Below are 225568 nucleotides of genomic sequence, written 5' to 3' on the forward strand. Positions count from 1 at the left end.
TCCGGTGCCGGGCGGTCGATCATCGCGGTGAGCGAGGCGAGATCCTCGGGCATGGCCGGATCGAGCGGGAATGCGCGATCGAGCATCATCTGGGCCCGGGCGAGGTTCGGATTGTCCGGCTCCAGCCGCCGCAGCGGCTCCGCCACCAATTCGAAGGCACGGCGAAGGACACGATTTTCCACCGTCAACCGGCGCAGCTGCGTCTCAATCCGCTGCTGATAATCGCGATCGCGCTTGTCCTGCTGCTCTTCCCGGGCCTGTAGCTCTTCATGCCATGCCTGCAACTTGGCCGCCCGAGTTCTTGCCCGAGCGTCCCTCCAATTCAGCGCCCAGGCAGCCCCCTTGCCCAGCGCCGCCAGGACGGCGATTGCACCAGCCACCATACCGCCAACCTCACCGGCCGACGCCCCCGTTTCAACTGCCATGTTCCTGGATTACCCCGCTGCTATGAGCGCCACGATGACGGTCGCGACAACCGGCCCGATCCAGTCGAGCCACTGGTCCAGCTTCGGCCAGACGCGAGGATCGAGCCGGCCCCACCAGGGCATGTTGGCGCGAAGCCCCGCCCCGAACCGCTCGATCCAGCGATACTCAGCCTGGGCGACTTCCCGGCCGATGAAATAGGCGGAACCCAGCGCCGCGCCCGCCCACCAGTTGCCGGTGAGCACGCCGATGATGCTTTGAGCGATGAGCGCCATGACAATGTGCTGAAGGTAGATCATGCGGCCTCCAACGCATCGAGGCGGGCGGTCAGGTCTGCGATGAGCGCATCCTTGCGATCGAGCTCGCGCCGCTGCCACGCCGCTTCCATCGCCTGACATTCGTCGTAGCGGAGGCCCCAGCGGTCGCGTGCTTCGAGCGTTACCCGGGTCTCTCCGGTATCGACGATACCCATGACCGGGCGCTCTTCCGTCACATCCCGGAATACCGGCGCGCCAGTTGCATCGAACAACCCCGTATCGACGCGACCGACGATCACCGTCTCAACGTCGATCTGCCTCTCCTCCATGATCGGCTCGCGCTGCTCTTCCCATTGATCATAGCAGAGCAGGCCGATCGCCTGCGCATCCAATCCGCGATCAGCGAAGGCTTCGCGAACATACTGAGCTACCAAACCGACGTGCCAACGGGCATCACCGCCTTTTTCTACAACGGAATCCTTGAACTTGTAGCGGACCCACTCAAGAGCGCCCCACGCATCCAACCATTCGTTCGGTATTTGCGTGATATCCTGCTTCGCTCGCTGGTCGGAAGTGTTAATGGATCCCGTTCCAGCATAGAGAACGGACCAACGGGCGGCCGCTATCCCCAGCGTCCGGTTATTGTCGGAGCCGGGAAAGAAGTTTCCTGCGGTGTCTAGGACGAGGCGGTTGAGGCCTGCTGTCTCGTCATAAATGTTGAGATTAGAGCCATTGCTCGGGCCGATCATATAGCTCCGCGAGGCGTTGGCGATCTTGACCCACGTATCGGAACTATAAACAACAAGGTTCCGATCTGGATTATTTGCCCCGATCCCTACCCGTCCGCTGCCATCGATCCTCATCCGCTCGGACCCGTTGACGCTGAAGGTCATCGGGATGTTGAGATAATTCCAAATTCCCACCTGAGTGGCATCATACCCAAGTCGCGCTACATCGGCCCCGTTATTATGTTGGATGTGAATGCCGCTGCCCGTTGCACCTGACTTGATGGTCAAGAATTTGTAACCGGCCGCATTGATTGGCGAATTTGTCCCGAAGCCAACATTGCCATTGCCGTCGATGCGAATAGCTTCGGAGCCGCCGACAACAAAGGCGAGAGAGTTAGCGCCGGGCCTGTACAGTCCTGTGTCCTCATCATTGGCGAAGCGCACGCCGGGCGTCCCAACGGTGCCATCAGCGAACTTACCTTGCCCCACCCCATCGCGGACAGTGGCGAAGGACAGCACCAGATCCGCCGCCTGTAATGCAAGATCGCGAAGATAACCCTGCACCGGCATAATCCGGTAAGCCTGCCCCGAAGCCGTCGCCCCGCGATAGCCGGTCGCCAGCGTGATCGACGTTGCCGAATTGACCGATGCAATCTCATACGGCAGCCCATCGGGACCGATAAGGGACTGCCCCGCATCGACATTGCCGACCCAGGCGGTGCCGCTGCCGGTCACGGCGGTGCTGTTGTTGGTGACGGCAACCGTCCCCGCATTATACCAAGGCAAGTGGCGTCTCCTTATAGTGCGCAAGCGCCCGCGCGGCCGAGCGCGTCAGCGAGGTTGAAAATCGAAGTTGATTGAAGGCGGAGCGGCTAGCCCGTCACCATTCAGGGACGTGGGTCATGTCCGCGATGATGACCGCATAAGAGCGATCGATCGAATCCGAGTTATCGTAGGCCATGTCGGGAAACGCGTAATCGCTGTCGTCCATGTAAGACATGTCGATGGAGGTCAGCACGTCGCCAGTGAGCTTGAGCCCCAGAATCTCGCGCCGGATCCTGTAAAATCGCAGGTTGGAGCCGATGCCGTCATACGCCCGATCATCATTGAGCCTGGTTCGACCAGCCCATTTGAAGGAACAGAACGCCCATTTGCGTCCGGCGGGGAGCGTGAGGTTGATTGGAGTGGTCACATAGTTGGTGCCGGTCAGCACCTGATGAACCCGCAGATAGCGATAGTTCGAATAATAACAGACAGCGCCATCTGACGCCCGGCGAATGATCGCTCCCCATTTGTTGATCGGGGTAGGCGGCGGCAGCGGCGTATCGAAAACAGCGAGCTTCGACGAACTTCCTCTAGCCTTGTTCGTGACGAGGAAGCCGGTGTCACTCCGCCCCGTGTAAGCATCGGCGGCGAAAAACACCAACGGCGTCTCGGGCGAAGTCGGCGAAGTGGCGTCCATGTAACTGTAGCCGTTCTTCGGATATTCCGTGAACGTCTGGTAGTTACTTTTGTCGGGAGACGTTGTTGTGGCGCTGGCGACCGTCCTGAGCATCAGGTTGCGATAGAACTGGTCGATCTGAACCGCGCCGGAGGTGCCGACGATGCGGAGGCCGTGCGTCATCAATACACCCCGTAAAGAAGACGAACGGTGGTGACGTTCGATGCTGGCGAGACATTGCGATCGACGGACCAGCTCAGTGTCTGGCCCGATACACTGATACCGACGCTGAGCACCGGAATCCGGGGGATGCTCGAATAGACATAGCTGATCGCCCACCAGGCCGTGCCGGTGAGGAAGATCGCGTCATTGAACGATCCGGTCCACACGCCGCCCGACACGGTGGAGTTCGCGGCGGTGATGTCGAAGAAGCCGGCGACCCGCCCATACCGCGCGCCCTCCTCTACGAGGAGAGCGCCCGTTTCATCCCGGAAGCGGGCACCCCAGACCATCAGCTGAGCCAGCCCAATTCGACCACCCGCACGGATCCGCTTTGGATGTATTGCGTGGTGCGGCCGCTGCCATCGATATCGATATAGAAGCCATCCGTCGTGCCCGAGGGCGGCAGCACGCGGAAGCGGTCCGACCGGATCGTGAAGCTACCAACCGTGCCATTATTGTTGATCTCGTACCCCGTGATCCGCCCGTTCACATCGACGGTAAGCGCCGCGCGCCCGAATAGGGTGGTGACGTTCCCCTGGACCGTGCCGATCGCACTGGCCTGGTTGGAGATCGACACTGTGTGTCCGTTCACTGTGGCTGTGACGGAATTGATCTGGTTCGACAGCGCCGTGTCACCGTCCGCGCGGGCGGAGGCTTCAGTCGTTATGGCGGAGGTGTTGCCGCTGACGGTCGCGGTGAGGCTGACGATCTGGTTGGACAGAGCCGTGTCGGCCGTGGCCCGCACCGTCGCCTCATTGCTGATACCAGCTTCCGCCGCACCCATGCGGACGCCGATCGCGTCCACGGAGCGGGCAATCACTTCCTCGGCATTGGCGCGGATCGTCCGCTCGGCAGTGAAGGATGCGGCTTGCTGGCTGGTCTTAATCGTGGCGGCGAGCAACGCGCCGGCAGCGGTTTCATCCTCGGTCGAAAGCACGCCGACCTTGTCCCGCAGCGTCGCCAGCGCGCTGTTCTGGACCTGCAATTCACTGCCGATCAGAGCAACGTCGCCCGCCTGTTCAGCTACGGCCGCCTCGATCGTGTCGATCGCCGATCCCTGCGCCGCGATGTTGGCGACCGCAGTGTCGATGTCAGCCTGCGCCGCGCCGATCGCCACCTGGGCGGCCGCCGTGTCGGCTGCCAGCTGCGTCATCTGCGCGTCGATATCGCTCAGCTGACCTTCAATGATCGTGATCTTGCCAAGGCCGGTTACGACATTGACGAACACCGTCATGTTGCCGATCGCCGTGCCGACCCGATAGGCAATCCGGACATCGTAGGCCGTTTCGCTTTCCAGCGGCGCGATGACATGGGCGACGGGCTCGACAGCGGAAAGGATGGCCGAACTGGTCCACGCCTCATCCGCTGACTTGCGATAGTCGATGACGATCGCGTCGGCCGACGGCATCTCGCTTGCGCCCTCGACCAGCAACGCCGGGAACCCTTCGCCCGAAATCACCCCCGCCACGCTCCAGTTCGCCTCCAGCGGCGCAGCGGGCTTCAGGTCGGGCGCTTCCATGCGGAACGGCGCTGGCGGCGTCGTGCTCTGGCCCAGCGCATAGGCATGTTTGGAATAGGTTTCCGTCTCGCCAGCGAACGACACCTTGCCGGTCGCAGGATCCGGTGCGCGCCGGGTGATGAGCACCGGCTGATTGACCAGCCCCTCTTCCGGCACGTTGAGATAGACGACGTCGCCCGTCTTCAACCCGATCCATTCCGGCCCAGTCGTCCAGGTAAACGGCCCCGCCTCACGGCTGTTGACGACCGCATAGGCGGCCAGCTGCCCGGGCTGGCTGGCCGTCTCGCCGCTGAACACCTGGACCAGGGGGAAATCGACTTCCTTCGTCCGCTGTCCGCCATCGGCCGTGACATAGTCGGCCACCGTGATGGCGGTACCGGAGATGACCGCCCAGTCGCTGTCCTCATCGACATAGCGTGGAATGACGCTGTTGAAGCGATCGCGGCGGCTCTTCGTCGCTGCGATCGACAGGCCATCCAGCAGATGACGGCTCTCGATCGTCGCGACGGCCGTGCGCGGCGTCGAGGTAAGGCAGCCGATCATCGCGCCGGTCTGGGTCGGTACCGCCCCGCCAGCCTGCAGGATCCGCTTCAGCGTGTCCCACTTGCTGTCGGTCGTCCATTCGACGCCGCCGACCTTCCACCCGTTCGCATCGCAGACATTGGCGCACTCGACGAAATCGGCGACGCGAATGGTCGAAACAGGCGCGCCGATACCGCACACCCGCTTGCCATTTTGCCAACGGCCGAGCGCCCAGGTGAGCGCATGCAGGCCGGGATTATCCGACCATTCATAGGTCGCTTCGTTCAGAGCACGGTGCGAACCGGAGCCGCCCGGATAGGTGCTGTCCTTGCGCGGGTCATAGACCTTCACCCATTTGCCGATCCAGGCGGGCTCCGGTGCGCCCGCGCCATAGAGGTCGCCGTCCGTATCGAACCGAAGCGCCCACTGCGCATGCGCGATGCCGCTCAGCTTGTGGTTCGCCGTCCAATCCGGATAGGGCTTGCCGCCGAACTGCATGGCCAGCGCGGATCCGCTGGACGGACCCAGCGAGAGGTTCTGCGCCATATACCGATAGAAGCGGCCATTCGCATCGCCGTTCGAGGCGAACGTCACTACCTCATTGTCGGCGGTGAACTGCTCGATGCTGTGGATGGGCCCGGCGATGCTGAGCATCGCGACAAAGGCGAGAATATCGTGCTTCGACTGTTGCTTGAACCCGTCATAGGTGCGGGCATAGACGCGCAGCCCCGACATGCGGGCGCGGCCGATCGCGTAGGGCAAGCCGCTCTGCGGATTCGTGGTGAAAGTGGTGGCCGATCCTTCCACGCCCATTTTGGGGGCCATGAACGCGGCCGCCATCGACAGCACCCCGGTGGCGAGGCTCGCATAGGTGCCGATCGACATGGCGGTCGCGGCGGTCGCGGACCCGGCCGCCGCTGCAGCAGCACCGCCGGCGGCGATGCCGACGCCCGTTGCGACCAGGGCGACGGCCGCGACGACCATGCCTGCAGTCCGCAGCACCTTCATTACAGCACACTCCAGGCGCGGAGGATTCGGTCCGGGGCGAACGTCACCAGCCCGGGATGATCCTCATGAAAACAGAACAGATTGCCGTTGCCGGCGTAGATGCCGATCGCACCCAGCGGCGCTTCGGCCTCCAGTTCGGCGATATCGCCCAGCAGCATGCGAGCATGGGGAATGGACGTGAGGCCGATCCCATCCGCCATTTCGGCCAGCGTCGCATAGCCGAGCCGACGCAGCGCGCGGGTTGCGCCGAGCGGCGAACTGTAGCTGCCTGCCTTGCTGATCAGGATCTTGTGCCCCAGCTTCTTCAGGTGGAACGCGGCGACCTTCGCGCAATCGACCTTGCCCCACTCGAAGGGGCGATCGCGATAGCGCGCCATGGTCGCCTCGATCGCGGCGTGCCGACGTTCAAGCGGCGTCATATGGCGACCCTCGCGGCGGCGGCGCGCTGCAGCACCCCGGCCAGGCCACTCTTCTGCCCGCTGCCCTGTGGCGGCTTCGCGCCCCAATAGAGGTTCACGTCAGTCCCCGTCATATGTTCAAGGCCGAGTTCGCCGGGCCAGATGGACTGGTGCCACCCGTTGGAAGCGCGCTGCCCTTCCTCGACCTCGAACAGCCGCTCGAACACGCTGACCACCGTGAAGCTCACGCTACGCTCGCCCTGGGCATCGATATCGACGGTCGGCACATCGATCTCGCCCAGGAACACCACCTCCGGCGTGCCGATGACCGCGCCCGTGGTCATGTTCACCGCGCCGACGAGCAGCTGCACGGAACAGCCCTGCATGTCGGGACTGGCGAGGGTGGCTGCCGCGCTTACATTCGGCGGAAACAGCTTGATGGTGATTTCCGGGGCCTGGTCGCCGATCTCTTCGCTGAGCTCGGATAGTTCGGCAATCGTCCCGAACACATCGTCGCAGCCGACATAGGTTTCGCCGCCGATCTGCAGGGTGCCCGATCCATCGAGCAGCCGGATGGTGTAAGCGGGCAGCGCTATCCTGAGCGCGCCGAAAAGAAGCACGCTGGGCTGCGCCAGCGCACTCTTGAGAGTAGGATCCACGGGAGCCCCCGAAACAGAAAGGGCCGCCGATCGGCAGCCCAGCAGGATGGAACTGGCGCGCGCCTTGAGCGCTACGCGGCTTCGACGATGGTGAAGTCGGGAATCTGAATCATGGGCGTCTGCAGAACGTCCCACCCGAAGGCGCTATCGATCCAGCCTTCGATCATTGGCGTGGCGATCTCCACGACGTCTCCGGTGGAGAGCGCCGTCCGCAGGAGCGGAAAGATCGACGCGCTGATCGCGCCGCCAACGCCGACCGTCACGGTTTCCCTGATCGCATAGACGTATCGACGGCCACCATGGATGATCGACACGAACTGGCCCGCGCGCAGCTGGTAGCCCGGCGTCATGCCCGACAGGGGAAGGACAGAACCGCTTGCCACATTCGCCGAGACGACGGGCGTGCCGGGCGATCCGGTGTCGATGTCCTGCACGATTGGCATGACGGCACCGGCTTCCACGGCCTGCGCGAGCGTGTTCGCCCACACACGGCCATCCGGATCAGCCATCAGCGGCGGCATGGACACCAGCATGGACCAGCGAGTGCCGAGCCGATTGATGCGCTGCGTCGGCCCGCCGAGGAACGGCGTGAGGATGGTGCCGAACGACATGAGGTTCATCTTCGCCGCGCGCGGGCCCGGTGATGTCGGCAACAATATGGACGCCATCAGCCCCTCCCTGGGATGCGGCGGCGGCCCGCTCGCACCGCATCGCTCCTGCTCTGGCCGACCGATGCGGCGACCACAGCTGGTGCGGATTTTTCAACGATGGAAACTGCGGCGTTGCCCGAAATCTGGTGGACGGCCGCCTGCCACATTTCCGTGCTCGCCACTTCGATCCGAACAGCCCCGCCGCCCGATGCCGCCTGCAGTGTGCCAGCGGAGATCCGCGGCGCCCTGAAGCTGCCGTTGCGGATCGCCTCCAGCTGGCCGCGACCGATCCGCTTGACCGCTTCGGCGTCGAAGACGAACTCCTGCCCGTGTACCAGGCCAGCGACCTGGTTGACGGGCATGTTGCCAGTATAGCCGCCAGAGGCGAATCCCGGAGGCAGGCTGGGCAGGGAATATTGCGGGACAGAAGTTGGCATGCTGGCGGCTGCACCGCCCCCGCCGAACAGCCCGCCCAATGCCCTGGTCAGGTTGGCGACGATCGTCTGCTGGATAGCGATCTTGATCAGGTCGCCGACGATGCTGCGGGCGACATTGGAGAACACCTCGCCGAGATCGCCCGCGTTCATGATTGCATCGACGAGGCCGTTGTTCAGATCGTCGAGCGCACTCACCCCGATATTCTCAAAGGCATCGTCGAGGTTGGCACCCGTCTGGGCGATGCTCCGCTGATACTGCTCCAATGGGCTCGCATAGCGAAGGTTGAGCGACGCCTGCTCGGCGGCCTGCTTCGCATCAAGCTGCACCAGCGCGGCCTGGGCGATCTTCTTTTGCGCGGCCGTTGCGGTCTGGCTCGCCAGCACCGCCTCCTGCTCGGCGCGCTCCTGGCTTTGCTTCAGCATCAGGATCCGCCGCTGTATGGCGAGCTCCTCCTTGCGGCCCATGGCGAGATCCAGCTGCGATTCCAGCACATCCTGCATCGCCCTGTTGGCGGCGGTCTCCAGCTCGAACCGTTCCCGGGCGCGATCGTCAGCCGCCTTGCGTTCGGCATTGATCTTTTCCTGCGCAATCACGGCAGCCTGCGCGGCAACCAGTTCGCTGCGCTGGGCGGAGGAGAGGTTTTCGTCCAGATCGAGCCGGCGCTTATAGCTTTCCAGCTGCGCATCAAGTGCCGCCAGTTCCGCCTTCAGCCGATCGTCGATTTCGCCGCTATAGTCGGCCTGGGCGCGCAGACCCGCGACCGCGAAATTATCCTTGTCGTCCTCATAACGCGCATCTGATCGCGCGGCGCGACGGGCCGCCGCACGCTCAGACCGATCGCTTTTGTTGCGCGTTTCCAACACCTTCAGCGAAGCGTCACGCTCTTGTGTCGCACGATTGAGGGCCGCGTCATATGCCCCACGATTGCCCGTGCGATTGAAGGTGCGCCTGGCGGCATCGGCGGCATCTTCATACCGCTGCTCGACCGCCGCGCGGGGATCATTGCGCGCCGTAACATCGCGTTGGGTCAACTGGCCGTAGCCTGTGACCATTGCCTTGCTGCTGTTTAGGATCGCGCCGTTGAGCTTGTCGATCCGATCCCTGATACCCTCATACTGCGCACGAAGAGCGGCATCCTCCTTGCTCAGGACGGTGGTCGCCATCTCATCGCCACTACGCAGAGCGCCGCGCAACTTCTGGTCGGCCTCCAGTTTGGACCTCGCGAGTTCCAGTTCCGCTACAGCGGCCTTGCGCGCATCGACCGCCTGTTGCCGCCGCGCATTGGATAGATTGATGCTGTCGATGATGCCCTGCCGCGTCGTCTCAGACGCGGCGCGTTCAGCGTTATTGAGCCGGTCAACCGCATCGCGCAGATCGTCCGTGGCATTGCTATGCCCCTTCTTCGCCTTCGAAGCATTGTCATCTGCGAGCGCAAGCGAGCCGAGCACAGTGACCGCGCCGAGCATGACCGCGCCCCAAGGCCCAGCGAGAAAACCGATCAGCCCCGAAGCTTCGCCTTTGATCATGCCGATCGCCTGCACCACCTGGGGAGCCTGCGCCGCGAAGATCTGCATGGGCTTCGCACCCATGCCAAATTGCGTGGCCACGTCGCTGATCTGGAACGACAGCTGCTGATAGCCGGCTTTCTGCTCACCCGCGCTCGCAGCCGCTTTGCGGCCCGCGCCCTGGAACTGTCCGGTGGCGGCGGCCGCAAGATTGGCTTCGATCTGGATCCGCTCCAGCGCACCAGCCTGCTCGGTTAGCTGTCGCGCCTGCAGTTCGGCTTGGGCTGCGGCGGCGCGCGCGGCGCGGACCTGCAGATCCGTCGCGCGCGATAGTTCGTTCTCTCCCAGCGCCGCGCGCTCGGCCGCGTCGGCGATCAGCCGCAGGGCGGACGCCTGCTGCTGAGCCGCCGCAGCTGCTGCCTTCGCATCGCCTACGCCCAGGTCGAGCCCGCCACCTTTCAAGCGAGGTGCCTCGATCGCCTGCGCCGCCATCTTCTGGATGTCCGTGAAATTCTTCCGGAAATCCTCCTTGATGGCTCGCAGCGAGTTGGAAAGGCCCGCGCCTTTCAGCTGCGAAAAGCGCTGCTCCACCTTGTCGAGCTCACGCTCCACCACCTTCTCGAAATCGCCGACGACATTCTCTGCGGCGGCCATGTTCTTGCGCAGCAGTTCCGTCGATGCATCGATCCGAAGCAACAAGTCTTTGACGTCGGTTGCCACGCGTCACCCCACAACAAAAAGGCCGCCACGGGGTCGTCCCGGGCGGCCATCCAATTCATGCCGATCAGTGCTCGGCGGCGAAGGCTAAAACTTCTGGTTCACCTTAGGGAAGCCAGAGAACGGCTTCGGCTCGCAAGTGCCTTTACTAACAAGCATGCCGAGCTCTCCCTTTCTCGGGAAATACCCAACATAATACGATCCATCTTTGCGGTTCACTTGCTCTATGGACTTTTCCAGAAGCGGGTTCCCCTCAGCGTTTTTCTCGATGAAGGTGATATGGTCGTCTGCAGAAGAATGGATGTCTCTGACGTATCCGCAATCTTCTTCGCAGTATTTACCCGCCTTCAGGTCAACTCTGTAGGTCCGCCGATCTTCGCTCTTGTCGATCGACAAGGTCGAGAGGTTCGTCATCTCCTGTGTCCCAACACAGACCAGGTCGAACTGATCCGCCGCGTGGCCAACGGTCGGCACGGCAGCGAGCATGATCGCGATCCACTTCATAACCCCTCCATCAATCTCGAGGGGCTTCACCTATCACGATCTTCCACGCAATTCATAGACTTCCATCCCTCCATGGCAGCCCAGAACTCGTGCGGTGTGCTCGCCCACCATTCATGAGGCCGCCATTGAAGGGCAGCAGCCGCAAGGCCCATCAGCCGACGGCGGGGGCTGACTCCGTCGTCTTCTTCGTCGCCGTCGGCTTCAGTTCCCCCGCTGCGGTGTATCCGCCCGTGGTCGCCATCGCCAGCATGCCGGCGATGGTGGAAAGCGACATGGAGAATCCGCCCTCGGCCTCGATCATCAGTTCGGCGATGCGGGTCGGGTTGGATCCAGCATAGCCCTTGTTTTCGGTGGAGCGGCCCCATGCGCGAACGCACTCGCACGCGATGATGGCCGTGTCGCCCGCGCTGAGCGTCCCGGCAAGAGCGGCCTGGGCGAGTTCCATGAGGCCCTTGCCAGTGGCACGCTCAAAGGCATGAATAGCTTCGTAGCTGGGCCGCAGACCCACCGGCTCGCCGTCCAGGGTGAGCGTGAGCTCACCCCTTTCATTGTTAGCCTCCCGGCTCATGCCAGCGCGTCCGTGGTGGGCGCAGCCGCCAGCGTCAGCTGGAAGTCGCACTTCACGACATCATTCTTGCCCATGTCGGTGTTGAAGTTGCCGACATACATGGAGGCTTCAAACACCACGTCCGCTTCCACGCCTTCGGAGCCACCCTTGCGGATCTGGAAACCCACAGGGGCGCTCCCCGCTGCGGCCGTTTCCAGCTTGGTGAAGCCATTCGCGTCGGGCAGGTTCGGGTAGATCTCGCTGTCGATCGTCAGCGCCTTCAGCCCCGGGGCCTGCGTCCCATAGGGGAAGTCGTCCTTCGTCGAGGTGTCGATCAGGTTCGACGTGCGGTTGATCTTGAGCGAGGTACCGCCCTTGATCTCATTATAGGTGCCGGGCGTGGCGCTCTCGATCCACAGCCGGTAGTCATTGCCCAATTTCTTGGCCATCGTTCACTCCTTCAGGTTAGCCCCTGCGGGGACATGCGATCAGGCGCGAAGCGCCAGGATCTGGAACCGGCTTTCGCCGACATAGCCGTCGCCCTCCGCCGTCAGGACAGCGGTCGCACCCAGCAATGAAAAGGACAGCTGCCAGCCATCGTGCTCGGCCTGGACGCCATCCAGCGCCGCCTCCGCCTTGCCCTTGATCTGCAGCAGCGACTTGCGCTCTTCCGCTTCCGTCACGGTCATCACCGACAACGTGGCGCGGCGATCGGGATCATCCTTCCCGCCGAGCGGTACCGTTTCGATGTCGCCGATAATGACGACGGGCGGCGGCGTGTTCTCCGGCACATGCTGGTAAACCGGCGCGCCGAGGCCCGTGACGGCTGACAATAGATCGAACGCGGCCTTCTCGATCGCGTCTTCAGCACTGGTCATCAGTCACCCCCTGCGACGCGGCGCAGGATCCGGTCCCACACGCCCTTCAGCCGATTGTTGAGCACTGCCCGCGCGTCCGAATAGCGACCCGTGACGAAGCGCTTCGCGCCGATCGCCCGCACCCTCATGGTGTAGCGGCTCGTGCCGCCTCCCGGGCTGCGGCGATTGGCGGTCACGGTCTGCCCCTTGCGGCCAAGGTCTAGGATGCGCGCATAAAAGAGCTTGCGCTTTTCCGCCTTCGTGCCCGTGATGCCGATCGACACCGACAGGGAATTGCGGCGGAGCCGGCGTTTGATCCCAGCCTGCAGCGCACCCGTGCGACGTGGCGCGCGAGCGACCATCTGGCGTTCGATCTCACGGCTGCCATCATCCAGCACGGTGGCGATCTCATCGCGGGCAGCATCGGGCAGAGAGCGGAGCAGGCGGCGGATCGACGCGCCACCCTGGACACGACGCGCCATCAGCCGAGGCCCGCCTGCCATTCGCAATCGAGCTCGAGCCGATCGCGGCGGCCGTAGGGATCGTCGATCCGCCGGATATTCCACGGGCCGCCGATAACCTCATAGGCGTCGCCGACCTTCTTCACTTCCACGATCCGATGCTTCGCCGTTACGTCGGAACGATGCCGGATCACGAACCGGGTGACGCTGACCGCGCGCTGGATGCTGTCGCGCGTGATTTCATCCCCGCGCAGCGGCACCTTCTTCGCCCAGATAACGGCCACCGGCGACCAGGCCGTCGTCCATCCGCCTTGTCCGTTGGAAACGCGGCCTTCGATCTCGATCCGGATGCGGGTGCGAAGATCGCCGGCGCGCAGCGGTTGGAACGCCATTATAGCACCGGCATCCGATAGCCGCTGCACAGCAGGCCGAACGCGCTGGGCATGCCGCCGCTCGCCTCGCCCTCCATGGCAACGTCGCGCATGGCGTAGAGATGGCCAAGCGCCAGCTTCGCGGCCGCGATCAGCGGCCGAGGGCAAGCATCGGCAGGATAGCCCGCATCAAATGTCACAGTGACCGGGCCACCTTCCGGCCAGCTGCTTCCCGGCGCAGGCGTGAGCGCACCGTCAACCGACAGCCGCCAGCTGCCAGCGGGCAGATCGACGGAAACCCCGTCGCTCCCGATGTAGCTGACGGCGGTGATGGTGATCGTCGGCACGGGCCCGACGCCCAGATGCATGCCCCGGCCAAAAGCCGGGAACGTCGCCACGATGCCGCTCACCACGCCGAGGCGGACGCTGCAGAACTTCTCGACCAGCTGCAGGGCAGCGTCGCGAAGCACTTCAATAAGATCATCCTCCTCGGCATCATCCACGCGCAGATGCAGCTTGGCCGCATCCAGGCTCAACAGGGCCTCCCCATAGCCGTCGGGCATGGCCATGGGGGTCAGGGTGAACAACATCGCGGCGCGGGCCCCTTACTTGGCTTCGGCCTTGGCGAAGGCGATCGCCTCCTTGTCCGCGTCGGCCCAGCCTTCCTTGACGGCCCGCTTTGCTTCCGCCGGGAGAAGGCGGGCAACGCTGTCGGCCTTGTGCTCGCCGCGATCGACCAGCACGCGCACCTCGACCTTGCTGGCCTCGATCGCCTCAGCGAGTTCGTGCTCGCCATCAGCCAGCGCCTGCGCGGCCTTCGCCAATTCGGCTTTCAGCGCTTCATTTTCGGGGTCACCAGCAAGCGCCTCACGCGCAGCAGTGACGGCGGCCTGCAGGGCCGCGATATTCGGTTTCGACATGGAAGATCCCTAAACCAGAGAAAGGACGAACGGGCCCGGCGATTAGACCGGGCCCCGCATCATCAGGTCGCGCTGTTGCGGTAGCGCTTCACCGCCCCGCCGACGTCCATGAAGTTGCCCCCCGAGCGGAGGAAGGCGAGGAAACCGACCTGGCCCTTCCGCGCATAGGCGCTGTCCGTGAACCGGAACATCTCGATCGCCATGGTATCGCGGATGACATAGTGGCTGAAATCGCCGAACCCGATGGAATAGGCATTCGCTGCCATATCGGCCACGTGCTGGTTCACCTTGATCGGATAGCCGAGCAGCGTGTCGAGCTTGCCATTGTTCGCCAGATCATAGCCGGGGAGGAAGATCGGACGATTCTGGCTGTCCTTCAGCTTCTTCACCACCTTCACCGAACTGTCGTTCATCATGAAGCGGCAATTGCCACCTTCGCGATAGGCCGGATCAACGCTGTGCTCCAGATCAACCAGGTCGTCGTAAATGACCGTGCCGGTCTGTCCCGTCGTGCCCGTCTTGCCGGTGCCCGCCGCGACCATCACACCAGTCGGTTGGCCGGAACCAGTGCCGATCGTGTAATGCTTGTTGGTGACGCGGCCGAGGCGGGTCACCAAGCGAGCGCGGACGAAGGCTTCGATATCAACGCTGCTATCCTGCAGTAGTTCGATCGGCACGGCGACAGTCTTCGAGCTATACTTATAGACTGGCAGATCCTTGGTGCCGAACGTCAGGTCTGCATCCGCAGCGGTGGCGTTCTGGTCGAGGATCTCGCCCTCTTCCGAGGTGCCGTCGCTGGTCGGCCAGTTCATCCCGTTGCCGGAGCCCGTCTGCAGAACGGTCGCCATGCCGGGCGCGCGCATGCCGCCAAATGCCTTCAATGCATCGAGCACCGTCTGCGCGACATCGGTCTGGACGGTATAGCCGCCTTCGCTGCCGGTGGTCGTCGACATGGTGTTCTGCACGGCGGCGAGGTGCGCCTGCCATTCATCGGCCGACAGGGCATTGTCGCCGCCGCGCAGCCACTTGGCGAACAGGCGGCTCGCCTCGCTGTTCTGGTCGCGGCCGACGCGATTGGCGGCATCGATCACGTTGCTGGTGAGCGCGGTTTCGGCGGCCAGCTGGTTCATGCGCTGGTGTCGTTCGATCTTGGCGTCGATATCCTCGATCTCGGCGATGCCGGCATCATAGGCGGCCTGGTTGTCGGTGGTCCACGGACCTTCCTTCTTCACCAGATCCTGCAGCGACTTCGCCTTTGCCGCGCGCTGCTCGCGGAGAGCCTGAATGCTCATGTACGCTTCTCCATCATGAAAATGGGCCGCGAAAGCGGCCCGGGTGGTCTCCCTCGCGCGGCGCGCTCAGGCAGATTGGGTCAGCAGATCGACGGCGAGCCGCCGCTCGCGTGCTGCAATTTCGTCGGGCGCGCTGGGCGCGGGCTCGGGCTCGGGCTCGGGAGCCGGCTCGGGTGCAGGCTCGGGTGCAGGCGCCGGAATCTTGTTCACTGGCGGATGGTCGAAGGCGGACAGGTTCCAGCCACGCTTGCCGGCGTTCGCCGCCTTGCCGCCCTGTTCGGGTAGCACTTCGTCGATCAGGCCGAGCGCGAGGGCCTCGTCGCCGGTGAACCAGCTTTCCTTGTCCATCAGCGCGATCCAGTCGGTCTCGCCACCCGCCTTGGCGGCGTAGCTGGCGGCGATGCTGGCATCGATCTTGTCGAGCAGATCGGCTTCGGCGCGAAAATCCGCGCTGTTGCCGATCATCAGCGTCCAGGCACGATGGATCATCATGAACGCGCCGGGAGCCGCGACGACATGGTCGCCGCTGATCGCGATGTAGCTGGCGGCGCTCGCGGCCAGGCCGTCGATGTGACAGGTGACCTTGCCATCATATTCGCGGATAGCCTGCGCGATCGCGCGGCCACCGAACACATCGCCACCGGGACTGTCGATCCGCACCGACACATCGCCCTCCATCGCCATCAGCTGGCGGGTGAAGCCTTCGGCGCTCACGCCGCCCCACCATTGGGCGTCGGCTTCCGAGCCGGCGATATAGTCATAGAGGTAGATGGTGTTGCCTTCGGCCTTGATCCCCGCGCCGATCTGGGCATTGCGGGAATAGAGGTTAAGCAGCCGGTTGCGCATTGGCGTTGTCCTCGAAGCTGTTGCCGCCGGGAGTGCGGCCATAGTTGATCAGACGCCGCACTTCGTCGCGCGTCAGGATCGGTTTTTCTCCCGCGCGGCCGAGCGCCGAGCGGAAGGTCTCGAACAGGGTTTTCAGGTCCGCGCGTTCCAGCTCGAACGTGTCGAACTCGGCGAGCCGCGAGGCGGTGCGGAAAAACTTGCGGTTGATCTCATTCTGGAAGGCGTTGAGGTGGCGGCGCAGAACGTAGCGCACGAAGGCCGTGCCCATCTCGGCCACACCAGAGCCCCAGCTGGTCGTCTTCTCATTGTGGCCGATCATGAAAGGCGGCACGTTGTAGATGCGCGCGATCTCCTCGATCTGCAGTTGCCGTGTGACGGCGAGCTCCGCATCCTTGTTCGGCAGCGTGATCGTCTTGATGTCCATGCCGCCGGTGAGAAGCATCGGTCGCGACGCTTGCCCATTCCGGAGCGCGTGACGCTCATCGATCTGTGCCCTGAGCGACTCTAGCTTTTCCTTGTCCATTTTCGCTTCAGGAGCCGAGACCAGCGCATAATCGGGACGAGCCTGGTTGGCGAAGAATTGCCCGGCATAATTCTGGGCAGCCAGTGCGACGCCGCCGACATTCTGCAGGGCGTGGCGCAGTGGCGAGAATGACCGCGTGCCGTTAAAGCCGAGGCCGGGAACATGCAGCATGTCGTCCTGGTCGATGACGCGGATTGTCTGGTCGGCGAGATCCGGCTCGGGATAGACGACATAGGCAAGGCGGCTGCCGTCCTTCCAGGGCACCGGCTCCACCCGACGCGGATGCAGCGGCACCAGCCCCGAGACCCTTGGCCCCTTGCGCAGGATTTCAGCATAGGCATCGCCCTCGAACAGGCGCGACAGCACAAGCCATTCCCAACCGGCAGACGCCACCCAGCGCGGGCAGAACTCTTCGTTCAGCACCCACCACAGGTCATCGCTCTCGCGGATCGTGCGCTCGCCATCGCTCGACCGATTGTAGAGGTTCATCGGCAGCGTCGAGATCGCGCCGGCAATCAGCGACACGCATGACCAGATTGCGCTGATCGTCAGGGCGCTCCGATCAGTGACGACAGGCAGGCCAGCGACAGCGGGCGTGCCGGTAAACCATTCAAAGGCTTCCGTGCCGCGCCGGATCGTCGGCAGCGCTACCTCGGCGGCATTGCTGATCGGCGCGTCGGAATCCGCCTGTGCGGCGTCCGTCCCGATCAGCCAGCGGCCGACCTTTTCGCGAAGGCTCATAGGGTGTGGATCTCCGGTTCCGGTGCGTCGTCCTCGGGGGCCATTGCCACCGCTTTCGCCATCACCGCCGCGACGATGCCGTCGATCTTATCCTTCGACCGCTTCTTCGCAGGCATGTAGTTCAGGTTCTCATCGAACCGGACCATCGTGTTCCGCGCCATGTAGCGCAGCAGGGGATGCCCCCCATGGTCCAGCGTGCCGGCATAGACATGCCGCTCGAATTCCTTGGTCGGCTCACCCAGCGAATGGATGCCCTGGCGAACCTGAAGGAGCAGATCGGTATCGATCCCCTCCTTCTGCATGTCGGTGACCAGCTTGACACCGCCCCACGGGTCATAGCCGATGCGCTGCACGTCGAACGCGCCCATGCCAGCTTCCACCGCGCGCAGGACATAGTCCTGATCGACGATATCACCCGGCGTCACCTCCAACGCGCCGGCCTCGCGCCAGCGGTCGAAGGGCACCTTTGTTTCCTTCACGCGCTGGGCGAGCGAAGCTTCGGGCACCCAGAAACGGCAGAGCAGATGCCAGAGCGGGTCGCCCGCGATCGGCGGGAACAGCCACACCAGGGCGGTGATGTCGCGCACCGAAGACAAGTCCCACGCGCCGAAGCAGCGGCGGCCCGCCATGCGTTCGGCCATCGTCATCCAGCCATTGGAGCCGACCTGGCACTTGTCCCACTTCGACATGTTGAGCCAGAGCGCCTGGTCATCGACCCACTGGTTCAAATGATAGCAGCGGAAATGCGCTTCCTTGACCGGGTTTCCCTTCGCAAGGCGCGCCTCACCGCGCAGGAACTGCAATGTCGGCGACAGCCCGAGCGAGGGGTTGGCCGAACGCCAGACCGCCTCATCTTCCCAATCCGCGTCATCCGGCGCGGCGAAGATGACGACCAGCGTGGATGGATCGTCGATCGTGCCGTCGAGGATCTGCTCGCTTTCTTCCCAGATCTCCACGCCGGTCTGGTTCGTCTTCAGGCCAGCGGTGGACGCGAACAGCGCGATCGGCTGCAGGCGAGCACCTTGGCCCTGCCGCAGATCGTTCTCGATCTTGCGGCTCTTCCACTCGTGCATTTCGTCGCCGAGCGTCACGCTGGGCGACTTGCCGTGCTTACCCTGGTCGCTGCCCGTCAGCACCACGAACGACGACGACAGCGGCTTCAACCACATGTGGCTGCTCTGGACCTGAATGTCCCGCGCCAGCACTTCGCTATGCGCCACCATCGCCTTCATCTTGGCGAACGGGATTTCCGCCTGATCCTCGTCACGGGCGAAGGCATACCCTTGCCCGCCCTGCAGCCCCTCGACCGCCCAGAACATGAGGGCGAGCGCCGCCAGGAACTCCGACTTGCCATTCTTGCGCGGGATCCAGAGCCGCAGGATCTGGAAGATGCGCACATGCTCTTCCACTTCCGCGCCCGTCATCGGATCGATGATCTGGATCGGATGCTTCCACCCGAACAGCAGGCGGACGATGATCTCCTGCCACAGGTTGAGCCGGAACGGGACGCCGGCGAAGCGGTCGTCCGTCAGCCGGAAAATGTGCGGCCATAGCGTGACGACATGGTCAGCCTTGGCATGGTCGAACCATGCCCCGGGCTGCGCCGCCGCCTTGTTCCACGCGCCGATCGCCCACGCATAAGCGGGATCATTCTCCACCGACGCCAACCAGGGCGGCAGCGGATCGCCTACCCGCCACCAGGGCGACAGCGTTACCGCTGCCGTCTGGTCGGCCATATCAGTTCGGCCGCTGTCCCGGGGGCGGTGAGTCCATGCCGCCTAGCATGCCGACGCGAGGGCCGACATCAGCGGCAGGCTCGCGCGCCTCTTCTTCCGGCTCGCCCTTCCGCTGCGCCGGTACTGCTAGTGCGCCGCCGAACAGACCCGGGTTGGTCGCGGCCGCGCCCGCCTGATTCTTGAACAGGTCATATTCGTCATGCGGCGTAAGGCCGAACTGCTTCGACAGCGCCATGACGTTGTCGAAGCATTCCTGCCGACGACGCACGGCGGGATGGTCGCGGATCATGAAACCGCCCGCGACTGTCTTCACCCGCTGGGTCATACCTTCCTGCTTCAGCTGATCGTTCAGCGAAACCCAATCGGCATAATAGACGCAGAACATGGCGAAGATCATGCGGTGCTGCTCGGGCAGGCGATGCGTGCGGGCAAGGCGCGGTGCCATCTCCCGCCAGACCGCGACCGCGCCAGCGTAGAGCGGGCCCTGGTCGATCATAGCAGGCGGCTGCAGCACGTCGCCCGATGTGGACGCCATCAGCAGCTGCGCGACGCGCTCGGCTTCTTCCTCACGCTTGCGCGTTGCGGATTTGCGCCGGTTGGGAAAGCCCTTCGCTTCCTGATCGGGGTCGGGCCTACGTCCACGCGCCATACAAAATCACTCCTCGGCCGACCGTCGCGCGGCCCACCTCCTTCGCCAAATCGCGCCCGAATTCAGCGCCTTAAAAAAATATCTGGCGCAGAATTTCGCGCCGATTTTTCCGTGTCTGGACCGCCGGTCATGGGGCCGGGAACGCTAAACTTTGGGCACCCCCCTCCCTTGGAGGGTCAGGTCAGGGGCTCCCGGCCGAGGCGGCGGGCCAGCGCGTCGATCGCGGCCTTGCCCGCAGCCTCGATCGCCTGCTTCATCCCTGAATGGCATGAGGCGCAGCTGGCGACCCACCACTCGACCCGCCAGAACACACCGTCATAGGTGCGATGCGGGTAGAGGTGGTCAACCAGCGTGGACGGTTCCACCCGATCCTCCAACGAGCAATACTCGCAGAGCGGATGCCCCCGCCGGAACGTCGCTGCCGCCTTCGACCATCGGCTTGTATAGCCGCGTGAGGCCGCCGAGCCGCGCCTGTCGTCCTGCTCCTTCCGAGCCTGCGCCTGCGATCGCGCACCCGCTGGTCGTAACCGCTTCGGCATGGTCGGCATAGCGTCACCCAAAATGAAGCGGGGCCAGTGTCGCCACCAGCCCCGCTTCAGTCATCCAAGGAGAGGAATGCTTGGCTCCCCCCAATCCACACGACTGGACCAAGCATATATCTGAAATAGGGTCATTCACTGCGGAAACGGACACCCTTTATTTAGTCCGGAAAAATTCCGGGGGTTGACACATTCCGCAACCGGAAATGCGTCACTTCGGCGCGAATCAGAGCAAATCGTGCGACGAACCGTTGCGGTTGAGGCGCACCGCAATGCCGGTGATGGCACGCGAATAGCGCTTCCGCAGCGCCTCCGCGCCCGCCATCGCGCCTTCCGATTCGGCAACGTCACGCCAATCGAAGCCGACCTTGCGGTTGCGCATGCGCAGCACCGTGGCGACCAGCGACCGATCGCGCGGCACCACGCCCTCGATCCACGCCCCGTTGCCGGTGAGCAGTCGCTCGACCAGATCGACCTGGGCGGAGCGCAGGCCGGGGCGACCGGGGCGGGTCTCCATCCAGTCACCCTTGCGCACGTCACGAATGACGGCGGGCATGGACGACCGCGAGCAGGAGCGCAGCCATGCGGCCTCACCGTCAGGCATCCGCATCAGATAGCCCCAAGCCTCCACCATGCGCTCCTGCACCGCCTCAAACGTCCAATATTGCGAACCTTCCACTGCCGGAACCGTCATGCTCTCACCCTTCCACTACTCAACTCTATGAAAAGCCTATCTAAATTCTTGTATTTGGAAGCTTTGGAAGGGTTGGAATGATTATTGTATATTTTCATCGCGCATGCGCCCGCGCACACGCGCATATGTGACGGAAACATGCGGCCAAACCTTCCAACCCTTCCAAAGGCGCAGAAATCCGCGCTTTCTCCCTTCCAGTGATGCTTCCGCCACCCTTCCAACCCGGAAGCATTTGAACCTGTCGCGCCGCCGCCGCTCAGAAGTCGGGCACGAAGTCGTCATCGTAAGGGGGAGGCGCGGGCGGCATGTCGGGCGACGCATCGGCCGAGCTCGGCGCTGCATCGGGCAGCATCGGCGCATCCTCGCGTGCCCGGCCATGCTCATCGACGAAGTCGGACGCCTCACGTACCAGGCGAATGCCCAGCCACTGGATGCCGTCGCTGGGCTTCTTGACGAAGCCCTTGTCCAGCATCGCCTTGGTGAAGCCCTTGTTCGACCAGTCGCGCTCGCCGGCGACCTTGCACCATGCCAGGAACACCTCGTGCAGCTTCGACGACTGGATGCGGCCTTTCGGATCCTTCTCGACGCAAAGGTTCAGGAATCGACCCAGCGGATCGCTGGCCTCCCGATATTCGGCCGTAGCGTCCTTCACCGCCTGCGGTTCGACCAGTCCGTTATCAAGCCAGTCGAGCAGCCCGCGCACGATATGGTTGAGCACGCCGGCAGCCTCGGCCCGCAGCTTCGCGGGCAGCTGCTCGTCGCGATCGCCATCGGCGACATGCGCGTTCCACGGCACCAGTTTCATGCGTCGCCAGATGCCTTCGTCCGTGCCGGGAATGTCCGGCTTGTAATTGCCGCCGATCGTCAGCTTGAACAGCGGCATCAGGTCGAAGAAGCCGCGATGGAGCGCACGAACCGCCATCGGCTCGCCACCCGTGGCCGCCTTGATCAGCGCCTCATTGAGCTTCGCGCCCCGCTCTGGCTCCGACGCGCGCAACATGCGCACGCCGCCCAAGCGCGCGAGATCCGGCGATGCCTGTTCGCCGCGCTTCTTGATGCCCTGGTCGAGAAAGGTCTCGATCCCGATCGTGCCGCTATAGTCACCCACGACATGGGCCCAGAGATCGATCGTCGTCGATTTGCCGTTCGCGCCAAGCCCATACCAGAAGTGCAGCTTCTGCTCCGATATGTCGCCGCTGGCGCTATACCCGGCCCATTGGTGGAGATAGCGGCGCATGCCGGCGTCGGGCTGGGCCCATGCCAGGAAGTCGTCATAGATCGGGCTCGCTGCGGCCGCGTCATAGGTGACGGGAGCCAGCTTGGTGTTCAGATCCTCGCGGCGGTGCGGCTCGAGCGTGACGGTCGAACCGTTCTCCTTGTCCCGACGGAAGCGCAGCGTGCCGTTCAGCACGTTGATGGCGAGCGGATCTCGATCGAAGTCCTCGATCGGCGCGGTCACCCACCGCTTGGCGAGGCCGGCGATGCATCCGATCCGACCCGACCCTTCCGAGGCGCGCCCCCATTTGGCGATGAGCTCGGACAGCAGCACCGGGCCGCCCTTCATGTCGGTCACGCGGTTCATCGCACCGACGCGCTCGCCGCTGTCACGATAGAGCCGCCACTGCGCCACCAGCATCAGGGTCGGCTTTTCGTCCTCGGGCAGCGGTTCGTCAGGCTCGACAAAGCCGGTGGCGGAAACGAAATCCGCCTCGCGCTGGATCGACCGCACCGTGTCGAACACGGCGGCTTGCACTTCCGCCGGCAGCGTATCCTTGTCCTGGTCGAGCACCTTCCAGCGGCGGCCGTCCCATCCCAGCCAGCCCTTGGCTGTGGTAAAGCGGAAGCTGCCGCCGTAGCGGGCGTTGAACCGCTCGGCATTGCCGAGATCCGTGCGCTGGAATCCGGCGCAGCGCATGTCGAGCAGCATGGGCGCGATATCGAAGCCCTTGGCGACGCCGGCGGCGAAGCTGCGCTCGATATCATCGGCGGAAACATCCTCGACATCCCCGGCCACTTCGTCGATCGCGTCATCAGCCATGTCCTGGTCGATCAGGCCCGCACCGACGCGGCGACCCATGCCCCAGGCGAACAGCGTGACGCCATCCTTGGTCCGCTCGGCCGAGGCAATCGCGCCGGGCAGCCGTTTCGCCGCCACCGCCTTCAGCCGCTCCCGCACTTCCTCCGTTTGGTCGGAGAATTTCGCCTCCATGGTTCCAACCGGAAGCTTTTGATCCTCAACCACCCACCGGGGGGCCGGGGGGAACTCGGCGTTGAACAGCGTCCGCCAATAGGACTGGTACTGGAGCCGGGTCTCTTCATGGCCGACGCTCGCCGCCAGGTCGGCCAGTTGCTGCCAGATCGCGGCCCTCCCTTCCGGCGTTTCGCGATCGCCGGCAGCCAGCACGGCCGTCCAGACATAGCTGGAAAGCGACAGCGCCCGATCGACCACATCATCGACCGCCTCGCGGCCGCACTCGCGCACCAGGCTGTCAGGATCATAGCCATCCGGAAGGGTGGCGATCTTCAGCGACCGACCCGGGCCGACCATGGGCAGGGCGCGGATGCAGGCGCGCGAAGCCGCCTTGCGGCCCGCCTCATCGCCATCCATCAAAAGCACCGGGCATTCCGTCACGCGCCATGCCCGCTCCAGCTGCTCGGGCGTGATGGCCGTGCCCATCGGCGCGACCGCCTCGCTAATCCCGGCCTGGTCGAGCGCGATCGCATCGAAATAGCCCTCGACCACCAGCAGGCGGCGGGCGACCCGCGCCGCCGGTGCCGCACGATGAAGGTTGAACAGCACCCGGCCCTTGTCGAAATGCTCCGACTGGTCGCTGTTCAGATATTTGGGCTGGGCTTCGCCGAATGCACGCCCGCCGAAGCCGATCGGCCGACCGCGCGCGTCGTGAATCGGAACGATGATGCGGTGCCGGAAGCGATCGCGACGGCCACTGTCGGTTTCGACGACCAGGCCGGCCGCCATCAGTTGGTCGGCCGCGATGCCGATCGCCGAAACGCCGCCGCGCATAGGAGCGAAACCGAGCCCGAACCGCTCGATCGACGCGGGCGTGATGCCGCGCTCGGCCAGCGCTTCCATGGCCATGCCCGTTGGCTCCAGCTGGCGCGCATACCATGCCGCCGCTTCCCCCAGGACTTCGCCGACATGCTCGGCGCGGCGAGCACGCTCGGCCTGCTCAGGCGTGCGCGCCGGCATCTCCATCCCGGCCGCTTCCGCCAGTTGCTTCACCGCGTCGATGAAGTCCATGCCCTCATGATCGGTGAGCCAGCGCAGCGCGTCGCCGTGCGCGCCGCAGCCGAAGCAGTGATAGAACTCCTTGTCGTCATTGACGGTGAAGCTGGGCGTTTTCTCGCTATGAAAGGGGCAGCAGCCCTTATGCTCCTTGCCCTTTTTCTCCAGCTTCACCTTCTGCCCGATCAGGGCGGACAGCGGCGTGCGGGCGCGGAGTTGGTCCAGAAATGAAGTTGGCAGAGACACAGAAACCCACCCCGAAAAATCAGGTCAAACATTCACATCGATGTCGCGGAAGTTGCGGCCGTCAGGACGGCGGCGCGCTACTCGCCGTCATGTTCGATCGTCATGGCCGTCGGATCGTCACGATCGCCGGCGAGATACATCCAGAAATGCCCCTCGACCGCCTCGATGATCGGCGCCGGCGCAAGATGGAAGGCGAGCGCGGCCGCGCCGACCGTCTGCCCCTCCCACCGCTGATCCTGCAGGGCACTCCACACCTGGAGCGCGGTGCCCAGCGTGCCGATCGCGTGCAGTGCGATGCCCATGCAGTCGCGCGCGAGCTCGATCGGCAGGTTGAAGACGCTTGCCACCATCTCGGCCGTGGGCTCGACCGGCTGCGTGAGGGACCAGCGCGCCACGGCCTGGCCGACCAGCCAGCGGCCCGGCATGCCCGATCCGTCGCTGTCGCCACCTTCCGCGTCCTGCTCCGGATTTTCATCGTCCAGTTCGGTGACGTTCCAGCTGTCCGTTTCCCGGCCCCAGCGGGTCACCCACGGCTCCTTAATGACGGTCGCCATCATTCCTCCCCCAACAGGTCCGGAGCGCGAAAGGGCGTCAGGACATCATAAACACAAAGATTCTCGATCGCGGCCGCGTCCCAGACGCACCAGATCACTTCCATCGTCGGGTTGCCCTTGCCGAGGAAATCCGGCCGCCAGTTCAGCGCGTAGATCCGCGCATGCGTCCGCTGCCGCCACAGGCCCGTGCGCACCTCGGCATGCCAGAAGGACGACTTCAGCAGCATCGCGACATAGGTGCAGCCCAGGTCGTTCAGCAGATGCCGGATCATCTCGGCCGCCAGCGCGAAGGGCGGGTTCGTCACGACGACGGGCGATAGCGCCTGTCGGCAGAGCAGAAGATCTTGCGAGCCGACGCCATGCGCGGGATCCGCGACCAGGTCAGTGGCGATAGTGGAGAAGCCAGCGGCCGCGAGCTCACCCGCGATCGCGCCACCGCGCCCGCAGGGCTCCCACACCGGATTGCCCAGCATCCCGCTGTAATCCTCCAGCGCCCCGCGCTCGGCAGCAATGAATGCACGAGTGACCGTCGCCGGCGTCGGATAATAGTCGTTCCCCTGGCGCGCGACCTTTTCGCCGCCGCCCGTCATCATGCGGCCGAGGCCCTTCGGCGCGGGGCCAGCAATGGGCTGCTCAGGGAAAAGACCTTCAGCCATCAACCGGCACCATGCTCGCGAATGGTGGTCACGCCGTCATGGTAATGGATGGAGGTGCGCACTCCCTCAGCGCCGGGCGTCGGCTCGACCGCTAGGCCGAGCACCTTCATCACATCCAGCATCGGCTTGAACCGCGCCACATAGACATCATAGTCGGCGCGGGTCAGGAGGCTCTCACCGCAGTTCGGGCACGGCCTCCCGATCTGATCCTCGCGGATCTCATCGACCGTTTCGCGGTGGTCACACCCATGGGCGTCACATTGTAGGAAAGCGGACATGATCAGACCCTCAGCGGCATAAGGACATAGAGGCGGGCAGCATCGTCGCTGGTCTGCCAGAGCGAGGGCGCGGCGGGATCGGCCAGCTTCACGCGAGCCCGCTCATTCCCGGAATCGGTGCCCTTCAGGTGCCGCAGCACGTCGAGCAGATAGCTGCCGTTGAAGCCGATGCGCAGCGGCTCGCCTTCATATTCGCAGGGCACTTCCTCGCTGGCCGTGCCATTTTCAGGGCTGGTGACCTCCAGCGTGACGGCCTGCGCGGCGAAGTTGAAGGCGATAGCCTTCGTCTTGTCGCTGCTGATCGTCAGCACCCGCTCCACCGCTTCGGCGAGCACGGCAGGCTCAAACCAGCAGTCCAGACGGTTGGCCGCAGGAATGACGCGGGTGTAATCCGGGAATGTCCCATCGATCAGCTTGCCTGTCAGCACCGTCTTGCCGACCTCGAACCGGAACTTCGTCGTGCTAACCGACACTCCGACCGTGCCGCCTTCTTCGTCGAGCAGCTGGGCCAGCGCGCCGATCGCCTTGCGCGGGATGATGATGCCCGGCATCTCCTCCGCACCCTCTGCGACGTTGCAGTGGAAGCGTGCCAGCCGGTGCCCATCGGTCGCGGCCGCGAACTGGCACTCCGAGCCCGAGGGCACATGGACGTAGATGCCGCCTAGATAATAGCGGGTTTCTTCGGTCGAGATGGCGAAGCGAACGCTCTCGATCATCTGCACCAGCTGCGTTCCGTCCTGCTCCCACTCCGCGTCCCAATCTCGGGCGGCAAGCACCGGGAAATCATCGGTCGGCAGCGTGGGCAGCTTGAACCGCGCCCGACCGCACTTGATCGTGATGCCGGTGTTGCCGTCCGCCTCGATCTTGGCCACGCCTTCCGCTGGCAGCTTGCCCGCGATCGACGCCAACGTCGAGGCATCGACGCAGAAGTTCATGGCGGTGTTCGCGCCGGCGTCCTCCAGATCGACCGTCTTTTCGACCATGATTTCCAGGTCGGTGCCCGTCAGGAACATCTGCCCTGGCGTCGATCGCACCAGCACGGTCGCGCAGATCGGCACGGTCGTCCGCTTCTCGACCACCGCATTGACCGCCTTCAGCGCGGCCCGCAGCACTTTCACATTTACGTTGATCATGCGGCCTGCTCCTCGGGCTCCGCGACATTGTCGCCATGGGGATTATCGGCCCATGCTTCGAGCGAGGGCCAAGTCAGGCCGATGCTCTCGGCATGCTGCAGCAGTTCTTCCAGATCGTCATAGAAGGAGCATTCATCTGCTTCAGGCGTATCTTCCTGCTCATCGGCATAGGCCCCGCTTTCCCAGCGGAAGTGCGTGATGCCATCAACCTGGATGACGATCGGTGCGGGGTCCATGCCCAGAACTTCGGCGCGCCGCGCATCGAGCGCCTCTGCAGCTTCCGCTTTCGCCTTTTCCTCGACCTCGCGGCGGGCAACCTTTTCCGCCTCCTGTCGATCGAATTCGATCTCGGCAGCTTCCAGCTGCGCATCGATCTCCGCTGGCGTCACCAACACGTCGACCAGGATGGGATAGCATTCGCCGACGCCTTCACGGTGCTCCTTGCGCCACAGATCGGGACGCTGCGTCCGCCAGAATTGCCGCCCTTCAACCTTGTCTGTCCGCACCTTTACCGCCGCGAGCAGCGCCGCGACCGAACGAACACTTGCGGCGCGCTGGCGTGCAGCGATCTGCTCCGGCGTTTCTTGCGGCCGATCACTACCCGGAGGCGGGAGCAGTTCCGCGTGGCGATCAGCGGGAACATAGAATTGCTCCTCCATCGCCAGCAGGCCCTCATTGTTGACGCTGGCGATACGCACCATGTCGAGACCCAGCTGGGCAGCTTTCTCGCGTAGCTGGGCATAGGTCGGCTCCGATCGATAGCCCTTGTCCACCAGCTTGTAGCCCTTCGGTGCTTTCGGCGGGGCGCTGCGGCGGATGCCGCCCGGTATCAGGACATCGACGGTGCCGGGATAGACATCCTTCGCTTCCGAGAGCAGGCGGATCTGCTGAAACGCTGCCCGATCCTTAGCGATCGAGAGGATGATGCTGGCGTCCGTGATCTTCCGGCCGCCCCAGCGATCGGCCTCGCCGAACAGGTCGTCTTCATAGCCGCCGCCCTTCTTCTCATAATCCTCAGCGCCGACGAAAAGGAACAGCGCGTCCTTGGTTGTCATCTGGGCATTATGGTAAGCGAGCCCGATCGAATGCGGATCATGCGGCTTCCAGTTGCTCTTCGCCTGAGCGTTGAACACCTTCAGCTGCAGCTTATGATCCTGCGACTGCGCATAGGCCATGGCGGCGTCGATCGTCAGCTTGCCCTCACGCATGGCGTCGAGGATCTCGGGCGCGAGGCCACCCAGCCGCAGCCGCTGCTTCACATACCGTTCGGAAAAGCCGAACCGCTTGGCGATATCAGCAGGCGACATCGTGCCCGGGCGCATCAGCTCCACGAACGCGGCGAATTCATCCGCCGGGTTCATGTCTCGCCGCGCCAGATTTTCCGACAGCGACAGTTCGATCGCTTCGGCCTGGTCGCGGATCAGCACCGAAACCTCATAGCGATCGTCGATAGAGCCGCGCTCGCGCAGCAGCTGCAGCGCCTGCAGGCGACGGCCGCCGCCGATGATGTAGATGGCGGCCGCGTCGATATCGGTGTCGCCGGCATAGCCGATCAGCGACTGGAGCAGCCCGTGCGCGGCGATGTCATCGGCCAGGCTCTCCACATCGGCCGCCTTGTCCGTATGGCGCACATTCTCCGGCGCGCGGACAAGACGGCCGAGCGGCACCGGCTGAATGGCCATGGGCGCGACCCGAAGGCCCTCCGGTGCTGTCGTCTCTTCAGGCGCTGCCTGCGCCGTCGCTTTCTTCGGTCTGGCCATGGAACGTCCTTCTCTCTTGGGCTTGCCGTTGCGGCTTATGGATTGTGGGAGCGGGAAGCGGCGGAGGCGGTGCGCTGTGCAGGCGCGCCCGTCTCCGCCATGCCGCCGCCTGTTAGCGGCCTGCTGACGGCGGCAATCTGCTCATGGGTGTCGCGGTCGATCTCGTCGGCCCAATGCTCGGCCGTGTCGAAGTCGAGCCCGAATATCTCGGCAAGATCGGCCAGCATGCAGCGGCCGACCTGGTTGTAACGGGCCTCGAAATGGCGGCGGGTGATGGTCATATCGACGAAGGTCATTGGCGCGCCTCCACCGTCAGCTGCTCGGCGAGGCCGCGAACCGCCAGCGCCGCCGCGATCGCCGCCACCAGCTGCTCCGCTTCCCGCTCGCTGATCTCTGCCATGCCATCCGCCGTCGCCAGCAGGACCTGCTTCGCCGCCGGGCGATAGAGCGCCATGATGCCGTTCGGGAACCGCCAGCGCGCACGCCGGGGCAGCCCCTGCTGCGCCCGATACTGCTCCATCATGCCGCCATCGACGCACGCGCCGCAGAAGTAGGCGGGTTCAAACCCGGGTATGCGCATCGCGTCCCAGCCGTCAGGCAGAGCAGCTTCCGGCACCCCCTGCTGCATTTCCGCGCAGCCCATGCATGAGATCAGATCGCTCATAGCGCCCCCCGCACGGTAGATTTGCCGCTGGCGACGAAGGTGACGACGCGCCGCTCGCGCGTACCGAAGTTCGTGACGGTCAAGATCTTCTGCTCGACCAGCTGGTTGAACAGGTACCGGGCCGCTTCCGCGTTCTTCAGGCCCATCTCCCGCGCGATCTCGGCATTGGTGCGCGCAGGGAGGCCGAGGCGCAGGCAGCGCTCCATGATGGCGAGCACGCGGCCTGCCGGCGTTTCGGGCGCTGCGTGCAGATGGCGAACCTTCTGCCTGGGCTGCCGGTCGGGATAGCGGCGGACGACGAAATACTCCCATTCGCCGTTGACCTTGCGCTGGTGCGTGCGGACCTCGCCTTCCTGCGCCAGTTCACGGGCGCGGATAACGACATCGCGGCGCTGGTCCAGGACCGCGCCGCGTGCATAGACGAAGTCGGCACCTTCAGGCGCGCCGGCCACCCATTCCTCCAGTTCCCGCACGGAAGTGGAGAGGCAGAGCGGCCCGATCGAGAAGCGCAAGTCGCGTGCATTCGTGGCCATCGTCAGCGCCCCCCGTCCAAGGCCAGCATGCGCTGATCGAGCGCAGCCAGCGTTTCCTGCATTGTCTGGATGTCGGCGCGGATGGCGTCCCGCTCACGCGGCGAGACCGCCTCGCCCTGGTCACCCTGGGCGCTGATCGCCGTCCGGATGCTGTCCGACAGGTCGCCGAGCTCGCCCGCCAGTTCGACCACCGACAGCGTCAACCCATTGGCGTCGTCCTGCGGCTCGGGCATTGGCACGAACACGCCGCCCAGCTGGCGGCAGTAGGCGCGCAGGATGAAGGGCTGCCCCTCCACGCGCGTTCCCAGAAGATCGATGGTGATGGCGTCCCGGATCGTGATGCTGTCGGGCTCATTGACCGAACTGCACCGCGACAACTGGCTCTTTTTGATGGAGGTTTCATCGGCGCAGCGTTCCAGCCCGCCAGCCGCTTCGATGGCGCGTTTGGTCGCCAGCGCAAGCGCCTTCTCCCCCGTAGCAATATCCCCCCGTGGCATCTGTTAGTGGGCCTCCTCAATTTGGGGGGAAACCTTGCCCAAATTTCCCGGTGACGATGCCTGTTCCGTATCCGTATCAACCGGGGGATTGGCAGCCATGAACGTCCGCACCTTGTCTTCAGTGTCGCGGAACGTGCGGCGACCATTGCGAAGTTGGCGGACAAAATGACGGTCGTTCAGAGCACCATCACCAAAGGCGGTAGGAGCCATCCCGGTTTGAGCCAAATAGGCCTCAACGGCTTGGAGCAAGTCATTCATAAAGCGGGCTATAAGTGTGATAGATCACACCGTCAAGGTGTGATGCTTCACTTCTACCCTCGACACGATACTTTGTGTGATACGTCACACATGCAGCACCTATCCGAGCTCGATCGTGTCCGCGAAGCACTGCGTGATTTGATGGAGCGCCGTCAGATCAAGTCGAAGCCCTTGGCCAAGAAAGCTGGCTTGGGAGAGACGTCAGTCCGCGACTTTCTTGATCGAGAAGGGTCCGACGTGAAGCTGGGCACTCTGCGCCGCTTGGCGGATGCGCTGGATGCTCCGCTGGAAGATTTGCTGGGCTTTGAACAGGTGCCTATCACCGGCCGAGTAGGAGCCGGAGGATCTATCATTTTCGACGAGACCACCGGCATCGAGACGGCACCCCGGCCACCGGGAGCCGTGGGCCCGCTCGAAGCGCTGGAGGTGGTAGGAGATTCGATGCTGCCCCGGTATTCTTCCGGGGACATCGTCTATATCAGCCGCCAGCACGACGGCGTGCTCGAACCCTACATCGGGGAATATTGCGCCGTTCGCCTGGCGACGGGAGAGACTTACATAAAGCTGCTTGCGCGCGGAAGCCGGCCGGGGTTTTATACCCTGCGTTCGCTCAACGCCGCTGACATTGAAGACGTTGAGGTATCCTGGGCGACACCCATCATCTTCGTTATGCCGCGCGCTGGGCGGTCGCTTCTCCAGAAGTGACCCAATAGCGGAAGCCGCCCTTCGGCGCTTCTGGCGCTTGGCGATCCGGGAAGTATGACGCGACGATGACCTCGTCGTCACAGATCGCCACGCTTATCGTCACGCCCAGCATGCAGGATCGAGCCATGCCGATACTCGATATCACCCCCGAAACTCCGCGCCCCCGTTCGTGGATCAGCGCTCTCAACCAGCTGGAGCGCGGGATGTAACCGAGGGTGCTTCCAACAGAGTTTTCGACCCTCAGCGCCATCTCGTCATGTGGATTGTCGGGTTCATGAACGAACCGCACAGCCTGACCGGCATAGCTTTCGCTAAGCGCCTGCTGATAGTTCGAGACCCCCACCACACGCACGAAATAGACATCATCCACGACTCACCGTCTCCTCTGCAGCACCGGACCAGATTCCTCAACAACGGGAACATTTCAAGAACCTTGTGATAAATCACACCATATCTTCTTGACGAAGTGTGATCCATCACACTATTTACGCCTCCACCAACAACGGAGGCTCATCATGCTCCAGTGCGAAAACCAGTTCCCTTTCCCCGGCAGCGTTGCGCTCTTTCTTGGCCTGCGCTGGCGCGTTCTTAGCCATGCCGCAGACGGCACGGCCCACATCGCCCGTGAGGGCGTGGCAGCAAGCCTGAGCCGCCGCGCTGACATCAACGAACTGGTCGATCCCAAGATCGCCGACGAAAACGCCATGATCGCGCTCACCGACGCCAGCGAGGCAGGTAAGCGCATCGGCCTCTTCATCGCCCGTCACCTTCGCAACGCGAATGAGGTTGGCCTGCTCCACCTGTCCCGCGACCTGTCGGCCGCAGCGCACGAGGGCCGCATCCCCGCACCGCGCGACAACGTCCAGATTTCGCAGCTGCTCCGCCGCCTGGGCTGGCGCAAGGCCGGTCACACCGGCGAGGGCTATGATCGCACGCCGCTCTACGTGCGCGGAGCCGTGCAGTGAGCGCCGGTGCGGCTGTATTGCTCGCCAGCGTTGGCTGGTTCGCTCTGGCCCTCATCTGCGGGATGCTCGCCGAGTATCGCAGCAAGATCATTGCGGCCTTGCTCTTCGAACCGTTGCCATCAGAGCAGCGCTTTCACGCCGGTGAGCCTGTCAGCACCATAGACGAGCGGCGGCGATCATGAGCGCCTATCTTGGCCGAGACCCCCTACCCCCCGCCGCCTTGGTCACTGCCGCGACGGCAGAGCGCGAACGTCGCCGCGCGGCAACGCAGGCAGCCGTCCAGGCTGGCCAGATCAGCGCCGAGAAGGCGCAGCGGGACGATGTGATCTGGTCCAACATCGTCCACTTCATGCGCGTGCTTGGCGGCGATCGGCGCGAACCTCTTCGCTGGCATCCAGACGACCAGGCGCTCATGGCTCGAAGCGTTCGCTCAACCATGGACCGGATGATCATCGCCCATGATGATGGCAGGGCGGGCATGACGCGCGACCGCATCGAGACGATGCGCCACGTCTGGTACGCGCTCGAATTCACGCTCCTCTATTGCAAGGTGCATCCAATCCCGATCGAGCGGCGGAGGGCGGCAGCATGACCTCCCCGAAGCTCCGGTCTATCTGCCAGGACGCCTGCGCGGAATATGGCGACCCACCCTGCTACGAGGTTCACCAGGATCTGCGTGCAGGCAAGCAACTGAATGCTTGGTCGCCATGCGCCGAGTGCCTCGCCGCCGCCGGCATCGAAACGCCCGAACCGCTCGACCCGAATGCCGTCGTCAGGAAGCTGCTGTGAACGCGCCGCTCGATCCGACCACCCGAGAATTTGTGAAGGCCCTTGCGCGCGCGCAGGTTGCAAGAGACATTGCCGCCCTTCGCGCCGCGCACCAGGGCGGCCACCAGGGAGACAGCCGTGCGCACGGTCATCTACGCACGATTCAGCAGCGATAACCAGAATCCGCGCTCGACTGCGGACCAGATCGCCCTGTGCCGCCAGCGTGCGGATCAGGAAGGCTGGCAAGTCGTTGGCGCGTTCGAGGATGCCGCGATCTCCGGCGCTGCCGGCATCGATGCGCGCCAACGCCCTGGCCTCCATGCGATGCTCCAGCTGGTCGAGGCGGGCGGCGTCGATCAGGTGCTCGCAGAATCAACCGACCGCATCTCGCGCCATGTCGCCGACGCCCACATGATCCGCGAGCGGATCGAGTTCGCAGGCGCGCGCCTCTTCACTCTGTTCGACGGCACCGTCACGCCCATGATCGGCCTGGTCAAAGGCTTCATGGACGCGCAATTCCGCACCGACCTCGCCAAGCGCGTTCGACGGGGCCAGCTGGGCACGCTGAAGCAGGGGCGGATCCCCGGCAGCATCGCCTACGGCTACCGCCACGCCAACCGCCTCGACGACAAAGGGCAGCTGGTGCGTGGCCTGCGCGAGATCGATCCGGATAAGGCCGACATTGTTCGACGGATCTTCGCTGAGTATGCGGCGGGCCGCAGCCCTCGCCAGATCGCCGCCGGGCTCACCGCCGATTGCGTCCCCGCCCCGCAGGGCGCGCTATGGCACGAGACCGCGATCAACGGCGACCTGAAGCACAAGCGAGGCATTCTGCGCAACGAGACCTATATCGGTGTCGTCACCTACGGGCGCAGCCGTCAGGTCGTTAATCCGCAGACCAGACAACGGCTCATGCGCCCCAACCCTAAAGAAGAGGTAGAGCGGCAGGCCTTCCCGCATCTCCGGATCATCGACGACAATCTTTGGCAGCGAGTCCAGGAGCGCCTCGCATCAAACCAGGGCGTCCGCCCTGAGCGCAAGCGCCGGCCTAAGCACGTGCTGTCTGGCCTCGGCTTTTGTGGCGTCTGCGGGACGGCATGGGTGAAAGCCAGCGGCGACTTCTGGCGTTGCAGCAACTACCGCTATCGCCTCGGCTGCTCAAACAATCGGATGATCAACACGCGCCTCTATGAGGAAGGCGTGCTCGCCGATCTGAAGGCCGGACTACTCTCTCCCGAGGCCGTGAGCGAGTATGTGCGCGAATATCACCGCGACTTCGCACGCCAGTCGGCCGACCTCGGCCGAGATCGCGCACGCATAGAGCGCAAGCTCCAGGAAGCCGAGCGGAAGAAGGAGCGCATGCTGAAGGCGTTCGCGGAAGGCGGCAGTGAGTTCGCCGAGATCCGCACTATGCTCGCGACCGCCCGCGACGAAGCCGATCGCCTGCAGCGCGAGCTCGCCAGCATGGATGCCCTGCCGAACGTCCTGGCGCTACACCCGCATGTGGAGGAGCAGTATCGGCGGCAGGTCGAGGATCTGGCCGCAGCGCTGGCAGCCCCAGAAGCCCAGCCCGAAGCGATCGGCCGCTACCGCGCCATGATCGCCCGCGTGATCGTCAGCCCCGATCTCACGAAGCAGCGCGGAGCCGTTGTCCAGGTCGTGCGTCAGATGGATGAAATTCTGTCGATCGCAACTGGCAAGGCGAAGCACGCATGATAGCTATCAGCTGCTGATAGATTGCCCTGGCAGTTCGAGCCGACCTTCTGAAAAGAACGTATAGAGCCGCTCCAGCCGCCGCTTCGATGCAAGTAGCACCTTGCCCGCGACGACAGGATCGTTGCCAGCCATCTTCTTCATCTCGGAATAGCTGGTGATATTAAGAGCACGCGACAGCGCTTGGGCCCGCCGCCCAACTTCCTTCGCTACGTCGGATTTGCGATCCAAGTTTCGCGACGTCGATTTGAGCAACTTAGTCTCCTGGAGGTAGCTCCAGAGATGTTCATATTCCTCAACGATCATCCGGTGATTCCTGCCGAAGTGGGTCAATAGAGCGGTAAGACGATCGAACGACGCCTGATCGCCAACGACGTCGATGTACCCAGGCGAGGCCCACTGGATCGCTTTGATATCGGGCCGGAGATCGCGCCCACCCGCTTTCGAAAGCGAACGGAAGAAGCCGAAGTAACTTCCGCCTCCCTCCCAAGGCTTGACGAAAGACTCCATGACTGTCCGCTTGCGGTCGATTGACGTTTGCTCATCGACGAACAGATCAACGCTACGCGTGAGCGCGTACATGTCGGAAAGGTATGAATGGAATTTCGAGAATTCCTTCATATCCCAGTTCCCATCAACCATAAATCGCTGCGGCGTGCGCACCTCTACAGTCAGCGTTTCATAATCTTCACTGTGATCGCGTGCCCAAAGGCCGTGCTCGGGTAAATACTTTTCGATCCGCTCCTCGGTGAGCTCGACCTCGGTCAGCAGAATTCTCGGGCTGCCATTCTCGGGCAGGTCGAATTCGAACCAGGTGTCGCGCTCTGGATTTGCGAGCATGAACCTAAGATCGAAGCGCTCATTCAGATAATCTGTGAACTGCTGAATGCTGACTTTTGCTCCGAAAAACTGCCTATCGCCAATGCGATCCGTCGCTACGGCTACGATCTTAGACTTGGGCCCCATTTCCAGCAGGATGAGTTGAGGGCCGTCCAAGTAGAACAGCACCTGCTCGAAATTGGCATATTGGTTGCGGGTAGCCATCAGATTTGGACCACTGCCTTAACATGCTGCGCCAAGGCAGTATTATCGTCACACCAGAAGTCGATGTGCGCTCCCTTTGTTTTGTGCGCACCAGTGTTAGCCGGGATGTGCAACTCTGCCGCATGCGACAGATGAGCGAGGTTCTTATATTTTTTCACTACAGACGTGTTAGTGAAAAGCGAGATCGAAACCCAGCGACAGTTACACATTCTCGGGGGAAGGGCTTGCCCTCTCTGTTCATGGGATTGCCAATCGACAGGCGAGGGAGAAGCGCCTGCAAGCACCCTGTAAACCGGCCCCAGCGCATGCGTGTCATGCGGGATCGGCGGGCAATCAACGGGGAAAACGGTAGCGGACATCTGCTCTCTGGGTCACTTTTTTCGCGGCCTGCACTAACTGCAACTCGTTGTCAAAGAGTTAGGGCGGTCGAACAGGGGCAAATGCATGTAGGCAAGAGGACGCAACAGAACGAATTTTTGATGGCTTGAGCAATTACGCTAACGTCCAATTTGGCGAGAGCCACGGCAAATATCTGACGATCCGCGAAGCAATGGGCGCATCGGTTCCGTCGGCTGGCGTCGCCTGCGCATTCGAACGCCAGACGCTCGAAAGTCTTGTAAATCACTCCCAAGGCGGACCCTTCGATCCCGGATCGCTGACGGAAGATTATGAGGTGGGTCTGCGCATCAGTAATATGGGCGGTCGAGGTGTCTTCGTCCGCATGCGCGACGAGAAGGGCGAACTGGTTGCGACCCGGGAGTATTTCCCCGACAGCATCCAGGCTGCGGTAAAACAGAAAGCGCGCTGGATCGTCGGCATATCCCTTGCCGGATGGGATCGCATGGGATGGCATGGCGGCATCGCCGAATGGTGGATGCGCATTCGCGACCGCCGCGCCGCTTTGGCAGCCTTCGTCCTGTTCATGGCTTATCTTGCCCTGCTGCTCTGGGGAGTTCTGCTGACCGCTGCGCTGCTTGGGCTTGGCACGACCCAACTGTCTTCGCCCGTCATCGAAGGGCTGTTGTGGCTGAATTTCGGCTTCATGATCTGGCGCATGGCGATGCGGTTCATCTTCGTTGGGCTGGCCTATGGCTGGGCCTATGGGCTGGGCGCTATCTTCCGGACGATCATTGCCAACATTATCTCGATGATGGCGGCGCGCCGCGCGGTGATGGCATATCTCAAGTCGCTGGTCGGCAAGCCGCTCGTTTGGGACAAAACGCAACACCGCTTTCCGCAGACCGAAGCGGGAGCCCCGCGATGAGCACGGGCGCCGTCAACGGCAGGCCGGTCCGCTTCTTCGCTATCGTCCTGGGCGGCTGGACTTTGATCCGGCTTGCCACGGTCGGCGGCACCATGCTCGCTGAGCCTGCGAGATCGCCGGTGGGGAAGACGCCTCTAGCTGAAGCGTCATCGGCCGCGCGGCCCGCACCCCAAGGAACAGCCCAGCTTGCACATGCGGCTGACGCTCCCACCGCAACGTTTTCGCGGCAACTCATCGAGCACGGCCCCAGAGCGGTGGCGACTGGGGAAGTAGTCGCATCGAGAATAGCGGTTGCGGAGCACGTCGCTCTACCGCCCGAACTCAATCAGCAGCCCGGCGGTGAGCCGGGATCATTTCCGAAGGCCGTCCCAAGCATTAACCCTGCCCCCTCCGTTCCACTTGCAAGTCCCAGTCCGGGGCGAGCCGATCGATGGCGTGGCAGCGCCTGGCTATTATGGCGGGAGGGCAGCGCGTCGAGGGCCGACGCTGTCGCAGGCGGTAGGCTTGGCGGGTCGCAGGCGGGCGTTCGCGTCGACTTCGATTTCGATCCGGACGCGCAAAGCCGCACGGCCGCTTATGCTCGCGCCAGTGCTGCACTGAACCGTCCTGCCTCTCCTGAAGCCGCGGTCGGACTCGCTTATCAACCCTCGCGCGCGGTTCCGGTCAGCATCGCTGCCGAGCGACGGATCGCGCTGGGCGAGGGAGGCCGCAATGCCAATGCTCTTATGATGGTCGGCGGCTTCGGTCCAACCCGCGTAGCGCACGCTATCGAAGCGGAAGCCTACGCCCAGACGGGAATGGTCGGCTTCCATTCACGCGACCTGTTCATCGACGGCAAATTATCGCTCCTGTCCCCAATCAAAGCCACTCCCATCCGACTGGGTGTCAGCGTCTCAGGCGGTGCTCAGCCGGAGGTGGAGCGCCTCGATTTCGGACCAGAACTGCAAGTCCGCCTTCCCCTGGCGCCGGCCGCAGCCCGGCTCTCGATCGAGTGGCGTGAACGGGTTGCCGGGCGGGCTGCCCCGGCTTCCGGGCTCGCGGTAACACTAGCTTCGGATTTTTAGGCCCTTCCATCTTTATCTCTCAACATATTGGGCTTAACCCCGATCTTCCATGGATCTGTACCTGCCCATCGCCAACCTGTCGGTGAACGCGCTGGTCATTATCGCGCTGGGGGGCGTGGTAGGCCTGCTGTCTGGCATGTTCGGGGTCGGGGGCGGGTTTCTGACCACGCCGCTCCTCATCTTCTATGGCATCCCGCCGACCGTCGCCGCGGCATCAGCGGCTTCCCAGGTGACGGGCGCCAGCGTGTCGGGCGTGGTGACCCATCTGTCGCGGGGCACTGTAGACGTGCGCATGGGCGGTGTGCTGATCGGGGGCGGCGTGCTCGGCGCAGGGATCGGCGTGCTGTTGTTCCGCCTGCTGCAAGCGATAGGACAGATCGATACAGTGATCGGCATCCTCTATGTGCTGATGCTAGGCGGCATCGGCCTGTTGATGGCGAAAGAGTCGATCCAGGCCCTCGTCGCGCTCAAGACGGGCAAGCACATCCAGGCCCGCAAGCGTCGGCATCACCCACTGGTCGCCGCCCTTCCCATGCGCTGGCGCTTCTATCGTTCCGGCCTTTACATCTCTCCGCTTGCACCGCTGCTGCTTGGTATGGCGACGGGCATTCTGACGATGTTGCTCGGCGTTGGCGGGGGCTTCATCCTGGTGCCCGCCATGCTCTACCTGCTTGGCATGACTACGCAATCCGTGGTCGGAACCTCGCTGTTCCAGATCCTGTTCGTGACCATGGCGACGACGATGATGCACGCGATGACGACCAAGGCGGTCGATCTCGTCCTGGCGATGCTGCTGCTGATCGGCAGCGTGACAGGCGCTCAGGTCGGAACGCGCATATCCATGACGGTCCGCCCGGAATATCTGCGCATCCTGCTGGCGGCCATCGTTCTGCTGGTCGCCGCGCGCATGGCGCTGGGCCTCGGGTTCCGCCCCGATGAAATCTACACGGTAGAGGTGCGTTGAAGCCCCGCCTCCTCGTCGCCTCGGCCCCTGCCCTGCTGCTGCTCTGTGCGGCGAATGAGCCGATACTGGTTCCAGACGTGTCGCAGCGCGACGTGGAAATCCAGTATAGTTTCACCGGCGCGGATCTCCTGCTGTTCGGCGCGATCGTCTATCCCGACGGCCGCCGCCCGGCAAAGCCAGCCGATATCATGGTCGTGCTGAAGGGCCCAGACCAGTCGATCACCATGCGCGAGAAGCAGAAGGTCGCGGGAATATGGGTCAACGCCGACAGCGCGCGCTTCCGATCCGCGCCCAGTTTTTACGCCATCGCTTCTTCCCGCCCCATCGACCAGGTGGTCGATGAACGGACGGCCGCAATCTATGAAATGGGCGTGGACAAACTCCAGCTCTCACCCTCGTCGCTCAACGAAAGCGCTGAACTGGAACGGTTTCAGAAGGGCCTTATCGATCTTCGGGAGCGCGCCGGCCTTTATGTCGAGCGCTTCGGCACGGTGGAGATCAGCCAGGGCGTGCTGTATCGTGCGCGGCTGCCGCTCTCTGCGCGCGTGATCGTTGGCAATTACACGGCGGAGACATTTCTTGTGCAGGACGGCCGGGTCGTGGCGGCAGCTATACGGGACATCACGATCCGCAAATCGGGCTTTGAGCGGTTCATGGCCGTGGCCGCTGAGCGCTGGTCGTTCCTCTACGGCCTAACCGCCATTGCGCTTGCGGTGAGCATGGGCTGGGCTGCGGGCGCGATCGCCAAGCGCATCTGACGTGCTAGCGCCTCGCTGACCGGCGAGGCCGCAGGGCATCGCGCATTGCGATGCTGGAGTTGATCCGGGTCACGCCGGGCATGCGCGACAATATCTCGCTGTGGATCGCCTCATAGGCGGCCACCGTTTCCGTCTGGACCCGCAGCCAGTAATCGACGCCGCCGGTCATCAGGAAACACTCGCGGATTTCCGGGCATTGACGCACGGCATGTTCAAAGCGCGCAAGATAATCCTCGGTCTGCCGCTCCAACGTGACCTGCACCAGCACGTCGACCGCTCTCGCCTCGCTTTCCAGCGGACCAGTGATGACAGTGTAGCCGCGGATGACCCCTTCATCCTCCAGCATCTTGATCCGGCGGTGGCATGCGGAGGGTGAAAGGCCAACCTCGGTTGCGATTTCCGAATTGGGACGGCGCGCGTTCAGCCGCAACAGACGGATGATAGACCGATCCGTGGAATCCAGTGAAGCCGCCATCTTCGATATCCTTCGCAACATCTTCTATTCTGTGCCAATCCTTAGAACAATCGCACAGCATTTGAGAGCTTATTCTGACGGTCCCGCGATAAGCTTCTGTCGGAAAGGAAGCGTCATGCAGAATGAGCATATGGCGGGAGCCATTTTACGTATCGATCTCGATGCTCTGGCGACCAACTACCACGTCATTCAGCGGCAAGTAGCTCCTGCTCGCGTCGCCGGCGTGATCAAGGCTGACGCTTACGGGCTCGGCGCGGTCCCCGTCGCGAAGGCTCTGTTGCAAGCCGGCTGCCGCCATTTCTTCGTCGCCCATCTCGGCGAAGCAGCTGCCCTGCGACGGGCACTGCCGGCGGGAACACCCGTCTTCGTCCTGAACGGGTTGCACCCCGGCGCGGAACAGGAGTGCGCAGCCATCGGCGCCACTCCGGTGCTAAACTCTCTGGATCAGATCGCCCGTTGGGCTGAATGCGCGCGGAGGCTGGGTCAGAGCTTGCCTGCCGCTCTGCAATTTGACAGCGGCATGTCGCGGCTCGGCCTGCCCTTGCAGGAGGTCGAAACCCTGGTTGCGGAGCGCAGCCGTCTGAGCGGCATCGATCTGACCCTCCTCATGAGCCATCTCGCCTGCGCCGATGATCCCGACGCGCTCTTCAATGCGCAGCAACGGATGAGCTTTCAGACGGTTTCACGCCATTTCCCCGGCGTTCCCCGCTCACTCGACAATAGCGGGGGAAGCTTCCTTGATCGCTGCCATTTCGACGTCGTCCGTGCAGGGATAGGGCTTTATGGCGGCGCGCCACAGAAGGTCGGTAACCCGATGCGCCCGGTGGTGTCGCTCGAGGCGCGGATCATACAGCTGCGTAACGTACCCGCTGGCGCGGCGGTCGGCTATGGCCTCACGCACCGTTGCATCCGGCCGACGCGCATCGCCACCATCCCGGTCGGCTACGCCGATGGCTGGCCGCGGCATCTGAGCAACAAAGGATCGGCTTTCATCGCGGGGCAGCGGGTGCCGATCGCCGGGCGCGTTTCGATGGACAGCATCACCCTGGACGTGACCGATGTGCCGGAAAGGCTGCTTTATCCCGATGCGGCCGTCGAACTGCTCGGCCCGCATCAGAGTGTGGACGATGTCGCCGCCGATGCCGGCACCATTTCCTATGAAATCCTGACCCAACTCGGCCGTCGCTATCATCGTGATTATCACGCAGCGCCCGCCGCCGAGCTTCAACGGAGTATAAGAGCATGAAGGTCGCCATTCTCGGCAGCGGTGTCATCGGCGTCACTTCGGCCTGGTATCTCGCCCAAGCGGGGCATGAAGTCACCGTGATCGACCGTCAGGCGGCTCCCGCACTGGAAACTAGCTTCGCCAATGCGGGGGAGATTTCGCCCGGCTATGCCTCCCCTTGGGCAGCGCCGGGAATACCGATGAAGGCGCTGCGCTGGCTTTTCATGAAGCACGCACCTTTGATCCTGCGGCCGCAGTTCGACATGGCAATGCTGCGCTGGATGGCTGCGATGCTCGGCAACTGCAATGAGCGTGCTTATGTCGTCAACAAGAGCCGGATGGTGAGGTTGGCGGAGTTCAGCCGCGACAGGCTGATCGATTTGCGGCGCGAAACCGGCATCAGCTATGATGAGCGCTCCAAGGGCACGCTTCAATTGTTCCGCGAACAGAAGCAGCTCGCCGGCATCGCCAAGGATATCGCTGTCCTCAAGGCGGATGGCGTGCCCTTCGAAGTGCTCGATCCCGCCGGTTGCATCGCAGCCGAGCCGGGTCTGGAGAATAGCGAGGTGCCTCTGGCCGGCGGGTTGCGGCTTCCCAATGACGAGACAGGGGATTGCTTCAAGTTCACCAACGCACTGGCGGACATGGCGAAGGCCAAGGGGGTATCCTTCATCCACGACAGGACCATCGGGCGGCTTGCCGTCGATCACGGCCGGATCAGTCATATCGAAACCGACAGGGGGCATGTGACGGCGGACGCCTATCTGGTGGCGATGGGCAGCTATTCTCCCTTGCTGCTAAGGCCGATCGGCATCCGTCTGCCTGTCTATCCTGTGAAGGGCTATTCCATCACCGTGCCAATCACGGATGAGGCACGCGCACCCGTTTCGACATTGCTCGACGAAAGCTACAAAGTCGCGATCACCCGCCTGGGCGGCCGCATTCGGGTCGGCGGCATGGCTGAGTTATCCGGCTATTCCAAGGGGCTGCCCAAGGCGCGGCGCGACACGCTGGAATATTCGGTCGGCTCGCTCTTCAAGGGCGCGGGCGATCTCAAGCGCGCGAGCTTCTGGTCAGGGCTGCGGCCCATGACCCCTGACAGCACGCCCGTGCTGGGCGCCACCCGCGTCCCCAACCTCTTCCTCAACACCGGCCATGGCACTCTGGGCTGGACCATGGCGTGCGGCTCAGGGCATGTGATCGCGGACATCATCAGTGGCCGTAAGCCGGCGATCGATGCCCACGACCTGGCGATCAGCCGCTATTCCTGACCTCATGCATATAGGAGCATTGTAATGAGCATCACCCGTATCGATCGCAGCCCCCGCATGAGCGAGGCCGTCATTCACGGCGACACCATCTACCTCGCCGGCCAGATTGGCGCACCGGGCGAAAGCGTGACCGCCCAGACTAAGGCCGTGCTTGCGGAGATTGAATCGCTTTTGGAGCGCACCGGCAGCAGCAAGAACCATATGTTGATGGCCCAGATCTGGCTTGCCGACATGAACGATTTTGCCGAGATGAACGCGGTATGGGACGCCTGGATCGCCGATGCCGAGGCGCCTGCACGGGCCACGGGCGAAGCCAAGCTCGCCAGCCCTGAGTACAAGGTGGAAATCATCGTCACCGCCGCGAAATCCGCCTGACCTGGCGCGCCGCTGTCGTCTGACGGTAGCGGCACAACGCTCAGGCAAGCGTATCGCGGCCCCAATTCACCTTCCCGTCCACACGCTCGCTCAATTGGTGCTTTCCTGGCCCGCCCGTGCTGTTTACCGTGAGGTTCCTTTTCTGGCGCGCGGCCGCGCGTCATCTCACCATGCGAGTAAACCGTCGATGCAATCCATCACCCTTACGCGATTTTTGATCGAGCAGCAGCGAGAGGCGAATGCGCTTCCTTCGGAGTTGCGCCTGCTCATCGAAACTGTGGCACGTGCCTGCAAGACCATCAGCTACTCGGTGGCGAAGGGCGCCCTGGGTGAAGTCCTCGGCAGCCTTGGCAGCGAAAATGTTCAGGGCGAAGTGCAGAAGAAGCTGGACGTCATCGCCAATGAGCTCCTGCTCGACGCCAATGAATGGGGTGGCCATCTCGCCGCCATGGCGTCGGAAGAGATGGAGACGATCCATCGCATACCTAACCGCTATCCCAAGGGCGAGTATCTGCTGCTGTTCGATCCGATCGACGGTTCGAGCAACATCGACGTCGATCTGTCGGTTGGCACCATTTTCTCGGTCCTGAAGGCCCCGGAGGAATGTTCGGGCCGGGAAGTGACCGAACAGGATTTCCTCCAGTCAGGCCGCAACCAGGTCGCGGCGGGCTACGCTATTTACGGGCCGCAAACCTTGCTGGTGCTGACGATCGGCACGGGGGTTTATGAATTTACTCTCGATCGGGAAATCGGCTCTTGGCGCATGACCGACGGTCCGATGCAGATGCCCCAGGGCACCTGCGAGTTCGCGATCAATATGGCACGACGCAAGCAATGGTCGACAGGCGTGGCGCGCTACATCGACGAACGGATCGAAGGGGCAGAAGGCCCGTGCGGCAAGGATTACAACATGCGCTGGACTGCCTCAATGGTCGCGGACGTGCATCGTATCCTGAAGAGGGGCGGCATCTTCATGTATCCCGCCGACGCACGCCATCCGGACAAGGCGCGGCTGCGCCTCATGTATGAGGCGAACCCTATGTCGTTTCTGATCGAGCAGGCCGGCGGAGCCGCAACCAACGGGTTTGGCCCGATCATGGACGTTCAGCCGAACGGCCTTCATCAGCGGGTCGGCGTAGTGCTGGGCGACAGGGCGGAAGTGGAAATCGTCACGGAATACGGGCGGGAGACGGCCTGAGCATGCAATGGCGAGGGGAGCGGACGAGCAACGCTCCCCCGTTTGCTGTCGGTCTTGAGCATCAAGACCTGATTGAGGATGCCCGCGTCGCTTAGGCCAGCTTATCGAGCTTATCTCTTCTTCAGGAGAGGAACAGCCCTCCTCGACAGGCGCAGCGGCGAATGGAGTTACTCCCCTGATCTGGATCCGAGCCGCTGTAGATCAGCGATCGCGCAATTCGTCAGCGGCATTCTTCGCCGCATCGCCCACGACGCGAGCCGCACTATCCGCCGATTCTGCGGCATTCGTGACTGTGTCCGCCCTGTTGTCGCCCCTGTCCTTGGTGACATAGAAAAAGGCGATCGCTAAAATCAGAGCGATCGCCACCAGCGCGAAGATAATACCGCTCCCTCCGCGGCTATTCGCGGGGGCCTTCTCGTCATGGTCCCTGTTGTGGATCGAATATCCGCTGTCCCGATCCTCGACCATCACTTTTCTCCGCCCGCGCCATGTCGATAGCGCGGGATTTGTATGATCTACTCCGATCCGGGCTCGCTCTTTTCCTTTGCCTCCCGGCCGCGGCTGAGCCGATCGACATCGTCCATGATCTCGTCCAGCACCGCCGAGTCCGTTGTTTCCTGAGTTCGGCGGGAAGGCAATTCCCCATTTTCCAGTATTTGTTCCAGCGCGGCACGGCCGCGCGCCACCCGGCTCTTGATCGTACCGACGGCAACACCGCATATTTCGGCGGCTTCCTCATAGGCGAAGCCGCCGGCGCCGACCAGGATCAACGCTTCGCGCTGGGGTTGAGGAAGTTGAAGCAAGGCGCGCTGCATGTCCGACAGTTCCACATGCTTGTCCTGCCCCGCCGGAGCTGCAAGCAGTCGATCCGCCGCCAGATCATCCCAATCGCCCCGGAAGCGCGAGCGACGCATCTGCGACAGATAGTGATTGCGCAGAATGATGAATGTCCATGCGCGCATGTTCGTACCGGCCTGGAAGCGGTTGCGCGCCGCCCATGCCTTCAGCAAGGTTTCCTGCACCAAGTCGTCGGCAACGTCGCGGTTGCCCGACAACGAGCGGCCAAAGGCACGCAGGTGGGGAATGACGGCCGCGAGCTCGCGCTTGAAGTCGGCGTCGGACAGCGTCTCGCGTTCCGCCTCCCGGCTGAAGCCTTCGGTCATGGAAACAACCCCTTCACTGGCTGTCGTCCTCGCCGCATGAACCGAAGTCGTCAAAGCCATAAATGCGTCCGCACCCTATACATAATTCTACCAGGAACCAATCGCTGCAACGCTCAATAGCCCAAAAGCACCACAATCATCGCGATGATCGCTAGAGTGAGCGAGATGCCCAGGACATAGCGCACGATATGAGGGGTCGAACCCGCCCGAGCTTTCTCGGTGGCAACATGCTGTTCCTGCTCTGCCATGGCTTTCTCCCGATCGTTACGCCTAAATAACGCGAGTCGCGGAGCAGGGTTCCCCTTTATCTCAGGCTATTTTCCCCTCGCGATCACTCGGCGGGCGCGGTGGCCTCATCGAAGAAGAGCGCCTGCGAGATCGCCGCCTTCACAGTGGATCGCTGGAACGGCTTGGTGATGAGGAATGTTGGCTCCGGCCGCTCACCGGTCAACAGGCGTTCGGGGAAAGCCGTGATGAAGATGACCGGCACCGAGAATTCGGCGAGAATATCCTTAACCGCGTCGATGCCGCTCGAATCGTCGGCCAGTTGAATATCCGCCAGAACAAGGCCGGGCCGCTCGGCCATAGCCTCTCGCACGGCGTCCTCACGGGTGACTGCGATCGCAGTCACTTCATGGCCGAGGTCGCGCACGATCGTCTCTATGTCCATTGCGATGATCGGCTCATCCTCGATAATCAGCACCTTGGCACGGGTCTGCGCTTCGATCTCGCTTAAGGCTTCCTCCACCAAAGCTTCGACATCCGCCGGGTCGAGAGCCACCAGATAACCCACATCGTCCACGGTAAAGCCTTCAAGCGCCGTCAGCAGCAGCGCCTGGCGCGGCAGCGGGGTTAGCCGGGCAAGCCGCGCCTGCGCGATCGCCTCCTGCCCGTCGGCACCGGTCAGAACCGGCCCATCTTCGAGATGCGAAGACGACCAGATCGCATGGAAGGTCTTATAGAGGCCAAGCCGCGGATCCACGTCCCGGGGAAATTCCTCGGGAGCAGCGACGATGGCCTCCAATGTCGCACGAACATAAGCATCGCCGTGAATCTGACTGCCCGTCAGCGCACGGGCATAACGGCGAAGAAAAGGAAGATGGGGGTGCAGTTGCTGACCAAGCGACATCGGTAAAAATTCTCCCAGGCCCATTGGGCGCAATGTTAAAGCATCCGCCGAGGAGAGGATGGATCGACGATGCCGATGTGGCAAGCCCCCCCCTTCGCAAACGAGGCGCGACCGTCTCGACACCACTGCCAGCCGTTAGCCCCGCCATCAGATAAGGTCATGAACTCTCATGCCCTTTTCCGATCTCGCGAAGCGTTGCCAGACCGTGTCTGAGACGAACGTCAACCCAGTCCTGCCGCCGAGTTATCGACGGCGCAAAAAATGCTTCGAGCGACGGAACCAACAATGAGGCGATTTGTTTCACTGGCGTTCGTTTTTTTCGAATTTCTTTGGAGTTTTGTGCTCTCCTTCCCCCACGTCGAATTGACGTCATGGGGTAAAGCCGCAAGAAGGGCGCGCAGAGCATGATCGCGATGGCTACAGAGGGGCGTGTTTTGGTTGCTTCAACGACGGAACGGGATGTGAAGGGAGGGGACAAAACAGATGTCGGTGCCAGCACTCCCGGAACGGGCGGAAGAAGCCGTGCGCCCCGCAAGAAGCGCAACTCCGCATCAAAGGATGAAGGCCAGGTCGGCAGCGCCCTGCGCTCTGTATATCAGCGCGCGGTCGAAGAAGATATTCCGGCCGAAATGCTCGATCTTCTGAATAAACTGGATTAAGATCGGATCGCGATTGCTTCAGTCCAGGGGGGGGCGAAGCGAGGGGAGGCAATATGTCGCTCATCACGGCCCGGCGCCATAGTGGCTCCCCTGACATCCCAACTGACTATGCTGACCCGCGGCGTCCGCAGCCCACAGTCCACTGAATGGCGAGACGTCCTGAAATGCCGTTGAGCGAGGCGCAAGAGCCTGACGACGCTCTCACGCGTCGGACATTTACCTCCCTTTTCCATTCCACCGGCGTCAAGATGTTCCTCATCCTGACTCTGGCGCTCCTTCCTCTTGGCCTGATTGCGCTAATAGCGTCGCTGCAAGCGATCCGGACGACGGATCTTGAAAAGGAAGCGCTGCTCCGGGTGTCAGTAACCCAGAGTGCACGCAAGCTCTCGACGGATTTATCGTCGGATCGTACCGCGCTGATGCTCACGGCAAACACCTTCGCTGCGGGTGATGCCGATCCGAATATGTGCCGGCGCCTCTCCATCTTCCTCGCTTCGCACGATCGGGGGGGTGGCCATCATTATGTGTACAACCGCACCGGACAACGGCTTTGCGGCTCCCCCACCCCTGAGCCGGCGGGTGTACCCGTTACGAAGCGATTTTCCGGTCAAACCGCTGAGTTGCTTCCGAAATCCGGCTTTCTCGTCAGCCGCGCAGTCAGCGAAAACGGGAAGGTCGTCGCGCTCGCTTATTATTCGCGGGCCTATCTGGAATCCATCGTCAATCCCATTGGCGGCCTCCAGAACCGACAGATCGCCTTGCGCCAAGGCGGCAGGATGATTTTCATCAATGGTCCAGCCGGGGTAGCACGCAGCAACAGCACGAGCCTCTCCGCCCGTCTCGATCCACCGGACATTCTGCTAACGATAACGCTGCGCGACCCGCCGGTTACGCTCGCGAGGATGCTGTCGCTGTTTCTGCCGCTGGTGATGTGGTTCGCCGCTGCAGCGATTGGGTGGTTCGTCGTCAATCGCCTGCTCATCCGTCCGCTGGTCCTGCTGCGGCGTACCGTCGCCGCTTATCAGCCCGGAGAGGTGCTCGAACCTTCGCGCCGCGTCCGGACACCGGCACAGGAAATCGTCGCGCTGGGCGACACGTTTCGGGAGATCAGCGAGGATGTCGCCACCCATGAAGCCGAAATGGCCGAGGGGCTGGAAACTCAGCGCAAACTGACGCGCGAGGTGCATCATCGGGTTAAGAACAACCTGCAGATCATCGCCAGCCTTATCAGCCTGCACGCGCGATCGGCCCATGATGTCGAGGCGGTAGAGGCCTTCGCCACGATCCAGCGCCGCGTCGATGCGCTATCCGTCGTGCACCGCAACCATTACGCCGAGCTGGAGGAACATCGGGGGGTCGGGGTCCGCTCGCTCATCAGCGAACTATCGGCCAGTCTGCGGGGCACTGCCCCCGCTGCGGCGCGGCGCTTTGGCATTCAGATCGACAGTGACAATCTGCACATCAGCCAGGACGTCGCGGTTCCCGTCGCCTTCCTGCTGACGGAGTTGGTCGAACTGGCAATGATTTCCGATCCACGCACCGCCATGCGTATCTCTGTCCAGCTGGAGCAGGATCGAGAGGACCGAGCGGTGGTTCACATCACATCACCCGCCCTGCGCGGATCGCCGGAAATGACGTCGCTCTTGGATGAACGCTATGGGCGGGTGCTCACCGGGCTTTCCCGTCAGTTGCGGGCGCCGCTCGACTTTGATGCCGAGCGCGGAGATTACATGATCACGATCACCGTTATCCCCTGACGAGCTTCAGACCCGCTGATAGTCCCTGCGGAAATCGGCCGCAAAGCGGGCAAAGTGGCCATCCGCGATGCTGCCACGGATCGCCTGCATCAGTTCCTGGTAGAAATGGATGTTGTGCTGGGTCATCAGCATGGCGCCCAGCATCTCACCCGCCTTGACCAGGTGGTGCAGGTAGGCACGGCTCCATGTGGCGCAGACCGGACAACCGCAGCGCGCGTCGAGCGGCGCTTTGTCCTCAGCGAAGCGCGCGTTGCGAATATTGAGCGGTCCTGCCCAGGTGAAAGCCTGTCCATTCCGGCCGCTGCGGGTCGGCAGGACGCAATCGAACATGTCAATGCCCCGCTCCACCGCACCAACGATATCGTCCGGCTTTCCGACCCCCATCAGATAGCGGGGCTTGTCAGCGGGCAGCATGTCCGGAGCGAAGTCCAGCGTGGCGAACATCGCCTCCTGCCCCTCGCCTACTGCCAGGCCGCCAACTGCATAGCCGTCGAAGCCGATCTCCGTCAGCTTTTCCGCCGAAACGCGGCGAAGCGCCTCGTCCAGCGACCCCTGCTGGATGCCGAACAGTGCCGCGCGTGCTGCATGCTCCCCACCGGTGTCGAAGGCATCCCGCGAACGCTTGGCCCAGCGCATCGACCGCTCCATGGATCGCGCAGCCTCATCGTGTGAGCAGCCATTCCTGGTGCATTCGTCAAAAGCCATGACGATATCACTGTCCAGCAGCCGCTGGATCTCCATCGAGCGCTCAGGCGTCAGCATGTGTCGAGAGCCATCGATATGACTGGCGAAAGCGACGCCCTCTTCACTCATTTTGGTGAGCGACGAAAGGCTCATGACCTGATACCCGCCGCTGTCGGTCAAGATCGGCCGGTCCCAACCCATGAATGCGTGCAATCCACCCAGCCTGTCCACCCGCTCCGCCCCCGGCCGGAGCATCAGATGATAAGTATTGCCGAGGATGATGTCCGCGCCAGCCGCGCGTACTTCTGCAGGCCGCATCGCCTTCACGGTTGCCGCAGTTCCCACCGGCATGAAGGCCGGTGTGCGGATTTCTCCGCGCAGCATGCTGATCCGGCCAGCGCGGGCCTTGCCGTCGTGCGCATCGATAGAAAAGGAAAAACGGGGCTGATTCACCCGGCGCGCTGTAGAATTTAACCTCGGCCCAAACAAGGGGCTTGCCGGGCGGGCAGCTCAGCCTGCTTTGCGAAGCCCGTCAAAAGCAATAACGGCTTCCATGTTGAACCCCTTGACCCTCCGGTAATTGCCGATGAAGGGCAGGCAATCCATCGCCAATCGTAAATGCCAACTCTTCCCCTCTTCGTCGTGAAGCATCAGGGTCACAATGTTGGTTTCGGTGCGATGCGTGCTCATGGAGCCGGTCATAATTAATAATGGTTAACAAAGGCCTGCGAGGGCTCGGCGCGGCTATGGTTAACAGCAGACTTGTTGTATTTCCGCAACGGGTTCGCCTTTTCCCCGAATTTTTGGACGCTTGCGGGCCACAGTTGGGACCAAAAATGGTTAACTCGCTGCCCTTTTCGTCTGGATCGTTGCATAGACATCGAAAGGCTGATCTGCTCATCCCAATAGAAGAACGGGGACGCACATGGTTGATTCCGGGCGATTTAATTCCACGCGCGAACAGGCCGACGATTTCAGTCCCGCTCAACTGGGACAGGATGAGGGCGAAGCCATTGCGGCCCTTACGGAAAGCAAGGCTGCGCCGCAGGATGTGGGCCAGTCCATGCTGTTCGACCTCGGGCAGATCGACGTCAACTGGGAGCCCGGTCTGGCAACGTTGTGGGCCTTCATGACGCCTGCGAATCGGCCCAATTATTCCATGCCGATGTTGCGGGACATCCGGCTTTGGCAAACCGAAGCGAAAAGGCTGTTCGAAGAAGGTAGCTTGCCGCTGCAATATATGGTGCTGGGCTCGCGTTTTCCGCGCGTCTTCAACCTGGGCGGCGACCTTGAACTGTTTGCCGCCTGCATTGAACGGGGAGATCTCCCCGCCCTGGTTAAATATGGCCATGCGTGCATCGACGTCGTCCATCGCGCCTGGCGCAATGCGGACATGCCGGTCATTTCCGTCGCGCTCGCACAGGGCGATGCGTTGGGCGGCGGCTTCGAGGCGCTACTCTGCTTCGACGTGATCGTGGCGGAGCGGAGCGCGCGTTTCGGGGTGCCGGAAATGCTCTTCGGCTTGTTCCCCGGCATGGGTGCCTACTCCATCCTCGCCCGCAAGATCGGCCGGCGCATGGCGGAGCGGATGATCCTCTCCGGCAAGGTCTACACGGCCGAGGAAATGTACGACATGGGGGTTGTGACGATCCTGGCCGAGGACGGAGAAGGCGAGGAAGTCGTGCGCGACTATATCGGTAATAACCGTCCCCACCATGCCGGTCATGTCGGCGTTTTCGAAGCCGGCCGTCGGGTTGACCCGCTCGAATATGGCGAGCTCAAGGACATTGTCGAAAACTGGGCGGCGACAGCGATGAAGCTTGATCCCAAGGATCTGCGCATGATGCGGCGGCTGGCCTCTGCGCAGACACGGCTCTCCAAATAAACGGGCGCAACTCGCTCAGGCGCGACGGCGGTCCTGCATCAACAGGACCACGCCGTTCGTTTCGCGTGTCGTCGCATGCATCATCTGCAGCAGTTCATCGGCCGGAATGGGTCGGCTGAGAATGAAGCCCTGCACGTTGGTGAAGCCCATTTCGCGGGCATAACGCAGCTGCTCAGCCGTCTCGATGCCTTCTGCGACGGTTTCGACGTCAAGAGACTGGGCCAAGTTGGCGACGGATTGCGCGATGGCCCGATCCCTTCCCCCTGCCCCGACCCCTTTCATGAAGCTCTGATCGACCTTCAGCGTGTCGAAGATATAGTTGCGCAGATAGCCGAGCGACGAATAGCCGGTGCCGAAATCATCAAGCGCCAGCCGAAGGCCGATACGCCGCAGTTCGGACAGGATCAGGCTAGTGCGGCCGCTATCCTCCAGGAAGATCGATTCGGTAACTTCCAGTTCCAGCCGACGCGCCTTGAGCCCTGATGCGAGCAAGGCTGCTATCACAGCGCGGGGAAGCCCGTCGCTCTTGATGAGCGCGGGCGAAATGTTGACTGCTACGCGGATTTCATCATCCCATTGCATGGCATCGTGGCAGGCCCGCTCCAGCGCCCATGCGGTCATTGAGTCGATGAGCGAGCAGCTTTCCGCAATGGGGATGAACTCGGCCGGAGAGATGCGCCCCAGCGTCGGATGATCCCATCGCATCAACGCCTCGCAGATCGCGATCTTGCCAGTCGCACTTTCAAAAATTGGCTGGTAATGGAGCTTGAGCTCGCCATTGGCGAGCGCGGTGCGAAGGCCCATCTCAAGCTCATAGGTGCGGTTGTGCCGCTCCTTCATCGACCAGTCGAATCGCGCGTGCCGGCTCCGCCCGGCATGCTTGGCCTGATAAAGCGCCATGTCGGCATGCTGCAGCAACTCGTCGCTGCTCTGGCCGTCATCCGGTGCCACCGCAATGCCCATCGATGCGGTGACAGTAAGATGATAGCCGCCTGCCTCGAAATCATGACCGAACTCAGCCATCACATCGTCTGCGATCTGTTGCGCCACGACACCATCGGCAGCCGGGCAGATCAGCACGAATTCGTCGCCGCCGAACCGGGCAACATGGCCGCGGCCGTCCAGAGCGCGGGAAAGCCGTTCCGCCACGCCGCACAATAGCTGGTCGCCGATCATGTGGCCGAGCGAATCGTTAATCTCCTTGAACCGGTCGAGGTCCATCCAGAACACCGCCATGGCGTCCTTGTCAGACAGGCGGCTGTCGAACATCTCTCGCAAGCGCATCTGCATCGCCATGCGATTTTCTACGCCGGTCAGGCTGTCGAAACGCGCCAGGCGCTCAAATTTCGTGGCGAGCTTGGACTTTTCATATTTGCCCTCCAGCGCCTCGACGACGATGCGGTGCGTCGTCCGGGTGATTTCCGCCATGGCGAACACCATCAGGAACAGCATGGTAGAGAGCACCTGATAGCCGAGCCCGCCGGCAATCATCAGGCCAAGGGAAGTCGGCAGCAGCGCAAAGCAGGTCTGGCCGATCGCGACATGCACGCGCCCGGCGTTCCGCCCGGAAATGCCCCCGGAATAGGCCGCGACCAGACAGACGCTGAGGATATGCAGCGAAGCCTCTTCGGTGAGGACCAGTGTGGCGAACGCCAGCGTCCCCAGCAGAGCCGCATAGCCCCACGCACCCAGTTCGTAAGCCAGTCCCCAGACAGGGCGCGTCGGCGCGTCATCCGAGGCGAACTGCCGCAGAAAGTAGATGGCAGAGATCGACCGGCTGAGCGCAACGACGCAGATGAGAGCCGAGATCAGGGTGATTTCGATCAGTTGCGCATAGTAGGCGACGACGATGCTGAGCGAGCCTCCAGCAAGCGCACCGATCATCAGCGAACCTGGCGAGGCATAGAGAGCCTTGACGAGATTCGCCTGCACATCAGCATTTTGCTGAGTGTCGGGAGCAAAGCGCTCGCGCAATGATGCGATCAGGGTTCGACGAAGGCGTGCCACGTTCCGCCACTTTTGGCGAAACATGATTTCCATTTAGTAAATGGCGGGTTCCCGATGTTCATTGAAACAAGGGGCGGAGGAGCCGATCAGGCGTTGCGCCGCGAGCCATATAGCAGCCGCGAAGGATCGCCTCATCACGATCGATCGACAGGCGGTTCGCTGTTCAAAGAGCCAGCGGCAATATAGCCCCGGCCGATGCCTGTAGGACAGGAAAAAGGGCCGGAGTTTGCCTGCCGACCCTTTCCTGTTTTCTCGGAGGTGCGCGGACTTGTTCGTGCACGATCGAACCGCGGGCGGGCCAAATAGCCCACCCGCTACGATCGGTTTAGAAGTCCATGCCGCCCATGCCGCCCATGCCGCCGCCGGGCATGCCCATCGGCGCCTTGTCGTCGGAGGGCAGCTCCGCGATCGTGGCTTCGGTGGTGATCAGCAGGCCGGCGACCGATGCCGCGTCCTGCAGAGCAGCGCGGACGACCTTGGTGGGATCGATGACGCCAGCGGCGACAAGGTTCTCATAGGTGTCGGTCGCGGCGTTGAAGCCCTTCGTCTCGTCATTTTCGCGCAGCAGGTTGCCGGCAACGACTGCGCCGTCGACACCCGCATTCTGGGCGATCTGACGCAGGGGCGCTTCGATAGCCTTGCGGATGATGTCGATGCCGCGGGTCTGGTCGTCGTTGGCGCCCTTGAGGTCCTTAAGGGCCTTGGTCGCGTACAGCAGAGCCGTACCACCACCGGGGACGATGCCTTCTTCGACCGCTGCGCGGGTCGCGTGCAGCGCGTCATCGACGCGATCCTTGCGCTCCTTCACCTCGACTTCGCTCGCGCCGCCGACCTTGATGACGGCCACGCCGCCAGCCAGCTTCGCGAGACGCTCCTGCAGCTTTTCGCGGTCATAGTCGGACGTGGTCGTCTCGATCTGAGCGCGGATCTGCTCGGTGCGGCCCTTGATGGCTTCACCTTCACCAGCGCCATCGACGATGGTGGTGTTGTCCTTGTCGATGGTGACGCGCTTGGCGGTGCCGAGCATGCCGAGCGTGACGTTCTCAAGCTTGATGCCGAGGTCTTCGGAAATGACTTCGCCCTTGGTCAGAACGGCGATGTCTTCCAGCATGGCCTTGCGGCGGTCGCCGAAGCCCGGAGCCTTGACCGCAGCAACCTTCAGGCCGCCGCGCAGCTTGTTGACGACCAGGGTCGCCAGCGCTTCGCCTTCGATGTCTTCCGCGATGATGAGAAGCGGACGGCCCGACTGCACCACGGCTTCGAGGATCGGCAGGATCGACTGCAGGTTCGACAGCTTCTTTTCGTGGATCAGGATGTAGGGGTCGGCCAGTTCGACCTGCATCTTTTCCGGGTTGGTGATGAAGTAGGGCGACAGGTAGCCGCGGTCGAACTGCATGCCTTCGACGACGTCCAGCTCGAAGTCGAGGCCCTTGGCTTCCTCGACGGTGATCACGCCTTCCTTGCCGACGCGGTCCATGGCTTCGGCGATCTTCTGGCCGACTTCGACGTCGCCATTGGCCGAGATGATGCCAACCTGGGCAACTTCGTTCGAACCGGCAACCGGCTTCGAACGAGCCTTGATGTCCTCGACAACCTTGGAGACGGCGAGGTCGATGCCGCGCTTCAGGTCCATCGGGTTGATGCCGGCGGCAACCGACTTCATGCCTTCACGAACGATCGCCTGAGCAAGAACGGTCGCGGTGGTGGTGCCGTCACCGGCAATGTCGTTGGTCTTCGAAGCGACTTCGCGGACCATCTGCGCGCCCATATTCTCGAACTTGTCCTTCAGTTCGATTTCCTTGGCGACGGAAACGCCGTCCTTGGTGATGCGGGGAGCGCCGAAGCTCTTGTCGATGACGACGTTGCGGCCCTTGGGGCCCAGAGTCACCTTGACCGCGTCGGCCAGGATGTCGACGCCGCGCAGGATGCGCTCACGAGCGTCACGCGAAAACTTTACGTCCTTCGCTGCCATGATCTTTTACCTCTCTTGAGAATGCAAAACTTGCGAAGTTCACACCGTTCTTGATGGCGGAAATTCGCGAAAAACGAGAATAGCTCTCCGGTTCGCAGCTTTACGCGACGACGCCGAGGATGTCCGATTCCTTCATGATCAGCAGGTCTTCACCATCGACCTTGACCTCGGTGCCCGACCATTTGCCGAACAGGATGCGGTCGCCGGCCTTGACATCCAGCGGGGTTACCTTGCCATCTTCGGCCTTGGAGCCGGTGCCGACGGCGACGATCTCGCCTTCCTGCGGCTTTTCCTTGGCGGTGTCGGGAATGATGATGCCGCCTGCAGTCTTCTCTTCCGCCTCTACGCGGCGGACGAGAACGCGGTCATGCAACGGACGAAATGCCATGTTGAGTGCCTTTCCCTCTTACGACGTTAAATGGGATCGGATGGATGACGCATGGCGGGACAACCCCTTTTCACCGATGCGAATCCGGCTCCTTCTCCCTACAAAGCTGTTGCTAGCACTCCTCGAAGTAGAGTGCTAGCGGCGTTCATATGGAAGCGGCGTCTGGATGGTCAAGAGGCGTGATGCACAAAAAATTCGGCATGTCGAACGTTAAGGGACCGGCAGACCGGCGCGCAGGGTCAATTGCGGCGGCAGGGTTGCGGCGCCTGTGCCGTGCTCTTACTTCCCGGTTCCATTCTCGACGGCTTTTCACAAGGATCGCGCGCATGACCGACTACACCCCTCCCCGCGTCTGGACCTGGGACAAGGAAAGCGGCGGCGCCTTCGCCAATATCAACCGGCCGATCGCGGGACCCACGCACGACAAGACGCTACCGGTCGGCGAACATCCGCTCCAGCTCTACTCGCTGGCCACACCCAATGGTCAAAAAGTAACCATCCTGCTGGAAGAGTTGCTGGAGGCCGGGAAGGATGCGGAATATGACGCCTGGCTGATCCAAATTAGCGAAGGCGATCAGTTCGGCAGCGGCTTTGTGGACGTGAACCCCAACAGCAAGATCCCGGCGCTGCTGGATCGTGGCGCATCGCCGCCGCAACGCGTGTTCGAGTCCGGTTCAATCCTGCTCTATCTGGCGGAAAAATTCGGTGCATTCCTGCCGACGGAACCAGCCAAGCGGACGGAGACGCTGAATTGGCTGTTCTGGCAGATGGGCGCGGCGCCGCTGCTGGGTGGCGGCTTCGGGCATTTCTACGCCTATGCGCCCGAAAAGTTCGAATATGCGATCAACCGCTACACGATGGAGGTGAAGCGGCAGTTGGACGTGCTGGACCGGCAGCTGGCGACGCACGAGTTCGTAGCGGGCGATGAATATACGATCGCGGACATGGCGATCTGGCCCTGGTATGGCGGGCTGGTGCTGGGCCGCGCCTATGGTGCGGCGGAGTTTCTGGATGCGGGCAGCTACAAGAATGTGGTCCGCTGGGCAGCGCAGATCGACGAACGGCCGGCGGTGAAGCGCGGGCGGATGGTCAATAAGGCGAACGGACCGCTGGAAGAGCAGCTGCGTGAGCGGCACAGCGCGGAAGATTTCCTGACGAAGACGCAGGATAAGCTGGAGGGGGCGGAATAAGTCCCCTCTCTTCCTGCGGGAGAGGGAGGGAGCTGTGCGCAGCAGGGCGGAAGGGTGAGGGGCAGCCAGACCGCACGACGGCCTATAACCGCTCACCCTCATCCAACTCCGCCTAGCTCGCTACGCGAGCAAGGCTGCGTATCCTTCTCCCATCGAGGGAGAAGGAAGCGGAATTAGCCCGCCGCTTTCACGATTTCGGCCCAGGCGGCCTCGTCTATGACCTCGATGCCGAACGCGGCCGCCTGCTTGAGCTTTGAGCCCGCGCCGGGACCGGCGACGACCAGGTCGGTCTTGGCGCTGACCGATCCCGCCGCCTTGGCGCCGAGCCGTTCGGCCTGCGCCTTGGCCTCGTCGCGGCTCATGGTTTCGAGCTTGCCGGTGAAGACGACGGTCTTGCCCGTGACTGCGCTGACCGTTGTTTCCACCACATAAGGCGGCGGCGCGACTTCGCCGAGCAGGTCGTTCCAGACTTCGACATTATGCGGCTCGTGGAAGAAGTCCGCGAGCGCATGGCCGACCGCCGAGCCGACATTTTCGACGCCGATATGCTCGGCGATCGCCTTGTCCAAACGGGTGCGGAAGCGCGTGCCCTCCTCGCCCTCGGTAGGCTGCGCCGTGTCGCGCAGCGCGATGATCTCGCCGGCGAGGGTGCGAATGCCCTCCAGCGTCGTATAGCGTTTCAGCAGATCGCGCGCCGTCACCGCGCCGACATGACGGATGCCAAGGCCGAAGAGCAGCCGCGCGGCGTCGGGCTGCCGCTTCGCCTTGATCGCGTCGAGAAGATTGTCGACCGACTTCTCCTTCCACCCCTCACGGCCGACCAGTTCGGCCCGATGCGATTTCAGGCGGAAGATGTCGGCCGGCTCCTTGATCCAGCCGAGGTCGAGAAATTCCTGAATGCTCTTTTCGCCCAGCCCCTCGATATCGAGCGCGCCGCGGCTGACGAAATGGCGCAGCCGCTCGAAGCGCTGGGCAGCGCAGATGAGGCCGCCCGTGCAGCGGATGTCGACCTCCCCCTCCTCGCGCACGGCTTCGCTGTGGCAGACCGGGCAATGATCGGGGAAAAGGAAGGCTTCACGGACCTCATAGCCAGTGAGGTTTTCAACCACCTGCGGGATGACGTCGCCGGCCCGCTGCACGACGATACGGTCGCCGGGGCGGACGCCGAGGCGCGCGATCTCATCGGCATTGTGCAGCGTTACGTTGGATACGACCACGCCGCCGACCGTCACAGGCGTGAGGCGGCCGACGGGCGTCAGCTTGCCGGTGCGGCCGACCTGGATGTCGATGGCTTCGAGCGTCGTCTGCGCGCGTTCGGCGGGGAATTTGTGGGCAATGGCCCAGCGGGGCGCCTTGGCAACAAAGCCGAGCCGCTGTTGCCAGTCGAGCCGGTCCACCTTGTAGACGACGCCGTCAATGTCGAACGGGAGTTCGGCGCGGGCGGCTTCGATGGCACGATAATGGACGATCAGCGCCTCCAGCGTATCGACGCAGGTGAGCCGGTCGGAGACGGGCAGGCCCCAGCTTTGGATCGCCTGCATGACGCCAAGCTGCGTGTCGGCGGGAAGCGCGCTGACTTCGCCCCAGCCATGAGCGAGGAAGCGTAAGGGGCGGCTGGCGGTGACGGCGGCATCCTTCTGCCGCAGTGAGCCGGCGGCGGCGTTGCGGGGATTGGCGAACTGGCGCGCCTTTTCGGGGTCGTCCGCCTCTTCCAGCAGGCGCGCGTTGAGGGCGACGAAATCGGCCTTCGCCATATAGACTTCGCCGCGCACCTCGAACAGGTCTGGGACATTCTTTCCCGACAGGCGCTGCGCGATGTCGGGTATGGTGCGGACGTTGGCGGTAACGTCCTCGCCCACTGAACGATCACCGCGAGTGGCGGCGAGAACCAGTTCGCCACGTTCATACCGCAGCGAACAGGAGAGACCATCAATCTTAGGTTCGGCGGTGAGCGCTAAAGGTTCATTAACAGATAGAGCAAGATAGCGCCGGACGCGATCAATGAAGTCAGCAACATCTTCGTCAGAGAATCCGTTATTGAGGCTCATCATCCGAACCGAATGAACAACCTTTTTTAAAGGCACATCGGAAATAGACGACGTTATCAATCCTACACTAAATAGATCGTCATCATCTACCTTCAACTGCTTCTGCAGTTCCCATGCCTTTAACTCTAACTTATCAAATTCCGAGTCCGATATCACCGGATCATCGAGAACATCATATCGATATTTATGGTATTCAATTTGTCTTTTTACTTCATCAAGCTCCTCAAGCTTTTTAAGGAGCTCAGCATCCGGCGGCGTTTTGGACATCAGACATTCTCCAGCATCTGCTGGCCTTCATAAGCTAGTTGGCGTGCCGAAATTCACTCACAACGAAGCCACACTTCCTATTTGCTTAATGATAAGCGTACGTCAAAGTTTCTCCAGCAGCCGCTCGGCCTGGGCGCGCGCCTCGGCGGTGATCTCCGCGCCGGAGAGCATGCGGGCGATTTCTTCGCGGCGTTCGCCCTCGCTCAGCGCATGGACGCCGGTGCGGGTGACAGTGCCGTCGCTTGATTTCGCGATCAGCATATGGCCCGCACCCCTCGCGGCGACCTGCGGGCTGTGCGTGACTACCAATATCTGGTTGGTCTGCGACAGGCGCGCCAGGCGGTCACCGATAGCAGAGGCGACCGCGCCGCCGACGCCGCGATCGATCTCATCGAAGATCAGCGTGTCCGCCCCGCCCTGCTCCGCCAGCGCGACCTTGAGCGCGAGGATGAAGCGGGAGAGTTCGCCTCCGCTAGCGATCTTGACCAGCGGCGCGAAGGGCGCGCCGGGGTTGGTGGAGATTTCGAACTCCACCCGATCAAGGCCATGCGCGCCCCACTGCCCTTCATCCTGCGGCGCTACCACGGTGCGGAAGCGGGCGGCATCGAGCTTCAGCGGCGCGAGTTCGGCCGCCACGGCCGCGTCGAGCTTGCCGGCCGCCATCTGCCGTTCTGCGGAGAGGGACTGGGCCGCCTCCCGATAGATAGCGGCGGCGGCCTGCACCTGCTTTTCGAGGGCAGCCAGTTGCTCCTCCCCGCCTTCGATCGCGGCGAGCTTGGCCGCCATGTCGTCGCGCAGGGCGGCCAATTCATCAGGCTGGACCTGATGCTTGCGGCCAAGGCCGCGCAGATCGAACAGGCGGGTTTCGATGCTGTCCAGCCGAGCGGGATCGAAGCTGAGCGCCTCGGCCGCCTCGGCCAGGAGGTCCTCTGCCTCCCCTGCCTCGATCACGGCGCGGTCAAGCGCGGCGAGAACATCGGCCAGTGGAGCATGTTCAGCGACGATGCGGTCCAGCCGCCGGGCCGCCTGCCGCAACTGGGCGAGGCCGCCATCGGAGCCGGTCAGGCATTCGGTGACGGCGGACAGGTCATCGGACAGGCGCGCGCCCTTCTGCATGGTGGCCCGCTCTTCGGCGAGGATCGCTTCCTCGCCCGGCTCGGGGGCGAAGCGCGACAGTTCCTCCACCGCATGGGTCAGATAGTCGCGGTCGCGCGCCGCGCTTTCGACGGCGGCGCGGCTCTCCGCCAGCCGGTCCGCTGCCTCTCGCCAGCCATGATAGGCGCGGGCGACCAGCGCGGTGTCGCAGCGTCCATAGGCATCGAGCAGCGCGCGGTGGCCGCGTGGGTTGAGCAGGCCGCGATCGTCATGCTGGCCGTGGATTTCCACCAGCGCGCTGCCAAGGTCGCGCAGCAGCGCCGCCGAACAGGCCTGGTCGTTGATGAAGGCGCGGCTGCCGCCATCGGCCTTGACCAGGCGGCGGATGATGAGCGGCTCGCCGGGATCGATGTCGATACCGTTGTCGGCGAGCAGAGCGCGCGAGCGGTGATCGGCGCGCGGCGGATCAAACGTCGCGGTGACGCTCGCCTGCGCTTCGCCGGAGCGGACGAGGCCGCTGTCCGCCCGCGCGCCCAGCGCCAGGCCGAGCGAGTCAAGCAGGATCGACTTGCCCGCGCCGGTTTCGCCCGTGAGGACTCCCAGGCCGGACCCGAAGTCCAGGTCCAGCGCCTCGATCAGCACGACATTTCGGATGGAGAGAGCGGTCAGCATGACGACCCTTTACGGTCGTCACCCCAGCGTGTGCTGGGGTCCCGTGCCGCTAGGTCGTGCCCGATGGCCTGAGACCCCAGCCTGCGCCGGGGTGACGAATTCGGGCGCTTAAGCCTTACCGCCATGTTCCCGCATGAGCTTGTAGGACCGCTCATACCATTTGGAGCCGGGATAGTTTTTGCCGAGCACGGCTGCGGCCTTTTGCGCTTCGGCGGGGATGCCGAGCGAGAGATAGGATTCGACCAGCCGCTCCAGCGCCTCGGGCGTGTGCGTGGTCGTCTGATATTTGTCGACCACGGTGCGAAAGCGCAGCGCAGCCGCGAGCCACTGGCCGCGTCGCTGGTAGAAACGGCCAACTTCCATCTCCTTGCCGGCAAGGTGATCGTTGACGAGGTCGAGCTTCAGCCGCGCGTCGGCGGCATAGCGGGTGTCGGGATAGCGGCGGGTCATCTCACCCAGCGCGTCGAGCGCCTGCTGCGTGATCTTCTGGTCGCGGGTGACGTCGGCGATCTGCTCATAATAGCAGAGCGCGATCAGATAATAGGCGTAGGGCGCGTCCTTGTTGCCGGTGTGGATCGACAGGAAGCGCTGCGCGGCGCCGATCGCTTCATTATAGTCGCGATTCATATAGTAGCTGAAGGCCGACATCAGCTGCGCCCGGCGCGCCCAGGGGGAATAGGGATGCTGGCGCTCCACCTCGTCAAACAGCGCGGCGGCGAGCTTGTACTGGCCGCGGTCGAGCCGATATTTGCCCGCATTGTAGAGCGTTGACACGTCGCGCGCTACATATTGGGTGTCGGACTTGTTCTTCGACGTCGCGCAGCCGGAGAGCAGGGCTGCAAGCAGGACCGGAGCGGTGGCCGCGCCGATGCGCGTCATGGTTTTCGTCAGCATGCGCCGGGTCATAGCCGAGCGAGTGGCCCTCGCCAAGCGGCAGAATGCGGCCGCGCGTCACTATGCGCGCGCGGGCAGGTCCAGTTGCGCGATCGCCCCGCCACGGGATGCGGGTTGCAGGGTGAAGCGGCCGTTGAGCTGACTGGCGAGCGCCGTCGCGATCCGCAGGCCAAGGCTCCCCTGCTGCATGTCGAAATCAGGATCGATGCCCTTGCCGTCATCCATCACCTTGAGCGCGAGCCCTTCGTCCGACGCATCCAGCCGAATGAGGATCGTGCCGCCGCGATGGGCGAGGCCGTGCTCGATCGCGTTGCTGACCGCTTCCGTGACGATCAGGGCCAGCGGGACTGCGACATCAGGCTCCAGCATCAGGTCTTCAGGCGCCTCGACCTTCAGCGCGACATCGGTGCGGCCGGAGGCCTCTACCACATCGGCGGTGAGGGTTCGCAGGAAAGCGGGGATATTCTGCCCCTCCCCCGACGGATTGTAGAGCGCGCGGCTGATGCGGCCGACGAGCGCCAGGCGGGCGGACGCGTCGTCGAGCGCCCGGCGCGCCAGATCATGATCGACATGGCGGCGCTGCAGCGAGAGCATGGCCGCGACGACCTGAAGATTGTTCGACACGCGGTGCTGCAACTCGTGGAAAAGCAGTTCCCGATTTTCGGCAAGCGAGCGATTGCGCTCCCGCTCTATCGCGAGATGATAGTTCGCCCGCTGCATGAAGTGGATGAGCGCGATGTCGACGGCCACGACGAAGCTGTAGAAACAGAGCGCGAGCAATACGCCGGGCGTGACCACGAAGCCCATGCGCGGCGGGATGAAGACATACCAGGAGATCAGCCCGCACAGGACGCCCGCATAGATGCCGGGCCGCACGCCGAAGAGAAAGGAGGAGAGGATGACGGCCGGGAAGAAGGAGACGAAGGGATAGCCGACCGGCAGCAAATTCTCGGCGGCGCTGCGTAGCGCAAGCGCGGCCAGGCAGAACAGCGTGGTCAGGACATAGGCATGCCACGGGCGGCGCGGCACGAGCGGCAGACGCTCGACAAACCTCTCGTTCTTGCGCCGCATAGTCCCCCCGCCGCCATCTTGTTACCCTATCACAACTTTTTTGGTAGCCAATTGATTCACATCAACCATCGTCAAAAGGTCAGCAAAAAGGGGCGCCCGGTTCGGACGCCCCCCTTCTGTTTCCATTCAGGACAGAGGATCAATCCTGCGTCAGGAAATCCGGCAGACCGGCGTTGCCGCCATCGTCATCGTTGCCGCCGCCATTGCCACGGCCTTCGCCGCGCGGGCCACGGTCACCGCCACGATCACGACGCGGACCACGATCACCACCCCGGCCGCCACGGTCGCCGCCGTCGCGGCGCGGACCACGGCCGCGGTCGCCGCGATCACCCCGGTCGCCGCGCGGTTCACGCGGCTCGCGGGCGGGACGGGTGTCCTCCAGTTCCTCGCCGGTTTCCTGGTCGACGACGCGCATCGACAGGCGAACCTTGCCGCGCGGGTCGATCTCCAGCACCTTGACCTTCACTTCCTGGCCTTCCGACACGACGTCGGTCGGCTTTTCGACGCGCTCATTCTTCATTTCGGAGACGTGGACTAGGCCGTCCTTGCCACCCATGAAGTTCACGAACGCACCGAAATCGACGATGTTGACGACCTTGCCGGTGTAGATCTTGCCGACTTCCGCTTCCTCGACGATGCCGAGAATCCACTTCTTGGCGGCTTCGATCTGGTTGATGTCGGACGAGCTGATCTTGATGATGCCCTCGTCGTCGATGTCGACCTTGGCGCCGGTTTCCGCGACGATCTCACGGATGACCTTGCCGCCGGTGCCGATGACGTCGCGGATCTTCGACTTGTCGATCTGGATCGTCTCGATGCGCGGGGCGTGGGCCGACAGCTCGGTGCGGGTCGAGGACAGCGCCTTGCTCATCTCACCCAGGATGTGGGCGCGGCCTTCCTTGGCCTGACGCAGCGCGACTTCGAAGATCTCCTGCGTGATGCCGGCAACCTTGATGTCCATCTGCATGGTGGTGATGCCCGCTTCCGTGCCCGCCACCTTGAAGTCCATGTCGCCGAGATGATCCTCGTCGCCCAGAATGTCGCTGAGGACAGCGAAATTCTTGCCTTCGAGGATCAGGCCCATGGCGATGCCCGACACCGGACGCTTGAGCGGAACGCCCGCGTCCATCATCGAGAGCGAACCGCCGCAGACCGTCGCCATGGACGACGAGCCGTTGGACTCGGTGATGTCCGACAGAACGCGGATGGTGTAGGGGAACTCTTCCTTGCTGGGCAGCACGGGGTGCAGCGCACGCCATGCCAGCTTGCCATGGCCGACTTCGCGGCGGCCCGGCGCGCCGAAGCGGCCGACTTCACCGACCGAATAGGGCGGGAAGTTATAGTGCAGCATGAAGTTTTCATAATAGACGCCGTTCAGGCCGTCGATCATCTGCTCGGCATCCTTGGTGCCCAGCGTGGTGGTGCAGATCGCCTGCGTTTCACCGCGAGTGAACAGCGCCGAACCATGGGTACGCGGCAGGAAGCCGACCATCGCCTCGATCGGGCGGATCTGCGTGGTGTTGCGGCCGTCGATGCGCTTGCCGTCCTTCAGGATGGCAGTGCGGACGATCTCGGCCTCCAGCTTCTTGGTCAGCTTGATGCCGGCCATGACGGTCTGGGCGTCCAGGCCCTCTTCGGTGAAGTAAGCCTTCGCCTTGGCACGGGCTTCGTTGATCGCGTTCGAACGCGCCGACTTGTCGGTCAGCTTGTAGGCGGCCGTGATGTCCTTGCCGATCAGCTTCTTGAGCTTCTTCTTGAGGTCATCGAGGTCGTCGCCCTTGGCGACATCCCACGGCTCCTTCGCGGCCTTTTCGGCGAGGTCGATAATCGCGTTGACGACCTTCTTCGAGGCTTCATGGGCGAACAGGACGGCGCCGAGCATGATGTCTTCCGAAAGCTCCTTGGCTTCGGATTCGACCATCATCACGGCATTGCCGGTGGCGGCGACGACCAGATCGAGTTCGCCGGTCTTCACTTCGTCCAGCGAGGGGTTCAGCTGATATTCGCCGTCCTTGTAACCGACGCGGGCAGCGCCGATCGGACCCAGGAAGGGCACGCCCGAAAGCGTCAGCGCGGCCGAAGCGGCGATCATCGCGACGATATCGGGCTCGCTTTCACCATCGAAGCTCAGAACCTGAGCGATGACGTTGATTTCGTTATAAAAACCTTCGGGGAACAGCGGGCGGACCGGGCGGTCGATCAGGCGGGAAACCAGCGTTTCCTTTTCCGTCGCGCCGCGCTCCCGCTTGAAGAAACCTCCGGGGATGCGGCCGGCAGCTGAATATTTTTCCTGATAGTGGACGGTCAGCGGGAAGAAGTCCTGTCCTTCCTTCACCGACTTGGCGGCGGTCACAGCGCACAGCACCACCGTCTCGCCATAAGTCGCCAGCACGGCGGCGTCGGCCTGACGCGCAATACGGCCGGTTTCGAGCGTGAGGGTCTTGCCGCCCAGCTCGATTGATACCTTCTTTACATCGAACATGTGTTTTTCCTTCGCCCACCTGGCCCTATTGCCGGGCGGGGCCTGTCTGCGCGCTATCCGGCGCGCGGCGGTGTCGGAGCATCATTTGGCCCCTGAAATGAAACGGGGCGCCGGATTGCGCCCTATTCCAGAATCGGAAACGGCCCCGCGCGGGGGCCGTCCCTTCTATAGCAGGCTTACTTGCGCAGGCCCAGCTTGGCGATGAGGTCGGTGTACCGCGCCCCATCCTTTTTCTTCAGATAGTCCAGCAGCGAACGGCGCTTGTTGACCAGCATCAGCAGGCCGCGACGGCTGTGGTTATCCTTGTGATGACCCTTGAAATGCTCGGTCAGGTTCGAAATGCGCTCCGAAAGGATCGCAACCTGTACTTCCGGCGAACCGGTATCGCCTTCGGCGCGGGCATGTTCCTTGATCAGCGCTTCCTTGCGCTCAGCAGTAATCGACATCGGCTTCCTTTCATAACATCTAGAGATTGAAGCCGCGCACCACCCTGATTTCAGGGCCACTGGCCTCCACCAGCGCGACGGGCGTGTCGCCCTCCATCGCCAGCATGAGGCCGGTATGCGGTTTCCCGACCAGCACCTTCCCCTGTCGGAGAGCCAGCGCGTCATCGGGGGAGACTGCAAGAGCCGGGATGTCGTCCAGCCCTGCGGTCAACGGCAGCATCAAGCTGCCGAAGCCGCCGCCCCTAGCAGCTTCGTCCAATTTGTCCAGTGAAATCGCGGATTCCAGGGTGAACGGGCCGGCCTTTACACGGCGGAGCATGGTGACGTGGCCGACCGTGCCGAGGGCAAGCGCGATGTCGCGGGCGAGGGAGCGGATATAGGTGCCCTTGGAGACGTGGGCGGTGAGGGTGATGGAGGCGAGAGCGCCCTCCTCCGTTCGGTTCGAGCTTGTCGAGAACGCTGGATGAGAGTTCTCGACAAGCTCAAACCGAACGGAGTTGAGCGCGTGGATCGTCACCTGCCGCGTCTTCATCTCGACGTCTTGACCCGCGCGGGCAAGGTCGTAGGCGCGCTGGCCATCGATCAGGATGGCGGAATAGGCTGGCGGAGCCTGTTCGATGGCACCGGTGAAGCGCGGCAGGATCGCTTCCACCTCGGCGGGCGTCGGGAGGCGGTCGCTGGTGGCGATCACCTTCCCTTCCAGATCCAGCGTGTCCGTCTGCGCGCCGAAAGCGATGGTAAAATCATAAATCTTGTCGCTGTCGAGCATCCTGCCCGCGAGCTTGGTCGCTTCGCCGATCGCGATGGGCAGGACGCCGGTAGCGAGCGGATCGAGCGTGCCGCCATGTCCGACCTTCCACTTGCCCGCCCCGCTCTGCCGCAGCGCGCGCTTCACCGCGCTCACCGCCTGCGTGGAGCCGAGGCCATGCGGTTTGTCGAGGATGAGCCAGCCGTGCATGAGATCAACGCGGCGCGTCAGCCCTCGTCATCCGGCGCTTCAAGGTCACGCGCGACCTTGGGATCACGCAGCAGCTGGTCGATATGGCTGCCTTCATCGAAACTCTCGTCCGCGAGGAACTTGAGTTTTGCCGCATATTTGAGGCGGATGCGATGGGCGACCTCCCGCTGGAGATAGGCGGTGTTGGTGCGCAGCGCCTTCAGCACCGCCTCCTCATCCTGCCCGAGCAGCGACTTGATGAACACCGTCGCGTGGCGCAGGTCCGGCGACATGCGCACTTCGGTGACGCTGACGACATGCCTGGCGAGCACATCGTCATGCACGTCCCCGCGCTGGAGGATGTCGGAGAGGACATGGCGCACCTGCTCGCCCACGCGGAGCAGGCGGACGGAGGGGCCTTCGGGTTGATTGGACATGATCAATCCTCGTCATCCCAACGCAGGCTGGGATCTCAGGCGGCTACGGACGACCAAGAGGCACGACACCCCAGCTTGCGCTGGGGTGACGCACTTTCCTGATCACAGCGTCCGGGCTCGTTCCTCGACCTCGAACAGTTCGAGCGTGTCGCCGACCTTGATGTCGTTCGTGTCCTGAAGCACCGCACCGCACTCCATGCCCGCGCGGACTTCGGAGACGTCGTCCTTGAAGCGGCGGAGCGAGGCGATGTTGGTGCGCGACACGATGACATCGTCGCGGGTAAGGCGCGCGGACAGGCCCTTGCGGATGATGCCGTCGAGGACGAGCAGACCCGCTGCCTTGTCCTTCTTGCCCGCCGGGAACACCTGAAGCACCTCGGCGCGGCCGACGATGGTTTCGATGCGCTCGGGAGCCAGCTGGCCCGCCATTTCGCCGCGAACTTCCTCGAGCAGGTCGTAGATCACGTCATAATAGCGCAGCGAAATCTTCTCGCGCTCCGCCAGCTGACGCGCCTTGGCATTGGGACGCACGTTGAAGCCGATCAGCGGCGCGCGGCTGGCGGCGGCCAGCGTGACGTCGCTTTCGGTGATCGCGCCGACGCCCGAATGGAGAATGCGAACCTTGATCTCGTCGGTCGAGATGCGGTTGAGCGATGACACGATCGCTTCGACCGAACCCTGCACGTCGCCCTTTACCACCACCGGATATTCGATGACCTTCGTATTGAGCGCCGAGAACATATGTTCGAAGCTGGTCGGAGCCGCCGTGGTGCGCTTCTTCGTCGCCTGTTCCTGACGGTAGGCGGCGACTTCGCGGGCGCGGGCTTCATTTTCGACGACGGTGAGTTGATCGCCCGCCATCGGCACACCGGAGAGGCCCAGCACCTCGACCGGAGTCGAGGGACCGGCGACCTTCACTTGCTGACCCTTGTCATTGATCATCGCGCGGACCTTGCCGCTTTCCGAACCGATGACGAAGGTATCGCCGATCTTGAGCGTGCCCTTGCGCACCAGCACGGTCGCGACCGCGCCACGGCCCTTGTCGAGCTGCGCCTCGATCACATTGCCTTCGGCAGCGCGATCGGGATTGGCGGCCAGTTCGAGCAGTTCGGCCTGGAGCAGGATCTTGTCGATCAGCGTGTCGAGGCCGGTCTTCTTGAGCGCCGACACCTCCACGTCCTGAACATCGCCGCCCATGTCTTCGACCACCACCTCTTCGCTCAACAGGCGCTCACGCACCTTCTGCGGATTGGCGTCGGGCTTGTCACACTTGTTGATCGCGACGATCATTGGCACGCCGGCAGCCTTGGTATGGTTGATGGCTTCGATCGTCTGCGGCATCAGGCCGTCGTCTGCCGCCACCACGAGGATGACGATGTCGGTGACGTTGGCGCCGCGCGCGCGCATTTCCGAGAACGCTTCGTGGCCCGGCGTATCGAGGAAGGTGATGGTGTCACCGCCCTTGGTCTTGATCTGATAGGCGCCGATATGCTGGGTGATGCCGCCGCTTTCGCCGGATACCACATTGGTGCCGCGCAGCGCGTCGAGCAGCGAGGTCTTGCCGTGGTCGACATGGCCCATGATCGTGACGACAGGCGCGCGGGGCTGCAGCGTCTCGGGCGCGTCAACCTCGCCATCCATGCCGATTTCGACGTCGGCATCGGACACGCGCTGGATGCGGTGGCCGAATTCCTCGACCAGCAGCTCCGCCGTGTCCTGATCGATCGGCTGGTTGAGCGTGACGGCAGTGCCCATCTTGAACAGGGCCTTCACCAGGTCCGCGCCCTTTTCGGCCATGCGGTTGGCGAGTTCCTGAACGGTGATGCTTTCGGGCACGACGACGTCGCGGCTCTGCTTCTCGCGCGGCTGGGCGCCGCCCGAATAATGGGCGCGGCGTTCCTTCTCGCGGGCGCGCTTCAGCGCGGCAAGGCTGCGCGCACGGGCGCTGTCGTCGTCCGACAGGGCACGCGTGACGGTGAGCTTGCCCGCCTGGCGGCGATTGTCGTCGCCACGCTTGGCGCGGTCCGGCTTGGCCGGCTCGGGACGCTTGACCGGCGCAACCGGGGTAAAGCGGCGCGGCGGCGGCATGGTGGAGGTGGGCGCAGCAGCGGGCTTCTGCTCGGCGGCAGCGGCGGGCGCTGCTTCGGCCGGGGCCGCGGCAGGCGCAGCTTCTGCGGCAGGCGCGGCCGGAGCTTCCGGCGCAGGCTCAGGAGCCTTGACGGCTTCCTCGGCCTGACGCGCAACTTCGACCTCGGCAGCTTCGGCGGCCAAGCGGTTTTCCTCGGCGCGGCGCTTTTCTTCCTCGCTCGCCGCCAGACGCTGGGCGTCCTCGCGGCGGCGCGCTTCCTCCAGCGCGTTCATGCGGGCTTCTTCCGCTTCGCGCAGAAGCTTCGCCTGCAACTCCTGACGCGACATCAGGCTCTGCGGCGGCGCGGGGCGCGCGGGGGCAGCCGGCTGCGGCGCACGGGCCTGGGGCTGCTGCGGCGCGGGCGCCGGAGCGCGCGGCGTGGGATCGGCCTGGGGCTCAACCGCAGGCGCAGCGGCACCGGCTTCACCCGGCTTGCCAAGAATGCGGCGCCGCTTCACCTCAACCACGACCGTATTCTTGCGGCCATGGCTGAACTGCTGCTGCACCTGGCCGGATTCGACGGTCCGCTTGATGCCCAGCGGCTTGCGGCCCAGAACCGGCTTGTCTTCCTTGCTGTCACTCATACGACTGAACTGTACCCTTCACATCATCCCGACCGGCAAGGCCCGTCGGCGCCTTATTCCCAATAACTGCCACCAACAGGCTGCTCAGGCACCCGGCGCATCGGCGGAGTCCTGCTCCCCATGCACCGGCGCTCCGTTAGCGCAACCCAGATAGCTTTCCAAGCGGCCTATGGCCGAACGCAGACGCGACGCCGCACGCGAGTCGGTCACTGCGATATGGACGACATTGTCCCGCCCCATTGCCATAGATAGGGCGTGTCGGTCCACAGGCAAGGTGATGCCGGCCAAATCGGTGCCTTCGGCCTCTTGTCCAACGCGGTATGCTTGGTCGAGCTTGCGATTGCCGTCCGCAGCCGCATCGGCGGCATGGAGCAGCAGCTGGACCTGGCCCTTGCGACAGGCGACGTCGATCTTTTCAGAGCCGGTGAGGACCATGGAAGCCTTCGCTTCCAGTCCGAGGCGGTCGAGCAGCGCCTTGCGCAGCCCGTCCTCTATGAGGGCCGGCAGCGTGTCCGGGATTTGCAGATCACCGGTTTTGAACGCGCGAGCGAGCGCGCCCTTGAGCTTGCCCTTGGCGAGGGCCTGTTCAAGTTCGGCGCGCGACACGCCGATCCAGGCGCCCCGCCCCGGAGCCTTGGCGCGGATGTCGGGCAGAATTTCGCCGTTCGGGCCGCAGGCGAGGCGCACCAGCATGTCCGGATCGGCCCGGTCGCCCGAGAGGATGCATTTGCGTTCGGTCATGCGGCGCCCTCCCCCGACGAATTCCGTATTCCTGCGAAAACAGGGATCCAGTTCCATCGTGGCGAATATGCGCGACCTTTGGACTGGGCTCCTGCTGTCGCAGGAGCACGGCAATCCATGAGCAATATGGGAGCGCTTAGCCTCTCATCGGGAAGTGACCGCAGCATTGGCGTCCTCCCCTGTGTTGGGCGCATCGCGGTCGGCGATGAGCTGTCCAGCCGAGCCGTAATTTTCCGTCGAGACTTCGGAAATCACCACCTGCACGGCAGAGGCCGGCTTCCCCAGCCGCTCTACCAGCGACCGGGTGACGTCGGCGACGATCGCCGCCTTCTGTTCACGGGTGGCGTTTCCGGCCAGACGGATATCGACGAACGGCATCTTGGCTTACGCTTCCTCACCCTCGAACCAGTGAGCACGGGCGGCCATGATGATCTCATTGCCCTGCTCTTCATTGAGGCCATATTCGGCGAGAATCCCGCCCTTGTCCTCTTCCTTGTTCTCGCGACGGCGGCGCTGGTCGACGCGCTTCTTGGCGACCAGTTCGTCGGTGGCGAGGTCGGCGAGGTCGTCCAGCGTCTTGATGCCCGCCTTGCCCAGCGTCACCAGCATGGCTTCGGTGAGGTGCGGCATGTCGGCGAGCGCATCCTCGACGCCGAGCGCCTGACGCTCTTCGCGGGCGGCGGCTTCGCGGCGGTCGAGCGCCTCCTGCGCGCGGCTCTGCAGTTCGGCGGCAAGGTCTTCGTCGAAACCTTCGATCGCGGCCAGTTCCTCGACGCCGACATAGGCGACTTCTTCCAGCTCGCCAAAGCCTTCGGCCACCAGCAGCTGCGATAGCGTCTCATCCACGTCCAGCTCGTTCTGGAACAGTTCGGAACGGGCGACGAATTCCTTCTGGCGCTTCTCGGACGCGTCAGCCTCGGTCATGATGTCGATGGCCTTGCCGGTCAGCTGGCTGGCGAGGCGGACATTCTGGCCGCGACGACCGATGGCGAGGCTGAGCTGATCGTCGGGGACGACCACTTCGATGCGCTCCTCTTCCTCGTCAATGACGACGCGGGCGACCTGCGCGGGCTGCAGCGCGTTGACGACGAAGGTCGCGGTATCTTCCGACCAGGGGATGATGTCGATCTTCTCGCCCTGCATTTCCTGCACGACGGCCTGCACGCGGCTGCCCTTCATGCCGACGCAGGCGCCGACCGGATCGATGCTCGAATCGCGGCTGATGACGCCGATCTTGGCGCGGCTGCCCGGATCGCGGGCGGCGGCCTTGATCTCGATCACGCCGTCATAGATTTCGGGCACTTCCTGCGCGAAGAGCTTCTTCATGAATTCAGGGTGCGCACGGGACAGGAAAATCTGCGGCCCGCGATTTTCGCGGCGAACGTTCAGGATCACCGAGCGGATGCGGTCGCCGACGCGGACGACTTCGCGCGGAATCTGCTGGTCGCGGCGGATGACGCCCTCGGCGCGGCCGAGGTTGACCACGACATGGCCGAACTCGACGGATTTCACGACGCCGGTGATGATCTCGCCCACGCGGTCCTTGAATTCCTCGTGCTGGCGCTCGCGCTCGGCGTCGCGGACCTTCTGGAAGATCACCTGCTTGGCCGACTGGGCGTCGATGCGGCCCAGATCGATCGGGGGCAGCGGGTCGACGATGAAGTCGCCGATCACGGCATCCTTCTTGAGCTTGGCGGCCTGCTTGAGGTCGACCTGCTTGAAATAGTCGTCCACCGCCTCAACTACTTCGACGACGCGCCACAGGCGCAGGTCGCCGGTGTCCGGGTCCAGCTTGGCGCGGATGTCGTTTTCAGCGCCGTAGCGCGCGCGGGCAGCGCGCTGGATCGCGTCTTCCATCGCCTCGATGACGATCGCCTTGTCGATCATCTTCTCGCTGGCGACGCTGTTGGCGATCGCGAGCAGCTCGGCCTTGTTGGCGGAAATGGCGTTGGCCATGATCGTTGAACCCTTATTCTTCGGTTTCGAACTCGTCCGCCCCATCGGAGGAGAGCGGCATACTAGCAGCAATCAATGCGTCGGTCAGTATCAGCTTGGCGTCGCCGACCAGCGCGAAGGGGATGGCGACCTCGCCGGCCTTCGCATCGGTGAACAGGATATCCTCACCCTCGATCCCGTTCAGGACGCCGCGGAAGCTCTTGCGGCCCGAGACGGTTTCGGTCGCGGCTATCTTCGCCTCATGCCCCGCCCATTCGAGGAAATCGGTGAGGCGGGTCAGCGGGCGGTCGATCCCGGGCGAGCTGACTTCGAGGCGATAGGCTTCCTCGATCGGATCGGCTTCGTCGAGCACGTCGGAGAGGCGGCGGGAGATGGTGGCGCAATCCTCGATGACGAGCTGCTTCGTCTCCGGGCGCTCGGCCATGATCTGGAGCGTATAGTCTTCGCCCGACCCGAACAGCTTGATGCGCACGAGGTCGAAGCCCAAGGCCTTCACCTCCGGTTCGATCAGCGCTGTCAGTTCGGCGATGTCCGCCATGCGTTCTCCAGCAACAAAAAATCATGCAGCTTCCCGATGCCGCAAGCGTTCCTGCTCGCGACCCCGACATGTTTGACGATGTAAGGAAGCAAGGGCGATATAGTCGCGATGCCGAAAAGCTGCAACATTATTCGTGATCGAATATTCCAAGCCTAGAAGGAGACAATATGCGCCATTACGCCCTCACCGCGATGCCGCTGGCGCTTATCGCCTGCTCGGCGGACAATGCCACAGGACAGAATGCCTCGGCCGAGAAGCCGTTCAAGACGTCGGTCATCGCCGATTTCGATTCTCCCTGGGCGATGACCTTCCTGCCGGACGGGCGGATGCTGGTGACGGAGAAGGCGGGCGAGATGATCCTGTTCGATCCGAAGAATGGGACGAAAATCCCGATCGCGGGCATTCCGAAGGTCGACAGCGCAGGCCAGGGGGCGCTGATGGACGTGGTGCTCGCGCCCGACTTCGGGCAGAACAAGACCGTTTATTTCAGCTTTTCCGAGGCAGGGACGGGCGGCAAGGGCGTGGCGCTCGCGACCGGGACGTTCAACCAGGCGAGCGACGGGACCACCAAGCTCGCCGGCGTGAAGGCGATCTTCCGCGCCAGCCCCTATGTCGAAGGTGATGGCCATTATTCCGGACGCATCGCCTTTTCGCCCGACGGCCAATTTCTGTTCTTCACCAATGGCGAGCGGCAGAAGTTCGATCCGGCGCAAGACCCCAAATCCACCCTGGGCAAAGTGTTGCGGCTCAATCTGGACGGCTCGCCCGCAGCGGGCAATCCGCTGGCCGCCAAGGGTTTCCATCCGGCGATCTGGTCCTATGGGCATCGTAACCTGCTGGGGATCGCCTTCGACAAGGAGGGGCGGCTGTGGGAGCAGGAAATGGGGCCAAAGGGCGGGGACGAGGTCAATCTGATCAAGCCCGGCCTCAACTATGGCTATCCCCTCGCCTCCAACGGCAGCCATTATGACGGGCGCGATATTCCCGACCACAAGCCCGGCGACGGATTCGAGGCGCCGAAGGTCTGGTGGAATCCGGTGATCTCGCCGGCTGGGCTTGCCTATTATTCGGGCGACCTGTTCCCGCAGTGGAAAGATTCGCTGTTCATCGGCGGACTATCGAGCGCGTCGCTGATCCGGGTGAAGCTGGACGGGGAAAAGGCGTCCAAGGCCGATCAGTGGGACATGAGCGCGCGGATACGCGACGTCGAACAAGGGCCGGATGGGGCGCTGTGGGTGCTGGAGGACGGCGCCTATGGATCGCAGGGACGATTGCTGAAGCTGACGCCTGCAACATAAGATCATCTCATTCCCGCCTAGGCGGGAATCCATCTCCTGACCTTGCATGAAGGCTTCCCAGCGAGATGGTTTCCCGCCTTCGCGGGAACGACGATAAATGAAAAACGGGGCCATGTCGGCCCCGTTCCTCTTACACCAACCGGCTTTGCTTGACCGCCGCTTCGATGAAGCTGGCGAAGAGCGGATGCGGGTCGAAGGGCTTGGACTTGAGTTCCGGGTGGAACTGCACGCCGACAAACCAGGGGTGGTCGGGCCGCTCCACGATCTCCGGCAGGGTGCCGTCCGGCGACATGCCCGAGAAGATCAGCCCGCCCTTCTCCAGCGGTTCGCGATAGCCGGCGTTCACCTCATAGCGGTGACGGTGACGCTCGCTGATATCGGTCGCGTTGTAGATGCCCGCGACGACGCTGTTGCCGGTGAGCTTGGCGGGATAGGCGCCCAGACGCATGGTGCCGCCCAGATCGGTCTCGGCGGTGCGCTTCTGCAGGCCCTCGCTGCTCATCCATTCGGTGATGAGGCCGACGACCGGCTCACTGGTTTCGCCGAATTCGGTGGTCGAGGCATGCTCGATACCAGCGGTGTTCCGCGCGCCCTCAATGCAGGCCATCTGCATGCCGAGGCAGATGCCGAAGAAGGGCACGTTGCGTTCACGGGCGAAACGGACCGAGGCGATCTTGCCCTCCGAGCCGCGAACGCCGAAGCCGCCGGGGACGAGGATGCCGTGCATCGGCTCCAGGCTGGCGACAAGATCGTCGCCCTTCTCGAACAATTCGGCATCGATCCACTTGATGTTGACCTTCACCCGATTGGCGAGGCCGCCATGGTGCAGCGCCTCGTGGAGCGATTTGTAGGCGTCGAGCAGGCCGACATATTTGCCGACCACGCCGATCGTGACCTCGCCCTCCGGATTGAGCTGGCGGTCCATGATGTCGTCCCAGCGTTCCAGCTCGGGCGCGGGCGCGTCCGTGATGCCGAAGGCGCGCAGGACTTCCTGGTCAAGGCCCTCGTCATGATATTGCTGGGGCACGGCATAGATGCTGCTCGCGTCGAGCGCGGGAATGACCGCTTCGGGGCGGACGTTGCAGAAAAGCGCGATCTTGCGGCGCTCGCTCTCCGGCAGCGGCTTTTCGCAGCGGCAGAGCAGAATGTCGGGCTGGATGCCGAGCGAGGTCAGTTCGCGGACGCTATGCTGGGTCGGCTTGGTCTTAAGCTCGCCCGCCGCCGCGATATAGGGGACCAGCGTCACATGGACGAAGATCGACTGGCCGCGATCGAGGTCGTTATGCAGCTGGCGGATCGCCTCCATGAAGGGGAGCGATTCGATATCCCCGACCGTGCCGCCGATTTCGCACAGGACGAAATCCAGATCCTCGGTGTCGGCGAGCGCGAATGCCTTGATCTCGTCGGTGACGTGCGGGATCACCTGGACTGTCGCGCCGAGATAGTCGCCGCGCCGCTCGCGCTGGATGATGGTTTGATACACCCGGCCCTGCGTCACATTGTCCGACTGACGCGCGGAAACGCCGGTGAAGCGCTCATAATGGCCCAAGTCGAGGTCGGTTTCCGCCCCGTCGTCGGTCACATAGACTTCGCCATGCTGATACGGGCTCATCGTGCCCGGATCGACGTTGAGATAGGGGTCGAATTTCCGAATGCGCACACGGAAACCTCGCGCCTGCAGCAGAGCTGCAAGCGAAGCGGCCATCAGGCCTTTGCCAAGCGAGGAAACCACGCCGCCGGTGATGAAAATATACCGCGCCATGGGAGGGGAGGCTTAGCCTTTTACAAACAAGTTGGGCAAGCGCGCGAATCCACGCGCGAGCAAAAAAAGTGACGAACGGTAAGCCGTTCAGTTGGCGAGCGGAACCGCGCCGTTCGAGGCAGGGGCCTGCGCCGGAGCCTGCGCGTTGCTGCTCGCCGCCCCGGCAGCGCCGGCCAGCGGATCATTGCTGGTCGCCGGTGCCGGCCCCTGTGCCGGAGCCGTCGGCGCCTGCTTCACCAGCGAGGTGTCGATATCGCTCGGCCGGTGCTGAACCGAGGCGATGACCGCGAGAACGATCGAGAGCGAGACGAAGACGGTCGCCAGGATCGTGGTCGAGCGGGTCAGGAAATCCGCCGCGCCGCGCGCCGACATGAAGCCCGCCGGGCTGCCGCCCACGCCCAGACCGCCGCCTTCCGACTTCTGCATCAGGATGACAGTGACCAGCAGCGCGGCGACTATGGCCTGCACAACGAGGATGAAGGTGAACATGCGACGGTTTCAGTCCGGTAGTGGGTGCGTTGCCGCGCACATAGCGAGGAAGGATGCCGGGGGCAACCGGCACGCTTCACCCAAAGAGCCCCCCGTTCGTTTCGAGCGCAGGCGAGAAGCCATTCCTGCGCCAGGCGCGTCTCGACTTCGCTCGAAGCGAACGGCTGTGAACTGACTATCCCGCCGCCGCGATGATCGGCGCAAATTTCTCTGCAGTCAGGCTGGCGCCGCCGACAAGGCCGCCGTCGACATCGGCCAGCGCCATCAGTTCGGCTGCATTGTCGCCATTCATCGATCCCCCATAGAGGATGCGCATCGCGTCCGCCTGTCCGCCGATGCGGCTCGCCAGCGAGGCACGCAAAGCGGCGTGCATCGCAGCCACCGCTTCCATCGTCGGAATGCGGCCCGTGCCGATCGCCCAGATCGGTTCATAGGCGATCGCGAGCCAGTCCGCAGCCGCCCCCTCCGGCAGCGAAGCCAGCAGCTGCGCGGACACGACGCTCTCCGCATCGCCGGCATCGCGCACGTCCAGGCTTTCGCCGACGCAGAGGATGACCTTGAGGCCCGCCGCCTTGGCCGCAAACGCCTTGGCCGCGACATGCTCGTCGGTTTCGCCCTGCGCCTCGCGGCGCTCGCTATGGCCGACGATGATCCATTCCGCGCCTGCTTCCGCCAGCATTTCCGCCGACAGGCAGCCGGTATGAGCGCCGCTCGCATTCATGTGGCAGTCCTGCCCGCCGATGAACGCCGCGCCCTTGCGCTCCGCCGCCGCCATGATGAGCGTCGCGGGAACGCACAGCCCGACTTCCACGGCCGGATGCTCGGCGGCGACACGGCCAATGGCTTCCACCTCAGCCAACTGGGCCTTGAGGCCGTTCATCTTCCAGTTACCGACAACCAGCTTCCGCCTGCTCACCGATGTTTCCCCTTATGCTTATTGCTGCACACATGCCCTCCAGGGCGCCCACGGCCAGAAAGCCGTTCTCCAAGGGCGAACCATCGGGTTGGTCGAGCCGATGGACGGCCCCGGGGCATTTGTCCAGCCTCCCGCCCCTTGCGCCCCTTGCCCGCGCGACAATCCGCCCTTAAAGCGGGCCGCCTCAGAGCGCCTTTACGGACTTTCCTCCATGCTTTCAGTTTTTCGCCGCTTCATCCATTCGAAATTCGGCGCGCTGTTCGCCCTGCTCTTCCTGGGGATCATCGCCGCCGCGTTCATCATGGGCGACATCACGAGCGGGAAGTTCGGCACCTCCATCGGCGCTGGCGAGACGGTGGCGAAAGCAGGCGGTTCGCGCCTGACGCTGAGCGAGTTTCAGGATCGGGTGCAGCGCGTGTTCGAAAATGCGCGGCGTTCCAACCCCGGATTGCAGATCACGGATTTTCTGGCGCAGGGCGGCGCGGCGCAGGTCTATGACCAGCTGGTGGCGGCGATGACGCTGAAGGAATATGCCAAGGATCAGGATGTCCATATTTCGAAGCGGCTGGTCGATGCGCAGATCGCGCAGATCCCCGCCTTCCAGGATGCGGCCGGCAATTTCAGCCAGGAGAGCTTCCGCCAGTTGCTGGCGCGCGAGCGGATCACGGAGCAGGCGCTGCGCGACGATATCAGCCGCGAAATCCTGCAGCGGCAGATGCTGGCCCCGCTCGGGCTTGGCGTGAAGCTGACCGACAGCTTGGTGCTGCCCTATGCCTCGTTGCTGCTGGAGGCTCGGCAGGGCACGATCGCCGCGATCCCGGCGGCCGCGTTCAAGGACATCAAGGACCCGACCGACGCGCAGCTTAGCGATTTCTACAAGAAGAATGCCGCGCGCTACACCATCCCCGAGCAGCGGCGCATCCGCTACGCCGTGATCGATGCGGAGCGCTTCGCGCAGGCCGCGCAGCCGACCGAGGCGGAGATTGCGGCCTATTATAATCAGAACAAGGGCGCCTATGCCGCGAAGGAAAGCCGCAGCTTCGAGCAGTTGATCCTGCCGACGGAGGCGGGCGCCAAGGCGATCGCCGATCAGGTGAAGGGCGGCAAGTCGCTCGCCGCCGCGGCGCAGGGTGCCGGCCTTTCCGCCGCTCAATTGACGGACCAGAGCCGAGACGCGCTGGCATCGGCATCGTCGACCGCTGTCGCCAGTGCAGGCTTCGCCGCCAAGCAGGGTGAGCTGGTCGGGCCGATGCGCGGCTCGCTCGGCTGGGTGCTGCTGCGCGTGACGGCTGTGAAGACCACGCCTGCGCGCGCGCTCGCCGCCGTGCGCGGCGAGATCGTCGAGACGCTGCGCGGGCAGAAGGAGAAGCGGCTGCTGTCCGAATTCACCGGCAAGGTCGAGGATCAGATCGCCAATGGCGGCAGCTTTGAGGAAGTGGTCAAGGACAATGGCCTGAAGCTGGAAACGACGCCCTTCCTCGTCTCGTCCGGCAAGCAGGTCGAGGATGCGGCCTATCAGCTTTCGCCCGATGTCCAGCCGCTGCTCGCCCCCGTCTTCGCGATGAGCCAGGACGACGATGCGCAGCTGATTCCGATCGCCGCCGACAAGCGCTATGCTCTGGCCGCGCCGGGCGACATTCAGCCCGCAGCGCCGCCGCCGCTCGCCAAGGTCAAGCCGCTTGTGGCCATGCAGTACAAGCTCGCTCAGGGTAACGATCGGGCCAGGGCGCTGGCGGAGCAGATCCGCGCCAAGGTCGCCAAGGGCGCGAAGCTGGCGGATGCCATCGCCGCGGCGGGCATTCCCCTGCCTGCGCCGCAGACGGTGGGCGGCCGCCGGGCTGACATCATGCGCGAGGGTCAGCGTCCCCCGGCGGAAGTGGCGATGCTCTTCTCCATGGCTTCGGGCAGCGTGAAGACGGTGCCGATCGGGCAGGATCGCGGTTATTTCGTGGTCCAGCTGAACGGCATCAAGGCGGGCGACGCGGGCAGCGACAAGGCCCTGCTGGGCCAGGTTCGCGACCAGCTGAGCGACGTCGTGGGTCAGGAATATGGCCAGCAGTTCGAGCGCGCGGTGGAGAAGGAACTGGGCGTCAAGCGCAACCCCAATGCCGTCGCCAGCGTGCAGCGCGCGCTGACGAGCGCGAACAATGGCGGCGGGCAGTAAGATGACGACGGCGGGCGCTTCCATCGGTCAGGACGGTATCAGCGGAGCGCGCGCGGCATTGGCAGCGGGCAAGTCCGCGCTGGTGTGGCGGCGCCAGATCGCCGACACCGACACGCCGATCTCCGCCGCGCTCAAGCTGTTCGAGGCGGACCGGGGCGACTTCCTGCTGGAGTCGGTGGAGGGCGGCGCCGTGCGCGGCCGCTACAGCCTGATCGGTTTGTCGCCCGACCTCGTGTTCCGAGCCGAGGGGCAGAAGGCTCAGATCAATCGCCAATGGGCGACGGATCGCACCGCCTTCGCGGCGGAAGAGCGGACCTCGCTCGACGCCCTGCGTGCGTTAGTGGCCGAATGCCGGGCAGAGCTTGACCCCGCGCTACCCCCTGCCCTCGCCTGTCTGGTCGGCTATTTCGGCTATGAGACGGTGGGCCTTGTGGAAAAGCTGCCGCGCCCGCCGGAAAATCCGATCGCCCTGCCCGACATGCTGTTCGTGCGCCCGACCGTCATCCTGGTGTTCGACCGGCTGGCAGACGTGCTTTATCTGGTCGCGCCGGTGTGGAAGGGCAGCTTCACGGACGCCGACCGTGCGGTGGAGCAGGCGCTCGAGCGGATCGATGCCGTGGCCGCGAAGCTGGCCGCGCCGATCCCCGCAGCGAGCCTGCCTGATGAGATCGCCGACGTTGCCGTTACGCCCGTGCTCGAACCCGGCCGCTATGCCGCGATGGTCGAGCGGGCGAAGGACTATATCGTTGCAGGCGACATCTTCCAGGTCGTGCTGGCGCAGCGCTTCACCAGCCCATTCAGCCTGCCGCCGATCGCGTTGTATCGCGCGCTGCGGCGGATCAACCCCTCGCCCTTCCTCTATTATCTCGACCTGCCCGGCTTCGCGTTGATCGGGTCGAGCCCGGAAATATTGGTGCGTGCCCGCGACGGCGAAGTCACCATCCGCCCGATCGCCGGCACCCGCCCGCGCGGCAAGACGGCCGTCGAGGATGCCGCCAATCGCGAGAGCCTGCTCGCCGATCCCAAGGAGCGGGCCGAGCATCTGATGCTGCTGGATCTCGGCCGCAACGATGTTGGCCGGGTGGCGTCGACCGGCAGCGTCACGGTGACGGACAGCTATACGGTCGAATTCTACAGCCACGTCATGCACATCGTGTCGAACGTCGTGGGCCGCCTGTCGCCCGACAAGGACGCGCTCGATGCCTTGTTCGCGGGCTTTCCGGCAGGCACCGTCTCCGGCGCGCCCAAGGTGCGCGCGTGCGAGATCATCGCCGAGCTGGAACCGGAGACGCGCGGCGCATATGCCGGCGGCGTCGGCTATTTCGCGCCGGACGGCAATATGGACAGCTGCATCGTCCTGCGTACTGCGGTGCTCAAGGACGGCATCATGCATGTCCAGGCCGGCGCGGGCATCGTCGCCGACTCCACCGCCGAATATGAGCAGCGCGAGTGCGAGGCGAAGAGCGGCGCGCTGCTCGCCGCCGCGCGCGAGGCGGTGGCGCTGGCGCGGGAATCAGGCTTCGGCCAGTAAGGCTCAGTCAGCGGTCGTCGGATCGATCGTCGCGCGCACCTGCGATATGCTGTTCGCCGGAAAGCCTGCGATCTCCGCATGCTTGCGGATCAGCCCTTCGTCGGGCGCGCGATAGACGCAATAGATTTTGTCGTCGGTGACATAACTGTGCACCCATTGGATGTCGGGGCCAAGCTGGCGCAGCACGTCGCACGACCCTTGCGATGCGCCCTTTAACTGCTCGCCCGTCATCTGGCCGACGCCCGGCATTTCCCGCTCAATCACGAACTGCGGCATATGCGCCTCCTTTTGCGAGGATCGGCAATCTACTCCTTCCGCGCCGCGTGAACCAGCCTCAACGACAGGCGCGCCACCCCGTTGCGCCGCGCTCTGCCTGATCGAGGTGGAGATGATCGCGATGGGCGCGGTTATAGTCGGGCGACAAGGTGGTCGAGAACAGCTGGCACGCGCCATCGCGGACCTCGCGCAGAAAGGCCGCTTTCGGCCCAGGCGCTTTCCAGTCGCCCGCCACGCTGATCCGCCGGCCGTCCGCCAGCGTGAAGGCGGCGACGTCTATGGCATCGGCGGTGGCATGTTCGCTGAAGTCCCCGGCGCTGCGGCCATAGAGGCGCCGGCAGCTATAGGCGCCGAAATGACTGATGCTGCGAACCGGCTGGCCCAGCAGCCTGCGCGCGGCGGGCTGGACGACCTGCCACTCCCATAGTTTGAGCGCCGCGACGACGGGGCAGGACGGCGCCACGTCGGCGGGTTGCAGCCGGATGGCCCCGCCTTGGGGCTTGAGCTTCACCGCGTCCGCATAGACGCACTGCCCCTCTCCTCCCGGCTTGACGGCAACATAGGCGACGCCGGCCCGGCTCAGCAGCGCCCGGCACGTGAGGGGATCGTCGGTCAGGGCGGCGAGCTTCCGGCCGGTGAACAGGCCGACCGGCTGCGCGAGATCGAGCTTCGTCCAGGGCAGGTCCTGCGGCCGGCGGGCAAGAAAGGCATAGCCGACGAGCAACAGGGCAAGCAGGACGCAAAGCGCCACCAGCCGCCGTGCGAGCAGGTGCAGGGTGCGCATCGTTCAGCTGCGCTGCGCCCGCGCGAAAGGCTCCGACGTGACGGGATAGCCAAGATGGGAGGGGATGCAGAGATGCCGCTCGCCATCCCGTTCCTCGATCCAGGGCATGACCTTTTCGACCGGTATGGACGCGGCATGCGCCACCACCTCCTCAAAGCTCGAGAACAGCGCCAGCCGTTCAAGATTTCGGCGGGTCGGAAAGATGATCATCGCCTCTCCGGCATCGCACCGCGCGATCGTGGCGGCGGCCTCGCTCCAGAACAGATGGACATTCTCCGTCGCATCCACGCTGGCGTCCTGCCCTTCGGGCGCGCGGGCGACATAGAAGCGGGTGTCGAAAACCCGCGTCGCGCCCTCGACCGAAGAAGGATGCCAGCGAGCGAAGGGCACCAGATCGTCCAGGGCAAGGGTAAGTCCGTGCGCATCCAATATGTCGGCCAGGAAATCGCCGCGCAGAAGCGACGCGCGCATCGCGTGCGCCTCCGCTGCATCGACCGCTCTCGACATGCCGATCGCGAGGCCGCTTTCCTCCATCGTCTCGCGAATGGCGGCGATCCGGGCCGCCGCTTCATCCAGATCGAACGGGCCGCCTAGTCGCTCGGCGAAAGCGAGGTCGGTCGCATCCACGCCACCGCCGGGAAACACGAGTGCGCCAGCCGCAAAGACCATGCTCGACGCCCGCTCCATCATCAATATTTCCGGCGCTCCGCTTAGCCGGTCCCGCACGATGATGACGGTCGCGGCGGGCCGGGTGGGAAGCTGAACATTTGCCATGGAAGCGACATAGGCAATCGGCGGACCGCCGGAAAGTGCCTTGAGATCAATTCCGCGAGGGGGAATTGGTGGAGCCGAGGGGGATCGAACCCCTGACCTCGTCATTGCGAACGACGCGCTCTCCCAGCTGAGCTACGGCCCCAAGGAGCGCTGCCTATAAGCGAGGGTTTTGATGCTGGCAATGCCCTTTTTTCGGCTGAGGCCGGACCCGTCCGGCGGACGAGACGAGACTGAGAAGAGACATTACTCCCACGAAACGACCGGAACGATGAGCCCCCCTGCTCATTGGTGCGGTGTCGTCGCTTTTCGGGCGACGTGAGCATTTGAGCAAGGAGAAGGACAATGGGTTACCAAGGCGGACGTCGCTATGGTGACAGCGACCGCAGCGGCTGGAACGACTGGGATCGCGGCTCCGAGCGGTATCGGGCTTCACGCGGGCGGGACGATGACCGCAGCTATCGCTATGGCACCCGCGGCCAATTCGGCGGGCAAAGCTCCAGGCGCGCGTCGGAGGATTATGACCCGGATGACCGCGGCTTCTTCGACCGTGCGGGCGACGAAATTCGCAGCTGGTTCGGCGACGAGGAAGCCGAACGGCGCCGCGAATATGACGAATGGTACAACCGTCCCTATGGTGATCCGCGCGATCAGAGCAGCCGCGTGGGCTTCGCCTCCGCTTCCCGCAGCGACCGCTACCTTCCGGGACGGGGCTATGCGCCCTTCACCAACGAACGCAGCGGCTTCGGCAGCGAGGACCATGGCTATCGCATGCGCGCCTTCGGTCCCAATCATGATTATGGCGAGCATCACGACGCCAATTATCATGCCTGGCGGCAGGAGCGGATCAACGAACTGGACCGCGATTATGCCGAATATCAGCGGGAGAACCGTAGCCGCTTCAACAGCGAATTCGGCAGTTGGCGCAACCGCCGTACCGAGCAGCGTCAGGCGATCGGCCAAGTGCGCGAGCATATGGACGTGGTTGGCAGCGACGGCGAGCATGTCGGCACGGTCGATAAACTGCGCGGCGACCGCATCATTCTGACCAAGAATGACCAGGACGCGCATGGCGTGCATCACTCTATCCCGTCTTCCTGGATCAGGTCGGTCGATGCCCAGCGCGTAACGCTGGAAAAGACCGCCGATGAAGCGCAGGCCGCCTGGCGCGCCGAACGGGAGCAGCAGGCGATGTTCGGCAATGACGATCAAAGCGAGACGGCCGATCGCTACTCCGGCAACAGCGCGTGGAACACGACCGGCCGCTACCGCTAAGTCGTCCGCAAGCGCGTAAAAGGGTCCGACCTTCGGGTTGGACCCTTTTGCATGGGCGGCGCCGTAAAGGCGCCAATCGGCGTTCCATGCCTTGCCTTTCGTCGCGCGGCAGTGCCACAGCGCGGAGGAACTCCATCGCCGAGGCATCCATGCCCACCATCCTGCTTCTCCTGATCTCCAACCTGTTCATGACGATTGCCTGGTACTGGCATCTGAAGGGCGGCATGGAAAAGCCGATCCTGCTGGTGATCCTGATCAGCTGGGGCATCGCCTTCATCGAATATTGCTTCGCCGTGCCCGCTAACCGCATCGGCTTTGCCCATGGGTGGAGCGCGGGACAACTCAAGATCGCGCAGGAGGCCATCGCCCTGCTCGTCTTCGGCGGCTTCATGGTGACCGTGCTGGGCGAACCGCTGCACTGGCGTCACCTCGCCGCCTTTCTGTGCATCATGGCCGCAGTGGGCTTCCTGTTCGTGGGTCGCAGTTGAGCAGCGATCCGATTGCACCAGGCGTCGGCTTAGCGGCCGTAGACGATCCGCACCTTAGCCGCAGCTTCCGCCGCCAGCGCGCGTGCCCGATCCGCGCTGTCAGCCAGAGCCAGCGCTACGGCCATTCGCCGATATGGGCGCGTCGTCGGCTTGCCGAAGACGCGCAGGTCCATCTCCCCGCCGGGGGTCGCGAGCGCCTCTGCCAGTCCTTCGAACTGAAAGTCGTCGGACTCACGGTCAGCTAATATCACCGCAGAAGCAGCCGGTCCCCGCAGCGTCACCTCGGGCACCGGCAAACCGAGGATGGCGCGGGCATGCAGGTCGAACTCACTGAAATTCTGCGAGATCAGCGTCACCATGCCGGTGTCGTGCGGCCGGGGCGACAGTTCGGAGAAGATCACATCCTCTCCCCGCACGAAAAATTCGACGCCGAAAATGCCGTAGCCGCCGAGATTGTCGACGACCTTGCGCGCCATGTCCTGCGCCGCGGCAAGCGCGGCGTTGGACATGGGGGTGGGTTGCCAGCTTTCCTGATAGTCGCCGCGCTCCTGCCGATGACCGATGGGCGGGCAGAAGCTGACCCCTTCGCGGCTACGGACGGTCAGCAGGGTGATTTCATAGTCGAAGGCGATGAACTCCTCGACGATAACCCGGCTGCGGTCACCGCGCATATTCGCGACGGCGTAGTTCCACGCGGCTTCCAGTTCCTCCTGCGTGCGGACGGTGCTCTGCCCCTTGCCGGAGGAAGACATGACCGGCTTGATGACGCATGGCAGCCCTGTATGCGCGGCGCCGGCCAGTACCTCGGCGAGGCTTTCGGCATAGCGGTAGCGTGATGTGCGCAGGCCAAGCTCGACCGCCGCGACTTCGCGGATGCGGTCGCGGTTCATGGTCATGATCGTGGCACGGGCAGAGGGGACGACGGTCACGCCGCGCGCCTCGAAATCGGCGAGGACTTCGGTGCGGATCGCCTCCACCTCGGGCACGACCAGATCAGGCTGATGCTTCTCGATCGCCTTGGCCAGCAGGTCGGCGTCGAGCATCGAGAAGATTTCAAACCCGTCCGCCACCTGCATGGCGGGCGCCCCGGCATAGCTGTCGCAGGCGATGACCTGCGCGCCGAGGCGCTTGGCGGAGATGGTGAATTCCCGCCCCAGTTCGCCAGAGCCGAGAAGGAGGATCTTGGCGGTGAAGGGCATGGGGAACTCCTGCAAGATGAGAAAACGCCTCCCGCATGAGGGGCGAACGATCTCCTTCCGTCATCCCGGGCTTTGACCCGGGTTCCCGCTCCAGCCCTTCACCGTCGCGAAGGCAGCGGGACCCCGGCTCGGGGCCGGGCTGACGGCAGAATTACAGTTCGCTGTCCATCAGCGCGGGGAAGAAGCCTTCATGTGCGGTGCGAAGATCGGACAGCGCCACGCCGGCGACCGTGGCGCCACCGGTGGTGCCGATCTTCACCGCGCCGGGAATGTCGACGCCCTGCGCGGCTGTCACCACATAGCGGCCCTGATCCTCGCCGAACGCGGCAGCGGTCGTCAGAGTGGTGTCCAGCGTTGCACCGATCCTGCCGGCCAGCGCCATTTCCGTGATCGCGACCAGCAGGCCGCCGTCGGCAATGTCATGCACCGCATTGACCTTGCCTTCCGCAATCAAGGCACGGACCGCTTCGGCATTGGCGCGCTCGGCAGCCAGGTCGACCTTGGGCGCCTCGCCCGCTTCGCGGCCGGCGATTTCGCGCAGCCAGATCGACTGGCCGAGATGCGTGCCCCAGGAATCCTGGGCGGCGCCGATGACCCAAATGGCGTCGCCTTCCTTCTTGAAGGCCACGGTCGCCATCACATCGACGTCCTTGAGTAGACCGATGCCGCCGATCGCGGGCGTGGGCAGGATCGCCGAACCGCCGCCGGTCGCCTTCGATTCATTGTAGAGCGAGACGTTCCCCGACACGATCGGGAAGTCGAGCGCGCGGCAGGCGTCGCCCATGCCCTCAAGGCAGCCGGTGAACTGCGCCATGATTTCGGGCCGCTGCGGGTTGGCGAAGTTGAGGCAGTTGGTGACCGCGAGCGGCGTCGCGCCGACGGCACTGATGTTGCGATAGCATTCCGCGATCGCCTGCTTGCCGCCCTCATAGGGATCGGCATAGCAATAGCGCGGCGTGCAGTCGGTGCTGATCGCAATGCCCTTCTGCGTGCCGTGAACGCGGACCACCGCGGCGTCGCCGCCGGGGCGCTGCACCGTGTCGGCGCCGACCATATGGTCATACTGCTCCCAGATCCAACGGCGCGAGGCAATGTCGGGAGAGCCCATCAGCTTGACGAGATCGGCACCGATGTCCGCGCTTTCGGCGATCTCTCCGAGCGGCTGGACGCCGGACCACGCCTTATACTCGTCCTTCGGCATGGCGGGGCGGTCGTAGAGCGGCGCGTCGTCGGCGAGCGGAGCGAGCGGAATGTCGCACACCGTCTCGCCCTTGTGCACCAGCACCATGCGGCCGGTGTCGGTCACATGGCCGATCACCGCGAAGTCCAATTCCCACTTGCGGAAAATGGCCTCGGCAAAGGCTTCCTTGCCGGGCTGGAGCACCATCAGCATGCGCTCCTGGCTTTCCGACAACATCATTTCATAGGCCGTCATTCCGGTTTCGCGCTGCGGCACCTTGTCCATGTCGAGCTGGATGCCGACGCCGCCTTTGGACGCCATCTCGACCGAGGAAGAGGTCAGGCCGGCCGCCCCCATGTCCTGAATGGCGACGATCGCGTCGGAGGCCATCAGTTCAAGGCAGGCTTCGATCAGCAGCTTTTCGGTGAAGGGGTCGCCGACCTGCACGGTGGGACGCTTCTCTTCCGAATCCTCGCCGAAGTCGGCGGACGCCATGGTCGCGCCATGGATGCCGTCGCGCCCGGTCTTCGAGCCGACATAGACGATCGGATTGCCGACGCCCGACGCGGCCGAGTAGAAGATCTTGTCCGTGTCCGCGACGCCCACGGTCATGGCGTTGACCAGGATGTTGCCGTCATAGGCGGGGTGGAAATTCACTTCGCCGCCCACCGTCGGCACGCCCACGCAATTGCCATAGCCGCCGATCCCGTGCACCACGCCGCTGATCAGATGCTTCATCTTGGGGTGATCGGGCCGGCCGAAGCGCAGCGCGTTCATGTTCGCCACCGGCCGCGCGCCCATGGTGAAGACGTCGCGCAGGATGCCGCCGACGCCCGTCGCCGCGCCCTGATAGGGTTCGATGTAGCTCGGGTGGTTGTGGCTCTCCATCTTGAAGATCGCCGCCTGCCCGTCGCCGATATCGACGACGCCGGCATTCTCGCCGGGTCCGCAAATCACCTGCGGCCCCTCCGTCGGCAGCTTCTTCAAATGGATTCGCGAGCTTTTGTAAGAGCAATGCTCCGACCACATCACCGAGAAAATGCCGAGTTCGGTGAGGTTGGGCTCCCGGCCGAGCGCGTTCAGGACGCGATCATATTCTTCCGGGGAAAGGCCATGCTCGGCGACGACCTGGGGCGTGATCTGGGATGCGGTGCTGGACATGAGCGCGCCTTTAGCGATGCCGGGCCCGATAGACAATGGCGAGGCTCGCCACCCCATGAAAACATGATAGCTTCGCCACGTTCTTGCAGACGAAAGGGGAAAGCCATGGAATGGATGCTGTTGCCGCTGCGGCGCTATGCCCGTTTTTCGGGGCGGGCGCGGCCGAAGGAATATTGGATGTTCATCCTGTTCCTCTTCCTCTGCCTCCTGATCCTGACGGTCGTTGAGGGGATGCTGGGGCTCAGCACGACCCGGCACTGGCTGCAACGGGGACCGTGGTGGGCGAGCGCGGGTTACAGCACGCATGGCGGACCCCTGACCGGCATCTTCATGCTGGCGATGCTGATCCCCTATCTCGCCGTCGCGGTCCGCCGCCTGCACGATGGCGACCGCAGCGGATGGTGGCTGCTGATCGCCTTCTTCCCCATCATCGGCAGCATCGTGCTGCTGATCTTCTTCATCATGGGCGGCACGCGAGGGCCCAACCGCTTCGGCCCCGACCCGGTCGAGGTTGGGGAGCCGGAGTTGCGTTAGGCACTCATGCTCCTGCGAAATCCGGAATCCCGTTCGGATGGGGCGCGTTGATGCAAGTAGGGGGCCGGGTTCCTGCCTTCGCAGGAGCACTTGGCGCCAAGTTCGCATCACAAGAAAAAGGCCGGCCTCCCGAGGAGCGCCGGCCCGTTGTGCAGGAAAAATCGTTGCGGCTCAGGCCTTGCAGCTGAGCGCGCCCTTGCCGGGAACAGTAGCCGTGATCTGCTTGCCCGAACCCTCGACCTTGTAGCCGTCCGCTTCGAAGGGCTTGCCGGCTTCGGCGGCGGTCAGCTTGGTGGGCGCGCCGTTCTTTTCGGTGCGCAGGTTCGCCGTCTTGTCGTCGCTCAGGAAGTCGACGAACAGCAGGCTGTTGTCCTTGCAGCGGAACTGGTAGCTGGCCTTCACTGAAGGCGGCAGCTCCACAGGAGCGGCATTGGCAAGCTTTTCAGCCATAGGATCGGCCGGACCGCCGACCACTTCAGGCTCGTCATTCTTGTTGCAGGCAGACAGCAGCGTCAACGCCGCGACGGAGATCAGGGGGAGATAATATTTCATAGCGGTCCTTCTATGTGCACTTGCCACCGTGGGCGTCAACGCAAAACTGCCTCATTTCCGCCACCCCCTGTCTGGACGGCATGACAGCATGATGACGGCGCGCCGGAATTGGAGGGTACCGCCGCCCAAGCGCTTGTTGCGCACTTGACCGCGCGTGCACTGCCCGCCAATGCAGGCACATGGCTGAGGAAAGCATGACGCAGCAGGGCGATCTGTCGCAATTGTCGTTCGAGGACGCATTGCGCGCGCTCGAATCCATCGTCCGGCGTCTGGAAAGCGGTGACGTTCCGCTGGACGAGTCGATTTCACTCTATGCCCAGGGTGAGGAATTGCGGAAGCGTTGCCTGGAACGGCTGCAGGCGGCGGAAGCGCGGATCAGCAAGCTGACGCTGGACGCCGGGGGCGCGGTAACCGGCGCGCAGCCCTTCGGCGCGGACTGAGCACGGCTACGGCCCGCCGCCATGTCCGACACATCCCCATCGGCGCTGATCGCCACCCGTTCCGCAGCGATTGCAGGAGAGATCGACCGGCTGTTCGATTCGCTGCTGCTGGTGCCGGACGATGCGCGCCGACGGCTGTATCAAGCTATGCGCCATGCCGCGATCGGCGGCGGCAAGCGGCTGCGCCCGCTGCTGGTGCAGGCCGCGAGCGACCTCTTCAACATCTCGCGGGATTCGGTGCTGCGGGTCGGCGTGGCCGTCGAGTGCATCCACGTCTATTCGCTGATCCATGACGATCTGCCCGCGATGGACGACGACGACCTGCGGCGGGGAAAGCCCACGGTCCACAAGGCCTTTGATGAGGCGACGGCGATCCTCGCGGGGGATTGCCTCCACGACCTCGCCTTCGAGGTGCTGGCGGACGAGGAAACCCACCCCGATCCCTTCGTGCGCGTCGAACTGGTGAAAGCGCTCGCCATTGCCAGCGGGACCAGCGGCATGGCCGGCGGGCAGATGATGGACCTCGCAGCAGAGCATGCGAGCTTCGACCTTGCCACCGTCACCCGGCTTCAGCAGCTCAAGACCGGCGCGCTGATCGCCTTCTGCGTCGATGCAGCCGCGATCATGGCGCGCTTGCCGCAGGAGGCACGCACCCGGCTGCACGCCTATGCCCGCGACATCGGTCTTGCCTTCCAGATCGCCGATGATCTGCTGGACGTGGAAGGCGACGCGCAGCTTGCCGGAAAGGCGCTGGGCAAGGATGCTGCGGCCGGCAAGGAAACATTTGTGTCGCTGCTGGGCGCCGACAGGGCGCGGGAACAGGCGAGAATGCTGGTCGATCAGGCCAAGGCACATCTGCACGGCTATGGGGCGCAGGCCGAATTGCTGTGCGCGATTGCGGACTTCATCGTGGAAAGGGATCGCTAAGACATGAGCAGGCAGCGGGTGGGGGTTTATCCGGGCACGTTCGATCCGATCACATTGGGACATATGGACATCATCCGTCGCGGCGCGAAGCTGGTCGACAAGCTGGTGATCGGTGTGACCACCAATATTTCCAAGTCGCCGATGTTCTCCGACGAGGAGCGGTTGGAAATGGTGCGCCGCGAATGTGCCGACATCGACACGGAGATCGTCGTCACCGGCTTCAACTCGCTGCTGATGGACTTCGCCGAATCGCAGGGCGCCAGCGTGATCGTCCGCGGGCTGCGCGCCGTGGCGGACTTCGAATATGAATATCAGATGGCGGGCATGAACCAGCAGATCAACTGCCGCGTCGAGACGGTTTTCCTGATGGCCGACGTTTCGCTGCAGCCCATTGCATCGCGCCTGGTCAAGGAAATCGCGCTCTACGGAGGGCCGATCCACAAGTTCGTCAGCCCCGCTGTTCGCACGGAAGTGGAGGCGCGTGTCGCTGCCATTGGCCTCAAGGGCGGCAACTGAGCCTCCGCTCAGCCTTCGTTCAGTTGCCAATCGCGATGAGGACGCTATCAGGGCGTCTCGCTTAAGGCCCACTCAAGGAAAGCTTCATTCATGCGGTTCACTTCGGCGCTCAAGACCGTGGCGATCGGTTTCGCTCTTTATGCATCGAGCGGAGCAGCGCTTGCGCAGGGCGGGCGCGGTGCTGAGGAAACGAAGAAGGCGGAGGCTGCGGCCCGCGCGGAGCAGACGGCCAAGCAGCTCGGCACCGACCCTGCGGCCAAGCTGCCGCCCGCCAGCGTCCCTGTCGATCCGCAGAATGTCTGGGATCTGGACCTGTCCACCGGCGGCCGGGTGCGCATTCAGCTGCGCCCAGACATCGCCCCTGCCCATGTCGAACGGATCAAGGAACTGACGCGGCAGGGCTTCTACAATGGCCTGAAATTCCATCGCGTTATTCCCGGCTTCATGGCGCAGGGCGGCGATCCGAAGGGTGACGGCACCGGTGGATCGACGCTGCCGGACCTGAAGGCCGAGTTCAACCCGATGCCCCATCTGCGCGGCACGGTGTCAATGGCGCGCGCCCAATCGGAAGACAGCGCCAACAGCCAGTTCTTCATCCTCTTCCTGCCGCGCATGCAGCTGGACAAGAAATATACCGTGTTCGGCCGCGTGATCGAGGGCATGCAATATGTCGATGCGATCCATGAGGGCGAGCCGCCGGCCGACCCCTCGACCATCCTCCAGGCTTCGATCGAGAGCGATGGCAAGCCGCCGGTAACCGCGCTGCCCACGCCCCCTGCCCCGCCCGCTCCGTCGATCATCCCGACGCCCGCGAAGAAGGCGGTGGCGAAGAAAGTGCCCGCGGCGAAGAAATAGGATGGCGTGCTCCTGCGAGGGCGGGAGCACCTTGTTGCTGTTCCAGAGCATCCAGCCATGCGCGTAGACCTGTTCGACTTCGACCTGCCGCCCGAGTGCATCGCGCTGCGGCCCGCCTCGCCTCGCGACGCCGCGCGGCTGATGCTGGTCGCGGGCGAGGCGCCGATCGAGGATCATGTCGTCCGCGACCTGCCGGGCCTGCTGCGTGCCGGCGACGCGCTGGTCTTCAATGATACCAAGGTAATTCCCGCCCAGTTGGAAGGCATGCGCGGAGAAGCGCGAATCGGCGCCACGCTGCACAAGCGGCTAGGGCTGCGCCAGTGGCAGGCATTCCTGCGTAACGCCAAGCGGGTTCGCGAGGGCGACCGCATCGACTTCGGCGCAGGGGTGACGGCGTTGGCCGGTGCGCGCGACGAGGATGGCGGCGTAACGCTGAGCTTCGAAGGCGAGGAGCCGGTGGAAGTGCTGCTGGAGCGCGCCGGGCGGATGCCGCTGCCGCCCTATATCGCCAGCAAGCGCCCCACGGATGAGCGCGACCGTAGCGACTATCAGACGATGTTCGCGCGCGAAGAGGGGGCCGTGGCCGCGCCGACCGCCGCGCTGCACTTCACGCCGGAGTTGATGGAGGCGATCGCCACTGCGGGAATCGCGACCGAGACGCTGACGCTGCATGTCGGCGCCGGGACTTTCCTGCCAGTCAAGGCCGAGGACACCGACGACCATCGCATGCATGCCGAATGGGGCCGGATCGATCAGGCTTCGGCGGACCGGCTGAACGCCGCGCGGCGGTCAGGCGGGCGCCTGATCGCGGTTGGCACGACGAGCCTGCGCCTGCTGGAAAGCGCCTGCGGCGAAGATGGCGTGATCCGCCCATTTTCTGATGAGACGCGCATCTTCATCACGCCGGGCTATCGCTTCCGCGCGATCGACGGGCTGATGACCAATTTCCATTTGCCCAAGTCGACGCTTTTCATGCTGGTAAGTGCGCTCATGGGCCGCGAGCGCATGCAGGCCGCCTACGCCCATGCCATCGCGAACGGCTATCGCTTCTATTCCTATGGAGATTCGTCGCTGCTGCTGCCATGAGCGGCGGGACGAGGTGATATCCTTCTTCCTTAAGCGAAAAGGATTTCAGGTAGCCATTTACCGACCCGCCCGCGTCACGCGGCCGAACAGCACCTGGTAGATATCGTCGCCGCCGCTTTCCTCGAAAGCGGCCATGACCCGGCGGAGTTCGCGCGGCGGCAGCGGCTTGCGCCCATCGCTCGGCACCACCGCGCCGATGCCCTTCAGATGTGCGATAAGCCCCTTGGCGCCACCGCACCCCAGGGCATATTCCTCGTCAAAGGCGAAGGCATCGTCATAGCGCGACAACAGGCTGCGAAGGCCATCGAGAGAGGGGTAATCGGGAATGCCAGCCGCCAGCCCGTTCGCCTCGTGCGCCGCGCGCCAGCGCGTAAAGCTCCCCTGCCCCATGGTCGAGAAGATCATGCTGCCACCTGGTCGCAGCAGCGCGGCCAGCCGGTCGAGCGCTCCGGCCAGATCATCGAACCACTGGAACGCAAGGCTGGAAAGGATGAGGTCGAACCATTCTCCGTCGAAAATCGGCGCCTCGCCATCCATCGTCAGGAATATCCCCGCGACCAGCCCATCCTTGGCGGTTCGCGCGAGCATGTCGGGCGACAGGTCGGTCACGACCAGTTCCGCGCCCGGCCAGCGGGCATGAATGTCCCGCGTCAGGAAGCCGGTGCCGCAGCCGATTTCCAGGATGCGACGCACGCCGTCAGGCTTCTGCCGGTGAGCGAGGCCAGCGACCAGCGCGGCCGCCATCCGCTGCGGCCCGGCATGATCGTCATAATGCGCCGCCGCCGCGCCGAAGGCATCGCTTATCCGTTGCTTGCGGCCGCTGTTCATGGCTAGTCGCATGGCAGACCGGCGCCCGCTTTGCCAGTATCTTCAAGGACGACCTGCCCCATGACTGCCCCATCCTCCCGGATTCCCGCCATGGACGTGCTGCGCGGCTGCGCGGTGATGGGCATCCTCTGGATGAACATCGCGGCCTTTGCGCTGCCGGAACAGGCCTATTTCAGTCCTGCGGCGGCGGGGCCGCTTTCGGGCGGCGACATCGCCTTCTGGACGGTCAGCTTTCTGTTCTTCGACGGCAAGATGCGCGCGCTCTTCTCGATGCTGTTCGGCGCGTCGATGCTGCTGCTGATCGACCGCGAGGAGATGGCCGGACGCGACGGGACGCGATCGCAGCTGGTGCGTTCGGCCTGGCTGCTGCTGTTCGGCCTGGCCCATTATGTACTGCTCTGGTGGGGCGACATATTGATGATCTACGCGCTGGTCGGCTGCGCCGCGCTGTTCTTCGTGCGCCAGGAGCCGCTGTCGCTCGTCAAATGGGCGTTCCTCGCCTTCCTCCTGCATTTTCTGATCAGTGCCGGCTTCATCGCATCGCTTTACAGCTGGGCGCATGCCGCTGCTGCCCCAGGCGCGGGGACCAGCGTGAGGCAAGGATATGAGGCTTTCATCGCGTCCATTTCCAATCCGGCAGATCCTGCTCTTCGCGGCGAGATCGCCACCTATCGCAGCGGCTTCTTGCCCATCGTCCTGCATCATCTGCATCTGCTCACCAGCCAATGGCCGTCCACCCTGCCCTTCGTCATCTTCGACACGCTGGGATTCATGCTGCTGGGCATGGCGATGCTGAAAGGCGGTTTCCTGACCGGACGCTGGGACGCCGAGCAATATTGGCGCACGGCGCGCCATTGCTTCCTGATCGGGCTGGTACCGATGGCCGCGCTGGCGGTGTGGGTGATCGGCCGGGGCTTCGCTCCGCTTCCGACGCTTGGCACGGTGGTCGCATGGTCCTTCCCCTTTCGCATTCCGCTGGCGGTCGGCTGGGCGGCGCTTATCCTGTGGCTGTTCGCGCGGCATCGGAACCACGCCCTCGTCGCACCCATTGCCGCGGCGGGGAGGATGGCGCTCAGCAACTATCTCGGCAGCAGCCTTGTCATGTGTGCGATCTTCTACGGCTGGGGGCTTGGGCTGTTCGGGCATGTGGCGCATGCCGCCATGCCGATCTTCGTAATCTGCGGCTGGATCGTGATGATGGTCTGGTCCGCCCTCTGGCAGCGGCGATTCGCGCTGGGTCCAGCGGAATGGCTGTGGCGCAGCCTTGCGCGAGGCGAGACGCAAAAGATTCGCAACAGCAGCTGAAATACTATTGCGACCTATTATCATCTAGGCTATCTCGATTGCAGGAGATGCCCATGGTCGTTTGTGTCTGCAATGCCATCCGCGAAAAGGATTTGAAGGAAGCGGCGCGCGAAGGCTGCGCGACGCCCTGCAGTGCTTATGCCCGCCTCGGCCGCCGGCCCAAATGCGGACAATGCGTGCCGTTCGCGCGCACGATCATCGCGGCCGAGCGCGCTTCCATATGAAGCCATTGCAAATCAGCCGCAGCCGATATCCGCGAACTCGACGCAATAGCGCGAGCGAAAAGCCCGGATTTCCAAGGCTTTCCGGATTAACAAACGGATCCGAAACGCTTATACTCCGCAGCACTTTCTGACAGCCGGAGTAATAACGATGAAGGGCGATGCCAAGGTCATCGAATATTTGAACGAGGTGCTCAAAAACGAGCTGACCGCGATCAACCAATATTTCCTGCACTATCGGATGCTCAACCATTGGGGCATCGAGAAGCTCGCTAAGTTCGAGTATGAAGAGTCCATCGACGAGATGAAGCATGCCGACAAGGTGGCGGAGCGCATCCTGTTCCTTGACGGCTTGCCCAATTTCCAGCTGCTCGGCCGCCTGAAGATCGGCGAGACGGTGGAGGAGGTGCTTAAGGCCGACCTCGAGCTGGAATATGAGGCGCTGCCGGTACTGAAGGACGCCATCGCCTATTGCGAGTCGGTCGGCGATTTCGTGAGCCGCGACCTGTTCCAGTCCATCCTCGAGAGCGAGGAAGAACATATCGACACGCTGGAAACCCAGTTCGAGATGATCGACCGCATGGGCATCCAGAATTATGTCCAGCTGCAAAGCGAAGCCGCCGAAGGCTGATCGCTCTCGCGTGGGCGGCCCATCCGGCGCGCCGCCCCGCTCCTCTCCCCCTCAGATCAGCGCATCCAGCAGCCCGATGAGCGGCAGGTCCGCTGGCGGCATCTCCAGCGCATACATCTGCGCCGGCCGCACCCATTTGAGCGCGGTCGCATGCCGCGCCTCCGGCACCCCCTGCCACTTGCGGCAGACATAGAGCAGCAGCAACAGGTGCCGATCGCCCAGCGGCTCGCTGGCGAAGGCGGCGGGCGCGAGGCAACTCGCATGCGTGCGGATGCCCAATTCCTCCTCAAGCTCCCGGATCAGCGCGGTTTCGGGCGCCTCACCCGACTCGACCTTTCCACCGGGAAATTCCCACAGATCCGCCATCGGCTTGCCCGGGGGCCGCTGCTGCAACAGCACGCGGCCGTCGGCGTCGACCAGGGCAGCGGCCACGACCAGTAGGGGAGAATTTGTCGTCATATCGGTCCAGGGCAAGGGGTTTGTTAACTCTGCGCCTTTTACAAGGCCGAGAGGGACTGTCTGCAAAAATGGGGTGCTTGCATGGTCAGGTGGGCGAAAATGTTCGGGCGGCTTGCGCTCCCGCGATGCGAGCGTGGCGCGACAGCTGTTGAATATGGGCTGATCCTGGCGCTCCTCGTCCTTGCGATCCTGAGCGCCGTCAGCAGCTTCGGCACCAAGACCAGCGGCATGTGGAACAACGTCGCCACAAATGTTCTCGCTCATTAACCATCAATTTTTGACAGTCGGTTTCGGCATTAAATCTTTATCAACCCCCAGCATCTAGACAAGCCGAAGCTGACCTAATTCGCAAGCGGGGCGGCCGGGTAGTTAAACGTAGAGCTCAAGTCAAGGAGACTTTCCATGAAGTTCATCCGTAAGATGCAGAAGAATGAAAAGGGTGCAACGGCCATCGAATACGGCCTGATCGCAGCTCTGATCGCTGTCGCCGCCATCGGCGCCATGAGCAGCCTCGGCACCAAGCTGAGCGGCACCTTCAACAATGTCTCGGGCAACCTGAAGTAAGCCCGACACCATTGTCATGAAAAGGGCGGCGGGAGCGATCCCGGCGCCCTTTTTCATTGGGCCTTACCAGGTGACGAGCTTCACCCGCTGGCCGGGACGCAGCACGCTTTGCGCGGTGAGTGCGTTGATCGTGAGGAAGCGTTCCAGCGGATAGTCGCTATAAGCCATGCGGCGGCTGAGCGACTGGACGGTGTCGCCAGATTTTACAGTCACCATGCTGACCCGGCGCGGCTTGATGGCGGCGGCGTCCTGCGTGGAGAGGCGCTGGACCGACTGCACCATGGACGCGAAAGGGCCAACGCCCTGCCCCGCCGCCGTCAGCAGCAGGAAGTGATAGGCCTTGCCGCCGCCGAAATCATAGGCGAAGACCGTAGCATCCACCTGGCCGGACTGGGTGTTGGCACGCACCGTGCGCCATGCTGCGGGCAAGCCATTGACGGTGGTGCGGCTCACCTCACCCGTCGGCGGCGCGCCGTTATTGCCGCCGAGCTTGGCGAACACCGAGTTGATATACTCGGGCAAGCTGCCGCCATAGCTGGCTCCGCTGAACTGCGCCTGCCCGCCCGATCCGGCGACGGTGACCGCGTTCGCACCATTTTCCATGCCGAAACCCGAAGGCACGGTGAATGCCAGCCTCAGTTCGGGATGGCGGAAGCGGTTGCCCTCGATCACGCCCTGTTTGGGATCATCGCCATAAAGCACGCCGTCGAGTGCGTTCAGGAAAGCGTCGCGATTCCGAACGGTGCTGGTCGAGCCAGTCGCCGCCGCATTGCGGGCTGCCCGTCCAACGCGCGACGCAGGGTCCGGGTGTGTGCTGGCCCATTCGGGCATGGAGCGGGCATTGCCGGAGACCCGCGCATCAAGGTTGCTTTGCGCAGCCAGCGAAGCGAGCATCGACGACAAGGCACGCGGATCATAGCCGCCCGAGGCGAGATAGCGGATGCCAAGATCGTCCGCCTCATATTCCTGGCTACGTGAGAATTTGAGCGTCAGCAGCTGGCTCCCCGTGCCGATCCCCTTCTGCAGCAGCCCGCCAATCGCCGAATCGCCCAGCAATGCACCGGTCAGCACCTGCAACAATGTGCCGCCGATGGCGTTGCGCTGCGCCGCCTGTTGCCGGCGCTGGCCGTGCTTGGCCGCGACATGGCCGATCTCATGACCGAGCACGCCGGCCAGTTCAGCCTCGTCGTTCATCAGCGCCATCAGCTGGCGCGTCACATAGACATAGCCGCCGGGGATGGCGAAGGCGTTGTTGACCGGCGAATTGAGCAGCGTGACCGTGAAATCACTCTGCGCGTTGGAAAGGCCCGACTGCACCGCGATGCGGCGGCCTACGCTCTCCACATATTTGGCTTGAGGCCCCGCATAGGCACCGCCAAATTCATTGAGCAGCTGCGGATGCTGCTTGGCACCGGCCTGCTTGTCCTGCGCGCTGATCGAGGAAACGGTGCGGATTGCCCGCTGCTGCCCGATGACGGCAGGCGCGGCGGCCAAGGCCGCGAAACCCAGTCCCGCCGATGCCAGAAATAGCTTACCCCTCACGCTGCTTCCTCCACCTTTGCTGTTACCCTCACGTAACGAGCAATAGCGACAGCTGTTCCCAACGGGGAGGTCAGACGCCGATGGCGAGGAACTTGTCGGCGCGGTCCGTCCGCAGCGCATCGGGGCTCATGCCGGTTAGCGCATCCAGCTCCTGACCGATCGCCGCGCCCAGATTAGCGATCGCCTGCACCGGCTCGCGGTGAGCGCCGCCGATCGGCTCCGGCACGATGCGGTCGATGACGCCGAGCGACTTCAGATGCTGCGCCGTCACCTGCATGGCGGTCGCCGCGTCGCTTGCCTTGTCGGCGGTGCGCCACAGGATCGAGGCGCAGCCTTCAGGCGAGATGACCGAATAGACGGCATGTTCGAACATCAGCACGCGGTTGGCGGCGGCGAGCGCCACCGCGCCGCCGGAGCCGCCCTCTCCCACCACGGCGGCGACCATCGGCACGCCGAGCGCAAGGCATTGCTCCGTCGATCGGGCGATCGCCTCGGCCTGGCCGCGTTCCTCCGCCTGCACGCCAGGAAAAGCGCCCGACGTATCGACCAGCGTCACCACCGGCAGGCCGAAACGGTCGGCGAGCTGCATCAGGCGGATCGCCTTGCGATAGCCCTCCGGCTTCGCCATGCCGAAATTGTGACGGACGCGGCTGGCCGTGTCGTCGCCCTTCTCATGGCCGATCACCACCACCCGGCGCTCGTCCAACATGGCGAAGCCGCCGATGATCGCCTGATCGTCGGAAAAGGCGCGGTCCCCGGCAAGCGGCATGAAATTGTCGAACATGCCCGCGACATAATCCTTGAAGTGCGGGCGGTCGGGATGGCGGGCCACCTGAGTCTTCTGCCAGGGCGACAGCTTGGCATAGGTGTCGACCAGCATCTTGGCAGCGCGCTGCTCAAGCTTTTCGATCTCGCCGCCGATGTCGATATCGCCCACATCGGCGGTCGCGCGCAATTCGATGATGCGCGCCTCCAGCTCGGCGATAGGCTTTTCAAATTCCAGAAAGCTAACCATGGCGGATGGCGTTAGGGTGCAGATGCGTCGCCGTCAACGCGCCGATGCGTCATCGTGGCAAGGGGATGGCGGCTGTTGACCAGTTCGACCAGTCGCCGGCTGTCGACATGGGTATAGATCTGCGTCGTGCCGATATCGGCATGGCCCAGCATCGACTGCAAGGCGCGCAGGTCCGCTCCCCCCTCCAGCAGATGGGTGGCAAAGGCGTGACGCAGCACATGGGGGCTGACCCGCTCGGGCGCGATGCCTGCTGCGGCGGCGAGCGCCTTCACCATCTGATAGAGGCGGATGCGGCTGAGATGGCTCTTGCCCGACGGGAACAGCCAGGCGCTGTCGGCGGGTACATGCGGCAGCCAGGCAGCGACGGCGGCCCGAGCGCGGTCGGAGATAGGCACGAGCCGCTCGCGCGCACCCTTGCCCTTCAGGATCAGGAAGGGACGGTCAGCTGCCAGCGCGCGGCGGGGCAAGGACACGAGCTCGCTGGCGCGCAGGCCTGAGCCATAGAGCAGCTCGATCAGGGCGGACAGGCGCAGGTCGAGCCGCGCAGGATGGTCCGCCGCCAGCCTCAGTTCGATTTGCGCGAACAGCGAATCGACTTCCCTTGTCGACAATATTTTCGGCAGCGGTCGGCGCGTCACCGGGCGGGGCAGGGCTGATGACGGATTGTCGGGGCGCAACCCCTCTTCTTCAAGAAAGGCGTAGAAGGCCCGCAAAGCCGACGATTTCCGCGCGACCGACGATGCCGCAAGGGTCGCCCATGCCGCGGCAAGCTCCGCCACCGCCGCCTTGGTGGCCATCGCAAGGCCGCCCATGATCTGCGCGGCGCCCATCAGGTCCGCGCGATAAGCCAGCAGCGTATTGCGCGATGCGCCGCGTTCCGCCGCCATCATCTCCAGAAAGCGGTCGATCAGCGCTGCGTCCTCACTCATCGTCAGAGCCGCGTCATCGCCTCCGCAGCGATCATCCGCGCTTCGGGATCGAACCCGACGCGGTGCAGCGCAGCGACAATATGATAGAGATGCACGGGCGGCAGGTTGTTCCAGTCGGCAGCCTGCATGCCGACGGCCGCCAGCAGCGCGACGCTCGCCTTCTCGCCACGCGCGGCAGCCGCATCGATCGCGCGCGACCATTGGCTGGTCACGCCGAGGTTCAAGCCATTGTCCTGCGCCAGCGACGCGCCATCCTTCGCGCTGATGCGCGACAGGCCGGCAAGCGCGGCGATCAGCATCTGCCCCTTTCGCGGCTCCGCATCCCCGGCGAAGGACGAGACGCGGCTGGAATTGATCTCCACGATCGGACTTGGCGCACCCACGGCGAGCAATGCCCACAAATCGCCGGCCCCGTCGCCCTCCGCCTGCTTCGCCGCTCCTACCCATTGCGCGGCGCTGCGGTCATAACCGGCGGTCAGCATCGCAGCCACGAGATTGGTAAGGTCGCGCGTCTCCACCTGCGACACCGGCAGCGCGGCGGCAGCACGGGCCGTGGCGATCAGCCCGACATAGTCCGGCTTGCCCTCATTCTGCCACAGCGTCCGCATGCCCTGCAGCCGATTGGCAACATTCACACCGGCATAGGCAGCACGCAGCGCGTCGATCCGGTCCGCCGCGCTGTCGGGAACATCGCCGTCAGCCTGAAGCTGGCTGTAGAAGCCGACCAAAGCCTTGGAAGAGAAAACGCCAAGCCGTGCCGCCGCTTCGGCGCCCGGCAAGCGGCGCACGGCGGACAAAGCCGGCGCCCGCGCTTCCCATGCGCGCACATGCGGCCCAACCGTGCCGTACAGCGCGTCCGGAATTTCCACATTGAGCGCCGTTGCAAGGCCAAAGCGCCAGGCGGTCAGCCGATCCACGGCGTCCCATTCGATCTTGACCGAGCGGCGGGCATTGAAGCCGGTGCCGACTACCTTCTCGGCGAGCCGATAGTCGATGCCCCGCACTACACCGCGCCGCTGCGCCTGGTTAAGCGCGCCGCTGGCCGTGCCCTGATCACCCGACAGGGCGGCGCAGATGGCGCGCGTCATGTCCCAGCCCGGTTCCTTGCTGAAGCGCAGCGCGCCGGCCGACAGCGGGCACAAGCCGGCGGGGTCGGCGTTCGCCAGATAGGTCTGCATGGCAACGGCATAGAGGCGCGGCGTGTAGCGGTCCGCATCGACGCTCTGGATGAGCAGGCGGGCGCTGTCGGCCTCCCCCATGCGCAGCAGCAGCCAGGCGCGCTCGGCAACCCAATCCGCGCCGTCGATCCCGCGCGGTGTATCCGTCGCGGACAGCAGCGCGCGCCGGAGCAGGATCGACGCCCAGCGCGAGGTGATCGGCGCTCGCGTCTCGCGCATCAGGGTGGCAAGGAACGGGCCGGACTGGCCGCCAAAAGCATCCGGCGCCATGCCGAGCCGTTCGGGCGTCAGCGGGCCGACCCGATCAAGCGACCGACGGGCCGCTTCGGGCAGGTCCTGCTTGGCCCGCTCGGCCGCGATCTCCTCATCGCTCAGATCATCGGCCGCGGCTGCATTCCCCAACGCCTCCGACTCGGTCGAGCTGGGCGGGAGGATCGGCGTAGTGGGCACCGCAACCGTCGGCGGCGGCGCTGATCCGGGTACAGGCGAAGCGGGTCGACCGGGCTGCGTAGAGGGCGGCGCTTGAGGCGCATCGCCAAAGCCGGGCGGCAGAAGCGATTCAGGTGTTTCCTGCGCGATGACCGGAAGCGCCAGAGCGAGCGCAAGCGTGCCCACGGCCCATTTCGCATTGACCCGCCGCTGGCGCATGCCTGTTATTGGCCCAGCTTTTCGGCGGGGATTGCCTTTTCGACGCGGGCCTGCGGCCGCTCTCCGCCGCGCGACCAAAGCAGGGCGACGAGCGCGACCAGCACGGCCACGGCGACGATGGGGATGATCGGAAGAGAGGCGCGCCGACGGCGCGAGCCACCTTCGAAACTGCTAAAGGAACGATTGCGCTTCATGGGTCCTTTTCGGCCGGGCCAGAAGGGAGGGAAAGTTGCGATTTGCCTTGTTGACGCGGGGTTGTATAGCCCCGCTCGCCATGCAGCGAAACAGCAAATCCGATCATCCGTCCGCGAAGCGCGGCCCTATCGTCCTGATCGGGATGATGGGCGTCGGCAAATCGACGGTCGGGCGGCGGCTGGCGGCGCGGCTGGGCCTCCATTTCGTCGATGCCGATGAGGAGATCGAGAAAGCCGCTGGCATGACCATCACGGAAATGTTCGAGCGCTATGGCGAATCCTATTTCCGCGACGGCGAGCGGCGCGTGATCGCCCGGCTGATGGATGGCGAGCCCAAGGTGATCGCCACCGGCGGGGGCGCTTTCATGCAGGAGGAGACGCGCGAGCTGATCCTGGAGCATGCGACCGCCATCTGGCTCGATGCCGACGTCGATACGCTGGTCGATCGCGTTTCCCGCCGCGAAGGGCGGCCGCTGCTGAAGGGCAAGGATCCGCGCGTAGTGCTCACCGAACTGGCGGCCATCCGCAACCCCGTCTACGCGCTCGCGCCCATCCATGTGAAGAGCGCCGCCGCACCGCACGACGTTGCGGTCGATAATATCCTGGAGCAACTTGGCCCATGGCAATAGTTCGCGTCGCGCTCGATGCGCGCAGTTACGACATAATGATCGAGCAAGGCGCGCTGGACCGCGCTGGCGACCATCTGGCGCGCTATGCGCGCAAGGGCCGGCTGGTCGTCGTCACCGACGAGCATGTCGCGCGGGCGCAACTGCCCCGGCTGGAGGCGAGCCTGCGTGCCGCCGGCATTGCGGTCGAGCCGATCATCCTGCCCGCCGGCGAGCAGACCAAGAGCTGGCGCCATCTGGAGCAATTGCTCGACGCGTTGCTGGCACTGGAGATCGAGCGCGGCGATCATGTCGTGGCGCTGGGTGGCGGCGTGATCGGCGATCTGGTGGGCTTTGCCGCCTCGATCCTGAAGCGCGGATGTCATTTCGTGCAGGTGCCGACGACGCTGCTGGCGCAGGTCGACAGTTCGGTTGGCGGCAAGACGGCGATCAACGCGGCAGCGGGCAAGAATTTGATCGGCAGCTTTCATCAGCCAAGCTTCGTGCTGATCGATCCCATTACCCTGGACACGTTGCCGGCGCGGGAAACGCGGGCTGGCTATGCCGAGGTCGTCAAATATGGGCTGATCGACGACCCCGATTTCTTCGCCTGGTGCGAGACGGAGGGGCATCGGCTGCTGGCGGGCGATCCGCAGGCGCGGAAATATGCGATCGGGAAGAGTGTCGCGGCCAAGGCGGCGATCGTGGCGGATGACGAACGCGAGACGTCGGGCCGGCGGGCTTTGCTGAACCTTGGGCACACGTTCGGCCATGCGCTGGAAGCGGACACGGGCTTTTCCGACACGCTGCTCCATGGCGAGGCCGTGGCGGCCGGGATGGCGCTGGCCTTCCGCTACTCGGCGCGGCTGAGACTGTGCGCGCAGGAGGATGCGGAGCGGGTGACGGCGCACCTCAAGGCCGTGAAGCTGCCCTATAACCTTGCCACCGCGCATGTGAAGGCGGACGGCGCCGCGCTGGTCGCGCATATGCTGCACGACAAGAAGATGGCGGCGGGCACCCTGCCCTTCCTGCTGGCGCGCGGAATTGGGAAGACTTTCCTGTCGAAGGATGTCGTGTTGAGCGATGTGGCCGCGTTCCTGGATGAAGAACGGGCTGCGGCGGGCTGAGCAACGCTGTCACGTCTGACTTGGGGGGAGAGCGGACATTCTTCTCTTATCCCTCTCCCTTGAGGGAGAGGGCTGCGCAGGCTTGGCAGCTTGCTGCCTAGCCGTAGCTGGGTGAGGGGGTGATCCGGGCTAAAGACTGGCCTGTAGCCGCTCCCCCCCCATCCAACTTCGCCCAGCTTCACTCCGTTCAGCAAGGCTCCGTATCCTTCTCCCCCAAGGGAGAAGGAATGTCTTGCTCTGGCCGATTACAGTCCGTCAGCTTTCTCAACTTCGTTCGTGCTGAGCCCGTCGAAGCACGCGCGCAACGGTGGGCGCAATCGCGTCCTTCTACAAGCTCAGGACGAACGGCAGAATGCGCTTCGGGACATGAGCCTTTACCAGAACACGGCCTCGCGTCCGTCATTCTGCACAAAAAAGGGCGCCTCGCTGGGCGCCCTTCTCATTCGTCCGTCTGGCGGAGCGATTACTTCTTCAGCGTCAGGCCACCGAAACGCTTGTTGAAGCGTGCTACCTGGCCACCCTGCTCCAGCTGGCGCGTGCCGCCGGTCCAGGCCGGGTGCGACTTCGGGTCGATGTCGAGCGCCAGCGTGTCGCCTTCCTTGCCCCAGGTCGAGCGGGTGCGGAAGGTGGTGCCGTCGGTCATCTGGACGGTGATGAAGTGGTAATCGGGATGCGTATCGGCCTTCATGGGTCTGCTCCGTCGATGGGCCGGTTTCCGACCGGCCATGGATGCGAAAAATTGCGAAGGCGCGCGGTTACATGGGATCGCGCGCAAAGGCAAGGGGGAACGGCGGCGCGTTCCCCCTATCCATCAATCGACCGGCGGGTCGGCGATCATTGCGACGAAATTGGCTTCGGCGCAAAGCTTGCCATCGACCATCGCCTTGCCTTCGAACTTGCAGACCCGTCCGCGGATCTGGATTAAGTCGACATGCAGGTCGAGCAGGCAGCCGGGCTCCACAGGGTTGCGGAACTTGGCGCCGTCGATGCTCATGAAATAGACGAGCTTGCCAGATCCGCGCAGCTCCATCGTCTCGACCGTCAGCACGCCGGCGGCCTGCGCCATGGCTTCGACGATCAGCACGCCGGGCATGATCGGACGGCCGGGGAAATGGCCTTGGAAGAAGCTTTCGTTGATCGACACCGCCTTGACGGCGTGGATCGACCCGTTGGGAACGAGCGAGATCACGCGGTCGACAAGCAGCATCGGGTAACGGTGCGGCAGCGCCGCCATGATCCCACGAATATCGATGGGACCGATGGCGGCGGCCGGATCAGCCTGATCCGTCATCGAAGGATCAGCGCGAGGTCGGCTGCTGCGACGGGTTGGCCGGAGCCGCTGCCGCCGGGGCCGGAGCCTGACCCTGACGCGCCGCGCCGCCGGGCTGCCAGCCAGCCGGCGGAGTGATGCCGACGCTCGGCACCAGCGCGTTCAGCTGGGTCACGACCTGCTGCGTGATATCAACGGTCGGCTGGTAGGACACGGTCGCGTCGGGCGACAGGATCAGATCGACCTTCGCCTGGGTCATGGCCGCCTTCAGCGCGTCCGACAGCTTGGCCGAAATCTGCTCCTCGACATAGGCGTTGGCGAGCGCGATCGGCTGGCCGAGGCGCTGCAGTTCGGCCTGACCGTTCTGGCCGGCCTTCTGATAGGCCTCATACTGGGTCTGGATTGCCGGGGTCGGCTTGTTGCCGGCCGCCTTCATCGCGGCTTCCAGAGCGGTGCCCTTGGCCTTGAGGTCGGCGTCGATGGCGTTCTTGCGCGCGGTAAAGCTGTCGATCTGCGCCTTGTAGGTCGTCTGGATCTGCGTGCGGGCGGTGCTGTAGGCCGAGCTGGTGGCGACGGCGCGCTGCAGATCGACGACGGCGACGCCGGTTTTCGACTGCGCGGCGGCAGGCGTGCTGGCGAGCGCGATGGCAGTCATGGGCGCCAGGGCAAGCGCCGCGGCCTTGAAAATGGTCTTCATCAGAATTGAGTCCCTACGTTGAAGCTGATCAGCTGAGTGTCGTCCCCTGGTTCCTTGAGCAGGGCCTTGGCGACATCGATGCGGAACGGGCCGAAGGGCGAGTTCCAGTTGACGCCAAAGCCCACAGCGACGCGCGGCTTGAGCGTGTCGCCGAGATATCGTTCTTCAAAGCCGGTGCCGCTCAGGTGCGTACCGCCACTTGGACAAGTCGGAGCTTGAGGCGTGCCACCGGCGCCGACCGTCGTCGTGGTCGTGCCGCTTGTCACCGAACAATATCCCGCGAACGGTGCCGTCACCGGGTCGCGCAGTCCGCCAACTGCACCCGCATCTACGAAGATAGATGGCCGCAGCCCCATTTCCCGGGCGCCCGAACCCAGCGGAATTTCCACTTCCGCACGGGCGAGATAATAGATCTTCCCACCCAAGGCATCGTCGCGCCTGTTGTTGTTATTGTCCGTAGCGAGCACACCCGTGATCGCGCCCGTAGTCGTATCCGTCGTCGTTGTATAGTAACGACGGACCACGCGCGGCCCGACCCCGCGAATGTCAAACCCACGGATTTGCGGGTTACCGAGGAAGAAGCGGTCGGTCAGGCGAACCTTGTCAACCAGATTGCCAGAAGCATCACGCCGCTCGCCTTCAAGGCTGTGGATATAGCCACCTTCACCCGAAAGCGAGAAGATGAAGCCACCGCCTAGCGGCCAATATTTTGCGGCATTGATGCGCGTGCGGATATATTTGACGCTGCCACCAAGACCCGCAAAGTCCTGGCTGAGCGAAATATTGTGGCCGCGTGTGGCGCGGATACGATTATCACGATTGTCGTAGATCAACGAGTAGCCGAGCGAGGATGTGGTCCGCTTACCGATCGCATCACAAAGATAACGACCGGCAATAACAGGATCGCATTCGGTAGTGCCGTCACCATTGAGGTCGCGATAATAAGTATCCTTGTCGAGCGTAACATCGTCTAGGTTCAGGCTGTAGCGCAGCGCCAGCGACATATATTCGGTGATCGGCACGCCCGCCCGGATCTGGAAGCCCGTCGTGGTCTGCTTGTACGTTGTGTCGCGGTCGTTGCCGCTGCCCGTGAAACGGAAGCTGTTCAAGTCGCGGCGGTAGATGTCGCCGCCCAGAGCGATATTCTTATCCATGAAATAGGGCTCGGTGAAGCCCAGCTCGACGGACTTGGAATAGGCCGAATAGTTGACGCTCGCGCGCAGTTCCTGGCCCTTGCCGCGGAAGTTGCGCTGCGTGATCGACGCCGCGACGATGAAGCGCTCCAACGACGAGAAGCCGGCCGACAGCGACAGTTCGCCGGTCGATTTTTCCTGCACGTTGGTTTCGAGCACGATGCGGTCGGGGGCGGACCCGGGCTTCTGCTCGATGTCCAGCTTTTCCTGGAAGAAGCCGAGCGAATTGATGCGGTCCTTCGAACGCTTGACGAGGAAGCTGTTGAACGCGTCCCCTTCGGCCAGACGGAATTCGCGGCGGACGACCTTGTCCTGCGTCAGCGTGTTGCCGTTGATGTCGACCCGCTCGACATAGACGCGCGGCGCGTTGGCGATGCGGAAATTGATCCCCATCGTCAGGCTGTCCTTGTCGCGGTTGAAGTCCGGCGACACGTCGGCAAAGGCATAGCCGAACAGACCGGCCGTCTCGCTCAGCGTATCGACGGTGTCTTCGACCTGCTTGGCGTTGTACCAGTCGCCCTTCTTCATCGGCAGCATCTTGGTCAACGAGCTTCCCGACAGATCGCGAATGTCGGATTCGACCTTCACGTCGCCGAATTTGTATCGCTGCCCTTCCTCGACCACATAGGTGATGATGAAGTCCTGCTTGTTCGGCGTCAGTTCCGCCACGGCGGAAATCACACGGAAGTCGGCATAGCCCTCGGTCAGATAGAATTGGCGCAGCTTCTGCTGGTCATAGGCGAGACGGTCGGGATCATAGCTGGTGCCCGAGGAGAAGAGGCGGAACCAGCGCGACTGCTTCGTCACCATCTGGCTGCGCAGTTCGCCGTCGCCGAATTTCTCGTTGCCGATGATGTTGATCTGGCGGACCTTGGACTTGGGCCCTTCCGAAATCTCGAACACGATGTCGACGCGGTTCTGGTCGAGTTGGACCATCTTCGGCTCGACCGTCGCGGCAAAGCGGCCCTGGCGGCGATAGAGTTCGATGATGCGGGCGACGTCGGCGCGAACCTTCGAGCGGGTATAGATCTGGCGCGGGGCGAGCTTGATCTCCGGCCGGATCTTGTCTTCCTTCAGGCGCTTACTGCCTTCCAAGACGATGCGGTTGATGACCGGGTTTTCCTTCACCTCGATCGTCAGCGCGCCATTGGCGTTGCGGATCTGGACGTCGGCGAACAGCTCCGTCTCATAGAGGTCGCGCAGCGCCTGATCGAGCGTCTCCTGCGTGAAGGGCTGGCCGGCGCGCAGCTTGGTGTAGGAAAGGACGGTGTCCGGCTCCAGACGCTGCGTGCCCACGACCGAAATGGCGCTGATCGTACCGGCGGCGGGGGCCACGGCCGGGATCGGGGCAGCGGACGGTGGCGGGGTCTGCGCCGCAGCCGGAAGCGCCGACAGACCGGCGATCATCGTCGTCGCCAACAGAGCCACGACGACCGGGCGCTGCCTGTTGCTGCTCATCATCGCTGTCACCCGCTCCACCTTTACCAAATAAGCAATATTCGTTCACGCCGCAGAAAGACGGCGCGAAATGGCGCCTCCCTGCCCGATACGGCTCAGCCGATCAAGCCGGACAGGCGCTCCCACAGTCCGAAAGAAGACAAATCGTTGAATGTCACCAGCATCATCATCGCCAGCAGCACGGCCATTCCCGAACGATAGGCCCATTCCTGCACCTGCGGGCTGACCGGCCGGCGCTGGATCGCCTCCACCCCGTAGAACAGCAAATGGCCGCCATCCAACATCGGAATTGGCAACAGGTTGATGAACCCCAAGTTAATCGAGATGAGCGCCATGAAGAAGACGAAGCTTTCAATCCCAAGCGTGGCCGCCTGCCCCGACACCTCGGCGATCTTGAGCGGACCGCCCAGTTCCTTGACTGATCGACCGCCGCCGATGATCTGGCCCAGCGTCTCGACCATGGTGCGGATGATATCGCCTGTGCGTTCGATCGCCACGACAGGCGCCCGCAACAGGCTGACCGGCTCGATCACCGGTTCGCCGGGCGCTATGCCCAGCCGGCCGATGCGGAATTTGTTGCCGAAGCCGTCATCCTCCTCGACGGATCCGACCTGCCCCTGTTTCTCGATCTGCTTGCCGTTGCGCTCGATCACCACGGTGACGGGCTCGCCGGGCCGGATCTGTGCGAAGAGGCGAATATCGTCGAAAGTGCTCATCTCGCGGCCATTGAGCGAGACGATGCGGTCGCCCGCCACAATGCCGGCCGCAGCCGCTGCGCTGCCGGGCTGCACCTGGCCCGCGACGGCCGGCGTGCGGCTCTCGCCATGGACGAAGGCAAAAGTGGCGAGGATCAGAATTGCGAAGATGAAGTTGATCGCCGGCCCTGCGCCGACGATGGCGGCGCGCTGCCACAGCGGCTTGGCCGGGAAGCTCTCCGCCCGCTCGGACGCGGGCAGTTCCAGCCAGGCGGGGTCGGCCTGGCTGGCGACGTTCATGTCGCCCTTGAACTTGACATAGCCGCCGAGCGGCAGCGCGCCCAGGCGCCAGCGGGTGCCGCGCTTGTCGACCCAGGCGGCGATCTCCGGCCCGAAGCCGATCGAGAAGGCCTCCGCCTTCACCCCGCACCAGCGGCCGACCACATAATGGCCAAGCTCATGCACGAAGACGAGCGGCCCGATGACTGCCACGAAAGCGATCACAGTCAGCAGGAAACCGGGGTTCTGGATCAAGCGGTCAATCTTTCCATCACTTGGCCTGCCATCGCGCGCGCCTGCTTGTCCGCTTCCAGCACGTCGTCGATCTGGCGAGGCACAGGCGCGCTATAGCGGTTCAAGACATCCTCCACAATCATGGCGATATCAAGGAAGCGGATGGCGCCCGCCAAGAAAGCCGCGACCGCCACTTCATTGGCGGCGTTAAGGATGGCCGGAGCAGCCCCGCCCGCCTGCGCCGCCTGCCGCGTGAGGCGCAGCGCGGGGAAGCGCTGCTCATCGGGCGCCTCGAAGTCCAGCCGGCCGATCCGCGCGAGGTCGAGCGGCTGGCATGGCGTGGCGGTGCGCTCCGGCCAGGCAAGCGCGTGGGCGATCGGTATCCGCATGTCCGGCGAGCCAAGCTGCGCCAGCGTCGAGCGGTCGCGAAACTCGACCATGGAATGGATCACCGACTGCGGGTGGACAAGTATCTCGATTCGCTCGAGGCCGACCGGGAAGAGATGCGCAGCCTCGATCAGTTCGAGGCCCTTGTTCATCATCGTCGCGCTGTCGACGCTGATCTTCGCGCCCATCGACCAGTTGGGATGCGCCACCGCCTGCGCCGGGGTGATGCCGCGCATGTCCTCCAGGCTGCGGGTGCGGAACGGCCCGCCGCTGGCGGTCAGGATGATCCTTGCCACATCTTCCATACGACTACCGGCAAGGCACTGGAATATCGCATTATGTTCGCTGTCGACCGGGAGCAGCGTCGCGCCCGAGGCACTCACCGCGTCCATCATCAGCGCGCCCGCCGACACGAGCGATTCCTTGTTCGCGAGCGCGACCGTGCCGCCCGCCTTGAGCGCTGCCATGGTGGGACGCAGGCCGGCACAGCCGACGATGGCGGCCATGCTCCAGTCCGCCCCGGCCCGCGCCGCTTCGACCAGCGCTCCCTCGCCTGCGGCGACTTCAACGCCAGAGCCAGCAAGGGCTTGCTTGAGCGCGTCATAACGGGCTTCGTTGCCGATCACGGCGAGCTTCGCCCCGGTGCGGCGCGCAGCAGCGGCGAGCCCTTCGACATCGCCGTGGGCGGTGAGCGCGATCACCTCATAAGCATCGGGGTCGCGCTGAACGAGGTCGAGCGTCGACATGCCGACCGAGCCGGTCGCGCCGAAGATGGAGAGCTTGCGCTTCACGGTTGCACCAGCAGCAGATAGGCGGCCGCCGCGAGCGGAGCAGCCGCAACCACGCCATCCAGCCGGTCCATCACCCCGCCATGGCCGGGCAGCAGCGTCCCACTGTCCTTGACGCCCGCGCGCCGTTTCATCCAGCTTTCGAGCAGGTCGCCCAGCTGCGCCGCGACGGCCAGCAATCCGCTGGCGGCGGCAAGCTGGACCGGGAGCCCGGCGAAACGGTAGAGCAGGAAACCGGTAAGCAGCGCGGCAAGGACGCCCCCGCCCAGCCCCGCCCAGGTCTTGGACGGGCTCACACGCGGCGCGAGCTTGGGCCCGCCGATCGAGCGGCCCGCGAAATAGGCACCGATATCCGTCGCCCACACAAGCGCCAGCGCCCATAGCGTCAGCAGCAGCCCATAATGGTCCGGCGTCTGGTCGCGCAGGAACAGCAGAGCCATGATTGGCACGCAGATATAGGGGATGCCAAGCGCCAGCTTGCCCGACCGGCACACCAGCGCGACGAAGAAAAATGCCGCCGCCATGAGCGTGAACGCCACCCAGGACACGCCGGCCGCAAGCGGACAGAGGATCGCAAGCGGTACCGACACCGCGAACATCGCCAGCTTGCGGTGTTCCGGCGAGGCGCCGACCAGATCGCCCCATTCGCCCTGCATCAGCACGCCCGCGACGACCAGCAGCAGCCAGAACAGGAAACCGCCCCAGACCAAGGCAGCCAACGCCACCAGGATGAGCAGCACACCGACGATCGCGCGCGTGCGGAATTCGCTGGACATGCTGGTCACAGCCCGCCGAACCGGCGATCCCTCATGCGAAAGGCATCCAACGCCATCTCCAGCGCACGCGCGTCGAAATCAGGCCAGAGCATGTCGGTGAAATAGAGTTCGGCATAAGCCGCCTGCCACAGCATGAAATTGCTGAGCCGCTGTTCCCCCGATGTGCGGATCAACAGGTCGAGTGGCGGCAGCCCGGCGGTGTAGAGCGCATCATCGACATCGCCGATGCCGATCTCCTCTGCCGTCACCTCACCTGCGGCGACGCGGCGAGCGAGTGTCTGGGCCATGCGCACCAGCTCATCCTGGGCGCCATAATTGAGGGCGATGGCGATGACCGGGCCGCTATTGCCGGCGGTCCGCGCCATGGCACCTTCGATCAGGTCGACCAGCGACGCGTCCAGCGCGCGATAATTGCCGATGACGCGCAGCCGCACGCCATTGGCATGGAACTCGTCCAGGTCCGACTGGATGAAATGGCGCAGCAGGGCCATCAGGTCGGCGACCTCGGTCGCCGGGCGCTTCCAGTTTTCGGATGAAAAGGCGTAGAGCGTCAGGCATTCAAGCCCGAGATCGCGCGCCGCGCGGGCGACGCGGCGAACCGCCTCCACCCCTGCCCGATGGCCAGCGAGGCGCGGCAGGAACCGCTTCTTCGCCCAGCGTCCGTTGCCGTCCATGATGATGGCAACGTGGCGGGCGCCATGGACCGGCGCGGCGCTGGGGAGATCGGGCTTTGCTTTGCTGGCCATCAGAGGGGAATGTGCGCCATCAGGAGGATCAAGGGCCCGGCTCAGTGGCCGAGAATTTCCTTCTCCTTCGCTGCGGCGGCGGCGTCAATATCCGCGATGGTGCTGTCGGTTAGCTTCTGAACCTCGGTTTCCAGCCGCTTGCGCTCGTCCTCGCTGATCTCGCCCTTCTTCTCGTCGGCCTTGAGACTGTCCATGCCGTCGCGGCGGACATTGCGCACGGCGACCCGAGCGCCCTCGGCATATTTGCTGGCGAGCTTCGCCAGTTCCTTGCGGCGCTCCTCGGTAAGGTCGGGGATCGGCAGACGCAGCGTCTGGCCGTCAACGATGGGGTTGAGGCCAAGACCGGCCGAGCGGATCGCCTTGTCGCACGGCCCCACATTGCTCTTGTCCCACACCTGGACCGACAGCATGCGCGGTTCGGGCGCGGAGACGGTCGCAACCTGGTTGAGCGGCATATGCGCGCCATAAACCTCAACCGTCACCGGATCGAGCAGCTGGATATTGGCGCGGCCGGTGCGCAGGCCCGCCAGATCGCCCTTCAGCGATTCGATGGCGCCGTGCATGCGGCGTTCCAGATCAGCCTTGTCATATTGAGCCATTTTGTTTCAGCGCTCCTGATTCTGCACGATCGTCGCGACACCGTCACCCGCCAGGACCTTTGCAAGGTTGCCGGTTTCGCGAATGTTGAACACGACGATGGGAATATTGTTTTCGCGGCAAAGGGCAATGGCACTTGCGTCCATAACCTTAAGATTATCGTTCAGCACCTGATCGAAGCTGATCTCATCATAGCGTGCGGCGTCGGGCACCTTCTTGGGATCGGCATTGTAGATGCCGTCGACGCTGGTGCCCTTGAACAGTGCGTTGCAGTCCATTTCGGCCGCACGCAGCGCGGCGGTGGTGTCGGTCGTGAAGAAGGGGCTGCCGGTACCCGCCGCGAAAATCACGATGCGGCCCTTCTCCATGTGCCGAACGGCCTTGCGCCGGATATAGGGTTCGCAGACCGAGGCCATCGGAATCGCGGACTGGACGCGCGTGTCGTAGCCGAGCTTCTCCAGCGCATTCTGTACAGCCAACGCATTCATGACGGTGGCGAGCATGCCCATATAGTCCGCACTGGCCCGGTCAAAGCCCTTCGCGGCACCGGCAAGGCCCCGGAAGATGTTGCCGCCGCCCACGACGACGCAGAGCTCGAAGCCCGCGTCCTTAGCCGCCGCGATCTCGCCCGCGACGCGGTTCACCGTTTCGGGCTCGATTCCGAACTGCCCCTGCCCCATCAGCACTTCGCCCGAAAGTTTCAGCAGGATACGCTTGAAGGCTGGGCGAGACATGCGGGGCAATATTCCTGTTATCATTGGGCAAGGAAATGGCGCGCACCTTAAGCAGTGCGCGCCATCCTGTGAAGTCATTAGCGTGCCGGGCGGACTTGTCGAGAAGCCTCAGCTTCCCGACATCGTTCGCATCGCACGGCCTGTCAGATGATCAGGCGACGCCTGCGGCCGCAGCCACTTCAGCGGCGAAGTCGCTCGTTTCCTTCTCGATGCCTTCACCGAGCTGGAAGCGGACATAGTTCTTCAGCGAGATCGAAGCACCGGCATCTTTGGCAGCCTTGGCGACGACGTCGGCGATCGGGGTCTTGTTGTCCATCACGAACAGCTGGCTGAGCAGCGCATTCTCCTTGGCGTACTTCGCGACCGCGCCATCGACCATCTTGGCGACGATCTCGGCGGGCTTGCCCGACTCGGCGGCCTTTTCAGCGGCAATGGCACGCTCGCGCTCCAGCAGGGCCGGATCGATGTCGGCCGAGGACAGCGCCAGCGGGAAGGCAGCGGCGATGTGCATCGCGATCTGCTTGCCCAGCGGTTCCAGAACGTCAGCCGGCGCGTCGCCTTCCAGAGCGACCAGAACGCCGATCTTGCCGAGGCCCGGAGCAGCGGCGTTGTGGACGTAGGGAACGACGATGCCCTGGCTGACTTCCACGCGGCCGACGCGACGCAAGGTCTGGTTTTCGCCGATAGTGGCGATGTTCGACACCAGCTTTTCCGAGATGGTGCCGCCAGCCGGGTGCGCCTGACCCGAAAGAGCTTCGGCATCAGCGGCGCCGCTTTCCAGAGCTACCTGCGCAACGGTGCGGACGAAATCCTGGAACTGGTCGTTCTTGGCGACGAAGTCGGTTTCGCTGTTCACTTCGACTGCGACACCCCTGGTGCCGGCAACGGCGACGCCGACCAGACCTTCGGCGGCGGTGCGGCTCGACTTCTTCTGCGCGGCGGCCAGGCCCTTGGCGCGCAGCCAGTCGGTCGCGGCTTCGATGTCGCCATTGGCTTCGGTGAGCGCCTTCTTGCAGTCCATCATGCCCGCGCCCGAACGGTCGCGCAGTTCCTTGACGGCGGCAGCGGTAATCTCGGCCATGTTTCGGCTCCTAAATGTTCGAAGGTTTGTAAATGCGGGAGGGCGCGGTCGTGAGAGCGCGCCCTACTCCGGAAATCTTGCAGTTCGAAGTAGGCCTTCACCCGTCCGGTTCGAGCAGCTTCGAGCGAAGTCGAGAACTCCCGACGTTCGAACCGAACGGAGTGAATTTACTTCAGAATTACGCCTGAGCGAGAGCCTCTTCGGCTTCCGGCTCGTCCAACGCACCGATGTCGACGCCCGAAGCCTGCTGCGCACCACGGTTGCCCTTGGTGGCGGCGGCGGCGACGGCTTCGCAGTAAAGGCGGATGGCGCGGCTCGCGTCGTCGTTCGCCGGAACCGGGAAAGCGATGCCGTCGGGCGAGACGTTCGAATCGAGGATCGCGACGACCGGGATACCCAGCGTGTTGGCTTCCTTGATCGCCAGCTCTTCCTTGTTGGCGTCGATCACGAACATGACATCGGGGATGCCGTTCATGTCGCGGATGCCGCCCAGCGAAAGCTCAAGCTTCTCTCGCTCGCGGGTCATCTGAAGCACTTCCTTCTTGGTGAAGCCGTGGGTGTCGCCCGACAGCTTCTCTTCAAGGGTCTTCAGGCGCTTGATCGAGCCCGAGATGGTCTTCCAGTTGGTGAGCATGCCGCCCAGCCAGCGATGGTTGACGAAGTGCTGGCCGGACTTGCGAGCAGCTTCAGCGATCGGGTCCTGCGCCTGGCGCTTGGTGCCGACGAACAGCACCTTGCCACCGGCGGCGACGGTCGCCGATACGAAGTCCAGCGCGCGGCCGAAGAGCGGCACGGTCTGCGACAGGTCAAGGATGTGGATGCCGTTGCGCTCGCCGAAGATGTACGGCTTCATGCGCGGGTTCCAGCGGTGCGTCTGGTGGCCGAAGTGGGCGCCGGCCTCGATCAATTGGTGCATGGTGACGACAGGTGCCGCCATAATCATTCTCCTTCCGGTTTGACCTCTGGGAATCAGGAACTGAACGTCACGCGCAGCACCGGATATGTCGATTCCCATGTGGAATGGGCGCGCCTTTAGCCGCGCGGGAAAGCTTATGCAAGGGGTTGACTGTCTGTTCCGGATAGAACATAAAGAGAACATCGGGAACAAAGAACGGATTTCCGCCGTTCGCCTCCCAATAGTGGATCAAGCCGTGCAAATGGCAAGATAGAAAGTGAGCGTCGATGTTCACCGTAATCGCCGGAATTGTTTTCGTAGGAGCCTTTCTGCTCGCGGTAGGCACCATCATCGGCATGTTCGCGCTTTATCGGGACAAGATGATAGCTGCCCTGCTGTTCGAGCCGATCCCGCAGGAGCTTCCGACCTATCGCTTGCAGATCAGCCGCCGCCGCGTGATGGCCGCGCCGAAGCGGCCAGTTGCGCCTCTTACACGCGGAGCGCTTGCGGCCTGATCCTTAGACTGATGGTTCGGAGCGCTGCCGCCTCACTTTGGCGTAGGACAGAATGCCAAAGGGAATGGTCACCAGATAGAGAGCGCAGATCAACAGCAGCGTGAGCCAGGGGTCAGTGATCAGCAAGGCCCCCAGCAGCCCTGCAAAGGCGATCGCTTCCAACCTGATCCGCTTGCGCAGTCGCAGTGCCGACCAACTGTAGGTCGCGATGCTGGAAATCATCAAAAATGCGACGAAGGCGGTCCAGGGCGCGACGATATACCATTGGCGGAAGATATCTTCTCCCGTCACCAGCCAAAGATAGAGCGGCACGAAGGTCAGCCCTGCCCCGGCCGGCGCGGGCACGCCTGTCAGAAAGCCCGCCGATTTGTGCGGCTGGATATCGGCGTCGATATTGGCGTTGAAGCGGGCCAGCCGCAGCGCACAGGAAAGCGCATGGGCCAGCGCGAAGATCCAGCCGAATTTCGGCATCGCATGCAGCGACCAGAGGTAGAGGATCAGCGCGGGAGCAACGCCAAAAGCGATCGAATCGGAAAGTGAGTCGAGTTCCGCGCCGAAGCGGCTTTCCCCGCGCAACAACCGCGCGATGCGGCCGTCCAGACCGTCGAGGACGCCCGCAATCAAGATGGAGAGAACAGCCCTCTCCCACTCGCCGGAAATGCCGTAGCGCACGCCTGTCAGGCCGAAGCAGAGCGCCATCGCCGTGACGGCATTGGGCGCCACCATCCGCAGGGTGATCCCTCGGCGCAAGCCTCTCGGAATGGCGCGCCGCTGCCTCATTGCTGAATTCCGGAAATGACGCGCATGTCGCCCATCTGGCCCAGGATCGTCTCGCCGGCGACGGTCCGCTGCCCCAACACGACGCGAGGCGCCGTGCCCGCGGGCAGATAGACGTCGACGCGGCTGCCGAAGCGAATGAGGCCGATACGCTGGCCAGCCGCCACCATGTCGCCGGGCTTCACGAAGGGCACGATGCGCCGCGCTACCAGTCCCGCAATCTGGGTGAAGCCGACGCGCACCCCGTCATGGCGTTCCACCAATATGTGCTGGCGCTCATTATCCTCGCTCGCCTTGTCGAGGTCGGCATTGAGGAACTTGCCCGAAATATAGACGACGGACTTCACCGCGCCGCCGATCGGCGTGCGGTTGATGTGCACATCGAACACGCTCATGAAGATCGACACGCGGATCATCGGCTGGTCGCCCAGTCCGTCGATGCCCGCCATTTCACGTGGCGGGGGAACGCGCTGGATCAGCGTCACCAGCCCGTCGGCGGGGGCGACGATGGCCCGCTCATCCTGCGGAACGGCACGCACCGGATCGCGGAAGAAGGCAAAGACCCAGATCGTCACCATCACCATCAGCCAGCCGGGGATTTCCCACCCCACCAGGAACAACACTGCGGTGATGGCCGCGGCGATTAGCCCAAATTTCATGCCCTCCGGATGAACGGAGGGGAATCGCCATTTCACATTGCCGCCCAGCGCGACCGTCAGTTCGTCATTTTCCATGGGCACCGTCTTTAGGCACAGTCACTTGCACTGACAACGTCCGATCCCGTCCGAGGACCCATCAAATGATGCGGCTTCCCAGCCCCATTGGATGGTTGATCATTGCAGCCGCTTTCCCTAGGGCCTGTCCCAAATTCCACCCGAACGAGAGGCAAACAGGCGCATGGCTAAGATCAAGGTGAAAAATCCGGTCGTGGAGATCGACGGCGACGAGATGACGCGGATCATTTGGCAGTGGATCCGCGAGCGTCTGATCCTCCCCTATCTCGACGTCGATCTGAAATATTATGATCTCGGTGTCGAAAAGCGCGACGAAACCAACGACCAGATCACCATCGATTCCGCCAACGCGATCAAGGAATATGGCGTCGGCGTGAAGTGCGCCACCATCACCCCCGACGAAGCCCGCGTCGAGGAATTCGGCCTCAAGGAAATGTGGAAGTCGCCCAACGGCACGATCCGCAACATCCTGGGGGGCGTCGTCTTCCGCGAGCCGATCGTGATCCGCAACGTGCCGCGCCTGGTTCCCGGCTGGACCGATCCGATCGTCATCGGCCGTCACGCCTTCGGCGACCAGTATCGCGCCACCGACTTCCTTGTCCCCGGCCCCGGCAAGCTGCGTCTGTCCTGGGACGGCGACAATGGCGAGAAGATCGAGAAGGACGTCTTCAACTTCCCCGGCTCGGGCGTTGCCATGGCGATGTACAATCTGGACGATTCGATCCGCGACTTCGCCCGCGCCAGCATGAACTATGCGCTCGGCCGCAGCTGGCCGCTGTACCTGTCGACCAAGAACACCATCCTCAAGGCTTATGACGGCCGTTTCAAGGATCTGTTCCAGGAAGTGTTCGACAAGGAATTCGCCGACCAGTTCAAGGCTGCCGGGGTCGTCTATGAGCACCGCCTGATCGACGACATGGTTGCCTCTGCCCTGAAGTGGAGCGGCAAGTTCGTCTGGGCGTGCAAGAATTATGACGGTGACGTCCAGTCGGACACCGTCGCGCAGGGCTTCGGCTCGCTCGGCCTCATGACCTCCGTGCTGCTCTCGCCCGACGGCAAGACCGTCGAAGCCGAAGCCGCGCACGGCACGGTCACGCGCCACTATCGCCAGCACCAGCAGGGCAAGCAGACGTCGACCAACCCGATCGCGTCGATCTTCGCCTGGACGCAGGGCCTCAGCTATCGCGGCAAGTTCGACGAGACGCCGGAAGTGACCCGCTTCGCCGAAACGCTGGAGCGCGTCTGCGTCGAAACCGTCGAAGGCGGCGCGATGACCAAGGACCTCGCGCTGCTGATCGGTCCGGATCAGGCATGGATGACCACGGAACAGTTCTTCGAGGCGATCCGCGTCAACCTTGAAAAGGCGATGGGCGAGTGGAAGTAAGGCGGAACTGATCCGCTTTTCCAAGGGTTCAATACGCAAACGGAACGAGGCGGCGCCGCATCCCGGCGCCGCCTTTTCCATGAGGTACGCCGCACGGGAGCATGGGATGACGACCACCACGAAGAAACGCCTGGAAGTTCGCGCGGCGGTGCCGTCCGACGTGCGCGGCATCCAGCGGCTGGTCGCCCGCGTCTATCCCGGGATGCCCAATTATTCGCTCGCCACCATTCGCGGGCAGATCAACAATTTCCCCGACGGCTGCTTCGTCGCGCTCTATGACAGCCGGATCGTCGGTTATTGCGCGACCATGCGCGTCAGCAAGACAATGGCCTTCTCCGCCCACGATTGGGAGGAAATCACGGCCAATGGCTTCGGCACACGGCACAGCGCGGCGGGCGAATGGCTCTATGGCTATGAAATGGCGGTCGACCCCAAGCTGCGGGGGCTTCGCATCGGCCAGCGCCTCTATGACGAACGCAAGGAACTGGCCGAGCAGCTCGACCTGCACGGCATCGTCATCGCCGGCCGCATGCCAGGCTATGCCCGCGCCAAGCGCCGGGTGGACGGGCCTGCGGACTATCTGGAGCGAGTGGTCCACGGCAAGCTGCGCGATCAGGTGATCAGCTTTCAGCTCAAGAACCAGTTCGAGCCGCTCGGCGTGCTGCAAAATTATTTGCCGGAGGACAAGCAGTCGGACGGCCATGCCGCGCATCTTGTGTGGCGCAACCCCTATGTCGACCCCGATGAAGCGCCCGAAATGCGGGTTCCGCGCGGGGTTGAGAGCGTCCGGCTCGCCACCTGCCAGCTTCAGGCGCGCGCGGTGAAGGACTTTGATGAATTCGTCCGCAACATCGAATATTTCGTCGATGTGGCGGCGGATTATCGCTCCGACTTCATTGTCTTCCCCGAACTCTTCACGCTTCCCCTGCTCTCGTTCGAGACGAAGAAACTGACGCCCCTGGAGGCAATCGACCGGCTCACCAGCTACACGCCGCGCCTTACCAAGGAACTGACGCGGATGGCCCTGGAATATAATATCAACATCATCGGCGGGTCCCACCCCACGCGCGCGGACGATGGGGACATCCAGAATATCGCCTATGTCGCCCTGCGCGACGGGTCGGTCCATACGCAGGAAAAAATCCACCCGACGCCCAACGAAGCCTTTTGGTGGAACATCAAGGGCGGCGATTCGCTGGACGTTATCCAGACCGACTGCGGCCCGATCGGCGTCCTCATCTGCTATGACAGCGAATTTCCCGAACTCGCCCGCAGGCTGGTGGACCAGGGCGCGCGGATCATCTTCGTGCCCTTCTGCACCGACTCCCGCCTCGGTTATATGCGCGTGCGTTATTGCGCGCAGGCGCGGGCGATCGAAAACCAATGCTATGTCGTCATGTCGGGCAATGTCGGCAACCTGCCCAATGTCGATAATATGGACATTCAATATGCGCAGAGCGCGATACTGACGCCCTGTGATCTTCCCTTCGCGCGCGACGGCATTGCCGCGGAGTCGACGGAGAATGTCGAGACGCTGACGATGGCGGACGTGAACCTCGCCGACCTCAGCTGGGCGCGGGCGGAAGGCACGGTTCGAAACCTGCGCGACAGGCGCTTCGACCTTTATCACATCGAATGGGACAGCAATCCGGACCACGCCCATGCGCCAAGCGGCGGACCAGTGCCGGCAGGCGGCCACAACGCGCCGGGCGGCGGGTGACGACGGGATGAGGGTGGACGGAGGACAGCCCCCTGCCGTCATTCCGGCGCAGGCCGGAATCTTGCAAGGCTTGGTCGGGCCCTATTGATGGAGATGCCAGCATTCGCTGGCATGACGGCAAGGGTGAGCCGACACTTCCTATTTCGTCACCCCGGACCTGCTCCGGGGTCCCGCTTCTTAGGCGAGGGCAGAATTTTTGAAGACTAGCGGGACCCCGGCTCGGGGCCCGGGGTGACGTGCTTGGTGGTGGCAATGTCTCGAGGCTTCCAGACCGCTTCCGGATGTTCGGAAACATCGTCCACCGCCGATCATTACAGCCTTCATGCCTTCGACGGTCATCCAACGCTTCGACTATGATCGCGCCGAGCACCGGCTGGACGTGCAGTTCGTCAGCGGCAAGCGGTACAGCTATTTCGACGTGCCGGAGAAGCTGGTCGCGGACATGCAGCAGGCATCATCCAAGGGCAGCTTCTTCAACCGCCGTATCCGCGACCATTATCGCTTCATTCGCCTGTGATCACTCTACGGTGACGGACTTGGCGAGATTCCGCGGCTGGTCGACGTCCGTGCCCTTCGCGACCGCCACATGATAGGCGAGCAGTTGCACCGGCACGGCATAGACCATCGGCGCGATCAGCGGGTGCACCTTGGGCATGGTGATGGTGGCGATGCAGCCCTCGCCCGCCGCCTGCACCCCGTCATAGTCGGAGATCAGCACCACCTTGCCGCCGCGCGCCTGCACTTCCTGCATGTTGCTGACGGTCTTCTCGAACAGCGGGCCGCTCGGCGCCAGCACGATCACCGGCACCTTGTCGTCGATCAGCGCGATCGGACCATGCTTCATCTCGCCAGCGGCATAGCCCTCCGCATGGATATAGCTGATCTCCTTGAGCTTGAGCGCTCCTTCGAGCGCCAGCGGATAGTCCGGCCCGCGCCCCAGATAGAGCACGTCGCGCGCGCCCGCGATCAGATGCGCCATGCCCTCGATCGACTCGTCATAGGCGAGCGCGCCGTTCAATGCGGCGGGCGCTTCGGCGAGGTGGCGGACCAGTTCCTTTTCCGCCTTCTCGTCGAGCCGCCCCTTGGCCCGCGCGATGTTCGCGGCGAAGGCCGCAAGGACCGCGAGCTGGCAGGTGAAGGCCTTGGTCGAGGCGACGCCGATCTCCGGCCCGGCATGGGTGGGGAGCAGCAGGTCCGCCTCGCGCGCCATGGTGCTGGTGGGGACGTTGACCACGGCGGCGATCTTCTGCCCCTCGGCTCGAGCATGGCGCAGCGCCGCCAGCGTATCCGCCGTCTCGCCGGACTGGCTGATAACGATCATCAACCCGCCATCTTCCATCACCGGCGCGCGGTAGCGGAACTCGCTCGCCACATCGATATCAACGGGGACGCGCGCGAACTGCTCGACCCAATATTTGGCGACCATGCCGGCATAATAGCTGGTGCCGCAGGCGACGATGGTGATGCGGCGGATGGCGCTGAGGTCAAAGTCGGGCACCGGCAGCGACACCCGATCCTCCATCCGCTGGAGGTAGGAGCGCAACGTCTGCGCCACGACCACGGGCTGCTCGTAAATCTCCTTGAGCATATAGTGGCGGTGATTGCCCTTGGAGATCAGCTCGCCGGTCACGCCGGAGATGGTGATGGGGCGCTCGACCGGATTGTTGTCCTTGTCGAAAATCTCCGCACCCTCCCCCGTGATGACGACCCAGTCGCCCTCCTCCAGATAAGCGATTCGCTGGGTGAGCGGGGCCAGAGCGAGCGCGTCGGAGCCAAGATAGGTTTCCCCCTCGCCATAGCCGACGACCAAGGGCGACCCCAGCCGCGCGCCGATCAGCATGTCCGGATGGCTGCGGAACAGGATGGCAAGCGCAAAGGCGCCATGCAGGCGCGGCAGCACCTTCTCGACCGCTTCCCGAGGGGATGCGCCCTGCTCCACCAGTTCGCTCACCAGATGGGCGACGACTTCCGTATCGGTCTGACTGTCGAAGCTGCGGCCGCGCGCGATCAGTTCCTCGCGCAGCGGCTTGAAATTCTCGATGATGCCATTGTGGACCAGCGCCACTTCGCGCGTCGCATGGGGATGTGCATTGCTGGTCGTCGGCGCGCCATGGGTGGCCCAGCGGGTGTGCGCGATGCCGGTGGTGCCGGGCAGCGGTGCCGCGACCAGTTCCTTCACCAGATTGGCGAGCTTGCCCTCGGCCCGGCGGCGGTCGATCGCGCCGTCATGGATGGTCGCAACGCCGGCGCTGTCATAGCCGCGATATTCCAGCCGCTTGAGGCCCTCGACCAGCCGCTCCGCAACGTCGTCCCGCCCTACGATCCCGATGATGCCGCACATGGATTGTCTGCCCCAAAGCCGTGAAAAATAATGTTTTGCCGCCTATGCCACGTTCAACCCGCGCGCGCCAAGCGCCGCTTCAACGTGGACGAATTGTAACCAGCCAGATATCCGGCGACGCGAGCATCCTGAATGGCAGACCGCTGGTGCCCACGCCCCCCGACACGACCATCGTGCGCGCGCCTTCCCGATAAATTCCGCAGGCATAACGCGTTCCATAGCGCGATGGCACATAGACAATCCCGATGAAGGGAAAGGCGATCTGACCGCAATGCGTGTGGCCGACGAGCGCCAGCAGCGGCTGATCGGGCAGCAGCGGGAAGGTATCAGGCCCGTGCGACAGCAAGACCGGCGCACCTCCCAGCCCGCGCATTTTCTCCAGCGTAGCCGGAATGTCGGGCTGGCTGCTGTAAATGTCCTTCAAACCGCCGATCACCAGCGGTCCCCGGCGCACCGCCTTGTCGTCGAGCAGTTGGATGCCGATGCGGGCGAACAGCGCGCGCCACTGCTTGCGGCGGATACCCGAATGCTTGCGTGCGTCATGGTTGCCGAGCACCGCCAACACGCCAAGCGGCGCATGCAGTCCGGCAAATGGCGCGATGCTCGGCTCCGGCCCATAGGTTGCCCCGCCCTTGGGATCACCGATATAATCGCCGCCGAGGAGAATGAGATCCGGCCTCAAGCCATTGATCTGCGCGACGATCCGCGACATCCGATCAGGACTGTTGTCCGGCCCTGACAGATGGCTGTCCGTCAGCAGCGCGACGGTGACAGGCCGAGGGGGAGCGCTCGCGGGAAAGGGCAAGGCGATGTCCATCCGCCGAACGACGGGCATCGCCCTGGCGTTCATCAGCATCCAGCCGGCCAGCCCGAGTGTAAGAGCCAGCAGCAGCACAAGGATTTTCAGCCACCGCCAGCGGCCGGAGAGCAAAGTCACTTTGCCGCTTTACGCGCCTGCATCCTGGCCCTGAAGGCCGCAGCCCAGCCGGGCTTGCCCTGCTGCTCTGGACGGACGAGGCAAAGTGCGTCGGCCGGCACCTCCTTGGTGACGACGCTGCCGGCGGCGACGATCGCACCGTCACCGATCTTCACCGGGGCGACCAGCGCACTGTTCGATCCCACGAAAGCGCCCGCGCCGATCTCCGTCCTATATTTGAAGAAGCCGTCATAATTGCAGGTGATGGTGCCCGCGCCGATATTCGCGCCCGGCCCCACGATCGCATCACCGATATAGGAGAGGTGATTGGCCTTCGCGCCCTCGCCCAGCTCGGCTTTCTTGACCTCAACGAAATTGCCGACCTTGGCCCTGGCGCCAATCTGCGCGCCGGGGCGGAGGCGCGCATAGGGGCCGATCTCCGCACCGGAGCCGATTGTCGCGCCTTCGATATGACAAAAGGCACGGATCGCCACATCATCGGCCACGGTCACTCCAGGGCCGAATACGACATTAGGCTCAATCACGACATCGCGGCCAATCACAGTGTCATGGGCGAAAAACACCGTTTCTGGCGCGATCAGCGTCGCCCCGTCGCGCATCGCTTCGGCGCGGCGGCGCTCCTGCCAGACGGCCTCCACCGCAGCCAGTTCGGCGCGGCTGTTGACGCCCGCTACTTCCCATTCCTCCGCCTCGATCACGGCGCTGCGAGAACCCGGGAGCATCACAATGTCAGGCAGATAATATTCTCCCGCCACATTGTCGTTGCCGATCTTGTCCAGCAGCACGAATAGGTCGGTCGAGCGTACCGCCATCAGGCCGGAATTGCACAGCGTCACCGCACGCTCGGCGGCGTCCGCGTCCTTATACTCGACCATCTTGTCGATCAGACCCTGACCATCCGCGACGATCCGCCCGTAAGCGGCGGCGTCCTCCGGCCGGAAGCCCAACACCACCGCGCGAAGCTCGTCGCCCTGATTGAGCCTTTCAAGCATGGACCGCATGGTTTCCGCCCGCACCAGCGGCACGTCGCCGTAGAGGATCAATATGTCGCCAGCAAATCCCGCCAGCGCGTCATGTGCCTGCGCTACGGCATGGCCTGTGCCATGCTGCTTCTCCTGCACGGCGATGGCGATATTGCCACCCGCAACCGCCTTTTCCACCTGCTCGCGGCCGGCGCCGACCACCACCACCTGCCGCTCCGGCTGCAACTCGGCCACGCTGGCGAGCAGATGGAGCAGCATCGGACGGCCGGCGACCGGATGCAGCACCTTGTGCTTGCCCGATTTCATGCGCGTGCCCTGCCCGGCGGCGAGGATGATGACGGCTAAGGGGCGGCTGAGGGTCACGGTGGGGCATCCTTCCGACAGAGGGGGCCAAGAATCTCAGCGCTCTCTGCCACGTTTGACTTGCCTTGGCCACCGCGCAGGCGGCATGAGCCGGCCATGGCAAGCATCCCCTTCGACATAGTCGGCTTCGACCTCGACGGCACCCTGCTCGATACCAGCGGCGACCTTGCCGCGGCGGTGAACTATGCGCTTGGTACGCTGGGGCGGGCTAGCTTCCCCGTCGAGGAAATAAAGCCCTTCGTCGGCAAGGGCGCCAAGGTGATGCTGACCCGCGCGCTCGATGCATCCGGCGGTTATGACGAGGCGACGCTGGCGAAGACGCTGCCCGTGCTGCTCGATTATTATGAGCAGAATCTCGCCATTCACTCCCGGCCGTATCCCGGCCTGATCGAAATGATGGACGCGCTGCAAGCAGCCAGCGTCAAGCTCGCCATCTGCACCAACAAGGCGGAGCGCTTCACCATTCCGCTGATGCACCAGATCGGCCTGTCGGATCGGTTCGCCAGCATCGTGGGCGGCGATACGGTGGGTGTCGCAAAGCCCGACCCCGCTCCGATCCACGCCATGATCGAGCGAGCCGGCGGCGGCAGGGCGATCTTCCTCGGCGACACGATCAACGACATTGCCGGCGCGCGCAATGCGGGCATCCCCAGTATCGCGGTCAGCTTCGGCTTTCTCGACGGGCCGGTCGAGCAATTGGAGGCGGACGCGATCATCCACCATTTCGATGAACTGCTCCCTCTGCTCGAAGGCTGGCCGGCACGCTGATCCGCCGACCGCCACAGGAACGCCGCTTCAGTTCATCCGTTCCGGATGAACATTTCATCCAATCCGGAAGCTTTTGTTAAGGACGGCGCCTTACCCGTCGCCTCACGACAGGCGGACGGTCCCGTCGCATTTTTTTCAGATGAGGAAACATCGCCAGGATGGGAGAAAATTTCGCCTTCTTTCTCCCCATCATGATGGCGAGTTTCGGCTTCATGTTCCTCCTCCTCTGGAGTTCGCGGGTGCGCGCTGCGGGTTATTGGAGCGCGGCCTTCTTCTGCATCGCGGGCGGTTTTGCGGTGCCGGCGGGCTACGCCGCTTTCCCCTCCGTATTGTGGAGCCTGCTGGCCGATATGCTATTCGCCACCGGCTTCCTGCTGTTCAGCGAGGCGCTGCTGCAGCGCTGGCGGCCGCGTTGGCTGGCGGGAACGAGATTGGCGATCTGGGGCGGCTCGATCCTGCTGTGCTGGGCTGCGATCGTCCGCGGCAATCTTCAACTCGAACTGGTGGCGTCGGATTTCGGCTGCTTCCTGCTGATCGGCGTGCCGCTGGTTGCGGGCAAGGATCATCTGGCGCGTTGGCCGGACCGGGTGCTGTTCGGGGCCGCTTTTCTGGTGGCGCTCGACAATCTGGCGCGCGGCAGCACCGTGCCGCTGACGCTGACCAGCGGAGCTGATTTCTCCAGCAGCCAATATGCCTTCCTGATGCAGGCGCTTGCCTGCGTCTTCGGCCTCTTCCTCGCGCTGGCAGCGCTCTGCGCCAATGTCATCGACCTGCTCGCCCGATATCAGCGGGAGGCATGGATCGACCCGCTGTCGGGCTTGCTCAACCGGCGCGGCCTGGATGCCGCGCTTGCCAAGCTGCCCGGCAGTGCCGTGCCCGACGGCAGCGTCATCGTCTGCGATATCGATCATTTCAAGGCGGTCAACGACGCGTTCGGGCACGCGCAGGGCGATCAGGTGATCGCTGCTTTGGCCGCGCTATTGCATCGGGCCGCTCCACAAGGCGCCATCGTCGCACGACTTGGCGGCGAGGAATTTTTGTTGTTCCTGCCCGGCATGAACGCCGCGCAGGCCGCACATGTCGCGAACGATGTCCGGGAAAGCTTCGCCGAAGATGTCAGCGCGGAGCTGGCGCTGGACCGCCGCCTGACGGCCAGCTTCGGCCTGTCCACCGTCCAGCGCGGCGACGCTTCCATCGACGAGGCTATCAGGCGCGCGGACGAGGCCCTGTACGACGCCAAGGCGCGCGGGCGAAACCGGCTGAGCGTTCGGCGGGCCCTTGCTTCATCCGACCTGGCGGCGATCGGTATGGGACGGGCGATCAACGGCTGACATGAAAAAAGCCGCCCCGAGGAGCGGCTTGTTTCTTTGCACGGCAGAGCCGATCACATGTGGATCGGCTTGCCCGTGACGGCCATCGCCGCTTCCTTGATCGCTTCGCTGTGCGTCGGGTGCGCGTGGCAGGTATAGGCGATATCCTCGCTCGACGCGCCGAACTCCATCGCCTGTGCGACCTGCCCGATCATCGTGCCGGCCACCGAAGCGATGATCCAGACGCCCAGCACCTTGTCGGTTTCGGCATCAGCGATCACCTTCACGAAGCCGTCCGGCTCATGATTGGTCTTCGCGCGGCTGTTCGCCATCATCGGGAATTTGCCGACCTTGACCGCGCCCTTTTCCTTGGCCGCTTCCTCGGTCAGGCCCACGCCCGCGATCTCGGGCTTGGTGTAGACGACCGAGGGGATCACGTCATGGTTCACGATGCCGGTGAGGCCCGCGATATTTTCGGCGACGGCGATGCCCTCATCCTCGGCCTTGTGCGCCAGCATCGGACCCGGGATCACGTCACCGATCGCCCAGACCCCCGGAACCTTCGTCGCGAAGTCATGATCGGTTTCGATCTGGCCACGCGCATTCAGTTCCAGACCGATCTTGTCGAGGCCGAGGCCCTCGGTATTGGGACGACGGCCGATCGAGACCAGCACGACATCGGCCTCGATCTTCTCGGCCTCGCCACCGGCGGCAGGCTCGACCGTCAGGGTCACGCCCTTCTTGCCGACTTCCGCGCCCGTAACCTTGGTGCCAAGCCGGTAGTCGAAGCCCTGCTTCTTGAAGATCTTGTTCGCTTCCTTGCGAACTTCGCCGTCCATGCCGGGCAGGATCTGGTCGAGAAACTCGACCACGGTCACCTTCGCCCCGACGCGGCGCCACACCGAACCCAGTTCCAGGCCGATGACGCCACCGCCGACGACAACCAGATGATCGGGAACCTTGTCCAGCTCCAGCGCACCGGTCGAATCGACGATCTTGCCACCTTCATTGTCGACCTGCACGCCCGGAAGCGGCGTCACCGACGAGCCGGTGGCGATGACGATATTCTTCGCCGTGACCGTCTTGCCGGCTACCTCGACAGTGTTGGCGCCGGCGAAGGTGGCAAGGCCCTTCAGCCAATCGACCTTGTTCTTCTTGAACAGAAATTCGATGCCGCCGGTCAGACCCTTGACCGCATCCTTGCGCTGGCCCTGCATGGTGTCGAGGTCCAGGCTCATCTTGTCGATCTTGACGCCCAGCTTGGCGAGCGAGCCGTTCGCGGCTTCCTCATAAAGCTCCGACGCATGCAGCAGCGCCTTGGACGGAATGCAGCCGACGTTGAGGCAGGTGCCGCCCAGCGTCTCGCGGCTTTCGGCACAGGCGGTCTTCAGCCCCAACTGCGCCGCGCGGATCGCGGCCACATAACCGCCGGGACCCGCGCCGATCACCAGAACGTCATAGTCGAATTCAGCCATCGTATTCATCCTCTGACGTGATGTCTTACAGGTCGATCAGCAGGCGGGTTGGATCCTCGATCGCATTCTTCACAGCGACGAGGAAGGTGACTGCTTCGCGGCCGTCGATCAGGCGATGGTCATAGCTGAGCGCCAGATACATCATCGGGCGGATGACGATCTGGCCGTCGCGGACGACCGGGCGATCCTCGATGCGGTGCAGGCCCAGCACAGCTGACTGCGGCGGGTTGATGATCGGGCTGGACAGCAGCGATCCAAACACGCCGCCGTTGGAGATGGTGAAGGTGCCGCCCTTCATATCCTCCATGGTGAGCGTGCCTTCCTTAGCCTTCTTGCCAAAGCTGCCGATCGTCTTTTCGATGTCGGCGACGCTCAGCGACTCCGCATTGCGGATCACCGGCACGACCAAGCCGTTCGGGGCCGACACGGCGACCGATATGTCGGCAAAGTCGTTATAGACGATCTCGTCGCCCTCGATCTGCGCGTTGACGCCCGGAATGTCGCGGAGCGCCATGCAGACGGCCTTGGTGAAGAAGCCCATGAAGCCCAGACGGACGCCATGCTTCTTCTCGAACAGGTCCTTGTACTTCGCGCGCGCCTCAATGACGTTGGTCATGTCGACGTCATTATAGGTGGTGAGCAGCGCCGCATTGTTCTGCGCTTCCTTGAGGCGCTTCGCCACCGTCTGGCGCAGGCGAGTCATCTTGACCCGCTCCTGGGCGCGGCTGGGGCCAGCGGCGGGCGCAGGAGCCGCAGGCGCGGTGACCGGAGCCGAAGCAGCGGCCTTGGCCGTGCCGGCGGCGACAGCGGCAAGCACGTCGTCCTTGGTCAGGCGGCCGTCCTTGCCCGTGCCCTTGATCTTGCTAGGGTCGAGGCCATGTTCCAGCACCAGGCGGCGCACGGCGGGCGACAGAGTCAGGCTGCCGCCTTCATCCTCGTCCGCCGGTGCGGACGCGGCCGGTGCGGGTGCAGCCGCTTCCGCCTTCGCGGCGGGTGCGGGGGCAGCCGCAGGCGCAGCAGCGGCCGCGCCGCCTTCATTCACATAGGCCAGCAGAGCGCCGACATTGACCGTATCGCCTTCCTTGGCGACGATATCGCCCAGCACGCCGGCGGCAGGCGCCGGCACGTCCACCGCGACCTTGTCGGTTTCGAGGGAAACGATGGGCTCGTCAGCCTTCACGGCCTCGCCCGGCTTCTTCAGCCACTGGCCGACGGTTGCTTCGGTAACGGATTCGCCCAACGTGGGGACCTTAACTTCGGTTGCCATGAGCTGTCTCAGCCTTTCTTCTGGCGACGGATTTCTTCACGAACGCTGTGACCTAGCGCATCGGCGACGAGGGCGCCCTGTTCGGCGACATGCCGCTTGGCAAGGCCGGTGGCTGGCGAGGCAGCCGCCTTGCGGCCCGCATAGCGCGCGCGCATCGGTGCCTTGCCGGCCTGCGCCAGAGCTTCCTCGATATAGGGTTCCACGAAGAACCAGGCACCGTTGTTGCGCGGTTCTTCCTGACACCAGACCACTTCCTCCAGGTTGGTCATGCGCTCGATGCGCTTGCCCAGAGCCTCGGTCGCGAACGGATAGATCTGCTCTACGCGAACGATCTGCACATCCGTGTCCCCGGCCGCATCGCGCGCTTCGAGAAGGTCGTAGAAGACTTTGCCCGAACACAGGACCAGACGACGCGTATCCTTGTCGGCGGCCCCATGGGGGTCCGACAGAATCCGCTTGAAATGCGTCGCGCCCAGGAAGTCCTCCGCCTTGCTGACGGCCAGCTTGTGGCGCAGCAGCGACTTGGGCGCCATGATGATCAGCGGCTTGCGGAACGGCCGCAGCATCTGACGACGCAGGACGTGGAAATAATTGGCGGGCGTCGTGATATTCGCGACCTGGATATTCCCTTCGGCGCACAGCTGAAGGAAGCGCTCCAGACGAGCCGAGCTATGCTCGGGGCCCTGCCCTTCATAACCATGCGGCAGCAGGCAGACCAGGCCGTTGGAGCGTAGCCACTTGGTTTCCGACGACGCGATATACTGATCGAACACGATCTGCGCGCCGTTGGCGAAGTCGCCGAACTGCGCTTCCCAAAGCACGAGGCTCTTCGGGTCAGCAAGCGCATAGCCATATTCGAAACCGAGCACGCCATATTCGGAGAGCGGGCTGTCCAGCACCTCGAACCGGCCGTGCGGCACGGTCGAGAGCGGGATATATTTATTCTCGGTATCCTGGTCGACCCAGACCGCATGCCGCTGGCTGAAGGTGCCGCGACCCGAATCCTGACCCGAAAGACGAACGCCATAGCCCTCCGACAGCAGCGAGCCGAAAGCCAGCGCCTCGCCGGTCGCCCAGTCGAAATTCTCACCGGTCCTGAACATCTCCGCCTTGGCGTCGATCACGCGCTTCAGCGTCTTATGGACATTATGGCCTTCAGGAACGGTCGTCAGCGTCTTGCCGAGGCTGTCGAAAAGCTTCTGGCTGATCGCGGAGTCGACACTCTGCCGGGCGGTTTCGGCGTCGGCCGGCTTGTGCAGGCCCGACCAGCGGCCGGCGAACCAGTCGGCCTTGTTGGCCTTGTAGCTCTTCGCCGCCTCGAACTCTTCCTCCAGGTGATTGACGAAATCGCCGGTTACGCCGTTAACGAAATCATCGTCGACCACGCCTTCGGCCTTCAGCCGCGCCGAATAGACGTCGCTGACGGGCGGATGCTGGCGGATGCGTGCATACATTTGCGGCTGGGTGAAGCTCGGCTCGTCGCCTTCATTATGGCCGAAGCGGCGGTAGCACCACATGTCGATCACAATGTCGCGGTGGAAGGTCTGGCGATATTCGACCGCCAGCTTGCACGCGAAGGTGACGGCCTCCGGATCGTCGCCGTTAACGTGCAGGATCGGCGCCTGAACCCCCTTCGCCACGTCGCTCGGATAAGGCGAGCCGCGCGAGAATTGGGGCGAGGTCGTGAAGCCGATCTGGTTGTTCACAACGAAATGGATGCAGCCGCCGGTATTATAGCCCGAAACGCCCGAGAAGCCGAAGCATTCCCAGACAATGCCCTGGCCGGCGAAGGCGGCGTCACCATGGATCAGCACCGGCAGAACCTGCTGATGCTTGCCCAGGTCGTCGCGGAAGGTCTGCTGCGCGCGCACCTTGCCCAGCACCACCGGATCGACCGTCTCAAGGTGCGAAGGGTTGGGAACCAGCGACATATGGACCTTGGCGCCGTCGAACTCGCGGTCGGTGGAGGTGCCGAGGTGATATTTGACGTCGCCCGAACCTCCGACATCCTCGGGATTGGCGGTGCCGCCCGAAAATTCGTGGAAGATGACGCGGAAGCCCTTGGCCAGGACGTTGGCGAGCACATTCAGGCGGCCGCGATGGGCCATCCCGTAAACGATCTCGCGAATGCCCTGCGCGCCGCCATATTTGATGATTGCTTCAAGCGCCGGGATCATCGACTCGCCACCGTCGAGCCCGAAGCGCTTCGTGCCTACATATTTGCGGCCCAGGAACTTCTCATACTGCTCGGCCTGGATGACCTTGGACAGGATCGCCTTCTTGCCCTCGGGCGTGAAGTGGATTTCCTTGTCCTTGCCTTCCATCCGATCCTGCAGGAACACGCGTTCCTCGACATCGGCGATGTGCATGTACTCAAGGCCGACATTGCCGCAATAATTGGCGCGCAGAATGGCGACGATCTCGCGCACCGTGCCATATTGCAGGCCCAGCGTACCGCCGAGATAGATCTTCTTCTCAAGGTCCGTCAGGCCATGATATTCGGGCGTCAGGTCCGCCGGAAGCTCACGATGGGTCAACCCCAGCGGGTCAAGATTGGCAGCCAGGTGACCACGCACGCGATATGTACGGATCAACAGCTGCGCCCGGATTGCATCATCGGCCGCGCTGACGGCGTCAGCGTCCGAAACCGCCTTGCCTGAAGCCTTGGCGGCGGCCTTCACGGCCACCTGCATCTGTGTCGGATCAAGCGCGCCCGTCAGGTCGTCGGTTTCGACCGGCGGCCAGTTGGTGCGCGCCCAGCTCGGTCCGCGCTCGATCTCGAAATCCTGATTTTCGTAACCCATCGTCTTCCGTCCCATCCGTCGCGTGCAGTCGCGAAGCGGGGTAGCAGGCGGCCGGGGTGCAGCCCGGCCGCTTCACCTGTCGGCTCTAGTTCAGCCCTTCAGCACTTCGAGCAGGGTCGTGCCCAGCTCCGACGGGCTGGCAGCGACCTTGATGCCCGCTGCTTCCATCGCAGCGATCTTGCTCTCGGCGTCGCCCTTGCCACCCGACACGATCGCGCCGGCATGGCCCATGCGACGGCCCGGAGGCGCCGTGCGACCCGCGATGAAGCCGGCCATCGGCTTCTTGCGGCCCTTCTTGGCTTCGTCGATCAGGAACTGGGCAGCCTGTTCTTCCGCGTCGCCGCCGATTTCACCGATCATGATGATCGATTCGGTGGCATCGTCGGCCAGGAACAGTTCCAGCACGTCGATGAAGTTGGTGCCGTTCACCGGGTCGCCGCCGATGCCGACAGCGGTGGTCTGGCCCAGGCCCGCATTGGTGGTCTGGAACACGGCTTCATAGGTGAGCGTGCCCGAACGCGACACCACGCCGACGCTGCCCTTCGAGAAGATGTTGCCGGGCATGATGCCGATCTTGCACTCACCCGGGGTCAGCAGGCCGGGGCAGTTCGGCCCGATCAGGCGCGACTTGCTGCCGGACAGGGCGCGCTTCACGCGAACCATGTCGAGCACCGGAATACCCTCCGTGATGCAGACGATCAGCGGGATTTCGGCGTCGATCGCTTCCAGGATCGAATCGGCCGCGAACGGCGGCGGCACGTAGATCACCGATGCGTCGGCGCCGGTCTTCGACTTGGCCTCGGCGACGGTGTCGAACATGGGCAGGCCGATATGGGTCGTGCCGCCCTTGCCGGGGGTGACGCCGCCGACCATCTGCGTGCCATAGGCCAGCGCAGTCTCGGTGTGGAAGGTACCGGTGGCACCGGTCATACCCTGGGTGATGACCTTGGTGTTCTTGTTCACCAGAATGGACATGTTAGTCCCTTTACATTCTGTGGACGTGGCACTTTGGGTCGAAGCGGCCTGCCCAAGGCTGCGCACTCACCTGGGACAGACCGGTGCAGCTCTTGAAATCAGGCGAGGGAGGAATCGATGCCCTTGCAGGCTTCGAGCAGTTCCTTGACCGCGTCGACCGACACCTGAAGGTTCGCCTTGGCTTCGTCGTTGAGGTCGATCTCGACGATCTGCTCGACGCCGTCCTTGCCGATGATCACGGGCACGCCGACATAGAGATTGTCGACGCCATACTGGCCGGTCAGGTTCGCTGCGCAGGGCAGCAGGCGCTTCTGGTCGAACAGATAGGCTTCAGCCATGGCGATGCCGCTGGTGGCAGGCGCATAGAAGGCCGAACCGGTCTTGAGCAGTGCGACGATCTCGCCGCCGCCCGAACGGGTGCGCTGGACGATGGCGTCGATGCGCTCCTTGGTGGAGCGGCCCTGCTTGATGAGGTCGGGGATGGGGATGCCGGCGACGGTCGAATATTCGACGACCGGAACCATCGTGTCGCCATGGCCGCCGAGCACGAAGCTGTTTACTTCCTTCGCCGACACCTGGAATTCTTCGGCCAGGAAGTGGCTGAAGCGGGCGGAGTCGAGCACGCCCGCCATGCCGACGACCTTATTGTGCGGCAGGCCGGAAAATTCGCGCAGCGCCCATACCATCGCGTCGAGCGGGTTAGTGATGCAGATGACGAAGGCATCGGGAGCGTTGTTCTTGATGCCTTCGCCCACAGCCTTCATGACCTTGAGGTTGATGCCCAGCAGGTCGTCGCGGCTCATGCCCGGCTTGCGGGCGACACCGGCGGTGACGATGATGACGTCGGCGTCCTTGATGTCGGCATAGTCGTTGGTGCCGATGATCTTCGCGTCGAAGCCTTCGACCGGGCCGCACTGCGACAGGTCGAGCGCCTTGCCCTGCGGCACGCCTTCCACGACGTCGAACAGGACGATATCGCCCAGACCCTTGAGGGCTGCGAGATGCGCGAGCGTGCCGCCGATATTGCCAGCGCCGATGAGCGCGATCTTCTTACGGGCCATATGCAATCCTCCAAGCTCGAATATTGGAATTGCCGCCCGCTTAGGCCGATATGGCCGAGGTTTCAACCTGCGAAACAATCAAGATGCGATTTATCTTTGCAATTCATTCGCAGTTGCATTAATGAGCTTTTCAGCCCTGTCGCTCACGCGCTCCTACCCTGGCGCATGATCCTCTCCCCACAGCGGCCAATTGCCGGACGCTTCCCGGGCGGAGGCGTCCGGGCATTTTTGCCGACGATGATGAACAACCGATGAGCGCCACGATTAAGCGCGACAGTCCGGACGAGGCGCCCGAAGAAAAGGCAGCGGTTTAATCCGCTATTTGGGGCCGTGGCCCAGAGCCAGATAATCGTCCGACTGCATCTCGATCAGGCGGGATACCGTACGCTCGAATTCGAAAGCGCCGTCGCCTTCGGGATAAAGGCGTGCCGGCTCCGCATCGGCCGAGGCGAGCAGCTTCACCTTATATTCGTAGAGCGCGTCGATCAGCGTGACGAAGCGAGCCGCCTCATTGCGCTTTTCCGGGCCGAGGATCGGAATGCCGACGATGATCACCGTGTGATATTTGCGCGCAATGGCGAGATAGTCGGGCGCGCCCCGCGCTTCCACGCACAGCCGCTTGAAGGAGAAGACCGCGACACCCTTGAGGCTTTTGGGCACGTGGAGCGTGCGGCCGCCCTGCACGGCGATCTCTTCCATCGGCACCTTGGCACGATCCTCGACCGGATAGTCGGTCAGGCGGAAAAAAGCCGCCGACAGCGCCTCGGTCGCGGCGGGGCCGTTCGGGGAATGCCAGAGCTTCGCGTCGCCCAGGCGATCGCGCCGATAGTCGGTCGGCCCGTTCAGCGTCATGACATCGAGCTTCGCCTTGATAAGGTCGATGAAGGGCAGGAAAAGCTGGCGATTGAGGCCGTTCTTGTAGAGTTCGTCGGGCTCGCGGTTGGAGGTGGTGACGATCGTCACCCGCTGCTCCATCAATCCGGTGAACAGCCGCGACATGATCGCGGCGTCCGCCATATTGTTGACCACCATCTCGTCGAAACAGAGCAGCCGCGCCTCTTCGGCAAGCGACTCGACGACGGGGGGGATCGGATCGCCCGTTTCCGACTTGCGCGCCTCCGCCAAACGGGCGTGCACGTCGAGCATGAATTCATGGAAATGCGCGCGCTTCTTGCGCTGGACCTTCACCGTATCGAAGAAGAGATCCATCAGCATCGACTTGCCCCGGCCGACGCCGCCCCACATGTAGAGGCCGCGCGGCGGTTCGGGCGGCTTTCGCAGCAGCCGCCACAGAGTCGAACCGCGCGGCGGAACCGCTTCCAACTGCTGCTGCAACTGATCGAGGCGCAGCGCGGCGGCCTCCTGGTCTGGATCGGCGCGCAATTCGCCGGCGGCGACCAGCGCCCTGTACCTGTCGATGACAGCGGTCATTTACGCTCGGCAGCCTTCCGCACGGTCGCGCTGGTAGCCGCGATCAGCACATCTTCCTGAGAGATGGTCATCCGCAAGAACATCAGGCGGCCGGTTTCCCGAAGCAGGTCGACATCGGCCTGCAGATTGGGCCCGACCCGCCCCGCGCCGCAATATTGCATGTTAAGATTGACCGTCACCGCCGCCATCTGCTCAGGCCGCCCCATCGCGGCCAGTGCAGCAAACAGAGCATGGTCGGCGAAGCCGGACAGGAACCCGCCATGCAATGCATTCAGCCGGTTGGCATGATCCGGCCGGGTTTCCAGCATGACTATCGCCCTCCCCTCCCCCGCCGGGCGTGAATAGCTGGTGCCGATCGCCGCTTCCAGAAAGGTGCCAGCCACCGGATCGGACCAGGCCAGCCAGCCCGCCCAGGGTCCGTCGAGAAGCGGCCTTAAAGGTTGCGGCGCCCGGGCCACGGCATCAAAGCTGCCGTTCGACCATCATCTTCTTGGTTTCGGCGATCGCCTTGGCGGGGCTGAGGCCCTTCGGGCAGACATTCGCGCAGTTCATGATGGTGTGGCAGCGGTACAGGCGGAACGGATCTTCCAGCTCGTCAAGACGCTCGCCGGTATATTCGTCGCGGCTGTCCGCCAGCCAGCGATAGGCCTGAAGCAGGATCGCGGGACCCAGGAACTTGTCGCTGTTCCACCAGTAGCTCGGGCAGCTGGTCGAGCAGCAGGCGCACAGGATGCACTCGTAAAGCCCGTCCAGCTTTTCGCGGTCGGCGGGCGATTGCAGCCGCTCCTTGCCGCTCGGCGCGGGGCTGACGGTTTGCAGCCAGGGCTTGATGCTGTTGTACTGCGCATAGAAGTGCGTGAAGTCGGGGACCAGGTCCTTGATCACGTCCATATGCGGCAGCGGCGTGACGCGCACTTCCTTGCCCGCGCATTCCTCGATCGAGGTGGTGCAGGCGAGGCCATTCTTGCCGTTCATGTTCATCGAGCAGGAACCGCAGATGCCCTCGCGGCAGGAGCGGCGGAAGGTCAGCGTCGGATCATATTCATTCTTGATCTTCAGCAGCGCGTCCAGAACCATCGGCCCGCAATTATCCAGGTCGATCTCGAACGTGTCATAGCGCGGGTTCTGACCCGAATCCGGATCATAGCGATAGACCTTGAAGCTCTTGACGTTCTTGGCGCTGTCAGGCGCCCTGTGGTTCACGCCCTTGCCAGTGATCTTGCTGTTCTTGGGCAGGGAGAATTCGGCCATGTTATTCGCTACCTCGCAGATGTCGTGATGCGCAGCTGGGTTGCAATGGCTCGGCGCAATAGCAAAGATCAGGAAAAGGTCCAGCCCTTAGGTGGAGCGAGTTGCCAAAGCTCGCGCCGCCCCCCATGGGCTAAATTCATCTCACCGTCAGGAGCATGCATTGGCGAAGATCGCTTTCCTAGCCATTTCGGAAGCGCACCAAATTTTTCATTGGCTCCCCGGGGCGCTCCGATTGGCGCGCACCTACCCGGTCGAAGTTTCAGTCCTTTCACCTTCGCGCCATATGCTCGAATTTATCAGCAGCTTCGACCCTGAACAGTCACTCATTCTCCGGACACTTCGACAGCCGCCTTTCTCGCCCGATTCCCTGTTCCGGCTTCCCTCGCGTCTGGCGGTGCTCCTGATGAACTATGACCGCCTTTTGACTTTCCCCTATATTGCCACCACAGAAGTGTCTTCCGCACACCTGCGTCGGGTCCCCGGCTTTTCCGCGCGGATGATCCACTTGAAACATGGCGCCGGCGACCGGGAAGGCGGCTATAATCCACGGCACGCCGCATATGACCTGACCCTAGTCATGGGGGAAAAGGACCGCGAACGCCTGATCGCCAGAGGCCTCGCCACGCCTGACAACTGCAAGGTCACCGGCTACTCTAAATTTGAATTAATGGGCAGCCCGCAGCGCTTCTTTCCAAATGACAATCCCGTGATACTCTACAATCCCCATTTCGACCCAGCGCTATCCCCATGGCACGACCATGCCGAAGAAATCCTGCGACATCTGGAGAGTTTAAGGAGCTTCAACTTCATTATAGCACCACATGTTAAAAGCAGGGCGGGCCGTTTCCTTAGTTCCTCAGCGGAGACGATCCGTATCGACCGCGGTAGCCGCTATTCGATCGACATGACCTACGCGAACAGCGCGGACATCTATCTTGGTGATATATCTAGTCAGGTTTATGAGTTCATCCGGCAGCCCCGACCATGCGTGTTCACTAATTTCACCAATATCGATTGGCATCGACGGGAACAGTTTGCGCACTGGCACATGGGCCAAGTAGTGGACAGGCTGGCCGATCTGGAAACAGCTCTTGCTAGGGCCAGGATGCGTCAGCCGGAATTCGCAAAGCTTCAAAAAGAGCGCTTCGCATTGTCTGCGAGCATCGGAGACCGCCCTGCATCCGAACGGCAAGCAGAGGCGATAGCCCGCTTCATGTCGATTAATCGAGAATAGCCATCCGGGCCGAAGCCTTCGCCTCGCTCTGCATCGACCTCACCAGCGCCAGCCACTGAGACCCCACGGCATCGGCACCATAAAGAGAAGCGATATGCTCTCGCGCAGCCTGACAACCGGCATCGTCGCGAGGATGCGTCGTGCAGTACCGGTGCAATCCTTGCTGCCAATCATCGAGCACGATGAAAGGACGCAGTTCCTCGTAGGCGGGGATAGCATCGGCAATCACGCCGAGGCCCGCGCGCAGCGCAGTAGCAGGCCGATTGATCGTCTTGCCCACGGTATAGTCGTTCTTCTCCACAGGCACGATGGCCACATTGTGCATCTTCATCGCCGGCGAGAAGCTGCTGAGGGTCCATGGGAGATAGAAATGCGGAATATCCCATTTGCGAGCCGCACTCCAATAGCGCGTCCGCTGATCTCCGATAATGGTCAGCGTCACTTTGTGGGAGCGGGAAAACAGCTCCAACTCTCTTACTGCTGCGTGAACATGGACGAGCCCTGACTTGCTTCCTTGACACTTGCCGAACCACACACAGTGCAGCGCACCGGCATGGGTCCGATGAAAGCGGGCCAATCGCGTCAGGTCGAATCGCTCCTTAAGCGAGAGGCGTCCGCCCAGCTTCTCCAGTTCCTCTAGCATATCGGGTATGACGAGCTGTAACGCTCCTATCCGAGGAACCCGACTGCTGATCTGCTCCTTTAGGGCAGGAGTGGCATAGATGATGATATCGGCAAGCGATAAGATTTGTCGCAACCGTTCAACCTTGCGCGCCTTAGCGGGAGTGTCCTTGGCTTCGAAGATATTGTCGCAAATGTCGAAAATGACCCGAGTTCCGGCCGCCTTGGCTTCTCGCGCTAAGGTCAGGGTGGCGGACTGAAGCGATTTGGAAAAGAGGATAGCTTCATATGCACCCACCCCCTTTTTCCGATCGAACAACTCCGTATCGATACCTTTTTCCCTCAGATACGCCATTGGCTGAAGCAGGCGAAGCCTAATGCTCGCTTTTGCAGGATTGAAGCTGGTTGCGTACCATCCAATCAAAAGATGTTCCTTCCCGACTGTGGCGCGACATTCCAGCCGTGTCGCTCGCCTGGCGCCCCTCTAAATTTCGCGGCGCCCATTGCAAGCTGGAATATCGGTGCGCTTCTGGCTAGCGCAGCAGTCGGGTGCACTCTCCCGCCCGCCTGGAGGAATGATGGCTTTCGACGACCAAGTGGAGTTCTTGAATGATAACCAGACACGTATCTGGGGTGTGCCCAATGCGGAAAGATGCCGTCGACTAACGGCAAGCGTCGTCGGCGAAAAGCCTATTGCCCCGGGTCACCGACTGATCTTCAATCTTCGCTACGTATTCGATCCCCTGCTTCTCCGACTGGTGTTGGCCGAACCAGGCGCCGCATTCGCCTGGGACGGTGAATTGATCGTTGGTCAGGTAGCTGCTGGCGAAGATCCCTTGTGCGCCACCCATATCACTGACCTTTCCGACGGCCGAAAGCTCTACAACCGCCAACTCCGCAAGCTGGAGCAGCCATTCGTCCGGGAGCTCACACCTGCAACCCGGCGCGAAATCGAGCGGCGCAGCTATTTCGGCGCCTATAAGGGCGTTACCGACCTTCTCACCAAATATCTCTGGCCCGAACTGGCGCTGTGGCTGACGCGGGGGGCGGCGGCGATCGGCATGACGCCCAATATGGTGACCGCGGTCGGGGCAACGCTGTGCGTCCTTGCGACCTATCTCTTTGCGCAGGGTCTTTACTGGAGCGGGATGCTGGCCGGCTTCATCTTCATGGTGCTGGATACCGTGGACGGAAAGCTGGCCCGCTGCACCATCACCTCGTCCAAATGGGGCAATGTCGCCGATCATGGCGTCGATCTGATCCACCCGCCCTTCTGGTGGTATTTCTGGGGCGTGGGCCTGTCAGCTTGGGGGCTGGCGCTCTCTCCGCAGAAGTTCATGCTGATCATGGGGGCGATTGTCGGAGGCTATGTGCTCCAACGGCTGATCGAAGGCTTGTTCATCAAGGATTTCGGCATGGACATCCATGTCTGGGGCAGGTTCGACACGTGGTTCCGGCTGATCACGGCCCGGCGCAACCCCAATATGGTGATCCTCTTTTTCGCCCTGCTGGCCGGGCGGCCGGACGTCGGACTGATCGCGGTCGCCTGGTGGACTATGATTTCGCTGCTGGTGCACGCGGTCCGGCTGGCGCAGGCTTATGCCACGCGGCGCTCGGGTCGGCCGATCGTCAGTTGGATGGAGGCAAAGGCGTGAACGAGACGATCGAGAGGTTCGGCTTTCCCGAAACGCTGATCGCCGATTTCGAGCATTGGGTGGTGCTGCTGCGCCCGGCGCAACCCACGCTGGGCTCGCTGGTGCTGGCGGCGAAATCCGATGCGACCGCCTTCGGTGACCTGCCCGCCGCGGCACATGCGGAACTGGCGGTCATCACCAAGGCGATCGAGAGCGGGCTGGCGGAGGCCGTGCAATTCCAGAAGATCAACTATCTGATGCTGATGATGGTCGACCCCCACGTCCATTTCCACGTCGTGCCGCGATATGAGGGCAGCCGTGAACATGCGGGCATCGCCCTCAATGACGCCGGTTGGCCGGGGCAACCTGACCTCGGAAGCGCAACGAAGCTAGACGCCGGGCAGATCGCCACCTTATCCGCCTGGCTCAAAGCCTATTTCGCGTAGCGACCCTCCGCCAGCCAGCGGGCGGTAAGCGTCTTCGCCGCCTCGACATCCTGCGGGAAATCAACTTCCTGCCAGTCTAGTCCCTCGATCGACACGGTGCCGACGCGGTTGCCCTTTGCTATGATGTCGATGGCGCGCAGATACCAGCGCTCGACGCCTTCGGGCGTGCGCATCATCTGGTCGATCTGGTTGCGGAATATCGCCGGTCCCTCACCAGTGAAGGCGAGCATGCCGATGGATTCGGCATTGGTGTCGGGCGGCAGCAACCGCTTGCCGATAGCGAGCAGCCGCCCGCTGCCATCGCGGTTCACCTTCATGTCGTCATCGTCATAGTCACCCGCCTTGACATCGACTGTGACGGTAATGGCATCCTGCGCCCCGCCGATCAGGCGGGCGACGATCTCATCCGAGATGATGGTGTCCCCGTTCAGGATGATGAAGTCGCGGTCCATCTCTTCCCGCGCGATCCAGCAGGTGCCCAGATTGTCCGCCACCTGGAAGAAGGGGTTGAACAGCGTGCGGATGCGCGCGCCGGTGTCGCGATAGAGTTGCAGGGCGTGATCCTCGACCCGCTCCGTTCGAAAGCCCGTGACGACGACGATGTCGGTCACGCCGTTCGCCACCAGCGCGGCGACCTGCCAACTGATCAGCGTGCGGCCATTGAAGTCGATCATGCACTTGGGCACGTCACGCGTCAGCGGAAGAAGGCGCGAACCCTGCCCTGCGGAAAGGATGATGGCTTTGGTGATGCTCATGGCGCCGCGCTTTAGAGCAAAGCGCCGGTCAGGGACAGCCATGTTGCATCACTCGCTCCCCAAACATAGATAGGCGCACGCCGGTCCCTCGGCATTGCAGTGAAAGGCCGGAACGTCAGTGATGAACAAGCGCGGGTCGGGAGGCGCTCAGGAAGGCTTCGCCCGCATATTGGCGAATACCGGCTGGCTGCTGGGCGGCAAGGGCGTGGGCGCGGTGCTGAGCCTTGCCTATCTGGCGATCGTCACGCGCACGTTGGGCGTTTCCGACTTCGGCCGCTTCGCCCTGGTGCTGAGCGCCGCCAATGTCATCAAGGCACTGGTCGGCTTCGACAGCTGGCAGATCGTCGTCCGCTACGGCCAGCGCCACCTGACGGCTGGCGATCATGACGCACTCAACCGCGTGCTGCGCTTTTGCATCCTGATCGACCTCGCATCGGCAGCCGCAGGCGGTCTGATCGCGGCCGTCATCATCCTGGCGTTCGGGCCGCTGATGGAGCTGTCCCCCGGCATGGGATGGCAAACATGGCTGTTCTGCATGGTCATGATGATCACGATCCGTTCGAGCCCCACGGGCATCCTGCGACTCTTCGATCGCTTCGATTCCGGCGCGATCGCCGATACCATGGTGCCGGTGGGCCGGATGATCGGCGCGGGCACAGCCTGGGTTATGAGGCCTGACATCACGGGCTTCCTGATCGCCTGGGCCGCTGCCGAACTACTCTGCGCGATCACCTATTGGGCGCTGGCGCTGCGCGTCGGCGGCGTCCGGCTGGGAAGCTGGAGCGCCGGGAAAGCGCATCACGCGGCGAGGGAAAATCCCGGCATCGTCGGCTTCCTGACGGCGACCAACCTGCAAACCACGCTCTCCTCCGTGGGGCAGCAGGTCGCCGTTCTGGTGGTCGGGCTGTTCGTGGGGCCAGTGGGCGCCGGCCTGTACCGGCTCGCCAACCAGCTTGCGAATGCGCTGACGAAAATTTCCGGCATGCTCTCCCGCAGTATCTTCGTCGAACTGAGCCGCACCCATTCCAGTCACGGAGCGGAGGCGTTGGGCACATTGTTCAGGAGGACGAACCGATTGGCGCTGCTGGCAGGGGGCGTCATCATCGCGTTGATCCTGTTCATCGGGCATCCGCTGCTGGGATTGATCGCCGGCAAGGACTTCCTGCCCGCCTACCCGCTGCTCCTGCTGCTGGGCGTGGCGGCTTGCATCGATCTGGTGGGAGTCAGCTACAGGCCGTTGCTGATGGCGACCGATCGCGCCAGCCTCTCCTTGCGGATCACCTTCGCGGCGACGGCTTTGCTGCTGGGGCTGCAAGCGGCGCTGCTGCCGATTTATGGCACGACCGGCGCGGCGGTGGCGAATGTCGCAGCGTCAGCCGTCGCTTTCGTATTGATGGGTTTGGCAAGCCGGCGCGCGGTCAGCGGTGGCAGCGATATGGCGCGCTGAGGGAGCAGCAGCTACTCCTCAGCCCTTGCGCACAAAGGCGCCCAATGCCCGATCCTTCACGACCTGGTCTGCGCGGAAGACCGATCCGCTCATCGTGATGTAGACGCCCGGCTGCGCGAGCTGCACCGTGGCGAACGCCATGCCGAGGTTGAAGCTCGCGTCACTCTCGCCAAAGCGTGCTGGGGCAAGAGCGCCCACCAGCACCACGGTCTTTTCCGGGATGGCGGCGAGCAGCTTGGCTGTCTCCGTCATCGTGTCGGTGCCATGCGTGATGATGATATGGCTTTCCGGGGCGGCGGCGACCCTGTCACGGATCAGCGCCCGGTCCGCATCGCTGAGGTCCAGACTATCCTTCCGGACCACTTCCTCGATCCTGAAAGGGCGCTTGACGCGCGCGATGTCGAGCAGCTTCGCCATCACCGTCTCCCCAACCTGATAATCGGACAGCGCGTCGAAATAGATTTTGTCGATGGTGCCGCCGGTGGTGAGGATCAGGATCGGCGTTTCGGCAGAGAACATCGCGGAACTCCGGGCTATGGACCTATTGGCCCTTCGCCATCGCCTGGCCCCTGTCGCGCGCGGCGAGCAGCGTATCGGTGAGAAGCTTCAGCAAACGGTCGTTTGCGTCCAGGATATTGAGGCCCTCGCGCGTCATTCCGCCGGGGCTGGCAACGCGATCGGCAAGAATAGCGGGGCTCTCGCTCGCCTTCGCGGCCATGCTGGCCGAGCCGTGCACCGTCGCCATCGCCATGCGGGCCGATTTGTCCGCGGGCAGGCCGATCGCCTCGCCAGCACGCGCGAACGCGTCGATGAAGCGGAACAGAAAGGCCGGGCCGCACCCCGAAAGCGCCGTGACCTCGTTGAATTGCGCTTCGTCAGCGATCCATTCGGCCAGACCAAGCGGCGCGACCAGCGCCTCCACCTCGGTACGGCTTGTCGCAGGAACCGCCGCTTCGGCATGAAGCGCGGTCACCCCCTCCCCGATCCCGACCGGCAGGTTCGGCATGGCCCGCACAATCTCTCCCGCGTCGGGAAAATGCGCGCGCAGGTCGGCAAGCGGCGTGCCCGCAAGGATCGAGAGGATGCGTGTCCGGCTACCACAAAGCGGCGCTAGCAAGCCGGCGATATCGGCCAATTGATAGGGCTTCATGCCCAGCAGGATCGTCGTCTGGGCGGCCAGTGATGCCGGATATTCGGTGACCACCTGAACGCCATCCGCAACCGGCCTGCCGCTCGGGCGCAGCACGGTCACGCGGGAGGGATCGAGGCCGCAGTCCAGCCAACGGGCAAGCATCTGCCCGGCCATATTGCCGCAGCCGACAAGGAACAAATGGGCGGGCCAGATGTCGGTCATGGACGTGGCTCAGGCTTCGCCGCGCGTTTCGATGAGGCTGGCCGAAATGGCTTCGGTCGGCGACTTGCCGCCCCAGAGGACGAACTGGAAAACGGGGTAGAAGCGCTCGCATTCGTCGATCGCGGTTTCCACCAGTATCTGCGCCTGATCCAGCGTCAGCGTGCCGCCCGCGCCCAGCAGAGCGCCATGGCGGAAAAGCACGATCCCGCTCGATGACCAGAGCTCGAAATGGCCGAGCCAGAGCTGCTCGTTGATGAGGCCCAGCGTCTCATAGATGGCCGGGCGCTTCTCCTCCGTGACGCGGATGTCGGGCATTGCCAGCATCTGCAGCACCTGGTCCTCATCCCGCCAGATGCCGCGCAACTCATATTGCGCCCAGGACCCCTGTGTGCTCGCGACGATCTCGTCCTCGCCGACCTGATCGAAACTCCAGCCATGCGCTTCGAAATAGGCGGCCAGCATTTCGATCGGCGCGGCTTCCTGACCGCCATGTTCAAATTCGTCGCTGTCCATCATCTGCGCGCTTTAGATCATTTTGATGTGAGCGGAAACAGCTGACGGGCCGCGAAAGGCGATCCTGCGGAAGAATGAGCTCAATTTCTCCGCCCTTCCGGGACCGGACGGGCTATTCCGCGTCCGTGCCCGGCGCATTGCTGGAGCGCACGGTCTTGGCGAGCGGCTCGGGGGTCCGTCCCTCCAGCGCGTCGATCCGGGCCTTCAGCAGTTCCACTTCCTCGCGCGCCGCGGCGGCCAAGGCCTTGAGCGCATCAAATTCGTCGCGGCTGACGAAGTCCATGCCGCCGATCCACTGCTTCGCCTTTTCCCGGGCATTCGTCTCAAATTCCCGGCTCATGCCCGCGACCGTGCCAGCCGCACCATTCACCAGCTTGGCGAGGTCGTCGAAAAAGCGGTTTTCGCTCTGCATGATGTCCTATCCTTCCATCGGCGCATTCGCGCCAAAACTCATATCTGGGTTTGCAGAGCCGGCACTGCAAGGCTCCCCGCCTCGGGATTGAGGCGGCGGATCTCGTAGTTCAGGTGGGAGGCGAAGGCCAGCCAGCAGAGATAGGGGATCAGCATCAGCCCCGCGCTGCGCCGGATGCGCCAGAACAAGAGGGTCGTGAACGCGACGAGCAGGAACAGGGCAAGGATCAGGATCAGGGCGTCGCTTACCTGATGCGCCCTGAAGAAGAGCGGCGACCAGGCGAGGTTGAGCACCAGTTGCGCCAGAAAGGCAGTGATCGCGACACCTCGCCCCCGCGCGCCGCGGGCATGCAGGATGATCGCGAAAGCCAGCGCCATCAGGATATAGAGAATCGTCCAGGCGACGCCGAACGCCCATCCGGGGGGCATCGTCTCAGGTTTTACCAGCGCGTCGAACCAGCGATTGCCATAACCGCTGTTCGCGAGCTTGCCGGACAGGAATCCGAGGAAGACGATCGCCGGCACGGTGACGAGCGCCCATCGCAGATAGGCGAGGCGCAACTGACCAGGGGACGCGATTTCATGCATTCGACGCAGCTCCACCTTTCATTCAGCGGCGTCGGGCGAATCCTTCAAAGCCGAGTCAAGCCGCCGACTCACGGTTTGCGGTGAAACGGTTCGTCCCGCAACCCGCGAATAGAGTAGGGGGATCAGGAAGAGCGTTATCAGCGTGGCGAGCGACACGCCGAACACCACCACCACGCCGATCGAATGGCGGGCAGCCGCCCCTGCCCCACCCCGGATCACCAGCGGCACGGCGCCGATCACCGTCGCGATCGAGGTCATGAGGATCGGCCGCAGACGGCGCGTAGCGGCCTGCCGGATCGCCTGCGCGATCTCCAGCCCCTCATCGCGCAACTGATTGGCGAACTCGACGATCAGGATGCCGTTCTTGGCAGCGAGGCCGACCAGCATGACGATGCCGATCTGAGAATAGAGGTTGATCGAGCCACCCATCATCGCAAGCCCGATAACCCCGCCCGCAACGGCCAGCGGCACCGTGGCGATAATCACACCGGGATGAACGAAGCTTTCAAATTGGGCGGCGAGCAGCAAATAGACGATCAGGATGGTAAGGCCGAAGACCAGCCAGATCGAGCCGCCCGTTTCACGCAGTGACTGGCTTTCCCCGCGATAGCCGATGGCGAGCACCTCCGGCGACTGGCGCGCCTGACCCTCCAGGAAATCAAGCGCCTCACCCAGCGAATAGCCGGGGGCAAGCCCCGCCGACAGCGTGACGGCGCGCAGCTTATTGTAACGATTAAGCTGGCGGGGTCCCGCGACCTCCCGCACCGTGACGAGCGAGGACAAGGGCACAAGCGCACCAGTGCGGCTGCGCACGTTGATCCGTTCCAGATCGGCCTGCGTCTCCCGCCCCTCCCGCTCGGCCTGCACGAGCACGCGATATTCCTCGCCGCGATCGACATAGGTGGTGACGCGTCGCGACCCCAGAAGCGTCTGCAGCGCCTGGCTGATGTCGCTCGCCGACACACCCAGATCGCCCGCGCGCTGCTGGTCCACCTCGATCCGCATCTGCGGCTTGGTTTCCTTATAGTCGCTGTCGAGGTTGATGAGCCCGGGGTTTGCCGCCGCGGCGGCCATGATCCGGTCGCGGGCGGCGACCAGCCCCTCATAGGTCGCGCCAGCCAGTACGATATTGACCGGCAGGCCGCGCCCTCGCCCAAGGCCAGAGCGCGGCGCGACATTGCCGCGCACCCCGGTCTGACCGGCGAGTATCTTGTTGATCGTGTCGGCCACTTCCGCCGTCGTCACCTTGCGATCCTCCCACGGGCGCAGAAAGGCGATAATGTTGCCGCTGTTGAAATCATCGCCGCCGCCGAACCCTGCCGGTGCCCGGACGTTCAGCACCTGGAGCTGGCCCTCGTCCCGCAGAGGCTGAAGATCCTTCTCGATCTTCTGCATATAGGCCTTCATCCGGTCAAAGCCGGTTCCTTCCGGTGCGAGCACCTGACCCTCGACCACGCCCGTATCCTCCGCGGGGGCGAGCTCGGTTGGCAAGATGGTGAACAGGGCCACAGCGACGGCAAGGAAGATGCCGACAGCCACCACTGCGGCGGCAGGGCGGTTCAGCACGCGCTCGAGAAGGCGTGAATAGCCATTTTCCAGCCGCGAAAAATGTCTGTCCACCCAGCGCGACAGCCTCGACCGCTCCGAATGCCGCAGCAGCTTGGAACAGAGCATCGGTGCCAGGCTCAGGGAGATGAAGCCGGAAAAGGCGATGGCAGCGATCATCGCGATCGCCAGTTCGCGGAACAACAGCCCCGTCTGCCCGGCCAGAAACATGACGGGCACGAACACGGCGCAGACCACCAGCGTCGTGGAAATGATGGCAAAACCCACCTGCCGCGTGCCGAGATAGGATGCGAGCAGCGGATCCTCCCCCTGCTCGATCCGGTGATAGACATTTTCCAGCACGACGATTGCATCATCCACCACCAGGCCGATCGCCAGCACGAACGCCAGCAGCGTCAGCAGATTGATCGAAAGGCCCATCAGCCACATCACCGCGCATGTCGCCAGCAGGCAGATCGGCACCGTGATCGAGGGGATGATCGTCGCCCGCAGCGAGCCTAAGAACAAGAAAATCACCAGGATGACGAGGATGGCCGCTTCGATCAGCGTGTCATAGACATTCTCGATCGCCCGGCTGATGAACAGCGACTCATCCGAGCCGATGGTGACTTTCATGCCGGGGGGAAGATTGGGGCGCAGTTCCTCGATCAGAGCCTTGGCCTTCTCCGCCACCTCCAGCGTATTGGCGCCGGACTGGCGCACGATGCCGACGCCTATGCCCGTGCCGCCGTTGGACCGGAAGGAGGTGTAGGGATTTTCAGCGCCCTGCTCGATCCGGGCGACATCGCCCAGCTTCACCTGATAGCCGTCCGCCCCGCGCCCGACGACGAGTTGCGCAAACTCCTCCGGCGTGGAGAAGGCCCGCTCGACGCGAAGGGTCTGGTTCTGGTCCTTCGATTCGAAGCGCCCGGCAGGCAGTTCCACATTCTGCGCCCGCAGCGCCGCCTCGATGTCTCCCGGTGTGATGCCAAAGGCCGCCAGCTTCTCCGCGTTCAGCCAGATCCGGGTCGACGGCCTTTCATCGCCGCCGCCATTGACCCGCGCCACCCCGTCGATCGCCGAAAAACGGTCGATCACATTGCGGTCGAGATAGTCGGCGATCTGCGTCGGCGTCCAACCAGGCCGGGCGAACACCATGAACAGGATCGCCCGGGCATCGGCATCCACCTTGCGGATTTCGGGAGCCAAAGCGTCTTCGGGCAAGTCTTCGGTAATGGCGCCCACCCGGTCGCGGACGTCGTTGGCGGCAGAATCGATGTCGCGCGACGGGTCGAACTCGATGCTGATGGCCGACGTGCCGTCGCGCGAGGTCGAGGTGATCGTTCGGATACCCTGAACGCCCGCAACCGAGTCCTCGATGATCTGGGTAATGCGCGTTTCGACCACCGAAGCGGCCGCACCGGTATAGCCGGTTTCCACCGAGACGATGGGCGGGTCGGTATCCGGATATTCCCGGATCGACAGGCTGAGATAACCGACGATGCCGACGATGCAGAGCAGCACGGCGATAACCGCCGCGAAGACCGGGCGACGGACGGAAATATCAGACAGCTGCATCGCCGCGATCCTAGCCGGCTGCTCGCGCCGCCTGGGCGCTCTTCGCCTCCGGCCTCTCGCCGGGCAGCCGAACAGGCACACCGTCCGTCAGCTTGACCACGCCTTCCGTAACCACCCGCTCGCCGCCCTTGAGCCCGTCCAGCACCTCCACAAGCCCGTTCTGCCGGACGCCGGTGGCGACCTTGACCCGTTTGGCCTTGCCGTCCTGCACGATGAAGACGAAGCGCTCCTCCCCGTCGCCGATCACCGCCAGTTCCGGCACGCCGAGCGAGCGGCGCTCCCGGGCCATGACATTGACGGTCAGCAGCATGCCGGGTTTCAGCGCCCGGTCGGGATTGGGCAGGATGGCGCGTACGCGAACTGCACGGGTGGCGGGATCGATTACCGGGTCGATGGTGGCGATGGTCCCGGCAAACGGCTTGTCGGGCCAGGCGGCAGACACCGCCTTGATCGGCTGACCTGCCCGGATCAGCGACAGGCGAGTCTCCGGAATGGTGAAGTCCAGCTTGATACGCGAGATGTCGCTGACCGTGGCAATGGGCGTGCCCGCCGATATGATGGCGCCAGGTGAAACGGTGCGAAGGCTGACCCAGCCGGCAAAAGGCGCCCGAATGACGCGGTCGCCGATCGACGCACGGGCGAGTTCGGCATTGGCCTTGGCCGAGCTCGCAAGTGCGACCTGCTGATCCAGGCTGGCCGTGGTCGCGAAGCCGCGCTGCTTGAGCGCCTGGATGCGTTCAAGCTGCTGCTGCGCTTGGCGCGATTGCGCCTGTGCCGCCGCCAGTTCCGCCCTTTCCTGCCCAACCGCAAGGGTTGCGATCACCTGCCCGCGCGCGACATAGCCGCCGTCCGCGAAGTTCAGCGAGGTGATGCGTTCCGTCACCGGCGCGGACAGGATCACCTGTTCGTTGGCGAGCGCGGTGCCCACCGCGCTGACATCATCCGTGAAGGTCCGCGGCCCGACTTGAGAGGCATCCACCAAGGCGGCAGGGCGCGCCTTTTTCTCTTCTCCGCCACCGCAAGCAGCGAGCGTGAGCGTTACCAAAAATGAGGGCAGGAGGATACGCATGGGGAAAATTAGCCGGACTTTCCAAGCGACTCAACCGAGGCATTTGTCGCTAAATGTAACTGCGGGAATGGACGAACGACGCGGCATTATCCGCCAGATGTTGCATAGAGTAGAAACTCCACATTGCCTTGCGGACCAGTGATCGGGCTGGTGGTGATCCCTTCGACGCGCCAGCCCTTCGACACCGCCCATTGCGCCGCTTCGTCACAGACGCGCTGGTGGATGACGGGATCGCGCACGACGCCGCCTTTCCCCACCTCCTCGCGGCCGGCCTCGAACTGGGGCTTGATCAGGGCGACCAGTTTCGCGCCGGGACGCGCGAAGGTCAGCGGCCTCTCCAGCACCTTGGCGAGCGAGATGAAGCTCGCGTCGCAGACGATGATATCCACCGCTTCGGGCACATGATCAGCCGTGAGGATGCGGGCGCTCGTCTGTTCATGGACGATGACGCGCGGGTCGGAGCGCAGCTTCCAGGCAAGCTGGTTCGTCCCGCTGTCCACCGCATAGACCCGTTCCGCGCCCTTGGTGAGCAGCACATCGGTGAAGCCGCCGGTCGAACTGCCGACATCGATCGCCACCGCGCCCGCCACATCGATCTGGAAATGATCCAGCGCATGGGCGAGCTTGATCCCGCCGCGTGACACCCAGGGATGATCGCGGCCTCTGACGTCCAGTTCGGCATCCTCGGCGATCTGTTGGCCGGCCTTGTCGATCTTCCGGTCGCCAAGGAACACATGGCCCGCGAGGATGAGCGCCTGCGCGCGTGCCCGGCTTTCCGCAAGACCACGATCGACGAGCAGTTGGTCCGCACGAATCTTCGCCATCAGGGTATTAGCGCTATGAGGGTTGCAGGTGTCAGTATCTGCGGCAGGACCTGCGCCTCCTTGCCCGGTGCATACCAGAGGTAGAGCGGAACGCCCGAGCGGCCCTGCGCTTCGAGGAAGCGGGTGATCGCCGGGTCGGCATTGGTCCAGTCGCCCACCATCACGGTGACGCTGCCTTTCTCGAAGGCGGCGCGCGTCTCGCTGCGATCGATGGCGGCGGCTTCATTGGCTTTGCAAGTGAGGCACCAGTCGGCGGTGAAATAGAGGAAGACCGGCTTGCCCGATTGGCGAAGACTGGCGAGCCGCGCCTCATCGAACGCCAGCGTGTCGGCAGTCCGTGACTGCGCCGGAGCACGGACAGGCAGCAAGGTCGCGGCTCCACTGAAGAGGAGAATGGCCAGCAGGGCCGTTGCAAGCCCGCCGCGCCGCCCGGACCGCTGCTGCCGTCCAAGCCAGAATAGGAGCAGCGCCAGCGCCGTCGCCGCAACAATGCCCAGGATCATGGCCGACGTGCCACGCTGCTGCCCCAGCAGCCAGAGCAGCCCAAGCGCCGTCACGAGCATCGGAATGGCGAGGATTTTCTGCAACCGGCTCATCCACGGACCTGGCTTGGGCAGGCGGGTCCGCAACGGCGGCACGAAGGCCAGCAGCAGGAACGGCAGCGCGAGCCCTAGCCCGAGCCCCGCGAAGATAGCCAGCGCTGCTGCAATGGGCAGCACCAGCGCGGCACCCATCGCTGCCCCCATGAACGGCCCGGTGCAGGGCGTCGCGACAAACGCGACCAGCACGCCAGTCCAGAACGCGCCCGCAGTACCTGCCTTCCCGGCCAGCCTGTCTCCGCCGCCGAATGCGGTCAGTTCGAACAGTCCTGCGAGATTGAGCGCGATCGCCGTGACCAGCAGCAGCAGCAGCAGAATGATGCGTGGATCCTGCAACTGGAAAGCCCAGCCTACCGCCGCACCTGCCGCTCGCAGCCCCAGCAGCGCGCCGCCAAGCAGAAGGCAGGTAAGGACGATGCCGGCCGCGTAGGCCACCGCTTCACGGCGGACGGCCCGCTCGTCACCGCCGGCACGAGCGAGCTTCATTGCCTTCAGTCCAAGGATCGGAAACACACAGGGCATGACGTTGAGCAGAAGTCCGCCCAGCAGCGCGCCGCCGAGAGCGATCAGCGCTGTCCGAACTGTTCCCGATTGAGGGAGGCTCTCGACAATGCCCGGCGCGGCCTCGATCGAGAAGCCCATATGGTCGCCGGCGCGCAGGATTCCGACAAGCTTGCCGCCGGAGAAGCCCTGCGCTGCTTCGGTTTCGATCATCAGCCGGTCGCCCTGGCGGCTCACCACCTGCGGGGCGGCGTAGCGCAGCACCTTGTCGGCCAGCGGGAAAAGATGAACGTCGGCCGCATCGGCACCCGCCGGGAAGGGCACGGACAGGCGAAGACGGCCATTGTCGATCGCATAGCTCGCCCGACTGCCCAGCGGACGCGGCAGATGACTCCGCCAGGTGTCGAATTGCGCGCGCACCGGCTGCTGCACCGCTCCATCGCCCGCGATCAGCTCAAGCGCCAGGTCACCGCCTTCGGGAACGCAGACCTTGTCGGTGCAGGCGAGCCAGTCGGCGCGCACCCGGATAGGCAGACGCGTGCCCGCCGGCACATCAGGGGCGACCGTCAGCTTCGCCAGAACGCCATAAGGCCCCTCATAGACATGGTTCATCAGGCCAGCGATCAGCAGGGTTTCAGGCACCGGATAGCGAAGCGGCCCTGCGGTCACGCCCTTCGGCAGCGTCCATTTGACCGTCATGCCAAGGCCGGCGTCGCCGGGATTTTCCCAATAGCCGTGCCAGCCCGGCTCCGGCCTCATCGAAAAGGCGATCGCAGTGCCCTGTCCAGGCCTGGGCGACGCGCTTTCCGCCACAAGGATCGCGGCGATGTGCGGAGCGCCGCCGCCGAAAGCACCTTGCACATCTGTCTGTGCTTGCGCCACCGTTGGCACAAACATCAGCATCATTGTCATCAGAAGGACATGAAAAATCCGCATCGGGCCTCTGTTCGCCTGAATGTCAGCGGGCTAGGTCCCCAAACAATCGCCGTCAAGGCATGAGGAAATATCCTGCCATGAAGAAAGCCGCCACCGCCGCCCTGCTCCTTGCCTGCTCGCTGCCAGCCGTGGCGCAGGAGCCGAGTGCGCCCGCCCCCCCGTCGGCCGCTCCAGCCGCGGCGCCCAAGCTGATCGTCGCGATCGCGGTCGATCAGTTTTCCGCCGACCTGTTCAGCGAATATCGGCAATATTATACCGGTGGCCTAAAGCGCATGACGGAGCAGGGCATCGTCTTCCCGCGCGGCTATCAAAGCCATGCCGCCACGGAAACCTGCCCCGGCCACAGCACCATCCTGACTGGCGGCCGTCCCTCGCGCACCGGCATCATCGCCAACAACTGGATCGACCAGAGCGCCGCCCGCGCGGACAAGACCATCTATTGCGCGGAAGATGAAACGCGGGCCGGCAGCGACAGCGACAATTATACGGCCTCGCCTTTACATCTTAAGGTTCCGACGCTGGGCGGCCGGATGAAGATAGCCAACCCGGCGACGCGCGTGGTTTCAATCGCGGGGAAGGACCGCGCAGCGATCATGATGGCCGGCCCGACCGCCGATCAAGTCTGGTGGCTGAGCGCAAAGGGCTTCGTCAGCTACAAGGGCACGGCTACACCGCCGCTGGTGGCGAAGGTCAATGAGGTCTTCATCCAGCGCCTAGCCCAGCCCAACCCGGGCTTCGAACTGCCGCAACAATGCGCGGCAAAGAATTTCCCGGTGCAGGCCGGCAACCGAACGGTGGGCACCGGTCGCTTCGTACGGGAAGCCGGCAACTATAACGGTTTCCGTATCTCACCGGAAAATGACGCCATGACGCTCGCCTTCGCCGCGGCTGCGGTCGAAAGCATGTCGCTCGGCAAGCAGGCGCAAACCGACATCCTCTCCATCGGCCTTTCGGCAACGGATTATATCGGCCACAGCTACGGCACCGAGGGCACGGAAAGCTGCATCCAGATCGACCGCCTCGACCGCGAACTGAGCGCCTTCTTCGACCGGCTGGACAAGGACGGGATAGACTATGTCGTGGTGCTGACCGCCGATCATGGCGGCCATGACCTGCCCGAGCGGCACCGCATGAACGCGATGCCGATGGAGCAGCGCGTGGACAAGGACTTGGCCCCCAAGGCGCTTTCGGAAGCGGTGGCTAAACGGACGGGGATCACCGGCAAGACCCTGATCCTCGGCGACGGGCCTTCGGGCGACCTCTATCTCGACCGCAGCCTGACGCCCGCGCAACGCGCGAAGGCGGAGGCAGCCGCCCTCTCCATCCTGCGCGCGCATCCGCAGGTACAGAGCGTCTTCACCAAGGCCGAGATTGCCGCGACACCCTCCCCTTCCGGGCCGCCGGAAAGCTGGAGCCTGATCCAGGAAGCACGCGCCAGCTTCGATCCGGCGCGCTCGGGTGATCTGCTGCTGCTCTTGAAGCCGCGCGTCATGTCCATTCCGGAGCAAGCGGCGATGGGTTCGGTCGCGACCCATGGCTCGCCCTGGGACACGGATCGCCGCGTGCCGATCCTCTTCTGGCGCAAGGGCCTGACCCATTTCGAGCAGCCGCTCGGTGTGGAGACGGTCGACATCATGCCGACGCTGGCCGCGCTGATCGGCCTGTCCGTCCCCCGTACCGAGATTGACGGCCGTTGCCTCGACCTGATCGCAGGGCCAGCGGACAGCTGCCCCGCGCAGTGAGGGAAAGTTCGGGTGGGCCGGTCGGCCCACCCGGACGCTTTCAGATATTCTCGCCGACGCCGTCGCGATCCTCTCCCAGCAGCGCGTGAACGCGGTGCGGAGCCGACACCTCGACGCGGCTCGTCACCTCATAATGGGCCTTAGCCTGGCGGACATTGCTGTCGGCCGGCACGCTGTCGGTCACCCACACATTGCCGCCAATGATCGAACGACTGCCGATTATGACCCGCCCCAGGATCGTCGCCCCGGCATAGATCACCACATCATCCTCGATGATCGGATGACGCGGCAGCGCCTTTGCGAGGCCCCCCTTCTCATCGGCTGGGAAGCTGCGCGCGCCCAGCGTCACGCCCTGGTAGATCCGCACGCGGTCACCGACGATCGCCGTCTCGCCGATCACCACGCCCGTGCCATGATCGATGAAGAAGCTGTGGCCGATCTTCGCGCCGGGATGGATGTCGATGCCGGTCAGCGAGTGCGCGATCTCCGAAATGACGCGGGCCACCAGCGGCGCACCGAGTTCATAGAGCCGATGTGCAAGCCGGTGATGGATAATGGCGAGCATCGAGGGATAGCAGATCAGCACTTCATCGACGCTGCGCGCCGCCGGATCGCCCAGGAACGCCGCGTCGACATCCGTGTCGAGAAGTTGCCGAAGGCCTGGAAGGCTCTGAGCGAACCCGCCGATGATCCGCGCCGCCTCTCCATCCACAGCCGAGGCGGACTCGTCCGCCATGGCATAGAGCAGTTCAAGCCGGATCTGCCCGTAGAGACGGCTCAGCACCGTCTGGAGCGTTTCCGCGACATAGGCGTCCTCATTATGGATGCGCACGAAGCTGGGACCCAGGCGAAGCGGGAACAGCGCGCCGCAAAGCGAGGACATGATCTTCGCGAGGTTCGCGCGGGAGGGGAAGGCTTCCGCGCCATATTCGGCGTGATGCTTCTGCTCCTGCCGCCAGCGCGCGCGTATCGTTCCCAGTTCGGACACCAGCCAGTTGAGGTCCCAATAGCCCCCCTGAAGCCGATCCTTCTCTACTCCGTCTGCCGTCATATGTGCCTCTTGCTCGATGCAGCCGGCATAACCTGATGGCAGGCGAAGCGATAAATGAGTTTTGCTTGCCCCCCCGAAGCTTCTCTTTTGTCAGCGTCTTTGCCGGGCAGCGGGCACCGGCAGGCAGATTTCCGCGCGCAGCCCGCCCTCCGGCCGGTTGGCAAGGATGAGCTGCCCCCCTTCCCGCTCGACCGCGCGGGCGACGATCGCGAGGCCGAGGCCCAGGCCGCGCGTGTTACGCTGCCGCGCTTCATCCAGCCGGGCGAAGGGTTTGAGCACCTCGTCCAGCTTGTCGCGCGGGATGCCGGGACCATCATCATCGACGCGGATCAGCACCTCGGCATCCTTGCGCAGCAGGCTGACGCGGGCGCGCTGGCCGTAATGCAGCGCATTGTCGATCAGATTGCCGACCGCCCGCCGCAGCGAGAGCGAACGCACTTCCATCTCCAGATGGTCAGGACCGTCATAGCTCACATCCTTGCCATGGTCCTGAAAGGCATCGACCACGGTCGCGATCATTACGGCGACGTCGGTGCGAACGGGCGGCTCGCCATTCTTCTCCCCGCCAAGGAAGGCCAGGAGGGAGTCGATCATCTCCCCCATTTCTTCCAGATCCGCGCCCATCGCCTCCCGCGCGTCGCTTTCGGACAGGTTTTCCAGCCGCAATTGCAGTCGGGCTAGCGGCGTGCGCAGGTCATGGCCGACGGCCGCCAACGTTTCCGTGCGTTCGGTGATGAGGCGATGAATCCGCTTCTGCATCGCATTGAAGGCGCGGATGAGGTTGCGGACGTCGTTCGACCCCGCCTCCTCCACCGTCACCTCCTCACTCAGGCCGATGCGCTCGGTCGCGCGGGTGAGGTCGCGCAGCGGGCCGAGCGTCCGCCTGATCATGATGCCGCCGACGATCAGCACCGCCAGCACGGGAATGAGGGCAAGCCCCATGCGGCCTAGGGTGAAGGTCCACTTGCCCCCATTGTGGCGCATACCGAAATAGAGCCAGCTGCCGTCAGCCAGGCGAAGTCCGCCATTAATCTCAGACACGCGCCCCGGCGAGGCGAGCCGAAGCCACAGGTTCGCCTGCTCCAGCGTCGGTTCCCAGGTCACGATCTGCCGGCGCATCCGCTCCAGGCCCGGCGCCAGCGGCGGCGGCGGCGGCGAAGCAGGTGTCCAATGGACATCGTAGCGATCGGTAGTCAGCTGAAGCGCCAGCGCGTGCCGCTCTTCGGCGGGTTGTTCCGTCAGCAGCTTGCGGGCGATCACCAGATGCTCGGCCAGGCGGCGGGCCTCGTCATCCTGCAGCGAAAGATGGCTCGCCCGCTCATAGATCAGTGTGCCGACCGCAAATTCCAGCGTGACCGTCAGCAGCAGGATCGCGAAGATGCGCCCGACAAGGCTGACGGAGCGGCTGACATTTTTTTTCAAGCGCGGCTGACTTCCGCATTGAACATATAGCCGACGCCGCGAACCGTGGTGATCGGGGCGGCCCGGTCCTCCGTCGACAATTTTCGGCGCAGGCGGCTGACCAGTACGTCGATGCTGCGGTCCGAACTGTCGCCCATGCGGGTGCGCGACAGTTCGATCAGCCGTTCACGCGCGATCACACGCTGGGGGTGGCTGAGGAAGCTGCCGAGCAGGTCGAACTCGGCACCGGTCAGGTCGACCACGGCCCCGGTCGGCGAACGCAGCTCCCGGCGAGGAAAGTTGACGATCCATCCATCGAACCGGGCTTCATTCTCGCGATGCTCTTCCGGCCCGCGCTCGACACCGACGCGGCGCAGGATTGCCCGGATGCGGGCTATCAGTTCCCGCGTTCCGAACGGCTTGGGCAGATAATCGTCCGCGCCCAGTTCAAGGCCAACGATGCGGTCCGTCTCGCTGCCCTTGGCGCTGATGAAGATGATGGGGACGTCGCTCTTCCGACGGATCTGCCGGCAAAGATCGATGCCGTTGGTGCCTGGCAGCATGACGTCCAGCACGACGAGATCGACCGGTCCTGCCTCGAATGCGACCCACATTTCGGGGCCCGACGAAGCGGGACGAACCTGATAGCCATGCTCCTGCAGCGCGCGCGCTGTCAGCGTGCGTAGCGGCGGATCATCCTCTACCAAAATGATGGTGGGCGCGGTCATGCCGTGCGGTTCGCACAAAGGGGTAGGATCATGACCGAAGGCATAAGTGCGCCGCTTCCGACGGTCAACCAAAGCTGGCGTGGGGGCCGACAAGGGCGACGGTAGAAACATTTTGTCACGCGATCCGTACTAAACGGCGGCTCGCGATTGTGATGCCGGGCCTCTTGAACAAGGCCCGGCAACTCGCAGTTTTCAGAAGGCTGCAGTTACGGAGAAGACCACCGTGCTGCGCGCGATCGACTTACCGATGTCCTTGCTATCGTTGACCATGAAGTTCGGACGGAGATATTCTTCCTCAACGCGTGCGATGTCGGTGTCGACATAGGCGACGCCAACGGTCAGAGGCGTGCCGGGAACAGCGACGTCAGCACCGACCAGCCAGTCGAGATACTTGCCGGTGGGCGCGATGGAAGTGCCGTTGGGACCAAGGCCCGGATTGCCATCCGACCAGCCCAGATGCGCCTTCAGGGTGACCGAGGTATTCGGAACGCCGGCGTTGAGATCGCCCCAGACGTAGAGATTGTCTTCCTTGTCACCTGGATTGTCGATGCCGCTAGTGGCGCTGCTCTGCCAATTTCCAAGCGCTTGCTGCTTGGGCGCATAGGCGACGCCGACCAGGCCCTTGACGGGGCCGAACTGGTGCGAGAGCTTAACATAGGGCTCTGCGAAGTCCGTCTTGTCGGCGCCGGAGGGATACATGTACCAAGTCAGCCCGACATCGACGGTCGTGCCCTCACCCAACGAAGCGGAATAGCCGCCGATCAGATCGAGTTCCATGTTAGCGCCGCCGAATCGACCCCAGCCGCCGAGGTTCGAACCCCAGGCGCCGACATAGAAGCCGCTTTCGTGGGTGGCCGTAATGCCTCCTTGAACAGCCATGCCGCGGTCGCTCTGCGACACGCCACGGAAGCGATAGTCGGACACCAGCGCGACGCTACCCGAAACGGTGACGGGGCCTGCGGGCTCTTCCTGAGCGAAAGCCGGAGCGCTGGAGAGCAGCGCAAGCGCGGCACAGGCAATCTGATACTTCATGAACATTCCCCTTGACGTAAGAATGTTCCGTCCTGCGTCCGCCCCGCCCGATAGTCTGTTTTGATCGCTATCGGTGCCAACGGATCGACGCCAAAATATGAAACTGGATCAATTTACGAAACAGTTTTTTTCGCATCTGCGAAAAGCTACTCGCCTACTGTGCTGTTTCCGCCACAGTTTGTGTAAGCAGGCCGACAATCCTAAAAGGCGAAAAGCCGCCGCGTCGGAGGGGGGTGACGCGACGGCTTCCCGAACCGGCTCATGCCGGGTTTCAGGCGACGAGCTGGCGTATCCGGCCAGTCGCGCCGAACAGTTCGACGGGTGCACCGGAGCCGCGGCGCCGATCGATCCACTCCCGCACCATCTCGGCGCAGGTATGGTCGATATGCGCCAGACGCTCGACATTCAGGATGACGAGCTGGCCCGCGGGCACCGATTCCAGCCGGGCCGAGAGCTTAGGCAGGCTGAGGAAGGTGGCGGTACCGTGCAGCGCCACCTCATGCGCGTCCTCGCGGCTCTCTTCATCCACGCCCAGACGGAGGCGACGGGCATGGGGCAGCAGTTCCAGCATCGAAAGACCGATGCCGACCAGCACGCCGGTAAGCAGATCGGTCGCGACGACGCAGATCAGCGTGGCGGCCCAGACGATCGCCGGCAGCGGGCCGTAGCGATGGAGGAGATGCTTCACATGATCCACGCTGACCAACCGGACGCCGGTGACGACCAGGATGCCTGCCAGCGCCGCCATCGGGATTTCCCGCAGCAGCCACGGCAGCAGAGCGACGAAGCCGAGAATCCAGATGCCGTGCAGGATGGTCGAGAGACGAGTCTTGGCGCCGGCCTGGACGTTGGCCGAGCTGCGGACGATCACGCCGGTCATCGGCAGCGCGCCCGCCACGCCGCAGAGCAGATTGCCGACGCCCTGCGCGCTCAGTTCGCGGTTATAGTTGGTGCGCACGCCATCGTGCATCCGGTCCACCGCTGCGGCAGAGAGAAGCGTCTCGGCACTGGCGATGAAGGCGATCGCGACCGCCGTGGTGATGATCGTCGGGTTCATGAGCTGCGCCAGCAACCCCTCGCCTGGCAGCGAGATCGCCGACACGATCGACTCAGGCACCACCACGCGCGCCACCGGCAGGCCGAGGAAGAAGGCGACCAGCGTTGCCGCCACCACGCCGACGAGCGCACCGGGCAGAAGCTTCATCGATGCAGGGCGCAGCTTTTCCCAGCCCAGCATGCCGCCGATCGTAACGAGGCCCACGGCAAAGGCCGTCGCGGCGTCCTGATTGGTGAGGCCGAAGACCTGCCCCGGCATGGCGATGAGGTTGGCAAGCCCGCTGGACAGCGGCTTGTCATCGAACAGGACGTGGAACTGGCCGACGACGATCAGCACGCCGATGCCGGCCAGCATCCCATGCACCACCGCCGGAGAAATGGCGCGGAACCAGCCGCCCACCCGCAAGAGCCCCGCGATCACCTGAATGGCGCCGGCAAGGATCAGGATGGGGCCGAGGGCGGACAGCCCCTGCTTCTGCACGATCTCGAAGACGATGACCGCGAGCCCGGCCGCCGGGCCGCTGACCTGCAACGGCGAACCCGCCAACAGGCCGACGATGAGCCCGCCGATCATGCCGGTGATAAGGCCCTTTTCCGGCGGCACGCCCGACGCAACGGCGATGCCCATGCAGAGGGGCATCGCGACGAGGAAGACAACGATCGACGCCGTGAAGTCGCGGCTGAAGGTGCCGCCGGAGAAAGCCTTGAGCATGATTTACTCCGCGGCCTGGGCGTAAACCGCTTCGGCGGCGAGGCGCTTGGCATGCGGCAGGGCGACGGGCAGCGGCTGGCCTTCGCGCAGCGGCAGGAAGCGGCCGGTTTCGCCATCCAGGCCGAGCACCTGGCCCGCATGGATATCGACATACCAACCGTGCAGCGCGATCTCGCCGCGGGCGATGCCCGAAGCGACGGAAGGATGCGTGCGCAGATGGGCAAGCTGCACCACCACATTCTCCAGCGCCATGTTCCGCAGCTTGTCCGCATCGCTCAGATCGTCGGGATAGCTTTCACGGCAGACCTTCTGCGCGGCGTGGCTGTGGCGCAGCCAGGCAGCCACATTGGGCATCGCCGTCAGGTCGGCATTGGTGGAGAGCGCCTTCATCGCGCCGCAGTCGCTGTGCCCGCACACGATGATGTCGCGCACGCCGAGCACCATGACGGCATATTCGACGGTGGAGGTCACGCCGCCATTCTGCGTCGCGTGGGGCGGCACGATATTGCCCGCATTACGGCAGACGAACAGATCACCCGGATCGGCCTGCATGATATGTTCCGGGACGATGCGCGAATCCGCGCAGGAGATCATCAGCGCCTTGGGGCTCTGCCCGTCGCTCGCAAGCTTGTTGTAAAGCGCGCTCTGGTTCGGGAAAACCTGGCTCTCAAAGCTGAAGACGCGCCCGATAAGATCGTTCATGCGACTCATTCCTTCTGGTTCCTGCCGGTCACGAGGAGGACCGGCTTGATGATGAAGGATAAGTTCGGCCTTTTGCTGCGGCGCAGCGGCTTTGTTAAAAACTATGTCTGGTGAACAAAGGAATAGGTGACCCGAAAAAAGACTTATAGATCAGTGCTCTCGCTCCACAGCCCTGTCTACCGATCTCGGCTGATCCCGGCACTGAACATATATCCGCCGCCCCGCACTGTAACGATGGGAGCAGTTCTCTCCCCATGTGTGAGCTTTCTGCGCAGGCGGCTGACCAGCACGTCGACGCTGCGGTCGGAGGGCAGCGGGCTGCGCATGCCGACCAACTCCATCAGCCTTGCACGGGAGATCACCATCCGGGGATGATCCACGAACACCAGCAGGAGCGAAAACTCCGCCGCGGTCAGCCGGACCGCCGCGCCGTCCGGGTCGAGAAGTTCGCGCCGCGCCGGATTCACTGTCCATCCATCAAAACGCGCTTGGCTCAGTTCCTGGCCACCAGGCATCCGCTCGGCCCGGCTGCGCCTCAGCAGCGCCCGCAGTCTCGCCGCGACCTCTCGGCCTGAATAGGGCTTGTTCATATAATCGTCCGCCCCAAGCTCGAGTCCGACTATCCGATCCACCTCGCTGCTGTTGGCGCCGACCAGCAGGATCGGCACATCGCTGCGCTCCCTCACCTCCTGGCAGAGGTCGCGCCCGTGTCGACCCCGGAGCGCCACGTCGAGCACCAGCGCGCCCACGGGCATGCTGCCGATCACGCTCCACAGGTCGCCGGCCGTCTCTGCAGGCAGGGCGCGAAAGCCGTTCTGCTCCAGCGACAGGCGCAGTTCATGGCGAAGGTCCGGCTGGCTCTCCGCAATTACGACAAGGGGCGAGCTCATCGAGCTTGAGGAGCAGGCTTCGCTTGGGGGCACATACCGCAACTCCTGCTGCCGCCAGGGGAAAGCGGGATGTAGCCTTGCCAAATGTCCTTGAAGTTTGCCGAAGGTAACAAACTGTTGCTGATGTAAATGCGGCGTCAGGCCAGGGCGGGCCGCCCTGCCTCCACCCGGTTCGTGACATGGTCCAGCAAGGACGATAGCCACAGGGCGTCGCCGGCGGCACGGTGCCGCCTGGGACAAAGCGAATTCGCATGGGCGATCGCCGCAGTAATGCGCCGCTCACCCGCCCGATATTCATCGAGCAGCAGGGAAACATGGTCGATCATGAAAGGAGCCGGCGCGCCGGCCGCCGCCGCCAATGTTTGCAGCCAATATTGATCGATGACGCTGTCGGCAACGATGCGGCAGCCCTCAGCCGCATAGATCAGTTCCGCCAGCACCTGCTCCGCTGGTAGCCCCTCCCGCATGACCTGATCCCGGGTGAGGCCGTGCAACGCCTCGGCCTCGGCCGTCCAGTTCCAGTCCGACCAGTCATCATGCGGCTGGATCACCAGCTTTGGGCTTTGCCGTTCCGCGCGACGCCGACTTCAATCGGGAATGACCGGCCGTGCCGGGGCAGGCATGACGCTTCGAAATCGATCGCCAGGATGGTCAAGCTACTCTCCATCGTTCGTAACCGTCCCCGCTCCATCAGAGGGAGCGGCCAGCTCTTTCGATGCCGCGCCTTTGCGCTCCGACTGTTTCAGTCCGAAGTAATGGAGAATGAATTTCATCCCACGAACCCGAGTTCGCGGTGAGCCGAACGGGGCGGCATCGGGGCTCTGCTAAATTAACATATATGAAACCAGCGCGCGCTTTGTGCTTTTAACGGGTGCGTCCGTCACCGGAAAAAGGAGATGGGCGATTTCAGGAGAGCATAGCGCCATGAAAATTGCCCAGATCGCACCCCTGGCGGAAAGTGTGCCGCCCCGGCTCTACGGCGGGACGGAACGCATCGTATCCTATCTGACCGAAGAACTGGTTCGGCAGGGCCATGACGTGACGCTATTCGCTAGCGGGGATTCTGTGACCAGTGCCGAACTGGTGCCGATTACCGACACGGCGCTGCGCCTCAACCCCGATGTGCGCGATCCCATTCCTTACCATATGATCCTGCTGGATGCGGTGAGGCGCCGGGCCGATGAGTTCGATGCGCTCCATTTCCACATCGACCTGCTGCACATGCCGATGGTGCAGGATTTCGTCGGGCGCACGGTCACGACGCTGCACGGGCGGCTCGACCTGCCGGACCTGCCCGCCTTCTACCGCGCCTTCCCCGATCATAGCCTGGTGTCGATCTCCGATCACCAGCGGCTGCCCATGCCCCCGGTAAATTGGGCCGGGACGATCTATCATGGTCTGCCCGCCGACCTTTTGCCGGGCCGGCCGCAGACGAGCGATGGCTATCTCGCATTTCTGGGGCGCATCTCGCCCGAAAAACGCCCCGACCGCGCGATCCGGATCGCGGCGGCGGCTGGCATGCCGCTGCGCATCGCGGCCAAGATCGATCAGGTGGACCGGCTTTATTGGGAGCGGGAGATCGCGCCGCTGGTAGAGCGCTATCCCAACATCCATTTCGTCGGGGAGATCAACGAGGCGCAGAAAGCGGAATTTCTCGGCAAGGCGAGCGCGCTGCTCTTCCCCATCGACTGGCCCGAGCCTTTCGGCCTGGTGATGATCGAAGCGATGGCCTGCGCGACGCCGGTCATCGCCTTCCGCTGCGGGTCCGTGCCGGAGATCATCGATCATGGGCAGTCGGGCTTCATCGTGGACGATGAGGATCAGGCTGTCGATGCGGTGCGCCGCCTGCCTCAGCTTGACCGGCACATGGTGCGCGCCGCCTTTGACGCACGCTTCACGGCAGAGCGGATGGCGGCGGATTATGTGAAGCTTTATCATGACTTGGCAGGCGCACGGACCCAGGCGGCTATGCTGCGCCGTCTCCGAGGCGAAGGTCCCGAACTGCAGGTCGTCGGGTAAGGCAGACAACAGATAAAGGAGGGTGGCATGACGGCCAGCCAGTTGGAGCCGCAAGCTCCCGGCATCGAACCGGGGCAAGCTTTGTCGCAGGCGCAGACCCAGTTCTTCATTCCGGCGACGGCCTCGCTGCATGAGCGCCGGCCGAGGACGCTCAAACATGGCGACAGCTTCGCCGTCTTCGATCATAGCGGCGACGCCATTTCCGGGCCAGGCAGTCCGGAGGGGCTGTATCATCGCGACACGCGCCACCTCTCCCATCTTTATCTGACGATCAACGGCACGCGGCCGATCCTGCTGAGCTCTGGCCTGCGCGACGACAATGCGATGCTGACCTGCGACCTTACCAATCCCGATTTCGCGGGGGATGACGGCCGGGTTGCGGTGGAGCATGACCTCATCCATTTGCGGCGGACGCGCTTCCTGTGGAACGCCGCGGTGCATGAGCGCATCACGATACGCAACTTCGATACGGAGGCGCGGACCGTGACCGTCGATATCGGCTTCGCCGCCGACTTCGCGGACCTGTTCGAGATACGGGGCATGACCCGGCTGCGGCGCGGCACGATGCGCGAGCCGCTCATCGGTCAGTCCGACGTGCTGCTGAGCTATGAGGGGCGCGATGCCAAGGTGCGCGCCACGCATCTGCGCTTCGACCCCGCGCCCAAGGAACTGGGCGAGAACCATGTCCGGTTCGAGGTGACAGTCCCTCCCGCCGAGCGCCGGACGCTCTACATCCTGATCTGCTGCCAACCCATCGAGCAGCCGTCCGGTGACCTGTCGAAGCATTTTCTCAAGACACTGCGCGAATCCATGCAGTCGCTGAAGCAGGCGCGCAGCCGCGCCGCGACGGTGCGGTCCTCCAACCAACTGTTCAATGAGGTGACGCGACGCTCCGTAGCCGACATCACCATGCTGTCGACCGACACTGAATACGGCCCCTACCCCTATGCCGGCATCCCCTGGTTCAGCACCGTTTTCGGGCGCGATGCGATTATCACGGCGCTTGAGACATTGTGGATGGACCCGGCGATCAGCCGGGGCGTGCTGGGCTATCTGGCGGCGCATCAGGCCGACACCTTCGATGCCGACGCGGATGCCGAACCGGGCAAGATCCTGCACGAAGTCCGGCACGGCGAAATGGCGGAATTGGGCGAGGTCCCCTTCCGCCATTATTATGGGAGCATCGATTCCACGCCGCTGTTCGTGATGCTGGCCGGCGCCTATCTGGAGCGGACCGCTGACCTGGCGTTCCTCGCGTCGATTCGGCCGCATATGGAGGCCGCACTCGCCTGGATCGACAATCATGGCGACCGCGATGGCGACGGCTTCGTCGAATATGGCCGGTTCACCGAACAGGGACTCGTCAACCAGGGATGGAAGGACAGCCATGATTCGGTCTTCCATGCCGACGGCTCGATCGCCAAGGGACCGATCGCCCTCGCTGAAGTTCAGGCCTATGTCTTTGGCGCATGGAAGGCCGCCGAAGCGATCTTCACGGCGTTGGGCGATGCCGAGAAGGGAGAGCTCTACGCCCGGCGCGCGGAACAGCTGTGTGATCATTTCGATGCGGCCTTCTTCGACGAAGCGCTTGGCACCTATGTGCTGGCGCTGGACGGAGACAAATGCCCGTGCCGGGTACGCTCCTCCAACGCAGGCCATGTGCTTTTCACCGGCCTTGCCAAGCAGGAGCGCGTCGCGTCCGTCGTGCGCACGCTGATGGCGCCGGCCTCCTTCTCAGGATGGGGGGTGCGGACGATCGCGTCGACCGAGGCGCGCTACAATCCGATGAGCTACCATAATGGCTCGATCTGGCCGCACGACAATGCGCTGATCGCGGCCGGCTTCTCGCGCTACGGTTATCGGCGCGAGGCAGCCCAGATTTTCGAGGGGCTGTTCGCGGCGGCCAGCTATGTCGACCTGATGCGGCTCCCTGAACTTTTCTGCGGCTTCCCCCGGCGCAGGGCGCAAGGCCCGACCTTCTACCCCGTCGCGTGCAGCCCGCAGGCCTGGTCGGCGGCCGCGCCGCTCTCGCTCATCCAGTCCAGCCTTGGGCTTGGCTTTGATGTCGCCCAATCGGAGATATCTCTCCGCGAGCCGACCTTGCCACGCTTTGTGGATGAGTTGACGCTCTACGGCTTGAATGTGGGTAACGCCTCGGTGAACATCGCTTTCGACCGGATGGGAGACAAGGTGGTGGTGAAGCCGCTCGACAAGACCGGTGCCGCACGCGTGGTAACCGTCGCCTGATGGCGTCCAGCCGGTCAAGGAACATCGGCAAAGACAAGGAGGCACGCGATGCGCGTGATGGTTCTCGTGAAAGCCACCGAAGACAGCGAAAAGGGCTTTGAGCCGACGGCGGAGGCGCTCGCATCCTTCGAGGCGATGGGCAAATATAATGACGAACTCGCCGAAGCGGGCATCCTGATCACCGCCGACGGCCTCGCCCCCTCCTCAAAGGGCAAGCGGATTGCCTTCGACGGGGACAGCCGCACGGTGATCGACGGGCCGTTCGCCCAGCCACGCGAACTGGTGGCGGGCTTCTGGCTTTGGGAAGTCAAGGACATGGACGAGGCGGTCGCCTGGGTGAAGCGCTGTCCCAATCCCATGCCCGGGCCTAGCGAGATCGAGATTCGCCCGATCTATGAAATGAGCGATCTGGGGCTGGAGTCCGATTAAGCCGCAAGCCGCAGGAAAGGCACGGGCTCGGTCGAACGCAGTACGATGGGGCTGCCTTCGCTGGCCTCGAACAATTCGCCGTCCAGAATGACGCTGCTATGGTCGCCCTCGATCCGGATCACGTCGCCCTGTTCCAGGTGAATGCCCTGCATCTGCGCCTTGCCGACGCGGCGGGTAACGCTGGCCCAGAACAGCCGCAGCAGCGCGGGCAGGTTCTGATCCACGGCCATCAACTTCATATTGCCGCGGCGGCTGTCGCCCGGCTGCACGCCCAGCAGCAACCGTTCCAATGTCGTCACGATCAGGACAGCGAACTTGCCGGCCAGTTCGCCATCACGGATCAGCGAGATACGCACCGGATGGCTCGATTGCGGCAGGAAGCGGGCGCGAATGCCGAAGATCAGCGACACGAGCACAGCGATGACCGTCAGGAAATGGCTGAGCCCATTGGAAAGGCCCAGCGGATAAATCTGGTTGCGGCAATAGAGCATGTAATCGGCCAAGCCCGCACCGCCCAGGAACATGCCCAGCACCGGCCGCGAATCAGCCCTGCCGTCCGACAAGGCGATCAGTTCGCGCGCCACGACATGGTCATCGACGCCCGCCTTCGCAATCTGGACGATCTTTTCGAGCGCCTTGATCGGATCGCCATGGATGCCAAGATCGAGTGCGATCAGATTGGTCTTTCCGTTCGGCAGCACCGCAATCGGCGGCACCCGGCCCTTGAAATGCTCGCCCTGGTAAAGCTCCGTCAGCGCCGCCTGCACCGTGCCGTCGCCGCCATTGATGACGATGACGACCGGATCGACCCGGGCGATGGTCTGCAACGCCCGGCCGATCTGTTCGACATGCTCCACCTCATAGTGAAAAATGTCGGCATTATTGGCGCAATAGCTGCGCACGCGCGGAAGCGTCTGCCGGTTGCCCGTGGATTTCGGATTGGACAATAAGGCGACGCGAACCATGGCGATCACATATATTTCAGGTTGATGGTGATCTTCGTCACGCCCGCCCCGGCATAGAAGGCCGCCTTTTCGACGCCCGGCTTGCCCAGGTTGAAGATGCTGATGGCAGGATTGTTCGAAAAGCCGCCGCCATCGCGTGAGATATCGGTCTTGCCATTGCCGTCGCGATCATGCCGCACGGCGATGCCATATTTGCCGGCCTCCGGTACGGGCATGCAGAAGCGCATCGCGCCGTTGCTGGCACGCACGGGCACATCGATGCGGTTGAGCCAAGCGCCCTTCGCCAACCAGGCGCCACGCGTCGCGGGATAGGATTGCACCCTGACCTTGCCCGTAGCGGCTGCGAAACCGCGCACATCGACCAGTACCGCCGGCCCCTTCGCAGATGCGGCGCAACGGCTGAGATCGTTACCGATTTCCGCACCATGGGCCAGCGCCGGGGCGACGGCGAACAATGCCGCCACCGGCAAAAGGCCCATTGTAACTTTCAACATGACCATCCAACTCCGTGAAGCTATAGCCGCCCGGCAAGACGGCGAGCCCCTGTTCGCCCCGCAAACTTACTTTCTTCATATGAGTAGGGTTTGCGGCCAAATCATGGTGATGGGACGACCACATAGAGAAATGCTGACCGCCACCGATCGATATATCGCCCGTCTGATCGCGCTGCCCATGCTGGGAACGCTGGTCATCTCCGCGATGCTGCTGGTGCTGGACAAGATGCTCAGCCTCTTCGACTTCGTCGCGGCGGAGGGCGGCCCGGTCAGCGTCGTCTGGCGGATGCTGGCGAACATGATGCCGGAATATCTCTCGCTCGGCATCCCAATCGGGCTGATGCTGGGCATCCTGCTCGCCTTCCGCAAGCTGGCCATGTCGTCCGAGCTGGACGTGATGCGAGCGGTCGGCCTCTCCTACGGCCGGCTGCTGCGCGTACCCTATATGTATGCGATCGCGCTCGCCCTGCTGAATTTCGGCATTGTCGGCTTCGTCCAGCCGCTCTCTCGCCATGCCTATGAAGCGCTTAGGTTCGAACTGCGATCCGGCGCGCTGGGTGCATCGATCAAGGTCGGGGAGTTCACCAACCTGGGCAAGCGCATGACGCTGCGGATCGAGCGCAGCCTTGATGAGGGCCGCAACCTACAGGGCATCTTCGTGCGGGCGGAGGGGAAAAACGGTCAGACCGTGGCGGTGACCGCAGCGCAGGGCATGTTCCTGGCGACCGACGATCCGGACGTCATCATCTTCCGCCTGCGCGACGGCGTGCTGGTCAATGATGCGCCCGCCTATAAGTCGCCGCGCATTCTCTCCTTCTCCAGTCACGACCTGCCGATCGACCTGCCGCAGATCGAGCGATTTCGTGGCCGCGATGTCGATCGGGAAAAGACGATCCCGGAGCTTGCGGTGATGGGCCATGATCCGGCCACGCCGGAAAAGCTGCGCAATGAAATCCGCGCCAATTTTCATTTCCGCATGGTGGAAGTGGCGATGATGATGCTGCTGCCGCTCGCCGCGCTCGCCTTCGCCATTCCGCCCAAGCGATCGACCTCCGCGCTCGGGGTCTTCCTGTCGATCGTCTTCATCGTGACCTATCATAAGGTCAATGAATATGGGCAGGGCGTGGGATCGCTGGGCAAGGTCGATCCGATCATCGCGCTGTGGGGGCCGTTCCTGCTGTTCGCGGGGCTGATCCTGTGGATGTATCATGTGATTGCGCACCGGCCCGGCGGCCAGCCGATCGCGGCGCTCGAATATGCCTTTGCCAAGGTGGCCAAGCAGATCCCAAGGCTGCTGCGGCTGCTGCGACGGCGCCAGCCCTCGGCGGAAGGAGCCGCCTGATCCATGCAGCAGTTCAACTTCTTCCCTTCGCGCCAGCTCAGCTGGTACATGGCCCGGCTGTTCCTGACCCGTACCTTCGCGGTGCTGGCGCTGTTGGTGGTGGTATTGCAGACGCTCGACCTGCTGGGCGAGTCGGGCGACGTGCTCGCCTATGCAGGCAATGGCGACGCGCAACTGTGGCATTATGTCTCGCTCCGCGCGCCGCAGATCGTCGCGCGCTTCCTGCCCTTTTCGGTGCTGCTCGGCACCTTGATCATGCTGGCGACGCTGAACCAGAACAGCGAAATCATCTCGATGAAGGCGGCGGGTCTGTCGGCACATCAGATATTGGCGCCGCTGATTGCCACGGCGCTGGGGGTCGCGATTATCAGCTATGCCTTCAATGAACGGATCGTGGCGCGATCCACAGCGCGGCTGTCGGCCTGGCAGGCGGTGGAATATGGCCCCCTGCCACCCGACAGCGGGATCAAGAGCAATCCTTGGGTGCGCGACGGCAATAATCTGGTTACCGCCGCGATCGTGGCAGGGCGCGGAACAGCGGTTCAATTGCGCAAGGTCGAGATTTTCAACCGCGTCAACAACAGCCTCACCACTATCGTCCAGGCCCCCAGGGGCCATTATGACGCGGCGAGCAAAAGCTGGCTGTTGGAAAATGCCCGCCGATTCGATGTCGCGCGCGGGACCGAGAAGCAGGTCGGGACGGTGCGCTTCGGCCGCGATATCCGGCCCGACCAGTTCACGCTGGCGAAGGTCGATCCTGACGCTCTGACCTTCAGCCAGTTGCAGGCGGCAATCGGCGACCTGCGCGATGCCGGACGGCCTACGGCGGAACTGGAAGGAAGCTTGTGGCACAAGCTGTCGGGACCGCTTTCGGCGCTGCTGATGCCGATCCTGGGGTCGGTCGCCGCCTTTGGCCTTGCGCGGTCGGGGCAGTTGTTCGTACGCGCCGTGATCGGCATGGCATTGGGCTTTGCCTATTTCGTGGCGGACAATTTCTCGCTCGCCATGGGCAATCTGGGCGCTTACCCGCCCTTCCTCGCCGCATGGGCGCCGTTCCTGCTGTTCCTGCTGGTCGGCGAAACGGTGCTGTTCCGGACCGAGGAATAAGCGCTTTCCCGGCCCGGCCTTCGCAGGGGCACCACCTGGACCCAGCTCAGCGCTTCGCCATCGTGCTGCGCGCGATCTTGCCGACCAGCGGCCACATGCCCGTATAATTGCCCTTATGATAGGGCGACTCTGCACCAAGCGTCGCGATCAGGCGGGCATGCGCCCTGCCCAGCGCATGGTAGGGCACGCTGGGCAACAGATGGTGCAAGGCATGGTAGCGCAACCCGACCGGAGCCCAGATCGCGGCGAGAGGCGACGGCGGCGGCACGTTGACGGAGTCCAGATATTGAGCGGTGACCGTCATCGCATCGCCCTCATTTTCCCAAAGGTGCGCCACCAGCGTGCGCAACTGGTTGATCACCGTCATCGTCGAATGCACGGCCATATAGGTCAGCAGCGGCTTCCATCCGAAGGCGAACACGCTGCCGGCCAGCGCCAGCGCAAAGGCGCTCGTCGCCACCTCCTGCCACAGCCACTGCCGCGCGAAAGCCCCTTCCGGCGGGCGGCGGCGATAGGCGGGATTGATCGACAGAGCGGAAAATTCGGCAACCACCTTGCGGCGTAGCGGCGGAAATATGGCGCTCAGCGGCGTCAGCAGGCCGAAACGCAGGATCAGTCCGATCGGCGCCAGCGCGGCGACAAGGATGAACAGCGGCAGCGACCAGGGTTTCATCAGCGCCAGCGGCAGATATTCAGGATCGTTCGCCGTGCCATAGCGGGTGCGCGCATGATGCTGGGTATGCACCTCCTCATACATGAAGGAGGGGATCATCAGCGGAACGCCGACAATCAGGTTCCAGCCAAGCCGAAAGCCGGGCAGCGCCCCCTTGCGGATATGCGTCAGCTCATGGATGAAGCTCGCCGCGCGATACAGCGCCAGCATCGCTACGACACCGCACAATAGGGCAACTTCGGTCCGGTCCGCCAAAATGGCGCCGGCGAGCGCGGCATAGCCGACCAGAGCGGAGGCCAGCATGTCGGGCCAATAAATGGAAGGCTTGGCGGCCGAAAACTCCCGCGTCAAATCAGCGGCCGCGCGCAGCATGGCGGCGTCGTCGGGGATCGCGCTCCGCGTCCGGGCAGCAGCCGCGATCTTGGGATCATGCACAGTCATGACGTGGTTCCTAAAGGATAAATGCGCTGAGATCGTGGCAGCAAGATGACGGCTTGCCCCTGTTGAGGCCTACCGCTCATGTCCCGATTGACAATCGGAAAACAAGCGCCGAACTGCTGCACCACCTCTCAATCCGAAAGCTCTGCCGTGGCACATTCCGATCTGGTGATCACTCCCGTCACTTCCAAGGCCGACCGCAAGGCCTTTGTCGATCTGCCATGGCGGCTCTATGCTAACGACCCCAACTGGGTGCCGCCGCTCAAGAGCGAGGTGTATGAGATAATCACGCCAGGCAAAAACCCGTTTTTCGGCCATGCCGAAGCGCAATATTTCCTCGCTCGGCGCGGCAAGCAGGTCGTTGGGCGCGTGTCGGCCCATATCGACCATCTCGCGCTCTCTCAGCCAGCCGAGCAGGGCATGGGTCCGGGTACCGGTAATTTCGGCCTGTTCGAGGCTGAAGACGCTGAGGTCGGCGCCGCGTTGATCGCGGCGGCGGAAGGCTGGCTGCGCGCCAAGGGGATGACGCGGGTGCTGGGGCCGATCTCCCTCTCCATCTGGGAGGAGCCGGGCCTGCTGATCGAGGGCCACGATCATCCGCCGACGGTGATGATGGGGCACAACAGTCCCGCCTATCAATCGGTCATCGAAGGTGCGGGCTATCGGCCGGTCAAGCAGCTCAAAACCTATGAGCTGGACATTACCCAGCAGTTCCCGCCGCTGATTCAGCGCATCGTCGCCTCCGGCGAGAAGAATGCGCGCATCCGCATCCGAAAGGTCGACAAGTCAAAATTCGAAGCCGAAGCCGCGATCATCCTTGGCATCCTCAACGATGCCTGGGGCAAGAATTGGGGCTTCGTGCCGATCACCGACGCTGAGGTCGCGCATACCGGCAAGAAGCTGAAGCCGATCGTGTTCGAGGACCTGATCATGATCGCGGAACTGGATGGGGAGCCGGTCGCGTTCATGATGACGCTGCCGGACCTCAATGAAGCGATCAAGCCGCTCAACGGCTCGCTTCTCCCCTTCGGCTGGGTGAAGCTGCTCCGCTGGTTGCGGAAGCCTCAGTGCCGCACGATGCGCGTGCCGCTGATGGGTGTGGTGCAGCGCCTGCAATCCTCCCGCATGGCGAGCCAGCTGGCCTTCATGATGATCGAATATATCCGCCGCAACGCGACCGCTCATTATGGCGCGACACGCGGTGAAATCGGCTGGGTGCTGGACGATAATCAGGGCATGAATGCCATCGCCGACGCGCTCCAGAGCCAGATGAACAAGGTGTATCAGATCTACGAAAAGGATCTTTGAGGGGGCACGGTCAAGCGTCGGCCGGGACCGCCACCTCCACCGCGCCCGGTGCGATCCGTGCCAAGGCGGGCGTCGCCGCGACAACTTCGCCATCGATCGAGATATGCTGGCGCGGCTTCGTCTCGATGCGAAAGGATTTGCCGCGCAGTTCCAGCGTATGCGAGTCCCGGTCGCGCAGCTTGAAGAATTTGGCGTACCAATCCCACGCAAGCCGCGCATGACTGCGGCCGACCACCGCCTGGATCACCAGCTCGCCCGTATCGACATCAGCGTTCTCCGATAGCTCCACACCGCCATGATAGGGGCCGTTCAGGATGCGCACCTCCGTAGACCATAGGCGCTGCTCGCCCTTGCCATCGTCCAGCATGAGGCGAAATGCACGGAACTTGGCCGAGCATTTGACCGCCCAGACCAGATAGCCCAGCCGCCCCAGATAGCGTTTCAGCTTGTGCGGAACGGTTTGCCCGATCATCGGCGACAGGCCGAGGGAGGCGGCGTTCACGAAATAATCATTGCCGATCATGCCAAGGTCGATCCGGCGGCGGCGCCCGCTTACAATCGCGGCGACCGCGCCATCCAGATCGAGCGGAATGCCAAGCGTGCGCGCGAAGCTGTTCGCGGTACCGAGTGGCAGCACGCCGAAAACACATTCCTTTCCGACCAGCTCATCGACCGTGCCGGAGAGTGAGCCATCCCCTCCCCCCACGATCACCATTGGCGCGCCCGTCCCGACCGCACCGCGCACCGTATCCTGAAGCCGCTCCGGGTCTTTCACCGGAAGCGCGTCTATCAAGCGCAGGCCCGCCTGCTCCAGCTTCGCCTTCGCGTCGGTGAACAGCGCTTCCCCGCGGCGGGAATGGACGTTGACGATCAGAACCGCTTCCCGCGGCAGCGATTTTGTTTCCATGCCCCAACAACACGCAAGCGCCGCTTCGGCTCCGGCCGAAACATTTTGCGCTCTGCACTCGTTGAACCGCCATGGCCCGTATCGCTCATCTGTCCGACATTCACTTTGGCGCGAACGACCCCAAGATCGTCGCCGCCACCGAAGCCTGGCTACACCAGCAGCAGCCCGATCTCGTCATCATCAGCGGCGACCTGACGCAGCGTGCACGGCAGGAGCAGTTCAGGGAGGCGTCCGCCTGGGTCAACCGGCTGCGCGCGGCGGGCCTGAAGCTGCTGGTAATCCCCGGCAATCATGATGTGCCGCTTTACGATATCTTCCGCCGCTTCGGCGCGCCCTTGCGGCGCTACAAACGCTATATCAGCAACGACCTCTGCCCCTTCTACGAGGATGATGAGGTCGCGATCCTCGGCCTCAACACCGCGCGGTCACTGACGATCAAGGACGGGCGGCTCAATCATGAGCAGATGCGGATGATGCGTGAGCGCTTCGCCCCCGTGGCGGCGGCGAAAACGCGCATCCTCGTGACTCACCACCCGCTGTTCGCCATGCCGATCGGCAAGGGCGGCGAACTGAGCGAGGCCGTCGGCCGCCATGACGATGCGGTGAAGGCCGCTCGGGACGCGGGGATCCACATCGCGTTAGCGGGGCACTTTCACCGCACCTATGCGGAGGCCGCGCAGAAGATGGTCGCGGACGCCGGCGGAGCGCTGGTGATCCAGGCAGGGACGGCGACATCGACCCGGCTGCGCAACGCCGAGCCGCAAAGCTTCAACTGGCTTCATGTCCGCCATTTCGACGATATAGAGCTGCAGGTGGTGGTGTGGGACGGGGCGAGCTTTCAGCGCGGCCATCATGTCGCCTATAGGCAGCAGGACGGCGCCTGGACCGCTCGCGAGATCAGCGACGCGCGGGCAGCCCAGGGCATGAAGGTGGCTGTCGCGGCGCGGGCCTGATCCCAAAACTATTCCGCGAGTTCGACCCAGGTCGGCGCGTGATCGCTCGCCTTCTCCCGCCCACGAAAGTCCTTGTCGACCTGCGCGTCCAGCAGCCGATCGGCGGCGGCTGGGCTGAGCAGCAGATGATCGATGCGGAAGCCCGCGTCGCGCGGCCAGGCGTTCATCTGATAATCCCAATAGGTCCACACGCCCCCGGCCGGATGGCGGCTGGCGATCGCATCGGTCCAGCCGTCGCCCAGAAGCCGGCGGTAAGCGGCGCGGCTTTCCGGCTGCATCAGCGCATCGGTGGCCATCGCCTTCACCGAATAAACATCCTTGTCGCGGGGAATGACATTATAGTCGCCAGCGAGGACCGCCGGCACTTCCTGCGCCCAGATTTCCGTAGCGCGGTCGCGCAGCCGCTTCATCCAGCGAAGCTTATAGTCGAACTTCGGGCCGGGCTGCGGGTTCCCGTTGGGAAGGTAGATGCTGGCGACGCGCACACCCTTCACGTCTGCCTCAATGTAACGGCTATGCTCGTCCTCGGGCTCGCCCTCAAGGCCCCGGCGCACCTCTACCGGCGTTTCGCCCCGCGCCAGGATGGCGACGCCATTGAACCCCTTCTGCCCATGCCAGATCGCGCCATAGCCGACCTCCTCAATATCCTTCAGCGGGAAGGTGTCGTCGGAGGTCTTGATTTCCTGAAGGCAGGCGATGTCGGGCTGCGTCTCGTTCAGCCATTCCAGCAGGCGCGGCAGGCGGGCCTTGATGCCGTTGATGTTGAAGGTGGCGATGCGCATGCTGGCTCCGTTCGTCCCCGTGTTGCGCTCTCGCTCGACACGAACGGAGGAATAAAGTCAATCAGACGGAAAAGCTGGTTCCACAGCCGCAGCCGGCCGTCGCGTTGGGATTGGTCACCTTGAACGCCGCTCCGCCCAGGTCCGACACGAAATCGACCGCCGATCCGCGAACAAGGTCAAGGCTGACATCATCGACAACCAGAGTCACGCCATCGCGTTCGACGGCGACATCGTCCGCCTCGACCGCATCGGCCAGGCCGAACCGATATTGGAAGCCCGAACATCCGCCGCCTTCCACGGCAAGGCGCAGGATCGCAGGCTTGCCCTGCTTGGCGGCGATCGTCGCCACGCGGGCGGCGGCAGAAGGGGTAAGGTCTATTTCAGCCATGGCGCCTAGATAGGGTGAAGCAAAAGGCCCGGCAAGATCGCTCTCGCCGGGCCCTTGTAACTGCTGGGAGAACCGCCGCTTACTCGGCAGCCTTTTCCTGAGCCTTGGTGGGACCGCCCATCGCGACGGGCGGCTTGGTGTTCATCGCCACCATATAGTCGGGACCGGAGACGAACGGGATCGGATTGATCGCCTGGCCATCGACGCGCACCTCATAATGAAGGTGGCTGCCGGTCGAGCGGCCGGTCGAACCCATCAGGCCGATCAACTGGCCGCGATGCACATAGCTGTTCGCCGCGACCAGCAGCTTCGACATGTGGCCGTAGCGCGTCTCCATGCCGGCACCGTGGGAAATCTGGACCAGATTGCCATAGCCGCTGGCCCAGCCGGCGCGGCTGACGATGCCATCAGCGGTCGCGTAAATCTTGGTGCCCTGCGGCCCCGGAATATCGATGCCCTTGTGCATGCGCGCGCCGCCGTTGAACGGGTCGGACCGAACGCCGAAGTTCGAGGTCATGGACAGTCGTTCGACCGGACGACCCGAGGGGATGTTGTTGCTCGCCTTGGTCGTGCCATCCAGACGCTGCAGGCTGGAAAAGAGGTTGGCAAAGCCGACATCCTGCGGCCCAAGCGGGCTGCTGTTGATCTCCGATGCATCGCCATAGGGATCATCGGCATCCACTTTAGCGCTGGCGGGCGCGGCGGCGCAGAGCGCTCCTGCCACACTCGCCGCTCCGACGAAGTTGAGCGCACAACGGAACCATCGCGCAACGCGCGCATTATCAGAACGAGAAACCAACATGCCGACCCCGACTTATTCTACCGGAGGCTATTGCCTTCCGGCACTCCCCGTGTTGACCAAAATGCGATCGAAATCGCCACCCGCATCATTAAAAGGACATGCGCAGGCTCATTCTGCAAGCGCAGCATAAAATTCACGCGTTAAACCGGCTTTCGCGCGCGCCGAGTCGTTGAACGGAGGCTTCAGCGCGCCACGAAAATGCCGTTTCACAAGGATTTGGTAATGATTTGCGGGGTCCACGCCCGCTCGGTTCGTCGCATGGCCGAACCAGATCGTCCCTGCCGCGACGTGCCGGATTTCGTCCGTCATGATCCGCTGCAGCATGAAGGCGGACCGCTTGTCTCCGGCGCCCTCGAACCGCTCGATCGTCGCCGGCGTGATGTCGAGCGCCCGCGCCTCCAGCACCATCGGAACGATCGCCAGCCGCGCCATGGCGTCATGGGCTGTCTCTCCCGCCGCCTGCCACAGCCCGTCATGCGCAGGCAGCGCGCCATAATGGCTGCCCAGCTGCTTCAGCCGCCGGTCCAGCAAGGCGAAATGCATCGCCTCGTCAGCGCCGACGCGCATCCAGTCATCGACAAAGGCCCGGGGAAATTCCGCCCCGAAACGGCCGATCAGGTCGAAGGCGAGATCGATCGCGACGAATTCGATGTGTGCCAGCGCATGGAGCATGGCGATGCGGGCCCGTTCGGAGCCGATCTTCCCGCGCTTTGGCATCTGATTGGGCGGCAGGAGCAGCGGCGTTTCCGGCCGCGCGGGCCGATCCGGCATGACCGCATCGAACCGCCGGGCAAGCTTTCCCAGCCGCCAGGTGCGCGCGGCCGCTCGCGCAGCCATCAGCTTGGCCGTCGGATCGGCGGTCATGAGCACATGGGCACAGGCAGCGCCCACGCTGTCAACGACAGGCGGCAGGATCAAAGCGACTTCGCCGCCTCCAGCACCTCGGCGGCATGGCCCTTGACCTTCACCTTGGGCCAGACCCGCACGACCTTGCCGTCTCCGTCGATCAGGAAGGTCGCGCGCTCTATCCCCATATATTTGCGGCCATAGAGCGATTTTTCGACCCAGGTGCCGAAAGCCTCGCATGCGTCGCCCGGCTCGTCAGAGGCAAGCGTCACTTGCAGGCCATATTTATCGGCGAATTTCTGGAGCTTGGCCGGCTTGTCCTTGGAAATGCCGACCACCGGCACGCCGAGCGCCGCAAACTCGCCTGCCAATTCGGTGAAATCCTTCGCCTCATTGGTGCAGCCGGGCGTGTCGGCCCTCGGATAAAAATAGACGACGAGCGGCTTGCCGCGATAACGCGACAGGGTGAAGTCCGCGCCGTCAGCGCCCTTCAAAGCCACGTCGGGAACAGCATCGCCCGCTTCCAACATCGTCATTCTTCCTCATAAGGCGCCGCAAGCGCCAGCCATGCCTCGCGCACCCTTTGGCGCGCTTCCCCATAGCTTTCAAGCAGCGCTTCCCAGCTGTCGACGCCGCAGGCCCGTGCCACAAGCGGGCGCGTCGCATCGGGCGGCTCGGTTGACTTGGGTGAAACGAGCCGTGAAACGATCAGGAACCGGGTGATAAGGTCATGCGCGGCCACCAGTTCGCGCGGCAGATGCCCCCCCGCGACCAACTGCTCGAGCGCGGCGCGAAGGTCCGGGTCGAACGCTATATTATGGCGGAACTGGGTCACATGGATCAGGAACTCGAGGTCTACCAGCCCGCCCGGCACCAGCTTGACGTCCAGATCACCGGCTGGCGGCTTATGCTTGGCGATATCTCCGCGCATCTTCACCGCCTGACGGGCGAGCTCTTCATAATCGCGCGGCCGCTCCAGCGTGTCAGTGAGGATCGCACCCAGCGCCGCGCGGGCCTGCGGCGATCCGAACACCGGCCGGGCGCGGGTCAGGGCGAGATGTTCCCAGGTCCATGCTTCCTCCCGCTGGTACCGCGCGAAGCTGTCGAGGCTAACGGCGAGCAGCCCCTGCGCCCCGGAGGGACGAAGCCGCGTATCGACCTCGTAAAGCGCGCCCCCGGCCGTCTGGACGGAGAGCGCGTTGGTGATCCGCTGGCCGAGACGGTTGAAATATTGGGTTGCGCCGAGCGGCCTGGGGCCATCGGACTCAGCCAGAAAATCGCCGGTGAAGAGGTAGACCAGGTCAAGGTCCGACGCATGGGTGAGGACCCCACCGCCCAACCGGCCGAGCGCCAGGATCACCATCTCGCCGCCAGGCACCTTGCCATGCGCAGCTTCGAACTCGGCGATGGTGGCGGCGGTCAGCGCCTCGATCGCGGCTTCTGCGACGCGGCTGTAGCCCCTTCCCGCCTCCAGCGGATCGCCGCCCCGGATGATCTGCGCCCCCAGCGCAAAGCGGCGGTCGTTGACGCGCTCCCGTACCCGGTCGAGCAGGAACTGATAATCCTCCCCCTGCTCCAGCCGGGCGAACTGCGCGGCGAGCTGCTCCACCGGCGGCGGCGGATCGAAGGCCGACGTGTCGATCAACCCGTCGAGCAGTTCCGCTCGCCGGCCGAGCGCATCGGCCAGTGTCGGCGCGTGGCTCAGCAGTTCGGCGAGCAGTTCGGCCAGGCCCGGCCGGGCGGAGAGCAGCTTGAAGAAGTTGATCGCGCTCGGCAGGCGGCCGATCAGATCGTCCAGCCGGTTCAGCGCGCGCGCCGGGTCGGGCGCATGCGCGAGCGTGCGCATCAGCCCCGGCAGCAGTTCCTCCAGCGCCTCCCGCGACGGCGCGCTGCGCAGCGCGCGCACCGTGCCGGATCGCCAGCGGGTAATGCGCGCCAGCGGCGTGTCAGGATCGGCGAAACCCAGATCGCCCAGTTGAACCCTCAGCCGCTCCTCGTCATGCGAGAGCGACTCGTCGGCCCCGACCGGGCTCAGCTGGTCATAATTGCTGCCGACCCACTGAACCTGCGGGCGCAGCAGGTTGAGCAGCGCCGCACCATCTTCCAGTCCGTGCAGGCGCGCGACATTATCCATCGCCTCCGCGCCTTTGGGCAGCTCATGGGTCTGCCGGTCCTCCACCATCTGCAGGCGGTGCTCGATTGTACGGAAAAGCACATAGGCTTCGTCCAGCCGGGCCGAGACGTCCGCACCGAACACGCCGGCCTGCGCCAGCGCGCGCAGCGCCTCCCGCGTGTTGCCCGATCGCAGCGACGGATCGCGACCGCCATGGATCAGCTGATGAACCTGCGCGAAAAATTCGATCTCGCGAATGCCGCCGCGCCCGCGCTTGAGGTCATAGCCCGGCCCGAAGGCCTGCCCCTGCGAATAATGGTCGCGAATACGGCGGCTGATGTCGGTAATCGCATCGATCGCGCCGAAATCAAGGTTGCGACGCCAGACAAAGGGCCGGATCGCCTGCATGAAATATTCGCCGAGGGCCAGATCGCCCGCTGCCGGCCGAGCACGGATGAACGCCGCCTGCTCCCAGCCGAGCGCGGTCGATTCATAATAGCCGATGGCAGCTTCCACCGGGAGCGCGATCGGCGTCGCTTCGGGCGAGGGACGCAGGCGCAGATCGACGCGAAAGACATAACCGTCGCCGTCTCGCGCGCTCAGCAGCTCGCTCACCCGGCGGCCGATCCGCACCGCCGCATCGGCAGGGTCTTCCCGCTCGCCATGCGGCAGCGTACGCGGGTCGTAGAGCAGGATCGGATCGATATCGGACGAGTAATTCAGCTCCCGGCTGCCATGCTTGCCAAGCGCCAGCACGACAAAGCCCCGATGCGGCGCGTCCGGGTAACGTTCCGCCATGGCGGCGGCTAGCGCCTCCTCCAGCGCCTGGTCGGCAAAGTCGGACAGGGTGCGCGTGACGCGATCGAGATCCCATGCGCCGGCAAGGTCGGCACAGGCGGTGACCAGCGCCACCGCGCCCCGCCGCCGCCGGAGCGACCGGGCCACCCCATCTTCCGCTGCGGCAACATTGTACGCGGTGTTCAGGGCTGCATCGAAATCCCCGGCTTCGAGCAGCGCCGCCAACTCGGGAAAACGGTCCATCTGCCGGGACAAAAAGGGCGAATGCGCCCTCATCCGTGCCGCAGCCGCCAACCATATGTTCGCATTTTCGCTCGTCATGATCGCGCTGATATCGCGCTGCTTTGCGACGAACGCCAGAAACTTTTGCGGGGCAGTTACGTTACAAAGATATGGAAATGCAGCGCAAACCCATGGTCAGGACGGCAAAAGCCTCGGAAGGAGCGATCCGCCGCGTCCTGACGATCGGCTTGCCGCAGCCCTATGAGGGGATCGGCAATGCGCTGAGATCGACCTTTCGGGCCGGCCGGGAATCGCTGCCCGAGGATATGGTGGACCTGCTTGCGGAACTGGACCGGCATTAGAGCATCGATCCTGTTTGAATGACCGCCACCCCCGGCTGGACCTAGGCTACAGCAAAGGAGCCTTGCTTCGGGGTGTTCCCGTGTAAGAAGATCACGCGTAGCAGCGATTTATTTACCCTGATCTGGCATGGTTGCGCCTGATTTTCAGGACGCTGCCATGATCTACAAATCTTTCGCCCTGGTGACGCTCGTAGCGGCGCCCTTGCTGGTGCTTGTCGCGGAAAATTTCGTGCCGCATGCCAGCCATCCAGCGCCAACCCCCGTGCCTGAACCTGCTCCTGCCGCGGCGCTGCCCGAAACGCTCGTCCCTGAAGCCGTTCCTCCCGCTGCGACGGATGAGGCGTCCAACTTCGGTCAGCCTATGGCGGAGGCGGGCAAACCCTTTCTCGCGCCCGGCGCAGGGCTGCCGTCGGTTTCATCCGCACCAGCCCCCGTCGGTGAAATGTCTCCTCCTCCCGCACCGGATACAGTGCCGGAATAAGCCTTACATCGCCTTGAACGTATCGCATTGCGCCGGGTCGCCACTCTGCAGGCCCCGCCGCAGCCACTCCATGCGCTGGGCGCTGGTGCCGTGGGTGAAGCTTTCCGGCACGGGGCGGCGTCCTGCGGACTTCTGCAAGGTATCGTCGCCGATCGCCTCTGCCGCGCGCATCCCTTCTTCCAGGTCGCCCGCCTCCATAAGGCCCGTGCGCTTGGCCCAGACGCCGGCGTAGCAGTCGGCCTGCAGTTCCACCCTGACCTGAAGCGCGTTGCCCTCGGCCTCTCCGCTGGATCGCTGCGCCTTGTTCACCTGACCCAGCGTTCCTTCCAGGTCCTGGACATGATGCCCGACCTCGTGCGCGATGACATAGGCCTGCGCGAAGTCGCCCGGCGCGCCGAAGCGCTGGCGCAGCTCGTTGAAAAACTCGGTGTCGAGATAGACCTTCTTGTCGTTCGGACAATAGAAGGGACCCATGGCGCTCTGCGCAGCGCCGCAGCCCGACGTCCCCGCCTGCGAGTAGAAGGAGAGAACCGTCGGCTGATATTGTACGCCGGATTCCTGGAAAACCTGACCCCAGACCCGCTCGGTCGACCCCAGAACGCGCAGCGACCAATGCTGGATGTCGTTAAGCTTGGCGGGATCTCGGCTCACCGACGTGCTCTGGGGCGCCTGGCCGCCGCCGCCGCTCAAAAGACTGAGCGGATTGACGCCCATGACGGCCATGATGATCAGGACGACGACGATACCGCCGCAGCCGAACCGGCTGCCGATAAAGGGCAGCAACATGCCAAGACCGCCGCCAAGGCCTCCGCCAAAACCGCCGCCACGACCGTCCTGAACCTCGAAATTGCTGCTTTCCCTCTCATCGTCCAGCCGCATCGCCCTGTCTCCTCTCACCCTGTGCTAACTTATTCCGAACCCCGTTGGAACGGTCAGGAAGCTTCGCAGTTGCAGCACCGAACGAACTTCCGTTAGATTGGAGGCTGCATTGGCTGTATTGGGACGCGCATGGCCGACATAGAACCCCAGCCCAAGCGGCGCGCTGCGACGCCCCTGTCCCTGCCGCAACAAGTGGCGCTGCTGCTGCAGGGCGGCGGCGCGCTGGGATCGTTTCAGGCGGGCGTTTACGAGCGGCTGGACGATCTGGGCATCGACGTCAGCTGGGTCGCAGGCATCTCCATAGGCGCGGTTAATGCAGCCATCATCGCGGGCAACCCTCCTCACAAACGGCGCAGCCGGCTCAAGAAATTCTGGCTCACCGTCTCTGGCGGCATGCCCAATATCGTGCTGCCGGAGATCGACCATATTCGCGAAGCCGCGCATCTGATGGCGGCGGGCGTCGTGGCGACCTTCGGCGTGCCGGGCATGTTTCGGCCCCGGCTTTGGCCCGCGCCCCTGATGCCCGAAGGTACAGCGGGCGCGATCAGTTTCTATGACAGCGCCCCGCTCAAGGGCACGCTCGACGCCTGCGTGGACTGGGATCTGCTCAATGACGGGCCGGTGCGGCTGTCGGTCGGAGCGGTTGATGTCGAAAGCGGCAACTTTGCCTATTGGGACACGCGCGGCCCGGACGGCAACACGCGGATCGACGCGCGGCACATCATGGCCTCGGGCGCGCTGCCGCCAGGCCTGCCGCCCGTGGAGATCGACGGGCGCTGCTATTGGGACGGCGGCATGGTATCCAACACGCCGCTCGCCCATGTGCTCGACCATCAGACCGACGACATGCTGGTGTTTCAGGTCGATCTGTTTCCCGCCGAAGGTCCGATGCCGCGCCAGATGACGGACGTCTACTCGCGCAGCAAGGACATCCAATATTCCAGCCGCACCCGGCAGGTGACGGACCAATATCTCCGTCTGCGGCGGGAGCATAAGGCGATCCAATCCTTGCTGGACAAGTTGCCTCCTGACCTGCGCGACGATCCGGACGCCCAGCGACTGCGCCAATATATGGACCGCGGTTCGGTCAACATCGTCCATCTCATCTACCGCAGCCGCGCATGGGAAAGCGGCGCGCGCGACTTCGAATTCTCCCGCTCCACCATGCTTGACCATTGGAACCAGGGCCGCGAAGCGGTGGAGGAAGTCATGCACAAGGGCGACCTCATCGCCCGCAACATCGTCAATGGTAAAAGCTCCACATTCGACCTCGACGCCCCCGATCATCTCAAGGAGAAACAGGCATGAGCCAATCGCTGGCTGGCAAGACCGCTCTCATCACCGGATCGACCTCGGGCATCGGCCTCGCCTATGCCAAGGCACTGGCCGGCGAAGGAGCGAATGTCGTCATCAACGGCTTTGGCGACGCGGCCGCGATCGAGCAGGAACGGCAGGGGCTTGAGGCACTGGGCGGCGCAAAGGCGCTCTACAGCGGCCATGACCTGACGAAGGCCGACCAGATCGAGGCCATGATGAAGGAGGCCGCCGATGCCTTTGGCGGCGTCGATATCCTCATCAACAATGCCGGCATGCAGCACGTCGCGCCGGTAGAGGATTTCCCGGTCGAGAAATGGGACCTCATCATCGCGCTCAATCTCACCAGCGCGTTCCACACATCGCGGCTCGCCATCCCCTATATGAAGTCGAAAAAGTGGGGCCGCATCATCCAGACAGCGAGCGCCCATTCGCTGACCGCTTCCCCTTTCAAGAGCGCCTATGTCACCGCCAAGCACGGCCTTGCCGGATTCACCAAGACTTTGGCGCTGGAGTTGGCAACCTTCGGCATCACGGCAAACTGCATTTCGCCGGGCTATGTCTGGACGCCGCTGGTGGAGAACCAGATCCCCGACACGATGAAGGCGCGCAATATGACGCGGGAGCAGGTGATGAACGATGTTCTGCTAGCCGGCCAGCCGACAAAGCAGTTCGTGACGGTCGAGCAGGTCGCGGCGATGGCGCTGTTTCTCTGCGGCGACGCGGCCGCGAACATCACTGGCGCGAACATGAGCATCGATGGCGGGTGGACCGCGCAGTGATGCTGCGCCGCAGAAGGAAAGCACATCAATCCCGCCAACCTGAACTGTTGCAATTGAGCGACAGGTTCGGGTGATTATCAATACTGAAGAAACCCTGCGCCGATCAGGTGGTTATCTGATCCGGAACCGAACACCGACAGGCTAAAGGGAAACTTCAATGAAAAAATATCTGTTCGCAGCCGCACTCGTTGCGGCGCTGCCTTCTGTCGCCTCCGCTCAGGAGGAAACCGCTCCCGACGGCACGCCGGCCTTCGGCATTGAGCCCTATGTCGGCATTCTCGGCGGCTGGCACAGCTTCGACCGGAGAACCGAGTTCGGCAGCGTGCCCGGCGAAACCATCATGAGCGGCGCGATCCTGAGCGGCGTTGCAGGCGTCAACGTGCCGCTGGGCCCTGTCTTCGTCGGCGTCGAGGGCAATGCCACCAAGGGCTGGTCCGACATCGACTGGGAATATGGCGTCAAGGGCCGTTTCGGCGCGCGCGCGGGTGAGAGCGGCATGATCTTCGCCTCCGCGGGCTATCAGTGGGTCCACGGCAAGCAGGGCTGGCCCGACCGCAAGGACTGGATGTACGGCGCGGGTGTGGAAGTCGGACCCAAGGACATCGGTCTGGGCGGCATCACCGGCAACAGCGGCATCCGTTTTCGCTTCCAGACCGAAACCTATGATTTCGACAGCTTCCGTCCGACGGCGGGCGTGATCTTCCACTTCTGATCGCGCTCCCATCGATCAGCGGCAGCGCCCGTCGGCAACGGCGGGCGTTTCTGCGTCTGGCGGCTGAGTGAAAATCTCCTATGCTGCGGCAAGTTCAAGGGAGACAAGAAATCCATGCCCCACCTGCTGACGGCTATCGCAGCCGCCGCCAGTCTTTCGTCGATCGCCAGCGCTCAAACGGCCAGTACGGCGCCTGCTCCAGGCGGCGAGATCACCGCGACGATCGGCAGTGACATGGACGGGCTGATGACGCTGTACCGCGACCTTCATGCCAATCCGGAACTGTCCGACCGGGAAAGCGCCACAGCTGCGAAGCTCGCGCGCCGTTTGAAGGCGATGAAGTTCGACGTGACCGACCGAGTGGGCGGAACGGGCGTGGTGGCGGTGATGAAAAATGGCAGTGGCCCCGTCCTGCTGATCCGCGCGGACATGGACGCGCTGCCGGTGACGGAGCAAACGGGCCTGCCCTTTGCCTCGAAGGTTAAGGCCAAGACGGCGGACGGGATCGAGACCGGCGTCATGCACGCTTGCGGCCATGACACGCACATGACCGCCTTTATCGAGACGGCTCGGCTGCTGTCCTCGATGAAGGACAGGTGGAAAGGCACGCTGGTCATGATCCTCCAGCCGGCCGAGGAAATCGGGCATGGCGCGCGCGCGATGCTGGAGGATGGGCTATATACCCGCTTCCCGCGCCCGACCCATGCCCTCGCCTTCCACAATACGGCTGAGTTGGAGGCGGGGAAGATCGGCTATACGCCGGGCTATGCACTCGCCAATGTGGACAGTATCGACCTGCTGGTGCGCGGCTCGGGCGGACATGGCGCCTACCCGCAGGCGAGCCGCGATCCCATCGTACTGGGCGCGCGCATCGTCGGCTCGCTCCAGACGCTCATCAGCCGGGAACAGGACCCGTTCGATCCGGCCGTGGTGACGGTGGGCAGCTTCGTGGGTGGCGCCAAGCATAATATCATCCCGGATGAGGCGAAGCTGCTGCTCACCGTGCGCAGCTATTCCGACGAAACGCGCGAGAAGCTGATCCGCGGCATCGACCGGATCGCGCGCGGAGAAGCGATCGCCGCCGGGGTGCCCGACGATCGCATGCCGGTCATGTCAGTGAAGGATGAGTTCACCCCCTCCACCTACAACCCGCCCGCCTTCGCCAATCAGATGGCGGACGTGCTGAAGGGACATTTCGCGCAAGGCACCGTTGCCGAGACGCGACCTTCCATGGCGGGTGAGGATTTCGGCCGCTACTATCGCGCCGACAAGAGCATCAACAGCTTCATCTTCTGGGTAGGCGGGGTGCGGGCCGATCAGATGGTGAAGGCGCAGGCGAAGGAAATTCGCCTGCCGTCGCTGCACAGCCCCTTCTGGGCGCCGGATGCAGAGAAGGTGGTCGCCACCGCCAGCGAGGCGATGACGGTGCTGGCGATGCACATATTGAAGCGCGATTAGGCGGGACGGTGTCCCTTGCGCCATTTGGTCCACAAATGGCGGGCAAGCATCGCAGGCGGCATGCGCAGCCAATGGGATCGCAGATAGAAGCCGAAACGGAGCAGCTTGTGCGTTTCCCGGCCCCAGCCATCGCGTGCGAGCAATCTGGCACGGACAAGGCGATCCCAAGGGGTCAGCCGCGCGCCCGCGCCATAAAGTGCTTCCGCCAGCCGTCGCGCCTGCCGGACATGAGGCAGGAGGCCATGGCGGCGGGCCCGCTCTTCAAGCCCCTCGGCATCTACATCCTTGAGCAAGCAGTGAATGTCCCACAGGTTGCGGAGCCCTCCAGCGAGGTCGCCGTCCGCCAGCAGATGCGCGGCCGCGTGGCAGATGCGGTCCTCAGCCGAGAGCATGGATAACTGACCGGTAATCGGAACAGCTTCCGCCATTATCGCCTCCGCATCAGGCCGTTGGCGCGCAGTCAGCGGCAAAATCGTATGGTGGACATCAATCATCCGATCACGACTGCTATGGATCAGCGGAGGCAGCTCATGCATCCATTGCCGGTAATAGGCGTCGTCATAGGGATCGGACTTCACCCATTCCCAGCCCGCGTCGAGCAGGGAGCGCTCGACCGCAGGCATGGACGCGCGCGGCACGAGAATATCGAGATCGCCGATGAAGCGCCCTTCACCCGCCTTCAGCCCGGCGGCCGCGTAGGCCGTGCCCTTCAGCAGCAGCAGCGGCAGGCCCAACGGCTTTATCGCCTCGGCTGCGCGGTCCGCCTCCCATAGCGCCTGCCGCGACTCCCGCTCCGCATCGATCCGCGCATCCGCGAGGATCGGCTGCATCGCGGGGGGCAGGGGCTGGTCGGCGAGCCGAAATGCCAGCGTTCCGATGAGCCGCTCGGCACGCGCCATCGCGATCAGCGCGTTCCAGCCGGGAACGTCGAGCGTGGCCGCGGACGCCGGCTCCCGCAACGCCCTGACCAGGGGCAGAGCATTCATTCGCGCATCGCCCAAAGCCGTTCGACCATGTCGATCGCCTCCTCGCCCGACCTGAAGTCGAGGGCATGGGACGGCACCGCCTGCACGAAGCGGGTCAGCGCCGCAAAACCCGGTTCGCCCAAGGCCACATAATTGGTGGACGCCTGCGTCAACCGCATGAAGACCTCGCCCTGTCCGACCGGCCGCACAGCGGCTTCATGGCCGAAGCGGGGAAAGAGCAGCATCGAGGGCCGTGCACGCTCCCCCATCCGCACGATCGCATCGGCGCGGGGAACAAGATGGCAGATGTCGCCCTTGGCTGTGCCCGTCAGCAGCGGGCCGAGACGCGCACTCGGCGCTTCCGCGGCAAGTACCCCGATGGCACCATTTTTGAGCGAGACGAGGCGCGGAAAGGGAAGTAGCTCACCGGTCAACAGGTCGAGCAGGGCGAACTCGTCGCCCATCAGCCTCCATCCCCGCTCGCCCAGTTGCGCCGCCAGCGTCGACTTGCCCGATCCCGATTCGCCCGTCATCACCAGCGCCCTGCCGTCCTTCTCGACACTGGAGGCGTGGAGCAGCAGGTGCCGTCGCCAGCCCAGCGCCATCTGCAGGTTCATGCCCATTTCGGCGGCGAGCAGGCCATGGTCCAGGCTCATCGGCGCGGCATCGGCCAGGCCATGGTCGCCCGTGATGAAGATGGAAGGCCGCACCCAGCGCCGCAGGAAGGCCGACGGCTCCAGGCGAACGGTGAAGTCGGTGATGCCGCCGTCTGCGGCGGGGTAATCGGCATAAAGCGTCTTCAGATGATCGAGCGGCTGCCGCCATGCAGAGCCGATGCGGAAAGTCGCCGGCCCGATCTTGAGGAACAGACTATGCCTCACGCCGCGCGCACCAGCCCCAGGGCCGTCATTTCGGCAAGGTGCGCCTCCACTGCGCCGACCGCCTGATCCCGTGCGCCAAGCTCATAACGCTGCGCCAATCGATCGACGATCTCCCCAGCCGCCAGAGGGCCGGCGGTCAGCTCTCCCAATATCTCGGGAACGGGACTGATCACCATATGCGTCTGTCCCGATGGCCGATGATAGAGGAGCAGCATTTCCTCCAGCGCGCAGGCGACAAGAGCGTCCGGCCCATCCTGACGATAATAGAGCGATACGGTCACGACCTGTTCCCCGGAAAGACATCCGGCCTTACAGCAGAAGGGTAATCAGGTCGCTAACGCTCAGGACGGCCCTAGCGCGGCATTTGCAGGGACGCGTAGCAGGTAAAGCCGCTCGTTCCCGACTGAAGGCGACGGATATAGTTCAGATAAGCCTGGTTCTGCTCATAGCTGGTGCCCGGCAACCGGCCGCCGCGCATTGCCTGTTTCACCTGCTCGCCGGTGAAGCCCTTGCCGACGCCGGGAAAGGCACCCGGTGTTCCAGCGGGAACCAGCTGCCCGTTGGGCGCGATATAATTTGCGGCGCGACCCTGATCGGGCACCTGGATCGTGCAATTCAGCACCGACGCGGCGGTGCTCGCCAATGCGGGGCGGATCGAGACGATCGCCGATGCGGCAACGGCGCCGCCCATCAGCAACTGGCGGCGCGATGGGGTAACAGCATCCAGCGCATCCGTATCCTGCGGGGTCGGACCATGCTGCGGGGGCAATTGCTCGCTCATACCGTCCTGTTCCGCTATCGCCCTTGCCAAAGTGTAAAAATTGCACGCTATTACGGCGTCTTTGCAGCAAATGCGTCAAAGAATCCAGCTTGGTAACCATGAATCGACTGACCACCTCCCAGATCATGAGCGCGCTTGCCGTCCTGCTGCTGGCGACCGGCGGCGCGCTCATCATCGGCGCGGACCTGGTCGAGATCGCCTTGCCCGTGGCAGCGGGGCTGGCGGTGCTGGTCATCGCGGCGCGCGGCCCCCTGCCCGCTCCGCCCATCGACACGGCGGAGTCGGACGAACTGGACGAAGCGGCGCCCCCCGATCTTCGAAGTTTGCTGGAGGGCATCGCCGATCCGCTGATGCTGACCGAGCGCGGGCGGATCATCTGCGCCAACCGCGCGGCGCAGCGGCTGCTGGGCGCGCATATCGAGGGGGAGGACGCCCGCATCGCCATCCGCCATCCGGCCGCGGCTGAGCGGCTCGCAAGTCAGGCGCCGATGGCCGAACCGGTGATGGTGGAGCTGGTGGGCCTTGGCGGACGGGAACAACGCTGGCAAATGCGGATCGCGCCGGTCGGCGACGATGATCCCGCCACGCACCGCGTGCGGCGCCTCGTTCATCTGGCCGATCATAGCGGCACCCATGCTGCCGAGAAGATGCGCGTCGATTTCGTCGCCAATGCGAGCCATGAGCTGCGCACCCCGCTGGCCGGCATTTTGGGCTTCATCGAAACGCTGGCCGACCCCGATCTTGGACGCGACACGGAAACGCGACAGCGCTTCCTGACGATCATGGACGGTGAAGCGCGGCGAATGCAGCGACTGATCGACGATCTCATTTCCCTCTCGCGCATCGAGGCGGAGAAATATCGGGTGCCCGAAACGGCGGTGGATATGGCCGGGCTGGTAGCCGAGGTGGTCGGGGTGTTCCGCACCAGCCACGGCGAGCGCGGGCGGGAAGTGGAGATGGAGATCGACCCTGCCCTGCCCCCGGTGCAGGGTGACCGAGCCCAGCTGTCGCAGCTACTGCATAATCTGGTGGGCAATTCGGTCAAATATGGCCGGGCCGGCACGCCGATCCGCGTCTCGCTGGCAGGGGGACCGGCCGGCATGATGCGCCTGACCGTCGCCGACGAAGGCGAAGGCATCGGCCCCGATCATCTGCCGCGCCTGACGGAGCGCTTTTATCGCGTCGATTCCGGCCGAAGCCGCGCGATCGGCGGGACCGGCCTCGGCCTCGCGATCGTCAAGCATATCGTGGAACGGCATCGCGCCCGGCTCGACATCGCGAGCGTCGTGGGCAAGGGAACGACCATCACCATCCTCCTCCCCGGCATGGTGGCCGAAGAAAAGCCCGCGACGGCAAAGCTTTGATCCAAAATCAATCTCGACAGCCGGGCGATCGGAGCCAATGTCATAAAAGTGCAATCCGATTGTCACAAAGGCGCGATGGTCCGCGACTAGGGAGCGGCTCCATGGGGGGCGGCGAGGTGCGAATCGCGGCCTGTATGACGGAGGTTTTCGTGAAGCATATCGCCTTGTTCGCTGCGACCGCTGCGGCCGCGCTCTCTCTTGCCGGCTGCGGCGATCAGTCCGCCGGCGGCGGCGCTGGGGGCGCCCGCGACCAGATCCGCGCGGTTGGCTCCTCGACCGTCTATCCTTTTGCCACGGCGGTTGCCGAACTGTTCGTTCAGGGCAATCCTGGCATGAAGTCACCGATCATCGAATCGACCGGCACTGGCGGCGGCATGAAGCTTTTCTGTCAGGGCGTGGGCGCGCAATATCCCGACATCGAAAACGCCTCCCGCCGGATCAAGAAGTCGGAGTTCGAGGATTGCCAGAAGAACGGCGTCAAGGACATCATCGAAGTGCAGGTGGGCGTCGACGGCCTTGCCTTTGCCGAAGCGAAGAACGGCCCGGGCCTCAAGCTGACGCCCAAGATCGTCTATGAGGCGCTCGCCGCAAACCCCTATGGCAAGGGCGCGAACAAGGCGCAAACATGGAAGGATGTGGACCCCAGCCTGCCGCCCATCGCCATCTCCGTCTTCGGCCCGCCCTCGACCAGCGGCACCCGCGATTCGCTCGCCGAACTGATCCTGGAAAAGGGCTGCCAGTCCGATCCGGCCATGAAGGCGCTGAAGGAGAAGAATGAGGACGAATATAAGGCCACCTGCACCCGTGTGCGGGAGGATGGCAAATATGTGGACTCGGGCGAAAACGACAATCTGATCGTGCAGAAGCTCGGCGCAAATCCGAATGCCATCGGCATTTTCGGCTACAGCTTCCTTGAAGAGAATAAGGACACGCTCAAGGACGTTTCGATCAACGGCGTCGAAGCCACCTATGAAACCGTTTCTACCGGCAAATATCCCGGTGCGCGGCCTCTCTACATCTATGTGAAGAAGGCGCATATGCAGGCGATCCCTGGCCTTCAGGCCTATCTCAACGCTTTTGCTGCCAACTGGAACCCCGACGGCGTGCTCACCAAGCGCGGCATGGTCGCGGCCCCCGATGACGTCCGCAAGGCGAGCGCCGAAACGGTCAAGTCGCTGGCCGTCCTCGACGGTTCGCAGCTCAAGTAAGACGGGAAAATGACGGGTCCTGCAATCCTCCTGCTGCTGGCTGGCCTGGGCGCGATCGCCTGGGTCAGCGCCCGCGCCCGCGCGCTGCGGCTCCAAACCGCAGCCCGCGCCTCGGGCCGCCGCGATGCCGTGCACAGCCTTCCCGGCTATCACGGCTGGTACGTGGCGCTGTGGACGCTTGTCCCCGCTGCGATATTCCTGGCCGTCTGGGCCAATGTCGCGCCCGGCCTTGTCACGCAGGATGTTCTAAGCAGCCCGGCGGCGCAGAGCCTGCCCGCGGACGATTTCTCCCGCTCCGCAGTCTTGAGCGAAGCGCGGGCGATCGCCACGGGCCGACAGGCGGGAGCATTCAATCCGTTCTCGCAGGGCCTCGTCGAACCCTATCGGAATGCCATCAGCAAATATGGCCTGGCCGGCGCGGCGCTCGCGCTCGTCCTTGCCTTTGCCGGCGGTGCCTATGCCTTCACCCGCGTGCGCCCCGATTTCCGGGCGCGCACACGGGTCGAGCGGTTGGTGATGGCCGTGCTGCTCATCGCCTCGCTTCTGGCGATCGTCACGACCGTCGGCATCGTCGCCTCGCTGCTGTGGGAAAGTTTCCGCTTCTTCTCGATGGTCAATCCCATCGACTTCCTGTTCGGCACCAAATGGAGCCCGCAGTCCGCGGCCATGGGCTATGGCAATGACGATGCGTTCGGCGCGGTGCCGCTCTTCTGGGGCACGATCTTCATCGGCGCGATCATCGCCATGGCGGTCGCGATCCCCCTTGGCCTCATGAGCGCCATCTATCTCACCCAATATGCGCGGCCCCAGGTTCGCAAATGGATGAAGCCGATGCTGGAGGTGCTGGCCGGCGTGCCGACGGTGGTTTACGGCTATTTCGCCGCGCTCACCATCGCCCCGGCCTTGCGCGACTTCGCCGTCGCCATCGGCATCCATAGCGCTTCATCGGAAAGCGCCCTCGCCGCCGGCCTCGTCATGGGGGTGATGATCATCCCCTTCGTCTCCTCGATGGCCGACGACAGCATCGCCGCGGTGCCGCAATCGATGCGCGACGGCAGCCTCGCCATGGGAGCGACCACCAGCGAGACGATTCGCCGCGTGCTGATCCCTGCCGCCCTTCCCGGCGTCGTCGGCGGCGTGCTGCTCGCCGTCAGCCGCGCGATCGGCGAAACCATGATCGTGGTGATGGCAGCGGGCCTCTCCGCCAATCTCACCCTCAACCCCTTCGCCAGCGTGACGACGGTGACGACGCAGATCGTCCAGCTGCTGACCGGCGACCAGGAGTTCGACAGCGCCAAGACGCTTGCCGCCTTCGCCCTCGGCCTGGTCCTGTTCGTCGTCACCCTGCTGCTCAACATCGTGGCCCTGCGGGTCGTGAAGAAATATCGCGAGGCCTACGAATGAGCCGCTATTTGCAACATCCGTTCGGGCTGAGCTTTTCGAAGCCATTCACTGGGCGCAGCGAATCGGCTTTGCTCAAAGCGAACGGGGAATGATGTAATGACCATCGAACGCCTCCCCACCGACTGGAAGTCGGACGCGATGCGCAAGCGGATCGCGCGGCGCTATGCGTCGGAGCGCCGCTTCAAGGCGGCCGGACTGTTTGCCGTGCTGCTTTCCGCCGCCTTCCTCGCCTTCTTGCTCTTCACCATGCTTGGCAACGGCCTGCGCGGCTTCACCCGCACGGAAATCGCGGTGAAGATCGACTTCCCCGCATCCCCCCTGCTACTCGACCCCAACGCCATCACCGACCAGGCGCTCGCCAATGCGAACCTGCCGATGGTGACAGGCGAGGTCGTGAAGAAGGCGCTGGGGCCCGACTCGGAAGAGTGGATTTCGCCCAACGCTTGGACGGTTCTGCGCGATGCGATCAAGGCGGACCCGAAGATCCTTGGCCGGACCGAGACGATCAGGCTGCCGGCTTCCACCGCTGTTGATCTTGCAGCCAAGAGCGACGGATCGCCCGAGGCCGAAGCCGCGGTCGCGAGGCTTCAAAAGGCCGATCTGATCTCGACCGGCTTCAACGGCAACTTCCTGAGCGCCAGCGACGGCACCGATCCGACGCAGGTCGGCATCTGGGGTGCGTTCAAGGGTTCGCTGCTGACAATGCTCGTGACGCTCGCCCTGAGCTTCCCGATCGGCGTCGCGACCGCCCTCTATCTGGAGGAATATGCGCGCAAGAACTGGCTGACCGACATTATCGAAGTGTCGATCAACAATCTCGCCGCCGTCCCCTCGATCATCTTCGGCTTGCTCGGCCTGTCGATCTTCCTGAACTTCCTCCACCTGCCGCGGTCGGCGGCGCTGGTCGGCGGCATGACGCTGGCGCTGATGACCATGCCCGTCATCGTCATCGCCGGTCGCAATGCGATCAAGTCCGTCCCGCCCAGCATCCGCGACGCCGCGCTCGGCATCGGCGCTTCGCCGGTGCAGGTGGTGTTCCATCATGTCCTGCCGCTCGCGCTGCCGGGCATCCTCACCGGCACGATCATCGGCATGGCGCGTGCGCTGGGTGAGACAGCGCCGTTGCTGATGATCGGCATGCGCGCCTTCATCGCCACTCCACCGGGCGGCGTCACGGACCCGGCGACCGTGCTGCCGGTCCAGATATTCCTCTGGTCCGATGAAGTCTCGAAAGGCTTTGTCGAAAAGACCTCCGCCGCGATCATCGTCCTGCTGGTCTTCCTGCTCGCGATGAACGGCCTCGCCATCTACCTGCGCAACAAGTTCGAAAAACGGTGGTAACGATGATGCACGAACCGCAAACACTGGTGCCCGCCACCGAAACCAAGATGACCGCGCGCGACGTGAAGGTCTTCTATGGCGAGAAACAGGCGATCAAGGGCGTCTCCATCGACGTCGACATGGACAATGTCACCGCCTTCATCGGCCCGTCGGGCTGCGGCAAGTCGACCTTCCTGCGGACGCTGAACCGGATGAACGACACGGTCGCCTCCGCCCGCGTCGAAGGCACGATCACGCTCGACGGAGAAGACATCTACGCCCCCTCGATGGACGTGGTGCAGTTGCGCGCTCGGGTCGGCATGGTGTTCCAGAAGCCCAACCCCTTCCCCAAGTCGATCTACGAGAACATCGCTTACGGCCCGCGCATCCACGGCCTGGCGCATGGCAAGGCGGACCTTGACGTCATCGTCGAAAAGTCGCTGCGCCGCGCGGGTTTGTGGGACGAGGTGAAGGACCGGCTGCACGACAGCGGCACCGCGCTTTCGGGCGGTCAGCAGCAGCGCCTCTGCATCGGCCGCGCCATCGCGGTCGAGCCCGAAGTCATCCTGATGGACGAGCCCTGCTCGGCGCTCGATCCCATCGCGACCGCCAAGATCGAGGAGCTGATCCACGAATTGCGCGGCCGCTACGCCATCGTGATCGTGACGCACAATATGCAGCAGGCCGCCCGCGTATCCCAGCGGACCGCCTTTTTCCACCTGGGCGAACTGGTCGAATATGGCGTGACTTCGGACATCTTCACCAATCCGCGCCAGGAACGGACCAAGGATTACATCACCGGACGCTACGGCTGAACCGGGGGAGACAAGACATGGCTGAACATACGATCAAGGCGTTCGACGAGGAAATCGACAAGCTGCGCGGCCTTATCGCCGAAATGGGCGGGCGCGCGGAGGCGGCGATCGAGAACGCGATGCTCGCCCTCCAGCGCCAGGACAAGTCGCTCGCCGCCGAAGTCGTCGCCGACGACAAGCGCATCGACGCGATCGAGGCGGAGGTCGAAAAGCTGGTCGTCCAGATCATCGCCCTGCGCGCCCCCATGGCGAACGACCTGCGCGACGTAATCGCCGCGCTCAAGATCGTGAGCGTGGTCGAACGCATCGGCGACTATGCCAAGAATATCGCCAAGCGCGTGCCCAGCATCGCCGCCAACCAGCGCACGCTGGAGCCGGTGTCGCTCCTCCCCTCCATGGGCCAGGTCGCGGGCGAGATGGTGCATGACGCGCTGAACGCCTTCGCCGCGCGCGACGCCGATCTGGCGCTGGCGGTGATCGAGCGCGACACGGTGGTCGATGATTTCTACAACAGCGTCTTCCGCACGCTGGTCACCTATATGGTCGAAAATCCTAAGACGATCAGCGAATGTGCGCATCTGCTGTTCATCGCCAAGAATATCGAGCGGATCGGCGATCACGCGACCAACGTCGCGGAAATGGTCCACTATGCCGCGACCGGCGTGACCCCGCCCGAGCGCGAGCGCGGCGGCTCCGCCCCGCAGGAGGTCTGAGCATGGCGAGAGCCAGGATGCTGCTGGTCGAGGATGACGCGGCGCTCGCCGAATTGCTCATCTGGCACTTCAAGCGCGAGGATTTCGACGTCGCCCACACCGTGGACGGTGAGGAAGCGCTGCTGCTGGCGCAGGAAAATGCACCGGACATCGTGCTCCTCGACTGGATGGTGGAAAGCCTGTCGGGCATCGAGGTCTGCCGCCGTCTGCGCCGCATGAATGGCACGGCGAACGTGCCTATCATCATGCTGACCGCGCGCGGCGAGGAAGAGGATCGCGTCCGCGGCCTGGAAACCGGCGCGGATGACTATGTGACCAAGCCCTTCTCCCCCCGCGAACTGGTCGCCCGCGTCGGCGCGGTGCTTCGCCGGGTGCGCCCCGCTCTGGCGGGTGAGTCGCTGTCCTTCAGCGATGTCGAGATGGACACGGTCGGCCACAAGGTCCGTCGCGGCGGCCAGGTGATCCCGCTCGGCCCCACCGAGTTCCGCTTGCTCAAGCATTTCCTTGAGCATCCCGGCTGGGTCTTCTCGCGCGAGCGACTGCTCGACAGCGTCTGGGGTCAGGACAGCGACATCGAACTGCGCACCGTCGACGTCCATATCCGCCGCCTGCGCAAGGCGATCAACGCCGACGGCAAATATCGCGACATCATCCGCACCGTGCGGTCCGCGGGCTACGCACTCGATACGGATGGGGTGGGCTGAACTTCGCCACGCATTTAAGGGGTGATAGGGCCAATCGGGGTGGAAGGCGGATATACTTGTTACCTGGCGTCACCCCCCGCGGAAGCGGGGATCCATCGCCCCAGCGCCGTTCTGGACGCGACATCGGGAGATGGGTTCCCGCCTTTGCGGGAATGGCGGAAAGGGGTGGAGAGCGGACATTCTTCTCTTATCCCTCTCCCTTGAGGGAGAGGGCTGCGCAGGCTTGGCAGCTTGCTGCCTAGCCGTAGCTGGGTGAGGGGGTGATCCGGGCTAAAGACTGGCCTGTAGCCGCTCCCCTCATCCAACTTCGCCTAGCTTCACTCCGTTCAGCAAGGCTCCGTATCCTTCTCCCTCCAAGGGAGAAGGAGTGTCAGCAAATGATCGTCAGCAGACATTCCTTAAAAAACGCCCCACCTTCACAAGCCGGAGCGCCTTCTTCAAATCTCAGCCTGCTATCAAGCCGCCTTGCGCGCCTTGCTCAGCTTCTTGAGCAGCATGTCGCGCTTCAGCCGCGACAGGTGGTCCACGAACAGCACGCCCTGCAGATGGTCCATCTCATGCTGCAGGCAGGTTGCAAGCAGCCCTTCCAGCTGCTCCTCATGGATGCGGCCTTCCCGGTCCATCCAGCTGGCCCGGATCGTCGCGGGGCGCTCCACCTCGGCATATTGGTCGGGCACCGACAGGCAGCCCTCATTATAGACCGACAGGTCCTCGGACGTTTCGAGGATTTCCGGATTGATGAACACCAACGGCTTCTTCACCGCCGGTGCGCCTTCCTCGTCCGATTCGGGTTCCTGAAGGTCGATCACCAGCACCCGCTTGGGCACGCCGACCTGGATCGCCGCCAGGCCGATGCCGGGAGCGCCGTACATCGTCTCGAACATATCATCGATCAGACGCTGCAAATCATCATCGATCGCCTCCACCGGAGACGAGATGGTACGCAGGCGCGGGTCGGGCGCCTCTAGGATCGGAAGAATGGCCATAGGCCCAAAATAGCCGCTCGGCCGGCGAAATTCAAGCGACCGGCCGCCGCGCGCGCAGAGCCTGCGCCAGCGTGCCCTCATCCAGATAGTCCAGCTCGCCGCCGACCGGCACGCCATGGGCCAGCTGGGTCAGGCGAACCGGAAATTGCTCCAGCCGCTCGGCCAGATAATGGGCGGTCGTCTGCCCCTCCAGCGTCGCATTCATCGCCAGCACCACCTCGTCGATACCTCCCGCCTCGACCCTCCCCACGAGCGCATCGATACTGAGGTCCTCCGGGCGAACACCCTCCAGCGCCGACAGCCGCCCGCCCAGCACATGGAAGCGCCCGGGGAACAGGCGCGACTTGTCCAGCGCCCAAAGGTCCGCCACATCTTCGACCACGCAGAGCGCTCGCGCGTCGCGGCGCGGATCGGCGCAGATGCCGCAGGGATCGACCGTATCGACATTGCCGCATATACCGCATGTCACGAGCCGGTCATTCACCGCGTCCAGTGCGCGCAGCAGCGGCTCCAGCGCACTTTCCCGCTTCTTGAGCAGATGCAGCACCGCGCGCCGTGCCGATCGGGGGCCGAGGCCGGGCAGTCGGGACAGCGCCTGCGTCAGCGCATCGATTTCGGGAGAAGCCATGGAACCGAGATAGGGGCTTGCAAGTCCGGGGTCAAAAGAGTTGAGAGGCGTTCTCGTAAATGCGCCTTCAACGCATTCCGATGCGGCACCGGGCTGGTGCCGGAACCGACCAAAGGGCCCGCCATGCGCATCATCTATATGGGAACCCCCGACTTCGCCGTGCCGGCGCTCGACGCCCTCCGCGCGGCGGGGCATGCAATCGCCGCCGTCTACAGTCAGCCGCCCCGGCCGGCGGGGCGCGGCAAGGCGCTGCGCCCCTCCCCGGTGCATGCGCGGGCCGAGCAGCTGGGGATAGAGGTGCGCACGCCCCTCTCGCTCAAGGACGAAGCGGTGCAGGATGCCTTTCGCGCCCTCAACGCCGACGTGGCGGTGGTCGCCGCCTATGGCCTGATCCTGCCGCGCCCGATCCTCGCCGCGCCGCGCTTCGGCTGCCTCAACATCCACGCCTCGCTCCTGCCCCGCTGGCGTGGTGCAGCGCCGATCCAGCGCGCCATCCTGGCGGGCGACAATCTGACCGGCGTCACGATCATGGACATGGAGGCGGGCCTCGACACCGGCCCAATGCGCGCAAAGCATGTGACGCCGATCGAGGACAAGACGGCAGGCGCCCTGACGCATGAACTGGCGCAAGCGGGCGCGGAGCTGATGGTCGAAGTGCTGGACGATCTCGACCAGCATCCGCCGCTGCCTCAGCCGGAAGAGGGCGTCACCTATGCCGCCAAGATCGACAAGAGCGAATCCCGCATCGACTTCTCCCGCGACGCGCATCAGATCGAACGGCAGATCAGGGCGTTCAATCCCTTCCCCGGCGCGTTCTTCGAATATCGCGGCGAACGCTTCCGCATCCTCGCCGCCCAAGTCGAGGATCATCACGGTCCGGCCGGGGAACTGCTCGACAACAGCCTGCTGCTCGGCTGCGGCCACGGGGCGCTCCGCCCCACCCTGATCCAGCGCGCGGGCAAGGGCGCGATGTCGGCAGGCGAATTACTGCGCGGTTATGAAATACCGGCCGGCAGCCGCGTCGATGGGTGAGGTCCTTACATTCCCTCAACCAGCCCGTCATTCCCGTCACCCCCGCCTTGAGCCGGGGTCCCGCTTTTTCGTCTCAACAGGGTGCAGCTTAAATCCATGACCCGCTTCGCCTTCACCGTCGAATTTGACGGCCGCCCCTTCATGGGCTGGCAGCGGCAGGCGCATGGCCCGAGCGTGCAGCAGGCGATCGAGGATGCCATTCATGCGGTCACCGGAGAGCGCGCCGTCATCCACGCCGCCGGCCGCACCGATGCAGGGGTCCACGGCCTTGCCATGCGCGCGCATGCGGACATAGCGAAGGATATCGCACCCTTCCGGCTGATGGAGGCGCTCAACGCCCGCCTGCGCCCTCACCCCGTCGCAATCCTGAATTGTCGGGAGGTGGCGCAGGATTGGCATGCGCGCTTCTCCTGCCTCGGCCGCTCCTATGTCTATCGGATCGCCAACCGCCGCGCGCCGCTGACGTGGGAAAGCGGCCTTTGCTGGCGGGTGATCCAGCCGCTGGACGAGCACGCCATGAACGAGGCCGCGCAACTGCTGGTCGGGCGCCACGATTTCACCACCTTCCGCTCGGCCCATTGCCAAGCGGAAAGCCCGGTGAAGACGCTCGACCGTCTGGAGGTCTGCCGCGAGGGCGACCGGCTCGCAATCCATGCGGAGGCCCGCTCCTTCCTCCATCATCAGGTGCGCTCGATGGTCGGCTGCCTCGCGATGGTGGGAATGGGCCGCTGGAGCGTTGGCGATCTGGAAGCCGCCCGCAACGCGAAAGAGCGCGCCGCGCTCGGCCTCAATGCGCCGCCGGACGGCCTTTATTTCGTCGCAGCCCGCTATCCGGAAGTTTGATCGGACAAGCTCATGCGGAAGGGCGTGAAGTCGGTGCCCTCGTCATATACGTCCAGCCCCTCGGCCCGCTTCAGGTTGCCGACCACCACATAGGTCACCGGCGTGAGCACCGCTTCCCACGTCACCTTCATCAGCCAGTTCGTGACCATGACCGTCAGCACCTGCGCATTGGTCCAGTCGCCGTAGAAAGCCAGCGGATAGAAGAAGAGGCTGTCGACACCCTGCCCGACGATGGTCGACCCGATCGTCCGCATCCACAAATGCTTGCCCTGCGTCAGCAGCTTCATCTTCGCGAGGACGAAGCTGTTGGCGAATTCGCCGGCCCAAAAGGCGGTCACCGACGCGAAGACGATCCGCCACGTGCTGCCGAACACCGCCTCATAGGCCTTCTGATCCGGCCAGCCCTCTGCCGGGGGAAGCTGAACCACGACCCAGCTCATCAGGGCCATGAACAGCATCGCGCCGAAGCCCGCCCACACGCAGCGCCGCGCGCGGGCATAGCCATAGACCTCCGTCAGCACATCGCCCAGCACATAGCCGAGCGGGAAGAAGAGGATGCCCGCGCCGAAGGTAATCCCGCCCAGCGTCGAAAGCTTGGCCGCGCCGATCAGGTTGGACAGCAGCAAAATGGCGACAAACGCCGCCATGAAGAAATCGAAATAGCCCAGCGGACGCGCGCCAAGCGCCCCGGCATCGATTTTCCTTACCCCCTGATCGGTCATGGCCCCTTGCATAAATGCCGGATCGCCAAATGCAATGCCACGCATGATTGCACCGGCGACGAAGCCCGGCTATCGAGCCGCTGACGGCCCCGTAGCTCAGCTGGATAGAGCATTCGCCTTCTAAGCGAATGGTCACAGGTTCGAATCCTGTCGGGGTCGCCATCACCGCCGCTCGGCGTTGCGCTATTCGCCGTCCAGCGCGCTGTCGAACGGCCGCGCCCGCAGCAGCAGGTCATCGGTCACGATCATGGTGAAGATGGGGTCCGCATCGGGCGGCACTTCAGCGATCGCATCGACGAAGGCGGCGCGCGTCTCGGGTTCGTCATAGACCATCTTCTGGTCGAACGCCGCGCGCCAGGTCGCCTCGTCCGGCCACTCGGCATAGCCCACGAACCGGCCGTCCGCATCGCGATGCAGGCGCGAGCCATAGCTGCCATATTTCTCGCGGATCAGGTCCGTTCCGCGCCGCCACGCCGCGCGGAACTGCTCCTCCTTGCCGGGATAAACCCGCCACCAATAGACCGCGATGAACATCGGCTCTCTCCTTCACCGGAGAGAATGATGCGCAGCGCGAGAGGTTGCGACACCCCTTTTCACCGTTCGTATCGAGCGAAATCGAGACACGTCATGCGCGGCTTCTCGACTACGCTCGAAGCGAACTGGAATATTGCGGTTACAGAACCGACTGACCCGTCTTCTCCCAATCCGCCAGGAAGCCCGCGATGCCCTTCTCGGTCAGCACATGGTTGAACAGCGCCTTGATGACCGAAGGCGGCGCAGTCATCACGTCGGCGCCGATCTTGGCGCTTTCCAGTACGTGGATGGGATGGCGCACGCTCGCGACCAGGATTTCCGTGTCGAAGGCATAATTGTCATAGATGAGGCGGATATCCTCGATCAGCTTCATGCCGTCGAAGCCATTATCGTCATGACGGCCGACGAAGGGCGAGATGAAGCTCGCGCCCGCCTTCGCCGCGAGCAGCGCCTGATTGGCCGAGAAGCAGAGGGTGACGTTGACCAGCACGCCTTCGCTCGTCAGCGCCTTGCAGGTCTTGAGGCCGTCGATCGTCAGCGGCACCTTGATGCACACATTGTCGGCAATCTTCCGCAGGACGGCGGCTTCCTTCATCATCGTCTCATGATCAAGCGCGACCACCTCCGCCGACACAGGACCATCCACCAGGCCGCAGATTTCCTCGACGACTTCCAGGAACTTGCGGCCAGACTTGTGGATCAGCGATGGGTTGGTGGTGACGCCATCCAGCAGGCCGGTCGCGGCCAGATCGCGGATTTCATTGGTGTCAGCGGTGTCGACGAAGAATTTCATAAGTAGCGCTCCGAAAGGAGGGGGTCAGCGAATCGCGTTCCCTTTAGCGGCTGGCAGGCAGATTAGCCATTATTGCCGCAGCATGGCCGTTGCGTTTGGGCATAGCGACATTATCAGGGCGGCACCTTACCAAAGGACCGAACATGCTCCGCACCTTGCGCCCACGCCACATATCGGGCGCGCTTCTGGCCTATGCGCTTCTGAGGCCGCTTTCCGCCGCCGCTGCGGACGACGAAACCCAGGCGTGGCTCACCGAATCGGTCGTTATCCGGGCGAGCGCCGCCGATACCATCGGCATCGACTCCAGCCAGCGCTTCCGCAGCGGCCGGGCTAATGGCGAACAGCAGACGGTGCGGGTGCTGCTCGATCATGGCGTTGCTCCAGGCCTGCTGATCGGCGGCGGCCTTGCCTATTTTCGATCTGCGGCCGAACAGGAACTGCGCTTCTTCGAGCAGGCGACGTTCACGCGCGGCGTCTTCCTCGCCCGCGCCCGGCTGGAGCAGCGCTATTTCGACACGGCGGAGCGGCCCGGATGGCGGTTGCGCCAGCGCCTCCAGGCAGCGATCCCGCTCGGCTCTCGGAAGGCGCCCACCCTCATCGCCGCAACCGAATTCTTCTTCCAGCTGAACCGCGCACGCCCAAGCGACAAGACGGGCCTCGCCACGATGCGCCAGCAGATCGGTCTGCGCCAGCCGCTGAGCAAAGCGCTTGACCTGCAATTCCTCTATATGCGGCAGCAGACATTCCGCGATCGGCGCCCCGATACCGTCTCCCATATCCCCTGGGCGACGCTGACCTGGAAAATCTGAACGGCGTGCCTTGCCTCCCCCGTCCGGCCCGGTAGGGAGGGGCAGATGAGTTCACGCGCCCGCGTCATCCTGCTGAACGCTGCCCTGGGGCCGCTCGATTATCGCGTGCCGCAGGGCATGAGCGTCGGGCCGGGAAGCATCGTCGTCGCCCCCCTCGGGCCGCGCCAGATCGTCGGCGTCGTGTGGGATGAAGGCAGCTTTCCCGACATCGAGACGGTCGGCGACAATCGCCTGCGCAACCTTGCCGGGGTGATCGATGCCCCGCCTGTGCCGGAAACGGTGCGCCGCCTGATCGAGTGGACGGCCGATTATTATCTTGCTCCGGTTGCGGGCGTGCTGCGCATGACGCTTGCCTCCATGGCCGCGCTGGAAGGGGCGCGCACCGTGATCGAATATCGCGCGACGGGCGACCTGCCCGACCGCATGACTGAACAGCGCGCACAGGCGATGGAGCGGATCGGCGAGCGGCAGGGGCTGATCCGCGAACTGGCGATGATCGGGGGCGTCAGCGACGCTGTGATCCGCGGGCTGGTGAAGGCCGGCGCGCTGGATGCGGTGGAGGTCAGCATCGACACCCCCTTCCCCGCGCCCGATCCCAACCATGCGCCACCCGCCCTTTCCGACGGTCAGGCCACCGCCGCCGCACAATTTGTCAGCGCTGTAGAAAGCCGGGCCTTTGCGCCCTTCCTGCTCGACGGCGTCACCGGATCGGGCAAGACGGAGGTATATTTCGAAGCCATCGCCGCCGCCGTCCGCGCCGGGCGGCAAGTGCTCGTCCTGCTCCCCGAAATCGCCCTGACCGAGCCCTTTCTCGAGCGCTTCGAAAAGCGCTTCGGCACCGTGCCCGTCAGCTGGCACAGCGGCCTGCGCCAGTCGGAGCGCCGCCGCGCCTGGCGCGCCATCGCTGCCGGCGAAGCCGCCGTCGTGGTCGGCGCCCGGTCCGCCCTGTTCATGCCCTACCCCAATCTCGGCCTCATCGTCGTCGATGAAGCGCATGAGGCAAGCTTCAAGCAGGAGGACGGCGTCCACTATCATGCCCGCGATGTGGCGGTGATGCGCGGCCTGATCGAGAAATTCCCCGTCATCCTCGCCTCCGCCACGCCCGCCATCGAAACCCGGCATCAGGTCGACCTTGGCCGTTATACCGAGATCAAGCTGCCCTCGCGCTTCGGCGGGGCGGAGATGCCGGGGATAGAGGGCGTCAATCTGCTCACCGATCCGCCCGAGCGCGGCCGCTGGATCGCCCCGCCGCTGGTCCGCGCGATCGACGAGACGTTGGAAAAGGGCGAGCAAAGCCTGCTCTTCCTCAACCGGCGCGGCTATGCGCCGCTGACCCTCTGCCGCCATTGCGGTTACCGTTTCCAGTGCCCCAACTGCACCGCCTGGATGGTCGAGCACCGGCTGACGAAGCGCCTCGCCTGCCATCATTGCGGCCATGTCGTGCCCTCCCCCCGTTTCTGCCCGGACTGCAAGGAGGAGGACAGCCTGGTCGCCTGCGGCCCCGGGGTCGAGCGAATCGCCGACGAGGTAAAGGCGCTCTGGCCGCAGGCGCGCACCGCCATCGTCACCTCCGACACCCTCTGGTCGCCCGCCAAAGTCGCCGAGTTCGTGAAGTCGGTGGAGGCAGGCGCGGTCGACATCATTATCGGCACACAGTTGGTGACGAAGGGCTATCATTTCCCCAACCTGACCCTTGTGGGCGTGATCGACGCGGACCTCGGCCTTGAAGGCGGCGACCTGCGCGCGGCGGAGCGCACCTTCCAGCAGATCGTGCAGGTCGCCGGACGAGCCGGGCGCGGTCAAAAGCCCGGCCGCGTCTTCATCCAGACCCGCATGCCCGAAGCGGAAGTGATCCAGGCGCTCATCGCGGGGGACACGGAGCGCTTCTATGACGTGGAGACGGAGAACCGACGCCGCGCCAACGCCCCGCCCTTCGGCCGCTTTGCCGCGATCATCGTGTCGAGCGAGGATGCCGACGAAGCTGCGCAGGTCGCGCGACTGATCGGCAAGTCCGCCCCGCTGATCGACGGCATGCGCGTCTATGGCCCTGCCCCCGCGCCGCTCTCCGTCCTGCGTGGCCGCCATCGCCATCGGCTGCTCATTCACGCAACCAGGGCGACAGACGTGCAGGGCGCGATCCGCGAGTGGCTTGGCAACCTCAGCTGGAAGTCGAATACGCGGGTAGCGGTGGACGTCGATCCCTACAGCTTCATGTGATGGAAAGCCCCTGCGTCAACATTTGCCGCCTCGACAAGGCGAAACGCGTCTGCACCGGCTGCGGCCGCACCACCGATGAGATCGCCCGCTGGCGCGGCATGAGCAAGGCGCAGCGACGTGCGATCATGGAGCGGCTGAAGCCCTGCTAACCGCGCCCTTCCCGCTCCAGCAGCGCCTTCTTCCGTTCAAGGCCATAGGCATAGCCGCCAAGGCTTCCATCGCTCCGCAACACCCGATGGCATGGGATCAGCACCGCAAGCCCGTTGTCGCCGCACGCCGTCCCCGCTGCCCTGACCGCACTCGGCCTGCCGATCGACGCGGCAATCTGGCCGTAGGTGCGCGTCTCGCCGGGAGGAATGGCGCGCAAAGCCGTCCAGACCGCCTGCTGAAACGCCGTCCCGCTGACGTCCATCGGCAGGTCGATCGGCTGGGAAGGATCATCGATCAGCCGCGCCACCTGGTTCCCCAGCGCTTCCAGCGCTTCATCGGCAGGGAGTAGCTCGGCCCTGGGAAAGCGGGCGCGCAAGTCCGATTCGTTCTCGTCAAAGCTGATCCGGCAAAGCCCCTTGCGCGTCGCGGCGATCAGGGCGGGGCCGAGGTTCGTCTCCACCACCATATGGCGGATGGCGACGCCTTGCCCGCCATTCTTCCATGCGCTCGGCGGCATGCCGAGGTGCCGATCGGCATCGGCATAGGCACGGCTCGGCGCATTATAGCCGGCTCCATAAATCGCATCCGTCACACTTCCGTCCTCCGCCAAGGCCGCCTTCAACCGTTCCGTGCGTACGCTGCGGGCATAAGCCGCAGGCGTCAGCCCCATTTCGCGCTTGAACAGCCTATGGAAATGATGCGGCGCATAGCCGGCACGGGCGGCAATCTCCTCCAGCGTCGGAGGCGCCTCAGCCGCCACAATGAACGCTTGGGCAGCCTCCACCGCGAGCCGATCGCGCCCGACCTCGTCGGGCCGGCACCGCAAGCAGGCGCGAAAACCCGCCGCCTGCGCCGCCGCAGGATCGGCGAAGAAGATCATATTCTCGCGCCGGGGATGCCGCGCCGCGCAGCTTGGCTTGCAGTAAATGCCCGTGGTGCGCACCGCGCCAACGAAGCGGCCATCCATGCTCCTGTCGCGCCGCAGGAAGGCTCGCCAGCAGCTTTCGTCATCCGGTTTCGGGGCCTGGAGGTGGGTCATCTCGTTCATAGATTAGAACATAGCCCACCCTTCGTCGCCAAGCTTCCCGTCCCTTGCGCTCAAAACCGGCGATTCGCGCATTTCCGATTGCCTCAGATCAACCATCGCATATGAATGCGCGAAATATGGTCGTTCTTTTCCGCCTCTTGCTGCTTCTGTTCGCCACCGCCCTGCCGCTGACGGCGCGGGCCGAACAGCAGGACATTGCCGCCGCCGCGCGCGGCGTGGTCCGGGTGGTGCTGGTCGCGACCAACGGCAATGACGCCTATTTCGTCGGCCATGGCAGCGGTTTTGCCGTTGCGCCCGACAAGATCATCACCAATGCCCATGTGGTCGAGCTGACCCGCGAGGAGAAGAATCTCGTCATCGGCGTCATCCCCTCGGAGGGGACGAAAACCTACGGCGGGCGGATCATCGCCTTTTCTCCGGGCAATGACCTTGCCCTCATCCAGCTGGAAGAAGGCCGGTTGCCCGTCAGCACCTTCTACGCCGGGGCGGTCAGCGACGGACAGCATGTCACCGCGATCGGCTATCCCGGCACAGTCGACCGCGCGCAGGGGCTTGGCCTGCGACAGATGGTCGAGCCGCTTGGCACGGTGAAGACCACTGGCACCGTCTCCTCCGGCCGCTCCAGTCGGAGTTTCGATACGCTGCTGCACACCGCGCCTCTCGCCGCTGGCAACAGCGGAGGGCCGCTGGTCGATGATTGCGGCCGCGTGCTCGGCGTCAACAGCTTTGGATCAGTGTCCGACGGCAATGACGCGGAATTCGGATTCGCCGTATCCTGGCGAGAGATCGCCTCCTTCCTGCGGCAGGCGGGCGTCTCCTCCCTCCACACCGTCGCCCCGTGCCGCTCCATGGCCGAAGCCGACGCGGCACAAGCGACACTCGACCAGCGCGAGGCGCAGCGGACGGAACAATCCGAACGCTCCCGCAACGATGCGCGCGAAGCCGCGATGGACAAGGCTCGCGACACCGCCGAACGGGAAGTCATCTCCGCGCGCGAAAACGCGATGGCGGGCGCGGCGGTGCTGCTCGCGCTTTCCGTGCTGGGGCTGGGTGCCGGCGGCCTGTTCTACAGCCAAGGCCGCGAAAGGCGCGCGACCTGGTTCCTGGCCGGCGGCGGCATTCTGCTCTTGGCGGCTCTCGGCCTCTTCTTGCTGCGTCCAAGCTTCTCGACCATCGATGAGCGCATCAGATTGCCCGAGGACCGGAGCGTCACGGGCAACGGCGCTTATGCCTGGGCGGGCGACAATATATGCCGCATCGACCTGGATCGCAGCCGGATCACCGTGTCGCAGCCCAATGACCTCGCCTTCAACTGGGCCGAAGGCGGCTGCGTCGATGGGGCCACGCAATATGTCTCGTCCGGCACCGGGTGGCAGCGGGCCAGCATTCCCGGTGAAGGCAATTATGTAACCCTCAGCCGCTTCGAGCCCGCGACCGGCACGCTTAGCGTCCAGCGCTGGCTGCCCGACATCGACACGATGGCCAAGGTGCGCGCCCTGGCCGGCAAGCGCGAGGTGAAGGGCTGCGGCAGCGATGCTGGACGGCTCGCTTCCATCGCCTCGATTCAGACCGACCTGCGGACAATTTTGCCGGCCCAGGCCAATGAGCGGCTCGTCTATCATTGCCAGAAGGGCCGGCTCAGCCCGCCTTGACCTTCCGCATGGCGGGAGTCGCGGCCTGTAAAAACTCAGGCAAATCGCGATGTTTCCATCCCGCCACATGAATCGTGTTCCATGACTTGCATAGTCATAATCCCGCTGCTAACCGGCCCCCCAACAGGGGAACGGGACGGCAAGCCGCGCCCCTCTTTTTGCACGACCGGCAAATCTAGTGGAGGACGGTAAGCGCGTGGAGACTACCGGCGGTATTCAGGCTAGCCTCAGCGGCCGCTATGCGGTGGCGCTGTTTGATCTGGCCCGCGACGGCAAGACGCTCGACACCGTCGCAGCGAGCCTGGCCGCGCTCAAGAAAGCAATCGCAGAATCGGCTGAATTCAAGGGGCTGATCAACAGCCCCGTGCTCAGCCGCGACGTATCGGGCAAGACGATCGCAGCAGTCGCATCCTCCATCGGGATCGATCCGCTGACGACGAAATTCCTCGGCGTACTGGCGGAGAACCGCCGGCTGTCGCAGCTTCCCGCGATCATCCGCGCCTATGAGACGCTGCTGTCGAATCACAAGGGTGAGGTTCGCGCCGAAGTGACGAGCGCCCATCCGCTCGACGCCGGCCAGTTGGCCTCGCTGCAGCAAAATCTCCGCACCCGCGTCGGCCGCGAAGTCGCGCTCGACACGAAGGTCGATCCCGCGATCCTGGGCGGGCTGGTCGTCAAGATCGGCAGCCAGATGATCGATTCCTCCATCCGCACCCGTTTGAATAGTCTCGCCCAGGCGATGAAAGGCTGAACATGGATATCAACGCCGCAGAAATTTCGAAGGTCATCAAGGACCAGATCGCCAATTTCGGCACCGAAGCGCAGGTGAGCGAAGTCGGTTCCGTGCTGACCGTGGGTGACGGCATCGCCCGCGTCCATGGCCTCGACAACGTCCAGGCGGGCGAAATGGTCGAGTTCGCCAATGGCGTGCAGGGCATGGCGCTGAACCTGGAAGCCGACAATGTCGGCGTCGTGATCTTCGGCTCCGACGCCGAGATTAAGGAAGGCGACACCGTCAAGCGCACCGGGACCATCGTGGACGTTCCGGTCGGCAAGGGCCTGCTCGGCCGCGTGGTCGACGGCCTCGGCAATCCGATCGACGGCAAGGGCCCGATCCAGTACACCGAGCGCAAGCGCGTTGAAGTCAAGGCGCCGGGCATCATCCCCCGCAAGTCGGTGCACGAGCCCGTGCAGACCGGCCTGAAGGCGATCGACGCCCTCGTCCCCGTCGGCCGTGGCCAGCGCGAGCTGATCATCGGCGACCGTCAGACCGGCAAGACCGCCGTCGCGATCGATACCTTCATCAACCAGAAGGGCATCAACGCGGGCGATGACGAGGGCAAGAAGCTCTACTGCATCTACGTCGCCATCGGCCAGAAGCGCTCGACCGTCGCGCAGATTGTCAAGCAGCTCGAAGAAAATGGCGCGATGGAATATTCCATCGTCGTCGCCGCGACCGCTTCGGAACCCGCCCCGCTCCAGTATCTGGCCCCGTACACCGGCGTCACCATGGGCGAATTCTTCCGCGACAACGGCATGCACGCTGTGATCGTCTATGACGACCTTTCCAAGCAGGCCGTCGCCTATCGTCAGATGTCACTGCTGCTGCGCCGTCCTCCGGGCCGCGAAGCTTATCCCGGCGACGTTTTCTACCTGCACAGCCGCCTGCTGGAGCGCGCTGCGAAGATGAACGACGCCAACGGCGCCGGCTCGCTGACCGCGCTGCCGATCATCGAAACGCAGGCAGGCGACGTGTCGGCCTACATTCCGACCAACGTGATCTCGATCACCGACGGCCAGATTTTCCTCGAAACCAACCTCTTCTACCAGGGTATCCGCCCGGCCATTAACGTGGGCCTGTCGGTGTCGCGCGTCGGCTCCGCCGCGCAGACCAAGGCGATGAAGAAGGTTTCCGGCTCGATCAAGCTGGAGCTGGCCCAGTATCGCGAAATGGCGGCCTTCGCCCAGTTCGGTTCGGACCTCGACGCGTCGACCCAGAAGCTGCTGAACCGCGGCGCGCGCCTGACCGAGCTGCTCAAGCAGGCCCAGTTCTCGCCGCTGCCCTTCGAAGAGCAGACCGCGTCGATCTTCGCCGGCACCAACGGCTATCTCGACAGCGTGCCGGTCAAGGACGTGACGCGCTATGAAGAGCTGATGCTCGCCTATCTGCGCCACGACCATGCCGACGTACTCGCCGCGATCCGCGACAGCAAGGATCTGGGCGACGATGCCAAGGGCAAGCTGAAGGCGGCGCTGGACTCGTTCGGCAAGACCTTCGCGTAAGCAAAGCACCGTCATCCCGGCGCAAGCTGGGATCTCAGGCCGGATAGGACGACCCTGAAGGCACGAGATGCCAGCTTTCGCTGGCATGACGGAACAGAGGAAGAGAACCGCTAGTTCGAGATGCTCACCGCCCATTCCCTCCTTGCCTGGACGATCATGGCGATCGGTCTGGTGCTGCTGCCGGGACCGGACACCATGCTGGTGGCCGGCCACGCGGCGCGGCGCGGGCTCAAGGCAGGCATGGCGGCGATTGGCGGTATCCAGCTCGGCGGGCTCTTCTACATGGCGCTGTGCGGCTTTGGCTTCCTCAGCGTCCTGAATGCAGTGCCCGGCCTGTTCATGGCGGTGAAGATTGCAGGCGCGATCTACCTCGCGTGGCTTGGCCTTTCGATGCTGCGCGGCGCGGTGAAGCCCTCGACGGCGTCGGAAATGCCCAAGCTGCGGATCGGCGGATCGCCCTTCATGCAGGGTTTCATCAGCACCGTGCTGAACCCGAAGGTCGCGATCTTCTTCCTCGCCGCCCTGCCGCAGTTTGTCGGCACCGGCCCGGAAGCGCCCATCCAGGGCATGGCGCTGATCGCGATCGTCTATGCGCTGGGCTTCTTCTGGTGCGCCCTTCTCGCCGCTCTTGCCGTGAAGGCAGGGCGCAAGGTCGGGCAGAGCAGCGCGATGCGCTGGTTCGAAGGCGCCATGGGCGTCGGTTTCTTTGGTCTTGCGGGCCGTCTGGCCCTTGCTCGGAATATTTGAACTATGGCTAGCCTCAAGGAACTGAAGCTGCGTATCGGGTCGGTGAAGTCGACCCAGAAGATCACGAAGGCCAAGCAGATGGTCGCTGCCGCGAAACTGCGCAAGGCGCAGGCCGCTGCCGAAGCCGCGCGTCCCTATTCCAGCCGCCTGGAAGCGGTCGTCGCGTCGCTGGCGTCGAAGATCGCTGGCGGTTCTGGGGAAGGTGCCTCCCCGCTGCTGGCGGGCACCGGCAAGGATGACGTCCATCTGCTGGTCGTCGCCAACTCCGACCGTGGTCTTGCCGGCGCGTTCAACGCCAACATCGTCAAGGCTGCCCGCGCCAAGGCCGAAGAGCTGATCCAGGCCGGCAAGACCGTCCGCTTCTACCTCATCGGGCGCAAGGGCCGTCCGGTCATCAACCGCACCTTCCCCGGCATGATCGTCGCGCAGTACGACACGACGGGCGTAAAGGAGCCGGGCTATGACCAGGCCGAAGCGATCGCGCACGAATTGACCGACATGTATCTGAACGGCAAGTTCGACGTCGCGCACCTCTTCTATTCGCGCTTCAAGTCCGCGCTCGCGCAGATCCCGACCGAACAGCAGATCATCCCGGTCAAGATTCCGGCCGATGCCGACCGCGACGCCATTGGCGCGACCGTCGAATATGAACCGAGCGAGGAAGCGATCCTCGACGACCTGCTGCCGCGCAACGTCACGGTGCAGATCTTCAAGGCGCTGCTGGAAAACAACGCGTCCGAACAGGGCGCGTCGATGACGGCCATGGACAATGCGACCCGCAACGCCGGCGACCTCATCAACAAGCTGACCATCCAGTATAACCGCAGCCGCCAGGCCGCGATCACCACCGAACTGGTCGAAATCATCTCGGGCGCCGAAGCCCTCTAAGATCACGCACGCAAGGAAGCAGTCATGGCAACCACCAACAATGTAGGCCGCATCTCGCAGGTCATCGGCGCTGTCGTCGACGTGACCTTCCCCGATGCTCTCCCCGCCATTCTCTCGGCGCTGGAAACCACCAACAACGGCCAGCGGCTGGTGCTGGAAGTCGCTCAGCATCTGGGTGAGAACACCGTCCGCACCATCGCGATGGACTCCACCGACGGTCTGACCCGCGGCCAGGAAGTGACCGACACCGGCGCGCAGATCAGCGTTCCCGTGGGTCCCGCGACGCTCGGCCGCATCCTGAACGTTGTCGGCGAGCCGATCGACGAGCGCGGCCCGGTCGCCACCACCGTTACCGCCCCGATCCACGCCAAGGCTCCCGAGTTCGTCGACCAGTCGACCGACGCGTCGATCCTGGTCACCGGCATCAAGGTCATCGACCTCCTCGCCCCCTACGCGAAGGGCGGCAAGATCGGCCTGTTCGGCGGCGCGGGCGTGGGCAAGACCGTGCTCATTCAGGAGCTGATCAACAACATCGCGAAGGGCCATGGCGGCACCTCCGTCTTCGCGGGCGTCGGTGAGCGTACCCGCGAAGGTAACGACCTTTATCACGAATTCCTCGACGCCGGCGTTATCGCCAAGGATGCCGACGGCAATGCGATCAGCGAAGGCTCCAAGGTGGCGCTGGTTTACGGCCAGATGAACGAGCCCCCGGGCGCCCGCGCGCGCGTGGCCCTGTCGGGCCTCACCATCGCGGAATATTTCCGCGATCAGGAAGGCCAGGACGTGCTGTTCTTCGTAGACAACATCTTCCGCTTCACCCAGGCGGGTGCGGAAGTGTCAGCTCTGCTCGGCCGTATTCCTTCGGCCGTGGGCTATCAGCCGACCCTGTCGACTGACATGGGCGCGCTGCAGGAGCGTATCACCTCGACCAACAAGGGGTCGATCACCTCGGTGCAGGCCGTGTACGTCCCCGCGGACGACTTGACCGACCCGGCGCCTGCGACCTCCTTCGCGCACTTGGACGCCACCACCGTTCTCAACCGCGCCATTTCGGAACTGGGCATCTATCCGGCGGTCGACCCGCTGGACTCGACCAGCCGCGTTCTTGAACCCCGCGTCGTTGGCCAGGAACATTATGAAACCGCCCGCGCGGTTCAGGCGATCCTGCAGAAGTACAAGTCGCTTCAGGACATCATCGCGATCCTCGGCATGGACGAGCTGTCGGAAGAAGATAAGCTGACCGTCGCCCGCGCCCGCAAGATCCAGAAGTTCCTGTCGCAGCCCTTCCACGTCGCCGAAGTCTTCACCGGCATTTCGGGCAAGTTCGTCCAGATCGAAGACACGGTGAAGTCGTTCAAGGCCGTGGTCGAAGGCGAATATGACCATCTGCCCGAAAACGCCTTTTACATGGTTGGCGGCATCGACGAAGCCATCGAAAAGGCGAAGAAGCTGGCTGCCGAAGCGGCGTAAGCTGACATCCTTCTCCCGCCGGGAGAAGGATACGCAGACTTGCCGGCCTGCCGGCTAGTCGGAGTTGGATGAGGGCGTACCAGCCGCTGCCGGTCGCCCTCCCCCTCCCACCGCTTCGCGGCGGCCCCCTCCCTCTCCCATCGGCGGAGAGGGGTTCAGAGGACTAGAGAATGGCACTGCATTTCGAACTCGTGACCCCGGAAAAGCTCATCCGCTCGGAGGAGGTCTATCAGGTGGTCGTTCCCGGCACCGACGGCGACTTCGGCGTGCTGGAGGGTCACGCGCCCTTCATGTCCACCGTTCGCGACGGCGCGATCCAGATTTTCGCGGCGGCCGGTAGCGCGCCCGAAGTGATTCCCGTCCGTGGCGGCTTCGCCGAGGTGAACGAGAAGGGCCTCACCGTTTTGGCGGAGCATGCCGGCTGATCCAGCCGCTCCCTGATCGAGACATCAAGGCCGCGCTCCTCTTCAGGACCGCGGCCTTTCTTATGGCAAGCAGCCGCTCGCCGCGCCCATGTCCAGCGAAGCGGCCCGCTCTCAGCACTTCATTAGCCATTTATCAAAGTTTCCGGCCTATTCACCTTTTCCAGACACAGCTGAACAAGGTCGTCGGCGGAGACATATGAGCGCTTTTGGACGGAAAAACGGACCCGCCGGGATCAAGCCCGGCTTTGGCATCGCCCGGCCGATGCAGGGAGGCGCTCCGCGTGATGAGGCAAGCGGCGGCGACCAGTTCCCGCCGCTCGACATGGCATCCCTGAGTTCCGATGCCCCGGCCGATCCGCTCTCTGCGCCGACCAGCCAGATGCAGCGCAATGCCGACGCGATGCAGCGCCTCTCCGACCGCGCCAATGCCGAACATGCGCCTGATGCCGGGCCGCAGGGCTTCGAAGCGTCGGTCCACAAGATCAAGGAACAGGTGCTCCCCCGCCTGCTGGAGCGTGTCGATCCGGAAGCCGCCGCCACCCTCACCAAGGATGAACTGGCCGAGGAATTTCGGCCGATCATCATGGAAGTGCTGGCGGAACTGAAGCTCACGCTCAACCGCCGTGAACAATTCGCGCTGGAAAAGGTGCTGGTCGACGAGCTGCTCGGCCTAGGCCCGCTGGAGGAACTGCTCGCCGACCCGGACGTCAGCGACATCATGGTGAACGGCCCGGAGCAGACCTATATCGAAAAGAAGGGCAAGCTTCAGATCGCGCCGATCAAGTTCCGCGATGAGGAGCATCTGTTCCAGATCGCCCAGCGCATCGTCAACAAGGTCGGCCGCCGCGTCGACCAGACCACGCCACTCGCCGACGCCCGCCTCCCCGATGGCTCGCGCGTCAACGTCATCGTGCCGCCGCTCTCGCTGCGTGGCACCGCCATCTCGATCCGTAAATTCTCCGCCAAGCCCATCACCATCGACATGCTCGCCCAATGGGGTGCGATGAGTCAGAAGATGGCGACCGCGCTCAAGATCGCAGGCGCGTGCCGCTTCAATATCGTGATCTCGGGCGGCACCGGTTCGGGCAAGACCACGATGCTCAATGCCCTGTCGAAGATGATCGACCCGGGCGAGCGCGTGCTGACGATCGAGGACGCCGCCGAACTCCGCCTGCAGCAGCCGCACTGGCTGCCGCTGGAAACCCGTCCGCCGAACCTGGAAGGGCAGGGCGCGATCACCATCGGTGATCTCGTCAAGAACGCCCTTCGTATGCGCCCGGACCGCATCATCCTGGGCGAAATTCGTGGCGCGGAATGTTTCGACCTGCTCGCCGCGATGAACACCGGCCATGACGGCTCCATGTGCACGCTCCACAGCAACTCGCCTCGCGAGTGCCTTGGCCGTATGGAAAATATGATCCTGATGGGCGACATCAAGATCCCGAAGGAGGCCATTTCCAAGCAGATCGCCGACTCGGTCGATCTCATCGTGCAGGTAAAGCGCCTGCGCGACGGTTCGCGCCGCGTCACCAACGTGACCGAGGTGATCGGCATGGAAGGCGAAGTGATCGTCACGCAGGAACTGTTCAAGTTCGAATATCATGACGAGGACGAGAACGGCCGCATCATCGGCGAATATCGTTCAATGGGTCTTCGCCCCTACACGCTGGAAAAGGCCAAGATGTTCGGCTTCGACCAGCCTTTCCTGGAAGCCTGCCTGTAAGCTTTTGTTGCCGGCCGCTATTTCGGCCGGCCCGGCTTGCATCGCGGGTGCGGGCGCGGCAAACCGGAGCATCTCATTCAAGAGAGAGGAGCTCCGATGATCCGCCTCCCGCGCGCCGGCCTGCTGCTGGCCGGCCTGATACTCCCCCTTACTCCAACCGCTGCGCAACATGGCAGCCATGACGGTCACGCCACGCATCAGACGGTCGAACCGATCGCCGCGGCCGTGGCGGCGTCCAGCCGGACCGCTGCCAACGTCGCACGCGACCAATATCGCCATCCTGCCGAGACGCTCGCCTTCTTTGGTGTCACGCCGGAACAGACGGTGGTGGAGTATGCGCCGGGCGGCGGCTGGTACACGGAAATCCTGGCCCCGCTCCTGCGCGAGAAGGGCACATTCTACGCGCTTCAGCCCGGCGGCCGCGGCTTTGACCGCTACAAGGAATTTCTGGCCGCGAAGCCCCCCGTCTATGACAAGGTCAAGCTGGTCGCCTTCCCCGACCAGACCAGCCTCATTCCTGCGAACAGCGTGGATACGCTGCTGACCTTCCGCAACGTCCATAATATGGTAATGGCGGGCAGCGAGGCCGCGACTTTCAAGGCGTTTTACGATCTGCTGAAGCCTGGTGGTGCGCTCGGCATCGTCGATCACCGCCTGCCCGAAAGCCGCGACAGCGCGCTGGAGAAGAGCAGCGGCTATCTCAAGGTATCGACCATCCGCCGCCTCGCCGAAGCGGCCGGCTTCGAATATGCCGGGTCGTCCGAGATCAACGCCAATGCGAAGGACAGCGCCGATTGGCCCAAGGGCGTATGGACCCTGCCGCCGACGCTCACCAATGGCGAGGTGGACAAGGCGAAATATCTGGCGGTGGGCGAAAGCGACCGGATGACGCTCAAATTCCGCAAGCCGCTGAAATAAGGCAGCCGCATCCCGGTTGCGTCATCGCGCAACCGGTTTAAGGCGGGCGCGTGTCTGCCGATCCCCTCGCCTCCCCATCCCGTCCGCATCACCCCTTGCTCGCCATCGGGCTGCGGCTGATCGCCGTGCTGTGCCTGTCCATCATGTTCGTGACGGTGAGGCTCGCGGACTCCCACGGCGTTCATGTCGTCGAATCGATCTTCTATCGGCAGGCGCTCGCGCTGCCGGTGGTGTTCGCATGGGTCGCGATGACGGGAGGAATGGGCTCGCTCCGGACCCGCAGGATCCGCGCCCACGCCACGCGGATGGTGATCGGCCTCACCGGCATGATATTGAACTTCCTTTCCTACATCCTGCTGCCGCCCGCCGAAGCCGCCACCATCGGTTTCACCATGCCGATCTTCGGTACGATCCTGTCGGCGCTGGTCCTGCGTGAAGCGACCGGCATTCATCGCTGGGGCGCCGTCATCATCGGCTTTCTGGGCGTACTCATCATGATCCGGCCGGATGCGGCGCATTTCCCGCCGATCGGCCTTGCAGTGGCGATCGCCGCCGCATGCGTGACGGCCATCGTCAGTCTGATCCTGCGCGAACTCGGCCGAACGGAAAATAGCGGCGTGATCGTCTTCTGGTTCACGCTCCTATCCCTGCCGCCGCTTGGGACAGCCATGCTTTTCTACGGCCAGTCGCACGACCTCGCCACCTGGGGGCTGCTGCTGCTGATCGGCGTGGTCGGCGGCATCGCGCAGATTTGCCTCACCGCCGCGCTGCGGTGGGGGCCGGTGTCGGTGGTGCTGCCGATGGATTACAGCACGATCATCTGGACGACGCTGCTAGGCTGGGCGATCTGGGGCGACTGGCCGATGAGCACGACGTGGGTCGGCGCCGCGCTCATCACCGCCAGCGGCCTCTATATCGCCTGGCGCGAGCATGTTCGCGCCAGGCGCGGGCCGTCAGCCTAGCAGTTCCGCATCCAGGCTGATGTCCGCCTTCAGCAGCTTGGAGATGGGGCAGTTGGCCTTCGCCTTGGCGGCGAGGTCCTGAAACGTCTCGTCATCGGCGCCCGGAATGGTCGCTTTAAGCGTCAGCTTGCTCGCAGTCACCGCAAAGCCGCCATCCTGCTGCTCCAGCGTGACGACGGCGTTCGTCTCCATCTTCTCGGCGGTGAGTCCCGCCTCTCCCAAAATCATCGACAGCGCCATGGTGAAGCAGGAGGCATGGGCCGCCGCGATCAATTCTTCGGGATTGGTGCCCGGCACCCCCTCGAACCGCGCCGCAAAGCCATAGGGCTGCGCGTCGAGCGCGCCGCTCTGCGTGGAAATCGCGCCCTTGCCGTCTTTCAGGCCACCGCTCCACACTGCCGAACCGCTGCGATTGATCTTCATCTTCGTTCCTCCTGTTCGCGCTAGGAACCCCGCCGCTCCGCCTTGGTTTCCATAATAGAATGATTCTGCGCAGGAGAGTAAGATGGTTGAGCCCGTGACGGAAAATCATGGCGACCTGATCGCGTCCGATCGCGTCGAAGGCACGGCGGTCTACAATCGCGAAGGGGAGAAGCTTGGCCGCATCTCCAACTTCATGGTCGACAAGCGAAGCGGCCAGGTGCGTTATGCCGTGCTGTCGTTCGGCGGGTTCCTGGGCATGGGGCACGACCATTATCCGCTCCCCTGGTCGATGCTGAGCTACGACACCGATCTTGGCGGCTATGTGGTTGATCTCAGCAAGGAAATGCTGGACGATGCGCCACGTCACCTGCCTCATGAACAGCCCGATTATGATGAGGCCTATGGCCGCAACGTGTTCCAATATTATGGCTTGATCTACCCTTGGTAGACGGCGTGAAGAGGTGCGCCCGGCACCCTTCGCCAGGTGATTTTCCTGAACGCCAGATGAATCGGGCTGCCCAAATTGTGACACATTCCGTCGCTCGCCCATTGTCTATCTTTAAAATAGAATTATCTCTGAACTGACATTGGACGAGGATTGCACCATGGACCGATTCGGACATTCAGGGGACGCGCGACAGCCCGTCGTGCTGACGATTCCCGGCCTCAACAATAGCGGGCCCGGCCATTGGCAGACGCTTTGGGAAGAGACACGGGGCGATTGCGCCCGCGTCGATCTGGGCAGCTGGGCCAGCCCCAATCGCAACAGTTGGGTCACTCGCCTCGACGCAGCCATTCGGCAGGTGAATGGGCCGATCATCCTGGCCGCGCACAGCCTGGGCTGCCTGGCCGTCGCCTGGTGGGGCGCGTTGCAAAGCCAGGCCTATGGCTGGCCGGTGACGGGCGCCCTGCTGGTGGCACCCCCCGATTGCGACCGGATGGAAACGCCCGAGACGATCGGCGGCTTTGGCCCCACCCCGCGCGCACAACTACCCTTCCCCTCGATCGTCGTGGCAAGCCGCAACGACCCCTATATCTTCTTTGAACGCGCTCACAGCATCGGGAAGAATTGGGGCAGCAGCTTCATCGACGCAGGCTTTTGCGGCCATATCAACGCCGACTCCGGCCTTGGCGAATGGCGCTTCGGCCAGGCGCTGCTCGAAGGGCTGATCGACAGTGCCCAGGAACAGGCCTCCGCGATGCGGCAGCTGAAACCTGCTATCCCGTTGGCACATCAGGAAAGACGGCTGGCTGCGCTAAGGGTCAGCGGCTGACTATTATGGGGCGTGACAAGAGAAACTTGAGCGCCCCCTATTTTTGCTATTTTGTCTATTAATTGAGTTGAGATAAGGAGGGGCAAGAGGTGCTTATGAGTGAACATCGACCGATTGAAGTGGCCCGAAACGGGCGCGGCGACGGCCAGCGCTACGACATTTCCGCCAGCATCGACAAGGTGCGCGGCGTACTTGAAGACCTGCGTTTCGGCTCCATCACCCTGACCGTGCATGATGCGCGGGTGGTGCAAATCGACGTAACAGAAAAGACTCGCCTGACAGCCTGAACGACGTTTGGGGGGGCGAATACAGGGTTGCAAAAAAAGGCTGCCACCAAGGCAGTTGAATATAGCAGCGGCAGGGGGTGGGCCGCATTTACCATTCCCAGACCTGCGGCTTTGACCGGATCTCCGGAAATGCCGTGATCAACATTCACCGGACATCCGGAAGGGGAATTATTATGATTGCGCGTTTTCTGTGGCTCGCCGGCGTGGCGAGCGCATCCATTGTCGCGTCCAGCGCACATGCGCAGAGCGCGGCTGAGCCGGCCGCTCCCGCTGCGGACGAGGCCCAACAGACCAGCCCTCGCGGCGACGTCATCATCGTCACGGCCCGCCGTCGCGCTGAAACGGCGCAGGAAGTGCCGCTGGCCATCTCCGTCATTCGCGGCGACAGCATAGAGGCAACCGGCAACTTCAACGTCGTGAAGCTTCAGCAGCTCGCCCCGACGCTTCAGGTCTACACGACCAACCCGCGTAACACGTCGGTCAACATTCGTGGCCTCGGCGTGCCGTTCGGCCTCACCAGCGACGGCTTCGAACAGGGTGTCGGCATCTATGTCGATGACGTCTACAACTCCCGCGTCGCCGCCGCGACCTTCGACTTCCTGGACGTCGCCCAGGTCGAGGTTCTGCGCGGCCCGCAGGGCACGCTCTACGGCAAGAACACCACGGCCGGCGCGATCAATATCACGACGAACCAGCCGACCTTCAATTTCGAAGGGCGCGCCGAACTCACCGTCGGCAACCTCAACTACCGGCAGGCGAAGGCGGCCGTGTCCGGCCCGCTGTCGGAAACGGTCGCAGCCCGCATCGCCGTCGCTGCGACCAGCCGTCGCGGCACGCTGTACAATGTCACCACCAACCGCTGGATCAACGAGCAGGACAATCTGGGCCTTCGCGGCCAGCTGCTGTTCCAGCCCAACGACGATGTCAGCATCACCCTGTCGGGCGACTATAGCAAGCAGGACCCGGAATGCTGCGGCACCACCTTCGTTCGCGTGGGCCGGACGCAGCGTCCGCTCAACCGCCAGTATGACGCGCTTGCCGCTGCGCAGAATTATGTCGTGCCCAGCCGCAATCCCTATGACCGCCTGACCGACCTCGACAGCAACCTGAACGCTGGCAACAAGATCGGCGGCGCATCGGCGCGGATCAAGTGGAATGTCGGCCCCGGAACGCTCACCTCGGTCACCGCCTGGCGCTTCTGGGACTGGAAGCCGGAGAATGACCGCGACTTCACCGGCCTGCCGATCGTGTCGAGGTCGCAGAACCCCTCGCAGCAGGACCAGTATAGCCAGGAATTCCGCTATAATTACGAAAGCCAGAAGATCGACTTCGTCGTCGGCCTGTTCGGCTTCAAGCAGCGGATCGACACGCAGGGCACCGAACAGCAGGGCAGCGCAGCTGCTCGCTGGAGCCTTGCGCCCTCGACCTCGCCGACCAACCCCGCCAACATCCCCGCGACGCTGGCCGGCCTGACCGCAAGCAACACGCAATATCTCAAGAGCGAGAGCGCGGCGCTGTTCGGCCAGCTCAGCTGGAAGGTCACGGACTCGCTGACGATCCAGCCAGGCGCGCGCCTCAACTATGACAAGAAGTCTGGCTTCTACCAGCGCGTCGTGACCAATGCGGCGGGTCAGGCAATCAGCTGCACCACGCCGCCGGCCCCCGGCACGATCGCCGGAACGTCTCAGCAGTGCGGCGTTTACCAGCCGCAGATCAGTTCCCCGTCGGACAGCGCGTGGAACTTCACCTATGACTTCAACGTCAACTATAAGATCGCGCCCGACATTCTGGCCTATGCGACCTACGCCAAGAGCTTCAAGACGCTGGGCATCAACCAGAACGGCCTGCCGCTGAACGCCGATAACACGGTGAACTATGACGCCAGCACGGTGAAGCCGGAGTCGGTCAATCACTTTGAAGTCGGCCTGAAGACCCAGTTCTGGAACCGTCGTGCGACGTTCAACCTCACCGCTTTCCGTACGGAGATCAAGGATTTCCAGGCGACGGTGAACGGCGGCCAGTTCGGCACTGTGCGCGGCTATCTTGCCAATGCGGACAAGGTTCGCTCGCAGGGCATCGAGGCAGACTTCAAGGTCGTCGCCAGCGATCGCTTCACGGCCTATGCCAACGGCGCTTATACCGACGCCAAATATGTGAAGTTCGTGGACGCACCCTGCCCGCCTGAACTCTCGGGCGGCACGTTCCAGCCTGCAGGCGCTACGCCTGATTATTCCCAGCCGGGCGTTCCGGGTGCGCTCAGCCCGCGAGCTTGCGACATCTCCGGCTCACGCCTTCCCGGCGTCTCGAAATGGGCCTTCTCCTACGGCGCGGAATATAACATTCCCGTCAATCTGCTGGCGAAGGAAGGGCAGATCTACCTTGGCGTAGACGGCAATTACCGCTCGCACTGGAATTCGAACGCTTCGCCATCGATCTACACGGAAGTGAAGGGCTATGCCCTCACCAACTTCCGCGCCGGCTTCCGTGGCGAAGGGTTGGATATTTTCGGCTGGGTCCGCAATGCCTTCGACGTCAACTATATCGAGAATCTTCAGGTTGCCCCCGGCAACACCGGCCTGATCGCCGGTCAGGTGGGCGACCCGCGCACCTGGGGCGGAACGATCAAATTCTCCTTCTGATCCTGCCGAGGTTCGCCCCGGGAGGGCCGGAGCGCGCATCATGCCGCTCCGGCCCTTCTGGCATTTGCGCGCCTGCGCCCCGTCATGTAGAGCGCACCCATGTCCACGACCTTCACGCTCGACACTTCGACCAGCCGCGCCAATCCGACGCCCGCGCCGATGAAGCGGCTGACGGTGCCCGCCATCCAGCGCCGCAAGTTCGAAGGAAAGACGCAGGAGCCGCTGGTGATGCTGACCGCCTATACGGCGCGGCAGGCGCAGTTGCTCGACCCGCATTGCGACATGCTGCTGGTCGGGGATTCGCTCGGCCAGGTGATCTACGGCCTGCCCTCGACCCTGCCCGTTACGCTCGACATGATGATCGCCCATGGCGCCGCCGTGGTGCGCGGCAGCTATCATAGCGTCGTGCTGGTCGACATGCCCTTCGGCAGCTACGAAGCCTCTCCGCAGCAGGCCTTCGCCAGCGCCAGCCGCGTCATGGC

228 protein-coding genes, 2 tRNA genes and 2 pseudogenes (2 of these 232 cut by a window edge) are annotated in these 225568 nt (G+C 63.8%); 88 read left to right on the forward strand and 144 right to left on the reverse strand.

Going from position 1 to position 225568, the window contains the following annotated elements; translation table 11 throughout:
• The 36 genes from L858_RS0100315 to L858_RS19335 all read right to left on the reverse strand — a co-directional run.
• On the reverse strand, positions 1-425 hold the 5' portion of the coding sequence (locus tag L858_RS0100315; RefSeq protein WP_028055644.1) for a hypothetical protein. It extends 16 nt beyond the left edge of the window; the window shows 425 of its 441 coding nt (coding positions 1-425); its start codon is at positions 423-425; the stop codon falls past the left edge of the window.
• A 9-nt stretch (positions 426-434) separates the two neighbouring features.
• Positions 435-722 carry a hypothetical protein gene (locus tag L858_RS0100320; RefSeq protein ID WP_022681146.1) on the reverse strand — a complete coding sequence of 96 codons (288 nt, stop codon included), beginning with the start codon at positions 720-722 and terminating at the stop codon, positions 435-437.
• Positions 719-2194 carry a tail fiber domain-containing protein gene (locus L858_RS20850; RefSeq protein ID WP_022681147.1) on the reverse strand — a complete coding sequence of 492 codons (1476 nt, stop codon included), beginning with the start codon at positions 2192-2194 and terminating at the stop codon, positions 719-721. The genes L858_RS0100320 and L858_RS20850 overlap by 4 nt, the downstream gene beginning before the upstream one ends.
• Positions 2195-2288: 94 nt before the next feature.
• Positions 2289-3032 (reverse strand): hypothetical protein, encoded by a 744-nt coding sequence (locus L858_RS0100330; protein WP_022681148.1) that lies wholly within the window; start codon positions 3030-3032, stop codon positions 2289-2291.
• Positions 3032-3361: a hypothetical protein gene (locus L858_RS0100335; RefSeq protein WP_022681149.1), complete on the reverse strand. Its 330-nt coding sequence runs from the start codon at positions 3359-3361 to the stop codon at positions 3032-3034. The genes L858_RS0100330 and L858_RS0100335 overlap by 1 nt, the downstream gene beginning before the upstream one ends.
• On the reverse strand, positions 3361-6120 hold the full coding sequence (locus tag L858_RS19275) for a phage tail protein (protein WP_022681150.1): 2760 nt from the start codon (positions 6118-6120) through the stop codon (positions 3361-3363). Before L858_RS19275 ends, L858_RS0100335 begins: the two co-directional genes overlap by 1 nt.
• Positions 6120-6539, reverse strand: a complete 420-nt coding sequence (locus L858_RS0100345) for a DUF6950 family protein (protein WP_022681151.1) — start codon at positions 6537-6539, stop codon at positions 6120-6122. The genes L858_RS19275 and L858_RS0100345 overlap by 1 nt, the downstream gene beginning before the upstream one ends.
• On the reverse strand, positions 6536-7177 hold the full coding sequence (locus L858_RS19280) for a hypothetical protein (RefSeq protein ID WP_051132568.1): 642 nt from the start codon (positions 7175-7177) through the stop codon (positions 6536-6538). Before L858_RS19280 ends, L858_RS0100345 begins: the two co-directional genes overlap by 4 nt.
• Positions 7178-7248: 71 nt before the next feature.
• Complete coding sequence (locus L858_RS0100355) at positions 7249-7845, reverse strand: hypothetical protein (RefSeq protein WP_022681153.1); 597 nt, start codon at positions 7843-7845, stop codon at positions 7249-7251.
• A complete protein-coding gene (locus tag L858_RS0100360) occupies positions 7845-10490 on the reverse strand; it encodes a phage tail length tape measure family protein (RefSeq protein ID WP_152639744.1) in 2646 nt (881 codons plus the stop codon). Before L858_RS0100360 ends, L858_RS0100355 begins: the two co-directional genes overlap by 1 nt.
• A gap of 84 nt (positions 10491-10574) precedes the next feature.
• Positions 10575-10991: a hypothetical protein gene (locus L858_RS0100365; RefSeq protein ID WP_152639745.1), complete on the reverse strand. Its 417-nt coding sequence runs from the start codon at positions 10989-10991 to the stop codon at positions 10575-10577.
• Between the two features lie 151 nt (positions 10992-11142).
• Positions 11143-11559 carry a GTA-gp10 family protein gene (locus tag L858_RS19285; protein WP_022681156.1) on the reverse strand — a complete coding sequence of 139 codons (417 nt, stop codon included), beginning with the start codon at positions 11557-11559 and terminating at the stop codon, positions 11143-11145.
• Positions 11556-11987 carry a phage tail tube protein gene (locus L858_RS0100375; RefSeq protein WP_022681157.1) on the reverse strand — a complete coding sequence of 144 codons (432 nt, stop codon included), beginning with the start codon at positions 11985-11987 and terminating at the stop codon, positions 11556-11558. The genes L858_RS19285 and L858_RS0100375 overlap by 4 nt, the downstream gene beginning before the upstream one ends.
• Positions 11988-12026: 39 nt before the next feature.
• Entirely contained in the window at positions 12027-12416 is a 390-nt protein-coding gene (locus tag L858_RS0100380) for a DUF3168 domain-containing protein (RefSeq protein WP_022681158.1), read from the reverse strand.
• On the reverse strand, positions 12416-12877 hold the full coding sequence (locus L858_RS0100385; RefSeq protein ID WP_022681159.1) for an HK97 gp10 family phage protein: 462 nt from the start codon (positions 12875-12877) through the stop codon (positions 12416-12418). The genes L858_RS0100380 and L858_RS0100385 overlap by 1 nt, the downstream gene beginning before the upstream one ends.
• Positions 12877-13248, reverse strand: coding sequence for a phage head closure protein (locus L858_RS20855; protein ID WP_022681160.1), 372 nt, complete (start codon positions 13246-13248; stop codon positions 12877-12879). The genes L858_RS0100385 and L858_RS20855 overlap by 1 nt, the downstream gene beginning before the upstream one ends.
• Positions 13248-13817, reverse strand: a complete 570-nt coding sequence (locus L858_RS0100395; protein WP_028055645.1) for a head-tail connector protein — start codon at positions 13815-13817, stop codon at positions 13248-13250. Before L858_RS0100395 ends, L858_RS20855 begins: the two co-directional genes overlap by 1 nt.
• 15 nt (positions 13818-13832) lie before the next feature.
• Positions 13833-14147, reverse strand: a complete 315-nt coding sequence (locus tag L858_RS0100400; RefSeq protein ID WP_028055646.1) for a hypothetical protein — start codon at positions 14145-14147, stop codon at positions 13833-13835.
• 62 nt (positions 14148-14209) lie between these two features.
• Positions 14210-15439: a phage major capsid protein gene (locus tag L858_RS0100405; RefSeq protein WP_022681161.1), complete on the reverse strand. Its 1230-nt coding sequence runs from the start codon at positions 15437-15439 to the stop codon at positions 14210-14212.
• A 66-nt stretch (positions 15440-15505) separates the two neighbouring features.
• A complete protein-coding gene (locus L858_RS0100410; protein ID WP_022681162.1) occupies positions 15506-16285 on the reverse strand; it encodes a head maturation protease, ClpP-related in 780 nt (259 codons plus the stop codon).
• Positions 16266-17549, reverse strand: coding sequence for a phage portal protein (locus L858_RS19295; protein ID WP_022681163.1), 1284 nt, complete (start codon positions 17547-17549; stop codon positions 16266-16268). The genes L858_RS0100410 and L858_RS19295 overlap by 20 nt, the downstream gene beginning before the upstream one ends.
• Complete coding sequence (locus L858_RS0100420) at positions 17546-19285, reverse strand: terminase large subunit (protein WP_022681164.1); 1740 nt, start codon at positions 19283-19285, stop codon at positions 17546-17548. Before L858_RS0100420 ends, L858_RS19295 begins: the two co-directional genes overlap by 4 nt.
• A gap of 1 nt (position 19286) precedes the next feature.
• Complete coding sequence (locus tag L858_RS19300) at positions 19287-19934, reverse strand: P27 family phage terminase small subunit (RefSeq protein ID WP_022681165.1); 648 nt, start codon at positions 19932-19934, stop codon at positions 19287-19289.
• Positions 19935-20110: 176 nt separating this feature from the next.
• Complete coding sequence (locus L858_RS21130) at positions 20111-20482, reverse strand: HNH endonuclease family protein (protein ID WP_022681166.1); 372 nt, start codon at positions 20480-20482, stop codon at positions 20111-20113.
• Between the two features lie 217 nt (positions 20483-20699).
• Positions 20700-21167, reverse strand: a complete 468-nt coding sequence (locus L858_RS0100435) for a hypothetical protein (protein ID WP_022681167.1) — start codon at positions 21165-21167, stop codon at positions 20700-20702.
• Positions 21168-21423: 256 nt separating this feature from the next.
• Positions 21424-24660, reverse strand: a complete 3237-nt coding sequence (gene dnaG / locus L858_RS20865) for a DNA primase (RefSeq protein ID WP_022681168.1) — start codon at positions 24658-24660, stop codon at positions 21424-21426.
• Between the two features lie 77 nt (positions 24661-24737).
• Entirely contained in the window at positions 24738-25214 is a 477-nt protein-coding gene (locus tag L858_RS0100445; RefSeq protein WP_022681169.1) for a hypothetical protein, read from the reverse strand.
• Positions 25214-25870, reverse strand: a complete 657-nt coding sequence (locus L858_RS20870) for a hypothetical protein (RefSeq protein WP_022681170.1) — start codon at positions 25868-25870, stop codon at positions 25214-25216. Before L858_RS20870 ends, L858_RS0100445 begins: the two co-directional genes overlap by 1 nt.
• Positions 25870-26148 carry a hypothetical protein gene (locus L858_RS19325; RefSeq protein ID WP_022681171.1) on the reverse strand — a complete coding sequence of 93 codons (279 nt, stop codon included), beginning with the start codon at positions 26146-26148 and terminating at the stop codon, positions 25870-25872. Before L858_RS19325 ends, L858_RS20870 begins: the two co-directional genes overlap by 1 nt.
• Before the next feature lie 2 nt (positions 26149-26150).
• Positions 26151-27281, reverse strand: a complete 1131-nt coding sequence (gene dnaN / locus L858_RS0100460) for a DNA polymerase III subunit beta (RefSeq protein ID WP_022681172.1) — start codon at positions 27279-27281, stop codon at positions 26151-26153.
• Complete coding sequence (locus tag L858_RS20875) at positions 27278-29041, reverse strand: ParB/RepB/Spo0J family partition protein (RefSeq protein WP_022681173.1); 1764 nt, start codon at positions 29039-29041, stop codon at positions 27278-27280. Before L858_RS20875 ends, dnaN begins: the two co-directional genes overlap by 4 nt.
• A 35-nt stretch (positions 29042-29076) precedes the next feature.
• Positions 29077-29337, reverse strand: a complete 261-nt coding sequence (locus L858_RS0100470; RefSeq protein ID WP_022681174.1) for a hypothetical protein — start codon at positions 29335-29337, stop codon at positions 29077-29079.
• Entirely contained in the window at positions 29334-29705 is a 372-nt protein-coding gene (locus L858_RS0100475; RefSeq protein WP_022681175.1) for a hypothetical protein, read from the reverse strand. Before L858_RS0100475 ends, L858_RS0100470 begins: the two co-directional genes overlap by 4 nt.
• Positions 29702-30238, reverse strand: a complete 537-nt coding sequence (locus L858_RS0100480; RefSeq protein ID WP_022681176.1) for a hypothetical protein — start codon at positions 30236-30238, stop codon at positions 29702-29704. The genes L858_RS0100475 and L858_RS0100480 overlap by 4 nt, the downstream gene beginning before the upstream one ends.
• Before the next feature lie 2 nt (positions 30239-30240).
• Positions 30241-30735 (reverse strand): phage regulatory CII family protein, encoded by a 495-nt coding sequence (locus tag L858_RS0100485; RefSeq protein ID WP_022681177.1) that lies wholly within the window; start codon positions 30733-30735, stop codon positions 30241-30243.
• Positions 30736-30738: 3 nt separating this feature from the next.
• Positions 30739-30993 (reverse strand): hypothetical protein, encoded by a 255-nt coding sequence (locus tag L858_RS19335; protein WP_022681178.1) that lies wholly within the window; start codon positions 30991-30993, stop codon positions 30739-30741.
• A 90-nt stretch (positions 30994-31083) separates the two neighbouring features.
• Between L858_RS19335 and L858_RS0100495 the strand changes: the two genes are divergently transcribed.
• Entirely contained in the window at positions 31084-31698 is a 615-nt protein-coding gene (locus tag L858_RS0100495) for a phage repressor protein (RefSeq protein ID WP_022681179.1), read from the forward strand.
• On the opposite strand, the gene L858_RS0100500 is transcribed toward L858_RS0100495, so the two are convergent.
• On the reverse strand, positions 31661-32068 hold the full coding sequence (locus tag L858_RS0100500; protein WP_022681180.1) for an HIRAN domain-containing protein: 408 nt from the start codon (positions 32066-32068) through the stop codon (positions 31661-31663). The genes L858_RS0100495 and L858_RS0100500 overlap by 38 nt on opposite strands.
• Positions 32069-32213: 145 nt before the next feature.
• On the opposite strand from L858_RS0100500, the gene L858_RS0100505 reads away from it, so the two are divergent.
• From L858_RS0100505 to L858_RS0100525, 5 genes are all read left to right on the forward strand, one after another.
• Positions 32214-32663, forward strand: coding sequence for a hypothetical protein (locus tag L858_RS0100505; RefSeq protein ID WP_022681181.1), 450 nt, complete (start codon positions 32214-32216; stop codon positions 32661-32663).
• Entirely contained in the window at positions 32660-32845 is a 186-nt protein-coding gene (locus L858_RS0100510; RefSeq protein WP_022681182.1) for a hypothetical protein, read from the forward strand. The genes L858_RS0100505 and L858_RS0100510 overlap by 4 nt, the downstream gene beginning before the upstream one ends.
• Positions 32842-33255: a hypothetical protein gene (locus L858_RS0100515; protein ID WP_022681183.1), complete on the forward strand. Its 414-nt coding sequence runs from the start codon at positions 32842-32844 to the stop codon at positions 33253-33255. Before L858_RS0100510 ends, L858_RS0100515 begins: the two co-directional genes overlap by 4 nt.
• On the forward strand, positions 33252-33452 hold the full coding sequence (locus tag L858_RS0100520) for a hypothetical protein (RefSeq protein ID WP_022681184.1): 201 nt from the start codon (positions 33252-33254) through the stop codon (positions 33450-33452). Before L858_RS0100515 ends, L858_RS0100520 begins: the two co-directional genes overlap by 4 nt.
• Before the next feature lie 117 nt (positions 33453-33569).
• Positions 33570-35147, forward strand: coding sequence for a recombinase family protein (locus L858_RS0100525; protein WP_028055650.1), 1578 nt, complete (start codon positions 33570-33572; stop codon positions 35145-35147).
• Between the two features lie 6 nt (positions 35148-35153).
• On the opposite strand, the gene L858_RS0100530 is transcribed toward L858_RS0100525, so the two are convergent.
• On the reverse strand, positions 35154-36188 hold the full coding sequence (locus tag L858_RS0100530) for a hypothetical protein (protein ID WP_022681186.1): 1035 nt from the start codon (positions 36186-36188) through the stop codon (positions 35154-35156).
• Between the two features lie 484 nt (positions 36189-36672).
• Between L858_RS0100530 and L858_RS19340 the strand changes: the two are divergent.
• The 4 genes and pseudogenes from L858_RS19340 to L858_RS0100550 all read left to right on the forward strand — a co-directional run.
• Positions 36673-37452, forward strand: a pseudogene (locus tag L858_RS19340) (glycosyltransferase family 2 protein); the annotation flags it as partial.
• Positions 37449-38516 (forward strand): hypothetical protein, encoded by a 1068-nt coding sequence (locus L858_RS21865; protein ID WP_193742829.1) that lies wholly within the window; start codon positions 37449-37451, stop codon positions 38514-38516. The pseudogene L858_RS19340 and the gene L858_RS21865, both read left to right, overlap by 4 nt.
• Positions 38517-38565: 49 nt before the next feature.
• Positions 38566-39480 carry a sulfite exporter TauE/SafE family protein gene (locus L858_RS0100545; protein WP_022681189.1) on the forward strand — a complete coding sequence of 305 codons (915 nt, stop codon included), beginning with the start codon at positions 38566-38568 and terminating at the stop codon, positions 39478-39480.
• Positions 39477-40238: a TIGR02186 family protein gene (locus L858_RS0100550; RefSeq protein WP_022681190.1), complete on the forward strand. Its 762-nt coding sequence runs from the start codon at positions 39477-39479 to the stop codon at positions 40236-40238. Before L858_RS0100545 ends, L858_RS0100550 begins: the two co-directional genes overlap by 4 nt.
• 4 nt (positions 40239-40242) lie before the next feature.
• Here L858_RS0100550 and L858_RS0100555 read toward each other — a convergent pair whose 3' ends face one another.
• Positions 40243-40713 carry an Lrp/AsnC family transcriptional regulator gene (locus L858_RS0100555; RefSeq protein ID WP_022681191.1) on the reverse strand — a complete coding sequence of 157 codons (471 nt, stop codon included), beginning with the start codon at positions 40711-40713 and terminating at the stop codon, positions 40243-40245.
• Between the two features lie 115 nt (positions 40714-40828).
• Between L858_RS0100555 and alr the strand changes: the two genes are divergently transcribed.
• From alr to L858_RS0100575, 4 genes are all read left to right on the forward strand, one after another.
• The gene (alr, locus tag L858_RS0100560) at positions 40829-41959 is read left to right on the forward strand and encodes an alanine racemase (protein WP_022681192.1); all 1131 of its coding nucleotides are present in this window, start codon (positions 40829-40831) and stop codon (positions 41957-41959) included.
• Positions 41956-43209: a D-amino acid dehydrogenase gene (locus tag L858_RS0100565; protein WP_022681193.1), complete on the forward strand. Its 1254-nt coding sequence runs from the start codon at positions 41956-41958 to the stop codon at positions 43207-43209. Before alr ends, L858_RS0100565 begins: the two co-directional genes overlap by 4 nt.
• A gap of 24 nt (positions 43210-43233) precedes the next feature.
• On the forward strand, positions 43234-43584 hold the full coding sequence (locus L858_RS0100570; RefSeq protein WP_022681194.1) for a RidA family protein: 351 nt from the start codon (positions 43234-43236) through the stop codon (positions 43582-43584).
• Between the two features lie 187 nt (positions 43585-43771).
• On the forward strand, positions 43772-44782 hold the full coding sequence (locus L858_RS0100575; protein ID WP_022681195.1) for a class 1 fructose-bisphosphatase: 1011 nt from the start codon (positions 43772-43774) through the stop codon (positions 44780-44782).
• A gap of 201 nt (positions 44783-44983) precedes the next feature.
• On the opposite strand, the gene L858_RS0100580 is transcribed toward L858_RS0100575, so the two are convergent.
• The 4 genes from L858_RS0100580 to L858_RS0100595 all read right to left on the reverse strand — a co-directional run bounded on the left by L858_RS0100580 (position 44984) and on the right by L858_RS0100595 (position 47074).
• A complete protein-coding gene (locus L858_RS0100580) occupies positions 44984-45250 on the reverse strand; it encodes a hypothetical protein (RefSeq protein ID WP_022681196.1) in 267 nt (88 codons plus the stop codon).
• 47 nt (positions 45251-45297) lie between these two features.
• On the reverse strand, positions 45298-45945 hold the full coding sequence (locus L858_RS0100585) for a sigma-70 family RNA polymerase sigma factor (protein ID WP_022681197.1): 648 nt from the start codon (positions 45943-45945) through the stop codon (positions 45298-45300).
• A gap of 113 nt (positions 45946-46058) precedes the next feature.
• Positions 46059-46193, reverse strand: coding sequence for a hypothetical protein (locus L858_RS22395; RefSeq protein WP_022681198.1), 135 nt, complete (start codon positions 46191-46193; stop codon positions 46059-46061).
• 83 nt (positions 46194-46276) lie between these two features.
• Positions 46277-47074: a response regulator gene (locus tag L858_RS0100595; RefSeq protein WP_022681199.1), complete on the reverse strand. Its 798-nt coding sequence runs from the start codon at positions 47072-47074 to the stop codon at positions 46277-46279.
• 404 nt (positions 47075-47478) lie between these two features.
• On the opposite strand from L858_RS0100595, the gene L858_RS0100600 reads away from it, so the two are divergent.
• Together L858_RS0100600 and L858_RS0100605 are read left to right on the forward strand one after the other, a co-directional pair.
• Positions 47479-47733, forward strand: a complete 255-nt coding sequence (locus L858_RS0100600) for a NepR family anti-sigma factor (RefSeq protein ID WP_022681200.1) — start codon at positions 47479-47481, stop codon at positions 47731-47733.
• Between the two features lie 248 nt (positions 47734-47981).
• Positions 47982-49490 (forward strand): sensor histidine kinase, encoded by a 1509-nt coding sequence (locus L858_RS0100605; protein ID WP_028055653.1) that lies wholly within the window; start codon positions 47982-47984, stop codon positions 49488-49490.
• Positions 49491-49496: 6 nt separating this feature from the next.
• On the opposite strand, the gene tgt is transcribed toward L858_RS0100605, so the two are convergent.
• Both tgt and L858_RS0100615 read right to left on the reverse strand, forming a co-directional pair.
• Positions 49497-50627: a tRNA guanosine(34) transglycosylase Tgt gene (gene tgt, locus L858_RS0100610; RefSeq protein WP_022681202.1), complete on the reverse strand. Its 1131-nt coding sequence runs from the start codon at positions 50625-50627 to the stop codon at positions 49497-49499.
• A gap of 57 nt (positions 50628-50684) precedes the next feature.
• Positions 50685-50864 (reverse strand): hypothetical protein, encoded by a 180-nt coding sequence (locus tag L858_RS0100615; protein ID WP_028055654.1) that lies wholly within the window; start codon positions 50862-50864, stop codon positions 50685-50687.
• A 235-nt stretch (positions 50865-51099) separates the two neighbouring features.
• Here L858_RS0100615 and L858_RS0100620 point away from each other — a divergent pair, with 235 nt between their 5' ends.
• Positions 51100-52059 (forward strand): crotonase/enoyl-CoA hydratase family protein, encoded by a 960-nt coding sequence (locus tag L858_RS0100620; RefSeq protein ID WP_022681204.1) that lies wholly within the window; start codon positions 51100-51102, stop codon positions 52057-52059.
• Positions 52060-52074: 15 nt separating this feature from the next.
• Here the strand turns inward: L858_RS0100620 and L858_RS0100625 are convergent, their stop codons facing one another.
• The 3 genes from L858_RS0100625 to groES form a co-directional block, all read right to left on the reverse strand.
• Positions 52075-54066: a putative bifunctional diguanylate cyclase/phosphodiesterase gene (locus L858_RS0100625; RefSeq protein ID WP_037504241.1), complete on the reverse strand. Its 1992-nt coding sequence runs from the start codon at positions 54064-54066 to the stop codon at positions 52075-52077.
• A gap of 325 nt (positions 54067-54391) precedes the next feature.
• A complete protein-coding gene (groL, locus tag L858_RS0100630) occupies positions 54392-56038 on the reverse strand; it encodes a chaperonin GroEL (protein ID WP_022681206.1) in 1647 nt (548 codons plus the stop codon).
• Between the two features lie 100 nt (positions 56039-56138).
• Entirely contained in the window at positions 56139-56426 is a 288-nt protein-coding gene (groES, locus tag L858_RS0100635) for a co-chaperone GroES (protein ID WP_022681207.1), read from the reverse strand.
• A gap of 326 nt (positions 56427-56752) precedes the next feature.
• Between groES and yghU the strand changes: the two genes are divergently transcribed.
• Positions 56753-57616: a glutathione-dependent disulfide-bond oxidoreductase gene (gene yghU, locus L858_RS0100640; RefSeq protein ID WP_022681208.1), complete on the forward strand. Its 864-nt coding sequence runs from the start codon at positions 56753-56755 to the stop codon at positions 57614-57616.
• A 173-nt stretch (positions 57617-57789) separates the two neighbouring features.
• Here yghU and ligA read toward each other — a convergent pair whose 3' ends face one another.
• From ligA to rimP, 13 genes are all read right to left on the reverse strand, one after another.
• Positions 57790-59931: an NAD-dependent DNA ligase LigA gene (gene ligA / locus L858_RS0100645; protein ID WP_037504221.1), complete on the reverse strand. Its 2142-nt coding sequence runs from the start codon at positions 59929-59931 to the stop codon at positions 57790-57792.
• A 102-nt stretch (positions 59932-60033) separates the two neighbouring features.
• On the reverse strand, positions 60034-61698 hold the full coding sequence (gene recN / locus L858_RS0100650; RefSeq protein ID WP_022681211.1) for a DNA repair protein RecN: 1665 nt from the start codon (positions 61696-61698) through the stop codon (positions 60034-60036).
• A gap of 108 nt (positions 61699-61806) precedes the next feature.
• Entirely contained in the window at positions 61807-62592 is a 786-nt protein-coding gene (locus L858_RS0100655; RefSeq protein WP_037504242.1) for an outer membrane protein assembly factor BamD, read from the reverse strand.
• Positions 62593-62652: 60 nt separating this feature from the next.
• Positions 62653-63663, reverse strand: coding sequence for a sensor histidine kinase (locus L858_RS0100660; protein WP_022681213.1), 1011 nt, complete (start codon positions 63661-63663; stop codon positions 62653-62655).
• A gap of 139 nt (positions 63664-63802) precedes the next feature.
• A complete protein-coding gene (gene pnp / locus L858_RS0100665) occupies positions 63803-66145 on the reverse strand; it encodes a polyribonucleotide nucleotidyltransferase (RefSeq protein WP_022681214.1) in 2343 nt (780 codons plus the stop codon).
• Between the two features lie 176 nt (positions 66146-66321).
• Positions 66322-66591, reverse strand: coding sequence for a 30S ribosomal protein S15 (gene rpsO / locus L858_RS0100670; RefSeq protein ID WP_022681215.1), 270 nt, complete (start codon positions 66589-66591; stop codon positions 66322-66324).
• A gap of 19 nt (positions 66592-66610) precedes the next feature.
• Positions 66611-67549: a tRNA pseudouridine(55) synthase TruB gene (gene truB / locus L858_RS0100675; RefSeq protein WP_022681216.1), complete on the reverse strand. Its 939-nt coding sequence runs from the start codon at positions 67547-67549 to the stop codon at positions 66611-66613.
• Positions 67550-67566: 17 nt separating this feature from the next.
• Positions 67567-67965 (reverse strand): 30S ribosome-binding factor RbfA, encoded by a 399-nt coding sequence (rbfA, locus tag L858_RS0100680; protein ID WP_028055657.1) that lies wholly within the window; start codon positions 67963-67965, stop codon positions 67567-67569.
• 102 nt (positions 67966-68067) lie between these two features.
• Positions 68068-70677, reverse strand: coding sequence for a translation initiation factor IF-2 (gene infB, locus L858_RS0100685; protein ID WP_022681218.1), 2610 nt, complete (start codon positions 70675-70677; stop codon positions 68068-68070).
• Positions 70678-70761: 84 nt separating this feature from the next.
• On the reverse strand, positions 70762-71418 hold the full coding sequence (locus tag L858_RS0100690; protein WP_028055658.1) for a DUF448 domain-containing protein: 657 nt from the start codon (positions 71416-71418) through the stop codon (positions 70762-70764).
• Positions 71419-71562: 144 nt separating this feature from the next.
• A complete protein-coding gene (locus L858_RS0100695; protein ID WP_022681220.1) occupies positions 71563-71796 on the reverse strand; it encodes a tautomerase family protein in 234 nt (77 codons plus the stop codon).
• A gap of 6 nt (positions 71797-71802) precedes the next feature.
• Positions 71803-73374, reverse strand: a complete 1572-nt coding sequence (nusA, locus tag L858_RS0100700) for a transcription termination factor NusA (protein WP_022681221.1) — start codon at positions 73372-73374, stop codon at positions 71803-71805.
• A gap of 13 nt (positions 73375-73387) precedes the next feature.
• Positions 73388-73912, reverse strand: a complete 525-nt coding sequence (gene rimP, locus L858_RS0100705) for a ribosome maturation protein RimP (protein WP_022681222.1) — start codon at positions 73910-73912, stop codon at positions 73388-73390.
• 167 nt (positions 73913-74079) lie between these two features.
• Between rimP and L858_RS0100710 the strand changes: the two genes are divergently transcribed.
• Complete coding sequence (locus L858_RS0100710; RefSeq protein WP_022681224.1) at positions 74080-75210, forward strand: PQQ-dependent sugar dehydrogenase; 1131 nt, start codon at positions 74080-74082, stop codon at positions 75208-75210.
• A 130-nt stretch (positions 75211-75340) separates the two neighbouring features.
• On the opposite strand, the gene L858_RS0100715 is transcribed toward L858_RS0100710, so the two are convergent.
• The 3 genes from L858_RS0100715 to tpiA form a co-directional block, all read right to left on the reverse strand.
• Positions 75341-76972 carry a CTP synthase gene (locus tag L858_RS0100715; protein ID WP_022681225.1) on the reverse strand — a complete coding sequence of 544 codons (1632 nt, stop codon included), beginning with the start codon at positions 76970-76972 and terminating at the stop codon, positions 75341-75343.
• An 87-nt stretch (positions 76973-77059) separates the two neighbouring features.
• Complete coding sequence (gene secG, locus L858_RS0100720) at positions 77060-77461, reverse strand: preprotein translocase subunit SecG (RefSeq protein WP_022681226.1); 402 nt, start codon at positions 77459-77461, stop codon at positions 77060-77062.
• A gap of 175 nt (positions 77462-77636) precedes the next feature.
• Entirely contained in the window at positions 77637-78377 is a 741-nt protein-coding gene (gene tpiA / locus L858_RS0100725) for a triose-phosphate isomerase (RefSeq protein WP_022681227.1), read from the reverse strand.
• A gap of 211 nt (positions 78378-78588) precedes the next feature.
• Here tpiA and L858_RS0100730 point away from each other — a divergent pair, with 211 nt between their 5' ends.
• Both L858_RS0100730 and trpE read left to right on the forward strand, forming a co-directional pair.
• Positions 78589-80541 (forward strand): peptidylprolyl isomerase, encoded by a 1953-nt coding sequence (locus tag L858_RS0100730; RefSeq protein ID WP_022681228.1) that lies wholly within the window; start codon positions 78589-78591, stop codon positions 80539-80541.
• The gene (trpE, locus tag L858_RS0100735) at positions 80525-82072 is read left to right on the forward strand and encodes an anthranilate synthase component I (protein WP_022681229.1); all 1548 of its coding nucleotides are present in this window, start codon (positions 80525-80527) and stop codon (positions 82070-82072) included. Before L858_RS0100730 ends, trpE begins: the two co-directional genes overlap by 17 nt.
• 3 nt (positions 82073-82075) lie before the next feature.
• Here the strand turns inward: trpE and L858_RS0100740 are convergent, their stop codons facing one another.
• The 4 genes from L858_RS0100740 to L858_RS0100755 all read right to left on the reverse strand — a co-directional run bounded on the left by L858_RS0100740 (position 82076) and on the right by L858_RS0100755 (position 84048).
• On the reverse strand, positions 82076-82348 hold the full coding sequence (locus L858_RS0100740; RefSeq protein WP_022681230.1) for a DUF4242 domain-containing protein: 273 nt from the start codon (positions 82346-82348) through the stop codon (positions 82076-82078).
• A gap of 58 nt (positions 82349-82406) precedes the next feature.
• Positions 82407-83132, reverse strand: a complete 726-nt coding sequence (locus tag L858_RS0100745) for an extensin-like domain-containing protein (protein WP_022681231.1) — start codon at positions 83130-83132, stop codon at positions 82407-82409.
• Positions 83133-83135: 3 nt separating this feature from the next.
• Positions 83136-83906, reverse strand: coding sequence for an NUDIX hydrolase (locus tag L858_RS0100750; protein WP_028055660.1), 771 nt, complete (start codon positions 83904-83906; stop codon positions 83136-83138).
• A gap of 66 nt (positions 83907-83972) precedes the next feature.
• Positions 83973-84048 (reverse strand) — tRNA-Ala (locus L858_RS0100755).
• Between the two features lie 200 nt (positions 84049-84248).
• Between L858_RS0100755 and L858_RS0100760 the strand changes: the two genes are divergently transcribed.
• Both L858_RS0100760 and L858_RS0100765 read left to right on the forward strand, forming a co-directional pair.
• Entirely contained in the window at positions 84249-85178 is a 930-nt protein-coding gene (locus L858_RS0100760) for a DUF2171 domain-containing protein (RefSeq protein ID WP_022681232.1), read from the forward strand.
• Between the two features lie 149 nt (positions 85179-85327).
• Entirely contained in the window at positions 85328-85666 is a 339-nt protein-coding gene (locus tag L858_RS0100765; RefSeq protein ID WP_022681233.1) for a DMT family protein, read from the forward strand.
• 29 nt (positions 85667-85695) lie between these two features.
• On the opposite strand, the gene purT is transcribed toward L858_RS0100765, so the two are convergent.
• Positions 85696-86865 (reverse strand): formate-dependent phosphoribosylglycinamide formyltransferase, encoded by a 1170-nt coding sequence (gene purT, locus L858_RS0100770; protein WP_022681234.1) that lies wholly within the window; start codon positions 86863-86865, stop codon positions 85696-85698.
• Between the two features lie 151 nt (positions 86866-87016).
• Positions 87017-89206 carry a phosphoribosylformylglycinamidine synthase subunit PurL gene (purL, locus tag L858_RS0100775; protein WP_022681235.1) on the reverse strand — a complete coding sequence of 730 codons (2190 nt, stop codon included), beginning with the start codon at positions 89204-89206 and terminating at the stop codon, positions 87017-87019.
• Between the two features lie 105 nt (positions 89207-89311).
• Between purL and L858_RS0100780 the strand changes: the two genes are divergently transcribed.
• Complete coding sequence (locus tag L858_RS0100780) at positions 89312-89740, forward strand: DUF805 domain-containing protein (RefSeq protein ID WP_022681236.1); 429 nt, start codon at positions 89312-89314, stop codon at positions 89738-89740.
• Positions 89741-89911: 171 nt separating this feature from the next.
• Here L858_RS0100780 and L858_RS0100785 read toward each other — a convergent pair whose 3' ends face one another.
• Positions 89912-90292 (reverse strand): hypothetical protein, encoded by a 381-nt coding sequence (locus L858_RS0100785; RefSeq protein WP_022681237.1) that lies wholly within the window; start codon positions 90290-90292, stop codon positions 89912-89914.
• Between the two features lie 179 nt (positions 90293-90471).
• Here L858_RS0100785 and L858_RS0100790 point away from each other — a divergent pair, with 179 nt between their 5' ends.
• The 5 genes from L858_RS0100790 to queA all read left to right on the forward strand — a co-directional run bounded on the left by L858_RS0100790 (position 90472) and on the right by queA (position 94116).
• Positions 90472-90732 (forward strand): exodeoxyribonuclease VII small subunit, encoded by a 261-nt coding sequence (locus L858_RS0100790; protein ID WP_022681238.1) that lies wholly within the window; start codon positions 90472-90474, stop codon positions 90730-90732.
• Positions 90733-90753: 21 nt separating this feature from the next.
• Positions 90754-91659, forward strand: a complete 906-nt coding sequence (locus L858_RS0100795) for a polyprenyl synthetase family protein (protein WP_022681239.1) — start codon at positions 90754-90756, stop codon at positions 91657-91659.
• A gap of 3 nt (positions 91660-91662) precedes the next feature.
• A complete protein-coding gene (gene coaD / locus L858_RS0100800) occupies positions 91663-92175 on the forward strand; it encodes a pantetheine-phosphate adenylyltransferase (RefSeq protein ID WP_022681240.1) in 513 nt (170 codons plus the stop codon).
• Between the two features lie 90 nt (positions 92176-92265).
• A complete protein-coding gene (locus tag L858_RS0100805; RefSeq protein WP_022681241.1) occupies positions 92266-93030 on the forward strand; it encodes a peptidylprolyl isomerase in 765 nt (254 codons plus the stop codon).
• Between the two features lie 57 nt (positions 93031-93087).
• Positions 93088-94116, forward strand: coding sequence for a tRNA preQ1(34) S-adenosylmethionine ribosyltransferase-isomerase QueA (queA, locus tag L858_RS0100810; protein ID WP_022681242.1), 1029 nt, complete (start codon positions 93088-93090; stop codon positions 94114-94116).
• Positions 94117-94173: 57 nt separating this feature from the next.
• Here the strand turns inward: queA and L858_RS0100815 are convergent, their stop codons facing one another.
• Entirely contained in the window at positions 94174-94944 is a 771-nt protein-coding gene (locus tag L858_RS0100815; RefSeq protein ID WP_022681243.1) for a methyltransferase, read from the reverse strand.
• 60 nt (positions 94945-95004) lie between these two features.
• Between L858_RS0100815 and L858_RS0100820 the strand changes: the two genes are divergently transcribed.
• The 3 genes from L858_RS0100820 (at position 95005) to bfr (ending at position 97101) form a co-directional block, all read left to right on the forward strand.
• The gene (locus L858_RS0100820; RefSeq protein WP_022681244.1) at positions 95005-96249 is read left to right on the forward strand and encodes a DUF418 domain-containing protein; all 1245 of its coding nucleotides are present in this window, start codon (positions 95005-95007) and stop codon (positions 96247-96249) included.
• 53 nt (positions 96250-96302) lie between these two features.
• The gene (locus L858_RS0100825) at positions 96303-96473 is read left to right on the forward strand and encodes a (2Fe-2S)-binding protein (protein ID WP_022681245.1); all 171 of its coding nucleotides are present in this window, start codon (positions 96303-96305) and stop codon (positions 96471-96473) included.
• A 148-nt stretch (positions 96474-96621) separates the two neighbouring features.
• The gene (gene bfr, locus L858_RS0100830) at positions 96622-97101 is read left to right on the forward strand and encodes a bacterioferritin (RefSeq protein WP_022681246.1); all 480 of its coding nucleotides are present in this window, start codon (positions 96622-96624) and stop codon (positions 97099-97101) included.
• A gap of 51 nt (positions 97102-97152) precedes the next feature.
• Here bfr and L858_RS0100835 read toward each other — a convergent pair whose 3' ends face one another.
• The gene (locus tag L858_RS0100835) at positions 97153-97560 is read right to left on the reverse strand and encodes a (deoxy)nucleoside triphosphate pyrophosphohydrolase (protein ID WP_022681247.1); all 408 of its coding nucleotides are present in this window, start codon (positions 97558-97560) and stop codon (positions 97153-97155) included.
• Positions 97561-97641: 81 nt separating this feature from the next.
• On the opposite strand from L858_RS0100835, the gene L858_RS0100840 reads away from it, so the two are divergent.
• Positions 97642-97827 (forward strand): Flp family type IVb pilin, encoded by a 186-nt coding sequence (locus L858_RS0100840; protein ID WP_028055661.1) that lies wholly within the window; start codon positions 97642-97644, stop codon positions 97825-97827.
• A 135-nt stretch (positions 97828-97962) separates the two neighbouring features.
• Positions 97963-98124, forward strand: coding sequence for a Flp family type IVb pilin (locus L858_RS0100845; protein WP_022681249.1), 162 nt, complete (start codon positions 97963-97965; stop codon positions 98122-98124).
• A gap of 63 nt (positions 98125-98187) precedes the next feature.
• Here L858_RS0100845 and L858_RS0100850 read toward each other — a convergent pair whose 3' ends face one another.
• From L858_RS0100850 to L858_RS0100870, 5 genes are all read right to left on the reverse strand, one after another.
• On the reverse strand, positions 98188-99666 hold the full coding sequence (locus tag L858_RS0100850) for a M48 family metalloprotease (protein WP_022681250.1): 1479 nt from the start codon (positions 99664-99666) through the stop codon (positions 98188-98190).
• A 70-nt stretch (positions 99667-99736) separates the two neighbouring features.
• Positions 99737-100681 (reverse strand): acetyl-CoA carboxylase carboxyltransferase subunit alpha, encoded by a 945-nt coding sequence (locus L858_RS0100855; RefSeq protein ID WP_022681251.1) that lies wholly within the window; start codon positions 100679-100681, stop codon positions 99737-99739.
• An 11-nt stretch (positions 100682-100692) separates the two neighbouring features.
• Positions 100693-101610, reverse strand: coding sequence for a tyrosine recombinase (locus tag L858_RS0100860; protein WP_022681252.1), 918 nt, complete (start codon positions 101608-101610; stop codon positions 100693-100695).
• A gap of 2 nt (positions 101611-101612) precedes the next feature.
• Positions 101613-103436 carry a hypothetical protein gene (locus tag L858_RS0100865; protein WP_022681253.1) on the reverse strand — a complete coding sequence of 608 codons (1824 nt, stop codon included), beginning with the start codon at positions 103434-103436 and terminating at the stop codon, positions 101613-101615.
• Between the two features lie 5 nt (positions 103437-103441).
• The gene (locus L858_RS0100870) at positions 103442-103630 is read right to left on the reverse strand and encodes a hypothetical protein (protein ID WP_022681254.1); all 189 of its coding nucleotides are present in this window, start codon (positions 103628-103630) and stop codon (positions 103442-103444) included.
• 80 nt (positions 103631-103710) lie between these two features.
• Between L858_RS0100870 and L858_RS0100875 the strand changes: the two genes are divergently transcribed.
• Together L858_RS0100875 and aroB are read left to right on the forward strand one after the other, a co-directional pair.
• Positions 103711-104259, forward strand: a complete 549-nt coding sequence (locus tag L858_RS0100875) for a shikimate kinase (RefSeq protein ID WP_022681255.1) — start codon at positions 103711-103713, stop codon at positions 104257-104259.
• Positions 104250-105362 (forward strand): 3-dehydroquinate synthase, encoded by a 1113-nt coding sequence (aroB, locus tag L858_RS0100880; RefSeq protein ID WP_022681256.1) that lies wholly within the window; start codon positions 104250-104252, stop codon positions 105360-105362. The genes L858_RS0100875 and aroB overlap by 10 nt, the downstream gene beginning before the upstream one ends.
• A gap of 463 nt (positions 105363-105825) precedes the next feature.
• Here aroB and rpmE read toward each other — a convergent pair whose 3' ends face one another.
• From rpmE to rpsB, 12 genes are all read right to left on the reverse strand, one after another.
• Positions 105826-106050 (reverse strand): 50S ribosomal protein L31, encoded by a 225-nt coding sequence (rpmE, locus tag L858_RS0100885; RefSeq protein WP_007687040.1) that lies wholly within the window; start codon positions 106048-106050, stop codon positions 105826-105828.
• Between the two features lie 123 nt (positions 106051-106173).
• On the reverse strand, positions 106174-106653 hold the full coding sequence (fabZ, locus tag L858_RS0100890; protein WP_022681257.1) for a 3-hydroxyacyl-ACP dehydratase FabZ: 480 nt from the start codon (positions 106651-106653) through the stop codon (positions 106174-106176).
• Positions 106654-106660: 7 nt separating this feature from the next.
• On the reverse strand, positions 106661-107329 hold the full coding sequence (locus tag L858_RS0100895) for an OmpH/Skp family outer membrane protein (RefSeq protein WP_022681258.1): 669 nt from the start codon (positions 107327-107329) through the stop codon (positions 106661-106663).
• Positions 107329-109983 (reverse strand): outer membrane protein assembly factor BamA, encoded by a 2655-nt coding sequence (gene bamA, locus L858_RS0100900; protein WP_022681259.1) that lies wholly within the window; start codon positions 109981-109983, stop codon positions 107329-107331. The genes L858_RS0100895 and bamA overlap by 1 nt, the downstream gene beginning before the upstream one ends.
• Before the next feature lie 92 nt (positions 109984-110075).
• Positions 110076-111209, reverse strand: coding sequence for an RIP metalloprotease RseP (gene rseP / locus L858_RS0100905; RefSeq protein ID WP_022681260.1), 1134 nt, complete (start codon positions 111207-111209; stop codon positions 110076-110078).
• Entirely contained in the window at positions 111206-112366 is a 1161-nt protein-coding gene (locus L858_RS0100910; protein ID WP_022681261.1) for a 1-deoxy-D-xylulose-5-phosphate reductoisomerase, read from the reverse strand. Before L858_RS0100910 ends, rseP begins: the two co-directional genes overlap by 4 nt.
• Entirely contained in the window at positions 112363-113139 is a 777-nt protein-coding gene (locus L858_RS0100915; RefSeq protein ID WP_028055663.1) for a phosphatidate cytidylyltransferase, read from the reverse strand. Before L858_RS0100915 ends, L858_RS0100910 begins: the two co-directional genes overlap by 4 nt.
• 5 nt (positions 113140-113144) lie before the next feature.
• The gene (gene uppS / locus L858_RS0100920; protein ID WP_022681263.1) at positions 113145-113885 is read right to left on the reverse strand and encodes a polyprenyl diphosphate synthase; all 741 of its coding nucleotides are present in this window, start codon (positions 113883-113885) and stop codon (positions 113145-113147) included.
• 41 nt (positions 113886-113926) lie between these two features.
• Positions 113927-114484 (reverse strand): ribosome recycling factor, encoded by a 558-nt coding sequence (gene frr / locus L858_RS0100925; RefSeq protein ID WP_022681264.1) that lies wholly within the window; start codon positions 114482-114484, stop codon positions 113927-113929.
• A gap of 6 nt (positions 114485-114490) precedes the next feature.
• On the reverse strand, positions 114491-115216 hold the full coding sequence (gene pyrH, locus L858_RS0100930) for a UMP kinase (protein WP_022681265.1): 726 nt from the start codon (positions 115214-115216) through the stop codon (positions 114491-114493).
• A 151-nt stretch (positions 115217-115367) separates the two neighbouring features.
• Positions 115368-116297 carry a translation elongation factor Ts gene (tsf, locus tag L858_RS0100935; RefSeq protein WP_022681266.1) on the reverse strand — a complete coding sequence of 310 codons (930 nt, stop codon included), beginning with the start codon at positions 116295-116297 and terminating at the stop codon, positions 115368-115370.
• Between the two features lie 178 nt (positions 116298-116475).
• Positions 116476-117234 (reverse strand): 30S ribosomal protein S2, encoded by a 759-nt coding sequence (gene rpsB / locus L858_RS0100940; protein WP_022681267.1) that lies wholly within the window; start codon positions 117232-117234, stop codon positions 116476-116478.
• A gap of 245 nt (positions 117235-117479) precedes the next feature.
• On the opposite strand from rpsB, the gene L858_RS0100945 reads away from it, so the two are divergent.
• Positions 117480-117707, forward strand: a complete 228-nt coding sequence (locus L858_RS0100945) for a hypothetical protein (protein WP_022681268.1) — start codon at positions 117480-117482, stop codon at positions 117705-117707.
• A 3-nt stretch (positions 117708-117710) separates the two neighbouring features.
• On the opposite strand, the gene L858_RS0100950 is transcribed toward L858_RS0100945, so the two are convergent.
• Positions 117711-118487: a CDP-alcohol phosphatidyltransferase family protein gene (locus L858_RS0100950; protein WP_028055664.1), complete on the reverse strand. Its 777-nt coding sequence runs from the start codon at positions 118485-118487 to the stop codon at positions 117711-117713.
• On the reverse strand, positions 118484-119218 hold the full coding sequence (locus tag L858_RS0100955) for a phosphatidylserine decarboxylase (RefSeq protein ID WP_022681270.1): 735 nt from the start codon (positions 119216-119218) through the stop codon (positions 118484-118486). Before L858_RS0100955 ends, L858_RS0100950 begins: the two co-directional genes overlap by 4 nt.
• A 163-nt stretch (positions 119219-119381) precedes the next feature.
• Between L858_RS0100955 and L858_RS0100960 the strand changes: the two genes are divergently transcribed.
• From L858_RS0100960 to L858_RS0100970, 3 genes are all read left to right on the forward strand, one after another.
• On the forward strand, positions 119382-120602 hold the full coding sequence (locus L858_RS0100960) for an NADP-dependent isocitrate dehydrogenase (protein ID WP_022681271.1): 1221 nt from the start codon (positions 119382-119384) through the stop codon (positions 120600-120602).
• Positions 120603-120708: 106 nt separating this feature from the next.
• Complete coding sequence (locus L858_RS0100965; protein WP_022681272.1) at positions 120709-122322, forward strand: carbon-nitrogen hydrolase family protein; 1614 nt, start codon at positions 120709-120711, stop codon at positions 122320-122322.
• 322 nt (positions 122323-122644) lie between these two features.
• Complete coding sequence (locus L858_RS0100970) at positions 122645-122839, forward strand: KTSC domain-containing protein (RefSeq protein WP_022681273.1); 195 nt, start codon at positions 122645-122647, stop codon at positions 122837-122839.
• Here the strand turns inward: L858_RS0100970 and glmS are convergent, their stop codons facing one another.
• The 3 genes from glmS to glmU form a co-directional block, all read right to left on the reverse strand.
• Positions 122840-124663: a glutamine--fructose-6-phosphate transaminase (isomerizing) gene (glmS, locus tag L858_RS0100975; protein WP_022681274.1), complete on the reverse strand. Its 1824-nt coding sequence runs from the start codon at positions 124661-124663 to the stop codon at positions 122840-122842.
• A 79-nt stretch (positions 124664-124742) separates the two neighbouring features.
• Positions 124743-125519: a metallophosphoesterase gene (locus L858_RS0100980; RefSeq protein WP_081643266.1), complete on the reverse strand. Its 777-nt coding sequence runs from the start codon at positions 125517-125519 to the stop codon at positions 124743-124745.
• A 77-nt stretch (positions 125520-125596) separates the two neighbouring features.
• Positions 125597-126889 (reverse strand): bifunctional UDP-N-acetylglucosamine diphosphorylase/glucosamine-1-phosphate N-acetyltransferase GlmU, encoded by a 1293-nt coding sequence (gene glmU, locus L858_RS0100985; RefSeq protein ID WP_051132575.1) that lies wholly within the window; start codon positions 126887-126889, stop codon positions 125597-125599.
• A 153-nt stretch (positions 126890-127042) separates the two neighbouring features.
• Here glmU and L858_RS0100990 point away from each other — a divergent pair, with 153 nt between their 5' ends.
• Complete coding sequence (locus L858_RS0100990) at positions 127043-127714, forward strand: HAD family hydrolase (protein WP_022681277.1); 672 nt, start codon at positions 127043-127045, stop codon at positions 127712-127714.
• A 158-nt stretch (positions 127715-127872) separates the two neighbouring features.
• Complete coding sequence (locus L858_RS0100995) at positions 127873-129045, forward strand: GGDEF domain-containing protein (RefSeq protein ID WP_022681278.1); 1173 nt, start codon at positions 127873-127875, stop codon at positions 129043-129045.
• Between the two features lie 53 nt (positions 129046-129098).
• On the opposite strand, the gene lpdA is transcribed toward L858_RS0100995, so the two are convergent.
• The 8 genes from lpdA to L858_RS0101035 form a co-directional block, all read right to left on the reverse strand.
• Entirely contained in the window at positions 129099-130499 is a 1401-nt protein-coding gene (lpdA, locus tag L858_RS0101000) for a dihydrolipoyl dehydrogenase (RefSeq protein ID WP_022681279.1), read from the reverse strand.
• Between the two features lie 25 nt (positions 130500-130524).
• Positions 130525-131766, reverse strand: coding sequence for a 2-oxoglutarate dehydrogenase complex dihydrolipoyllysine-residue succinyltransferase (gene odhB / locus L858_RS0101005; RefSeq protein WP_022681280.1), 1242 nt, complete (start codon positions 131764-131766; stop codon positions 130525-130527).
• A gap of 8 nt (positions 131767-131774) precedes the next feature.
• Positions 131775-134570 carry a 2-oxoglutarate dehydrogenase E1 component gene (locus tag L858_RS0101010; protein ID WP_022681281.1) on the reverse strand — a complete coding sequence of 932 codons (2796 nt, stop codon included), beginning with the start codon at positions 134568-134570 and terminating at the stop codon, positions 131775-131777.
• A 90-nt stretch (positions 134571-134660) separates the two neighbouring features.
• Positions 134661-135545: a succinate--CoA ligase subunit alpha gene (gene sucD / locus L858_RS0101015; RefSeq protein WP_022681282.1), complete on the reverse strand. Its 885-nt coding sequence runs from the start codon at positions 135543-135545 to the stop codon at positions 134661-134663.
• Between the two features lie 98 nt (positions 135546-135643).
• A complete protein-coding gene (mdh, locus tag L858_RS0101020; protein WP_022681283.1) occupies positions 135644-136606 on the reverse strand; it encodes a malate dehydrogenase in 963 nt (320 codons plus the stop codon).
• A 318-nt stretch (positions 136607-136924) separates the two neighbouring features.
• Positions 136925-138037 carry a cell division protein ZapE gene (zapE, locus tag L858_RS0101025; protein ID WP_022681284.1) on the reverse strand — a complete coding sequence of 371 codons (1113 nt, stop codon included), beginning with the start codon at positions 138035-138037 and terminating at the stop codon, positions 136925-136927.
• Positions 138034-138495, reverse strand: coding sequence for a PaaI family thioesterase (locus L858_RS0101030; protein ID WP_022681285.1), 462 nt, complete (start codon positions 138493-138495; stop codon positions 138034-138036). The genes zapE and L858_RS0101030 overlap by 4 nt, the downstream gene beginning before the upstream one ends.
• Before the next feature lie 4 nt (positions 138496-138499).
• Positions 138500-139288 (reverse strand): succinate dehydrogenase iron-sulfur subunit, encoded by a 789-nt coding sequence (locus L858_RS0101035; protein WP_022681286.1) that lies wholly within the window; start codon positions 139286-139288, stop codon positions 138500-138502.
• Positions 139289-139448: 160 nt separating this feature from the next.
• Here L858_RS0101035 and L858_RS0101040 point away from each other — a divergent pair, with 160 nt between their 5' ends.
• The gene (locus L858_RS0101040; protein WP_022681287.1) at positions 139449-140522 is read left to right on the forward strand and encodes a hypothetical protein; all 1074 of its coding nucleotides are present in this window, start codon (positions 139449-139451) and stop codon (positions 140520-140522) included.
• Here the strand turns inward: L858_RS0101040 and L858_RS0101045 are convergent.
• A complete protein-coding gene (locus L858_RS0101045) occupies positions 140509-141567 on the reverse strand; it encodes a hypothetical protein (RefSeq protein WP_152639748.1) in 1059 nt (352 codons plus the stop codon). The genes L858_RS0101040 and L858_RS0101045 overlap by 14 nt on opposite strands.
• 154 nt (positions 141568-141721) lie before the next feature.
• On the opposite strand from L858_RS0101045, the gene L858_RS0101050 reads away from it, so the two are divergent.
• Complete coding sequence (locus L858_RS0101050; protein WP_238564892.1) at positions 141722-142798, forward strand: CDP-alcohol phosphatidyltransferase family protein; 1077 nt, start codon at positions 141722-141724, stop codon at positions 142796-142798.
• Positions 142795-143223, forward strand: coding sequence for an HIT family protein (locus tag L858_RS0101055; protein ID WP_022681290.1), 429 nt, complete (start codon positions 142795-142797; stop codon positions 143221-143223). The genes L858_RS0101050 and L858_RS0101055 overlap by 4 nt, the downstream gene beginning before the upstream one ends.
• On the opposite strand, the gene L858_RS0101060 is transcribed toward L858_RS0101055, so the two are convergent.
• Positions 143211-143978 carry a phosphocholine cytidylyltransferase family protein gene (locus L858_RS0101060; protein WP_022681291.1) on the reverse strand — a complete coding sequence of 256 codons (768 nt, stop codon included), beginning with the start codon at positions 143976-143978 and terminating at the stop codon, positions 143211-143213. The genes L858_RS0101055 and L858_RS0101060 overlap by 13 nt on opposite strands.
• Positions 143979-144099: 121 nt before the next feature.
• On the opposite strand from L858_RS0101060, the gene L858_RS0101065 reads away from it, so the two are divergent.
• Positions 144100-145425, forward strand: a complete 1326-nt coding sequence (locus L858_RS0101065) for a lipopolysaccharide biosynthesis protein (protein ID WP_022681292.1) — start codon at positions 144100-144102, stop codon at positions 145423-145425.
• An 18-nt stretch (positions 145426-145443) separates the two neighbouring features.
• On the opposite strand, the gene L858_RS0101070 is transcribed toward L858_RS0101065, so the two are convergent.
• The 9 genes from L858_RS0101070 to L858_RS0101110 form a co-directional block, all read right to left on the reverse strand.
• Positions 145444-145944: an asparaginase domain-containing protein gene (locus L858_RS0101070; protein WP_022681293.1), complete on the reverse strand. Its 501-nt coding sequence runs from the start codon at positions 145942-145944 to the stop codon at positions 145444-145446.
• 22 nt (positions 145945-145966) lie between these two features.
• A complete protein-coding gene (locus L858_RS0101075) occupies positions 145967-146779 on the reverse strand; it encodes a pyrroline-5-carboxylate reductase family protein (protein WP_022681294.1) in 813 nt (270 codons plus the stop codon).
• Positions 146780-146788: 9 nt separating this feature from the next.
• Complete coding sequence (locus tag L858_RS0101080) at positions 146789-147295, reverse strand: type III secretion system chaperone family protein (protein WP_022681295.1); 507 nt, start codon at positions 147293-147295, stop codon at positions 146789-146791.
• Between the two features lie 109 nt (positions 147296-147404).
• A complete protein-coding gene (locus tag L858_RS0101085; protein ID WP_022681296.1) occupies positions 147405-147704 on the reverse strand; it encodes an accessory factor UbiK family protein in 300 nt (99 codons plus the stop codon).
• A 38-nt stretch (positions 147705-147742) separates the two neighbouring features.
• Positions 147743-148291: a TspO/MBR family protein gene (locus L858_RS0101090; protein WP_022681297.1), complete on the reverse strand. Its 549-nt coding sequence runs from the start codon at positions 148289-148291 to the stop codon at positions 147743-147745.
• Positions 148292-148309: 18 nt separating this feature from the next.
• Complete coding sequence (locus L858_RS0101095) at positions 148310-151414, reverse strand: efflux RND transporter permease subunit (RefSeq protein WP_022681298.1); 3105 nt, start codon at positions 151412-151414, stop codon at positions 148310-148312.
• 10 nt (positions 151415-151424) lie between these two features.
• On the reverse strand, positions 151425-152483 hold the full coding sequence (locus tag L858_RS0101100; protein ID WP_028055666.1) for an efflux RND transporter periplasmic adaptor subunit: 1059 nt from the start codon (positions 152481-152483) through the stop codon (positions 151425-151427).
• Between the two features lie 86 nt (positions 152484-152569).
• Positions 152570-153307 carry a TlyA family RNA methyltransferase gene (locus tag L858_RS0101105; protein WP_022681300.1) on the reverse strand — a complete coding sequence of 246 codons (738 nt, stop codon included), beginning with the start codon at positions 153305-153307 and terminating at the stop codon, positions 152570-152572.
• Complete coding sequence (locus tag L858_RS0101110) at positions 153307-155343, reverse strand: protein-disulfide reductase DsbD family protein (protein WP_022681301.1); 2037 nt, start codon at positions 155341-155343, stop codon at positions 153307-153309. The genes L858_RS0101105 and L858_RS0101110 overlap by 1 nt, the downstream gene beginning before the upstream one ends.
• Positions 155344-155420: 77 nt before the next feature.
• Between L858_RS0101110 and L858_RS0101115 the strand changes: the two genes are divergently transcribed.
• Complete coding sequence (locus L858_RS0101115; protein ID WP_022681302.1) at positions 155421-157085, forward strand: alkaline phosphatase family protein; 1665 nt, start codon at positions 155421-155423, stop codon at positions 157083-157085.
• A 40-nt stretch (positions 157086-157125) separates the two neighbouring features.
• Here the strand turns inward: L858_RS0101115 and epsC are convergent, their stop codons facing one another.
• The 8 genes and pseudogenes from epsC to L858_RS19350 all read right to left on the reverse strand — a co-directional run bounded on the left by epsC (position 157126) and on the right by L858_RS19350 (position 165324).
• Entirely contained in the window at positions 157126-158136 is a 1011-nt protein-coding gene (epsC, locus tag L858_RS0101120) for a serine O-acetyltransferase EpsC (RefSeq protein WP_022681303.1), read from the reverse strand.
• Positions 158137-158226: 90 nt separating this feature from the next.
• Positions 158227-159558: an ATP-binding protein gene (locus tag L858_RS0101125; protein ID WP_022681304.1), complete on the reverse strand. Its 1332-nt coding sequence runs from the start codon at positions 159556-159558 to the stop codon at positions 158227-158229.
• The gene (locus tag L858_RS0101130; protein WP_022681305.1) at positions 159555-160265 is read right to left on the reverse strand and encodes a response regulator; all 711 of its coding nucleotides are present in this window, start codon (positions 160263-160265) and stop codon (positions 159555-159557) included. The genes L858_RS0101125 and L858_RS0101130 overlap by 4 nt, the downstream gene beginning before the upstream one ends.
• 192 nt (positions 160266-160457) lie before the next feature.
• Positions 160458-161303, reverse strand: coding sequence for a TorF family putative porin (locus L858_RS0101135; RefSeq protein ID WP_022681306.1), 846 nt, complete (start codon positions 161301-161303; stop codon positions 160458-160460).
• 265 nt (positions 161304-161568) lie between these two features.
• On the reverse strand, positions 161569-163065 hold the full coding sequence (locus L858_RS0101140) for a SulP family inorganic anion transporter (protein ID WP_022681307.1): 1497 nt from the start codon (positions 163063-163065) through the stop codon (positions 161569-161571).
• Positions 163066-163068: 3 nt separating this feature from the next.
• Positions 163069-163767, reverse strand: coding sequence for a carbonic anhydrase (locus L858_RS0101145; protein ID WP_022681308.1), 699 nt, complete (start codon positions 163765-163767; stop codon positions 163069-163071).
• A gap of 176 nt (positions 163768-163943) precedes the next feature.
• Positions 163944-164657: a response regulator transcription factor gene (locus L858_RS0101150; protein ID WP_022681309.1), complete on the reverse strand. Its 714-nt coding sequence runs from the start codon at positions 164655-164657 to the stop codon at positions 163944-163946.
• A 137-nt stretch (positions 164658-164794) separates the two neighbouring features.
• Positions 164795-165324: pseudogene (locus tag L858_RS19350) on the reverse strand (hypothetical protein).
• Between the two features lie 257 nt (positions 165325-165581).
• Here L858_RS19350 and L858_RS0101160 point away from each other — a divergent pair.
• Genes L858_RS0101160 through L858_RS0101170 form a run of 3 tightly spaced genes read left to right on the forward strand, consistent with a single transcriptional unit; the run spans position 165582 to position 169352 of the window.
• The gene (locus L858_RS0101160; protein ID WP_022681310.1) at positions 165582-166676 is read left to right on the forward strand and encodes a glycosyltransferase family 4 protein; all 1095 of its coding nucleotides are present in this window, start codon (positions 165582-165584) and stop codon (positions 166674-166676) included.
• A 27-nt stretch (positions 166677-166703) separates the two neighbouring features.
• Positions 166704-168923, forward strand: coding sequence for an amylo-alpha-1,6-glucosidase (locus tag L858_RS0101165; protein ID WP_022681311.1), 2220 nt, complete (start codon positions 166704-166706; stop codon positions 168921-168923).
• Between the two features lie 48 nt (positions 168924-168971).
• Positions 168972-169352 carry a YciI family protein gene (locus L858_RS0101170; protein ID WP_022681312.1) on the forward strand — a complete coding sequence of 127 codons (381 nt, stop codon included), beginning with the start codon at positions 168972-168974 and terminating at the stop codon, positions 169350-169352.
• On the opposite strand, the gene L858_RS0101175 is transcribed toward L858_RS0101170, so the two are convergent.
• Both L858_RS0101175 and L858_RS0101180 read right to left on the reverse strand, forming a co-directional pair.
• The gene (locus L858_RS0101175) at positions 169349-170317 is read right to left on the reverse strand and encodes a diacylglycerol/lipid kinase family protein (RefSeq protein ID WP_028055667.1); all 969 of its coding nucleotides are present in this window, start codon (positions 170315-170317) and stop codon (positions 169349-169351) included. The genes L858_RS0101170 and L858_RS0101175 overlap by 4 nt on opposite strands.
• A gap of 5 nt (positions 170318-170322) precedes the next feature.
• Positions 170323-170817 carry a DUF2141 domain-containing protein gene (locus tag L858_RS0101180; RefSeq protein ID WP_028055668.1) on the reverse strand — a complete coding sequence of 165 codons (495 nt, stop codon included), beginning with the start codon at positions 170815-170817 and terminating at the stop codon, positions 170323-170325.
• 124 nt (positions 170818-170941) lie between these two features.
• On the opposite strand from L858_RS0101180, the gene lptF reads away from it, so the two are divergent.
• Together lptF and lptG are read left to right on the forward strand one after the other, a co-directional pair.
• Positions 170942-172153: an LPS export ABC transporter permease LptF gene (gene lptF, locus L858_RS0101185; protein WP_022681315.1), complete on the forward strand. Its 1212-nt coding sequence runs from the start codon at positions 170942-170944 to the stop codon at positions 172151-172153.
• A gap of 3 nt (positions 172154-172156) precedes the next feature.
• Complete coding sequence (gene lptG, locus L858_RS0101190) at positions 172157-173260, forward strand: LPS export ABC transporter permease LptG (protein WP_022681316.1); 1104 nt, start codon at positions 172157-172159, stop codon at positions 173258-173260.
• A gap of 46 nt (positions 173261-173306) precedes the next feature.
• Here lptG and L858_RS0101195 read toward each other — a convergent pair whose 3' ends face one another.
• Positions 173307-174374 carry a fatty acid desaturase family protein gene (locus L858_RS0101195; protein ID WP_022681317.1) on the reverse strand — a complete coding sequence of 356 codons (1068 nt, stop codon included), beginning with the start codon at positions 174372-174374 and terminating at the stop codon, positions 173307-173309.
• A 147-nt stretch (positions 174375-174521) separates the two neighbouring features.
• Between L858_RS0101195 and L858_RS0101200 the strand changes: the two genes are divergently transcribed.
• Positions 174522-175679, forward strand: coding sequence for a hypothetical protein (locus L858_RS0101200; RefSeq protein ID WP_022681318.1), 1158 nt, complete (start codon positions 174522-174524; stop codon positions 175677-175679).
• A 10-nt stretch (positions 175680-175689) separates the two neighbouring features.
• Here the strand turns inward: L858_RS0101200 and L858_RS0101205 are convergent, their stop codons facing one another.
• Positions 175690-176586, reverse strand: a complete 897-nt coding sequence (locus L858_RS0101205; protein ID WP_022681319.1) for a diacylglycerol/lipid kinase family protein — start codon at positions 176584-176586, stop codon at positions 175690-175692.
• 71 nt (positions 176587-176657) lie between these two features.
• On the opposite strand from L858_RS0101205, the gene L858_RS0101210 reads away from it, so the two are divergent.
• Positions 176658-177539, forward strand: coding sequence for a metallophosphoesterase family protein (locus tag L858_RS0101210; RefSeq protein ID WP_022681320.1), 882 nt, complete (start codon positions 176658-176660; stop codon positions 177537-177539).
• A gap of 8 nt (positions 177540-177547) precedes the next feature.
• On the opposite strand, the gene xth is transcribed toward L858_RS0101210, so the two are convergent.
• The 6 genes from xth to L858_RS0101240 all read right to left on the reverse strand — a co-directional run bounded on the left by xth (position 177548) and on the right by L858_RS0101240 (position 183589).
• A complete protein-coding gene (gene xth / locus L858_RS0101215; RefSeq protein WP_022681321.1) occupies positions 177548-178321 on the reverse strand; it encodes an exodeoxyribonuclease III in 774 nt (257 codons plus the stop codon).
• 61 nt (positions 178322-178382) lie between these two features.
• Entirely contained in the window at positions 178383-178709 is a 327-nt protein-coding gene (gene erpA, locus L858_RS0101220; RefSeq protein WP_022681322.1) for an iron-sulfur cluster insertion protein ErpA, read from the reverse strand.
• 79 nt (positions 178710-178788) lie between these two features.
• Positions 178789-179511, reverse strand: coding sequence for a M23 family metallopeptidase (locus L858_RS0101225; RefSeq protein ID WP_022681323.1), 723 nt, complete (start codon positions 179509-179511; stop codon positions 178789-178791).
• 108 nt (positions 179512-179619) lie between these two features.
• Positions 179620-180375 carry a ferritin-like domain-containing protein gene (locus L858_RS0101230; protein WP_420801821.1) on the reverse strand — a complete coding sequence of 252 codons (756 nt, stop codon included), beginning with the start codon at positions 180373-180375 and terminating at the stop codon, positions 179620-179622.
• Positions 180376-180425: 50 nt separating this feature from the next.
• Positions 180426-180887 (reverse strand): thioredoxin-dependent thiol peroxidase, encoded by a 462-nt coding sequence (bcp, locus tag L858_RS0101235; protein ID WP_028055669.1) that lies wholly within the window; start codon positions 180885-180887, stop codon positions 180426-180428.
• A gap of 2 nt (positions 180888-180889) precedes the next feature.
• The gene (locus L858_RS0101240; RefSeq protein ID WP_022681326.1) at positions 180890-183589 is read right to left on the reverse strand and encodes a bifunctional [glutamine synthetase] adenylyltransferase/[glutamine synthetase]-adenylyl-L-tyrosine phosphorylase; all 2700 of its coding nucleotides are present in this window, start codon (positions 183587-183589) and stop codon (positions 180890-180892) included.
• A 71-nt stretch (positions 183590-183660) separates the two neighbouring features.
• Here L858_RS0101240 and L858_RS0101245 point away from each other — a divergent pair, with 71 nt between their 5' ends.
• Entirely contained in the window at positions 183661-183852 is a 192-nt protein-coding gene (locus L858_RS0101245; RefSeq protein WP_022681327.1) for a hypothetical protein, read from the forward strand.
• Between the two features lie 157 nt (positions 183853-184009).
• Positions 184010-184333, forward strand: coding sequence for a hypothetical protein (locus L858_RS0101250; protein WP_028055670.1), 324 nt, complete (start codon positions 184010-184012; stop codon positions 184331-184333).
• A 3-nt stretch (positions 184334-184336) separates the two neighbouring features.
• On the opposite strand, the gene ypfJ is transcribed toward L858_RS0101250, so the two are convergent.
• On the reverse strand, positions 184337-185212 hold the full coding sequence (gene ypfJ / locus L858_RS0101255) for a KPN_02809 family neutral zinc metallopeptidase (RefSeq protein ID WP_022681329.1): 876 nt from the start codon (positions 185210-185212) through the stop codon (positions 184337-184339).
• A gap of 129 nt (positions 185213-185341) precedes the next feature.
• On the opposite strand from ypfJ, the gene L858_RS0101260 reads away from it, so the two are divergent.
• The 4 genes from L858_RS0101260 to L858_RS0101275 all read left to right on the forward strand — a co-directional run bounded on the left by L858_RS0101260 (position 185342) and on the right by L858_RS0101275 (position 189478).
• A complete protein-coding gene (locus tag L858_RS0101260) occupies positions 185342-186520 on the forward strand; it encodes a patatin-like phospholipase family protein (protein WP_022681330.1) in 1179 nt (392 codons plus the stop codon).
• Positions 186517-187308: a 3-hydroxybutyrate dehydrogenase gene (locus tag L858_RS0101265; protein WP_022681331.1), complete on the forward strand. Its 792-nt coding sequence runs from the start codon at positions 186517-186519 to the stop codon at positions 187306-187308. Before L858_RS0101260 ends, L858_RS0101265 begins: the two co-directional genes overlap by 4 nt.
• 157 nt (positions 187309-187465) lie before the next feature.
• The gene (locus L858_RS0101270; RefSeq protein ID WP_022681332.1) at positions 187466-188020 is read left to right on the forward strand and encodes an outer membrane protein; all 555 of its coding nucleotides are present in this window, start codon (positions 187466-187468) and stop codon (positions 188018-188020) included.
• 114 nt (positions 188021-188134) lie between these two features.
• Positions 188135-189478, forward strand: a complete 1344-nt coding sequence (locus L858_RS0101275) for an amidohydrolase (protein WP_022681333.1) — start codon at positions 188135-188137, stop codon at positions 189476-189478.
• Here the strand turns inward: L858_RS0101275 and L858_RS0101280 are convergent.
• The 4 genes from L858_RS0101280 to L858_RS0101295 all read right to left on the reverse strand — a co-directional run bounded on the left by L858_RS0101280 (position 189475) and on the right by L858_RS0101295 (position 192105).
• Positions 189475-190464, reverse strand: a complete 990-nt coding sequence (locus tag L858_RS0101280; protein ID WP_022681334.1) for a nucleotidyltransferase domain-containing protein — start codon at positions 190462-190464, stop codon at positions 189475-189477. The genes L858_RS0101275 and L858_RS0101280 overlap by 4 nt on opposite strands.
• Positions 190461-191324 carry an HprK-related kinase A gene (locus L858_RS0101285; RefSeq protein ID WP_022681335.1) on the reverse strand — a complete coding sequence of 288 codons (864 nt, stop codon included), beginning with the start codon at positions 191322-191324 and terminating at the stop codon, positions 190461-190463. The genes L858_RS0101280 and L858_RS0101285 overlap by 4 nt, the downstream gene beginning before the upstream one ends.
• Positions 191321-191605: an HPr-rel-A system PqqD family peptide chaperone gene (locus tag L858_RS0101290; RefSeq protein ID WP_022681336.1), complete on the reverse strand. Its 285-nt coding sequence runs from the start codon at positions 191603-191605 to the stop codon at positions 191321-191323. Before L858_RS0101290 ends, L858_RS0101285 begins: the two co-directional genes overlap by 4 nt.
• Before the next feature lie 71 nt (positions 191606-191676).
• Positions 191677-192105, reverse strand: coding sequence for a hypothetical protein (locus L858_RS0101295; protein WP_022681337.1), 429 nt, complete (start codon positions 192103-192105; stop codon positions 191677-191679).
• 98 nt (positions 192106-192203) lie between these two features.
• On the opposite strand from L858_RS0101295, the gene L858_RS0101300 reads away from it, so the two are divergent.
• From L858_RS0101300 to phoB, 7 genes are all read left to right on the forward strand, one after another.
• On the forward strand, positions 192204-193469 hold the full coding sequence (locus tag L858_RS0101300; RefSeq protein ID WP_022681338.1) for an ATP-binding protein: 1266 nt from the start codon (positions 192204-192206) through the stop codon (positions 193467-193469).
• Between the two features lie 149 nt (positions 193470-193618).
• Entirely contained in the window at positions 193619-194677 is a 1059-nt protein-coding gene (locus L858_RS0101305) for a substrate-binding domain-containing protein (protein WP_028055671.1), read from the forward strand.
• A gap of 9 nt (positions 194678-194686) precedes the next feature.
• The gene (gene pstC, locus L858_RS0101310) at positions 194687-196081 is read left to right on the forward strand and encodes a phosphate ABC transporter permease subunit PstC (RefSeq protein WP_022681340.1); all 1395 of its coding nucleotides are present in this window, start codon (positions 194687-194689) and stop codon (positions 196079-196081) included.
• 96 nt (positions 196082-196177) lie between these two features.
• Positions 196178-197422, forward strand: coding sequence for a phosphate ABC transporter permease PstA (gene pstA / locus L858_RS0101320; protein ID WP_022681342.1), 1245 nt, complete (start codon positions 196178-196180; stop codon positions 197420-197422).
• 5 nt (positions 197423-197427) lie between these two features.
• Positions 197428-198216 (forward strand): phosphate ABC transporter ATP-binding protein PstB, encoded by a 789-nt coding sequence (gene pstB / locus L858_RS0101325; protein WP_028055672.1) that lies wholly within the window; start codon positions 197428-197430, stop codon positions 198214-198216.
• 17 nt (positions 198217-198233) lie between these two features.
• Entirely contained in the window at positions 198234-198929 is a 696-nt protein-coding gene (gene phoU, locus L858_RS0101330; RefSeq protein WP_022681344.1) for a phosphate signaling complex protein PhoU, read from the forward strand.
• A gap of 2 nt (positions 198930-198931) precedes the next feature.
• Positions 198932-199633: a phosphate regulon transcriptional regulator PhoB gene (gene phoB / locus L858_RS0101335; RefSeq protein WP_022681345.1), complete on the forward strand. Its 702-nt coding sequence runs from the start codon at positions 198932-198934 to the stop codon at positions 199631-199633.
• Positions 199634-200088: 455 nt separating this feature from the next.
• Here the strand turns inward: phoB and def are convergent, their stop codons facing one another.
• Positions 200089-200619, reverse strand: a complete 531-nt coding sequence (gene def, locus L858_RS0101340; RefSeq protein WP_028055673.1) for a peptide deformylase — start codon at positions 200617-200619, stop codon at positions 200089-200091.
• Between the two features lie 31 nt (positions 200620-200650).
• Entirely contained in the window at positions 200651-201247 is a 597-nt protein-coding gene (recR, locus tag L858_RS0101345; RefSeq protein ID WP_022681347.1) for a recombination mediator RecR, read from the reverse strand.
• 123 nt (positions 201248-201370) lie between these two features.
• On the opposite strand from recR, the gene fmt reads away from it, so the two are divergent.
• A complete protein-coding gene (gene fmt, locus L858_RS0101350; RefSeq protein ID WP_022681348.1) occupies positions 201371-202279 on the forward strand; it encodes a methionyl-tRNA formyltransferase in 909 nt (302 codons plus the stop codon).
• Between the two features lie 96 nt (positions 202280-202375).
• On the forward strand, positions 202376-203122 hold the full coding sequence (gene truA / locus L858_RS0101355; protein ID WP_022681349.1) for a tRNA pseudouridine(38-40) synthase TruA: 747 nt from the start codon (positions 202376-202378) through the stop codon (positions 203120-203122).
• Here truA and L858_RS0101360 read toward each other — a convergent pair.
• Positions 203107-203844, reverse strand: coding sequence for a queuosine precursor transporter (locus L858_RS0101360; protein ID WP_022681350.1), 738 nt, complete (start codon positions 203842-203844; stop codon positions 203107-203109). The genes truA and L858_RS0101360 overlap by 16 nt on opposite strands.
• 85 nt (positions 203845-203929) lie before the next feature.
• Between L858_RS0101360 and L858_RS0101365 the strand changes: the two genes are divergently transcribed.
• Positions 203930-204006, forward strand: a tRNA-Arg gene (locus L858_RS0101365).
• A 21-nt stretch (positions 204007-204027) separates the two neighbouring features.
• Here the strand turns inward: L858_RS0101365 and L858_RS0101370 are convergent.
• Complete coding sequence (locus L858_RS0101370; RefSeq protein WP_022681351.1) at positions 204028-204378, reverse strand: antibiotic biosynthesis monooxygenase family protein; 351 nt, start codon at positions 204376-204378, stop codon at positions 204028-204030.
• A 139-nt stretch (positions 204379-204517) separates the two neighbouring features.
• Positions 204518-205171, reverse strand: coding sequence for a fructose-6-phosphate aldolase (gene fsa / locus L858_RS0101375; protein ID WP_022681352.1), 654 nt, complete (start codon positions 205169-205171; stop codon positions 204518-204520).
• Between the two features lie 143 nt (positions 205172-205314).
• Between fsa and L858_RS0101380 the strand changes: the two genes are divergently transcribed.
• The 3 genes from L858_RS0101380 to L858_RS21140 are packed head-to-tail and all read left to right on the forward strand — an operon-like array spanning position 205315 to position 208346.
• A complete protein-coding gene (locus L858_RS0101380) occupies positions 205315-205980 on the forward strand; it encodes a DUF2490 domain-containing protein (protein WP_022681353.1) in 666 nt (221 codons plus the stop codon).
• 45 nt (positions 205981-206025) lie between these two features.
• The gene (locus tag L858_RS0101385) at positions 206026-208197 is read left to right on the forward strand and encodes a primosomal protein N' (RefSeq protein WP_022681354.1); all 2172 of its coding nucleotides are present in this window, start codon (positions 206026-206028) and stop codon (positions 208195-208197) included.
• On the forward strand, positions 208197-208346 hold the full coding sequence (locus L858_RS21140; protein ID WP_022681355.1) for a DUF1289 domain-containing protein: 150 nt from the start codon (positions 208197-208199) through the stop codon (positions 208344-208346). The genes L858_RS0101385 and L858_RS21140 overlap by 1 nt, the downstream gene beginning before the upstream one ends.
• Here the strand turns inward: L858_RS21140 and ada are convergent.
• Positions 208343-209395: a bifunctional DNA-binding transcriptional regulator/O6-methylguanine-DNA methyltransferase Ada gene (gene ada / locus L858_RS0101395; protein WP_022681356.1), complete on the reverse strand. Its 1053-nt coding sequence runs from the start codon at positions 209393-209395 to the stop codon at positions 208343-208345. The genes L858_RS21140 and ada overlap by 4 nt on opposite strands.
• A 116-nt stretch (positions 209396-209511) precedes the next feature.
• On the opposite strand from ada, the gene L858_RS0101405 reads away from it, so the two are divergent.
• The 10 genes from L858_RS0101405 to L858_RS0101450 all read left to right on the forward strand — a co-directional run bounded on the left by L858_RS0101405 (position 209512) and on the right by L858_RS0101450 (position 220463).
• The gene (locus tag L858_RS0101405; protein ID WP_028055674.1) at positions 209512-211047 is read left to right on the forward strand and encodes a S1C family serine protease; all 1536 of its coding nucleotides are present in this window, start codon (positions 209512-209514) and stop codon (positions 211045-211047) included.
• A gap of 196 nt (positions 211048-211243) precedes the next feature.
• Positions 211244-211798, forward strand: a complete 555-nt coding sequence (locus L858_RS0101410; protein WP_022681359.1) for a F0F1 ATP synthase subunit delta — start codon at positions 211244-211246, stop codon at positions 211796-211798.
• A gap of 2 nt (positions 211799-211800) precedes the next feature.
• Positions 211801-213330 carry a F0F1 ATP synthase subunit alpha gene (gene atpA / locus L858_RS0101415; RefSeq protein ID WP_022681360.1) on the forward strand — a complete coding sequence of 510 codons (1530 nt, stop codon included), beginning with the start codon at positions 211801-211803 and terminating at the stop codon, positions 213328-213330.
• Between the two features lie 120 nt (positions 213331-213450).
• Positions 213451-214077 carry a LysE family translocator gene (locus L858_RS0101420; RefSeq protein WP_022681361.1) on the forward strand — a complete coding sequence of 209 codons (627 nt, stop codon included), beginning with the start codon at positions 213451-213453 and terminating at the stop codon, positions 214075-214077.
• A gap of 3 nt (positions 214078-214080) precedes the next feature.
• Positions 214081-214965: a F0F1 ATP synthase subunit gamma gene (locus tag L858_RS0101425; RefSeq protein WP_022681362.1), complete on the forward strand. Its 885-nt coding sequence runs from the start codon at positions 214081-214083 to the stop codon at positions 214963-214965.
• A 24-nt stretch (positions 214966-214989) separates the two neighbouring features.
• Positions 214990-216435, forward strand: coding sequence for a F0F1 ATP synthase subunit beta (gene atpD, locus L858_RS0101430; RefSeq protein ID WP_022681363.1), 1446 nt, complete (start codon positions 214990-214992; stop codon positions 216433-216435).
• 170 nt (positions 216436-216605) lie between these two features.
• Complete coding sequence (locus tag L858_RS0101435) at positions 216606-216860, forward strand: ATP synthase F1 subunit epsilon (RefSeq protein WP_022681364.1); 255 nt, start codon at positions 216606-216608, stop codon at positions 216858-216860.
• Positions 216861-217056: 196 nt separating this feature from the next.
• A complete protein-coding gene (locus L858_RS0101440) occupies positions 217057-218583 on the forward strand; it encodes a TadA family conjugal transfer-associated ATPase (protein WP_022681365.1) in 1527 nt (508 codons plus the stop codon).
• Between the two features lie 96 nt (positions 218584-218679).
• Complete coding sequence (locus L858_RS0101445) at positions 218680-219501, forward strand: class I SAM-dependent methyltransferase (RefSeq protein WP_022681366.1); 822 nt, start codon at positions 218680-218682, stop codon at positions 219499-219501.
• Between the two features lie 143 nt (positions 219502-219644).
• Entirely contained in the window at positions 219645-220463 is an 819-nt protein-coding gene (locus L858_RS0101450) for a DMT family transporter (RefSeq protein ID WP_037504244.1), read from the forward strand.
• On the opposite strand, the gene L858_RS0101455 is transcribed toward L858_RS0101450, so the two are convergent.
• Positions 220455-220886: an OsmC family protein gene (locus L858_RS0101455; protein WP_022681368.1), complete on the reverse strand. Its 432-nt coding sequence runs from the start codon at positions 220884-220886 to the stop codon at positions 220455-220457. The genes L858_RS0101450 and L858_RS0101455 overlap by 9 nt on opposite strands.
• 82 nt (positions 220887-220968) lie before the next feature.
• On the opposite strand from L858_RS0101455, the gene L858_RS0101460 reads away from it, so the two are divergent.
• The 5 genes from L858_RS0101460 to panB all read left to right on the forward strand — a co-directional run.
• Complete coding sequence (locus tag L858_RS0101460; RefSeq protein WP_022681369.1) at positions 220969-221334, forward strand: PRC-barrel domain-containing protein; 366 nt, start codon at positions 220969-220971, stop codon at positions 221332-221334.
• 157 nt (positions 221335-221491) lie between these two features.
• Complete coding sequence (locus L858_RS0101465) at positions 221492-222160, forward strand: RBBP9/YdeN family alpha/beta hydrolase (protein ID WP_022681370.1); 669 nt, start codon at positions 221492-221494, stop codon at positions 222158-222160.
• Between the two features lie 95 nt (positions 222161-222255).
• On the forward strand, positions 222256-222447 hold the full coding sequence (locus tag L858_RS0101470; RefSeq protein WP_022681371.1) for a YezD family protein: 192 nt from the start codon (positions 222256-222258) through the stop codon (positions 222445-222447).
• 173 nt (positions 222448-222620) lie between these two features.
• The gene (locus L858_RS0101475; protein WP_022681372.1) at positions 222621-225086 is read left to right on the forward strand and encodes a TonB-dependent receptor; all 2466 of its coding nucleotides are present in this window, start codon (positions 222621-222623) and stop codon (positions 225084-225086) included.
• Between the two features lie 99 nt (positions 225087-225185).
• Positions 225186-225568 carry the start of a 3-methyl-2-oxobutanoate hydroxymethyltransferase gene (gene panB / locus L858_RS0101480; RefSeq protein WP_022681373.1) on the forward strand. The gene runs 490 nt beyond the window's last position, so 383 of the gene's 873 nt are visible here — the first part of the coding sequence; the start codon lies at positions 225186-225188; its stop codon lies beyond the right edge, outside the window.

Origin of the sequence: Sphingobium bisphenolivorans, assembly GCF_000412635.1 — a bacterium.
Taxonomy (GTDB): Bacteria; Pseudomonadota; Alphaproteobacteria; order Sphingomonadales; family Sphingomonadaceae; genus Sphingobium; species Sphingobium bisphenolivorans.

Bases quoted from the DNA above. Each gene is read 5' to 3' on its own strand.
- zapE (WP_022681284.1), bottom strand. From the start codon at position 138,037: ATGACCGCTGTCATCGACAGGTACAGGGCGCTGGTCGCCGCCGGCGAA.
- L858_RS0100435 (WP_022681167.1), bottom strand. From the start codon at position 21,167: ATGACGGTTCCGGCAGTGGAAGGTTCGCAATATTGGACGTTTGAGGCG.
- atpA (WP_022681360.1), top strand. From the start codon at position 211,801: ATGGATATCAACGCCGCAGAAATTTCGAAGGTCATCAAGGACCAGATC.
- L858_RS0100485 (WP_022681177.1), bottom strand. From the start codon at position 30,735: ATGCCACGGGGGGATATTGCTACGGGGGAGAAGGCGCTTGCGCTGGCG.
- L858_RS0100655 (WP_037504242.1), bottom strand. From the start codon at position 62,592: ATGCTGACGAAAACCATGACGCGCATCGGCGCGGCCACCGCTCCGGTC.
- L858_RS20855 (WP_022681160.1), bottom strand. From the start codon at position 13,248: ATGGCGTTCCAACCGCTGCGCGCCGGCGATCTTCGCACCCGCATCCGG.
- L858_RS0101170 (WP_022681312.1), top strand. From the start codon at position 168,972: ATGCGCGTGATGGTTCTCGTGAAAGCCACCGAAGACAGCGAAAAGGGC.
- L858_RS0100825 (WP_022681245.1), top strand. From the start codon at position 96,303: ATGGTCGTTTGTGTCTGCAATGCCATCCGCGAAAAGGATTTGAAGGAA.
- L858_RS0101450 (WP_037504244.1), top strand. From the start codon at position 219,645: ATGTTCGTGACGGTGAGGCTCGCGGACTCCCACGGCGTTCATGTCGTC.
- L858_RS0101385 (WP_022681354.1), top strand. From the start codon at position 206,026: ATGAGTTCACGCGCCCGCGTCATCCTGCTGAACGCTGCCCTGGGGCCG.
- L858_RS0101070 (WP_022681293.1), bottom strand. From the start codon at position 145,944: ATGTTCTCTGCCGAAACGCCGATCCTGATCCTCACCACCGGCGGCACC.
- L858_RS0100965 (WP_022681272.1), top strand. From the start codon at position 120,709: ATGACGACCACCACGAAGAAACGCCTGGAAGTTCGCGCGGCGGTGCCG.
- L858_RS21130 (WP_022681166.1), bottom strand. From the start codon at position 20,482: ATGCCGACCATGCCGAAGCGGTTACGACCAGCGGGTGCGCGATCGCAG.
- L858_RS0100895 (WP_022681258.1), bottom strand. From the start codon at position 107,329: ATGAAGACCATTTTCAAGGCCGCGGCGCTTGCCCTGGCGCCCATGACT.
- L858_RS0100915 (WP_028055663.1), bottom strand. From the start codon at position 113,139: ATGTCCAGCGAATTCCGCACGCGCGCGATCGTCGGTGTGCTGCTCATC.
- L858_RS0101135 (WP_022681306.1), bottom strand. From the start codon at position 161,303: ATGTTCATGAAGTATCAGATTGCCTGTGCCGCGCTTGCGCTGCTCTCC.
- L858_RS19300 (WP_022681165.1), bottom strand. From the start codon at position 19,934: ATGGCGCGTGGACGTAGGCCCGACCCCGATCAGGAAGCGAAGGGCTTT.
- rimP (WP_022681222.1), bottom strand. From the start codon at position 73,912: ATGGCGGACATCGCCGAACTGACAGCGCTGATCGAACCGGAGGTGAAG.
- L858_RS0101050 (WP_238564892.1), top strand. From the start codon at position 141,722: ATGGCTTTCGACGACCAAGTGGAGTTCTTGAATGATAACCAGACACGT.
- bfr (WP_022681246.1), top strand. From the start codon at position 96,622: ATGAAGGGCGATGCCAAGGTCATCGAATATTTGAACGAGGTGCTCAAA.
- L858_RS0100870 (WP_022681254.1), bottom strand. From the start codon at position 103,630: ATGAAGCGCAATCGTTCCTTTAGCAGTTTCGAAGGTGGCTCGCGCCGT.
- L858_RS0100470 (WP_022681174.1), bottom strand. From the start codon at position 29,337: ATGACCTTCGTCGATATGACCATCACCCGCCGCCATTTCGAGGCCCGT.
- L858_RS0100355 (WP_022681153.1), bottom strand. From the start codon at position 7,845: ATGGCGTCCATATTGTTGCCGACATCACCGGGCCCGCGCGCGGCGAAG.
- groL (WP_022681206.1), bottom strand. From the start codon at position 56,038: ATGGCAGCGAAGGACGTAAAGTTTTCGCGTGACGCTCGTGAGCGCATC.
- L858_RS0101210 (WP_022681320.1), top strand. From the start codon at position 176,658: ATGGCCCGTATCGCTCATCTGTCCGACATTCACTTTGGCGCGAACGAC.
- phoU (WP_022681344.1), top strand. From the start codon at position 198,234: ATGGCTGAACATACGATCAAGGCGTTCGACGAGGAAATCGACAAGCTG.
- L858_RS0101195 (WP_022681317.1), bottom strand. From the start codon at position 174,374: ATGACTGTGCATGATCCCAAGATCGCGGCTGCTGCCCGGACGCGGAGC.
- L858_RS0101105 (WP_022681300.1), bottom strand. From the start codon at position 153,307: ATGGCGAAGATTCGTGCGGACCAACTGCTCGTCGATCGTGGTCTTGCG.
- L858_RS0101425 (WP_022681362.1), top strand. From the start codon at position 214,081: ATGGCTAGCCTCAAGGAACTGAAGCTGCGTATCGGGTCGGTGAAGTCG.
- L858_RS0100970 (WP_022681273.1), top strand. From the start codon at position 122,645: ATGCCTTCGACGGTCATCCAACGCTTCGACTATGATCGCGCCGAGCAC.
- trpE (WP_022681229.1), top strand. From the start codon at position 80,525: ATGGCGGCGGGCAGTAAGATGACGACGGCGGGCGCTTCCATCGGTCAG.
- L858_RS0101080 (WP_022681295.1), bottom strand. From the start codon at position 147,295: ATGATGGACAGCGACGAATTTGAACATGGCGGTCAGGAAGCCGCGCCG.
- L858_RS0100805 (WP_022681241.1), top strand. From the start codon at position 92,266: ATGCGGTTCACTTCGGCGCTCAAGACCGTGGCGATCGGTTTCGCTCTT.
- L858_RS0100585 (WP_022681197.1), bottom strand. From the start codon at position 45,945: ATGACCGAAGGCTTCAGCCGGGAGGCGGAACGCGAGACGCTGTCCGAC.
- L858_RS0101405 (WP_028055674.1), top strand. From the start codon at position 209,512: ATGGTCGTTCTTTTCCGCCTCTTGCTGCTTCTGTTCGCCACCGCCCTG.
- groES (WP_022681207.1), bottom strand. From the start codon at position 56,426: ATGGCATTTCGTCCGTTGCATGACCGCGTTCTCGTCCGCCGCGTAGAG.
- tsf (WP_022681266.1), bottom strand. From the start codon at position 116,297: ATGGCCGAGATTACCGCTGCCGCCGTCAAGGAACTGCGCGACCGTTCG.
- L858_RS0101270 (WP_022681332.1), top strand. From the start codon at position 187,466: ATGAAAAAATATCTGTTCGCAGCCGCACTCGTTGCGGCGCTGCCTTCT.
- L858_RS0100695 (WP_022681220.1), bottom strand. From the start codon at position 71,796: ATGCCGTTCGTCGATATCCGTCTGGCCGGAAACGCCACCCGTGAACAG.
- L858_RS0100875 (WP_022681255.1), top strand. From the start codon at position 103,711: ATGCAGCGAAACAGCAAATCCGATCATCCGTCCGCGAAGCGCGGCCCT.
- L858_RS0100980 (WP_081643266.1), bottom strand. From the start codon at position 125,519: ATGCTGATGAACGCCAGGGCGATGCCCGTCGTTCGGCGGATGGACATC.
- L858_RS21140 (WP_022681355.1), top strand. From the start codon at position 208,197: ATGGAAAGCCCCTGCGTCAACATTTGCCGCCTCGACAAGGCGAAACGC.
- L858_RS0101150 (WP_022681309.1), bottom strand. From the start codon at position 164,657: ATGAGCTCGCCCCTTGTCGTAATTGCGGAGAGCCAGCCGGACCTTCGC.
- L858_RS0100365 (WP_152639745.1), bottom strand. From the start codon at position 10,991: ATGAAGTGGATCGCGATCATGCTCGCTGCCGTGCCGACCGTTGGCCAC.
- atpD (WP_022681363.1), top strand. From the start codon at position 214,990: ATGGCAACCACCAACAATGTAGGCCGCATCTCGCAGGTCATCGGCGCT.
- L858_RS0100405 (WP_022681161.1), bottom strand. From the start codon at position 15,439: ATGAGCATTCAGGCTCTCCGCGAGCAGCGCGCGGCAAAGGCGAAGTCG.
- L858_RS0101435 (WP_022681364.1), top strand. From the start codon at position 216,606: ATGGCACTGCATTTCGAACTCGTGACCCCGGAAAAGCTCATCCGCTCG.
- dnaN (WP_022681172.1), bottom strand. From the start codon at position 27,281: ATGATCAACGTAAATGTGAAAGTGCTGCGGGCCGCGCTGAAGGCGGTC.
- purT (WP_022681234.1), bottom strand. From the start codon at position 86,865: ATGCCCTTCACCGCCAAGATCCTCCTTCTCGGCTCTGGCGAACTGGGG.
- L858_RS0101095 (WP_022681298.1), bottom strand. From the start codon at position 151,414: ATGCAGCTGTCTGATATTTCCGTCCGTCGCCCGGTCTTCGCGGCGGTT.
- L858_RS0100515 (WP_022681183.1), top strand. From the start codon at position 32,842: ATGAGCGCCTATCTTGGCCGAGACCCCCTACCCCCCGCCGCCTTGGTC.
- def (WP_028055673.1), bottom strand. From the start codon at position 200,619: ATGGCCATTCTTCCGATCCTAGAGGCGCCCGACCCGCGCCTGCGTACC.
- L858_RS0100475 (WP_022681175.1), bottom strand. From the start codon at position 29,705: ATGAGCGATCTGATCTCATGCATGGGCTGCGCGGAAATGCAGCAGGGG.
- L858_RS0100410 (WP_022681162.1), bottom strand. From the start codon at position 16,285: ATGCGCAACCGGCTGCTTAACCTCTATTCCCGCAATGCCCAGATCGGC.
- L858_RS0100330 (WP_022681148.1), bottom strand. From the start codon at position 3,032: ATGACGCACGGCCTCCGCATCGTCGGCACCTCCGGCGCGGTTCAGATC.
- L858_RS0101245 (WP_022681327.1), top strand. From the start codon at position 183,661: ATGGAAATGCAGCGCAAACCCATGGTCAGGACGGCAAAAGCCTCGGAA.
- truA (WP_022681349.1), top strand. From the start codon at position 202,376: ATGACCCGCTTCGCCTTCACCGTCGAATTTGACGGCCGCCCCTTCATG.
- secG (WP_022681226.1), bottom strand. From the start codon at position 77,461: ATGTTCACCTTCATCCTCGTTGTGCAGGCCATAGTCGCCGCGCTGCTG.
- mdh (WP_022681283.1), bottom strand. From the start codon at position 136,606: ATGGCCCGTAAGAAGATCGCGCTCATCGGCGCTGGCAATATCGGCGGC.
- epsC (WP_022681303.1), bottom strand. From the start codon at position 158,136: ATGACGGCAGACGGAGTAGAGAAGGATCGGCTTCAGGGGGGCTATTGG.
- L858_RS0101205 (WP_022681319.1), bottom strand. From the start codon at position 176,586: ATGGAAACAAAATCGCTGCCGCGGGAAGCGGTTCTGATCGTCAACGTC.
- L858_RS0100785 (WP_022681237.1), bottom strand. From the start codon at position 90,292: ATGAAATATTATCTCCCCCTGATCTCCGTCGCGGCGTTGACGCTGCTG.
- coaD (WP_022681240.1), top strand. From the start codon at position 91,663: ATGAGCAGGCAGCGGGTGGGGGTTTATCCGGGCACGTTCGATCCGATC.
- L858_RS0101440 (WP_022681365.1), top strand. From the start codon at position 217,057: ATGAGCGCTTTTGGACGGAAAAACGGACCCGCCGGGATCAAGCCCGGC.
- L858_RS0100790 (WP_022681238.1), top strand. From the start codon at position 90,472: ATGGCTGAGGAAAGCATGACGCAGCAGGGCGATCTGTCGCAATTGTCG.
- L858_RS0100730 (WP_022681228.1), top strand. From the start codon at position 78,589: ATGCTTTCAGTTTTTCGCCGCTTCATCCATTCGAAATTCGGCGCGCTG.
- fabZ (WP_022681257.1), bottom strand. From the start codon at position 106,653: ATGACGGATCAGGCTGATCCGGCCGCCGCCATCGGTCCCATCGATATT.
- L858_RS0101445 (WP_022681366.1), top strand. From the start codon at position 218,680: ATGATCCGCCTCCCGCGCGCCGGCCTGCTGCTGGCCGGCCTGATACTC.
- L858_RS0101380 (WP_022681353.1), top strand. From the start codon at position 205,315: ATGCTCCGCACCTTGCGCCCACGCCACATATCGGGCGCGCTTCTGGCC.
- L858_RS0100420 (WP_022681164.1), bottom strand. From the start codon at position 19,285: ATGGCCGACCAGACGGCAGCGGTAACGCTGTCGCCCTGGTGGCGGGTA.
- L858_RS19325 (WP_022681171.1), bottom strand. From the start codon at position 26,148: ATGTCCGCTTTCCTACAATGTGACGCCCATGGGTGTGACCACCGCGAA.
- glmU (WP_051132575.1), bottom strand. From the start codon at position 126,889: ATGAAATCGGGCAAGCACAAGGTGCTGCATCCGGTCGCCGGCCGTCCG.
- L858_RS0101175 (WP_028055667.1), bottom strand. From the start codon at position 170,317: ATGGTTCGCGTCGCCTTATTGTCCAATCCGAAATCCACGGGCAACCGG.
- L858_RS0101420 (WP_022681361.1), top strand. From the start codon at position 213,451: ATGCTCACCGCCCATTCCCTCCTTGCCTGGACGATCATGGCGATCGGT.
- lptG (WP_022681316.1), top strand. From the start codon at position 172,157: ATGCAGCAGTTCAACTTCTTCCCTTCGCGCCAGCTCAGCTGGTACATG.
- L858_RS0100530 (WP_022681186.1), bottom strand. From the start codon at position 36,188: ATGGCTACCCGCAACCAATATGCCAATTTCGAGCAGGTGCTGTTCTAC.
- ligA (WP_037504221.1), bottom strand. From the start codon at position 59,931: ATGTCCAAAACGCCGCCGGATGCTGAGCTCCTTAAAAAGCTTGAGGAG.
- L858_RS20870 (WP_022681170.1), bottom strand. From the start codon at position 25,870: ATGGCTGAAGGTCTTTTCCCTGAGCAGCCCATTGCTGGCCCCGCGCCG.
- L858_RS22395 (WP_022681198.1), bottom strand. From the start codon at position 46,193: ATGGCAGAGCAGGAACAGCATGTTGCCACCGAGAAAGCTCGGGCGGGT.
- L858_RS0100400 (WP_028055646.1), bottom strand. From the start codon at position 14,147: ATGTCGAAACCGAATATCGCGGCCCTGCAGGCCGCCGTCACTGCTGCG.
- infB (WP_022681218.1), bottom strand. From the start codon at position 70,677: ATGAGTGACAGCAAGGAAGACAAGCCGGTTCTGGGCCGCAAGCCGCTG.
- L858_RS0100545 (WP_022681189.1), top strand. From the start codon at position 38,566: ATGGATCTGTACCTGCCCATCGCCAACCTGTCGGTGAACGCGCTGGTC.
- pstB (WP_028055672.1), top strand. From the start codon at position 197,428: ATGCACGAACCGCAAACACTGGTGCCCGCCACCGAAACCAAGATGACC.
- L858_RS19275 (WP_022681150.1), bottom strand. From the start codon at position 6,120: ATGAAGGTGCTGCGGACTGCAGGCATGGTCGTCGCGGCCGTCGCCCTG.
- L858_RS0101075 (WP_022681294.1), bottom strand. From the start codon at position 146,779: ATGACCGACATCTGGCCCGCCCATTTGTTCCTTGTCGGCTGCGGCAAT.
- L858_RS0100480 (WP_022681176.1), bottom strand. From the start codon at position 30,238: ATGGCCACGAATGCACGCGACTTGCGCTTCTCGATCGGGCCGCTCTGC.
- L858_RS0100715 (WP_022681225.1), bottom strand. From the start codon at position 76,972: ATGGCGCGGTATATTTTCATCACCGGCGGCGTGGTTTCCTCGCTTGGC.
- L858_RS0101280 (WP_022681334.1), bottom strand. From the start codon at position 190,464: ATGAATGCTCTGCCCCTGGTCAGGGCGTTGCGGGAGCCGGCGTCCGCG.
- L858_RS0100860 (WP_022681252.1), bottom strand. From the start codon at position 101,610: ATGAGTGAGGACGCAGCGCTGATCGACCGCTTTCTGGAGATGATGGCG.
- L858_RS0100845 (WP_022681249.1), top strand. From the start codon at position 97,963: ATGAAGTTCATCCGTAAGATGCAGAAGAATGAAAAGGGTGCAACGGCC.
- L858_RS0100960 (WP_022681271.1), top strand. From the start codon at position 119,382: ATGGCTAAGATCAAGGTGAAAAATCCGGTCGTGGAGATCGACGGCGAC.
- L858_RS0100565 (WP_022681193.1), top strand. From the start codon at position 41,956: ATGAAGGTCGCCATTCTCGGCAGCGGTGTCATCGGCGTCACTTCGGCC.
- L858_RS0100615 (WP_028055654.1), bottom strand. From the start codon at position 50,864: ATGAGCACGCATCGCACCGAAACCAACATTGTGACCCTGATGCTTCAC.
- L858_RS0101115 (WP_022681302.1), top strand. From the start codon at position 155,421: ATGAAGAAAGCCGCCACCGCCGCCCTGCTCCTTGCCTGCTCGCTGCCA.
- L858_RS20875 (WP_022681173.1), bottom strand. From the start codon at position 29,041: ATGGCCAGACCGAAGAAAGCGACGGCGCAGGCAGCGCCTGAAGAGACG.
- L858_RS0100580 (WP_022681196.1), bottom strand. From the start codon at position 45,250: ATGGTCGAGGATCGGGACAGCGGATATTCGATCCACAACAGGGACCAT.
- L858_RS0101010 (WP_022681281.1), bottom strand. From the start codon at position 134,570: ATGGGTTACGAAAATCAGGATTTCGAGATCGAGCGCGGACCGAGCTGG.
- L858_RS0100955 (WP_022681270.1), bottom strand. From the start codon at position 119,218: ATGGAAAATGACGAACTGACGGTCGCGCTGGGCGGCAATGTGAAATGG.
- L858_RS0100520 (WP_022681184.1), top strand. From the start codon at position 33,252: ATGACCTCCCCGAAGCTCCGGTCTATCTGCCAGGACGCCTGCGCGGAA.
- aroB (WP_022681256.1), top strand. From the start codon at position 104,250: ATGGCAATAGTTCGCGTCGCGCTCGATGCGCGCAGTTACGACATAATG.
- L858_RS0101140 (WP_022681307.1), bottom strand. From the start codon at position 163,065: ATGCTCAAGGCTTTCTCCGGCGGCACCTTCAGCCGCGACTTCACGGCG.
- L858_RS0100780 (WP_022681236.1), top strand. From the start codon at position 89,312: ATGGAATGGATGCTGTTGCCGCTGCGGCGCTATGCCCGTTTTTCGGGG.
- L858_RS0101035 (WP_022681286.1), bottom strand. From the start codon at position 139,288: ATGGCCGAATTCTCCCTGCCCAAGAACAGCAAGATCACTGGCAAGGGC.
- L858_RS0100750 (WP_028055660.1), bottom strand. From the start codon at position 83,906: ATGGCAAATGTTCAGCTTCCCACCCGGCCCGCCGCGACCGTCATCATC.
- phoB (WP_022681345.1), top strand. From the start codon at position 198,932: ATGGCGAGAGCCAGGATGCTGCTGGTCGAGGATGACGCGGCGCTCGCC.
- L858_RS19335 (WP_022681178.1), bottom strand. From the start codon at position 30,993: ATGAATGACTTGCTCCAAGCCGTTGAGGCCTATTTGGCTCAAACCGGG.
- L858_RS0100395 (WP_028055645.1), bottom strand. From the start codon at position 13,817: ATGTTGTTCACCCTGACCCCCATGGCCATGCCCGACGGCTATGGGGAG.
- sucD (WP_022681282.1), bottom strand. From the start codon at position 135,545: ATGTCCATTCTGGTGAACAAGAACACCAAGGTCATCACCCAGGGTATG.
- queA (WP_022681242.1), top strand. From the start codon at position 93,088: ATGCGCGTAGACCTGTTCGACTTCGACCTGCCGCCCGAGTGCATCGCG.
- L858_RS21865 (WP_193742829.1), top strand. From the start codon at position 37,449: ATGAGCACGGGCGCCGTCAACGGCAGGCCGGTCCGCTTCTTCGCTATC.
- rpsB (WP_022681267.1), bottom strand. From the start codon at position 117,234: ATGGCGGCACCTGTCGTCACCATGCACCAATTGATCGAGGCCGGCGCC.
- L858_RS0101085 (WP_022681296.1), bottom strand. From the start codon at position 147,704: ATGCAGAGCGAAAACCGCTTTTTCGACGACCTCGCCAAGCTGGTGAAT.
- L858_RS0101465 (WP_022681370.1), top strand. From the start codon at position 221,492: ATGGACCGATTCGGACATTCAGGGGACGCGCGACAGCCCGTCGTGCTG.
- L858_RS0100840 (WP_028055661.1), top strand. From the start codon at position 97,642: ATGGTCAGGTGGGCGAAAATGTTCGGGCGGCTTGCGCTCCCGCGATGC.
- rbfA (WP_028055657.1), bottom strand. From the start codon at position 67,965: ATGTCCAATCAACCCGAAGGCCCCTCCGTCCGCCTGCTCCGCGTGGGC.
- L858_RS0100320 (WP_022681146.1), bottom strand. From the start codon at position 722: ATGATCTACCTTCAGCACATTGTCATGGCGCTCATCGCTCAAAGCATC.
- L858_RS0101470 (WP_022681371.1), top strand. From the start codon at position 222,256: ATGAGTGAACATCGACCGATTGAAGTGGCCCGAAACGGGCGCGGCGAC.
- L858_RS0101455 (WP_022681368.1), bottom strand. From the start codon at position 220,886: ATGAAGATCAATCGCAGCGGTTCGGCAGTGTGGAGCGGTGGCCTGAAA.
- L858_RS0101100 (WP_028055666.1), bottom strand. From the start codon at position 152,483: ATGCGTATCCTCCTGCCCTCATTTTTGGTAACGCTCACGCTCGCTGCT.
- erpA (WP_022681322.1), bottom strand. From the start codon at position 178,709: ATGGCTGAAATAGACCTTACCCCTTCTGCCGCCGCCCGCGTGGCGACG.
- pnp (WP_022681214.1), bottom strand. From the start codon at position 66,145: ATGTTCGATGTAAAGAAGGTATCAATCGAGCTGGGCGGCAAGACCCTC.
- frr (WP_022681264.1), bottom strand. From the start codon at position 114,484: ATGGCTCAATATGACAAGGCTGATCTGGAACGCCGCATGCACGGCGCC.
- L858_RS0101165 (WP_022681311.1), top strand. From the start codon at position 166,704: ATGACGGCCAGCCAGTTGGAGCCGCAAGCTCCCGGCATCGAACCGGGG.
- L858_RS0101060 (WP_022681291.1), bottom strand. From the start codon at position 143,978: ATGAGCATCACCAAAGCCATCATCCTTTCCGCAGGGCAGGGTTCGCGC.
- L858_RS0101065 (WP_022681292.1), top strand. From the start codon at position 144,100: ATGAACAAGCGCGGGTCGGGAGGCGCTCAGGAAGGCTTCGCCCGCATA.
- L858_RS0100335 (WP_022681149.1), bottom strand. From the start codon at position 3,361: ATGGTCTGGGGTGCCCGCTTCCGGGATGAAACGGGCGCTCTCCTCGTA.
- L858_RS0100345 (WP_022681151.1), bottom strand. From the start codon at position 6,539: ATGACGCCGCTTGAACGTCGGCACGCCGCGATCGAGGCGACCATGGCG.
- L858_RS0100855 (WP_022681251.1), bottom strand. From the start codon at position 100,681: ATGGTTAGCTTTCTGGAATTTGAAAAGCCTATCGCCGAGCTGGAGGCG.
- ada (WP_022681356.1), bottom strand. From the start codon at position 209,395: ATGAACGAGATGACCCACCTCCAGGCCCCGAAACCGGATGACGAAAGC.
- ypfJ (WP_022681329.1), bottom strand. From the start codon at position 185,212: ATGCGGCTGGACGATGAGAGGGAAAGCAGCAATTTCGAGGTTCAGGAC.
- L858_RS0101160 (WP_022681310.1), top strand. From the start codon at position 165,582: ATGAAAATTGCCCAGATCGCACCCCTGGCGGAAAGTGTGCCGCCCCGG.
- purL (WP_022681235.1), bottom strand. From the start codon at position 89,206: ATGTCCAGCACCGCATCCCAGATCACGCCCCAGGTCGTCGCCGAGCAT.
- L858_RS0100865 (WP_022681253.1), bottom strand. From the start codon at position 103,436: ATGCGCCAGCGGCGGGTCAATGCGAAATGGGCCGTGGGCACGCTTGCG.
- L858_RS0101300 (WP_022681338.1), top strand. From the start codon at position 192,204: ATGAATCGACTGACCACCTCCCAGATCATGAGCGCGCTTGCCGTCCTG.
- L858_RS0100570 (WP_022681194.1), top strand. From the start codon at position 43,234: ATGAGCATCACCCGTATCGATCGCAGCCCCCGCATGAGCGAGGCCGTC.
- L858_RS0101110 (WP_022681301.1), bottom strand. From the start codon at position 155,343: ATGCGGATTTTTCATGTCCTTCTGATGACAATGATGCTGATGTTTGTG.
- L858_RS0100605 (WP_028055653.1), top strand. From the start codon at position 47,982: ATGTTCCTCATCCTGACTCTGGCGCTCCTTCCTCTTGGCCTGATTGCG.
- lptF (WP_022681315.1), top strand. From the start codon at position 170,942: ATGCTGACCGCCACCGATCGATATATCGCCCGTCTGATCGCGCTGCCC.
- L858_RS0101230 (WP_420801821.1), bottom strand. From the start codon at position 180,375: ATGACCGCCGATCCGACGGCCAAGCTGATGGCTGCGCGAGCGGCCGCG.
- L858_RS0100820 (WP_022681244.1), top strand. From the start codon at position 95,005: ATGACTGCCCCATCCTCCCGGATTCCCGCCATGGACGTGCTGCGCGGC.
- uppS (WP_022681263.1), bottom strand. From the start codon at position 113,885: ATGGCCAGCAAAGCAAAGCCCGATCTCCCCAGCGCCGCGCCGGTCCAT.
- rpmE (WP_007687040.1), bottom strand. From the start codon at position 106,050: ATGAAGGCCGATACGCATCCCGATTACCACTTCATCACCGTCCAGATG.
- fmt (WP_022681348.1), top strand. From the start codon at position 201,371: ATGCGCATCATCTATATGGGAACCCCCGACTTCGCCGTGCCGGCGCTC.
- L858_RS0100745 (WP_022681231.1), bottom strand. From the start codon at position 83,132: ATGCGCACCCTGCACCTGCTCGCACGGCGGCTGGTGGCGCTTTGCGTC.
- L858_RS0101295 (WP_022681337.1), bottom strand. From the start codon at position 192,105: ATGAGCGAGCAATTGCCCCCGCAGCATGGTCCGACCCCGCAGGATACG.
- L858_RS0100950 (WP_028055664.1), bottom strand. From the start codon at position 118,487: ATGAGGCAGCGGCGCGCCATTCCGAGAGGCTTGCGCCGAGGGATCACC.
- L858_RS0100765 (WP_022681233.1), top strand. From the start codon at position 85,328: ATGCCCACCATCCTGCTTCTCCTGATCTCCAACCTGTTCATGACGATT.
- L858_RS0101475 (WP_022681372.1), top strand. From the start codon at position 222,621: ATGATTGCGCGTTTTCTGTGGCTCGCCGGCGTGGCGAGCGCATCCATT.
- pstC (WP_022681340.1), top strand. From the start codon at position 194,687: ATGACGGGTCCTGCAATCCTCCTGCTGCTGGCTGGCCTGGGCGCGATC.
- L858_RS0100375 (WP_022681157.1), bottom strand. From the start codon at position 11,987: ATGGCCAAGAAATTGGGCAATGACTACCGGCTGTGGATCGAGAGCGCC.
- L858_RS0100945 (WP_022681268.1), top strand. From the start codon at position 117,480: ATGTTCACCGTAATCGCCGGAATTGTTTTCGTAGGAGCCTTTCTGCTC.
- L858_RS0100575 (WP_022681195.1), top strand. From the start codon at position 43,772: ATGCAATCCATCACCCTTACGCGATTTTTGATCGAGCAGCAGCGAGAG.
- L858_RS0100505 (WP_022681181.1), top strand. From the start codon at position 32,214: ATGCTCCAGTGCGAAAACCAGTTCCCTTTCCCCGGCAGCGTTGCGCTC.
- pstA (WP_022681342.1), top strand. From the start codon at position 196,178: ATGACCATCGAACGCCTCCCCACCGACTGGAAGTCGGACGCGATGCGC.
- L858_RS0101360 (WP_022681350.1), bottom strand. From the start codon at position 203,844: ATGACCGATCAGGGGGTAAGGAAAATCGATGCCGGGGCGCTTGGCGCG.
- fsa (WP_022681352.1), bottom strand. From the start codon at position 205,171: ATGAAATTCTTCGTCGACACCGCTGACACCAATGAAATCCGCGATCTG.
- L858_RS0100795 (WP_022681239.1), top strand. From the start codon at position 90,754: ATGTCCGACACATCCCCATCGGCGCTGATCGCCACCCGTTCCGCAGCG.
- L858_RS0101130 (WP_022681305.1), bottom strand. From the start codon at position 160,265: ATGACCGCGCCCACCATCATTTTGGTAGAGGATGATCCGCCGCTACGC.
- alr (WP_022681192.1), top strand. From the start codon at position 40,829: ATGCAGAATGAGCATATGGCGGGAGCCATTTTACGTATCGATCTCGAT.
- truB (WP_022681216.1), bottom strand. From the start codon at position 67,549: ATGCACGGCTGGCTCATCCTCGACAAACCGCATGGCCTCGGCTCCACG.
- bamA (WP_022681259.1), bottom strand. From the start codon at position 109,983: ATGATGAGCAGCAACAGGCAGCGCCCGGTCGTCGTGGCTCTGTTGGCG.
- L858_RS0100690 (WP_028055658.1), bottom strand. From the start codon at position 71,418: ATGACCGAACGCAAATGCATCCTCTCGGGCGACCGGGCCGATCCGGAC.
- L858_RS0100620 (WP_022681204.1), top strand. From the start codon at position 51,100: ATGGTTGATTCCGGGCGATTTAATTCCACGCGCGAACAGGCCGACGAT.
- L858_RS0101180 (WP_028055668.1), bottom strand. From the start codon at position 170,817: ATGGTCATGTTGAAAGTTACAATGGGCCTTTTGCCGGTGGCGGCATTG.
- L858_RS0100990 (WP_022681277.1), top strand. From the start codon at position 127,043: ATGGCAAGCATCCCCTTCGACATAGTCGGCTTCGACCTCGACGGCACC.
- L858_RS0101460 (WP_022681369.1), top strand. From the start codon at position 220,969: ATGGTTGAGCCCGTGACGGAAAATCATGGCGACCTGATCGCGTCCGAT.
- L858_RS0100380 (WP_022681158.1), bottom strand. From the start codon at position 12,416: ATGACCAGTGCTGAAGACGCGATCGAGAAGGCCGCGTTCGATCTATTG.
- L858_RS0101260 (WP_022681330.1), top strand. From the start codon at position 185,342: ATGGCCGACATAGAACCCCAGCCCAAGCGGCGCGCTGCGACGCCCCTG.
- L858_RS0100445 (WP_022681169.1), bottom strand. From the start codon at position 25,214: ATGGCGACCGTCATTAAGGAGCCGTGGGTGACCCGCTGGGGCCGGGAA.
- L858_RS19295 (WP_022681163.1), bottom strand. From the start codon at position 17,549: ATGAGCCTTCGCGAAAAGGTCGGCCGCTGGCTGATCGGGACGGACGCC.
- L858_RS0100385 (WP_022681159.1), bottom strand. From the start codon at position 12,877: ATGGCGCGTCGTGTCCAGGGTGGCGCGTCGATCCGCCGCCTGCTCCGC.
- L858_RS0100760 (WP_022681232.1), top strand. From the start codon at position 84,249: ATGGGTTACCAAGGCGGACGTCGCTATGGTGACAGCGACCGCAGCGGC.
- recN (WP_022681211.1), bottom strand. From the start codon at position 61,698: ATGCTGACCGCTCTCTCCATCCGAAATGTCGTGCTGATCGAGGCGCTG.
- L858_RS0100595 (WP_022681199.1), bottom strand. From the start codon at position 47,074: ATGTCGCTTGGTCAGCAACTGCACCCCCATCTTCCTTTTCTTCGCCGT.
- L858_RS0100660 (WP_022681213.1), bottom strand. From the start codon at position 63,663: ATGCGGCGCAAGAACGAGAGGTTTGTCGAGCGTCTGCCGCTCGTGCCG.
- pyrH (WP_022681265.1), bottom strand. From the start codon at position 115,216: ATGTCTCGCCCAGCCTTCAAGCGTATCCTGCTGAAACTTTCGGGCGAA.
- L858_RS0100555 (WP_022681191.1), bottom strand. From the start codon at position 40,713: ATGGCGGCTTCACTGGATTCCACGGATCGGTCTATCATCCGTCTGTTG.
- rpsO (WP_022681215.1), bottom strand. From the start codon at position 66,591: ATGTCGATTACTGCTGAGCGCAAGGAAGCGCTGATCAAGGAACATGCC.
- L858_RS19285 (WP_022681156.1), bottom strand. From the start codon at position 11,559: ATGAGCCGGGAGGCTAACAATGAAAGGGGTGAGCTCACGCTCACCCTG.
- L858_RS0100815 (WP_022681243.1), bottom strand. From the start codon at position 94,944: ATGAACAGCGGCCGCAAGCAACGGATAAGCGATGCCTTCGGCGCGGCG.
- L858_RS0100740 (WP_022681230.1), bottom strand. From the start codon at position 82,348: ATGCCGCAGTTCGTGATTGAGCGGGAAATGCCGGGCGTCGGCCAGATG.
- L858_RS0101370 (WP_022681351.1), bottom strand. From the start codon at position 204,378: ATGTTCATCGCGGTCTATTGGTGGCGGGTTTATCCCGGCAAGGAGGAG.
- recR (WP_022681347.1), bottom strand. From the start codon at position 201,247: ATGGCTTCTCCCGAAATCGATGCGCTGACGCAGGCGCTGTCCCGACTG.
- L858_RS0101225 (WP_022681323.1), bottom strand. From the start codon at position 179,511: ATGTTGGTTTCTCGTTCTGATAATGCGCGCGTTGCGCGATGGTTCCGT.
- xth (WP_022681321.1), bottom strand. From the start codon at position 178,321: ATGCGCATCGCCACCTTCAACATCAACGGCATCAAGGCCCGCCTGCCG.
- L858_RS0100710 (WP_022681224.1), top strand. From the start codon at position 74,080: ATGCGCCATTACGCCCTCACCGCGATGCCGCTGGCGCTTATCGCCTGC.
- L858_RS0101275 (WP_022681333.1), top strand. From the start codon at position 188,135: ATGCCCCACCTGCTGACGGCTATCGCAGCCGCCGCCAGTCTTTCGTCG.
- L858_RS0100495 (WP_022681179.1), top strand. From the start codon at position 31,084: ATGCAGCACCTATCCGAGCTCGATCGTGTCCGCGAAGCACTGCGTGAT.
- L858_RS0100600 (WP_022681200.1), top strand. From the start codon at position 47,479: ATGATCGCGATGGCTACAGAGGGGCGTGTTTTGGTTGCTTCAACGACG.
- L858_RS0100995 (WP_022681278.1), top strand. From the start codon at position 127,873: ATGGGAGAAAATTTCGCCTTCTTTCTCCCCATCATGATGGCGAGTTTC.
- odhB (WP_022681280.1), bottom strand. From the start codon at position 131,766: ATGGCAACCGAAGTTAAGGTCCCCACGTTGGGCGAATCCGTTACCGAA.
- yghU (WP_022681208.1), top strand. From the start codon at position 56,753: ATGACCGACTACACCCCTCCCCGCGTCTGGACCTGGGACAAGGAAAGC.
- L858_RS0101090 (WP_022681297.1), bottom strand. From the start codon at position 148,291: ATGCATGAAATCGCGTCCCCTGGTCAGTTGCGCCTCGCCTATCTGCGA.
- L858_RS0101145 (WP_022681308.1), bottom strand. From the start codon at position 163,767: ATGAACGATCTTATCGGGCGCGTCTTCAGCTTTGAGAGCCAGGTTTTC.
- nusA (WP_022681221.1), bottom strand. From the start codon at position 73,374: ATGGCCAACGCCATTTCCGCCAACAAGGCCGAGCTGCTCGCGATCGCC.
- lpdA (WP_022681279.1), bottom strand. From the start codon at position 130,499: ATGGCTGAATTCGACTATGACGTTCTGGTGATCGGCGCGGGTCCCGGC.
- L858_RS0100835 (WP_022681247.1), bottom strand. From the start codon at position 97,560: ATGACGACAAATTCTCCCCTACTGGTCGTGGCCGCTGCCCTGGTCGAC.
- glmS (WP_022681274.1), bottom strand. From the start codon at position 124,663: ATGTGCGGCATCATCGGGATCGTAGGGCGGGACGACGTTGCGGAGCGG.
- L858_RS0101250 (WP_028055670.1), top strand. From the start codon at position 184,010: ATGATCTACAAATCTTTCGCCCTGGTGACGCTCGTAGCGGCGCCCTTG.
- L858_RS0101240 (WP_022681326.1), bottom strand. From the start codon at position 183,589: ATGACGAGCGAAAATGCGAACATATGGTTGGCGGCTGCGGCACGGATG.
- L858_RS0101265 (WP_022681331.1), top strand. From the start codon at position 186,517: ATGAGCCAATCGCTGGCTGGCAAGACCGCTCTCATCACCGGATCGACC.
- bcp (WP_028055669.1), bottom strand. From the start codon at position 180,887: ATGTTGGAAGCGGGCGATGCTGTTCCCGACGTGGCTTTGAAGGGCGCT.